Origin of the sequence: Novosphingobium sp. ERN07, assembly GCF_012641335.1 — a bacterium.
In the GTDB taxonomy this organism is placed as follows: domain Bacteria; phylum Pseudomonadota; class Alphaproteobacteria; order Sphingomonadales; family Sphingomonadaceae; genus Novosphingobium.
In genome coordinates, this window is sequence record NZ_JABAID010000006.1 from 1 (window position 1) to 223,382 (window position 223,382).

Genomic DNA, 223,382 nt, shown 5'->3' on the forward strand with positions numbered 1-223,382 from the left:
TTTTTAATCCCGTCGACGTGTTCGAAGCGTACCAAACGCTTAACCGTTGATCACGGTGATACGCGAACCCGCTTCACGCCAATTTGTCCACGCCACCTAAGCGCCTTGTTGAGCGCAGAACTGACGAGCGTAAGATTGCCGATGCCTTGCACTTTCCAGTTGCGGTCATCGCGGGTCGTGGCTGGATCGGTTAGGGGCCAGTGCGCGTCCCACGTTTGCGGCATGATGTGTTCGATCTCCAGCTTGTCGAAGTTGAAGGTCAGCACTGGTTCGGACTTCAGGGCTTGCGCCTGATAGTGTTCTTCAATCGCCCGCAGAACCATAAGCACGCGATTGCGCCGAAGATTGCCGTAGAACTTTTTGTTCAGCCAATCGGTGCGGAAGGTATCATCGCTGGGCCACCTGTCCGGCCCGTCGGGCGTAGCGGACAAGGCGGCGAACAGGGCGGGGGCGGCAGGACTATCGGCAGGTAGCATGGCAACTTTCTCGACGAGCGAGAGCGCCAGCGTGCCATAGCCTCTGGTCTGCATTCCGCAGACCGTCCTGCGAACAAGATAGCTCTCAAGGATTTGGCCGCACAGATCGCAGTCGGCTCCGGTTGAGCCGGGCCTGCCCATGATCGTCAAGAGAAGTGGATGGAAAACAATGACGTCCAGCACCTTCAGACGCCGCAGGAAGGTATCGAAACGAGTTGTGCCCGACGGGGCGTCGATCTCTCGGTATCGTTGCGCGTCAGCCGCAATGCCCATCATCAGAGCCGGGACGTTGATCTTACCATCATCATTCCGCTCACCACCCGTGCCGACATAGTCCAAAAAGCGGTCATAGAGGTGCTTGGCCGAGATTGGTTCGCGAACATGTCGCGTCAGCCAGTTCAGGAGGAATGTGTCAACGCGAGCACGCGCTGCGTGCCCGGTTCCGACGTTTGCGCGCCAGTAATCGCTATCGCTATCGAACTGCCGCCAATGCGAGGTGTATAGTGATGCAGTATCCAGCCCTTGCCTCGTGCCCTCCCAAAGCAGCCAGTTCTTGATGAGGTCCGCTGGCAGTAGCGGAGTGCCGTGGGCGTTCAACGTCTCGAAGATCGCCTGCGGTTCGTCATTTACGTCGAGGTCCAGCACGATCAGGCGAAGGTGATCCTTGAGTGCGCTTGCCAGAGCCTTGGCCCGGTCACCGTGGCGATCAATGTTCAGCCATGCCGCGAACTCGCTGCGGAAGAAGGCATAAGCGTGAGCCATTCGAGTATGCGGCTGCGAAGGACCGTCTGCCGCCTTAGCGTCCATGACATCCCGGAACGGTGCTCGATCTTCGTTTGTAGGCCAGACCTTGTAGCGTTCTTCATCCTCGGCATAGGCGGGATTGCTGGTCAGAGGCTCGATCTGGCGGGATGCGATGTCCACGGCCTTTGTCGCATCCTCATCCCCGGCTACAAGTGGGCGTATTCCTTCCAATGCGTGCTCGGCTGCCTTGAGCACCAACTGGAGCGTGGTCAGACGCTGCTGTCCGTCGATGACTTCCCGGCGTGGCAGACTGAACGTTGGATTGGGTGTTTGCTCCAGCACCACCGTGCCGAGGAAGTGAGCGGACACCGGATTGCCGTTAGCGTTTAGCACCCGCTCTGCCGCTGCACGAACATCGTCCCACAGTGGCTCCCATTGATCCTCCCGGCTCCAGACATAGGGCCGCTGGAATAGAGGAACGGTATAGCGGGTTTGCTGTGTGAATACGTTCATTACGGAAATGTAGCTGGGCTGCATTTTCTTCCCTGTTCTGTCGCGGCAGAGTTCATGACTGCCGCCGCCCGACTTATAGCTCATGAGGTCGTTACCAAAGTCGAAAAGACACGAGATTTTTCGTCAATTCTGCAAGGTTTTCCGTGACTTAGCGCATTCTGCTTGGCATTGTTTCTTGTAAATAATGCAAGGAAAACAGATGCTTATCGGCTATCGACGCTCATCGACGAGCGATCAGGTTGCGGGCTACGAAGCGCAGGAGGTTCAGTTGCGTGCAACGGGTTGCACTCGCATCTTCGGCGAGATGACTTCATCGCTGGCGCAGCGCGACCAGCTTGATGCCGCGCTGGAGTTCGTGCGTGAGGACGATGTTTTGGTCGTTTGCAAGATCGACCGCCTTGCACGATCCACTACCGACCTTCTGAAAATCGTCGCGATCTTGGAGGCCAAGCGCGTTTCGCTTCGTATCCTGGACTTTGGCGGGACCGAAGTTGACACGAAGTCGCCCACCGGGCGGATGCTCCTGACTATGTTCGGTGCGGTCGCCGAATGGGAACTGGCGACAATGAGATCGCGCCAAAAGGTAGGAGTTGCCAAGGCGAAGGCCGAGGGGCGCTACCGGGGCAGACAGCCGACCGCCCGTCGCAAGACCGCACAGGTGCAAGAGCTTCAGGCATCGGGCGCACGCCCCGGCGAGATCGCAGCCCGGCTGGGGATCAGCCGCAGCAGCGTCTATCGCATACTCTCGGAGGCCGCATGACTGACGTCCTTCGCCGCACTTTTGCGGACATCACCGCTCGCCTAGAGGAAGCTCACTCGCTTGCTGTCGAAGGGCAGAACCGGGACAACACACCTGATATGCATAGGGTCATCATCGGGCACCTCGTGAATGGCCTCACCGGCCTGCATGGCACTCTGATTGCCATGTCGGCGGAGATCGACAGGCAGGGCGTGTGAGCATCTTCGACATAGACGCTTACATTGACGCGCTCCCGTCGCACCGCCTGCGAGAGCCGACGAACCCGCCTGCACAGTATCAGGTTTCGCGCTGGCCTCTCCTGAAGCCTTACGCTGGCTTCAGCGGGATTGAGAGGCGACGCGGGGGCCAGTTGGCGGGGTGGCTACAGGCGGCAGGCTGCATAGCGAAACCATCTCGCTGCGACATATGCCGGAGCCGGGATCGCGTAGGCTATCATTCTGCCAGCTACTACCATGTCGGTCGTTACCCGGCCTTGTGTCGCCCCTGCCACTTCGCTGCGCATCGTCGATTTTACGAGTGGGATCAATGGAAACGCATCATTGACGCGGCGGCGGTTACAGGCCGGGAGTGGTTTGCCCTCGCGTCTCGGCACCGCATCGACATCGCACAGCACTTGCGAAACCTTTGGGGATGGCAGGCCGCAAACATCGAAAGGTCGCCGATCTCACCGTTGCCAGACGCAATCGTCGTGATGTTGCCGGATAACATGCTGCCCCACCCTAAGCTGTCACTTGCCGATGATGGGCAGCCGTTTGCCGGATTTTAGGGGGTCGCTTCTAAAGAGGGGAGGGAAAGTCCCGACAGGAGAAGCAGCATTAGTATAGGGACGCCAAGCGGGCATGTATTTGTCAGGGCACGTCAACGCAGTCGCACTACGCTTCCCGCGTTCTCGCCGGACATGTGTCCTACGATCCGCGACGTTGGCGTGGACCGATGGCAACTGTCTGTAAGAGGCACATGGCGAACACCTGACACGGCAGACGCGATGCAGCCCTACGAGGTCGCCGAGTTGTTGACCCTTCCCCCGGTGGGTTCTGATTGGTTTAGAAATGCCGAACAGACATCGACAGGCAGAAAGCTAGTCACGCGCTCCAACACTTCCAACACGCTTGGGGATATGGAGTTAAGGGTAGAATGCCGTGGCAATCGGCAGCATGAACTGTCGGCTTGGTTGAAGAACGCAAATGCGACGCGCACACTGGCACATCTGTTGGCCCAGCACGGTGACGCAGAGAACTTTTTAGATCGCATTCGCAACCTGTCGCCGTTCGACTTCTTTGGGCAATCGTCTCGCCCCATCCCTCGGTCTTTCGGCAGCGGCGGCGACAACTGGCTTCACGACCCCGACTTAGTGCGCGCTCATCTCGGACCCGACCCGTTTGGGGCATTTCTGCCTGTTTACGTAGCCCAGCTTCAGCTGTGCGTGGCGTCGATCCTCGCTCCACCCTCTGCCGAGATATTCGTCTGCGAGGGGACTGACATCGTCGTAGTTGATGACGAGGTGTCGTGCCGTTGGGCATGGGGCGATGTCCGGGTGCCACAGATCGAGATCTATTTCGAGCGGCATCATTCCAGAGCCGTGGGGGCAGTGCGCGCAGCGGCATCAGCGGCTCTTGCAAGCCTCGACAATGCATTAGCCCGCCGATACGAAACAATGGAAAGCGACTTCGTCGAGCGTGTCGGGGACAGCCTAACAATCGGAACTGTCCTTAATGACCGCTACCGCCTCAAGACCTACGCCAAAGCCCGGTCGCGGCTTCGGTTCGAGGTGATCCGAACCGGGAAAGGTGACTACGCTAGGTTGAGTAGACCTGTGCATCCTCAAGACCGCCTTCTTTCAATCATGGAAATGGAGCGTGAAAACTTGCTGACGGCGGCGCGTTGGGGTGTCGTTGGCACTTTTTTCGAGGAGCATCCTGATCCGCAGACCGACGATGTCGCCCGCTTGTTCGCAAGGATCGCAGAGGCATGTTCGAGACACGGCGTGCTCTTGGAGCCTATCATGGCGCGCCTGCTTGAAGATGGCGGCTGTCTAGAAAGCGATGAAACGCTTCCCGATGCCCTCATGAGCGACCTTTGCAGGACAGGCATACTGCGCCGTTACGTTGTCCGGAGGCAGGATCATCGCTTGCCAGACAAACGATATGCTCTGACCCCGGCCTATCGCCATTTGGCGACCGTCATCAGAACGACCTTGGCAGGGATAAGTTAGCGCCCTGCGCTAATCGACTTCCTGAAGCTCATTGAGCGAGCCATTCCCACAGTCTTGGCAACTAGTGCCTAGTCCAGAAGGTCGCCGGGCTTGACCTTCAGCGCCCGCGCCAGCCGTTCGACGATGGAAATGGTCGGATTGCGCGCCGCCCGCTCAAGATCGCTGATGTATGTGCGGTGGATACCGGCATGATCGGCAAAGGCTTCCTGCGACATCCCGGCCTCTCTACGAAGCCGGGCTAGGTTCTTTGCCAGTCGCTGCTGAATGCCGTCCATCGACAAGGTTAGACAAGCGATGTCGCCGATCAGTCCACCGACGATCAGTGACAATGAAACTCGTATGTCTCTGATTGTCTACACCGAGCGTTTACCTGCGCCTGCCTATGCTTTCGCAAGATCAATGACTTGTGGAGGTTCGAGTGAGCGTGGACGGCAAAGTGGCGGAACGGCGCGGGTGGCCGACTTGGGCGAAGGTTACAGCGGGCGTGGGCCTGCTTTGGGTAGTGTCCGACTTGGTCGGTTGCACCATTGGCTACATGGTGGAGCATACGCCCAAACAACCCGAGAAAGCCGCAGCGGAACGGGTAATGGACAAGATCGCCCCGGACACGGTGATACCGATGGATCGCGCCGACTACCGCAAGACCTTCGCGAAGCTCGGCAAGAAGCAGTTCGACAACGCCAATGACCTCATGAAGTGGGCGGCTGTGGCTGCTGCGGAGAGCGACAAGTGCGATAAGGTCGTCGTGGTCGGCATTTCGGACTACGCGACAGCCAAGGAACTCCAATGGTTCGTGGATTGCGAAAACAAGGAGCGGTTCCAGATCAGGGAAGCGCAAGCTGTCGCCGTGCGGGCAAAGTTCGCTGCTGCCAATGTCGCAGTCGCAGAACCCAAGTCCGCGCAGTGGAAGAACTTCAACGAGCGGGTCGCCGTCTCCGACTGCAAATCGCTTGTGCAGAGCGTGATGACAGATCGAGGCTCGTTTGATGCCGCATGGACTTGGGACAGTGAGAAGGACGATCAGACCGGGCGCGTGACGATCCAGCAGGACTTCGAGGCCAAGAATGGCTTCGGCGGGACCATCAGCAGCCGATACCATTGCGTGATAGACACCAAGATCGGCGGACGCATCGTCAAGCTCAAGGTCAGGGAAGCAGACGGCTGGCGAACGCTGATCTAGGCCCGGTGGACTACTGCTGCGCAAGGTGTAGTCTGATTTGGCAACCCCTCAAGTGACGAAAGCCAAATTGAACCGGATTGAGCACCAATCAATGTGGGAGGCGATGGACTGGCTAACCGCAGTGAATTGGGCGTCCATTAGCGATTTGGGAGTGGTTGACGGTGTTACACATCCTCGCTACACGCGCCCTCGGTAGAAGCGTTGGAAAGTCCCGGTTTTCGGCGGTTTTGGGGTGTTTGATGCCGCTCCCCCTCGGCTCCACCAGGTATCATCAGATCGCCTGATCAGGCAGGCGCCTTGCGGTCTGACGTTACAAGCTCTCCATGAACGGGTAAAAGGCTCGGATCCGGGGCGGCGTGTTGCATTGCTTCGGGCCTGTCAGTGGAACAGTTACCCAGATGCATTTTCTCGATCAGGCCAAAATCTTCATCCGTTCAGGCCAGGGCGGTCCCGGCGCGGTCAGCTTTCGACGCGAAAAGTACGAAGAGTACGGCGGCCCCAATGGCGGCAACGGCGGCAAGGGCGGTGACATCATTTTCGAAGCCGTCGCCGGGCTGAACACCCTGATCGACTTCCGTTATGCCCAGCATTTCAAGGCGCAGCGCGGCCACGGCGGCGCGGGCAGCAATCGCACCGGCGCGGGCGGCGATGATCTTGTGATCAAGGTGCCGGTCGGGACGCAGGTGCTGGACGACGACCGAGAGACGGTGCTGCTCGATCTCACCGAAGTGGGTCGGCGCGAAGTGCTGCTGCGCGGCGGCGATGGCGGGCGCGGCAACGCTTCGTACAAATCCTCCACCAACCGTGCCCCGCGCCAGCACGGCCCCGGCTGGCCGGGCGAGGAAATGTACGTGTGGCTGCGGTTGAAGCTGCTGGCCGATACCGGTCTGGTCGGCCTGCCCAACGCAGGCAAATCCACGTTCATCAATCAGATCACCAACACCAAGGCCAAAGTGGGCGACTATGCGTTTACCACCTTGCGGCCGCAGCTTGGCGTGGTGCGCCATCGCAATCGCGAATTCGTGCTGGCCGACATTCCGGGCCTGATCGAAGGTGCGGCAGATGGTGTGGGCATCGGTGATCGCTTTCTGGGCCATATCGAGCGGTGCCGCGTGTTGATCCACTTGATCGACATCCACAGCGATACCGATCCGGTAGAAGCCATGCACATCGTCGAGGGCGAACTTGAGGCCTATGGCGCAGGTTTGGACGAAAAGCCGCGCCTGGTTGCGCTGAACAAGATCGATCTTGTCGACAAGGAGCTGGTCAAGGCCTTCAGCAAGGAATTGCTCGAAGCAGGCGCCGACAAGGTTTATCCGATTTCCGGCGCCACGGGCAAGGGGATGGATGCGCTGCTGGATGCGGTCCTTGACCATCTTCCGCAGGCGACTGCCACCGAACGCCCCAGCGGGCAGGTTGAGGACGCCGAAGACGAAAAGCCGTGGTCGCCGATCTAAAAAGTCGGGCTCGTTCGAATGCAGCGAGCTTGCTTCAGGCGGCGAAGGCCTCGCATTTTCCGAGCCAAGCGGTGACTTCGGGCAGGTTGCCGATCTTTCCCGCAAGGCTTACTGGTGCCTGCTTGGCAAAACGAGGCTTTGTGTCGATCGCGCTTAAGTCAAGACTAAGCAATCGCTCCAGATCAGCCATTACTTCGGCTGAAACACGTCCCTCGGACGTAATCATTGTCTCATAGTCAAACGCCGCGTGGAAGCTATATCCGGCAAAGAATTTTTCGAAGAACCTGTCTTCGCGATAGCAGATCTCAAGGTAATTCTTCAGTTCTGGGATGTCGACATTAACGACCTCTGAGAACGAAAAAATCTCCGTCGTATGATACGTGCCACTTCTCTCGGCGATCTTTGCAGAGATATAGGTTTCAAGCGGGCTACGCCGCAAGTGAACAATCGGCACTGGCAGCATGGACAGGATTTGCAGCACCCAAGGTACGTCAAGAAAACTGTGGAATGGGGGGTTGATTGAGGCGAGGCAGTTATACTTGATGTCAATCAGATTGATTTGTGACTCGGCCTTCAACTCATCGACAAAATCGGCAAATCGCGCGGGTTGGTCAATAGCTTCGTCGATAGTCGATCCGCGCTCTGTCAGCCAACGACGAAATGATCGTTCTTCGCACGTCGGATCGAGGACTTCACCACAATATACGATGCCGGGGTGCCGTTCTAGCACCGAAGCCAATGCACCCGTGCCTGAGCGTTGGCGGGACAAAAGCAGAATGATGCTCAATATCGCGTATCCTCTGGCTTGCTCTCCAATTGTTTGGCGAGTTTCCTAACTTTCCTTCGGTTCGAACCGGTCAAAAGTTAGCTTAGAAGCATATATTCGGCTTTGCCTTTCTGCTCCAATCTCGACCCTTCGGACGGTCGACAACTCCACGCTAGCGGTTCTGGCATCTGCACGCTGCAAAGACATTCTGCCCCACATATCCGACCGGTAACCCTTCACGCATCGTCACAAATCGCCTAAGCGCCGTGCCATGAAGATTACCCAGCTTGCTCATCTGATCGATGCAAAAACTTGCCCGCGCCTTGTGGTCAAGGTTGGGTCGGCCCTGCTCGTGGGTAAGGACGGCGAGCCGCGCCGGGAGTGGTTGACGGCGCTGGTGGCCGAAATTGCGGCTGCCCGTGCCGCCGGTCAGGAAGTGATCGTCGTATCCTCTGGCGCGATTGCGCTGGGTGCGCGCAAACTGGCGTTGGCCAAGGGAGGGCGTGGTAGCCTGTCCGATGCGCAGGCCGCAGCTTCAGTCGGTCAGATCGCGCTGGCCGGCCTCTGGGCCGAACTGCTTGGCCTGCATGGACTTACCGCCGCGCAGATTTTGCTGACGCTGGAAGATCTGGAAGATCGTCGCCGCTATCTTAACGCCACGGCTACGCTGGGCACGCTGCTGGCCGCAGGCGCCGTGCCCGTGATTAACGAGAACGACTCGGTCGCCACGCAGGAAATCCGATTTGGCGATAATGACCGTCTTGCCGCGCGTGTGGGGCAAGCAGCAGGCGCATCGGGCGTGCTGCTGCTGTCCGATATCGATGGCCTTTATGACCGCGATCCGCGTCAACCCGGCGCGCTCCGCATTCCGGTGGTGCGCGGCGTAACGCCCGAAATTCATGCTATGGCGACAGGCGGATCGTCATCCGGCCTCGGTTCGGGCGGGATGACGTCGAAGCTGCAAGCGGCAGAGATTGCCGAACTTGCAGGCATGGCGCTGGCGATCATCGATGGCCAGCCGGTTTCGCCAATCGGTACGGCGATCACTGCCGATCGTGGCACGCTGTTCCTGCCGCGCGGGCGCAAGCAGGCGCGCAAGGCATGGCTTGGCGGTCGGATGCGGATGCGTGGGGCGGTGCATGTCGATGCGGGCGCCGCTGCTGCACTGGAGAGGGGGTCAAGCCTGCTCGCAGCCGGGATCACCGGCGTCGATGGCGATTTCCAGCGCGGTGATGCGATTGCGGTCATCGGCCCGGATGGGCAGACCCTTGCGCGCGGACTTTCGGAATATCACGCTGCCGAATGTAAGGTGCTCAAAGGCCATCACAGCCGCGAACACGAAGCGCTCCTCGGTTACGCTCCACGCTCTGCGCTGATCCATCGTGACCAGATGGTGCTGCTGTAATGCCCGCAGAATTGCTGGCGATCACCGGGGCTACCGGATTCGTCGGCCAGACCGTGCTGGATTACGCTGCTCGTGCCGGGCTTGAAGTGCGCGCACTGGCCCGCCGCCCTCAAGACGCGCGCGCAGGCGTGGAATGGGTGCAGGGCGATTTGCAGGACAAGCGCGCGCTGCTACGCCTTGTCGGCAAGGCCAGCGTCGTGTTGCACATCGCAGGCGTGGTCAATGCGCCCGACCCGCAAGGGTTCGAAGACGGCAACGTCTGGGGCACCCTGAACGTGGTCAATGCCGCGCTCGATGCGGGCGTGCCGCGCTTTGTCCATGTCTCGTCGCTTTCCGCGCGGGAGCCGGAGCTTTCGATCTACGGCAAGTCCAAGCTGCGCGGTGAAAAGATCGTGAAGGCCAGTAGTCTGGACTGGACGGTCGTGCGCCCGCCGTGGGTCTATGGGCCGCGTGATACCGATACGCTGGAAATGTTCCGGGCCGCCCGCTTTGGCGTGCTGCCTTTGCCGCCCAAGGGCCACGCCTCGCTCATCCATGTGACCGATCTTGCCCGCTTGCTGCTTGCACTGATCCCCGGTGGTGAGGACGTGACGCATATGACGTTCGAACCCGATGACGGCACGCCCGGCGGCTGGACACACAACGAAGTGGCCAAGGCCATCGGCATGGCCGTGGGCAAGCGCGTCGCTGCGATGAACCTGCCCGCCGGAATGCTCCGCCTTGGCGCAAGGCTCGATGCGCGCTTCAGGGGCAAGAGTGCCAAGCTGACCGCAGACCGCGTGGGCTACATGTGCCACCCCGATTGGCGCGTGGGCGAAGGGCTGCAACCGCCGCCCGCGATCTGGACCCCGCAGGTCGAAACCCGCATGGGGCTTCATGCAACTGCCGCATGGTATCGCGAAGCAGGTTGGCTGAAGTGAAAGTGTGTCGAATGGCACTGGTCTTGGCGTAAATTCCGATTAACCCTTCGCATACTTGGGCAGAGATGCTTTCCGGGGGTGCGAAGGAATGGCGAGGATGATCTGGGCAGCGCTGCTGACGGCGGCTGCACCCTGTTTCGCACAAGCGGCTGAACCAACACAAAGCGCCACCGCGCTGACACTGGCTGACGAGCTCAAGGCGCTCAAATCGATAGACACCACCGCAAAGCCGGCCGAAGCGCTGGCGCGGATAGATGGTGTACTGGTGCGGGCCAGAAATGCGCGCGGGATCGATCCTGTCGATATTCAGGCAGCACAACTGGCCCGCGCCGATGCGCTCTATCGGCTTGACCGGTATGATGAAGCTTTGCCCATCCTTCAGCAAGCTGAGCAGGTGCTGGCAGGCAAAGCTACCGTTGAAAGCGTGGAGCACGCTCGTCTGCTTGATGCTATCGGTTCCACGCTGGCAGGGCTGGGGCGGAACGATGAAGCGGAGCAATGGCTTCAGCGGGCGCTTGCCATGTCGGAACGAACCGCTGGCCAACGCTCTATCGCCTATGCCTCGGCGCTCTATGGTCTCGGCCTGATCGACTATCAGCGCGGCAATCCGCTCGCGGCGCTGCCCCGCTTCGCGCAGGCATGGGAAACGGCTGATGCGCTTTCCGGCAGTTTGTCTGGGGCAGACCTGATTTTGCCGGCCGATTTCGGCATCAGTTATTCGGCCCTGCTCGGCGCGACAGGGGATATCGAACGCGCCATCGCACCAGCCCGGTCCGCGCTCGTTTGGGCCGAAACGCATCTGGGCGGCGAACACCCGGTTACGATGGCGGCGCTCAATCGCCTCGGCACGATTTACAACGACAACGGCCTTTTCGCCCAATCCATCCCGATCCTGCGCCGCACGCTCGAACATCGTTCTCGCACGCTCCCGCCCAATGATCCGCAATTGGGCTTCACGATCGAGGCGCTGGGCTATGCTCTGGACAACTCCGGCCATCGTGAGCAGGCGCTGCCTTTCTACGAGCGTGGCGCAGAGATATTCGAAACCTCCATCGTGCCCGGCCAGCCTGCGCTGGTCACCACGGCCATCGGGCAACTGGCGCGAGTCAGGCGGTGGTCGGGCGATATTGATGGAGCGCTGGCCCTGCGTGAAAAGGCCGTCCGCCTTGGCCGCGAACGTGCGCCTTCGGCCGATCACCCCGATGTGCTGTTTGCCGAACTCAACCTCGCGCGCGAATACATCCTGCTGGGCCGGTACAAGGATGCGGAGCCGCTGCTGGAACACGTCAATCAGGCCTATGCAGCGCGCGCGCTCGATACCAGTCCGCGCCGCATCGGTGGCCTGATATCCGGTGCGCAGATTCAGGCGGCGACGGGAGACATTGCTGGCGCATTGGCCAGCACAAAGGCCGCTTTGGCCCCGGCGAGAACCCGATTGCTGGATCGCGCAACGCCGCGTGCCGAAGTTTCGCGGCTGGCACAGCAGTATCAGGTGCCCTTCATCCAGCAGGTCGCCCTCGCGATTCAGGCTGGCGATATGGCGCAGGCGTTTGACGCGCTGCAACTGGCCAATCTTGGCGATTTGCAGACCGCGATTTCGGGCATGGCTCTGCTCAATTCCGCCAGCAGCCCGCAAGCTGTAGAAGCCTTGCGCGCATATCAGGGGCTTGCCGCCGAAGGTGCCCGCCTGCGCCGCACACTGGCCGCAAGCGTGGCGGCAGGCAAAACCGATGCCGTGGATCGTATCAACCGTGAAATCATCTCGGTAGACGCACGCCTGCGCGATCAGGACGCTTTGCTTGCGCGTCTGCTGCCGGGCTACGCCGCGCAGACTGCCGTTGAACCTGCGTCGCTTGATCGGGCGCGGTCAGCCCTGACACCGGATCAGGCAATCGTCCTCTATGGACTGGCGGAAGACGGTCTGTTCGTCATGGCGGTCACGCGCAAGCAGGTCGTTGCCGCCCATTCTATTGTCACTCCCCGGACCCTGCTCGAACTGGAAAGGCGGTTGCGCCGGTCGATAGATTCCGGCCTTGCCGCGGGCGGCGATGGAACATTTGATCGGCAAGCGGCGTACGAACTCTATCGCATCCTGTTCCCGTTGCAGATACGCAATGCTGTCAAAGCCACGCCCGATTTGCGGATACTTGCCGGTGGAAGTCTGGCGTCCCTGCCGTTCGCCGCCCTCGTTACGCAGGCACCATCGGGTGATGATGCATCGTCCACCGCCTTGCGCAAAACGCGGTGGCTGGTTGAAACCCATGCCGTGTCCATCCCGCTTTCCTTGCAAACACCACCAACCTCGTCCCGCGCGCGGGCAAACCTCACGTTCGCAGGGATCGGCGCCCCCCTGCTGGGTGAACCGCTGCGCCTTGCCACCCGCTCGGCACCGCTTCTGCGATCTGGAAACACCAGCGTACAGGCCTTGCGCGAACTGCCGAGCCTGCCCGGCGCGGCGGACGAGTTGCGCAATATGGCCAGCGCCTTTTCCGGCGCTCCTGCGCTGCTGATCGGGGCCGATGCCACCGAGACTGCCGTGAAGGCGGCCCCGCTCGACAAAGCCAGTGTCATCGCTTTTGCGACCCACGGCCTTGTCGGCGGTGCATTCCGTGATCTGGTCGAACCGGCACTGGTGCTGACCCCGCCACAAAAGGCGAGCGAGGACGACGATGGCCTGCTCACCGCGTCCGAAATTGCCAAGTTGCGGCTCGATGCCGATTGGGTGATCCTTTCCGCCTGCGATACCAGCGCGGGCGATGGCGAAAGTGCGCCGACATTCTCCGGCCTCGCGCGATCCTTCGTTGCAGCGGGCGCGCGTTCGCTGCTGCTGTCGCATTGGCCGGTGCGCGATGACGTTGCCAGCCGGCTGACGCTGGATACGCTGAACGGGGCGGCAAAGGGACTTTCCCGTGCAGAGGCGCTGCGCCGCGCGCAACTGGCGATTATCCGTGATGGCAAAGTGCCCGGCGCTGCCCATCCTGCCACATGGGCGCCCTTCGTGCTGGTCGGAAACTGAAACCGATGCGGCAGCGGTCGCTTGCGGCCAATGCCAAATCATGGTCCACTGCCAACGCTCACATGGTCGGGGGCAAGCACTACAAGGGGGAACATCATGGAATGGATGCTGATGCCTTACCGGCGCTATGCCGAATTTTCGGGCCGTTCGCGGCGCAAGGAATACTGGATGTTCGCGCTGTTCATGGTGATCGTCTACACGGTCGGTGCAGGATTGGTTCTGGCGGGCGGCGGATTGCAAGCCATGACGGCTGGGATTCCTGAACCCGATGCGGTTACGCCTGCTGAAGTGCCCGGCCTTGGTCCGCTCGGCTGGATTGGGGTAGCGCTGATGGTGATCTTCGCGTTGGGCAGCTTCATTCCGTCGATCGCCGTCACCGTGCGCCGCTTCCATGACCGTGACATGTCAGGCTGGTGGTATCTGGGCTTCATCGTCGCCAGCGCCATTCCCTTTGTCGGTTCGCTGGTCAGCATTGCCCTGCTGGTGCTGATGTGCCTGCCCGGCACCGCTGGTATGAACCGCTTTGGCGATGATCCGAAAAACCCAGTCGGTTACGACGTTTTCGGCTGATCTGCGGAACCACCGATGAACTGGATGATCCTGCCCTACCGCCGTTATGCCGAGTTTTCCGGTCGTTCGCGCCGCCGCGAATACTGGAGCTTCGCGCTGTTCTATTTCCTCGTCATGGTCGCCCTGAACATCGTGTTCGGCACCAACGAGGTGGAGCGCGGCAGTGGGGCTTTCGTCTACGGCACGCGGCTGGTCGGGGCGGGAAGCTGGGTTGGCAGCCTGTTCTGGTTGGTCAGCCTTGTTCCCGGCCTTGCCGTGTCGGTGCGCCGCCTGCACGATCAGGATCGCACCGGCTGGCTGCTGTTGCTTTGGATCATCCCGTTCCTTGGCTGGTTCGCGATATTGGTGTTGATGTGCCTCGAAGGCACGCGCGGTCCCAATCGCTTCGGCTCTGATCCAAAGAACCCGACGCCAGCGGACGTTTTTTCCTAAACCCGCAATACCGCGCCGTCGCGGACGCTCCACACTGAACTTTGCGCAGCGATATCGGCAAAGGGGGCCATCTCGGTCCCGGTCATCCACACTTGCGCGCCGCTCAGCGCCAGCCGCTCGAACAAGGCACCGCGCCGCACCGGATCGAGATGCGCGGCGATTTCGTCCAGCAACAACAGGCGCGGGCGCTCTCCCGCCGTCAGCCCGGCATGGCCCAGCACAATGGCGATCAGCATGGCTTTCTGTTCGCCGGTCGAACAATCCGCCGCCGGTGCGTTCTTTGCCGCCAGCGTGACAGCCAGATCATCGCGGTGCGGGCCGGTAAGCGAGCGCCCCGCCGCCCGATCCCGCCGCCGCCCATCGCGCAGCATCGCGCGCAAGGCATCCGCTTCCAGCGGCGCGTCGCTGGCATAGGCCAGCGCAGGGCGGGCAAAAGGCTGCTCCGGCACTGTTTCCAGCACGCGCCCCAGATCGGCCACCAGTGCCCCCCGCGCGGCTGCCATCGCCGCACCTGTTTCCGCCATCTGCGCCTCAATCCCATCCAGCCACAGCGGATCAGGCTCAGTGGGTTCTGACAGCAGCCGGTTGCGTTCGCGCAGCGCGGTTTCGTAGCGCGTGGCAGTGCGCGCGTGCCCCGGTTCACGCGCCAGCACCAGCCGGTCAAGGAACCGCCGCCGCGATCCTGCGCTTTCGGCAAAGATCCGGTCCATCGCAGGCGTCAGCCAGGTGATGGAAAGCCATTCGCCCAGCCGCGCTGCCGGGCCTTCTGCGCCGTTGATCCGCACCGCGCGGCGATTGGGGGTCTGCGCATCGGTGGACGTGCCGATCTGCACCGCGCCGTCTTCCATGTCTGCCGCAACGGCAAACCCGCCCGACCCATTGCGCCCCGCCATTTCCGCAGGCTGCGCGCGCCGAAGCCCGCGCCCCGGTGCCAGCAGGCTGATCGCCTCCAGAACATTGGTCTTTCCCGCGCCGTTTTCCCCCACCAGCACGTTGAATGCCTGCATCCCGTCAAGCCGCGTGGCAGCATGATTGCGAAAATCGCGCAGGGTCAGGCGGGTTAGGGACATCGTATGGCGGCGTTAGTGGGTTTTCGAGCGCTGCGCAAAGGCGCAGACCTTTGCAACTCCACTCTCGTCGCCCCGGACTTGATCCGGGGCTTGGCTTCTTCTTGCCGAGCATCCGTTTGACCGGAGCAGAAAGCCCAGCCCCGGATCAAGTCCGGGGCGACGTTGTTGAGAATCCAGCGGTAGCAGGTGGCCTGCTATCCCCGCTCGCTCAGCCCGTGCTTCTTCATGCAGTGCCGCAACTGGTCATACGTCAGCCCCAGTGCTTTCGCCGTCTGCCGCTGGTTATAGCGATTGCGGCCAAGGTGATGCTCAATGATTGCGCGTTCGTGCGCATCAACTGCCGCGCGCAGGTCTGCCACGCCATCGAGGTCTGCCGAGGGCGCTGCAATACGCACTGGTGCAGATGTCTCGCTCTCCGACGCATCCGCCGTCCGCATCGACGTTACCGGCTTCCACGGGCTCTCGAACGGATCGAATTGCACATGGCCGATGGCTTGCGTCCAGTCGTCCCAGCGATAGACCGCGCGTTCCACTACGTTGCGCAACTCGCGCACGTTGCCCGGCCAGAGGTAATCCTCCATCGCCTTTTGCACCGAAGCTGCGAAGCCCGGCCACGAATCCCAGTGAAGTTCCGCCGCCATGCGTCGTCCGAAGTAATCGGCCAGCACCGCTATATCGCCTTCGCGCACGCGCAGCGGGGGCAGGGTAATCACCTCGAAGCTCAGCCGGTCGAGCAGGTCGGGCCGGAATCGGCCTTGCTCTGCCAGTTTGGGCAGATCCTCGTTCGTCGCCGCCACGATGCGCACATCCACCCGCACCGGCTTGCTTGACCCGATGCGCGTGACCTCGCCATATTCCACCGCGCGCAGCAGCCTTTCCTGCGCGCCCATCGATAGCGTGCCCAGTTCGTCAAGGAACAGTGTGCCCTTGTCAGCCTCTTCGAAGCGCCCGGTGCGCGTGCGGGTGGCGCCGGTGAAGGCACCTGCTTCATGCCCGAACAGTTCGGCCTCGATCAGCGTTTCGGGCAGAGCGGCGCAGTTCATCGTCACCAGTGGTTCTGTCCAGCGCGATGACAGGCGGTGCAGGCGTTCTGCGATTAGTTCCTTGCCGGTCCCGCGTTCACCGATCACCAGCACAGGGCGGCGCATCGGCGCGGCGCGGCTGGCGCGTTCGACCGCATCAAGGAACGCGCCCGATTGCCCGATGAATTGAACTTCCCGATCCATTCCTCAGGATTAGCGCATTTTCCCAAGTCTCGGCAAGATTTCCCAACATTAAAGGTGGGTGACGTGGTGAAAGCGCCGAAAAATCGGCCTTTCCGCAGTTTGGCACGCGGCTTGCTAATCCATGAACAACCCGGAAATCACCGGTTCAACCCGCCGAAAGGTCATGAAAATGTACACCGCCCGCTTCTTCTCCACCCAGCTTGGTCGCGCCAGTCTCGCCAGCATCGGTGCGGTTGTGGTGATGTGCTGCTTCGCGCTCAGCCAGCAGGTCAGCCAGGTGCCGACCGTCGTGGCGTCGAGCGCGGCAATCACCGGTGAGCTTGCATGATGACCGACGAACTGTCCCCGATCCGTCCGCAGGGTAAAGAGGGTGGGCGCACCACCCGCCTTGATGTGGAACTGGATCTCCTTCGCGCTTCGGCCAACAACGCTTTTGGCCAGAGCAACGGTTCTTCAATCCGTCCTTCTTCTTTCAATGCCGGAGTAAACCTGATGGGCATCTTTTCGCGGACTCGCGATATCATTGCCGCCAATTTCAACGACTTGCTTGATAAGGCGGACGATCCTGCCAAGATGATCCGCATGATCATCATGGAGATGGAAGAGACGCTGGTCGAAGTCCGTGCTTCTGCCGCCCGCACCATTGCCGATCAGAAGGAAATGGGCCGTCACGTGGCAAAGCTGGAACGTCTTCAGGCCGATTGGTCGGAAAAGGCCCAGCTTGCGCTGTCGAAGGATCGTGAAGATCTGGCCCGCGCCGCTCTGGTCGAAAAAAAGAAGGCCGCCGACATGGGCGACCAGCTTCGCACCGAGATTACCGTCCTGGACGATGCGATGCGCGCCTACGAGCAGGACATCGAAAAGCTGCAGACTCGCCTGCGCGAAGCCCGCAGCCGCCAGACGGCCATTGCCGCTCGCCTCGAAAGCGCCGAAAACCGCGTTCGCCTGCGCACCCTGCTCGCCAGTGAGCGCGTGGACGAGGCGATGGCCCGCTTCGACCAGCTCGAACGCCGCGTCGACTATGCCGAGGGCCGCGCCGATGCGCTGAGCCTGGCCGATGGTTCGGGTAAGCCGGGCCTTGCCGACGAGATCGCCGCGCTCGCCGGGCAGGACAAGATCGACGAGGAACTCGAAGCGATGAAGCGCCAGCTTGGGAAGGAAGGCTAAGTCATGGAAGACGTTCTCGTTCCCATCGGCGTCGTCGGCATGTTGTTCGTCGGCCTGCCGTGGCTGATCCTCCACTACATCACCAAGTGGAAGACCGCGCCAACCCTCACCAGTGGCGATGAGGCCCTGCTGGAGGAGCTTTACCAGCTCGCCAAGCGGCTCGATGATCGCATGGACACCGTCGAGCGCCTTGTCGCTGCCGACAATCCGGAATTCAAACCGGCGCGCATCATGCACGACCGTGAAACCGACAATCAGAAACTGCGCGAACTTGACCGCATGTTCGCCGAACAGGGAAGGACCGTAAAGTGAGCAGCCCACGCACCCGCTTTTACCGCGACAAGGTCAACGGCAAGTTCATGGGCGTCTGTTCGGGGATTGCCGATTACACCGGCGTCGATGCCCTCTGGATCCGCCTCGGCTTCCTGATCCTCGCTTTCTCGATGGGCTGGCCCTTCTTCCTCTACTTCGCGCTCGGCATCCTTGCTTCCAAGAAGCCCGGTTACCTCTACAGCGACCGTGAGGAGCAGAAGTTCTGGCAGGGCGTCCGCCAGTCGCCCGCCCGCACTGCCCGCGAAGTGCGCGCCAGCTTCCGCGATATCGATCGCCGTCTGGCCGATGTGGAAAGCTTCTACGTCAACTCGAACCCGCGCCTTTCGGCCGAAATCGAGAAGCTGCGCTGAACTGCACCTAGCTGCACCTAGACGCATCTAACCCGTCCTGAGGGGGACTGACCGCCATGAACGCTGCCGAAATTGGGGTGTTAATCCCGATCATCGCGCTGTGCATTCCGATCGTGAAGACATGGACCAAGCACCGCGAAAAGATCGCTGAGATGCAGATCGCCGCCACCGCTGAACTGAGCGCCGAAAAGGCCGCCCAATACGCCCAGCACACCCGCGAACTTGAAGAGCGCGTCCGCGTCCTTGAGCGCATCGTCACCGACAAGGGTTTCGACACCGCCGCTCAGATCGAAGCGCTTCGCCGGGATAGTTCGGCGCTTGAAGACCGGAGGGTGTGATGGCTATCGAAGAAGTTTCAAAGCTCGTCGAACTGGCTCCTGTGATCGGCACGATTACCGTGGCAGGCGTGGCCGGATGGGTCATCATCACATGGATGCGCATTCGCCACGGATACCCGCTGGACGGGGCGTGGGGACAGGCGGTTTACCCGAAGACTTCCAGCGCCGAGCTTGAGCGGATCAAGCTGCTCAGCCAGGAAAACGCCCAGCTTCGCGCCGAACTCGGATCGGTCAAGGATCGGCTTGCCAATGTCGAGCGGATCGTGACGGACAGCGGCTTTGGCCTGACCCAGCAGATTGAGGCGCTTCGCCTTGAAGGTAGCGACAGGAGGCCCCAATGAACTGGGCCGGGCCGGAATTCGTCCTCGCCATCATCGCGATCTCGACCGGGGGCTGGGTGATCAACAACTGGATCCGCGCCCGTCACGGCTATGCGCTGGAAGACGAATGGGGCGGCAAGACCGACCGTGCCGACGATCAGGCGATGGCCAGGCTGCGTGATGAAAATGCCCTTTTGCGCCAGCAGCTTGATGCCACGCACCAGCGGCTGACCAATGTCGAGGCGATTGTCACCGACCGGGGCTTTGCCGTGGCCAACCAGATCGACGCCCTGCGTCATCAGGATGACAGGAGAGCGCAATGAGCGAAGACCTGATCTACGGCCTCGCCTTCATGCTGGTGGTCGTGCCGGTGATGTTGGGGGTGCTGTCCGACATGTACAAACGCCGTCTGGCTTTCCGCGAACGCGAACTGGAACTGCTGTCCAAGCAAACTGCTGAAAAGGCAGCGCAATATGCCGCGCAGGCCGAGCGGCTGGAACAGCGGGTGCGCGTGCTGGAACGCATCGCCACCGAAAACAACGCCGATCTGGCGCTGCGCATAGAGAACTTGCGCGATGCCAAGGTGAATTGAGGAATAATCACGATGTCATTCTGGAGTGCAATGGTTGCCATCGCTGCGATCATCGCTTTCGCCAATATCCGCATGAACCGCGACCGCAATCGGGGGAGCGGTGGATACGAGCGCGCCGATGCCGACGCTGCTTACACCGCAAGCCTCGAACGCGAAGTCGCAGACTTGCGCAAGAGGCTGGAAGTGCTGGAACGTATCGCCACCGATGAAGGCGAAACCCGCCGCCTATCGCGCGAAATCGAATCGCTGCGCGACAAGTAATTTCAATCGCAACAGGGAGTTGCTGACATGACTTCCGATTTTGTCTTAGCCTTCTCAGGCCTCACCGGTCTTGCCATGATTGCCCTTGCAGCCCTGCGCGGCTGGGACGGATGGCTGGCCTTGAAACGCCTTGAAATCGAACGCCATGAAACCGGCGATACCGCAAGCCTGATCGACCTTGCCGACATGCGCGAACGCCTGCGCAAGCTCGAAGCCATCGCCGCCGGGGTTGACCTGTGAGCGGGCGGACCGAAGGGGCCGCCAAGGCGGGCATAGGCCTTGGCTCGGCCATTGCGGTGGCGATATCGTGGAGCCTCAACAAGTCGATCATCTGGGCTGCCGTCCACGGCATCCTGTCGTGGCTCTATGTCATCTGGTATGCGCTGACGCGGCCGGGCGGGATTTCGGGCTAGCGGCAACCATCACAATGCCATGCTCCCCCGCCTTCGCGGGGACGCGGGAGGTTTGGTTGCAGGTGATGCGCACTGCCCATGCAGGCGGTGGACGCCAACCCAACCACCCGCTAGATGCGAATCATGCGCAAACTCGATGATATCCTTGAAGAGTACGAATTCCTTGATGGCGATGAACGCTATCGCCTGCTGATCGAACTGGGGCGCGAGCTGGAAGCCATGCCCGACGCGCTGAAAACCGATGCTACGCTGGTGCGCGGCTGTTCGGCCAGCGTCTGGGTCTATCCGACGCAGGGAGATGGCGGCACACTTCATTTTCTGGCTGACAGCAACGCCGCCATCACCAAGGGCATCGTCGCATTGGTGCTATCTGCGGTGCAGGATCGGCCTGCGCGTGAAGTGGCCGAAACCGACATTGCCGAAGCGCTGGCCCCGTTCGATCTGAAGAAGCAACTGTCCTCGAACCGCACCCAGGGCGTGCCGAACATGATCGCGCTGGTGCGTGAACATGCGGCACGCCTTGCCGCTGCGGCCTGAGCCGGGATTTGCGTCGTCACCTCTATCTGGCAGGCGGCATAGCGAGTGTGGCGCTGGGTACAATCGGCGCTTTCCTGCCACTCCTGCCGACGGTGCCGTTTCTGTTGCTGGCGGCCTTCTGCTTTGCCCGGTCAAACCCGGCGTGGGAGCAGCGCCTGCTCGATCACCCGCGCTATGGCCCGCCTTTGCGTGAATGGCGCGAACGACGGGCGATTTCGCGAAAAGGAAAAGTGGCGGCGCTGGGGGCAATGGCTTTTGGCGTGGTTTTGACGGCGGTGACGGCAGGCTGGCCGTGGGTGCTGATCCCGGCGGGCGTGATGGGCGTTACCGGCACATGGATATGGACTCGCGCCGAATAGCTGCGAACTGCCGATAAGAAATGTTCCTTATTTGTTCTTTTTCTGGTAGAGTCCGCAAAGACTTGAACGGAACGGATTCGCCCCATGATTTCCCTAACCATTGGCCCTGCTGAGGACTGGATGTCTTGGGTTGTCAGCCTGATCGGCGCGCTGGCATGGCCGCTGGCAGCGCTGGTGATCGCGCTGGTGTTCCGCCGCCCGCTGCTGACCCTGCTGGCGCGGCTGGATGAACTGAGCTGGGGCGACAAGGCGGCGCGCTTTGCCCACAAACTGGACCGGCTGGAATCCGAAGCCCCACCCGCGCTGGCCGAGCCGGACGGTCCGGAAATAGCCCTGACCGGCGATCACGGCCGCTTCATCAAGCTGCTCGACCTCTCGCCCAATGCCGCCGTGCTTGATTCATGGTCGCGCGTGGAAGAGGCGCTGCAGGGCCTTGCCTTGGCCCACGCCCTTGCCAGCACCGACGCCGCAAAAGCCAGCCGCGCCCTCCAGCAACGCGGCGTCCTGCCCGCCCGCACCGTCGGCATGATCGGCGAAATGCGCGCGCTTCGCAACGCCGCCGCGCACAATCAGGACATCTCGGTGTCCGACGCTTTGCGGTTCAGGAACTTGGCGAAGGGGGTGCTGAATGAGATCAGGTTGGCTTGATTTGCCCGATTGCTTTCAGCGCTACTTGCGGCTCTAAACCGTTGAAGTGCGTCGGTCGCCAATGCGGCCTTTTTTAAACAATATCTTCGACAAGGGCAGGCAATGGGCAAACGTATTTCTACTATGCTTGTTTTGGCGCTGCTTGCCGGTTGCAGTGAAAAGCCAGCGGAATCTGCCGCAGAAGAAGTCATTTCGCAAATCGAACCGTCGCAGGGCGATGGGGACGCGCCTCAGAACAAATTTGGTTTTGCCGAGGCTTTGGAACAACCACAGGCATCAGACTTGTTCGGCGGAGATGCACCTCGGGCCCGAACAATGGCGGCAACCCTGACTGTAGAAAAACCAGCAGAAGCGTCGTCAGCCGTTCAACCACCACCCACCGCATCCCAACCCCAAATCGCTTATTCCTATGGCTTTGGATTTCAAATCAGCGGCGACAAGGTTGCTCAGCTGCAGCGGGCACATACCGCAATCTGTGAGGGGATGACGCCAAAATGCCGGGTGATGCGGACTTCGCAAGCCAGCAGTGATGGAATTGATGCATATGGCGAAGTCGAACTTCAGGTTGCTGCGACTGAGGCGGGGGAGTTTGAAAAGGCACTATCAAAGCCTGCCACTGAACTCGGCGGGGAATTGGTATCGTCCGTTCGTGACGGCGAGGACCTTTCGGACACTATCATCGACACTGAAGCGCGGCTTCAATCACGCCTTGTGTTGCGCGATAAGCTTACCGAAATCTTGAAGAACAATCGCGGCGGGGTCGAGGAGCTGATTGCGGCTGAAAAGGCCATTGCTGACGTGAATGAGGAAGTCGATGAATCGCGTTCCAAATTGCAGCAATATCGTGGCCGAATCCGCTTCAGTGAAGTTAAAATCCAATATCAGCCCTATTTTGGGGATTCTCAGCTTGGGTTCGGACGGCCAATCCTGACAGCGCTAAGATCAACGAAGACAACGATTGGCGTTTCCATCGCTGCAATCATCTATGCAGTCGCGGCTTTGCTTCCTATTGTGCTGTTGACCCTTGCTTTGCGCTGGGTATTGCATCGTTTCGGTATGCGTCTCCGTTTCTGGAAAAAACGACCGCAAGACAAAGAAGCTGTGCAAATTGCTAACGCAGCCTAACCCTCCACCGCCTCCCGTAACACCGCAATCCCGCGCTCCCGCTGCACGCGAAGTTCTTTCTTCAACACCACCGGATCGCGCGCGAAGATAAACCCGAAGCTCACCCCGCCTTCCTTGCCGATTGTCGCGTGGTGCAGTTTGTGGGCCTGCACCAGTCGCTTGGCATAGCCGCGTTTGGGCACCCAGCGGAACCAGCGCTGGTGGACTAGGCCGTCGTGGACCAGTGTGTAGATTGCGCCGTATGCCATCACGCCGAGGCCGATGAAGGTGGCGGGCCACCATGCCTCTGCGCCCAGCACCAGCGGGCTGCCGAGGATGAAGAAGCTGATCGATATGGCCGCGCCGACCACGGCATAGAGGTCGTTCTTTTCAAAGAATCCATCGTGCGGTTCGTGGTGATCACGGTGCCAGCCCCAGCCGAAGCCGTGCATGATGTACTTGTGGCTGGACCACGCCACGAATTCCATGACCAGCACGGTGGCGATCACGATGAGCAAGGCAGTGAAGGTCTGCATGGGCGCTCCATACACCGCGCAAATGCTCTCCGCGACACATTCTTACACTTTGCCCGAAAGGCGCGACGGGTTGTTTTTCTGGCGTTCAGGCGACTGGCGGCAAATTGGCTTCACAGACAAGTGAGGAGAAATCCAATGCGCAAGACCATTATCGCCGCCGCCCTTTCGACGATGCTCGCGGCAGGCTTCGCCGGAACCGCATCGGCCCACGTCGGCAACCGCGACAACGATCGCTATCCGGGCGGCAACCGTGCGGAAGCCTCGTATCTGACGCCTGCTCGCAATGCCGATATCCGCCGCGATATCTATGCACTTGATGCCCGGATCGACCGTGCCCGCGCCAACCGCGTGATTTCGCATCAGGAAGCGCTGGGCCTGCGCCGCGACGTTCGCGACATTCAGCAGACCTACACGCGCTATGCCAACCGTGGTCTGACGGTGACGGAACACCGTACGCTGGAACGCCGCGTTGCCGCCGTCAATTCGCGCCTCCACTTGGAAAAGCGTGATCGTGATGGCCGCCGATACTGATCCGACAGAGGAAAATAACCACATGGCGTAACAAAATTACGCCGGAGACGGTGATGGCCCGCCCTTTCCTGCTTGAATTGCAGGGAGGGCGGGCCTAACCGCGTCAACCTATGACACAGAATCCGCGCACACTTTACCAGAAGATCTGGGACGCCCACGTTGTCGAACAGCGCGATGATGGCACCGCGCTCATCTATATCGACCGGCATCTCGTTCACGAAGTGACCAGCCCGCAGGCCTTTGAGGCATTGCGTGCGGCGGGCCGCAAGGTGCGCCGCCCCGATCTGACGCTGGCGGTGCCCGATCACAACCTGCCCACCACCGCGCGTCGCACCGCCGATGGCGCGCGCGTGCCGATTGCCGACTTCGAATCCGCGCAGCAGCTCGAAGCGCTGGAGCGCAATGCGCCCGCGTTCGGCATCCGTTACATCGGGGATGCCGATGCGGAGCAGGGCATTGTCCACGTTGTGGGGCCTGAGCAGGGCTTTTCGCTGCCGGGCGCGACCATCGTGTGCGGTGACAGCCACACCGCCTGCCACGGCGGGCTGGGCGCGCTGGCCTTCGGCATCGGCACCAGCGAGGTTGAGCATGTTCTCGCCACGCAGACGCTGCTGCTCAAGCAGTCCAAGAGCATGGAAGTGCGCGTCGAAGGCACGCTGCTGCCGGGCGTGACGGCCAAGGACGTGGTGCTGCACATCACCGGCGTGCTGGGCGCGGCGGGCGGCACCGGTTCGGTCATCGAATATACGGGGCAGGTGATCCGCGATCTGTCCATCGAGGGCCGTCTGACCATATCGAACATGGCGATCGAACATGGCGCGCGCGCAGGCCTTTGCGCGCCGGATGAAAAGACGTTCGCCTACCTCAAGGGCCGTCCCTATGCGCCGAAGGGTGCCGATTGGGACAAGGCGATGGCATGGTGGACCAGCCTCGCCACCGATGCGGGCGCGACATACGACAAGGTTGTGGTGATCGACGCCAAGGATATCGCGCCATCGGTCACGTGGGGCACCAGCCCTGAAGACGTGCTGCCGATTTCGGGCGTGGTGCCCGCGCCGGAATCGTTTGCCGATCCGTCGAAGCAGGAAGCCGCCAAGGCCAGCCTCGCTTACATGGGCCTCACGCCGGGGCAGCGCATGGAGGACGTGGAGGTGCAGAACATCTTCATCGGTTCGTGCACCAACAGCCGCATCGAAGACATGCGCGCTGCCGCCGCCGTGCTGAAAGGCCGCAAGAAGGCGGACAACGTGAAGTGGGCCATCGTCGTGCCCGGATCAGGCCTTGTGAAGAAGCAGGCCGAGGACGAGGGGCTGGACAAGATATTTACCGAGGCCGGTTTCGAATGGCGCGAGCCGGGCTGCTCGGCTTGCCTCGGCATGAACCCGGACAAGGTGCCTGCGGGCGAACGCTGCGCATCGACCTCCAACCGCAACTTCGTCGGCCGCCAAGGGCCGGGTGCGCGCACGCACCTCGTTAGCCCGGCGATGGCTGCTGCGGCGGCGGTGACCGGGCGGTTGACTGACGTGCGCAAGCTGATCGGCTAAGATGGCTGGGTTGCCGACAGCCGCGCTCCAGTTGGCAGGGTTCCTGATGGCCCATGCCTTCTGGTCGGCATCGGACCTGCCGCCGGGGGGCACCTATCAGCCGCAATCGCTGTGTATGCGCGGCGATGGTAGCCGCCAGTTGCAAAGCTTCGATGGCGCAACGCCCAAGGAGCAGGACGACAAGGCGCGCGCCTTTATCACCGGGGGCGCGGCGCAGTGGCCCGATTGCGCCATTGCCCGACAGGTGAAAGTCGGCACGCCCGCCGGCGATGTCGATGCCTTGGTCATCGATGTGGTGCAGAACGGCGGCAACGTGCTGACCGTGGTGCAGGCCTTCCGCCCCGCTGCGCAAGGGTTTCGTCTGCTGGGCGATGAACTGGTGATGGGTGATGGCGGCCCGCTCCCGCCGCTGCCTGCAGCCCAAGCTGCTGCGGCCATGCGCGAAGGCGCGATCGATCATCCCGGCTTAGGTGAAAAATGGCAGGAATGGGAAGCTGGGCGCGACCGCGTAAGCCCGCTGGTGCAGCGCTAGATTTACAAGCCGCATTTGCGTCCCTAGCCTCTGCTACAAAGAGGAGGGACTGCGGATGGACGTGATCAAGGGCGTGCGTGTGCCGGAGCGGCTCTATCGCGGCGTGCTGTGGCTGGTTTCCATCGTCTTTGCAGGCTTCATCATCGGTCTTGGCAATCTGGTGATTGGCGATCTGCCTATGGTGGAGAGTCAGGTCTATACCGCGCCGCCAGAGGACACACCGCAAGTCCGCCAGATCCGCGCCGAGGTGCGCAAGATCGAGGTGCAGCGCACGGCCATCGACGACAAGCTGGGCATTCAGCGGCTGCAACTGGAACAGGCGCAGCGCTTGTCGGGCAATGCCGAAGAGACGTTCCGCGCGTGGATCGCGGCGCGTACAGCCACGACCAATCCGCAACAAGATCCCGAAGTCATTAGCCGCACGCGCGAACTGGAGCAGTTGAAGGGCAACGAGCGCGCGATCCAGCAGGCGATTGCCGACCTTGAAAACCAGCGTACCCCGCTCGACCAGCGCGAGAGTGAACTTCGCATGCGGCAGAATGCCCTGATCGACGCCGCAATTCCTGCGCAGGAACGCGCGATGTTCTGGCAGGAACTGCGCGTGTTCGGGCTGCGCTTGGCTATTACCTTGCCCATGCTGGGCGTCGCCGCATGGATGGTGATGAAGAAGCGCAAGAGCGATCACTGGCCGCTCATGCGCGGTTTCGTGCTTGCGGCGGTGTTCGTTTTCTTCGTCGAACTGGTGCCCTATCTGCCCAGCTACGGCGGCTATATCCGCTATATCGTGGGCATCGCTCTGACGTTTGCGGCGGGGCATTTCCTTGTGAAGAACATGCGCGCCTATTTGGCGCAGCGTCAGGAAGTGGAAAAGCAGGCCGAACAGGAACGCCGCGCAAGACTCAGTCATGACGAGGCTTTCAAGAAGATGTCGGCCAAGGTCTGCCCCGGTTGCGACCGGCCGATTTCCACGACCGGCGATGCCGAAGCCAATTTCTGCGTCCATTGCGGCATGACGCTTTTCGATCACTGCCACGCCTGCAACACGCGCAAGATGGCATTTTTCCGCTTCTGCATGACCTGTGGCAAGCCTGCCAAGGACGAGAAGGCGAAGGACGACGCGACGCTTGCGCCTGCATGACCGAGCGCAAGGCGTCCTTTGCGCCAATTGTCGATAGAGATACCCGCGTCCTGATCCTTGGTAGCCTGCCGGGCGAGGCGAGCCTTGTCGCTGCGCAATACTATGCGCACCCGCGCAACCAGTTCTGGCGGCTGGTCGGCGCGGTGATCGGTGTGGATATCGCTGCGCTGGACTATGACGCCCGGCTGGCGAGGTTGCGCGAGCATGGCATCGGGCTGTGGGATGCCATCGGTTCTGCCACCCGCTCCGGCAGTCTGGATACCGCGATCCGCGATGTGGAACCCAACGCGCTGGACATGCTCTTGGCCTCGCTTCCGGCTCTGCGTTGCGTGGCGTTCAACGGTGCAAAATCGGCCAGCATCGGTGCGCGGCAACTGGCGGGGGCAGGGGACTTTGCTCTGCTGCGCCTGCCATCCAGCAGTCCGGCCCACGCAGCCCTGGCGTTTGACGCCAAGCTGGCAGAATGGACGAACCTGCGGAAATTCCTGCGCTGATCCTTGCATTTGTGTGACATGCGGCCAATCTTGGTCTTGCAATTCAAGGAGTTTCCAAGCGTGACCAAGAAGACGGACTGGACCGGCAAGGCAGCAATGGCGGGCGCGGCGATCGGCTCGGCAGCGCTGGCAGCGGCCCTGCTCTATGCCTCGCGCCGCAAGGAACGCGCGGAAAAGACCGAACCGAAGGTTCCGCCTGCCGAAACGCCTGAAACCGATTGACTGCTTCCAACCCTACCCAATACCAAATTCGTCATTCCCGCGCAGGCGGGAATCCAGCTTCAACGGTTGTCGACTGGATTCCCGCCTGCGCGGGAATGACGAGCGTATGGGCATTGTGACCATTGCATCGCCGACGCGCCAAGCTATAGCGCCTGCATGGAACCGGTGAAGCAGATCGAAGGACGGGCGATCCCGTTCGGCCGCAAGAACGTCGATACGGACGTGATCATCCCTGCCAAATGGCTCAAGACGATTACCCGTCAGGGCTTGGGCAAGGGCGCATTCGAAGCCCTGCGCGAAGATCCGGACAATATCTTCGACAGTGCCGAGTTCGCCGGCTCCCCGATCCTGATCGCGGGTGACAACTTCGGCTGCGGTTCCAGCCGCGAACACGCCGCCTGGGCGCTGGGCGACATGGGCGTAAAGGCCGTGATCGCGCCTTCGTTTTCCGATATCTTTTCGGGCAATGCCTTCAAGAACGGCATCCTGACCGTCGTGCTGCCGCAGGAAGCCATCGACCGTCTGATGGAAGTCGCGCAGACCGATCCGGTGTTCATCGATCTGGAAGCGCAGACCGTGACCACGCCGTTTCAGGACCGCTTCCAGTTTGAAATCGATCCGTTCCGCAAGCACTGCCTGACAAACGGCCTTGACGAAGTCGGCCTGACGATGGCCCGCGGCGATGCGATTTCAGCGCACGAAGCCAGAATGCGCGAAGGTCTGCCGTTCCTTGCCAAGGGCACGGATGCCGTAGCGGCGGCTTAATCGTTCGCTTAAGGGGGCTTCCCAAGCCTCTGAAAACTTGCTTCCTTTGGCACTTCGGGCGGATCGATTCCGCTAAGGCATTGGGAGAAGTTGAATGAAGGCTCTGCGCACCCACGCGGCAGGCGGTCCTGAAACGCTGGTCATGGACGATCTGCCCGATCCCGTGCCGGGCAAGGGCGAAGTCCTCGTGCGCGTTCACGCCTGCTCGATCAATTTCCCCGATACGCTGATGATCCGCGATCTGTACCAGTTCAAACCGGAGCGGCCCTATGCCCCCGGCAGCGAACTGGCGGGGACGATTGAGGCGCTGGGCGAAGGCGTTAGTGGGTGGAACGTGGGTGACCGCGTGATCGCCATGATCGGCAACGGCGGCCTTGCCGAAAAGATCGTGGCCCCGATCAGCCGCCTGTTTGCGCTGCCAGATGGCGTCGATTTCGCTACCGGCGCATCGCTGCTGATGACCTATGGCACCACCATCCACGGGTTGAAGGATCGCGGCCATATCAAGGCGGGCGAAGCCGTTCTGGTGCTGGGTGCAGCAGGTGGCGTCGGCCTTTCGGCGGTGGAACTGGCCAAGGCGTTCGGTGCGCGCGTGATTGCTGCGGTTTCCAGCGAGGAAAAGGCCGCTGTCGCGCGCGAAGCCGGGGCGGATGACGTGGTGATCTATGGCCGTCCGCCGTTCGACAAGGCGCAATCCAAAGCCTTGGCCGAACAGTTCAAGGCCGCTTGTGGCCCGAACGGTGCCGATATCGTCTATGATATCGTTGGCGGCGACTATTCAGAACCCGCCCTGCGTGCCATCGCGTGGGAAGGCCGCTTCCTCGTGGTAGGCTTCCCTGCGGGCATCGCCAAGCTACCGCTCAACCTTACGCTGCTGAAATCGTGTGACGTTTGCGGCGTGTTCTGGGGCGCATGGACGGCGCGCGAACCGGCAGCATTCAAGGCCGAGGTCGAAGAACTGTTCGCACTGCTCAAAGCCGGAAAGATCAACCCCCGCGTGTCGCAACGCTTTTCGCTGGACGAGGGACGCGAAGCGATTGCTCTGCTGGAAAACCGGCAGGCGATGGGCAAGGTTGTGGTCGAGATGATCGGGTGACGCGACCGAGGCCGAGCGCCCCCGCGCAGGCGTGGGCCTCAGTCGGTTTCCGTTGCACCAACTGTATAAACCGGCAGCCCTAGGCGCCAGTAAATCGCCGCGCCGCGCAGGCCAAACCCCGCCAGCGCGGCCACCGGCCAGACAATGGCGTTCGCCAGCCCCAGCGCAGCCCCTCCGGCGCAGAGGACCGATGATAGCGCGCCTGCCGTCACGTAAAGCTCTGGCCGCATCAGGATCGAAGGCCTGCCTGCCAGCACGTCGCGAATGATCCCGCCAACGCACCCCGTAATCACGCCCATCAGCACCGCAGGAACGTGCGGCACGCCGAATGCCAGCGCTTTGGCCGTGCCCAGCACCGCATAGGCCCCAAGCCCTGCGGCGTCAGCCCATTCCAACACGGGCCTGTCCCACCAGCGATGCGGGGTGAACCATGCCACCAGCGCCACGCCGAGGCACACGGGCGCCACCCACGGATCACGCACCCAGAACACTGGCGCGCCGATCAGCAGATCGCGCACCGATCCCCCACCCACGCCGGTAACCAGCGCGAAGAACGCCATCGTCACGAAGGTTTGCCGCAATTGCCCGGCAAGCAGCGCGCCCGAAAGGGCGAACACGGCAATGCCGGCAAGATCGAGCAGGCCAATCAGTGGCGCGATTTCGGCAGTGGGAACAGAGATAGGCATCCGGCAAGGCTTACCGCCTCGGCGCGGGCAGCGCTAGCGCGAGAGGCTGGCCATCACCTGCACAGTATCGCTATCACTGCGAGAAAGCCGCACGTCATAAGTTCCGGGTTGAAGCGCAAAGCCCACGATCTTGCGGATGCCCGCACAGGCAGGGCCGTGGCCGTGACTGGTCGAAGTCAGAACTACGCCATCCTTTGCCACATCAATCCACGCCGCACTGCCCAGCGCGAATTCATAGGTGCCGGGCGCGGTCACCGTGATGCTGCCGCCGCCCTTATGCTTGCCTTTGCCATCGGGCGTCAGGCCGATCTGCGCGGGCGTGCCAAGCGTCAGCGTGCCGTCGGCAGCGCGCGGCGCGCCTTGCGGCCATAGCGCATCGCTGGGTGAGGGCGGGCATTCCGGCGCGGATTGAGCATAGGCGGGTGTGGTAAACTGGCACAACAGCGCCAGTGCAGCGGTTCGAATGGCGATCATAATCTATATACTGGCAGATATAGCATGCCTGTCCAGCACCTTTATCCGTGCTGCAATGCCGCCATTCGCATCGCGGGCAAAAGCGCGCGCTGACGGTAGAACAGCGCCATGTCATTGCCGCAATGCCCCATGATCACGCCGCTTTGCTGGTCGATCTGCACTTCGGCATACCAGCGCGTGTTCGATCCGTTGTGCCAGAGGCTGCCGTCTGCTCCAGCGAACCAGCCCAAAGCCATGTCGCTGCCGAACTGCGGGGTGTGCAACAGCTTCCAGCTTTGCGGGCGAAGCAGGCCCGCGCGGTCACGATGCGCGCGCAACCATGCCGCCAGATCGGCAATGCTCATATGCAACCCGCCGGCCGGCGCCATCGCGGCCGGATTGTCGGCGAATACGGGCTTGCCCTGATCATGCCCCCACGGTTGGTCGAAGCTGTCTGCTGAACCGGGCGGGCCGAACCCTGCGCTGGAAAGCCTCAGCGGTTCCAGCACTTCGCGCCGCAGCAGCGCTTCCCACGGCATGCCGGTCTTTTCCTCCAGCATCCGCGCGGCCAGCACATAGCCTGCGTTGGAGTAGATCATGCGGCGGTGCGGCTTGGCCTCAGGCATCATCGCCAGCGCAAGTTTGGCAAAGCGGCGGCGGCTTTCGCGCGCATCGGCTTCGCGCTGCGGCATCGCAAACAGCTCACCCAGCGGAATGTCCTTGGGCAATCCCGAATGGTGGCTGAGCAGCTCTATCGCGGTCAGCGCGCGATAGCGGCGCGGCACCTTTGGCAAAACGCTGCCCAGCGGCGTGTCCCACGCTATCGCGCCTGCTTCCACCGCGCGGGCAAACAGCGTGGCGGTGAACGATTTGGTGATCGAGCCGATGTGCCATTTGTCGGGCGGCGTCACCGGTTCAGGATGCCCGGCGGCGCGCAGACCATCGGCAAGGAACGCTGGCGGGGCCGAACCGCTCTGCCAGAACGCGGCCATGCCGGGGGTGCCGACCGCGCTGCGGATGGCCGCGAGCGACTGAGGCGACATGGGCACAGCCAGCCATTCGTCCAGCGCTATCTCCCGCCGCTGTGCCGCGATCCGGCGCGGCAGCAAACCGCCCGCCGCCAGCGCGCCAACAACAATACGGCGGGTCAAACGCATCGGCGCGGTTATGCGCCGATCAGCGCTTCCAGCTTGCCCTTCAACGCCTGAATACGCTCAGCCGCTTCGGTGAAAGTCTTCACGTCTTCGCGGTTGTTGTTGCCGCGTGCTTCCTTGGTCGCTTCGACATAGCCTTCCATGTCGGCTTCCAGCGCATCGATCAGGATTTCAACTTCGTCTTCGGTCAGGTTCAGCTTGATGGCCATTGTGGCGCTCCTTCGATTCAAAGGTTGCGGTTACCGCCGCGTGCGGCGAGGCACAAACAAAAGGTGCGTGATCTTCAAGCCTTCCTGGCGAAGAAGATCACATGTTCCAGCGGCACCTTGCCCGGCTTTGGCGCTTCGCCGGCATCGACATCCACGACTTCGACTGCAAAACCGGTCTTTTCCAGCAAGGCGACAAAGGCCTTGTCCTTGAAGGCGGACCAAACGGCCAGAATGCCGCCGGGGCGCAGCGCCCGGGATGCCGCCTGCAGCCCGCTTTCGGAATAGAGCCAGTCGTTCACGCTGCGGGTCAGGCCTTCGGGGCCATTGTCCACGTCGAGCAGTATGGCGTCGTATCCACCACACGCCGCATCTATCAGCATGGCCACATCATCGTGAACAAGTTGCACGCGCGGATCGTCGAGGCATCCGGCGGTGAGGCGCTCCATCGGCCCGCGCGCCCATGCAACGATTTCTGGCACGATCTCCGCCACGGCCACGCCCGCGCTACTATCGAGCACGGCAAGCGCCGCGCGCAAGGTGAAGCCTAGGCCATATCCGCCGATCAGCAATTGCGGTGCAGCGCGCTTGCCAAGGCGGGCACAGGTCATTTCTGCCAGCGCCACTTCGGAAGCGCAGACGTCGGTGCTCATCAACTCGTTGCGGTCGAGCAGAATGACGAAATCCTCGCCATTACGCACCAACCTCAGACGCGCGCCATTGGGCACGCGGGCAGTATCGAGCAATTCATCGCCTTCTTCCAGTTCCCACATCGGGGGTGGAATAGCGGCATTTGGAGAGGTTTGTGCGGAGTGCTGGACCAGCGTTGCGTCGGCCAAAATCTACTTCTTCCGCGCCTTGCGGGCGGCATAGCGGGCATCGCGCAAGGCTTTGCGCTGCGCGTCTAGCTCTTCCTGGCTGGGCGGGGGCGGCACATTGGCCTTTTCGGCAGCGATGCGTGCTTTTTCAGCCTTTTCCTCTTCACGGCGCCGCTGTGCGACGGCACGCTTTTCGGCCTCAGCCTTTTCCTTGGCTTCGGCGCGCGCAATGCGCTCTGCCAGCACCGCCGGATCGACGGGCGCCTTCGCCTTTGCTTTCAGCGCCTCGATCGCCTTAGCGCGCGCTTCGGCCGAAGCGTTGCGACGGTCGCCGAGACCGGGTTCTTTGTATCCTGCCATGATATTCGTCTGCTTTCTTAATTTAGCTTGGCCGCTAGCAGCGTGGGCCAAGGATGTCACGCCGCAACGGCCCAGTGGTTCCCGGCAAAAAAACGAAAAGGGCCGCCCTTCACGGACGGCCCCCTTCAATCGGTCGATGCCGGGCGATCACATATGGATCGGCTTGCCCGTCACCGCCATCGCGGCTTCCTTCAGCGCTTCCGAATGAGTCGGGTGCGCGTGGCAGGTGTAGGCGATGTCTTCACTCGTCGCGCCGAATTCCATTGCCTGCGCGGCCTGTGCGATCATCGTGCCGGCAACGCTGGCGATGCACCACACGCCCAGCACGCGGTCGGTCTTGGCGTCGGAGATGACCTTCACGAAACCGTCCGGTTCGTGGTTGGTCTTGGCGCGGCTGTTCGCCATCATCGGGAACTTGCCGACCTTGATCTCGCCGCGTTCCTTGGCGGCTTCTTCGGTCAGCCCCACGCCCGCGAATTCCGGCATGGTGTAGACCACGCCCGGAATGATGTCGTGGTTCACGATGCCGGTCAGGCCAGCGATGTTCTCGGCCACGGCAATGCCTTCGTCCTCGGCCTTGTGCGCCAGCATCGGGCCGGGGATTACGTCACCGATGGCCCACACGCCGTCGACCTTGGTGGCAAAGTTGTGGTCAGTTTCGATCTGCCCGCGCGCGTTCAGCTCCAGCCCGATCTTGTCGAGGCCAAGACCGTCCACATTCGGACGGCGGCCAATCGCCACCAGCACACAATCGGCTTCGATGGTCGCTGCATCGCCACCCTTTGAAGGTTCGACGGTAAGAGTGGCTTTGCCGCCGTCGACCGCAACGCCGGTAACCTTCGTCGAAAGCTTCAGGTCCATGCCCTGCTTCTTGAAGATCTTGGCGGCTTCCTTGCGCACGTCGCCGTCCATGCCGGGCAGCAACTGGTCGAGGAATTCCACGACCGTCACCTTCGCCCCCAGACGACGCCAGACCGAACCCAGTTCCAGCCCGATCACGCCGCCGCCGATCACCACAAGATGATCCGGCACCTTCTTGAGGCTCAGCGCACCGGTGCTGTCCACGATCACGCCTGCGTCGTTGTCGACGGTCACGCCCGGCAGCGGGGTGACGCTCGAACCCGTGGCGATCACGATGTTCTTGGCAGAAACCTTCTGCCCCGCCACGGTCACCGTGTGCGCGTCTTCGAAGTTGGCGTAACCTTTCAGCCAGGTCACCTTGTTCTTCTTGAACAGGAACTCGATGCCCTGCGTCAGACCCTTCACCGAATCCGATTTCTGCGCGAGCATCGCGTCGAGATCGAGTTCGATCTTGCCGGTCTTGATGCCGTAACCCGCAAAAGTGCCGTTCACCGCTTCGTCGAACTTTTCCGACCCGTGCAGTAGTGCCTTCGAAGGAATGCAACCCACGTTCAGGCAGGTTCCGCCCAGCGTTTCGCGCCCTTCGGCACAGGCCGTCTTGAGGCCCAGTTGCGCCGCACGGATCGCCGCGACATAGCCGCCCGGACCGGCACCGATGACAAGGACATCGTAATCGTATTCAGCCATTTTCGGCCTCCGTTGCGCGACCATGCTTCGACAAGCTCGGCATGAGCGGCTTTGGATTCAAGTCACAAGCACAACACCCGCTCATCCTGAGCCTGTCGAAGGATGCTGCACAACATCAAAATCAAAGGTCGATCAGCAACCGCGTCGGATCTTCGATCGCTTCCTTGATGGTCTTGAGTGCCGTCACGGCCTCGCGTCCGTCAATGATACGGTGGTCGTAAGACAGCGCGATGTACATCATCGGGCGCACCACGATCTCGCCATTGCGGACGACCGGGCGGTCTTCGATACGGTGCAGGCCGAGCACGGCCGACTGCGGCGGGTTGATGATCGGAGTGGACATAAGCCCGCCGAACACACCGCCGTTTGAGATGGTGAACGTGCCGCCTGCCATGTCGGCCATCGTCAGCGTGCCATCGCGCGCGGCCTTGCCGTAGTTCGCGATGGATTTTTCGATGTCGGCAAAGCTCATCTTGTCGACATCGCGGACCACCGGCACGACCAGCCCGTTCGGGGCCGAGACGGCGACAGAGATGTCCACGTAGTCGAAGTAGACGATCTCATCGCCCTGGATCTGCGCGTTGACCGAAGGGATATCCTTCAGCGCCAGAACCGATGCCTTGGCGAAGAACGACATGAAGCCCAGCTTCACGCCGTGCTTCTTTTCGAACACGTCCTTGTACTTGTTGCGCGCTTCCATCACCGCGCTCATGTCCACGTCATTGAACGTGGTGAGCAAGGCGGCGGTTTCCTGCGCGCTCTTCAGGCGCTTGGCGATGGTCTGGCGCAGGCGCGTCATCTTCACGCGCTCTTCGTTGCGACCCGCAGCAGGGGCGGACGCGGCAGGCGCAGCAGCAGGAGCCGAAACCGCAGCGGCAGGCGATGCCTGCTTGGCGGCAGCGGCAGCCATCACGTCTTCCTTGGTCAGACGGCCGTCCTTGCCGGTGCCCTTCACGGTCGAAGGATCGATGCCGTATTCCAGAACCGCCCGGCGCACGGCAGGCGAAAGGGCGGCAGCTTCGCCCGAAGGTGCAGGAGCAGGCGCTTCCGAAGCCGAAGCAGGCGCAACCGGCGCTTCGGTGCGCGGGGCAGGGGCCTGTGCGCCCGCAGCCGCCACGCTGTCCTCAATCAGCGCGAGCAGCGCGCCGACCGAAACCGTATCGCCCTCGTTCGCCACCAGCGCGCCCAGCACGCCCGCGGCAGGTGCCGGCACTTCGACCGCAACCTTGTCGGTCTCGAGGCTGACAATTGGCTCGTCCAGCGCCACGGCTTCGCCGGGCTTCTTCAGCCACTGGCCAACGGTTGCTTCACTGACGCTTTCACCCAGCGTCGGAACCTTTACTTCAATCGACATAATTCATGTTCCTCGGGGAGAAGGAAAATCAGTTCTTCTTTTGGCGACGGATTTCACCACGCACCGAAAGACCCAGCGCATCGGCGACAAGCGCGCCCTGTTCGCTGGCGTGACGGCTGGCGAGGCCCGTTGCAGGCGATGCGGCGGCATGGCGTCCGGCATAGCGCGGGCGTTCGACCTTGCTCTTGGCAGCCTTGAGCGATTCCTCGATCAGCGGTTCAACGAAGAACCACGAACCGTTGTTCCGCGGCTCCTCCTGACACCACACCACTTCTTCCAGATTGTTCATGCGCGAAAGGCGCAGGGCCAGCGGTTCGCCGGGGAAGGGGTAGAGCTGTTCGAGACGGATGATCTGCGTATCGGTGATCCCGGCTGCATCGCGCGCTTCGATCAGGTCATAGGCGACCTTGCCCGAACACAGCACCACGCGCTTCGTGTCCTTGTCTGACGACGGATTGGTGTCGGACAGGATGCGCATGAAGTGCCCATCACCGATGAAGTCCGAAGCGACCGACTTTGCCAGCGGATGGCGCAGCAGGCTTTTGGGCGTCATGATGATCAGCGGCTTGCGGAACGGGCGGTGCATCTGCCGGCGAAGCACGTGGAAGTAGTTGGCCGGGGTGGTGATGTTGCACACCTGGATGTTGTCTTCAGCGCAAAGCTGCAGATAACGCTCCATGCGGGCAGACGAGTGCTCCGGTCCCTGACCTTCGTAGCCGTGCGGCAGCAGCATGACGAGGCCATTGGCGCGCAGCCACTTGGCTTCGGATGCGGCAATGTACTGGTCGATCACGATCTGCGCGCCGTTGGCGAAATCGCCAAACTGCGCTTCCCACAGCACAAGGCTCTTCGGGTCGGCGCTGGCATAGCCATATTCGAAGCCCAGCACGCCATATTCCGAAAGCGTGGAATCCAGCACTTCGAACGTGCCGTGCGGCAGCGTTTTCAGCGGCACGAACTTGCGCTCATCCTTCTGATCGACCCACACCGCATGGCGCTGGCTGAACGTGCCGCGCCCGCAGTCCTGCCCGGAAAGACGCACCCCATAACCTTCGGTGACGAGGCTGCCGAAAGCGAGCGCTTCACCGGTTGCCCAGTCGAAGCCTTGACCGGTGGCGAACATCTCGCGCTTGGCGTCGATCACGCGGCCCAGCGTCTTGTGGACGGTCAGGTCGTCGGGCACCGTGGTCAGCGTGCGGCCAAGGCTGTCGAACAGTTTCTGGTCGATGCCGGTGGGCACGTTGCGGCGCGCGGTAACCGGATCGGCAGGCTTGTTCAGCCCCGACCAGCGACCGCCGAACCAATCGGCCTCGTTGGCCTTGTAGCCCTTGGACGCTTCGAACTCGGTTTCCAGCGTCGCGGTGAAGTGGCTTTCGATCTCGCCCTTGTAGTTGGCGTCGATTACGCCCTCGGCCACAAGGCGCTTGGCGTAGATGTCGCTCACGCCCGGATGCTGGCGAATCTTGGCATACATCAGCGGCTGCGTGAACGACGGCTCGTCGCCTTCGTTGTGGCCGAAGCGGCGATAGCACCACATGTCCACCACGATATCGCGGCCAAACTTCTGGCGGTAATCGATCGCCATCTTGCAGGCGAAGGTCACGGCTTCGGGATCATCGCCATTCACGTGCAGGATTGGGGCCTGAACGCCCTTCGCCACGTCCGAAGGATAGGGCGACCCGCGCGAGAACTGCGGGCTGGTGGTGAAGCCGATCTGGTTGTTGATGATGAAGTGGATGCAGCCGCCGGTGTTATAACCGCGCACGCCAGAAAGGCCGAAGCATTCCCACACAATGCCCTGGCCTGCAAAGGCCGCGTCGCCGTGGATCAGCACCGGCAGCACCTGCTTGTGGCGCGCATCGGGGCCGACATCGTCACCGATATCATCGCGGAAAACCTGCTGCGCCCGAACCTTGCCCAGCACGATCGGGTCCACCGTTTCAAGGTGCGAAGGGTTGGGCACAAGGCTCATGTGCACCTTCGTCCCGTCAAACTCGCGGTCGGTGCTGGTGCCGAGGTGATACTTCACGTCGCCCGAACCGCCCACATCCTGCGGGTTGGCGGTGCCACCTGAAAATTCGTGGAAGATCACGCGATACGGCTTGGCCATCACGTTGGCCAGCACGTTCAGACGGCCACGGTGGGCCATGCCATAAACGATTTCGCGCACGCCCAGCTGGCCGCCATACTTGATCACGGCTTCCAGCGCGGGAATCATCGATTCTCCACCGTCGAGGCCAAAGCGCTTGGTGCCGACGTACTTCTTGCCGAGAAACTTTTCGTACTGCTCACCACGCACCACGGCGGCAAGGATCGCCTTCTTGCCATTGGGGGTGAAGTCTACGGACTTGTCGCCGCCTTCGATGCGGTCCTGGATGAAGCGGCGCTCCTCCACGTCGGCAATGTGCATGTATTCAAAGCCGATGTGCCCGCAATAATTCGCGCGCAGGATCGCCACCAGCTCGTTCAGTGTCGCCCATTCAAGGCCCAGCACGCCACCGATATAGACTTTGCGGTTCATGTCGGCCGCGGCGAAGCCGTGGTATTCGGGCGAAATGTCGGCAGGCAGCTTCTGGCGCGCAAGACCCAGCGGATCGAGATCGGCGGCAAGGTGCCCACGCACGCGATAGGTGCGGATCAGCGTCATCGCGCGGATGGAATCCATCGCGGCCTGCTGCAGCGCGCCTTCATCAAGCGGCGCGCCGGCCTTCTTCGCGGACTTTCCGATAGCGAGCTTGAGCGCCATCGGGTCCATCGCCTGCGTCAGGTCATCGCCAGCGGCGGCATCGGTGATCGGCCAGCGCTTGCTTGCCCACGAAGGGCCGGGCTGCGGACCTTCCTGCGAAGGATCGACATCAAAATCGTGCAGTTCAGAACCCATTACCAACTCCTTGTCCCCCCGGGGAGGATGGGGGCTTCGGACAATTCTCCGTCCCGCACTTCATGCGGAACCGACCCTTCCGGCGCGCTGAACAGGCCAACGCACAAAAATCCATGAATACGGCAGGCCATTTGTCGTTTCAGCCGCCTACCGGAAAAACTTGAAGCAACCGCCCGGCAGCCCCCTACGCAAGGTTGCCTATCCGGGCGGTAGCATCTGCGCGATCAGACGCGCTCTTTCAGCACTTCGGCCAGCGTTTCGCCCAGAAGCGAAGGCGAGGACGAAACCTTGATTCCAGCAGCTTCCATCGCCGCGATCTTGCTTTCCGCATCGCCCTTGCCGCCCGAAACGATAGCGCCAGCATGGCCCATGCGGCGGCCCGGAGGTGCCGTGCGGCCCGCGATGAAGCCAGCCATCGGCTTCTTGCGGCCACGCTTGGCTTCGTCGATCAGAAACTGCGCGGCCTGTTCTTCCGCATCGCCGCCGATTTCACCGATCATGATGATCGACTTGGTGGCGTCGTCGGCAAGGAACAGTTCCAGCACGTCGATGAAGTTGGTGCCGTTCACCGGATCGCCGCCGATGCCCACAGCCGTGGTCTGGCCAAGGCCGATGGCCGAGGTCTGGAACACAGCTTCATAGGTCAGCGTGCCCGAACGCGAAACAACGCCGACCGAACCTTCCTTGAAGATCGAACCCGGCATGATGCCGATCTTGCACTGGTTCGGCGTCAGCACGCCGGGGCAGTTCGGGCCGATCAGGCGGCTCTTCGAACCCGAAAGGGCGCGCTTTACCTTCACCATGTCCAGCACCGGAACGCCTTCGGTGATCGCCACGATCAGTTCCATCTCGGCGTCGATCGCTTCGAGGATCGCGTCGGCGCAGCCCGAAGGCGGCACGTAGATGCACGATGCGGTCGCGCCAGTCGCAGCCTTGGCTTCGGCCACGGTGTTGAACTGGGGCAGGCCGATGTGGTCGGTGCCGCCCTTGCCAGGCGTCACGCCGCCAACCATCTGCGTGCCGTAATCCAGCGCGGCCTGCGTGTGGAAGCTGCCGGTCTTGCCGGTCATCCCCTGGGTGATGACCTTTGTGTTCTTGTCGACGAGAATGCTCATGTCGTTCCTTTCCGGTGCTGCCTTCCGTCACGCGCCAGATTTGCGTGAAGGAAGGCTCTGCAGTCAGGTGGCCCCAGGGGAGGATGAGGCGCAACTGTCAAATCGTGTCAGAAAATCAGGCGAGGCTGGGATCGATGCCCTTGCAGGCGTCCAGCAGTTCCTTGACCGCATCGACCGAAACCTGAAGGTTGCCCTTGGCTTCATCGTCGAGTTCGATCTCGATCACCTTTTCCACGCCGTTCGCGCCGATCATCACCGGCACGCCGACGTAAAGGCCGTCAACGCCATACTGGCCATCGACATAGGCGGCGCAAGGCAGGATGCGCTTCTGGTCGTTGAGGTAGGCTTCAGCCATCGCGATGCCCGATGCGGCAGGCGCATAGAATGCCGAACCGGTCTTGAGCAGGCCGACGATTTCGCCGCCGCCCGAACGGGTGCGCTGCACGATGGCGTCGATGTTTTCCTGAGTGGACAGGCCCATCTTGACCAGATCGGGAACGGGGATGCCGTTGACGGTCGAATACTGGGTCACCGGAACCATCGTATCGCCGTGACCGCCGAGCACGAAGGTGTTCACGTCGCGAATCGAAACGCCGAATTCCCATGCAAGGAAAGTGCTGAAGCGGGCCGAATCGAGCACGCCAGCCATGCCGACGACCTTGTTGTGTGGCAGGCCGGAAAATTCGCGCAGCGCCCACACCATCGCGTCGAGCGGGTTGGTGATGCAGATGACGAAAGCGTCGGGTGCGTTGGCGGCAATGCCTTCGCCCACGGCCTTCATCACCTTCAGGTTGATACCCAGCAGGTCGTCACGGCTCATGCCCGGCTTGCGGGCAACGCCTGCCGTCACGATGATCACGTCTGCACCGGCGATGTCGGCATAGTCGTTGGTGCCGGTGATCTTGGCGTCGAAGCCTTCGACCGGGCCGCACTGCGACAGGTCGAGCGCCTTGCCCTGCGGCACGCCTTCCACCACGTCGAACAGGACGATATCACCCAGTTCCTTCTGGGCGGCGAGGTGGGCCAGCGTGCCCCCGATATTGCCTGCGCCGATAAGCGCGATCTTCTTGCGTGCCATGCTCTACGGTCCTTTTCCGTGCGCGGGGACAAGCATACAGATGCCAGTAGAGCTTTCGCCCAAGCCCTCCCGTGCCCCGCGAGACAGGAAAGTTCTGGCAGAATGACTCGGCCCCTAAGCCCGCGTGCAGACGAATGCAACCGCGAAAAACGGCTAGTTTCCGGGTTTTTGCGATAACAGTTCGCAATAGCAAAAGTGACAGGGCGGCGCCATGTCTTGTAGTCTGCTAGCCCGCGCAGGCGGGGGCCTCAGGAGGCTTGCTGTAGGGTTGCGTAACACGCCTGAGGCGCGGGGGAGCACAATCTGTACAACCCATCGAAAAAGCCCCGGCGTTTCCACCGGGGCTTTTTTGGTTCCTCTCCGCAGGTCGGGGAAATCAGCTATGCCGTCGCGCCTTGAAGTCGCGTGCCATCCGCCGGTCGAGCGTATTGCAGACTTCCAGCCAAAAGCCGCTGCGGGTCGTATCGCCGCCGGCCTCTGCGATCGCTGCCGCATCGCGCGCCCTTGCTGCCGCCGAAAAGCCGTGCGCAGCAAACAGTCGCAGCGCGGTGTCGAGCGCATCGCTTTGCTGCGCCCACGATCCGCTCCAGCCTTCCGCATTGTCGTTCACCGCCCGCAAATGCCGCCCCAGCACGGGGCGCGCCATGCAGGGGGAAATTATTCCGTATCGAGGGGCAAATCGCACCATATTCCGTCGCTTCTCCTCAGCAGCCCGAAAAACGCCCCGGACTGCTCTCCACAGCCACCGCTCTACGCAATGCGGACTAAGAGTGTGTTCGATGACAGGGTAAAGGAAGCGGTAATCACCTTATACGAAAGGCTTTTGCGGCAAGCTGTGTTGAGCGCTCAGGCTCCCGGCTGCGCGATCCACTGGCTTGCGCTTTCGTGCCCCGGCAGCACCGATCCGCTGCCCGAAGCCGGAGCCTCGCCCGCGCGCGAGGTTGAGTTTGCACCCGGCGCTGCAAGGCCCGGCAATCCCTGCGCCCGGAACACGGCATCGCCGCCGCGCTGCAAAAGGGGCGCAGCATATGCGGGGGCAGGGGCATCCGCAATGGTTGCTGCCGCCGCGATCTTGCCCGCCTCGAACGCCTTTTCCAGCGCCAGCGGATCGGCAATGTCTGCGGGCGAGGGCGTCCATGTGCGCGGATGCGGCGCGGCGATCGGCTCGCTCCCGGCATAACGCGCGGTAAAGGCCGATGGCTTACCGGCAGCGCCCGCCCAGTTGTAGAACCGGTGCGCACCAATCGTGCCGATAAAGGCAAGGCTCGGCGCCCAATAAGGATGCACCGCTGTTGTGTGATAGTGCGTGGCAAGGCCGACCGGTGCATAGACGTTGCCCGCCAGCGCATCGGCTGCCACTCGCCGCGCGCGGTCCCAGAACGCCTTCATCGGCTTGCGCGCCAGCGATCCGTCGCACGCGAACGAGAACTGGCATCCGGGGCGTTCCGACCCTTGATAGACTACACCGCACACCGTGTTCGGCCAAGCCGGATGCGCCACGCGGTTCAACACCACTTGGGCAACCGCGCGCTGCCCGGCGTCCGGCTCGCTCGCCGCTTCGTAGTAGATCGCGGTGGTCAGGCACTGCAAAGCACGCCAACGGTCTTCGCTCGTGCCGGTGGCCAGAATCGGGCGTCCAGTACCGATGTCGGCATCGCTCTTGCTCTGATCCCACTTGGCTTGCGCCTCGGTCGGCTCGATCAGCCCGCTGCCTTCCGCATCCAGCCAGTAGAACGCCGATCCCGGAAAGCTGTCGCCCCCGCGTTCGAACGGTTGCAGCCCGGCCATCTGCACGCGCGCAGTCGCGGCCTGAACGCCGCCCGGCTCGCCCCAGCCAATCGGCCCCAGCACCGTGGCCAGCAGCCCGAACATCGCCACGCCCGCCAACCGCTGCCGCATCACTGATGGTGCGCGTAGAGCGCGCCGGATGGAGCGCATGTCACGCCGTCGGATGCGGCCTGCAAAATCGCGGGGTTGCGGCTCTGCTACCATTACCGGGCCAGACACGATCGCACCTTCCCGCGCGGAGGCGGGCAGCACAATCGGCCGATAGGCGATCTCAAGAGGCATGGTGGCAGCGAAAATCCCGGTAATTCCTCTATCCCGCTAATCCTTTGGGTCCCCGCGCGCATCCGCGCTTTTCCCGCTGTCCCGATGCGGCACATCCCCCTTCGATCCGGTTAACCTGCCCCAAAGACCATTCTCGCCGTTGCAGTACAGCAAAGTTCCCGCTAGGGGCCGGGCAGACGCCAACGGTGCCCGCTCCTTGCGGGCTGAGAGGGAAGCCGGTTCCAATCCGGCGCTGCCCCCGCAACTGTAACCGGATAGCGCGTCGCCCATTGATGCCACTGGTGCGGGTCTACTCGCGCTGGGAAGGCGGGCGACGAGCGATGACCCGGGAGCCAGGAGACCTGCCGATGGTAGTCGTTCCGCGACCGGGCGGGGTGTACCGGGCGCACGCGACGAGGCGCGCCTATTGCATGGCCCAGCGCACCTCTCGCCATGAACGGCAGTAACCGTTCGTGGCCTGAGGACCGTCTTGTGAACAAGTACCTGCTTTGCGTTTCTGCCTTTGCTTTTGCGTCATCTGCCTTCGCACAGGACGCCGACGACATCATGATCGGCCCGGACCGTCCCCGTTCGGACGCCATCACCGTCATCGCCACCGGCAGCGAAACCCTGCTCAGCCGCCTCGGCCAGCCCGTCACCGTCATCACGGCAGACGAAATCCAGTCGATCCAAGGCCCTGACATTACCCGCGTGCTCGAACGTGTCCCCGGCCTGACCTTTACCCGCAACGGCGGTCCCGGCAGCTTCACCAGCGTGCGCCTGCGCGGTTCCGATGCCGAACAGGTGTTGGTCCTCGTCGACGGCGTCCGCGTGGAAGACGTTTCTGCCCCGTCAGCCGGCTTCGATTTCGGCACGCTGACCCCCGGCGGGGTTGAGCGGATCGACGTGCTGCGCGGCTCCAACTCGGTCGTCTGGGGCAGCGCGGCCATCGGCGGCGTGATCGCCATCCAGTCGCGCGAACTGAACGGCGTTGAAGCCAGCGCCGAATATGGCGCGAACGAAAGCTGGACCGCCGATGCCGTCGCAGGCCTCTCGACAGACCGCGCCGCGCTCACGCTCAACGGCGGTTACAGCCGCACCGATGGCGTGTCTGCCGCCGCTGCCGGCACCGAACCCGACGGCTTCCGCCAGTGGCGCGTTGGCGGCAAGGGGCGCGTCAACCTGACCGACCAGCTCGCCGTCGTCGCCACCGCGCGCTATGCCGATACCCGCACCCAGATCGACGGTTTCGGCCCGCCCACCTATCTCATCTTTGGCGATACGCCTGAATATCAGGACACCCGCCAGGCATCGGGCCGCGTCGGCCTGCGCTACACCTCCGATGCGCTCACGCTGAACACCGGCTTCGCCATTTCCGATACGAAGCGCGATTACTTCGATCCCACCTTCGGCACCGCCCCCTCTTATGGCTATGAAGGCCGCTCCGAACGCGCCGACCTGACCGGTCGCCTGAACCTGCCCGCCAGCTTCACGCTCGATTTCGGTGCGGACAGCGAATGGACCCGATTTTCCAGCACGTTCGACGCTGAAGCCAAGGCAAACCTCACCAGCGGCCACGCGCTGCTCGGCTGGAGCAATGGCCGGGCCAGCCTTGCCGCCGGCGTGCGCGTTGATGATCACAGCCGCTTCGGCACGGCGTGGACTTTCGGCGCAAACGGCTCGTTCGAACTGGTCGAAAACCTGCGCCTGCGCGCCTCCTATGGTGAAGGCTTCCGCGCCCCCACGCTCTACAACCTGCTCTCGACATACGGTAACGCTGCGCTCCAGCCCGAACGCAGCAAGAGCTATGACGCAGGCCTTGAATGGGGCAACCGCAACGCGCCACTCCACGCCTCGGCCACGCTGTTCCGTCGCGATAGCCGCAATCTGATCATCTTCGTATCCTGCGCCAGCCTCAACGCCTGCGCCACGCGACCCTTCGGTCTGTATGACAACGTGGGCCTTGCCCGTGCGCAGGGCGTCGAAGCCGAACTCGGCGCACGCCCGACCGAGAACCTGCATCTGCAGGCCGCCTACACCTACCTCGAAACCGAAAACCGCACCGCAGGCACGGCGAACTTTGGCAAGTATCTGCCCCGCCGCCCCACCCACGCGCTTACGCTGTCGAGCGACTGGACAACACCGCTGGCAGGCCTCACCCTTGGCGCCGACCTGCGTCTGGTGGGAGACAGCTTTGACAATGCCTCAAACGCCACGCGCCTTGATGGCTATGCGTTGACAACCGTGCGCGCCAGCTTCCCGGTGACCGAACGTGTCGAACTCTATGGCCGCGTCGAAAACCTGTTCGATCAGGCCTACCAGACCGTCGCCACGTACGGCACCTGGGGCCGCTCCGCCTATATCGGCATCCGCGCCCGCTACTGATGGCAGCTACAACGCCTCGATCCAAAACCCTGCTCCCCCGCGAAAGCGGGGGCCTCAGGCGTGTTACGGAACGCTGGCGTAAACGGCCCGAGGTCCCCGCCTGCGCGGGGACGCGCAAATGGGCCGCAACCCTACTCCCCCTCCTCTTGAGAGGAGGGGGCCGGGGGGTGGTGCTGTCCGCAGCCCTCCTCACCGCCAGCTGCATCCCCCAAAGCAGCGCCACCCCTCAAAACGTCACGCGCAAACACCCAACCATCGTCAGCCTCAACCCCTGCACCGACGCGGTCCTTGCCGAAGTGGCAGACCCGGCGCAGATCCTCGCCATCTCGTACTACAGCCACGATCCGCGCGCATCCTCGATGGATGCAAGCCAAGCCAGCCGCTTCCCCGCCACGCGCGGCACCGTGGAAGAAGTGCTGGCGCTCAAGCCTGACGTCGTCCTCGGCAGCACTTTTACCGATCCTGCAACGGCCAGCGCCTACAGCCGCCTTGGCCTCCGCCTCGAACGCATCGGCATGGCCATGACCGTGGCGGAAAGTCATGCCCAAATCCGCCAGATCGCCACGCTCGCCGGTCATCCGCAACGCGGCGATGCCCTGATCGCCCGCATTGATGCTGCGCTGTCATCTGCCGCGCCACCCTCAGGCACAACGCCCATCCCCACCGTCGTCTGGCAATCGGGCGGCATGGTTCCCGGCGACGGCACGCTGATTGCCGACATGCTCCGCCGTACCGGCTTCACCAACTTTGCCGCCGCGCGCGGGCTGGGGCAGGCCGATCTGCTCCCGCTGGAACGGATGCTGGCCGACCCGCCCGAACTGATCCTCATGGCCGGGCAAACTGCCGAAACCGGAAAAGGCGATGACCGCGTGCTGTCGCACCCCGCGCTCAAGGCCCTCAAAAGCACCCGCCGCGCCACGTTCGATTCCAAACTTCTCTACTGCGGCGGCCCCACCCTGATCGCTGCAGCCCGAAGGCTAGCGCAAATACGCAATTCCTCCCCGGAACGGGGAGGGGGACCATCGCAGATGGTGGAGGGGGCGAAGCAATGACCCGCCCCATCCGCTTCCTCCTCACCGCCCTCATACTGGCCATCCCGCTCTCGCTCCTCGCCGGGCAAGTGTGGATAAGCCCGTTCAGCCCCCCCGTGCCCAACGCCACCGCGATTCTGATGGAATTGCGCCTGCCCCGCGCTGTCCTCGCGCTCACACTTGGCGCAGGCCTAGGCGCGGCGGGGGCCGCAATGCAGGGCTATCTGCGCAATCCGCTGGCCGACCCCGGCCTGTTCGGCATAGCGCCCGCAGCGGCGCTGGGCGCAGTCCTCTCGTTCTACACTGGCTATGCCGCGCAAGGCATCACGCTCCCGCTGTTTGCGCTGATCGGGGCAGGGGGGGCAATGGGCCTGCTCGCGCTGATCGCCGGGCGTGCCGGTGGCATCGCGTTGTTCACGCTGGCTGGCATGATGGTCGCCAGCCTTGCAGGTGCGCTCACCAGCCTCGCTATCAGCCTCTCTCCCAATCCCTTCGCCCTGTCAGAGATCGTCACGTGGCTGATGGGAGCGCTGGCAGATCGTGGCTGGGCCGAAGTGCGCCTTGCCGCTCCGCTCACCTTTGTTGGCCTCGTCGTGCTGTGGCGCGCCGCACCCGCGCTGGATGCGCTGGCATTGGGAGAGGCCGCCGCCCGCTCGCTCGGTGTCGATCCGGCGCGCCTGCTCTGGCTGATGGTCGCCGCCATTGGCCTGATCGTTGGCAGCGGCGTTGCGGTGGCGGGAATGATCGGCTTCGTCGGCCTGATGGTGCCGCACATGGTTCGCCCGTTCACAGACCAGCGCCCGTCTTCCACGCTGCTCCCCAGCGCTCTGGCGGGCGCGCTGCTGCTTCTGCTCGCTGATTGCCTTTGCCGGATCATGCCGCTCAAGGGCGGCGAACTGCGCCTCGGCATCTCGCTGAGCCTTGCCGGAGCGCCATTCTTCCTGCGCCTCCTGCTCAAGATGCGCCGGGAGATCGCGTGATGGCAGCCATTTCACTTGCCGACCGAAAGGCAGTGCTCCCCAGCGCAGGCGGGGGCCTCAGGCCTGTTGCGGAACGTCTGCGTAAACCTACCGAGGCCCCCGCCCCCCAAGTAATGTCAGGCGCGGGGGAGCAGCTAAGCTTGCGCCATGCTTGAAGCCCACGGCATCACCATCCCGCAACGTTTGCACGATGTCACCGCGCAACTCCACCCTGGCCGCGTTACCGCGATCTGCGGTCCCAACGGCGCGGGCAAGTCCACGCTGCTCGCCACGCTGGCGGGTCTGGCTATTCCCGCCAGCGGCACCGTCACGCTCACTGGCCAACTATTGGCAGAACTCCCGCCAGAAAATCGTGCCCGCCGCATCGGTTACTTGCCGCAAGCGGGAGAGGTGGCATGGAACCTTTCCGTCCGCACGCTCGTGGGGTTGGGCCGCCTCCCGCATCGCACCGGATCGGTTGAGAACGCGCGCATCGTGGCCGAAGTGCTTGCCGCGCTCGATCTCGAACCCTTGGCAGATCGTCCGCTTTCCACTCTTTCTGGCGGCGAGCGCGCCCGCACCCTGCTCGCCCGCGTGCTCGCCACCCAGCCGCAATGGATTCTGGCCGACGAACCGCTGGCCGCGCTCGACCTCGCCCATCAGCGCAACCTTGCGCACAGCTTCCGCACTCTTGCGCGAGCGGGAAGGGGCGTGGTCCTCGTTGTTCACGATCTGGCGCTGGCGATGAACCACGCCGATCACGTCATCGTGCTGGATCAGGGCAAAGTCGCCGCACAGGGCAAGCCGGAAGACGCGCTTTCAGAAGCTGTCATCGCTAAGGTCTGGAACCTGAAATCCCGCTGGCTGGGCGAACCCGGCCACCGCGCACTGGCGCTTTAGGGATTACTCGCGGATGCAAATCTGGCGCCCCCGCGAAGGCGGGGGGCTCAGTGTTGTTAGGCGATGCTTGTGTCAACCGCTACGGAAGCAGTCCCTCAGGCCACCACCACCGGCGCATGGTCCTCATCATGCCGATGCTCGGTTATCGCCGCTGCAAAGTCTGCCGCGAAATACCGCGCAAACCGTTCGCGCACATTGGCCGAAACCACCGGTCGCACTGCCCGCACGCCACTGTTGCGGCAGAACAGACTCTGCGGCGAAGGAACAGCTTGATCGGGCAAATCGGCAACCATCGAACCGGTGTCCAAACTCCTTGGGTGACACCGCCGATATAGCAACATTTCGACAAGGTAAATTGTATGGTTCCGACAGAAACCCACCTTTGTTGTGCCAAAATTGTGCGCTGCGGCACAACCGGGGTGAGAAAAACCGCACAACGCCTCTGATTAAGGCGCCCCAGCGAAGGAGGGGGCCTCAGGCGTATCACGCAACACCAGGGCAAACCGCCTGATGTCCCCGCTTGCGCGGGGACGCAAAACCCCAAAGCCCGTATTGCGCCGCACACTCGCACTCCCCACATGCGCAAACGCGGGGCGGGGCCTTGCACAAATCGAACAAATCTGGAACACCGCCGCGCATGTCTCTCAGCACTATTTCCGTCCGTGGCGCCCGTGAACACAATCTCAAAGGGATCGATATCGATCTCCCGCGCGATAGCCTGATCGTCATCACCGGCCTGTCCGGTTCCGGCAAATCCAGCCTCGCCTTCGATACGATCTATGCCGAAGGGCAGCGCCGCTATGTAGAGAGCCTCAGCGCTTACGCGCGCCAGTTCCTCGAAATGATGCAGAAGCCAGATGTCGAGCACATCGACGGCCTCAGCCCTGCGATCAGCATCGAACAGAAGACCACCAGTCGCAACCCGCGCTCCACCGTCGCCACGGTGACCGAGGTCTACGATTACATGCGCCTGCTCTGGGCGCGCGTCGGCACGCCCTATAGCCCCGCCACCGGCCTCCCGATCAGCGCGCAGACCGTCAGCCAGATGGTAGACCGCGTGATGGCCCTGCCCGAAGGCACCCGCGCCTATCTCCTCGCCCCCGTCGTGCGCGGCCGCAAGGGGGAATACCGCAAGGAACTCGCCGAATGGCAGAAGGCGGGCTACACCCGCGTCCGCATCAATGGCGAGATGCTAGCCATCGAAGACGCCCCCGCGCTCGACAAGAAGCTCAAGCACGACATCGAAGTGGTGGTAGACCGCATCGCCGTGCGAGACGGCATCCAGACGCGGCTGGCAGACAGCTTCGAACAGGCGCTGAAGCTGGCCGATGGGCTGGCCTATATCGATTTGGCGGACACGACGGTGGCCGAACTCCACCACCCCCCGGCCCCCTCCTCTGAAGAGGAGGGGGAGAAGAAGCCCCGCCGCAAAGCCCCCTCCTCTTCAGAGGAGGGGGTTGGGGGTGGTGGAGGCACGCGCAAGGGCAACCTGAAAGGCGCGCAACTCCCCCCCAACCGCATCGTCTTCAGCGAAAAGTTCGCCTGCCCCGTCAGCGGCTTCACTATCGAGAGCATCGAACCCCGCCTGTTCTCCTTCAACGCCCCCCAGGGCGCGTGCCCCGCGTGCGATGGCCTTGGTGAAAAGCTGCTGTTCGATCCGCAGCTCGTCGTCCCCAACGAAAACCTCAGCCTCAAACAGGGCGCGGTCGTCCCTTGGGCCAAGAGCAACCCGCCGTCGCCCTATTACATGCAGGTTCTCGCCAGCCTCGCCGCCCATTTCGGCTTCAGCCTCGACACCGCGTGGGATGAACTCCCCGGCGAGGTAAAGCTCGTCATCCTCTATGGCACCGGCGGCAAGGCCGTGCCGCTTACCTTCATCGACGGCAAGAAGAGCTACACCGTCCAGAAAGCCTTCGAAGGCGTCATCGGCAATCTCAACCGCCGCATGCTGCAAACCGAAAGCGCCTGGATGCGCGAGGAACTCTCCAAGTTCCAGACCGCGCAACCCTGCGAAACGTGCGAGGGCAAGCGCCTCAAACCCGAAGCGCTCAGCGTCAAGGTTGCCGGCGCCGACATTTCCAGCATCACCCGCCTCTCCGTCGCCGCAGCGGTCGATTGGTACGCCAATCTCGATGCCAAGCTGACCAGCCAGCAAAGCCAGATCGCCAAGGCCATCCTCAAGGAAATCAACGAGCGCCTCGGCTTCCTTAACAACGTCGGCCTCGATTACCTGAACCTTGATCGCACCTCCGGCACCCTGTCCGGCGGCGAAAGCCAGCGCATCCGCCTCGCCAGCCAGATCGGCTCCGGCCTTTCGGGCGTGCTCTACGTGCTCGATGAACCCTCCATCGGCCTCCACCAGCGCGACAATGACCGCCTTTTGGAAACGCTCAAGCGTCTGCGCGATCTCGGCAACACCGTGATCGTGGTCGAACATGACGAGGACGCCATCCGCACCGCCGATCACGTGGTCGATCTCGGTCCCGGCGCGGGCGTGCATGGCGGCGAAATCGTCGCGCAAGGCAAGCTGCAGGATATTCTCGACAACCCGAACAGCCTCACCGGCCAATACCTCACCGGCACCCGCCGGATCGAGGTTCCGAAGAAGCGCCGCAAGGGCAACGGGTTGTTCATCGGCGTGGAGGGCGCGCGCGCCAACAACCTGCAGAACGTCAGCGCCAAGGTGCCGCTCGGCACGTTTACTTGCGTCACCGGCGTCTCAGGCTCGGGCAAGTCCAGCTTCACGATCGACACGCTCCACGCCGTCGCCGCCCGCACGCTCAACGGCGCGCGGGTCATCGCGGGCGCGCATGATCGCGTCACCGGCCTCGAACACTGCGACAAGGTGATCGAGATCGACCAGTCGCCCATCGGCCGCACCCCGCGCTCCAACCCCGCGACTTATACTGGCGCTTTCACCCTGATCCGCGATTGGTTCGCCGGCCTCCCCGAATCCGCCGCGCGCGGGTACAAGGCTGGCCGCTTCAGCTTCAACGTGAAGGGTGGCCGCTGCGAAAAGTGTCAGGGCGATGGCCTGATCAAGATCGAAATGCACTTCCTGCCAGACGTTTACGTCACGTGTGAGGAGTGTGAAGGCAAACGCTACAACCGCGAAACGCTGGAAGTGAAGTTCAAAGGCCACTCCATCGCGGATGTGCTCGACATGACGATCGAGGACGCCGAAGAATTCTTCAAGGCCGTCCCCCCGATCCGTGACCGGATGCATATGCTCAACGAAGTGGGGCTGGGCTACGTCAAGGTCGGCCAGCAGGCCACCACGCTATCGGGCGGCGAAGCGCAGCGCGTAAAGCTCGCCAAGGAACTCGCCCGCCGCTCCACCGGCCAAACGCTCTACATCCTCGATGAACCCACCACCGGCCTGCACTTCGAAGACGTGCGCAAGTTGCTCGAAGTCCTCCACCGTCTGGTCGAACAGGGTAACTCCGTCGTCGTGATCGAGCACAACCTCGATGTGATCAAGACCGCCGACTGGATCATAGACCTCGGCCCCGAAGGCGGCGTGCGCGGCGGCGAAATCGTGGCCGAAGGCACCCCCGAACAGGTCGCCAAGAACCCCCGCAGCTTCACCGGCCACTACCTCGCGCCTTTGCTCAAGCGCTAACCCAAAAAAAGCCCCCTCATCTTCAGAGGAGGGGGTTGGGGGTGGTGTGGCGCCATACGCAAGGCCACCTAAATCCTCCCCATTTTTGCGCAGGCACAAATGGGGAGGTAGCAGCCGCAAAGCGCTGACTGAGGGGCTATCCCGCGCTCAGGGACGCGCCTTGGTGCAGATGACGATGCCCAGGATCACGCGGCACTGCACGCCCTTGCCGATGGACCAGTGGCCTTCGCCCGCCGCCGCCGGCACCGCCGAAAAAGCCACACCCGCAGCCGCCAGCCCAAGCGCCGCGCGGCGCAGTGTCTTCATCGTCATCATCGCTGTTCCCTTCAGAATGTGCCCCGTCCAACCGACTGCACAATTCCAAAACGATGCCCCCGCGGCTTTATTCCACACCCGTCGATTTTTTCCGGCCCGCCCTTGAGACGCCTCTGATCGTGCGGCACCCCCCGTCATCACCCCAACTTTCGTCATTCCCGCGAAGGCGGGAATCCAGCGCGCAACCGCAGAATCGGGATTCCGCCTTCGCGGGAATGACGAGCTTGAGAAAGCCGCCGATACCAGTCGCCACCCCCCTCACTGGCAAACCGGCATATCCCGAAACTCTGCGCCAGCGTCCGCCGCCCCGCGTTCGACCACCGCAATCGTCGCCATATCCAGATGCGCTGCCGCCAGCGCAAAGCCATTGCGGTCCAGCGCCTCGCGCGCCACGTCCAGCAGGTTCAGAATCCCCGAAATTTCACATCCTTGCGAAAACGCCACGATATCAGAGCACTTTCCGACCAATCTGGGTCACCGTGACGGAGCCGAATTTGCTTCAGCGCGAGGCGCGAGGAAGGAGCAATGCAGAGGCATTGTGACTGACGAGCAACGCTGCGCTGGAGCAAATGCGGCCCGCCGCTTTGCGGTTGCGAAAGGAAGCTCGCTGGACAGCGTTGCATCGCTTGCAGGGGCAACCAGCCCCTGCTGCACGCTGCGCCTTGCCAGCGAGCTTCCTTTCGCAATCACGATGATCCAGATTGGTCGGAAAGTGCTCTAAGCGCAGACTTCACAATCCCCCCCTGAATGGTTCCAAAATGGCCCTAAAGCCCCCCTATCGCTCCGGCCTGAACCACCGGATGAACCATCCGCACAGCGGGCATTCAGGAATGTAAACGCGATTTTACACGGGGAAATACCACCATTCCCGAAGGCCTTGCCCTTGCCACCCGGCAAGCCCCGTCCCTAGGGGCGTTACGTAACAGTCCAGGGTCGCGGACGGGTGCCTTTCAGCCGCGATCCTTGCCGGTGGCCTGCCGAAGGGCGGGCTGCCGGCAGAACTTGGGGGGCTGCAATTCGCATTAAGGGATTTATGCACGTGTCATCGGAATAGTGAGGCGTCACCATAGCTGTAGGAATCTCAGAAGAAGTTTTCCGCTGCAAAATTGCCTAATGCGTAGCCCGCTGGAGATTTCTCGTTAGGGGTGCGATGTTGGCGGCACTTTTTTCACATCGTGCTTGACGGGAGTTCCAGATTGCGAAAAGATCCTGTTATGTTCCAATCATCGGAAGTCTCGGAAGCTGGGGCGAATCTTCTCGCAACCGCTCGTGGAAAATCCTTCGGGACAATTTTGGCTGACCCTCCGTGGCAGTTCCAGAACCGTACCGGGAAGGTCGCTCCAGAGCATAAGCGACTGAACCGCTACGGCACCATGACGCTGGACGAAATCTGCGATCTACCGGTCGAGCAAATTGCAGCTGATCCCGCCCACCTTTATCTGTGGGTTCCCAACGCCTTGTTACCGGATGGACTAAAAGTTATGGAAGCATGGGGCTTCCGTTACATCTCCAACATCGTCTGGCACAAAGTGCGCAAAGACGGTGGTTCAGACGGGCGTGGCGTTGGTTTCTACTTCCGTAACGTCACCGAACTATTGCTATTCGGAGTGCGTGGGAAGAACGCCCGAACGTTAGACCCCGGCCGTAGTCAAGTTAATATGATTCAGTCGCGGAAGCGCGAGCATAGCCGAAAGCCAGACGAACAATATAAGATAATCGAGGATTGTAGCTGGGGGCCCCGACTTGAAATGTTCAGTCGAGGAAAGCGCACAGGCTGGACAGTTTGGGGCAATCAGGCAGATGATGACTATCGCCCAAGCTGGGACACCTACTCATACAATAGCACAATTGGAGTTCCCGCTGAATGAGCGGCGATGATGAGTTTCTCGATAACGACGATGACGCGATTGTCGACGATGGGCATGATGTTTCCAGCGGCAAAGCCGCGGATCATCGGAGTTTGGTCGAAGCCAGCTTCCCAGCAGAAATCGCAAGAAAATTTGAACTCTATAGTTATCGTAATGCCGCGTCTGTGCTTGCTACCAGTTTTCCTGAACAATTCGCCAGTCTGCTTGATGGCTTGACGAAGTTCCAAATCTCCAAGAAGATGATACGCACACCGGGCGGCAGCAAGGGTCCGATTGCCAAATACGTAGACACGCTTTTTGGCGAAGGGGACGGCTGGAAGGAGGCGCGAATCGCGGCAGACCTTCACGTCAAGCTGATGCATGCGAAGAAAAGAGATATTATTCTCGATCAATATGTTCGAGAAGGCTTTCTCGACGGCCATCGCATCGATTTCTTGAACGGGCGAGTAGCACTTGATTTAGAGTGGAATAGTAAGGACCAGACTTACGATCGCGATCTCTATGCATTTTCAGCATTTTACGAAGCTGGTGCGATTGACGTCGGTGTCGTGCTAACCCGTGGATCATCACTCGACACTACATTTCTGAAAGGGCTGGGGAAGGTACTGAAGAAAGATGGGTCCGAGGGAGAGGCGGAAGTCTTCAAAAAGTTTGGAGCGTCAACCACTTGGATGGGAAAACTACTCTACCGCTTAGACGCAGGTCGAAATGGCGGATGCCCCGTTCTGGCAATTGGCATTACGCCTCAGTGCGTGGTGGATTAGTTTCGGCGGCTTCGATCCGATTGATTGAACGCAATTGATTCCAAAAGTGTGACAATGATGGTGTCCCTTGCGCACCTTCCTTTGTCTCAGTGCTTTTGGGTGAACCACCCAAAAACCATTTTCCTACATCCCCCGTCCTGCGGTACACGATCCCGTTTTGTTCCAACGGGAGCGCCCGATGCCGCATCATGCCGATACCGCCAAAGCCACCGCCTTCGAACCCTCATCGTTTGGCAGGGGGTGGATTCCCGCCAGCCGGGATATCGGGCTTCCCAATGATGATCTGCCCCCGCGCGATGCGGGCGGGCAGGTGGATTGGGCTGGGTGGGCGCGGGCGGAACGCACGAAGGACAGCGCTGGAGTCCCCCTCCCGCAGGCGGGAGGGGAGTCCAAAGACACCCTTTCGGCTGCGCCGTCGGGTGGCCACAGCTTCACCCCCCTCCTCATCGCGCGGTTCCTCGAACACCTCAGCCGTTCCGGCAATGTTCGCGCGGCGGCGTTGGCGGCGGGGGTTTCGCAGCAGACGGCCTATGTGCGCCGTCGCCGCGATCCGGCTTTTGCTGCAGGGTGGGAGGCCGCGCTGCTCCATGCGCGGGCGGCGGCGGAGCAGGTGCTGGCCGAGCGCGCGATCATGGGGACGACCGAGACGATCTGGTATCGCGGCGAGGCGGTGGGCCAGCGCCAGCGCTTCGATGCGCGGTTGCTGCTCGCCCACCTCGCGCGGCTCGATGCCCGCGCCGCCAAGGCCAGCCCCGCCATCCACCGCCTTGCCGAGGAGTTCGACGACATGCTCCTCGCGCTGGGTGAGGGCGAGGCGCCCGCTGAGGCCGCCTGCCTCCCCGATCCCGAACGCGAACGCTTCATCGAAGAGAGCGAGGCAGAAGCCTTGCGGACCTTCCACGAAACCTGCCCCGAACCCGCCGAGGATGACGACGACGCCACCTGGGATCTCTGGGGCGAAGTCCGCGACGGCATGATAGCCGAAGCCCGCACCCGCGCAGAACGGGAATGGGACGGCGAAACCGACGCCCGCTGCGCAAGGCTCGAAGCGCTGTTCCCGGGGGAGGTAGAGCAGGAGGTGGCTGCCGAGCCTGTCTCGCAAAATCCCCGTCACCCCGGGCTCGACCCGGGGTCCCGCTTCACCGTCGCACCATCGCAACCGGAGGCCGGAGAAACCCCCTCTGCACCGTGTAAACCCCGTAAACCCCTCAGCGATCTGAAATGCGGAACCGCCGCACCGGCGCTGCTGGCATCAAGCCTCAATTGGCCCCTTCCAGCGCCTCACCTGCTTCAAGCCACGCCGCTTCCGCCTCCTCAAGATCCGTGGACAGCTTGGCCCGCCGCTGTGACAGGTCACCCATGCTGAGCTTGGCCAGATCGGGCGCGGCATTGGCGGGTTCGAACATCGCGCGGTCGATCCGGGCGATTTCCGCCTGCAGCTTGGCCACTCGCTTTTCAGCCTGCTCCTGCGCCTTCTGCAGCGCCTTGTACGTCTCGCGCGCCGCCGCACGGGCCTTGCGGTCTTGAGCGCCGCCACCCTTGGCCTGCGGTTCGGACCCGCCTTCCGCCTTGGGCTGGTTGCGGCCGAGGATGAAGTCGATGTAGTCCTCGATGCTGCCGTCAAACGGCTTGGCCGTGCCGCTATCGACGAGGACCAGACGGTCGGCCACCAGTTCGGCCATGTGCCGGTCGTGGCTGATCAGGATCACCGCGCCCTTGTAGGCATTGAGCGCGTGCACCAGCGCCTCGCGCGCGTCGATATCAAGGTGGTTGGTCGGCTCGTCGAGCACCAGCATGTGCGGTGCGTCGCGGGTGACGAGGGCGAGGGCGAGGCGGGCGCGCTCACCGCCCGACAGCGTGCCGACGGCGCTCGTCGCGCGGTTGCCGGAAAAGCCGAAGCGGCCCAGTTGCGCGCGGACGGCGGCGGGGCTCTTGCCCTCCATCGCGCGCGTCATCAGTTCCAGCGGGGTGCCGCCATCGGCAATTTCCTCGACCTGATACTGGGTGAAGTAACCGACCTGCATCTTCCCCGTCGCCGTCATCGCCCCGTCCATCGGCGCAAGCTGCGCGGCGAGCAGGCGGGCGAGCGTGGTCTTGCCGTTGCCGTTGCGGCCGAGCAGGGCGATGCGGTCATCGGGATCGATGCGCAGGTTCAGCCGCTGCAGCACCGGCTTGCCGGGGGTGTAGCCAACGCTGGCGAGGTCGAGCGTGATCAGCGGCGGACGCAGTTCCTCGGGGTCAGGGAAGTCGAAGCTGAGCGAGGGATCTTCGACCACCGCCGCGATCGGTTGCATCTTGGCGAGCATCTTGGCGCGCGATTGCGCCTGCTTGGCGGTGGAGGCGCGGGCGGAATTGCGCGCGATGTAGTCCTTGAGCCGGTCCGCCTGCGCTTCTTGCGCGGCGCGGGCGGCGGCTTGTTGGGCCAGGCGTTCGTTGCGCTGGCGTTCAAAGCTGTCGTACCCGCCAGGATAGAGCGTGAGCTTGCCCGCGTGGAGGTGGACGATGTGGTCGGCCACGTTGTTGAGCAGATCACGCTCGTGACTGATCAGCAGCAGCGTGCCGGGATAGGCCTTGAGGAAGTTCTCCAGCCACAGCGTCGCTTCAAGATCGAGGTGGTTCGAAGGCTCGTCGAGCAGCAGCACATCGGGCGCGGAGAACAGCAGCGCGGCGAGCGCGACGCGCATCCGCCAGCCGCCGGAGAAGCTGTCGAGCGGCTGGCCTTGCATCTCCTCGTCAAAGCCGAGGCCGATGAGGATGCGCGCGGCACGGGCGTCGGCGCTGTAGGCATCGATGGCGAGCAGGCGGTCATGAACATCGCCCAGCCGGTTTGGGTCGGTGCAAGTCTCGGCCTCTGCGAGCAATTGCGTGCGTTCGACGTCGGCGGCGAGGACGGTTTCGAACGGGGTGGCGTTGCCTGCCGGGGCTTCCTGCGCGAGGTAGCCGAGGCGGGTGCGGCGGGGCATTTCGATGGCGCCTTCGTCCGGCTCGATCTCGCCGATGATGGCTTTGACCAGCGTGGATTTGCCCGCGCCGTTGCGACCGACAAGGCCGACGCGGGCGCGCGGGGGGATGGCAGCCGAGGCGCGGGAAATGATGTCGCGTCCGCCGAGGCGCACGGTGATGCCGTTGATGGTAAGCATGGAAAAGGCAGGCGTCCGGTGCAGGAAATCGGGATGGATCGGGCGCGCGAGTCCCTGTCATACTCGCCCCGTGTAGGCAAGCGGAGTTGAAACCCATCAAGGTTCGCAAGGTGCCCCTGCCGCCCTCACAAATGTCGCTCCCACACATTTCGTCATTCCCGCGCAGGCGGGAATCCAGTTTCCAAGGTTGCGCGCTGGATTCCCGCTTGCGCGGGAATGACGAAAACGGGGGGTGAAACAGGTTTGTGCGTCCCCGCGCAGGCGGGGACCTCAGGAGGTTTAAGCAGACGTTCCGTAACAACACCGAGGCCCCGCCTTCGCGGGGGAGCGGGGTTTTGGAAGGGGGGAGAGTGGGGTGCGCGATTTGGGGGAATGTGATGTGGCCCCCTTGCCGGGGGTAATCCGAAGGGGCAGAACGGCGGATATGACCAACACGCTTTATTACGGCGACAATCTTCACGTGCTGCGCGAACATGTGAAGGATGAGAGCGTCGATCTGATCTATCTTGATCCGCCGTTTAATTCGAACGCCAACTACAACATCCTGTTCAAATCGCCCGAAGGCCACAATTCGGACGCGCAGATCGAGGCGTTCGAGGATACGTGGCACTGGAATGCCAGCGCCGAGGCGGCGTTCGACGAAGTGATGCGCAGCGGCAATACGGCGGCGTTCGAACTGCTGCGGGCGATGCGCGGCTTTCTGGGCGACAACGACATGATGGCCTATCTGGCGATGATGGCGGTGCGCCTGCTGGAACTGCACCGCGTGCTGAAGCCGACAGGCTCGCTCTATCTGCACTGCGATCCGACCGCGAGCCATTACCTGAAGCTGTTGCTGGATGGGGTGTTTGGGGCGAAGGCGTTTACAAATGAAATAGTTTGGAAGCGGACTACTTCACGAGGGAATACAACGATCTCATATCCTGACGTGACGGATACCATTTTTTATTACTGCAAGTCGAACGATCACATTTATAATAAACTTTATACGGCGTACAGTGAAAGTTATCTAGCTTCAAAGTATCGCTACAAAACAGCTGATGGCAGAATCTATCGGCTGGACAATCTACGGAATCCTGGCGTGCGGCCCAATCTGCACTATGAATACAAAGGATTTAAACCACACCCCAACGGGTGGGCAGTCTCGCGAGAGCGAATGGAGCAATTTGACCGTGAGGGTAGGCTTGAGTTTCCCAAGAGCCCCGAGGGAAGAATTCAGCTAAGGCGATTTTTGGATGAAATGGCGGGAACGCCAGTGAATACTCTCTGGGACGACATCGCGCCTTTGAATTCCCAAGCCCAAGAACGCCTCGGTTATCCCACCCAAAAACCCCTCGCCCTGCTCGAACGCATCATCGCGGCCTCGTCCAACGAGGGCGATGTGGTGCTCGATCCGTTCTGCGGGTGCGGGACGGCGGTTCATGCGGCGCAAAAGCTGGGGCGGCAGTGGCTGGGCATCGATGTAACGCATCTGGCCATCAGCCTGATCGAAAAGCGGATGAAGGATGCCTTTCCGGGCGCAGACTTCACCGTGGAAGGGCGCCCGCAGGATTTGGGCGCGGCGCTCGATCTGGCGGAGCGGGACAAGTACCAGTTCCAGTGGTGGGCGGTGAGCCTTGTCGATGCGCTGCCCTATGGCGGCAAGAAGAAGGGCGCGGACGGCGGGATCGACGGGCTGATCTATTTCAAGCCCGATGGCAAGCGCACCGAAAAGGCGATTGTTTCGGTGAAGGGCGGAAAGAACGTGGACGTGAAGATGATCCGCGATCTGCATTCGGCGATGGAGCGCGAAAAGGCCCCATTCGGCGTGTTCATCTGCGCAGGGCTTCCGACCAAGCCGATGGAAAAGGAAGCCGCCGCCGTGGGGCTGTGGCAGAACGAATATACCGGGCGGTCACATCCCCGGTTGCAAATCCTGACGCTGGCGGAACTGTTCAAGGGCAAGCGGCTCGATATTCCGTGGGTGGACGCCAGCGTGATGAAAAGCGCCAAGCGCGAGGACACTTCGCGGCAGGGGAATCTGTTGTGAAGCATGGGTGAGACGGCAACCGATCCTGCTTTGTGTCCTTCACCGGAATGCCGTGTCAGCTTTTCGGTGCCCGTTCATGGCTGGATCTATCTGCATATTCGGGGCCTGACGCGCGGCGGAGGCAAAATCAGCTGTTCGGAAGTGCGCGATCCGTTTCCCGATTTCATCCGTTGGCTTGAAGCCATCATCGACCGCCCCCGCGCGGCAAGCTGGGTCATCGGGGATGAAGGCTCAACCAATATCCTGACTTGCGTTCCGCACCATTCACTGGGCAGCGAAGGCGACCATCTGATCGTAAACCGCCTCGATTGGGAAGAACATTGCGTACAGGAGTGGTCACCTGCTGAACTGGTGCGGGATTTCTACACGGCGTTCGTGGAAATGACCGAACGGGCGGATTATGACCCGCGCGCGTGGGAATGGTCTGGCGATCCGCGCGACTATTGCGGGTCGCTATATGAATCCGACGATCTCGATTGGCACTACCGGCCCGGCGCATTCCCCTATTCAGGCGCGCGGCTGCATTTGCTGCGATCACGCAAGATCGAGGCGTTCATCACGGGTAGCGGAACTGAGCAACTGACACTGGCTTTCGATGGATGAGCGACCGGTGAAGGGCGAGGCCGTTCCTTAACAACACCGAGGCCCCCGCCCCAACGACATCTGGCGCGAGGGAGCGGGGCTTCTGGTAGTCGGAAGAAGGGCCTGATCAGATCAGCACTCCATCCAGCCCCATTGTCGCATACACGCCATTTGCGCCGAAGCCGACGATGTCGGCCTGACCGTCGATGTTCAGGTCTGCCAGTTCGCGGTGGTAGAGGGTGTCGCTGGTCCAGCCCTGATTTTGACCGAAGTTGGCGAGATCGAAATTGGCAGCGGTGAAGGTGCCGTCAGCCTTGCCATAGGCGACGAAGGTGCCTGCTATGCCGAAGCCGACGATATCGTCGCGGCCATCGCCATCGACGTCGCCCATGTCGCGCGGGAAGGCATCCTGTGTCGACCAGCCCTGGCCGGTGCCGAAGTTTTCCAGCGCGAGGACGGGGGCGGCGAATGTGCCGTTGGCCTGGCCGAGGGCGACATATGTGCCGTGGGCGCCAAAGCCGATGACGTCATCGCGGCCATCGCCGTCCACGTCTGCCAGTTCGCGGTGGAAGGTGTTGTCGGATGTCCAGCCCTGCGCGATGCCGAAATTGGCGAGGGCGAGAGTAGCCGTGCCGAAATTGCCCTTGCCATCGCCGAGAGCAACCAGCGTGCCCGCCTGCCCGAAGCCGACGATATCGGCAAAACCATCGCCGTTCACATCGCCCGCGGTGCGGGCAAAGCCATTTTGCGAGGTCCAGCCATTGGCGGGGTTGAAGTTTGACGAGCCGGTGATGGGGGCGGCAAAGCCGTAGTAGGCGACAGTCGTGCCGGGCGTGTTGCCGGGCTTTTGCAGGATCGTGCTGAGGGCAACCTGCACGCCGAAAGTGCCGAAGCCGATGACGTCATCGCGGCCATCGCCGTTAACGTCTGCCATTTCGCGATGGAAGTTGTTGTCCGACGCCCAGCCCTGATTGACGCCGAAATTGGCGATGCCCGTGTAGGTTGGCAGGTAGGTATCGTCCGACTGGCGAATGGCGACAAGCGTGCCTTCCTGCCCGAACCCGACGATATCCGGGCGGCGATCCCCGTTCACATCGGCAAGAAGGCGCGGGAAGCGGTCTTGCGATGTCCAGCCTCCTGCATTCGGGGCGAAATCGGCAAGGATCGCGTCGCCGGGATCGACGAAACGGGACGTGATGTAAAGCGCTTCGCCGAAGAGCAGTTGCTCGATGCCGGTGAGCGTATCGATGCCCTCCTTGCCGGAGGTGACGGTAATGGACCCATTGGCGTTGCGGGTGATCGTGGCGTCAGCACGGGCGAGATTGAAGAACGCGGTATCGATGCCGGGACCGCCTTCGAGCGTGTCTTTGCCCGCACCGCCGCTGAGATAATCGTTGCCGAAGCCGCCGACGAGATGGTTTGGCCCCTTGCCGGCCTGCAGAATATCGTCTCCGCCATTGCCGTAGATGGTGCCGCCCAGGGTTCCGCCACGGGCATCGACGGTATCGTCGCCCGGACCCATCTCTATGTCGCCGGTGACCTGCCCGTTGATCAGGATCTGCGATGAGGCGCTGAAATCGCCCTCTGGCGTATCGAGATCGACACCGAATAGCCGCGCGTTGACGCTGTAGATGCTGGCGATGGTGCTATCTGTGCTGACGACAAGGCGGGCGCCGAATACCGCATCGACGTTGGTGGACGTGAGCGTACTGGCGTTGATGGTCAGGCCCGTTCCCTGGCCCACGCGGATGTCGGTAAAATCAGACCCGGCGTTGTCGATCGTCCAGTTCGACTGGATGACGTAGTCTAGATTTATGAAGAGCTTTTCAAAACCGCTAAATCGGCCAAGATCGACCGAGCGCGGCGAACCCTCGTTGAATGTGTCCAAGCGTAGCGTATCGATCCCAGCTCCGCCATCAACAAGTCCGCCGACCGTCGCCAGTGGGCGGAAATCACTTGCGCTGAATTTTAAAAAGTCATCGCCGAGACCAAGATTGACATTGCCTGTGATACTACTTGCTTGGCTAAGTATAACGTATTCTGACTTGCCGGTTCCGGAAATTGACCTAAATGTCGATGCGCTCACTGCAATATAGTCACCATCCAGTGCCAGATCGACGAGCGGGTTAATGGAAGTGATAAAGTTTGCCAGCGCATTCTCTGTCGCTGAGACAATCGTGACAGATTGCAATCCGGACAAGTTTTGAATGTTACTGGTGGTTCTATCAGCAACGTAAATTGTCGCCTGCTCAAAGCCTGCGAGATTGGCTGCGTCGAAAACAGCCGGGCCTGTGGCGATTTGGAGTGAGTCGTATTCCTCACCCCCAACAGCTCTGAAGGACGTATAAGCACCTTCGATGCGAAGGACATCCGCTCCTGCGCCGAGATCAATGAGGTTCAACGACGCCCCGCTACCTGATGCAGTGAAGCTGTCGTTCCCGCCAGCGAGTGTGACATTGCCGGAAATTGTGCCGCGATTGACCACGATGTCATCGCCGGAGGAGCCGGTGATCAGGGCGACTTGACCGCCAGCCTCGTTGATGAAGGTGGAACCGCCCTGATTCATCGCCACGCCGCGATAGAAAATGCGGCCCGAGGCGGTGTTCGTCAGCGTGATGCCGGGCGCGTCCAGACTGATGCCGCCATAGGTGAGCGCATTGTTGGTGGCGGTGCCTGCGGTGGTGATGCTGCGAGGCGCATAGTAGGCAAGGCCGATACCGCCGGTAATGAACGGGGTGGCGGCGAAGACACCGGGGCCAAGACCGGGCAAGGCGATGGTCGTGCTGCCGTACGTGAGCGAACCGCCACTAAATTCGACAAAGCTGCTGACCGCAGGCGCATCCGTGATGACGATCAGATCGTCAGGACCGAAGTCCGTGATGGTATCGCCATTCAGATTGGCGGTGGTGCCTGAAATACGATCACCACCCCCAGCGCCGGTGATTGTATCAATACCAGACGTGGCATTTAGGATTTCTGCTGAACCAGTTCCGGTAACAATGGCCAATGTCGTAAATCCCTGTCCGCGCACTCAATACTGCTGCCTGTGTAATAGCAGGTGCGGGTCGGGTGTCTACGATTTGGCGACGAATTAGTGGTGGTGCTGCTCCTGCCCATGCGGCGTCACCAGCGGGAGATCTTCATAGGCGGGTTGGAAGCCCAGCAGGCGGTAGAGTTCCGGGCGGAGGTAGGGGAAGGCGTCTCCGGCGTCTTCGTGGACGCGGGCGCATTCGCCCAGGAATGTGTCGATAGTGCGAAAAAGGCCGCGTTTCATGGGGTACCGTTTTTGTGCGGAATTGCGACGCGCGAACCCTTGCGCCGGGAGGCGTGAGTCGCGCCAAGATATTCTTGTTTCGTCAAATTTCGGCAATGTGGTGGATCGAAACACAGCTTCTCTAACATGCTGGGAACGCTGGAGAAGCTGTGTCTGGAAAGAGGTCAGTCGGTGATCTTAAGGGGCGCGGCCTCAGCCTTGGGCAGGGGGGCGCCCATGCGGGCCGCCAGTGTGGGGGCGATGGCGCGCATATCGATCTCGCCAAGGTTGCGGGCTTGGGCCACGCCCTTGCCCATTATGAGGAAAGTGGAGCGCATTTCCGGCAGGGTTGGGAAATAGCCATGCATTCCCTTGTAGCGCGAGGGTTTGGCCAGCGGTGCTTGCGCGTCGAAACTGCCGGCAAGCGCGCCGGGCTTCAGATCGACATAGAAGCTGGCCTGCGGATTGCCGCCCATCTGTGCGATTTCGGCGCGGGTGGCGATTTTCGCGATCCGCGCTTGCGGGTCTGCCGCGAGCTTTTCGAGCAGACTGCCTACCATCCCGCCAAGCGCCGCATCATCGGGCCGGGCAAGGACGATGGCAATCGAGCCGCCCGACGGCCAAGGCATGGCGTCCCATGATGCGACTTTGCCATCGGCGTTGAGCTTTATCAGCCCGGCATCGATGAACGGGCGGAACAGGTTGATTTCGGTCTCGGTGGCGACAAAGCCGTGATCGCTGACGAGCGCGACCGTGGCATCGGGATGTGCGGCCAGTTCGGCAGCAGCCATCTTGCCCACAGCAGCGTCGAGACGTTCAAGCACGGCATTGGCCTGCGCGCTGCCGGGGCCGAACAGGTGCTCTTCATGATCGAGCGCGGCGAGATAGACGGTGAGGAAGCCGGGCTTCTTCGTTTCGATCAGGCGAACGGCGAATTTTGCTCGGTTTTCGTCGGCTTCCACGCCTTCATCGATGCCATCGGCATAGGGACCGCAATCGTGTTCGAGCGCTGCGTAGAGGCCAGGCGTGGCGAGCGCTTTCAGCATCTTGCGATCATCCGCGTGGCCCGAACGCCAGATCTGCGGCATGTTCCACGTGAGCGAGGAGACGCCGACGCTGACCGGCCAATGAATGTTGCCAGTGGTGTGGCCCGCCGCCTTTGCCGCGTCCCACAGGGTAGGGGCGGTGATATCATCCGCAAACCAGAACCAGCCGCCGTAGTTGATCTGTGTGGGATCGAACGTGGTGTTGCCGACGATGCCGTGGCGGGCGGGTGCCACGCCGGTGATCAGCGTGGTGTGGCTAGGGTAGGTAACGGTGGGCAGATTGCCGGTGACGCTGGTGGCGTAGCTGCCTTCGGCAAGGAAGCGGCGGAGGTTGGGGATTTTGAGGCCGCGCTTATCAGCTTCGAGGACATCGCCGGGGCGAAGGCCATCTATCGAGATGAGCAGGACCGGCGCGCGGCTTTCTTCGGCCCGAACGGCGACAGGCGCCGCACTGCATAGCAGCGCGACGCCCGCGACGAGGGCCTTTGCGAAGGAAAGGCCGGGCATGTTCAGAAGCCGACCTTGACGGTGGCAAAGACCTGCATCGGCGCACCGGCCAGCAGGGTCTGGTTATCGCCGCTGAAGCCGAAGCCGTTGGACCCGATCGTGGCGACATAGCGCTTGTCGAACAGGTTCACCGCGTTGAACTGCAGTTCGACCGGCTGGCGCTGGCCGATGTCGAGGCGGTAGCCGATGGTGGCATCCACCAGCGCGCGGCCCGGCACTGACTGATCGTTCAGGTAGGTGAAGTAGCGCTTTGACAGGTAGTTCACGCCCACACGACCAAAGACCGTATCGCTGTCATACGACAGTTCGCCACGCAACAGGTGCTTTGGCGTATCGACCACGGTTTTGCCCTTGGTCGGCTGGACCGTGACCGGGGTGGTGCTGGTGATCACAACATCATCGCGATAAGTGGTGTCGTTGTAGCTGTAGGACGCGAATGCGCCAAAGCCGCCGGGGAGCTTTACGTCCACTGCCGCTTCGATGCCGAGCGCGCGGACCGAACCGACGTTCTGCAACGCGTTGGTTGCGCCGACGATGCCAAGCGATGTGGGGATGACCAGCAGGCGATCGCGGAAGTTCACATAATAACCCGCGAGCGAGGCGTTCACGATGCCGGTGTTATAGCGCAGGCCGGCTTCGTAAGTGTCAGAGCGTTCGGGCTTGATCGTGTCCTTGATGGCATCGAAGCCGGCCTGCGTGGCCGAGAACGGGCCGCTGGTGGTGGACGCCTGATAGGCGCGCGTTACCTGCGTAAAGCCTGCAAAAGCTTCGAGGCCGCCATCGAACTTGTAGTTCAGGCCTACATGCGGCTGGAACCAGTCTTCCACCTTCAGATCGCCCGTGGCGCGGCTGTTGGTGTTTACCAGCGCGAAGGCGTTGGTATCGACTGAATAGCCCTTCCAGCCGATGTTCACCTTGAGCGCGCCGAGATCGATATCGTCAGAAACGTAATATTGCAGCGTATCGGTTTCGAACGCGATGGACCACTGGGTGGCGAAGGGGTTGCGCTGGAAATCGCGGTGATCGCGGCCCGGATTGGTGCGGCTTTCATAGCCGTAGAAACGACGCGACTGGATGAAGTCGTTCTTTTCGTACCAGCCGCCGATCAGCAGCGTGTTCATGCCGAATTCGCCGGTCCACGAAGCGAAGGCGCCCTTGCGCTTGATGTCGTATTCGGTGGTGCGGATCGACATCGGCACACCCGAAGGACTGGCGAGGTAGGGGGTGCCCCAAGTGCCCTGACCATCGTTTTCGTGGTAGTAGCCCTTGATCGCGAACTTGCCGGTATCGCCGGTAGCGATGGTCAGGCCGAGCGAGGCGAGCGTGTCCTTGCGCAGGCCGGATGCGTCATAATAGGCATCGTCGGCAATGACGATGGGCGAGGGGTAGGTGGTGCCCGCAGCCAGGTTGGTGGGCGTGACGCCGCTGTAGCCGGTGTTGGCGGCGATATCGGCAACCAGCACGGCTTCGGAATAGCGCGAAGGACCGAAGTTGTCCCAGTCATAGCCGAGACGACCGATCATCTCCAGGCTGAGATCCTGATAGTCCTGCTCTGCGCGGTCCGAATAGCTGAGCGAGCCATCGAGATCGACGCCTTCGCCCAGCGGCATCACGCCGCGCGCGTTGACCATGAAAGTGCGTTGTTTGCCATCACCCTTCCACTTGTCGCCATCCTGATACTGGACCGAGGCATAGGCGCGTGCGCCATCAGCCGCACCCACGCCGATGCGGGCAAAACCGCGGTACGTATTTTCAGAACCGTAGGTGCCACTGGCGGTGACGCCCAGCGCGTCCTTCGGATCGAGCGAGAAGAATTCGAGCGTCCCGCCAAGGTTGTTGGTCGACTGCGCGGCGATGGAGCCGGAGCCTTGGGAAACGCGGGTGACGCCAATGTTTTCAGGGCTGATCGCGCGGCTGATGTGCAGACCGTTGGCGTTGCCATAGGACATATCGCCCAGCGGAATACCATCGAGGTTGAAGCCGAGCTGGTTCTGGCTGAAGCCGCGAATGGTGACGCGGGTGGACCATTCATAGTTGCCGAAAGCATCGGCCGACTGGAAATTGACCGAAGGCAGCTTTTCGATGGCCTTCAGCGGGCTGGTGCCCGAGGCGAGAATGGTGAGTTCGGCAGTCGACAGTTCCTGCACTTGGCGGGTCTGGCCTGCGCCGAGGACGACGATTTCAGCGCTGGCGGCATCTGCGGCGGCAGCGGCTTCCTCGGCAGCAGGGGCGGACTGGGCGGCGGCGATTGCCGGGGCGGCAACGAGCGAAGTGCTGGCCAGCAGCACGGCGACGATACGCATGGTTTGATCCCTCATGTTCCACATTGGTGTGGTGAGGCGGCTGCTAGGCCTTCGCTGTTGCAGCATCGTGCAATTTCAGGGACAGATCAGGGACATCTGTGTGACGAATGATTGACAGCAATGTTCCGCAGTGTCGCTGTCACGCGACTGTAACGCATGGTGCGCAATGGCTGGCAGAATGTCGGCAGGGGACTTGGCTTTGAGTATCGATGATCTGCCTCCGGTGCAGGAACGCTTCTTCAATCGGGAACTGAGCTGGCTTGCGTTCAATCGGCGCGTTCTGGCCGAGGCGGTGAATGCGGACTATCCGTTGCTGGAGCGGTTGCGGTTCCTGTCGATCAGCGGCAACAATCTTGACGAGTTCATGATGGTGCGCGTGGCCGGGATCGCGGGGCAGGTTCGGCGGCAGATCGATGAGCTTTCCATCGATGGGCAGACGCCGCAGCAGCAGCTTGGCGCTTTGCTGGAGGCGGTGAAGGAACTGATCGACGCGCAGCAGGACGTGTTGTTCGGGCTGAAGGACCATCTGGCCGAAGCCGGAATCCGCATCATCGACAACGACGCCCTGAACAAGGGTGAAGCCGAGTGGCTGCGCGACTATTTCGAAGAACATGTCGTGCCGGTGCTGACGCCGCAGGCGATTGATCCGGCGCATCCGTTCCCGTTTATCGCCAACCAGGGCACGGGCATCCTGTTCCAGTTACAGCGCGTGGCCGATAGCGCGGGGGTGACGGAGATGATCCTGATCCCGCCTGCGCTGCCGCGCTTTGTCCGGCTTCCGGGTAGCAAGGCATCTTGGGTGGGGATTGAGGAACTGGTCCGGCGCCATGCAACGCTGCTGTTTCCGGGGTTCAAGATTCTGGGCAATGGCACGTTCCGCGTGCTGCGCGACAGCGATATCGAAATCGAGGAAGATGCCGAGGATCTGGTACGCTATTATCGCACCGCCATCCAGCGGCGGCGGCGCGGCAAGGTCATCTTGCTGCACTTGCAGGAAAATTTCGATGCCGATGCCGAGCGTCTGCTTCGTCAGCAATTGCGGCTGGATCATGCGCTGGTGATCAAGAGCCGGGGCTTGCTGGCGATCAGCGGGCTTTCGGCGGTGATCGACGAGGATCGGCAGGATCTGAAGTTCGATCCCTATAACCCGCGCTACCCGGAACGCATCCTTGAGCATGACGGCGATTGCTTTTCGGCCATTCGCGAAAAGGATCTGGTGATCCACCACCCTTACGAAAGTTTCGAGGTGGTGATCGATTTCCTGCGGCAGGCGGCGGCAGACCCGGACGTGGTGGCGATCAAGCAGACGCTTTATCGTGCGGGCAAGCAATCGGCGGTGATTGCGGCGCTGATCGCGGCGGCGGAGGCGGGCAAGTCGGTGACCGCCGTGGTCGAACTGAAGGCGCGCTTTGACGAAGAGCAGAACCTGATGTGGGCCGCGCAACTGGAACGCGCGGGCGTGCAGGTGATCTATGGCTTCGTGGACTGGAAGACCCACGCCAAGATCAGCATGGTGGTGCGGCGCGAAGGGGGCGGGTATCGGACCTACTGCCACTTCGGCACGGGCAATTATCACCCGATCACCGCGCGCATCTATACCGACCTGTCGTTCTTCACCGCCGATCCGCGCATGGGGCGCGATGCGGGGCAGTTGTTCAACTTCGTGACCGGATATGTCGAACCGAAGCACACCGAACTGCTGGCGATCAGCCCGATCAACCTGCGCGAACGGCTGTATGAGTGCATTGATCGCGAAGTGACGCTGGCCAAGGCCGGGCGGCCTGCGACGATCTGGGCCAAGCTGAACCAGTTGACCGACCCGGACCTGATCGACCGGCTATACCTTGCCAGCATGGCGGGCGTCGAAATCCGGCTGGTGGTGCGCGGCATCTGCTGCCTGAAGCCGGGCGTGCCGGGGCTTTCGGAAACGATCGAGGTGAAATCGATCATCGGACGGTTCCTTGAACACAGCCGCATCTGGGCGTTCGGAAATGGCGCGCGGATGCCGAACAAGCGGGCGCGGGTGTTCATATCTTCGGCTGACGGGATGAGCCGCAACATGGGCCGTCGCGTTGAAGTGCTGGTGCCGGTGAAGAACCCGACGGTGCATGACCAGATACTCGATCAGGTGATGCTGGCGAACCTGCTGGACACCGAACAGAGCTGGGAACTGGGGCCGGACGGGGACTACGAGCGGTTCGAGAAAGGGGAGCCGTCGTTCAACCTGCACGGCTATTTCATGACCAACCCGTCGCTTTCCGGGCGCGGGGCAGCGCTTTCCCGTGGACGAAAAGTTCCCAAGCTTGCGTTGCGGCGCGGTGCGGCTAACCGTGGCTGAGTGAACAGCCCGCAGAATATCTATGCTTGGGAGCAATCCCGCGCGATCATCGACATCGGATCGAACACGGTTCGGCTGGTGGTCTATGGTGGGCCGCCGCGCGCGCCGGTGACGCTGCTGAACGAGAAGGTCACGGCGAAGCTGGGCAAGCATGTGGCCGAGACGGGGCGGCTTTCGGAAAAGGCCGTGGGGGGCGTGCTGGCCGCATTGGCGCGATACAAGGCGTTGATCGATCTGGCAGGCGTGCCGCAGGTTGATGTGGTGGCGACGGCAGCAGCGCGCGATGCCAGCAATGGTGCGGAATTTCTGGAGAAGGTGCGCGCCATCGGCTTTGCGCCGCGTCTGTTGAGCGGTGTGGAAGAGGCCGAGACGAGCGCTACCGGCGTGCTGGGCGCATTTCCCCACGCGGCGGGGATCGTGGGTGATCTGGGCGGCGGGAGCCTCGAACTGGTGGACGTGGCCGATGGCGGCACAAGCCACGGGGTCAGCCTGCCGCTGGGATCGCTGCGGCTGCCTGCCTTGCGCGCCAAAGGGGACCGCGTATTCGTGCGTGAAATCGGGCGAATGCTGGCCAAGGCTGATTGGGCGGCAGAGCCGGGGACGGACCTCTATCTCGTCGGCGGATCGATGCGCGCGCTGGCGCGGGGCATGATGGTGCGGCTGGGCTGGCCGATGGAGGATACGCACGGCTTTGCGTTGCCTGCGGCTGAAGCGTTGAAGCTGGCAAGGCAACTGGCGCGGCGCGGGCAGGCACTGCAGCCGATAGATGGCGTATCGTCGAGCCGATTGGCCAGCATTCCCGATGCTGCCGCGCTGCTGGCCGTGCTGTTGCAGCGATTGCAGCCGGGGCGCGTGATCTTCTCGTCATGGGGCTTGCGCGAAGGGGTGCTGTTCGGATCGCTTAGCGACGCGGTGCAGAAGGAAGATCCGTTGCTGGCGGGCGTCATGGCGTTTGTTGGTGGCATGGCGGTGGATGTGGCGCTGGTGGACGCGGCGGCGGAATGGATGGCGGACGTGGTGCCGATGGCGCGCACCCCGCTGGGCCGCGCGGCGCTGGCACTGTGTCTTGCGGCGGGACGGGTGGAGCCTAATCTACGGCGCGGGTTGCCCGCAGACTGGGGGCTGGCGAAGCGGTGGGTCGGCGTGGACAATGCCGGGCGCGCGATGTTGGCGGCAGCATTACGTGGTAGCGTGGGCAAGGTGCAAAAGGATGCGGTGGCGGAGCCTTGGGCGCGGCTGGCCCCTTCTGCCGCGCTGGCCGAGGCGCGAGGGCTGGGACTGGCCGCGCGGCTGTGCCGACGCATGAGTGCAGGATCGGCAGCGGTTATCAGGTCTACGCGACTGACGGTGGAAGGCGGCCATTTGCGGCTGACGAGCGCCGTGCCGCAACTGATTGGTGATGGGTCTTCACGCGATCTGAAGGAGCTGGCGCAGCATCTGGGGCTGGCTGTCTGATAGTGAGCGAGGGGTGATGGTGGGCCCGGCAGGACTTGAACCCGCGACCTAGCCGTTATGAGCGGCCAGCTCTAACCAACTGAGCTACAGGCCCATCGCGCTTCCCGCTACAGATGCAGGCAGCGCTTGGCAAGACGCCTGATCAGACTTCTGCCGCTTCGATGATATCGCGCACGCAGGCGGGTTTTATGCCGTGGGTTTCGAGATGTGCGAAGACGCCGCGCCACCAATCGTAGAACAGGTCGAGGTCTTCGTCATTGCGGACATAGGGCGTGTGGCCGGGGCTGAGCGAAGGGCTGTGGAACGACAGGACCAGCAGTGGCAGGCCGAGGTCAACCGCCACATCGATGCCGCGCTTTGCCTCGTCCAGCGTGATGCCTTCGGGGGTTAGCGAGATGCGTTCAAGCAGGCCGAGTTTTGCCAGCACGCCACGCATTCGGGGCACGCGCCACATAAGCGGATAGATGTGCTTGCCAAAGCGTTTTAGCGGCCCGGAGAAGACCGTGGTCAGCGGCGCTTCTATCAGCCCGTTGCGCTTGTCTATCCACCACGGGCGCAGGGGGTGCAGGTGGAAATCGGGGCCGCCGCTGGAACTGTAATCGAAATTCGCGCGGACCGACGTGTCGATGGCGATGCCGCATTCGGACAGGATGCCCGCCGTGTTGGCCCCCACGCCATAGCGTCCGGCACGGTAAATGGCCGGGCCGACGCCGAAAGCGTGTTCGATGGTATCGCGCAGCTTGCGGAACTTGGCGCGTTCCAGATCGGGCGGCAAGTTACCCGCAAAGCTATTGTGGACGGTCACGTCTTCGTGGTGCGGCGGGTTGACCCACGGGTGCAACTGCACGCCGATCTCCGCGCGGCCATGCGCGACGGCATCGGCCAGCACTTCGGCAGCGCGCGGATCGCTCGCCACCGGATAATCGACGAGGTAGATCGGGACGACGCCAAGGCCTTCGCAGAACTGCTGGAACTTGGCGAGGCGAGGAACGTGATCAAGGCCGTGGCTGGTGCGGTCCAGCGGCTTCGACCAATCGAACTCCTCTTCGGTGTCGATGGTCAGGATGAAGCGGGTGCCGAATGAGGGCGCGAAACGCACGAAATCGGCGTCGCCAGGCATACGAAGAACTTCGGCTGGCGTGACCATGCGGCGGATCAGCCCTGAACCGCTGATGCCGGTGCCGGGATATCGGCGCGGGGCAGCATGATCGTCAGACGTTCGCCTTCACGCAACAGCACGCCGTGCGCTGCTTCAAATTCCGCGCGGGCGAGGCGTAGGGCGAAGCCGTTGCCAAGCATGGCCGGGGCAGCGAACGAGCCAGAATTGCCAGAGACATCGGGTGCGAACAGGGCGGTGTCATCGAGCCGGTAGAGCGCGGCGGGCAGGGCGATGGCGAGGTGTGCGTTTTGGTCGCCGGTTTCGAGCGCAATGGTCAGCCGCTCGCCCGGCGCGACACTGGCGGCAATGACGGACAGCACACGCCAGACCGAGCGTTCGAGTTCGTCTGCTGCCATGCCGACGGGCAGAGGGGCTGAAGGCACATCGATGGCCAGGCGGACGTTGCGCGCGGCGAAGACCGGCGTCACCTGATCGATCAGCCGGGCAACCACTTGGGCGGCATCGGCTTCACCCGGATCGAGGGTGAGGGCGCGGCTTTCAAGCTTTACGAGGCGTTCGACTTCTTCAAACCCGGCGAGGATCTGGGCCGCGTCAGCCGCGATGCTGGCGGCCATCGCGCGGTATTGGTGCGGGGTGCTGCCCAGCGCCTGCGACTGGATCATTTCGGCAAAGCCCTGAATCGCGTTGATCGGGGTACGCAATTCGTGGAGCAACTGGCGCAGGCGGTCGGCTTCGTCCGAGGCCGGGGTTGGTGGTGCAACAGGTGCGGCAGGCGCGAGTGCGAGCGGACGGCGCAGGCGCAGCAGGTAGCCGGTGAAGCGGCCACCATCGGGCGCGAACAGCGGCATGCCATCGGCCTGCCAAGCGCCGGCGACCATCGGTGCACCATCGATCTGCAATTGCCCGGCGTTGATCGGCTGGCGATGGCGGAAGGCCTGCATCATCGCCTTGTCGCAATGGACGGGGGCGGAATCATCGGCGCAGAATGCGGCGGCGCCGACCAGCATTCCGGGCGGATCAATGGCGGCGTGAACGACGGTGCCGAGCGCATCGGTGCGCAGGTCGATGGAAAGCGGTGTGGGCCGCGCGGCATCGGGTTCTTCGGCAAAGGGCAGGCGAGGGGCTACGCCATCGGCGCGAGCCTGACCGGGGGCTTCGCTGGTGGCTGCGTCGCGTTCCTTGCGTTTGGCCCTGAAGGCCTCGATCCGGCGGACGATTGCGCCGATGCCGTCTGCCACATCAGGGTGCAGTTCTGGCAGCGGGGCATCGGGCGTTGGTGGTGGCGGCTGCGATGCCTGTGGCGGCGCAGGGGGCGCCTCAGTGACCGCGACTTGCGCAGGTTTGACTTGGGTGCGGGCCGGTTCTGGCAGCAGGAAATCGTCGACGCCCAGTTGCGAGAGCAGCTTGCGCACCGATGCGCCAAGATCACTGCGATGGCGCACGAAGCCGCGTGCGATGGTGGGCAGGCGAGGAATCAGGGCCAGCCAGTCTTCATCAGTCAGCCGGGCGGAGGCGACCGCGGCGGAGGCCGTGCGCGGTGCTTTCTGCGCGAAATGATAGACCAGCACTGCGGAACTGTGCGGCACGCCGCGCAGAACGGCGGCGCATTCTTCATCAGAGAGGTGCGATGCCAGCGAATCGACCCGTTGCAGCGCGGTGGCGTGGCGCGCGTTCCATTGCGCAAGTGGCACGATGCCGAGCAGATCGACCAGTTGTCGCAACTGGGTGCGCGCCGCCGTCTTTCCTGCCACGTTGGTGCGCAGCACGGTTTCGAGACGGTCATCGACGATCATTCACGCTCCGCACAGGTGAAGAAGTTGTATTGGGCATAATTGCGGCGCTGCGCACCGGAACCCCGCTATAGTCTTCATAAGGCTAACAAAGTGTGGCCATACCGGAAAGATAGGTATCCACTGCGTTGCAATGTGGCACGCTTGCACTATGAAACAATAAAATTATCTTGAGGATGCTGATTTGTGCGGAAAGTTGCGATTCACGCTTCTTTCCGAAACGCCCGAGCGGGCTTTAGCGAAACGGACGAACGAACGAAGCATGGCAACCCTTGATGGTATTGACCGGCGGCTCCTTGCCGAACTGCAGGCAGAGGGCCGCGTGACCAATGTCGAACTGGCGCAGCGCGTGGGTTTGACCGCGCCGCCATGCCTGCGTCGGGTGCGCGCGCTGGAAGATGCGGGTGTGATCCGGGGGTATCACGCCGATCTGGATTCGTCCAAGCTGGGCTTTGCGATCACCGTCTTCGCCCTCGTCAGCCTGAAAAGCCAAGCCGAGGAATCGCTGCGCCAGTTCGAAGAGCACATGCGCACACTGCCCGAAGTGCGCGAATGCCATATGCTGAACGGCGAAATCGACTTCATTCTGAAGATTGTCAGCCGCGATCTGCAAAGCTTTCAGGAATTCCTTACCAGCAAGCTGACGCCAGCGCCCAACGTGGCGAGCGTGAAGACGTCGCTCACGATTCGCACGGCCAAGCAGGTGCCGGGGGTGCCGCTGGAGGATTGAGCCGCCGGTGCAGCAGCGAAAGCCAGGATGGGCTTTCGCTTCGGACTTTAGGCAGACGAAGATGCCGCGCGTTCGTGGTGCCGGATGACTTCCTCGATAATGAACCGGAGGAACTTTTCGGAGAATTCCGGGTCCAGCTTCGCGTCCTCGGCCAGCTTGCGCAGGCGGGCGATCTGGCGTTCCTCACGGCCGGGGTCTGACGCGGGAAGCTTGTTCGTGGCCTTATAAGCGCCGACGGCCTGCGTAATGCGGAAGCGTTCGGCCAGGATGTGGATCATCGCTGCATCGATATTGTCGATGGACTGGCGATAGCCTGCCAGAACCGTATCTTCGCTCATCAACCTACCCCATCCATTGGTCTGCTCGGATGGATAAGGCCGCTACAGTGCAAGTTGCGTCTTGCCAAGCGCCGCCCTTGCCGCCAAGCGGTGCCCAAGATGACTGCGACCGTCCACACCCTGCCGCGCAAGGCGGAACCTTCGCTCGCGCCGATGATGGCTCTCGTTGCCGAGGGCATGAACAGCGTCAACGCCGTGATCCTTGACCGGATGCAATCGCGCATCCCGTTGATCCCCACGCTGGCCGGGCACCTAATCGCCGGCGGGGGCAAGCGGATGCGTCCGATGCTGACGCTCGCCAGCGCATCGTTGCTGGGATACGGCGGCAGCCGTCATTACAAGCTGGCGGCAGCGGTGGAGTTCATCCACACGGCTACTTTGCTGCACGATGATGTGGTGGATGGATCCGACATGCGGCGGGGGAAAAAGACCGCCAACATCGTCTATGGCAACCCGGCGACCGTGCTGGTGGGCGATTTCCTGTTCAGCCGCAGCTTCGAACTGATGGTCGAAGATGGCTCGCTGAAAGTCCTGCGCATTCTTTCAAACGCTTCGGCGGTGATTTCGGAAGGCGAGGTGGATCAGTTGGTCGCGCAGCGCCAGATCGACACGACCGAGGAAATGTATCTCGACATTATCGCAGCCAAGACGGCGGCGCTGTTTTCTGCCGCGTGCCGCATCGCTGCCGTGGTGGCCGAACGGCCTGAGGCGGATGAGCTGGCGCTTGACTCCTATGGCCGCAATCTGGGCATCGCGTTTCAGCTGGCAGACGATGCCATCGACTATGATTCGGATGCCGCCGAAATGGGCAAAGATCAGGGCGACGATTTCCGCGAAGGCAAGATGACCTTGCCGGTGATCCTTGCCTATGCGCGCGGCGATGCGGATGAGCGCAAGTTCTGGCAGGAAGCGATTGCGGGGGACCGTTCGTCTGACGCCGATCTTGGCCACGCCATCGAACTGATCCGCCGCCACGATGCGGTGAACGCCACGCGCGAACGGGCGCGGATGTATGCGCAGCGCGCGATTGATGCGATTGCGGGATTTCCTGCCAGTGCAGCCAAGACGGCGATGACGGAAGCGGCGCTCTTTGCGGTGGCGCGGAGATTCTGATTTTTGTGGAGAGCGCCTGATGCAGCATCGTCGTCTGGGCCGGTCGGCCATCGTCGTTTCGGACATCTGCATGGGGACGATGACGTTCGGCAGTCAGGTGGATGAGGCCGAAGCCCTGCGCGTGCTGGACCGCAGTTATGATGCAGGCATAAATTTCTTCGATACGGCAGAAGGTTATCCGGTGCCATCCGACGTGAAGTGGGTGGGGCGGACCGAGGAAATCGTCGGTAAGTGGCTCAAAACCAAGCCGCGCGACGCGATCATTCTGGCAACCAAGGTTTCCGGGCCAAGCCACGTGTAGTTCCGATCTCCCTGCCGCAATGGCATGACCGCGCTGGACCGACGCAATATCGAGGCGGCGATGGATGCGAGTTTGAAGAAGCTCGGTACGGATTATGTCGATCTCTACCAGACGCACTGGCCCGACCATGACACGCCTTATGATGAGACGATGGAAGTGCTCGACGAGCTGGTGCGTGCGGGAAAGGTGCGCATTACCGGGTGTTCGAACGAGACGAGCTGGGGCCTGATGAAATCGCTCTCCGTTGCAGAGCGTCTGGGCACCGCGCGCTATCAGACCATTCAGAACAATTTCAGCCTGAACAACCGCCGGTTCGAAGATGAACTGGCGCAAGTCTGCCGCAAGGAAGGGGTCAGCCTGATCCCATATTCGCCGATTGCGGGCGGTGTTCTGTCTGGCAAGTATCAGGACGGCGCACGGCCGGAAGGCGCGCGGTTCTCACGCTATCTGGCGATGGAAGGGCGGCAGGCGCAGATGGGCAAGCGCTTTGTGAACGAGAGGTCGCTGGCGGCGACTCAACGGTTCATGGGCATCGCGCAGGAAGCAGGAATGGATCCAGTGACGATGGCAGTTGCCTGGTCGAAGCAGCACGACTTCGTTGCTTCGACGATTGTTGGCGTGGGGGCGGAAGATCAGCTCGATCCGATCCTCGCGGCTGCCGATCTGGTACTGCCGGACGAGGTGCTGAAGGCGATCAACGTGGTGAGCCGCGAAATTCCCTATCCGATGGGCTGATGCTATTTGCGGCGGCCAAAGCGCCGCCACAAGAGCCAGCAACTACCACCGCAGATAGCGCCGATGCCAAGAACTACAGCACCGATCATGGCCCCGCTGAACAGGAGGCCGGTGGTCAGCGCCACCACGAATTCCAGCGTGGTCTTCATGCCATTGGCTCTATTGCACTCTGCGCCTCTCGCCAAGCTGAACGGGCGATCAGGCAAATCGTTGCCTTGGACGAGCAAAGGCCGGTAAGGCGCAAGCCGTGAGCGACCTTCCGATCCATGCTGTGCTGCCCGACCTGCTTGCTGCGTTGCGAGCGGGGCCGGGCGCCGTGCTGATCGCGCCGCCGGGCGCGGGCAAGACGACGGCGGTTGCCCCGGCCTTGTTGCAGGAACCGTGGTGCACCGGACAAGTGATCGTGCTGTCTCCCCGGCGCGTAGCGGCGCGCGCTGCGGCAGAGCGCATGGCCGAATTGCTGGGTGAAGAGGCCGGGCAGACCATCGGCTATGTCACTCGCCTTGACGCCAAACGATCCGCGAAAACCCGCGTGCTGGTGGTGACCGAGGCGATTTTCGTTTCGACAATCCTGAACGACCCGGAATTGCAGGGCGTGTCTGCCGTGCTGTTTGACGAAGCGCACGAGCGGCATCTCGACAGCGATCTGGGGCTGGCGCTGGCGGTGGAAGCGCAATGCGTGTTGCGCGATGAACTGCGGATCGTCGTCATGTCTGCCACGATAGACGGCTCGCGCTTTGCTACGTTGCTTGGGGATGCACCAGTAGTCGAAAGCGAGGGCAAGGCGCATCCGCTGGCGGTGAAATGGCTGGGCGCGCGGCCCGATGTGAAGATCGAGGCCGCGATGGCATCCGCAATCCAGACCGCGTGGCGCGAGGAGCAGGGCGATATTCTGGCGTTCCTGCCGGGCGTTGCACAGATCGAGCGGACGGCAGATATGCTGGCGGAGCGCTTGCCGCAGGCGCTGGTGCTGCCGCTGCATGGGCAGGTGGAACCGGCCGGTCAGCGGGCGGCGATCCGGCGCGATGCTCAGGGGCGGCGCAGGATCGTGCTGGCGACGAGCATTGCCGAAACCTCGCTGACGCTTGATGGCGTTTCGGTGGTGGTGGACGCTGGGCTTTCGCGCCGGGCGGAGTTTGACAAAACTGCGGGCGTGACCCGGCTGGTGACCATGCGGGCGAGTCAAGCCTCAGCCGCGCAGCGGGCAGGGCGCGCGGCACGGCAGGGACCGGGGGTGGCCTATCGCTTGTGGGAAGAGGCGGCACACGCTGGACGGCCTGCCTTCGATCCGCCTGAGGTGGTGACGAGCGACCTTGCCCCGTTGGCGCTGACGCTGGCGCAGTGGGGCGCGGGGGATGTGGCTGCGATGGCGTGGTTAGATCCGCCGCCGATGGCTGCAATGACGGCGGCGCGTGGGGCCTTGCAGGCATTAGGCGCGCTGGACGCCGAAGGACGCATCACCCCGCACGGACGGGCGATGGCGCGGTTGCCGATGGAGCCAGCGCTGGCGCATATGCTGCTGTTTGCGGCAGAGCGCGGGCAGGCGCAGGAGGCCGCGCGGCTGGCGCTGCTGTTGCAGGAGCGCGGCCTTGGCGGGCGCGGAGAGGATCTGGCGCGGCGGCTGGATCGCTGGGCGAGTGAACGCGGGAGCCGCGCTGAAGGATCGCGCAAGCTGGCGGCACGCTGGGCCAGCATGGCGGAAAAGCTGGTGGTGCGCGGCAGGGCGGCAGAGGTTCCGCTGGGCGTGCTGCTGGCTGAGGCTTTCCCCGACAGGATCGCGCGGGCGCGCGGCGCTTCGGGCGAGGAATGGCTGGCGTCGGGCGGGCGCGGCTATCGGCTCGATCCCGCATCGCCGCTCGCCACGGCAAAATGGCTGGTCATCGGGGATGCGCAGGGGGAGGCCAAAGGTGCGCGGATTACCGCAGCGATTGCGCTGGAGGATGAGGAGGTTACACGTCACCTTTCGCACCGTATCGAAGAACGGCATTCGCTGACGTGGAACGCGGGCGAGGGCCGGGTGGAGGCGCGGCTGGAGCGCAGGCTTGGGGCAATCGTGCTGGCGCGGGTTCCTGATCCGAAACCGGATGGCGATGCTGTGGTGGCCAAACTGATCGCAGTGGTGCGCGAAGGCAGACTGGACATGCTGCCGCTGGCGGAGGCGGCCAAGGCGCTGATCGTGCGGGCGGGCTATGCCGGACTGGAGGCATTGTCCGAGCCTGCACTGATCGATTCGCTGGAGGGCTGGCTGGCGCCGCTGCTGGCAGGGCGGCGCGATTTGCAGATCGGCGCGGGCAAGCTGCATGAGGCTTTGGCCAACCGGCTCGATTGGAACGAGCGGCAGGCTTTGGATAAGCTGGCTCCGGCGGAGTTCCGCTCTCCGGCTGGAACCAGCCACGCCATCGATTATGGCCACGAAGGCGGGCCGTGCGTGGAATTGCGAGTGCAAGCGCTCTTCGGGCTGGAGAAGCATCCCTGCGTGGGGCAGCCGCCCAAACCGCTATTGCTCAGCCTGACCAGCCCCGGCGGCAAGCCGATCCAGACCACGGCGGACCTGCCCGGTTTCTGGCGCGGATCGTGGCGCGATGTGGTGAAGGACATGAAGGGGCGTTACCCCAAACACCGCTGGCCGGACGAGCCTTGGGCCGAAGACCCCAGTCTCAAGACAAAGAATGCGTTCAACGCAACAAAGCGGACTTGATTTGCGGTGCGATTCGCCCGAAAGCGCGAGGTATGTCAGCACGCATCTATCAGCGCCCGAAAAATGCCATGCAGTCCGGCAAGGCCCGGACCAGCGACTGGCTTCTGGAATTCGAACCTGCAGAGGCTAAGCGCCCCGATCCGCTGATGGGTTGGGCTGGTTCCGGCGATACGCAGGCGCAAGTGGCGCTCTCGTTCGGATCGCAGGACGAAGCGCAGGCTTATGCCGACCGCTATGGCATCGAAGCGCGCGTTATCCCCACCCCGCCACGCAAGCTGAAGCTGCAAAGCTACGCGGATAATTTCAGGTAGGTTGTTCGAGGCTGGGGGCTGGACAAGTCCCCGCTTCGCCGCCATAGGCCGCACCGGGAGTCGGTCGGACGTTTGCGTCCGCCAACCTGGTCAGGTCCGGAAGGAAGCAGCCACAACGGGTTGCGGCGGGTCGGCCGGCTCCTTTTTCACCCTTCAGTTGCGGCCTTCATGCGCGAACGCGCTTCATTGCGCGATCCCGTGGCAGGCACCAGCCCGGCGACCTTGCCGAGGCCGAAGGGCGGCATATTGCCGTAGATCGTCTCATAGGCTCCGGCTGAGACGGCGTAGGTCTCGTGAAAGATCCCCACGGTGCCGTCGCTGCCCACGGCCTTGTTGAACGAAACCCACGCTGGCCAATGCTTCTGGTCGCGATCACGCGCGTAAGCCTCCAAACTATCGAAATCGCGCCAGTACTGTAGCAGAACCACCGTGCGCAGGTTGCGCAGCATGAATTCGGTGCCGAGAAAACCACTTTCGGGATGGCGCGAGAGTTCTTCGATCATCGGACCCATTGCGCGCGCAACGGGAAGCCATTTGCCCACTTTGCGGAAATGGTTGATTCGCATTCCGATGACGAAAACCACCAGCGATTGGTTGAAGTCGGCGGTGAAGCGGCCGGGCGTAATCGTGCTCATGTGTTGAAAGTTGCATTTTGCAACTTATGAGTCAATCCACCGTTTCCGGGTATGGTCGCGTTCGACAATCGCGGTTCAAGCGCCTACCTAGGGCGGCGATGGCTGATTCCACCGACATGTTTGGCGATCCTCTGCCGGAAGAGGAGAACGAACCCTCTGCCGCCGAACTGGAAGCGGCGGGGCAAAGCTCGATGTTTGGCGATCCTGCGCCCACGCCTCCGCCGGCGGAGCCGGTCCGTGAAACCACGCCGCCTGCCGTTCAGGCACAAGCGCCCGCAGCCCCTTCTGTGCAGCCCTATCGCGTGCTGGCGCGCAAATACCGGTCGCAGACTTTTGCCGAACTGATCGGGCAGGATGCGATGGTCCAGACGCTGGCCAACGCGATCAAGCGTGACCGGCTGGCCCATGCCTTTTTGATGACCGGCGTGCGCGGTGTGGGCAAGACCTCTACCGCCCGCCTGATTGCCAAAGCGCTGAACTGCATTGGGCCGGATGGGCAGGGCGGGCCGACGATTGACCCTTGCGGGGTGTGCGAACCCTGCCGTGCGATTGCCGAAGGCCGCCATATCGACGTGATCGAGATGGACGCCGCATCGAACACCGGTGTCGATGACGTGCGCGAAATCATCGAGGCGGTGCGCTACGCTGCGGTATCGGCGCGTTACAAGATCTATATCGTCGACGAAGTTCACATGCTGTCGCGCAATGCTTTCAATGCGTTGCTGAAGACACTTGAGGAACCGCCCGCGCATGTGAAATTCCTGTTTGCCACCACCGAGGTGGACAAGCTGCCGGTCACGGTGCTTTCGCGCTGCCAGCGGTTTGACTTGAAGCGAATCCCGGCCCCGCTGCTTGCCAGCCATTTCGGCATGATTTGCGGGAAGGAAGGCGTCGAGGCCGAGGCCGAAGCGCTGGCAATGGTCGCGGCTGCTGCCGAAGGATCGGTGCGCGATGGCCTGTCGATCCTCGATCAGGCGATCAGCCACGCCGATCTGGTCGGAAGCGACGATGGCAAGACCCGCGTCATGGCCGAGCAAGTGCGACAGATGCTGGGCCTTGCCGACAAGACAATGCAGCGCCGCCTGCTGGAAGCCGTGCTTTCGGGCAAGGGCGAGGTGGTTCTGGCCGAGGTGGCGCAGCAGTATGCGCTGGGGATCGAACCCATCGCGATGATGCGCGCGCAGATGGACGTGGTTCACCGCGTGACCGTGACGCAGATCGGCGGGATCGGCCCGGACGTTCGCTCCACCGAAGAGCGTGATGCGCTGGAAGCCTGGGCGAAGGCGCTTTCGGCGGGGCAGTTGCACCGGTTGTGGCAACTGCTGCTCAAAGGCTATGAAGAAGTGAAAGTTGCGCCCGATCCGCTGGTCGCGGCGCAGATGGCGCTGTTGCGGGTGATGCACGCGGCTGATCTGCCCGATCCCGGCGGATTGGTGAAAAAGCTGGAAGAGCTGGCTTCCCGGCCGGCAATTGCCACCCCGGTCAGCGACAGTGGCGAAGGGCAGATGCCGGTGGCGCAAGCAGCGTCTCCCCCCACGACCACGGCGGATTGGCAAGCGCTGGTCGAAAAGGTGGAGCACGTTTCTCCGCTTGTCGGATCGACGATGCGGCTGGGCGTGCGGGTGGTTGAACTGCACGCGGGATTGCTGCGCTATCAATTCGTGCCGGGCTTGCCCGGCGACCCGGCGGCGGATATCCGCCGTGCGCTGAATCATGTCACTGGTGAGGCTTGGATCGTCGAGCGGGGTGAGGGCGATGCCCTGCCCAGTCTGGAAGAGGCGAAGGCGGCAAAAACCGCTGCTGCCGATGCCGCGATGATGGAAGACCCGCTGGTCAAGGCCGCGCTGGAAGCCTTTCCGGGCGCGGTGATCGTCGACGAAGAGAGCTCGCGAGAGCACGAAAAAAGACCCTGGAGCAAACGCGCATGAAGTCGATGGAAGAGATGATCCAGGCCGCACAGAAAGCGGCACAGACCATCCAGAAGCAGATGGAAGATGCCCAGTCGACGCTGGACAGCATCGAAGTTGAAGGCGCGGCTGGTGGCGGTCTGGTAAAAATCCGCGCCTCGGCCAAGGGGCGTGTGATCGGCGTGTCGATTGATGACAGCCTGCTGGCCGCATCGGAAAAGGGCATTCTGGAAGATCTGGTTGCCGCCGCGTTCAACGATGCGCGCGGCAAGGCTGATGCCGTTGCGGCGGAAGAAATGCAGAAAGTGCAGATGGCGGCGGGTATTCCGCCGGGCTTCAAATTGCCGTTCTGAAAAGTCACGCGATTTCAGGCAATCGGGTTCCGGGTCCGGTCTGGTCAGGATTCCGTAACGAACGTCTTGCGATTGGCTGATTTGCCAGCCAAGGCAGGGGCATAGATCGATGAACCGGACAGGAATCCTCGTTTGAGCGTGACTTTGCTTGCCAGCGCTGCCCTGATTGTGATGCCCGGCGGCGCAGGCTCCGATATGGCGGATGCCATGCTTGCGCCTACCGGTGCCGAACAGGCTCTGGAAGGGGCTGCGCATCCCGATGGGGTGCCGCAGGTTCCGATTGCGCCAGAGCAGGCAGCGCCCGTGATCGTTCTGCCGCAGCCTGGTTATGGTACTGCGCCGGAAGCTGCGCCGCCCTCGCTCGACCAGATCGAGCAGGATGATACGGCCATCGTCGTCTCAGGCGCCCGCACGCCCAAGGAGGACCCGATGCAGGCGGTCAATCAGGCGTCTTACGAAGCGGTGCAGGCCGTGGACGACGCGGTGATCGCGCCCATCGCGATGACCTATCAGAAAGCGCTGCCCCGGCCGGTAAGGTCGGGCCTGCGCAATTTTCTGCGCAACCTGACCGAGCCTATCGTTGCAATCAACTTCATGTTGCAGTTGAAGCCGGGCAAGGCCGCGGAAACGCTGGGCCGCTTTGCGCTCAATTCTACCGTAGGCATCGGCGGGCTGATCGACGTGGCCAAGGCCAAGCCGTTCAACCTTCCGTATCGCCGCAACGGCTTTGCCTATACCTTTGGCTATTATGGCATCGGTCCCGGACCGTACATGTTCCTACCGCTGGTCGGGCCGACGACGTTGCGCGATGTCGTGGGCCTGACCCTGGACCGGTTTTTGCTGCCGTTCGCGGTGGGTGGGCCGCTGCGCCATCCGGGATACGTTTACGGCAGCTTCGTGATCCGTTCGCTGGACGAGCGCGTGGAGAACGATGCGCTGTTCAAGCGTATTCGCGAGGAATCAAATCCTTACGCCAGCTATCGCGAACTCTATCTGAAGACGCGCCAGGCAGAGATCGACGCGCTTCGGGGCAGGGCGGATTTCCAGAAGGAAGGATCGGTGGTGCTTCCGGCACTGACGCCAACACCGCCGCCATCTGCCATGTCTGCGCCTGTTGTCGATGCCGCACCTGCCGTGCCACCACCAGTGCCTGCTCCGGTGTTCGTGTCCGAACCCGTGGTACAGCCGCTTCCGGCCGGATACTGATCGCCGGTCAGCTTTCCAGCAGAAGTGAATAGTCGCGCAGCAGTTCCCATGCCTTGACCGGTGCGATCATCAGTTGTTCGTCGCTTTCAAGGCCCGCAAGGCGGCGCAGCATGTGGGCAACCGTGGCGGCATTGCCCGAACTCATGCCGTGGGTGGACACCAGCACTTCGGGATTGTGCGACAAGGTGTTCTCGAACAGCAGGTCGAGGTTCTGCGGCTGAAAGCCAAAGCCGAGAAATACGAGCCGCTTGGCATTGGCCACGGCAAGGCGCAGATCGCGCACGGCGTTGCGATCCGCGCTACGTTCGGCCAGCGATTTCAGTTGTGCGGCAATGGCATGGAGGTTCCACGGCTGCTCCACGCCCCATTCGGCTTGCGGCGCTTCACCCTTTTGCCAGGGCAGACGTCCGATCATGCCGTGCGGGTGGATCACATCCAGCTTGTCGGCAATCACTTCCTGCGCTTCCTTCAGCTCGATGCCATAGGCCATGACCAGCGCGTAGGGCAGGAAATGCTCGATCGAACGGTCGTAGTTGAAATTGACGATGGTGAGTTGTTCCAGCGTATGGCCGATCCGGCTGCGCGGCACGCCTGATGTGACAAGCTGGCCCAGCTGATAGACCCAGTGTTCTGCAACTTTGCCCTGCAACGGCAGTTCGCCCGCCACGCGCGGGGCCTCTTTCAGGCTCGAACGGGATTCGGCCTGTCCCATGAAAAAGGTGATCGCCAATTTGCCGCAAGCCAGCACGAGCGGATCGTGATCGTATTGTTCCAGCACACTATCGACCGACCGACCGAGGCGACAGGCATTGCGCAGACGTTCGGCTGCGGCGGCAATCTCTTCGACCGGCTTGTGCAGCCGTTCGGCCAGCTTGTAGATATTGCGCAGCAGCAACTGGCCATCGCGGGTTGAGGTGTCAGACCCGGCGCGCTTGAAGTCGTAGCCTTGAATGATGCGCGCCAGCAGTTCGGCATTGGACGGGAACTGCAGCTCCATGCTCGCCCCTGCGCCGACAACCAGCGTTGTTCTTGTTCTGAGCATTCTGGCAGGCGACCCCGGCTATCCTGCGCTTTTATGAGGGAACATACCTAAGATTGGGTTTACGCAAATTGCAGCGATTGGTGGCGCACGGTGCGGCCAATGATCCACAGCCGAAGTGGCAAAAGGCATTGCGGCAAGCGGATGCGGTCCCCATATCCCGAAAAAGCGCCGGGCGGCCTGCCCGGCAGGACGGAACGAACTTCGCATGAATCTTTACCCCCTGCTTCCCCTTCGCGATATCGTGGTGTTCCCCGGCATGGTCGTACCGCTGTTTGTCGGGCGTGAAAAATCGGTGGCAGCGCTCGAAGCTGCGATGGCGGGCAACAAGGACATTTTCCTGCTCGCCCAACTTGATCCGGGTTGTGACGATCCTGATCGCGATGATCTTTACGATACCGGCGTGATCGCCAGTGTCTTGCAACTGCTCAAGTTGCCCGATGGCACCGTGCGCGTGCTGGTAGAAGGGCGTGATCGCGCCGTGCTCGAAGGCCTGCGCGAGGAAACGACTGCCAACGGCGCAATGCTGGTGGCGCAGGTCGAAGCGCAGGAACCCGTCATCACCACCGGCACCGAAGTGTCGGGCATGATGCGCACTGTCGTCGATCAGTTCGCAGAATACGCCAAACTCTCCAAAAAGCTGCCGCAGGATGCAGGCGGACAGTTGGGTGATATCGAAGACGCCGGAAAGCTGGCAGATTCGGTGGCGGCGAACATCGCCGCCAAGGTGGCCGACAAGCAGACGGTGCTGTCCGAATCCGACCCGATGAAGCGCCTTGAGATGGTGCTCTCCTTCATGGAGGGCGAACTCGGCGTACTGCAGGTTGAACGCAAGATCCGTGGCCGCGTGAAGCGGCAGATGGAAAAGACCCAGCGTGAATATTACCTCAACGAACAGTTGAAGGCGATTCAGTCCGAACTGGGCGGTGGCGATGGCGAAGAGGCAAACGAACTTGCCGAACTGCAGGACAAGATCGACAAGCTGAAGCTTTCAAAGGAAGCCAAGGCCAAGGCACAGGCCGAGCTGAAGAAGCTCAAGACCATGCAGCCGATGAGCGCCGAGGCGACCGTCATCCGCAACTACCTCGACGTGCTGCTGGGTCTGCCGTGGGGCAAGCGCAGCAAGCTGAAGAAGGACATTCCGGCGGCGCAGGCGATCCTCGATGCCGACCATTATGCGCTCGACAAGGTGAAGGATCGCATTGTCGAATATCTGGCGGTGCAGGCGCGCACCAACAAGCTGAAAGGCCCGATCCTGTGCCTCGTCGGCCCTCCGGGAGTGGGCAAGACCTCGCTTGGCAAATCGATTGCCAAGGCAACCGGTCGCCAGTTCGTGCGCCAGTCGCTGGGCGGCGTGCGCGATGAAGCTGAAATTCGCGGTCACCGCCGGACCTATATCGGTTCACTGCCGGGCAAGATCGTGACCAATCTGAAGAAAGCAGGCACGGCCAATCCGCTGTTCCTGCTCGACGAGATCGACAAGCTGGGTCAGGATTTCCGTGGCGATCCGGCCTCTGCGCTGCTCGAAGTGCTTGATCCCGAACAGAACGCAAAGTTCCAGGATCACTACCTTGAGCTTGATTTCGACCTTTCGGACGTAATGTTCGTCTGCACGGCGAACAGCTTGAACCTGCCGCAGCCGCTGCTTGATCGCATGGAGATCATTCGGCTTGAAGGCTACACCGAAGACGAGAAGGTCGAAATTGCCGAACGCCATCTGATCCGCAAGCAAGTGGAAGCGCACGGGCTGAAGAAGGGGGAATTCACCCTTGAAACCGAAGCCTTGCGCGATCTGATCCGGTATTACACCCGTGAAGCCGGTGTGCGCACGCTGGAGCGCGAAGTGGCGCGTCTGGCGCGCAAATCGCTGCGTCAGATCCTGGAAGGCAAGACCAAGAGCGTGACGATCACGCCCGAAAACCTTTCCGATTTTGCAGGTGTGCGCAAATTCCGTCACGGCATGTCGGACGAGGAAAATCAGGTCGGCGCGGTGACCGGCCTTGCCTGGACCGAAGTTGGGGGCGAGCTGCTGACGATCGAAAGCGTGACCGTGCCCGGCAAGGGCGCAGTGAAAACCACCGGCAAGCTGGGCGAGGTGATGAGCGAAAGCGTCCAGATGGCGTTCAGCTTCGTCAAGGCGCGCAGCCCCGCCTATGGCATCAAGCCATCGATTTTCAATCGCAAGGATCTGCACATCCATTTGCCCGAAGGCGCAGTGCCCAAGGATGGGCCGAGCGCAGGGATCGGCATGGTAACCGCGATGGTCTCCACATTGACCGGCATCCCGGTGAAAGCCGATGTGGCGATGACGGGCGAAGTGACGCTGCGCGGACGTGTGCTGGCGATTGGCGGCTTGAAGGAAAAGCTGCTGGCGGCCCTGCGGGGCGGCATCAAAACGGTGCTGATCCCCGAAGAGAACCGCAAGGATCTTGCCGAAATTCCGGCCAACATCAAGGAAGGTCTGGACATCGTGCCGGTCGCCCATGTTGATGAAGTGCTCGCTCGTGCGCTGACCAGCGCGCCACAGTCGATCGAATGGACCGAGGCTGATGACCTTGCATCACAGCCGAGCGCTGCCGTTGCAGGGGCGATGACATCGCCCACCGCGCATTGAAGCGAGTTGAGAACGGGCCGGGTGTGACCGGCAATTGACGGAACGCCTTGCGCAAGGAAATTGCGCAAGGCGTTCGTCTGTCGGCCAACCTGCCGAAATTGCGGGCAAAATGGGGCCATTCCGTCGCTTTAGCCTTTGACAGTCGAGTTTTTCTCGGCTCTCTTCCGCGGCACGCGAAAGGCGATTCAATCCCGAAGTTCTCAATCGCAAGATTTTGGCCCAAAAAAATACTTAGGGGGTTTCCGCATGAACAAGAACGATCTGATCGGCGCAGTTGCCGAAGTCAGTGGCCTGTCCAAAGGTGATGCGACGAAGGCCGTTGAAGCGGTGTTCGAATCGATTTCCGGTGCCTTGGCTGGCGGCGACGAAGTGCGCCTGGTCGGTTTTGGCACTTTCTCCGTCGCAAAACGGAAGGCGTCTACTGGACGCAACCCGCGCACTGGTGAACCCATGTCGATCAAGGCATCAGCCCAGCCCAAATTCAAGGCGGGCAAAGGCCTGAAAGACGCCGTGAACTGAATACTGCGGATCGATCCCGTTACGGCGGGATGCAGCCCAAAAGAAAAACCGCCCCTGTCAGGCCGACCGGGGCGGTTTTTCTTTTGGGCTGCAAAATCGCCGCGTGGGCAGGATCAGGGGGTGATGCGGATCAGCGCGGTTGGCGCTTCCTTGGTGCGGGCGTTGACCTTCCATTGCAGCATTTTGCCGGCCGGGCTTGCTGCAGGGCCTTCATCGGTGTTGTTGGCCAGAATCTCGCCATCGGTCACGATGGTCAGCACGCCATCAAGCACAGGAATTCCGTCGCCACCGGCCTTTTCGCTCTTTTCGTCAGCCACGGCAGCAGCCATGCCCATGAATGGCGTTCCGGTGGAGGCCGAGGTCAGGGCAGGGGCATCTATGCGGACGCTGCCATCGGCACGGCGTATCATGGTGACGAAGGGGGTGACCATCGGCAGCTTTTCCACTGTCGGGAAGCTGAAATCGTGGTCTAGTCTGCCGCTGATGGCGTATTCCACTTCAAAGCGCCCGTCGCCTTTGTCCACCACCGATTTCCAGCCCCTCTGACGGCGAAGGCGGTCTGCAAATTCCTGCGCTGCGCGCGGATCTGCCGGATCGATGCCGCCGAGCATCGTTTTCATCATCTGCTCGTCGGACTTCTTCTTCTCTTCCGAAGCGGCTTTGCTGGCGGCGATGTCCTCTTCCCAGACCTTTTTCTGTTCGGTCAACTCGTCAGCCGTGCATTCGCGTTCATCGCCACTGTCATCGTCATAGCAGGTCGATGGTTCGAATGTCGCATTGGCGTTCTTGCGCTCACGCTCTTCAGCGGCGAGTTTGGACAGCGCGAGAACGTGGATATCGCCCTTGTAAGCGAAGCTGAACGTACCGTCCTTGCGCAACGTGACGTCAGACGTGAAACGGCCCGGCAGCAGCAGGCAACCCGCCAGCAGGAGAAGGGCAGCAACTGCCGTGCCAAATTTGATCGGACGATTCATGTTTGCCCTCCCTTGGCAGCTCAAGCTTCGCGCTCAGTTAAGCTTTCGCGTGTCGCCACGGCATAGAGCGCGATTGCTGCCGCGTTCGAAACGTTAAGGCTTTCGATTGCCGAGGCAATGGGCAGGCGGGCAATCGCATCGCAGTGCTGCGCAACATTGTGGCGCAGGCCTTCGCCCTCTGCGCCCAGCACAAGTGCGACAGGGCCGGCGGGGAGAGCCGAGGGGAACACGGCCTTGCCATCCCCGTCCAGGCCAATACGCCAATAGCCTTCTTCCGACATGCGTTCGAGCGCGCGGGACAGATTGACCACGCGTACCCACGGCACAATTTCCAGCGCGCCGGATGCAGACTTTGCCAGGGTGCCCGATTCGGGCGGGGCATGACGGTCTTGCGTTACCAGCGCGGCAACATCGAACGCCGCGCAGGATCGCAGGATCGCGCCGACATTGTGCGGATCGGTCACCGAATCGAGCACGACGATGGTGCGGCCTTCCGATTCGTCGAGAATGTCATCAAGCACCACATCATCAAGCGGCGCACAATCAAGCACAAGGCCCTGATGCGGCGCATCCTTGGCGACGAGACGGCCAAGATCTGCGGCTTGCGCATACTCGACCGGCAATGACGAGGGCAGTTCGGCGTCGTGATCATCAAGCATCGCCTGAATCGCCTCGCGTGTGCCCCACAGCTTTTTCGCATCGCGGTTCGGGTTGGTCAGCGCGGCTTCCACCGCGTGGCGTCCCCACAGGCGGATAGCGCCCGAACTGCCGCGGCCCGAACCGCGCCCGCCCTTGTTTCGACCGGCGCGCCCGCGCAGTGCGCGGCCCTTGGGTTGATCGTCTTGACGGGGCATCGGCGCACCTTTTCTGCAAACTTGTTGGAAAATTCGTGCCGCGTTTGCCAGCCAGCCCATTGACAGGCAAGTGTCGCTTCGCCAAAGGGACCGCCTCTCGGCCGGACGGTCTCCTCGGAGATCAAAAAATCGGCTTTCCTTTCGGGGAAATCCGGCACCGGCAGCACTGGTGTGGACAGGTGGCCGAGTGGTTAATGGCAGCAGACTGTAAATCTGCCCGCGAGAGCGTACGCTGGTTCGAATCCAGCCCTGTCCACCACCGGCTCCTTCAAAAAATCTGATGCGAGCACCCGTTTAAGCGGATGATTAAACTCGCTTGCAAGAGCGGTTCGGTTGCGCAACGCTGTGCAACATGAGGACAATCCGTATTCCGGTCGACAATGGCCTTCACATCGTCGCTGACGAATGGGGTGAGCGTGGAGCGCGCACGGTTATTCTTGGGCATGGTGGCGGACAGACCCGCCATAGCTGGGATCGCGCCGGAATAGATCTTGCCGCCGCAGGTTACCACGTGATCAACTACGATCTGCTCGGCCACGGCGAGAGCGATTGGGAGCCGGACGGCGACTATTCGTTTTCGCGGCGCGCGGCGGATATTGCTCAGGTGCGGAAACATGGCGGTGATCGCTGCGCCTTTGTGGGCGCATCGCTGGGCGGGCTTTCCGCGATGGCGGCAGCGTGCCACGGTACTTTGCCCGATGCGCTGGTGCTGGTCGATGTGGTGGCCCGCCTTTCGGAAGAGGGCGTGGAGCGGATTGTCGGGTTCATGACTGCCAATCCCGATGGTTTCGGCACACTGGAGGATGCGGCGGACGCGATATCGGCGTACTATCCTGATCGCCCCCGTCCGGCGCGGCTCGATGGATTGCGCAAGAATTTGCGGCAAGGCGATGATGGCCGCTTTCATTGGCACTGGGATCCCAAATTCCTTACGAGTGGGCGGGAACATGGTTCGATAGTCGATCTTCTCGACAAGGCCGACTGGACCGCGCGCGTGCCGACGCTTCTGGTGCGGGGGATGAAGTCGGATATCGTGACCGACGCTGGCGTAGCCGATCTTGCTGCGCGCATCGGCCAGCTTGAGGTGGTCGATATCGGTGGGGCTGGGCACATGGTAGCGGGGGACCGCAATGATCAGTTCAATGCCGCCGTTATCGCCTTTCTCGCGCGGGTCATGCCACCTGCCGGGGGCATGGCTGGGTAGAACCGGGCAAGATTGCTTGTCCCGGCGGCACCCAGCCCCTAGATGGTGTGAATGTCTGGAGAAATTCTCGATAACCGTGGTCGCGGCACCGCCGGGTGGTCTTGGCCATCCATTCACCCCGAAGGCCGTAAGTTCGGCCTGATCTCGGCCGCTGTCTGCGCAGGCGCGGCATTCATGGCGTGGGAAACCATTGCCTGGCCGCTGGCGTTCCTTACGCTCGGCATTCTGGCCTTTTTTCGCGATCCGGTGCGCGTTACGCCGCGCGACGACAGGTTTGTTATTGCCCCAGCTGATGGTTTGATCACGCTGATTCAAAAGGTTCCGCCGCCGCGTGAGCTCTGCGCCGATGATGGCAGTGGCGTGCGCGGAATGAGCTCCGAGCCGGTCACGCGCGTGTCGATCTTCATGTCGGTGTTCGATGTTCACATCAATCGGTCGCCCGTTGCAGGAACGATTCGCCGTGTGGTCTATATTCCTGGCAAGTTTCTCAATGCCGATCTCGACAAGGCGAGTGAGGAGAACGAGCGTCAGCACTTCCTTGTGGAGCGTGGCGATGGCGTGCAGATCGGCTTTACCCAGATCGCAGGGCTGGTCGCCCGCCGCATCGTGCCTTTCGTAAAGGGCGGCGATATCGTGGCCGTGGGCCAGCGCGTTGGCCTGATTCGCTTTGGCAGCCGCGTCGACGTCTATCTGCCTGCGGGTACTGAACCCAAAGTGCTGATGGGGCAAAAGACCGTCGCCGGTGAAACGATCCTTGCCGAAATCGGTGAGTCTCCGATGCTTGAGGGCATCGGCCAGTGAACAACGGGGATGAGGTTGCGCAGCAGCGCCGTGGGCGGTTGCCGGGCGGCCTTACCTTGCGGGCGATGGCCCCCAATGCCATCACCACGGCAGCGCTGTGTTCAGGCCTCACCGGTATCCGATTTGCCGTAACCGCCGCTTCGGGCACCGATCCGATGCTGGTAGCAGAAGATTGGCGCAAGGCGGTTGCCGCGGTGATCATTGCCGGGATGCTTGATGGCATCGACGGGCGGATTGCCCGTCTGCTCAACGCGCAATCGCGCTTTGGTGCCGAGCTGGACAGTCTGGCCGATAACGTTTCGTTCGGCGTAGCACCTGCGCTGATCCTTTTTCTGTGGTCGCTGCAGGAAGCGCCGCGCATTGGCTGGTTTGCGGCGCTGGCCGTTGCGATTGCCTGTGCCTTGCGGCTTGCCCGGTTCAATGCGCGGATCGATATCGAAGAACAGCCCCATAAATCCGCAGGTTTTCTGACGGGTGTGCCTGCGCCCGTGGGGGCGGGGCTGGCATTTCTGCCGCTCTATCTGTGGATTGCCACCGGCAACCCGCTGTTCCGCGAACCCTTGCTGGTTGGCCCGTGGCTGGTGCTCATAGCTTTCCTGATGATATCGAATCTGGCCACACTGAGCTGGACTTCGCTGCGTCCGCGCAGAAGCGTGCGTCTCGAACTGATGGCATTGGTCGGGTTGATTATCGCAGCGCTGCTGACAGAGCCTTGGCTAACCCTGTCGGGCATTTGCATCGTTTACTTGGCGCTGATCCCCCTAGGCGTCTGGCGCTATGCCAAGGTCAAGCGGCAGCGCGGAGTGGTGCTGCGGGGCGAGGCGCTTCCACCGGCTTGATCATGCGGCGGACGGTGCGTCGCAATTGTGGCGCGGCAAAAGCGCGCGAAGCCTGCGCTTCATGACTGGTAATCCGCACCAGATATTCCCGATCCCGTTGCAGCGAACGATATTCTGCAAACAATGCGGTGATCTGGCTCTTGCGCCCTTGCAGCGTCACGAAAATCGTGAACATCGCGAAAACCGCAGCAGCGGCGAAGACGAGCGTGCAAACCAGAGCGAGCATTGCGCCTATCCTTTGACTTCCGGCTCCCCTCAGCCTGTTTCCGACACTTGCCGGAAAGACCTGTGGAAAACCTGTGAATTGCGATATTGTTCCTGTCCGTCCGAAGAGTGATTCGGATATGGAGCTAATGTTCTCTGTTTGTTCCGATTGGTCAAGCGGAAAAACGCGCGTTCCTGCGCTGATCGTGCGTAGAACCTCCAATATGCTGACAATTCCGGCAAATCCGTGCTGGATTTTGTTCCTGCGCTGATCTAAGGGCGGCGCGCCGAAGGGCTTTGCGGGCAAGGTGTCCGTGAACGAGCGCGGCAATCCACACGGGATGCACTTTCACCGGTGCCGTCAGCGGGGTCTCCGCAGCGGTTCCAGCATCCCGGAGGCATAACCGGAAAGGAATTCCCCTATGGCGGCACCTGTCGTCACGATGCACCAGCTTATCGAAGCCGGCGCCCACTTCGGGCACCAGACCCACCGCTGGAATCCGCGGATGAAGCCGTATATCTTCGGCGCCCGCAACGGTATCCACATTCTCGACCTGTCGCAGACCGTTCCGCTTTTCGCTCGCGCGCTGGAGTTCATCTCCGCCACCGTGCAGGCCGGCGGCAAGGTGCTGTTCGTCGGCACCAAGCGTCAGGCGCAGGAACCGATCGCACAGGCCGCGCGCGCCGCTGGTCAGCACTACGTCAATCACCGCTGGCTGGGCGGTATGCTCACCAACTGGAAGACCATTTCCGGTTCGATCAAGCGCTTCAAGGCGCTCGAAGAGCAGCTTGCCGGTGACACCGCAGGCCTGACCAAGAAGGAAGTCCTCCAGCTCACCCGCGAACGTGACAAGCTCGAACTGTCGCTCGGCGGTATCCGCGACATGGGCGGTATCCCGGACGTGATGTTCGTGATCGACGCGAACAAGGAAGAGCTGGCGATCAAGGAAGCCAACGTTCTGGGTATCCCGGTCGTCGCGATCCTCGATTCGAACGTTTCGCCCGATGGCATCGCATTCCCGGTTCCGGCGAACGATGACGCAAGCCGCGCCATCCGTCTTTACTGCGATGCCGTGGCCGCTGCGGCGACCAAGGGTGGTCGTCAGGCTGCTATCGCTTCGGGCGCTGACCTGGGTGCGATGGACGAGCCGCTGGCTGAAGAAGCTGCGGAAGCCTGATCGGACAATTCGCGTGGCGGTCAGGCTGATTGGGGCTGACCGTCACTGAACTGTCCCGGATGCGATTTACGGGCCGCGGCAGTGCTGCGGCCTTCCCGTTTCAAGATAAAGGATCAACGCAATGGCTTATACTGCCGCTGACGTGAAGAACCTGCGCGAGCGCACTGGCGCCGGCATGATGGACTGCAAGAAGGCTCTCGACGAAGCCGGTGGCGATTTCGAAGCTGCGGTTGACGCGCTGCGCGCCAAGGGCCTTGCCGCTGCTGCCAAGAAATCGAGCCGCACGGCTGCCGAAGGTCTCGTCGGCATCACCGTTTCGGGCACCAAGGGTGTTGCTCTTGAAGTGAACTCGGAAACCGATTTCGTTGCCAAGAACGACCAGTTCCAGGACTTCGTGCGCAAAGCGACCGAAGTTGCGCTGAACACCGGCGTTGCTGACGTTGAATCGCTCAAGGCTGCTGCCTATCCCGATGGCGGCACCGTTTCGGACAAGCTGACCAACAACGTCGCTACCATTGGTGAAAACCAGCAGCTCCGCCGCATCAAGCATGTCGAAGTCGCCAATGGCGTCGTCGTGCCTTACATGCACAACGCCGCAGCGCCGAACCTCGGCAAGATTGGTGTGCTCGTCGCGCTCGAATCGGAAGCTGCGGCTGACAAGCTCGAAGCTCTGGGCAAGCAGATTGCGATGCACATCGCCGCTGCATTCCCGCTGGCGCTCAACGCAGATGATCTCGACGCCGAACTGATCGCGCGCGAACGCAAGATCGCGGCTGAAAAGGCTGCGGAAAGCGGCAAGCCCGCCGAAGTTCAGGCGAAGATGGTCGATGGCGCCGTGGCAAAGTATGCCAAGGAAAACGCACTGCTTTCGCAGATCTTCGTGATGGACAACAAGTCCACCATCCAGCAGGTCGTCGATGCTGCCGGCAAGGAAGCTGGCGCGAAGATCGTGCTCAAGGACTACGTCCGCTTCCAGCTTGGTGAAGGCATCGAGAAGGAAGAAACCGACTTTGCTGCCGAAGTGGCTGCTGCCGCCGGCATCAAGTAAGTCTGGCTTCATTGATCCCCGCAAGGGCGGGCTGGCACTGCCGGCCCGTCGGTGCGGGGATTGTTATGTCTGCGCCCTTGGCACGCCCCTTCATAGGGCTATAAGGGCGGCCAATTCCCTTCTGTCATGAGTGCGTCCACCTTATGAGCGTCCCATCGTACAAGCGCATCCTCCTGAAGCTTTCGGGCGAAGTGCTGATGGGGGAGCAGCAGTTCGGGATTGACACCGATTATGTCGCCCGTGTCGCGCAGGAAGTGAAAGAGGTCCGGGATTCCGGCCTTCAAATCTGCCTTGTCATCGGTGGCGGAAACATCTTTCGCGGCATGGCGGGCGCGGCCAAGGGCATGGACCGGGCGCAGGCCGATTACATGGGTATGCTCGCCACGGTGATGAATGCGCTGGCGATGCAGAATGCGCTCGAGCAGCTTGGCGTGCCCACGCGGGTGCAGTCGGCGGTGCAGATGGATCAGGTTTGCGAACCGGTGATCCGCCGCCGTGCGGAACGGCATCTGGAAAAGGGCCGCATCGTGATTTTTGCCGCCGGTGTCGGCGCGCCCTATTTCACCACCGATTCAGGCGCTGCGCTGCGCGCGGCCGAAATGAAGTGCGATGCGCTGCTGAAGGGCACCAGCGTGGATGGCGTCTACGATGCAGATCCGAAGAAGGATGCCGCGGCAAAGCGTTATGAAACCGTGGATTACGACACGGTTCTGGCAGACAATCTGAAAGTCATGGATGCCAGCGCGGTTGCGCTGTGCCGTGACAACAACATTCCGATCGTCGTCTTCTCGATCCGCGAACGGGGCAATCTGGCCCGCGTGCTGTCGGGCGAGGGGACGCAGACCATTGTGAAGAAGGACGCCTGACATGGCCAAGTACGACAAGGCTGATCTTGAGCGCCGCATGAAGGGCGCTGTGGAATCGCTCAAGGGCGATCTTTCTGGCCTGCGCACGGGCCGCGCAAACACCGCGCTGCTCGATCCGATCACGGTTGAAGTCTATGGCAGCCACATGCCGCTGGCGCAGGTCGCCACCGTTTCTGCCCCCGAACCGCGCCTGCTTTCGGTGCAGGTGTGGGACAAGTCCAACGTGACCCCGGTGGAAAAGGCGATCCGTTCGGCGGGCCTTGGCCTCAACCCGATCAACGATGGCAATACCCTGCGCCTGCCGATCCCGGATCTGACCGAGGAACGCCGCAAGGAGCTGGCCAAGCTAGCCAGCAAATATGCTGAAAACGCCCGCATCGCGATCCGCAATGTGCGTCGCGATGGCATGGATGCGCTGAAGGCGGACGAGAACAAGAAGGAAATCTCGGAGGACGAGCGCAAGCGCGCCGAGACCGACCTTCAGAAGCTTACCGATGACATCATCAAGCAGGCGGATGAAGCTGCGACTGCCAAGGAAAAGGAAATCCTCGGCAAGTGACAGCCGTTCCCGCCTCGAATGATGGTGGTGCGGCCTGCGGTGCACGGCACGTTGCCATCATCATGGATGGCAATGGCCGCTGGGCCAAGAAGCGCATGATGCCGCGCGCCTTCGGGCACAAGCGCGGAGTGGAAACCGTGCGCGAAATTACCCGCGCGGCAAGGGACTTGGGGCTGGAAGCTCTGACGCTCTATGCGTTCTCGTCCGAGAACTGGAAGCGTCCGGCGGATGAAATTGCCGATCTGATGGGGCTGCTGCGAACCTTCATCCGCAACGATCTCGAAGAATTCGTCGCCAATAACGTCCGTCTCCAGATCATCGGTGATTATCAGGTGCTTGCGCCTGATATCGTGGAAATGATCGAAGGTGCGATGGCGCGCACGGCGCATAATACCGGTACGACGGTGGCCATTGCCCTCAACTATGGATCGCAGCAGGAAATCGCGCGGGCTGCGGCCAAAGCGGCGGCCAAGGGCGAGATCACCGCAGAAGCTATCGAGGCTGAACTCGATACCGCCAGCCTGCCGCCACTCGACCTGTTGATCCGCACATCGGGCGAAGTGCGTTTGTCCAACTTCCTGTTGTGGCAGGCTGCTTATGCCGAGATGTGGTTCACCGACGTGCTCTGGCCCGACTTCACGGCGAGCCATCTGCGTGACGCTTTGAGCCAGTTCTCGGCGCGTGAGAGGCGCTTTGGTGGACGCTGAGCCTGTCGCGCCGCCCGTTGTGGCCGTTCCGCCAAAGAATGCGGATCTGCCCGTGCGGGTCGCCTCTGCACTAGTTATGCTGGCGATTGCCGGGCTGGCGTTCTGGGCCGGAGGGCTGGCGCTCGATCTGTTCGTGGCTGCGGTGGCATTTGGCGTCTTCGTCGAATACGTGTTGCTCGCCAGCAAGATCGCTGAAAGCCCGGCGCGGCTTGGTTCGATGGTGATTGCCGGTGCGATCTATATCGGCTGGGCGGGCCTTGCGCTGGCGGTGATGCCAGAACCGTTGATGCTTGTGGTGCTGGGCCTTGTGATTTGCACGGATACCGGGGCCTACTTTACGGGGCGTTCGCTGGGCGGGCCAAAGATTGCGCCGCGAATAAGCCCATCGAAAACGTGGTCGGGCTTGCTGGGCGGCATGGCGGCGGCGGGTATTTGGGCAGGGCTGGTGGTGCTGTCGGCAAGCTACCTGATTTCTGCTATCGGTCCCACGGGGCCAAGCCTTGCCGGAGCGCTCGAAACCGCGAACATCGGCATGGCCGCGCTGGCGGGTGCGTTTCTGGCCGTCTTTGCGCAAGTCGGTGACTTTTATGAATCGTGGCTCAAACGGCGGGCAGGCGTGAAGGATTCATCCCGGTTGATTCCCGGTCATGGTGGCCTGTTTGATCGCGTCGATGGGCTTCTGCCGGTCGCCATCATCGCGGGGACGGCCTGGGCCGCCACGCAGGCGGGCATCTAAGATGGCGCGCACGATCTCGATCCTTGGGGCGACCGGTTCCATCGGCACGTCCACGCTCGATCTGATCCGCCGCAACCGTGAGGACTGGCGCGTCGTTGCGCTCACCGCGAATGCGGATGCGGCGGGGCTGGCAAGGCTCGCACGCGAATTTGACGCGGCGGTTGCTGTCGTGGCTGACGAGCGCGCGTTGATGGAACTGCGTGAAGCGCTTGCCGGAACAGATATCAAGGCTGCGGCAGGCCCAGCGGCGCTGGTCGAAGCGGCGGCGCGTGGCGCTGACGTTACCGTCGCAGCAATTGTCGGTTGTGCGGGGCTTGCCCCAACGATGGCGGCAATCGAACAGGGCGGCGTTATCGCGCTGGCGAACAAGGAGGCGCTGGTTTCTGCGGGGGATGTGATGACGGCGGCGGTCGCGCGCCACGGTGCGACGCTGCTGCCGGTGGATTCCGAACATAACGCGATCTTCCAGTGCCTTCAGGGCAACGATCTTGCCCATGTCCGGTCGATCACGCTGACAGCCAGTGGTGGCCCGTTCCGGGACTGGACACTCGATCAACTGGGAAGAGCCACCCCGGCAGAGGCGGTGAAGCATCCCAACTGGTCAATGGGGGCCAAAATCAGCGTGGATTCCGCCACGATGATGAACAAGGGCCTCGAATTTATCGAGGCGTTCCATTTGTTTCCGGTGGGGGCAGAGCGCCTGCGCGTGATCGTCCACCCGCAGTCCATTGTTCATTCGATGGTTGAATATCGCGATGGGTCTACGCTGGCGCAATTGGGGCCATCCGATATGCGCGTGCCTATTGCATCAGCGCTGGCCTGGCCTGCGCGGATGGATACGCCGTGCGATCCGCTTGATCTGGCGGCAATTGGCGGACTGACATTCCGCGCGCCCGATGAAGTGCGTTTTCCGGCCACCCGCCTTGCCCGTAACGCAGTGGTGGAGGGAGGAGCGGTCCCCGCCACGCTGAACGCGGCCAACGAGATCGCGGTTGCTGCTTTCCTCGACGGTCAGATTTCATTCACCCGCATCGTGCAATCGGTTGAAGATGTGCTCTTGCGCGGTGTTCCTGCGGCTCCGGTGTGCCTCGATGATGTTATCGCCGTCGATGCCGAAGCGCGTGTTAGGGCAAATGAATTGCTGGAGCGCGTTAACTGATGGAACCTGCTAGCCGATGACGCCGCTGGAAAGCCCTGGAATCCTCACCACTGTGCTGGCCTTCCTGCTGGTGCTAGGACCATTGGTGTTCATCCATGAACTGGGCCATTACCTTGTCGGGCGCTGGTTCGGGGTGAAGGCGGATGTCTTCTCGATCGGTTTCGGCAAGGAGCTGATGGGCTGGACCGACAAGCGCGGCACCCGCTGGAAGCTGTCGGCCTTGCCGCTCGGCGGCTATGTCCAGTTTGCGGGCGACATGAACCCGGCAAGCCAGCCCAGCCCGGATTGGCTGGCGCTTCCGGCCGAAGAACGCGATCGCACCTTTCAGGCCAAGCCGCTGTGGCAGCGCTCGCTGATCGTGCTGGCAGGCCCGGTTACCAATCTGCTGTTTGCCGTGCTGATCCTTGCGGGCTTTACGCTCGGCTATGGCAAAGTCGTTGTGCCCCCGGTCGTGGGCGAAATCCAGTCAGGCTCCGCCGCAGATCGCGCCGGGCTGGAACTGGGTGACCGCATCGTTTCGATCCGGGGCAAGGAAGTAGATTCGTTCCTGGATGTGCGGCTCGAAGTCGGGCAGAATCCTGGCGAACCGCTTGATCTTGTGGTGCTGCGCGATAGCCGTCAGGTGGAACTTGATGTGCGCGCCGCGGTGAAGGTTGAAAGCGACCGTTTCGGCAACACCCAAAAGATCGGCTTCCTCGGCATCGGTCCCAAATCGTTCGAGATCGTGCGCGTCGGCCCTGTCGACGCGGTGGTCGAAGGGGTGAAGCAGACCGGCAGCATCATCACAATGATGGTCAACGGCATCGGTCAGATCATTTCGGGCAAGCGCGAGGTCAACGAGCTTGGCGGCCCGATCAAGATCGCCAAATATTCGGGCGAACAGCTCGTCTCTGGCTGGCAGTCGTTCGTCGGGTTTGTCGCGCTGATCTCGATTAACTTGGGGTTCATTAACCTCCTGCCAATTCCGGTTCTCGACGGCGGCCATCTGGCTTTCTACGCGGCAGAGGCCGTTCGCAGAAAGCCGGTGGGCCAGCGCGGGCAGGAGTGGGCTTTCCGCACCGGTCTGGCGTTCGTCATGGCACTGATGCTGTTCGTTACGATCAACGATGTGGCATCGCTCAAGGTGTTTGGAGGGTAATCACTGTTTCGTGCCCCGGTGCGGGGGAGTTCGGTCTGCAAGGGGTGGCGGCCGAAATCGTGCACGGAATGTCTTTTGCACAGAATTGCGGGGCAATGTTTGCTTGATTGGCCTTGTGGCATCGGGCAGAGGGCTGCATTGCTTGCCGTGGCTGGATATCCTCAGCGGGCGTCCAGCTGCCATTTAGTACGGGATAGCGCTTGGTGATGATCGGACGGAACGCGGCACGGGCAGGCAAGATGTCCCCGCTCGGAGCAGCATTGCTCGCAACCACCGGACTTGTCGCGGTCCCGCAAGGGGCGTTTGCGCAAGCCGCTGCCGCTGCCGCGCAGCAGCCGGCGGCACCTGCGCCAGCCCCTGCTGGTGACGTGATCCGCAACGTTACGGTGCAAGGCTCGCAGCGCCTCGAACCCGATACGATCCTGTCCTACATTCGTCTGCGCCCCGGCCAGACCTATACGCAGGCTCTGGGCGATCAGGCCCTGAAAGACCTCTACGCGACCGAACTGTTCGCAGACGTCTCTATCCGCAACAATGGCGGTGACGTTGTGGTGCAGGTCAAGGAAAACCCGGTCATCAACCGCATCATCCTCGAAGGCAACAAGCGCCTCAAGGAAGACAAGATCCTGCCTGAGATCAAGCTGGCAGCGCGCCAGATCTTCACCCGTTCGAAGGTTCGCGCCGATGTTGCCCGCATCATCGAACTGTACAAGCGGCAGGGCCGCTTCGCCGCCACGGTCGAACCGAAGATGGTCATGCTTGACCAGAACCGCGTCGATATCGTGTTCGAAATCAGCGAAGGGCCAAAGTCCAAGGTCCGCCAGATCAACATCATCGGCAACGAGAAGTTCTCCGACGGTGAACTGCGCGGCGAGATGGTGACGAAGCAGGCGCGCTTCTTCCGCCTGTTTTCCAGCGGCACCAGCTACGATCCTGATCGGCTTGCTTTCGATCAGCAGAAGCTGCGCCAGTACTATCTTACCGAAGGCTACGCTGATTTCCGCGTCGTATCCGCCGTTGCCGAACTTACGCCTGACAAGCGCGACTTCATCATCACCTATGTGGTCGAAGAAGGCGAGCGCTACAAATTCGGTGATGTGAAGGTCGACAGCCAGTTGCGCGATTTCGATAGCGACAAGCTGGCGGCGAACCTGCCGATCAAGAAGGGCAACTGGTACAACGCCAAGATGGTCGAGGATCAGGTCGATGCCTTGACCGAAACCGCGGGTGCCTTCGGCTATGCCTTCGCCGACGTGCGCCCCGATTTTTCGCGCAACAAGGACGACCTGACGATGTCGGTCACTTTCCGCATTGCGGAAGCGCCGCGCACGTATGTCGAACGAGTCGATGTGAACGGCAACACGCTGACGCAGGACAAGGTGATCCGCCGCGAGTTCCGCATTGCTGAAGGTGACGCGTTCAATACCTTCCAGATCAAGCGTTCAACCAACCGCATCAAATCGCTCGGCTACTTCCAGGAGAAGTTCGACGTTGAACAGAAGCCGGGGAGCGCGCCTGACCGCATCATCCTCGAAGCCAACGTGGAAGAAAAGCCCACCGGCGAATTGCAGCTTTCGGCTGGTTTCTCCAGCCTTGAAAGCTTCATTTTTCAAGGCTCGATCCGCCAGAACAACTTCCGTGGTCGGGGCCAGACCATTGGCCTCTCGGTCGACTATTCGCGCTATACGCGGTCGGTGCAGGTCAGCTTCACCGAGCCTTACCTGTTCGACAAGAACATCTCGTTCGGCATGGACGTCTATCGCCGCGATCTGAACAGCTTCAATTTTGCCCGGCAGAATCGCGAAACGACCTACAAGCAGGCAACAACAGGGTTTTCGGCTCGCGTTGGGGTGCCGCTCACAGAATACATGTCACTGATCGGCCGCTACACATTTAACATCGATGACGTAACGCTCGACCGTGATACTTTCTTCATCAATGGTCAGTGCAGCAACCTTCTGGCTGGTCGCTACCTGTGCGATGCGATCGGCAAGCGCACCAGTTCGATTCTGGGCGCATCGCTCGTTTACGATACGCTCGACAATCGTATTCGCCCCACACGCGGTAATCAGGTAGTCGTCGGTGCTGACGTCGCAGGACTCGGGGGCTCGGTGAAGTATGCGCGTATCACCGCAAACGCCGCGAAGTTCTGGCCTGTCGGTGGGGGATTCATCTTCTCGGTTCGGGCAGAAGGCGGTGCGATCAAGGCATTGGGCAGCCGCTCCAATGATCCAACTGTCGATGACGTCTATCTCACGGACCGCTTCTTCCTTGGTGAACCGCAGATTCGCGGCTTTGACATTCGTGGCGTCGGCCCCCGCGTGCTGCGCAAGTATGTGATCAACGGGGTCGAGGCGACAGACCGCAATCAGTGGGTCGATGACGCCGTCGGAGGCAAGTATTACTATCTGTCACGCGCCGAGCTTGAGATTCCGCTTGGTTCAGGCGCCCGCGAACTCGGTCTGCGCCCGTCGATTTATGTCGATGCCGGGGCGCTTTGGGGGATTGCCAATCCCTTGCCTGCCGGACTCGTAAACCCGCAGCGTATCTACACCGACCGCTTGACCGGCAGGCCGACTTCAAGTCCGACAGCTTCGGACGGGACTTCGAACGGCGAACCGCAGGTATTCAACGAAACCTTCGTCGGCAATTCCCCATCGCCCCGTGTTTCGGTAGGTATCGGTGTTAACTGGAACTCACCGTTCGGTCCCTTCCGCCTCGATTTTGCCCGCGTCCTCAAGAAGGTCGATGGCGACGACCCCAAGACTTTCACTTTCAACGTAGGAACCCAGTTCTGATGACCATCCGTTACGCATCCGCGCTGCTCGCGGGCCTCGCCGTTGCTGCTGTTTCGCCGTCTGTTGCCTCGGCACAGGCGGGCGGCACGATTGCGCAGGGTATCGCCATCGCCAATCCTTCGGCTGTTGTCGCGGCGTCGTCTGCCTACCAGACCGCGCAAACGCAGCGCCCCACCACCTACAAGCCGCAGATCGATCAGGCCAATGCGCGCAAGACCCAGATCGAAGCGCAATTGAAGCCGCTGATCGACAAGCTGCAGGCTGATTCAAAGGCTGCCAACCCGAACCGCGCTGCGCTGCAGCAGCAGTATGACCAGATCCAGCAGATCGAACAGGCCGGCCAGGCCGAGATCCAGAAGATCCTCGAACCGCTGAACCTTTCGCAGCAGTATGTGCTCGAACAGATCGGTGACAAGCTGGATGCAGCGACCCAAGCTGCGATGGACAAGAAGAAGATCTCGCTGGTTCTCGATTCGCAAAGCGTGATCAAGGCGGGTCAGGCCTATAACCTAAATCAGGACATTCTGGCCGAGCTGAACAAGCTGATCCCTTCGGCGCAGCTTGTTCCGCCTGCAGGCTGGATGCCGCGCGCCCAGCGTGAGCAGCAGCAGGCCGCGCAGGCGCAGGCCGCGCCTGCCACTGGCACCAAGGCTCCCGAAGGCCGCTAAGGCCTGACGGACAGCATAGCGGGGCCGGGGACATGACCGAACAAGCGGCGCAGGCAGTGATCACCGACTACGACGTGCGCAAGGTGATGGCGGCGCTGCCGCATCGCTATCCCCTGCTGCTGGTTGATCGCGTGGCATCGATCACGCTGAACGAATGCATCCATGCGGTGAAAGCCGTGTCGATGAACGAGCAGTTCTTTCAGGGCCATTTCCCCGGTCGCCCGATCATGCCGGGCGTCCTCCAGATCGAGGCACTGGCACAGGCTGCCGGTGTCCTCGCCGTGGAATCGCTGGGTCTCGCCGGGTCGGGCAAGCTGGTTTATTTCATGGCGATCGAGGACGCAAAGTTCCGCAACCCGGTGGAACCCGGCGTTCTGCTCGATCTGCACGTCGAATTTACCCAGAAGCGTTCGCGCGTCTGCAAGTTCGCCGGCAAGGCCATGATCGGTGACAAGGTGACCTGCGAAGTCAGCTTCACCGCGATGATTGCTGATAGCTGAGTTTCACGGCTGCCTGCGCCCCCCGCGAAAGCGGGGGCCTCAGTCGTTTTACGATAACGCGACCGGAAAACATCGAGGCTCCCGCCTTCGCGGGGATGCAGTGTGGTTCCAGGCGCGGTTGCACTTGATCGCAAATCCCGCTAATGGCGCGCGTTCACAGATTCTAGCAACCGGTCGGAACCGGTTGCGCACCGGAGCAAAACCCATGAAGACTGGCATTCACCCCGACTATCACATGATCAAGGTGCAGATGACCGACGGCACCGTTTTCGAGACTCGCTCCACCTGGGGCAAGGAAGGCGATACGCTGGCTCTCGAAATCGACCCCACGTCTCACCCGGCATGGACTGGCGGTACGCGCCAGCTTGATCAGGGTGGTCGCGTTGCCCAGTTCAACAAGCGCTTCGGTGGTCTTTCGCTCAAGCGCTAAGGCCATTTGGGCGAGAGTTTCCAATCGCAAAGGAAGGGCAGCTTCGGCTGCCCTTTTTCTTTTGCGTGAAACGGACCTGTTCCGGCATTGCTATCGCTGATAGCTGTCCTAAAGAACGTGTCATGACACTGACCAATTCCCTCGAAAGCCGTCTCGGCTACCAGCTTCGCCGGGCGTCGGCTGTCATGATGGCCGATCTTTCGCGCGAGCTTTCAGATCTGGAACTCCGCCCCGCCGAAGTGACGACGCTGCTGGTCATCGCGGAAAACCCGGATTGCTCGCAGACGGAAGTGGGGCAGGCGCTGGCGATAAAGCGTGCCAACATGGTGCCGATCATCTCGCGCCTGATGGAACGGGGCTTGGTCGACCGCCGCCGCCTTGATGGCCGCAGCCATGCGCTGATGCTGACCGACGACGGCCGCAAGCTGGCTGACGACGCGGTCGCGCGGATCGAACGGCACGAAAGCCGTTTTACCGACCTGCTCGGTTCCGCCGATGCCGAAGTGCTGTTCCGCAGCCTGCCGGTGATCCGCGCCGCTCGTGACGGAGAAGTGGAGGATTGATTTTCAACCCCACGGCCTTTCCCGATACCACTTCGTAGTCACGTATTTCAGGCCTTTGCGCACTTTCATCGCATGGTGCAGCGTACAGGGGTTGCCGCTGCCATCAGGCCGACGGTTGTTCCAGCAGACCAGCTTGCCGCGTTCGGGCTGGATTGTCTTGTCGATCACTTTGAACCGCGTTGCGCCGCCTGCTTCCACATCGTTCAGATAGACCATGAAGGTCCACGTGCGCTGCCCGGCCACACTGCAAAACCGCGCGAAATCCGGGCCACCCGGTTCGAAATAGTCGGTGTGAGCCTTGAACTCCTGCCCTACCTCATAACGCTGTCCTTGTATCGGCTCGCCAAACTGCCGGTCTATCCCGGATAGCGCGGATAGCTTCTGGTCCAGTGCCGTAACCTCTGCCTCATCCATCGGCAGATCGCACGTTTCGCTGGTGCGGAAATAATGGTCGCCGTCCGCATCGGCCAGAGTCGATGGCCGCCGGTCCCGGTCAATCCGCGCGATCAGGGTTGCGCATTCCGCCTCCGACAGGAAATCGCGCAGCACGAACATTTCCAACCGTGGGGAGGGGACGCGCATCATGCCCGGTGTGGACATAAGCCGTGCAGCGGAGGATTCGTTGGCAACAGCGTTCATCTGCAAAGCCCTAACGCAGCGTTGCCGCCGGTCGCAACTTGAACCGACCGGCATCTTGGTCGTAAAACCGTCACGTTTCTGCCGCATCTGAGGCTCGATGTCCCGATCCGCCGCCCATCCCCCACCGCGCAACGGTTTCTCGCTGGTCGAAGTGCTGGTCGTGCTCATGGTCATGGGGTTGCTCGCCACGGTGGCGGTGCTCACCATGCCCGGCGGCGAACGCAAGCTGCGCGACGAGGCCGAACGTTTTGCAGCACGCACGCTTGCCGCGCGGGACGAGGCTATTGTCGGCGCACGTCCCATTGCGCTGGTGGTCAGCGATCGCGGCTATTACTTCGAGCGCCGCCTGCGGGGCCAATGGCAACCGCTGCCGGGCAAGGGCTTCGACCTGACAGGTTGGGCCGATGGCACCAAAGCCAGCGCGGGCCGCCAGCGAATCGTCTTCGATTCGCTTGGCCTAGCCAGCAGTGATGCGGTGGTCAGCCTTACGCGCGATGGCACCACGCTGGTCGTTCACCTCCGCCGCGATGGCAAGGTCACGCTCGATGCAGGCTGAGAAGAATGGCTTCACCCTGCTCGAATTGCTCGTCGCGCTGGCGGTCTTTGCCATCGCTGCGCTGGCGCTCTTGCAGATGGAAGGGGCCAGCATTGCCCGCACCGCCGATCTCGACCAGCGCCTGCTGCGGGAGATCGTGGCGCAGAACATGGCGGCGGAAATCCTCAGCGATCCCGCGCCGCCGCCAATAGGCAGTGCCACCGGCACAATCGAAAACGCGGGCCGCCGCTTCCAATGGACGCGCACCGTGGCCATGCAAGCCGATTACGGGGTGTTGTCCATCACGCTTTCGGTGCGGGAAACCACACCGGGGGCGCAGAGTCAGGCTTTCACGCTCGATTTCACCCGGCTCCCCGGCACATGACTGACGAACCTACGCCCAATGGCTTCACGCTGGTGGAAATGCTCGTCGCGCTCGCGCTTTTCGCGGTGATCGCAGTTGGTGCGCTTGGCCTCCTGCGCTTTTCGGTCGATGCTGAACTCGCCAGTCGGGCCAAGACCGATAGCATTGCCGCGCAGCGCCGCTTTCTTTCCGTCTGGACCGCCGATCTTGCTCAAGCCGTCCCGCGTCCCTCGCGCGATACATCGGGCACCGCACGCCCTGCGTTCGAGGCGAACACCGATGGCATGATCATCCGTTTCACCCGCAGCGGTTGGGACAACCTTGATAGTGCCCCGCGCCCCGGCCTGCAAAAGGTCGAATATCGCGTAACGAATACCGCGCTCGTCCGCGTAGGCTATCCCTATCCCGATGGCGCTGCGGCTGACGCCCCAAGCGAAGTTCTGCCGCTAACCACGCCGCCGACTGTCCGCTTCCGCACCAAAGATGGCAATTGGCGCGACCGGTGGGAACCGCAACTCTCCACCGAACTTCCCGTCGCGGTCGAACTGCTGATCCCGCAAAAGGGCGTGCCGCCGTTGCGTATCGTGTCGCTGGTCGGGGTCAATTACCAGTGAACCCGCAAGACCCGAAGGAGCGCGGCGCGGCCTTGCTCTCGGTCCTGCTGCTCGTGGCCGTCATGGCCGTGATCGCGGCGGTCATGTTGGATCGCCTGAACCTCGCCGCGCGTCTTGCCGGGAACGGGCAGGCGATGACGCAGGCGCGCCTCTATGCCACCAGTGCGGAAACGCTGGCGATGGCGCGCATAAGGGCGCTGGTCGATCAGTCGCAGGAACGCACCGTTGATCGCACCGGACTTCTGGGCCGCGAATTTCCGCTGCCACTGCCGCGCGGAACCGTGATGGCGCAAGTGGACGACGCCGGAAATTGCTTCAATCTCAATTCGCTGGTCGAACAGGATGCGCAAGGCACCAATCGCCTGCGCCTGGTCGGCCTGAACCAACTCCGCGCACTGATGCGCAGCCTCGCCATCCCCGACGCCGAAGCCGCGATCATCAGCGATTCGACCGCTGACTGGATCGACAGCGATAGCGCGCCCGCGCCCAACGGGGCGGAGGACGACAGCTATCAGGGGCGCCCAGTGCCCTATCGCACCGCCGGTCGCCTGATTGGTGATGTCAGCGAGGTTCGCGCCGTGCGCGGCATGACCCCGCAGTTCTATGAACGCCTGCGCCCTTGGCTCTGCGCCTTGCCCGCCGCGCAGCTTTCGCCGGTCAACGTCAACACCTTGCGCCCGGATCAGGCCCCGCTGCTGGCCATGATCGCACCCAGCGCCATGCCGGTTGATCGCGCGCGCGCGCTTCTGGCAAGCCGACCTGCACTTGGTTGGGCCACGGCAGAGGGCGCCTTGCGCGGGTTTGCTGGTGGGGAAGGGGCGGGCATCCCCGCAGGTCAGTTGCAGGTGCGCAGCCATTGGTTCCTGCTGACGCAGACCGTCACCGTCGATTCGGCGGTGCTTGAGGAACAGGCCTTGATCGACGTAGGCCTGAACCCGCCGCGCGTGGCATTCCGCACATGGGGTGACAGGTTCAGTCGCTGATTTGCGCACGAACACAATTTTCCGCTTTCCTTTCCCGCGTCTTTCTGCAAAGGGGCCACCCCGCGCAGCGTGATCTGTGCGATTGATGTGGCGACCGTAGCTCAGCTGGTTAGAGCGCCGGTTTGTGGTACCGGAGGTCGGGGGTTCGAACCCCCTCGGTCGCCCCATTATTTCCTGAAAATTCCGAATTTCTCCTCTTAAGGGGCCGTGACCTCGGCATAGCCTTTTGGTGTGGAATGCCGCCATTACGCTTGCGGCTGGGCTGGCAGCGTGGCAGAGCGAGCCGGACCGGACGCGGAGGCTTCCGGGAGAAGGATCAGACTGCCCCGCGCCCATGCACGGTTTTGCCAATCCCGCCCGTTTCCTGCGCCTTGCCCGCTGGATGATGCCGCTGCTTCTCGTATCCGGGCTGCTGCTCTCGATGGGCGCGGTGCTCTATGGCGCGCTGATCGTTCCGCCGGATCGGCTGATGGGCGATACGGTGCGCATCTTGTTCATCCACGTGCCCTCTGCATGGCTGGGTATGGCGGGCTGGTCCACGATTGCCATTGCCAGTCTGGTCGAACTCGTCTGGCGGCACCCGCTTGCCGCCATTGCCGGGCGGGCCGCGGCGGTGCCGGGGGCCACTTTTACCGCCATCTGCCTGATCACCGGTTCGATCTGGGCGCGGCCCACGTGGGGCACGTGGTGGGTGTGGGACGGGCGGCTGACCAGCTTCCTCGTGCTGCTGTTCCTCTATTTTGGCTACATCGCGCTGTCGGGTGCTGCTCAGCGTGATATGGCAGGCGGGGGCGGCGGCAGCCGCATCACGGCGATCTTCGGCCTTGTCGGCGCGATCAACATTCCGATCATCAACCGTTCGGTCGTCTGGTGGAACAGCCTGCACCAGCCACCTTCGATCACGGCGGGTAAATCCGCTATCGACGGCACGTTCCTCTGGCCGCTGCTGATTGCCGCGCTGGGTTTCAGCCTCGTGTTCGGCGGCGTGGTCCTTGCGCGGATGCGCACGCTTCTGGCCGACATTCAGGCAGAGGCGCGTTTGCGCCGGAAAGCTATGGCATAACAATCATATGCGTGAAGGTCTTGAGCAGTGGGATTATGTCGTGGCGGCGCTGACGATCGGGGTGATCGGCACGCTGCTGCTGGTCGGCTGGTCGCTTGCCGCGATGATCCGTGCAGAGCGGCGCCGGGATAAGGTCAGAGGCAAGTGAACAGCAAGGTCACCGGCGGCATAAAGCCCAAACACCAGCGCCTCGTCCTGCTGCTGATCGCGCTCGTCGCGCTGATCGGTGCGGGGTTGCTCGCGGCCTATGCGCTGTCCAATCAGGCCAGCTACTTCTACGTCCCTGCCGATCTTGCGAAAGCCCCGCCTGAACAGGGGCGTGCCATCCGGTTAGGCGGCATGGTCGAAAAAGGCTCGCTCAAAACGCGGGCCGATGGCGTAACCATCGATTTCATCGTGGGCGATGGCAAGGCCCGCATTCCGGTGCGCTACACCGGCATCACGCCCGATCTCTTTGTCGAAGGATCTGGCGTGGTTGCCGAAGGCCGCATGGAAGGGAACACCTTCGTGGCCGACAATCTCCTCGCCAAGCATGACGAAAACTACGTCCCGCGCCAGATGGGCGAGATGACCGCCGAACAGGCCAAGCAAGTGGTGGCTGAAACGCAATGATTGCCGAAATCGGCCTTGCCGTCCTGTGGATGGCCGCGGCGCTCGCCGTGCTGCAACTCTTTGCAGGTTTTTCCGCCCTGCGCCCCGGTGGCAAGGCGCTGGCAGGCATGGTCCGCCCGCTCGCCGTCATGCAGGGTCTGCTCGTCGCACTCTCGTTCCTTGCGTTAATCGACCTGTTTCTTGAAACCGATCTTTCGGTAAAGCTGGTGGCCGAAAACAGCCATTCGATGAAGCCTTTCATCTTCAAGCTGGCAGGCACATGGGGCAACCATGAAGGTTCGATGCTGCTGTGGGTGACGATCATGGCGGTATCTGGCGGCGTGGTCGCGCTGGTTGAAAAGCGGCTGCGCGAAGACACGCTGCTTGCCACCCTTGCGGGGCAGGCCTTCGTCAGCCTTGGCTTCTATGCCTTCCTCCTGCTGTCCTCGAACCCGTTCGAACGCCTGCCTGAACCCGCGCCCGAAGGGGCAGGGCTCAACCCGCTGTTGCAGGACATCGGCCTCGCCTTCCATCCGCCTACGCTTTACGTTGGCTATGTCGGCCTCTCGGTTGCGTTCAGTTTCGCCATCGGCGCGCTGATCACGCGCGATGTTGGTCCGGCCTTTGCCCGCGCGATGCGGCCGTGGGTGCTGGGGGCGTGGATTTTCCTCACCGTCGGGATCACCGCAGGTTCCTACTGGGCCTACTACACGCTCGGCTGGGGAGGTTGGTGGTTCTGGGATCCGGTAGAGAATGCCTCGTTGATGCCGTGGCTTGCCGCGACGGCGCTGCTTCATTCCGCTTCCGTCCTTGCCAGTCGCAACGCCTTGCGCGCGTGGACAGTCATGTTGGGCGTGATCGCTTTTTCGATGTCGATGGTCGGCACGTTCCTCGTGCGTTCGGGCATTTTGACTTCGGTTCACGCCTTTGCCGTCGATCCTGAACGCGGTTCGTTCATCCTTGCGCTGCTCGCCATCTACATCGGCGGCGCGCTTGCCCTGTTCGGCATTCGCGCCTCGACTGTTACGGAAGGTGAACGTTTCAGTCTGTTCAGCCGCGAAGCCAGCCTGGTGTTCAATAACGTGATGCTGTGCGGCATTCTCGGCATCGTCCTGCTTGGCACACTCTACCCGCTGATGACCGAGGCATTCGGCGCCAAGGTTTCGGTCGGGCCGCCCTACTTCAACCCCGTATCGGCCATTTTCGCGATTCCGATGATGCTGATGATGGGCGTTGGCCCGCTGCTGCGCTGGCGTAAGGACAAGCCGGCGCGAATTACCGCAACTGTCGCGATCCCGGCGTTGATCACCGCGCTCGCATTGCTGGCTGTCGTGGTGTTCGCGCCCGGCATCCGTATCCTGCCGATGCTGGGCATCGCGGTTGGTGCAGGTCTGGCAATCGCAAGCTGGCTTCCGCTGAACGGCCGCAATTTGCGCCGCACGCCGCTGAGTGTCTGGGGTATGGTCGTCGGCCACTTCGGCTTGGGCGTCGCGCTGCTCGGCGCAGCGAGCGAGAGCGCCTTTTCCACCGAACGCCTCGCCGCCATGAACGTAGGCGATACGCAAAGCGTCGGCCCGATTTCGCTGAAGCTGCTGAGCATCGAACCGGTTGCCGGGCCGAACTGGACCGCGCTCGAAGCCACTGTCAGCGCTTCCTACAAGGGCGGTCCTGCCGTCACTCTGCACCCGCAGGCCCGCACGTTCTCTTCTCCGCCGGGCGAACGCACCGAATCTGCGCTGCACACGCGGTGGAATGGTCAGCTTTACGCTGTGCTCGGCAACGAAGGCGACGATGGCCGCTGGCAGATGCGGTTCTGGTGGAAGCCGTTCGTGCCGCTGCTCTGGCTCGGTGGTCTGCTTGTGGCCTTCGGTGGCTTGCTGGCGCTGATCGGCCGCGTGGCGCAGGACGTGAAGCGCCTGCGCGTGAATGATAAGATCGCCTTCCGCAAGGCCCGTCAGGACATGCTGAAATGAGCGATCAAAGGCCAAAGCGCTCCGGGCTGGCGATCTGGCTGCCGCTCGCGCTGTTCGGTGCGTTCTTCGTACTGGTCATTGTGGGCCTTTACCGCCCGGCAGACCGCGAAGTCGCCAGCGCTTTCATCGGCAAACCGCTGCCGCAGTTCAATCTGCCTGCCGCCACGGCAGATCGCCCCGGCCTGACCACTGCCGAGATGAAGACCGGCAAACCCCGCCTGCTTAACGTCTTTGCAAGCTGGTGCGTCCCCTGCGCGGTCGAGGCTCCGCAACTGGCCGCGCTGACGCAGCAAGGCGTCGAAATCGATGGTGTCGCCATCCGTGATCGCAAGGAAGACCTCGACCGCTTTCTTGCCTCTTATGGAAACCCCTTCGCCCGCATCGGCAAGGATGATCTGTCCGAAGTCCAGCTTGGCATCGGCTCGTCCGGCGTGCCCGAAACCTTCGTGATCGATGGCAAAGGTGTGATCCGCTATCAGCACATCGGCGAAATCCGGCCCGAAGACGTGCCGATGATCCTCGAAAAGCTGAAGGAGGCGCAGTCGTGAAGCCGCTTCAATCCAGCCATCGTCATTCCGAACCCTTCCATCATCATTCCCAACCCTTCCATCGTCATTCCCGCGAAGGCGGGAATCCAGCGCACAATCGTTGGAACTGGATTCCCGCCTTCGCGGGAATGACGAAGCGGGTGGTTCTGGCAATGATGATCATTCTTGCCGCCCCACTCGCCGCACAGGACCAGCTCCCGCCCGCGCCACTCGCCTACAAACAGCTCGATGATCCGGCACAGGAAGCCAAGGCGCAGGCGCTGATGGAAACGCTGCGCTGCCTCAAGTGCCAGAGCCAGTCCATTGCCGATAGCGATGCGCCGATGGCGGGCGACATGCGCCATCAGGTCCGCACCCGCATCGCTGCCGGAGAAGATCCCGAAGCGATCCGGGCGTGGCTGGTCGAACGCTATGGCGATTACGTCAGCTATGCGCCGCAGAACAAACCGATCATGTGGCCGCTTTTCGCCGCCCCGCTCGTGATCCTGCTGCTCGCCGCGATCCTGCTGCGCGGGCGCTTCCGGCGATCCGATACCAAGGAGAGCGGCGAATGACGTGGATACTCGTTCTTCTGCTCGCCGCCGTGGCGTTCGGCATCATGGCCTTCGTGCTGAAAATGCCGCGTAATGGCTGGGAACTGACCGGCGCAGCCCTGCTTGTCGGCATTGCCGGTTATGCGCTGCAGGGAATGCCCGCCATGCCCGGTGCGCCCAAAGCTCCGGTCGAAAACAAGCGCGCTGCCGATGAAGCGCTGATCAAGCAGCGCCAGCAGATGGGCGATGGCTTTGCCAAGGGCGCAAGCTGGATGATCCTTGCCGATGGCCTTGCCCGGCAGGGCCAGTATGGCGCGGCTGCCGAAGTCCTGCGCAAAGGCACCCAGCAGTTCCCGCAGGATGCGGACTTGTGGGTGTCACTCGGCAATGCACTGGTCGGCCATTCCGATGGCCTGATCACGCCTGCGGCCCAGTTCGCCTTCCAGAAAGCGGCAAAGATCGATCCGGCGCATCCCGGCCCACCGTTCTTCATGGGCCTCGCGCTCGCGCAGTCCGGGCGCCTGCCCGATGCCCGTGCGATTTGGGAGGAGCTGCTGGTGCGGTCACCTGCCGATGCTCCGTGGCGTGCGGACCTTGCAGCGCGAATCCAGCGGATCGATTCGATGCTGGCGATGACCGCTGGCGCTGAGACGGCAGGGGCACCTGTCGATACGCCATCTTCCGAAGCCACCGCTGCTGCCCCGGCACAAGCCGCTGAATAATTGCCCGCAATCACGCGCCGGAACGGTCCGTCGATCGGCCCGTTATGGCAGGCAAGGCGCGCGTTTTCGGCCCATTGCAGGGGCATTGGGCCGGTGCTAAAGCGCCGCGCCGTTCCGCTGTTTCGGGGGAATGGAACAGGGCTGAAAGGCCGGGGGCACCGCTGCCATGACTAATGCCGAATCCACGCCTGCGCCCCTGTCGGAGCAAAGCACCGGCCATGCCTCGCATGAGCATGATGCAGGAGGCCACGGTCATTCCCGCGATCCGCTGCTGAAGCTGGCTGTAGGTGCCATCGGCGTCGTCTTTGGCGATATCGGCACCAGTCCGCTTTATGCCTTGCGCGATACTTTTGCAGGGCACCATCCACTCCCGCTCGATATGCTGCATGTCTACGGCATCATCAGCCTGATGTTCTGGTCGATGATGATCATCGTGACGTTCAAATACGTCACAGTCATCATGCGCGCCGATAACAAGGGCGAAGGCGGCAGCCTCGCGCTGCTGGCGTTGATCAACCAGCACACCGATGGCAAGCGCTGGGGCAGGGGGATCATCCTGCTCGGCGTCTTTGCCACCGCGCTGTTCTATGGCGATTCGATGATCACGCCTGCCGTTTCGGTCATGGGCGCGATCGAAGGTGTGGCGGTCTACCGCCCGTCGATGCAGGGCATGATCGTGCCGCTCGTCGTCACCATCCTAATCGGCCTGTTCTTTATCCAGAGCCGCGGCACGGAAAAGGTTGCGGCGTTCTTCGGCCCGATCATGCTGCTTTATTTCGCCACCATTGCGGTGCTTGGCGGCATCAGCATCGCCCAGTATCCGCAGGTCGTTGCCGCGCTCAGTCCGCACTATGCAATCACGATGTTCATTGCCGACCCGTTCCGGGGCTTTCTGGCAATGGGCGCGGCGGTGCTGGCCGTAACGGGCGCAGAGGCGCTCTATGCCGATATGGGCCACTTCGGCCGTCGCCCGATCCGCGTATCGTGGCTGGTCTTTGTGCTGCCTGCGCTGGTGCTCAACTATCTGGGCCAAGCCTCGCTGCTGATCCGCAATCCGGCGGCGCTTGAAAGCCCGTTCTATTTCCTTGCGCCCGAATGGTTCCAGTGGCCGCTGCTGTTCATTGCGTCTGCCGCCGCCGTTATCGCCTCGCAGGCGGTGATTTCCGGCGCGTTCTCGGTCACGCAGCAGGCGATCCAGCTCGGCTTCATCCCGCGCATGACGATCAAGCACACGTCCACCGCTGCGGGCCAGATCTACATCCCTGTGATCAACTGGGCGCTGATGATCGCGGTCATCCTGCTCGTGCTGGTGTTCCAGCGGTCGTCCAACCTCACCGCCGCCTATGGTATCGCGGTGACCGGTGCGATGCTTATCGACAATTTCCTGCTCGCGGTCGTGCTGTTCAAGCTGTGGCAGTGGAAGGCGCCTGCCGCCATCGCCATGCTCGCGCTGTTCTTCGCGATCGATGCGGCCTACCTTGGTGCCAATCTCACCAAGATCCCCGATGGCGGCTGGGTGCCGCTGGTCATGGGCGTGGCGATCTTCACGCTGCTCACCACCTGGTCGCGCGGGCGTGCGCTGATGCGCGCGAACATGGCCGAAGGCACCATCCCGCTGGAAGTCTTCACCAAGTCCGCCCATTCCAGTGCCGCGCGCGTGCCGGGCACCGCCATCTTCATGGCGTCTACCGCTGCGGGCGTGCCTTCGGCCCTCCTGCACAATATCAAGCACAACAAGGTGCTGCACGAACGGGTCGTGATCCTGACGGTATCGATCGAGGACGTGCCCTATGTCGATGAAGGCGAACGCTCGTCGGTCAAGGATTACAGCAACGGCTTCTACCGTCTGACCCTGCGCTTCGGCTTCCTTGAGGAAACAGACGTTCCCGCCGCGCTCAAGAGCGTCAACATGTGCGGCGAACCGTTCAACATGATGAAGACCAGTTTCTTCCTCTCACGCCAGACGCTTATTCCGTCTGACAAGCCGGGCATGGCGCTTTGGCGTGAAAAGCTGTTTGCGTGGATGTTGCGAAACGCGGCCAGCGCAATGGAATTCTTCCGCCTCCCCACTAATCGCGTGGTAGAATTGGGCAGTCAGCTAAAGATATGATCCATTGTTGAAGCTATTCTCTCCCATCGGTTCGTCCCGCTTTTGCGGGTAAAGACTTGGATTGGCCGCAAAATGGGATAGTGTAGCGTTGGGATTGGCGGGATCGGCGCATAACAATGTCTGATAAAGCGCTTCTGCGCGAAATTCTTGATGCTCAATTGGAAATGGTCTGCCGCTATCGCGAAGATGGAACGATTCTCTTCGTCAATCGCGCCTATGCGCGTACGCTGGACAAAGATCCTGAGGAACTGACTGGTCGTAACCTGTGGAAATTCGTTACAAACGAAGACCACGGCCATGTTTCGGACATGTTGAATCGGTTGACGCCCGAAGCGCCCGAACTCACCATCGAAAACCGTTTTGAAACGGCAGGCGGCACACGCTGGATACTCTGGCGCAACCATGCACTGGAATTCGATGATCAGGGCCGCTGGCTGGTGGCGCAGTCCACCGGGATCGACATTACCGAACGCAAGCAGCTTGAAGAACAAATGCAACTGCTGGTGGGCGAACTCAACCACCGCGTGAAGAACACGTTGATGGTGGTTCAGGCTATGGCGCACCAGTCGTTCCGTGGCGCAGGCCTTGCCGCGCAACCCGTGGCCAAGTTCAATGACCGCCTTGCTGCCCTATCGGGCGCGCACGATGCGCTCAGCCGCACCAATTGGACCGGTGCGGCGCTGGCTGAAATCGTCCGTCAGGGCCTGCTGATCTTCGCGCGTGACGATATGCGCCTGCATGTGGGTGGGCCAGACGTGCTGCTGCCCTCCAGCGCTACGGTGTCGTTGGTCATGGTGCTGCACGAACTGGCGACCAACGCGATGAAATATGGCGCACTTTCGGCTGTCGCCGGCAGCGTCTCGGTCACCTGGACGATGGACCATAATGGCCATGTGATCATCGATTGGCAGGAAAGCGGTGGTCCCGAAGTTAACAAGCCGACGCGGAAAGGGTTTGGATCAAGGCTTGTGTCCGATGCGGTTCCCCGGCAATTGGGCGGTTCGGTAAGCCTTGATTATGACCCGGCGGGGCTGCGGTGCCGGATCACCGTTCCGGGTGCGGTGTGCGCGGAAAATCTACGGGCGGGGGCGGAGTGATGATCGAAGGCAAGCGCATCCTTGTGGTAGAGGATGAATTCATCGTCGCCGCGATGCTGTGCGATGTGCTGGAAGATGCCGGCGCTGTTCCGCTCGGCCCGGTCGGGCGGGTCAAGGAAGCGATGGAAGCTGTCTCCAGCGGCGGAATTGATGCTGTGGTGCTAGACTGGAATCTTGCTGGTGAACCCAGCCTGCCAATAGCCGCCGCGCTCACAGAACACGGCATTCCTTTCGTCATCGCAACGGGATATGGTTCGGTAGAGGCGCCATTCAATGATCGCCCGATCCTCGGCAAACCCTATGTTTCTGGGCATTTGCTGGACAAGCTTGGCGCCTTTTTTGCTGCCTGATCAGGTTGCGCCGCCGTCCCATTGTGTCGCGGAGCGACGGCGCAACAAAACCGAACTCAGTCCTTCTTTGCCTCGGCAACCGATTCATTGTGCAGGCTGGCTTCGGCTTCGGCAGCTTCCTGCTTGGCACCGGCAGCAGCCTTGTCCGCCATTTCATCGGTTTTGGCAGCGGCGTCGTCCACAGCCTTGGCAGCCTTGTCGCCCAGTTCGTCGGTCGCGGCAGCAGCCTTGTCAGCGGCATTGGCCACGTCATTACCTGCCGATTCAGCGGTGGTTTCAGCGGCTTCCTGCGTCTTTTCCGAACAGGCCGACAGGGCGAGGGCACTGGCCGCAGCAGCGGCGATCAGGGTAAACTTGCGCATGTGGTGGATCACTCCCCTTCGATTGGTCACCCGCGTCACGGGTTGAGGGGGCAACGCACGGCTTCGCATTAATATCCCATGACAAAAGCAAAAAAGGGCGCAGCGCCCGCAGACACTGCGCCCTTTTTTAGCCTGAAGCTATCAGCCGAGGTTCGCGCTCACCATTGCATAGAGCATCGGCAGCGACAGCAGCGTATTGGTGCGGCTGGCATAAAGCGCGCGCGGAGCCGCAGCAGCCTTTTCTTCAGCCGTTGCTTCCACGATGCCGAGGATCTTCTTCTGGGCGGGCCAGATGATGAACCACACGTTGAACGCCATGATCAGCGCCAGCCACATGCCAAGGCCGATCAGGTTGACGTTGCCTTCACCGGTGAAGGTCATCGCCTGATGGGCATAGCCCGAAACCACCGCGATGCCGAGGCCGGTCAGCACGGTCAGCAGTGCGCCATAACGGAAGAAGAAGAACACCTTCGGCGCGATGTGCCCGGTGATTGCGCCTTTCTGTTCGGCGGGAATTTTCGGCATGGTCGGCACCTGTACGAAGTTCAGGTAATAGAGCAGGCCGATCCACACGATGCCAAAGAAGATGTGTAGCCAGCGCAGCACAGAGTTGGCATCAACCGGAGCGGATGCACCAAAGCTGATCATCACCGCGATGGCCGCGACAAAGCCCACCACCAGCACGAGATGAAGATTGCCAAAGAACTTGGCCATGAGATTTCCCCCTATTTGAACCGCTTATATCACTGGGCGCACAACCGTAACGCCCACGGTTGGGCGCATATTAAGCACGGTTGCGCAAATGTCACACGAAAATGGGACAGGCGAACCCGCATCAATCGTGCGGCGGGTTCTTCTCGACCTCGGTCTGATCGTCCACCGCCAGTCCGTGTTTCAGCAACATCGGAATCTGCGCAAACGTGAACAGGAACGAAAGCGTCGTCACACCCCAGAGCTTGGCCTGCAACCAGATATCGAAATTGCCGTTTGCGGTATTGAAGAAGTAGCGCAAAACTTCGTTAAGCGCGGCAAGGAACAGGAAGAAAAATGCCCAGTTGCGCGACAGCTTGAGCCACCCTTCATCGCTCAGCCCATCGAATGCAGCCTCCAGCAGATAACGTAGCATCGGCTTGCCCTTGGCAAGACCTGCAAACAGCACGCCTGCAAACAGAAGATAGATTGCGGTCGGCTTCACCTGAATCCAGAACGGATCGCCCAGCAGCACGGTCAAGGTCCCGAAGCCGAGGATCAGCACGGTCGAAAGCCACAGCATCGGGGAAATCTTGCCAAGCCGCAGCTTCGAAATGATCAGCGCGGCCACGGTCGCCACCATGAAGGCTGCCGTGCCCTTGGTCACCGCTACCACTTCGGCTAGCCCGGCGTCGGCCCCGGTGGGCTTGAAGTAGCGATAGGCGAGGAAAAACACCAGCAGCGGGCCGTAGTCGACCAGCAGGTTGACCCACGATGATTTGGGCTTGGGCTTAGGCTCGCTCACCGGAACACTCCCGCGATGACCTTGGCGACCAGATCGGGATCGAAGGGGCGCAGATCGTCGATCTTTTCGCCCACGCCAATGGCATGGATCGGCAGGCCATACTGTTCAGCAGCCGCCACCAGCACGCCGCCACGCGCTGTGCCGTCCAGCTTGGTCATGATCAGGCCGGTCACACCCGCCACTTCCTTGAAAATCTCGATCTGCTGCAAGGCGTTCTGCCCGTTAGTGGCGTCCAGCACCAGCACCACGTCATGCGGCGCTTCGGGGTTCAGTCGGCCCAGCACGCGGCGCACTTTGGCCAGTTCGTCCATCAACTCGCGCTTGTTCTGCAACCGTCCGGCAGTGTCGACGATCAGCGTGTCGATCCCGGTGTCGGTCGCGGATTTCACCGCGTCGAACACGATAGCCGCAGGGTCGCCGCCTTCCGGCCCGGTCACGATGGGAACGCCCAGCCTGTCAGCCCAGACTTTTAACTGGCCGATGGCGGCGGCGCGGAAGGTATCGCCCGCTGCCAGCATCACGCCGTAGTCCTGCTCCTGAAACAGGTGCGCCAGCTTGGCGATGGTTGTCGTCTTGCCCGATCCGTTGACGCCGATCACAAGGATCACCTGCGGGCGCGGGAAAGCCACGATTTCCAACGGTTTGGCCACGGGGCGCAGGATCGCGGCTATTTCCTCGGCCACCGCTTCCTTCAGGCCCTGCTCGTCCACGCCGTTCTCGAACCGCGCGCCTTTCAGCTTCTCGCGGATGCGTGCGGCAGCGCGCGGGCCAAGGTCTGAGAGGATCAGCGCGTCTTCGATATCATCAAGCTGCGCTTCGGTCAGCCGCGATGCGCCGACGATGCCGCCGAGATTCTCGGCAAGCCGTTCAGAAGTCTTGCGAAAACCTCCCAGCAGGCGGTCGGACCAGCTTTCGCCACTCATTCCAGTATTCCTTCGACAATCTTGGTCGGCGTCAGGCTAACAAGGCTGCCCGGTGCCAAGTCCGGCGGTACACGGTAGCTCGCAAAGTGCGGCGCATGGCCGGTTCCGTCGCGCTCCGCAAGGATTTCTGCGGGTTTTCCGATCAGCGAGGCCAACCAGCGGGCGCGTTCGGCTGCCACGGCGGCGCGAACTTCGGCGGCGCGTTCGCGCACCCGCACCGGATCGACTTGCGGCATCCGCGCTGCTGGGGTGCCGGGGCGGGGGGAGTAGGGGAAAATGTGGCCGTGAACGATGCCGCATTCCCGCACGATGGAGACATTTTCCTGATGCATTTCAGCGGTTTCGGTGGGGAAACCAGCGATCAGGTCTGCGCCGATGGCGATATCGGGGCGCAGGGCTTTCATGCGCTGCACAAGATCGATGGCCTGCGCGCGGGAATGCCGCCTTTTCATGCGCTTGAGCACCATATCGCTGCCCGATTGCAACGAAAGGTGGATGTGCGGCATCACGCGCCTTTCGCCGGTGATCAGATCGAACAGCAGCGGATCGATTTCCACGCCATCGAGCGACGAGAGGCGGAGGCGGGGCAGGGCGGGGAACTTTTCGAGGATCGCTGCGACAAGATCGCCCAGCTTTGGATCGCCCGGAAGGTCTGCGCCCCATGACGTCACATCAACGCCAGTCAGAACGACCTCATTGACACCTGGACGCGCGCTAGGTGCATCTAGGTGCATCTTGGTGCTGTTCAGGATTATCGCGTTTTCGACCGCAGAAAGCACATCAACTATCGGCAAGGAAACGCTTTTTCCGCGCCCTTGCGGGATGATGCAGAACGTGCAGGCATGATCGCACCCGTTCTGCACGGGAACGAAAGCGCGCGTGTGCAATCCAACACGCCGACGCTCCGCAGCACCCTGATCGCTCCCCCGCGAAGGCGGGGGCGTCAGGTCGTTTGTAACAACACCGAGGCCCCCGCCTTCGCGGGGGAGCCAGCTTTGTTCAAGAAGCTTTACCGTATTGGAAACCACCGCATCGACTTCCGGCATCGCGGCAAAGGCATCGGCCTCAATCGTCGCGGCGCAACCCGTTACCACCAGACGCGCATCGGGATGATCGCGCCGCAGCTTGCGCACGGCACGGCGCGATTGGCGCACGGCTTCGGCGGTCACCGCGCAGGAATTGACCACCACGGTGGGCGGGGCATCGGCCAGAAACCCCCGGATTGCTTCGCTTTCGGCGATATTCAGGCGGCAGCCGAGCGAGACGACTTCAGCAGTCATGCCGGGAAATCGGCATCCTCGAACGCGCCTTCGAAGCTCAACGTCGCAGGGCCGGTCATATCGATGCTGCCATTTTCTGGCCAGGTTATCGTCAACGGCCCGCCGGGCAAATCCACGCGCACGGTGCGCCCGGTCAGCTTGCGGCGGATCGCGGCGACGGCGGTGGCGCAGGCGCCGGTGCCGCAGGCCTGCGTCAGGCCCGCGCCGCGTTCCCACACGCGCAGCTTGAGATGGTCAGGGCCGACCAGACTGGCGACGTTGACGTTGATCTTATTGGGAAAAAGCGGATCGCATTCGATCACTGGGCCAAGCCGGGAAAGATCAACCGCATCGGTATCAGGCACGAAGAAGATGGTGTGCGGATTGCCGACATTGACGCCTACCGGGTTTTCCAGATCCTCCCAGCCAACCGGCATTTCCAGCGTATCCATCGCATAGGCCAGCGGGATTTCATCCCAGCCAAAGCGGGGCGCGCCCATATCGACCGAGATGCCGCTATCGCGCGCTTCCGAGCGGATCAATCCACCAAGCGTTTCAATGCTTTGCGTGCCGCCGAGCAGCAGGCCAACGGCGCGGCTGGCGTTGCCGCAAGCCTCAACCTCGCTGCCGTCATTGTTGAAGATGCGCATCTTCACATCGGCAAGGCCCGACGGTTCGAGCACGATCAACTGATCGCAGCCCACACCGGTGCGCCGATCCGCCAGCGCGGCGGCGCGGCGGGCGGACATTGGAACCGGCACTTCGCGGGCGTCGATCACCACGAAATCGTTGCCGAGGCCGTGCATTTTGCGAAAGGGAATGCGCATGAGGCGCGACTTAGGGGGTGCTGCGCCTCAAGGCAACATTTGGTCTGACATCAGGCCGAAGCGGCGCGCGGCGGTTGCGGCTGATCGAGAGAGGCTGGCGCTTCCTGCGTCGGCGCGGCGGGCAGCAGGTTGTGTTCGGCCAGAATGGCACGCACGCTGTCTGCATCCGAGGGCTGGCCATAAAGAAAGCCTTGCCCCTTGAACGATCCATACTTTCGCAGTTCATCAAGAACTTGCGTGTTTTCGATGCCCTCGGCCGTGATCGGCAGGTTGAGCCCTTTGCCGAGCGAGGAGATCGCTTCGATGATCGTGTCGCTATCCTTGTTCTTGCCAAGATTCGATACGAAGAAGCGGTCGATCTTGATCTGGTCAAAGGGCAGGGTGCGAAGCTGCGCCAGCGAGGAATAGCCTGTGCCGAAATCGTCAAGGCTGATGCGGATGCCCTGATTCTTGAGGCTGGTGATCAGTGTGCGCACCACGCCGATGTTTTCGTGCAGGCAGGTCTCGGTGATCTCGATATCCAGCCGGTGCGGTGGAAAGTTGGCTTCTACTAGGAGCTTGAGCAACTTTTGTGCAAACCACGGGTCACGCAACTGTAGGGGCGAGATGTTGACCGAGAGTGTCAGGCGTGGATCCCATTCGCGGGCGTCCTGCAATGCTTGACGGATCAGACTTTCCGACAGTTCTGAAATCAGGCCAATTTCTTCGGCAATCGGAATGAAGATTTCGGGCGAAAGCAGGCCGTGCTTCGGGCATTTCCAGCGGGCGAGCATTTCGAAACCGGTGAGTTCGCCGGTATCGAGATCGACCTGCTTTTCGTAGAAGGGCACGAATTCGCCCTTCGGAATACCATCACGGATGCCGCGTTCCAGTTCGCTGCGGAAACGCAACTCGCTTTCCATGCTCTGTTCGAACCAGCAATAGCGGTTGCGACCGGATTTCTTGGCCTGATACATTGCAAGATCGGCCCGGTGCATGAGCTTGGCTGCGATATCTTCCGAAGCGCCATTGGCTTTTTCGGCGGATGTAGCGAGGCCAAACGATGCCGTGACATCAAGGACCACGCCTTCGAGTTCGATCGGCCGCGCAATGGCGGCGCTGATCCGGGCCATGAGCCGATCAATGGCATCGACGTGATCGGGATCGTAGATAGCCGCAAAGGCGAATTCATCGCCTCCAAGCCGGGCCATGACCGAACGGTCGGGAAGAATTTCACCAATGCGGTGTGCGGTCTGCAACAGCACGGCATCCCCAGCCTGATGGCCATGCGCGTCGTTCGAGCGTTTGAAGTTATCGAGATCCATCATCATGACGACGACTTCGTGCCCTGTAGTCCGCGCAGTGGCGATCATCTCTTCGAGAGCGGGGCCGATGCTGCGGCGGTTGAGGCAACCGGTGAGCGGATCGGTGTGAGCAAGGCGGTGCGCCGTTTCTTCCGCTTGGCGGCGCTGACCGACTTCTTTGGTGAGATCGACGTAACGACGCCAGCCAAACAGCAGCAGCGCGATGTTGAGGATGAGCGCAACGCTGAGCATCGGTTCGCGCGGGGGCGTGCCATTAATGACTGAGCGGAGGAAGTCGGTGAGGACCGTAGAGCCATTGGCAACGAACAGCAGCACTGCCGCCACGATAATGCCAAGACCTACGATATCATGTACGGGCTTGTCCGCCGCTTCGGCTCCAAGTTCCGTTTCAATTGGCTCAATTGCCATTGGCGTCGATGCCATAACCCCTGCTTCCGTCCTGCCTTCCCGATCTACGGGAACCCCTTTTAAACGGCGCTAACCGTCCTACTGACACCTAGGTGAACGTCCTGAAGTTTTGGTTAAGATTACCTTTGCACCGGGCCGGCACGATGGCCCACGCAGCAAATGCTTGTGTTTGAATGCGACCGGGGCTATGGGCGGCGCAGCGAGAGGCATGGCCTTTTGCGTTCTTACAACGGCCCCTGTTCAGGATGCCACACGCTGGTCGGCGAGGTTTCGCCCACCGGCGTTTTTCGCGTTACGCGAAAATGGCATTCTTTCAAGGGCATGGCGATGGGAATTGGGCGTGTTCGATAGTCTTTCAGACCGGCTTGGAGGCGTGTTTGACCGCCTGCGTGGCCGCGGCGCGCTGCGTGAGGAAGACGTTCTGGCCGCAATGCGCGAAGTGCGTATCGCGCTGCTGGAAGCGGACGTTGCGCTGCCTGTCGTGCGTCGATTTATTGAATCCGTTTCGGAGCAGGCTGTTGGCCAGTCGGTGCTCAAATCGGTCACGCCCGGCCAGCAGGTCGTCAAGATCGTCAACGATGCACTCGTTGAAATGCTGGGTGGCGGAACTGCCGAGCTTGATCTGAACGCTGCCCCGCCGGTGGTGATCATGATGGTCGGCCTGCAGGGCTCGGGCAAGACGACCAGCACCGCCAAGATCGCCAAGTTGCTGAAGGAAAAGCAGGGCAAGAAGGTGCTGATGGCATCGCTGGACGTCAATCGTCCGGCGGCGCAGGAGCAGCTTCGCGTGCTGGGCGAACAGGCCGGCGTTGCCACACTGCCGATCATCGCCGGGCAGATGCCGGTGGATATCGCTACGCGCGCGGTGAACGCGGCAAAGTTGCAAGCGGTGGATGTGCTGCTGCTCGATACGGCAGGCCGTCTGCACGTCGATGCGGCCCTGATGGACGAGATGAAGGCGGTTGCTGCCGTCTCTACCCCCAAGGAAACGCTGCTCGTCGTCGATTCCCTTACCGGGCAGGACGCGGTCAACGTCGCGCAGTCGTTCGCGGGCGAAGTGGACCTGACCGGCGTTGTGCTGACCCGCATGGACGGCGACGCGCGCGGCGGTGCGGCGCTTTCGATGCGGGCTGTTACCGGCAAGCCGATCAAGTTTGCGGGCACCGGCGAAAAGCTCGACGCGATGGAGCCGTTCCATCCTGAGCGCGTGGCTGGCCGTATTCTTGGCATGGGCGATATCGTGTCCATCGTCGAAAAGGCGGCGGCAACGATTCAGGCTGAAGACGCCGAAAAGCTGGCGCAGCGCATGGCCAAGGGGCAGTTCGACATGAACGATCTGCGCACCCAGTTGCGCCAGATGCAGAACATGGGCGGGCTTGGTGCGCTTGCGGGCATGATGCCGGGCATGAAAAAGGCCAAGGCTGCGATGGCGCAGTCTGGCATGGACGACAAGGTGCTGCTGCGCATGGACGCCATCATCGGATCGATGACGCCCAAGGAACGCGAGCGCCCTGAACTGCTCAACGCCAAGCGCAAGATCCGTGTGGCCAAGGGTTCCGGCACGCAAGTGCAGGACGTGAACAAGCTTCTGAAAATGCATCAGGAAATGGCCAAGGCCATGAAGCAGATCAAGAAGATGGGCGGCCTCAAGGGTCTTGGTGCGCTGTTCGGCAAGGGTGGCCTTGGTGCTGCGATGCCGGGGCTGGACCAGCAGATGGGGCCGGGTGGTCTTGGTGGTGGCGGCATGGGCGGATTGCCCGGCTTGGGTTCAGGCGGTTTGCCGGGCAATCTCGGCGATCTGCTCAAGAAGAAATGAGTTTCGGTTTTTCCAGTTTCCAGTTTTGATTGAAAGGTAGTTCACATGTCCGTTTCGATGCGTCTTTCGCGTGGTGGTTCGAAGAAGCGCCCGTACTACAAGGTTGTCGTTTCCAACAGCCGCGCCCCGCGCGATGGCAAGTATCTGGAACAGGTCGGCACCTACAACCCGCTGCTCGCCAAGGATGACGAAAACCGCGTGCGTCTGGTCGAAGACCGCGTGCGCTACTGGCTGGGCGTTGGCGCTCAGCCGACCGACCGCGTTGCCCGTATGCTCGACAAGGCCGGGATCAAGGAACGCGCTGCGACCAACAACCCGCAGAAGGCCGAACCCGGTGCCAAGGCCAAGGAACGCGCCGAGGAAAAGGCCGAGAAGGCTCGTGAAGCTGCAGAAGCCGCTGCTGCTGCATCGGCGGCTCCGGCCGCTGAAGAAGCTCCGGCTGCTGAAGCTGCTGCTGAAGAGCAGACGGAAGCCTGATCTTGCGCGACCGGCCTGTCACGCTCGCCGCCATCATTGGCGCACATGGGGTGACGGGCGAGGTCCGCCTGAAACTGTTCGGGGAAGGCGTGGTGGCTCTCAAGAGCTACCGCGCCTTCTGCGATTCCACGCTGACGGTCGTGAAGCTGAAGGATGACGGCAAGGGCGGGGCGATTGCCCGCTTTGCCGAAGTGACTGATCGCACGGCGGCGGAAAAGCTGCGCGGCACGGCGCTGACCGTGCCAAGATCCTCGCTGCCCGCGCTGGCCGAAGGCGAATATTACCATGCCGACCTGATCGGCCTGCCCGCAGTCTCGACCGAGGGCGAGGCGATTGGCGAATGCGTCGGCGTGGAGAACTTCGGCGCGGGCGACGTGATCGAGATCCGCAAACCCGACGGCAAGAAGTTCATGGTGCCGATGAAGGCACAAGCAGTGCCGGAATGGGATGATGAGCGGATTGTGATTGAGGCGGGGTGGGTCGATCAATGACCTTCGCTGCTACCGTTCTCACGCTATACCCTGAGATGTTCCCCGGCCCGCTGGGCGTCAGCCTTGCCGGGCGCGCGTTGCGTGAAGGCGCTTGGGCGATGGATGCGGTGCAGATTCGGGACTTTGCCATCGACAAGCACAAGACCGTTGATGACACGCCGGCAGGCGGCGGGGCGGGGATGGTTTTGCGGGTGGATGTTCTTGCCAAGGCTATCGACCATGCGCGGGAAAGCCATCCCGGTTGCCCGGTGATTGCCATGACACCACGGGGCAAGCCGCTGACGCAGGAGCGGGTGCGGGAGCTTGCCGAGGGGCCGGGCGTGATCGTGGTTTGCGGTCGATTTGAGGGTTTTGACGAGCGCATTTTCGAAGGCCGCGACGTCGAGGAAGTCTCGGTCGGTGATATTGTTTTGTCCGGCGGCGAATGTGCGGCTTTGATGCTGCTCGACGCTTGCATTCGGTTGCTTCCCGGCGTAATGGGCGCGGCTTCTAGCGGGCATGAGGAGTCGTTTGAGAACGGCCTCCTTGAATACCCGCACTATACCCGACCCCAAGAGTGGGAAGGGCGCACGATTCCTGAAGTGCTGCGATCGGGGGATCATGCGAAAATCGCGGAATGGCGGAAACGTCGTTCGGAAGACGATACACGGTTACGCAGGCCGGACCTTTGGGAGCGCCACATCGGCGTTCGGGTCCAGTCTGCCTCTGGCGCGCAGCGTGAAGTGCAGGACGATTGAAAATGAACCTGATTCAGCAGCTTGAAGCTGAAGCCATCGCCGAATTCAAGGCGAAGAAGGAAATTCCGGACTTCCGCGCAGGCGACACCGTCCGCGTCGGCGTGCGCGTGGTTGAAGGCGAACGCACCCGCGTTCAGGCCTACGAAGGCGTGTGCATCGCGCGTTCGAACCGTGGCCTCGGCTCGAACTTCACCGTTCGCAAGATTTCGTTCGGTGAAGGCGTGGAGCGCGTGTTCCCGCTCTATTCGCCCAACATCGATTCGATTACCGTGGTGCGCCGTGGTGTCGTGCGTCGTGCGAAGCTCTACTATCTTCGTGGCCGCACCGGTAAATCGGCGCGTATTGCTGAGCGTAAGGTCACCAAGGCCTGAGCCGACCAACGCCGCAACACCGGTAACGTGTTCAAAAGGCGTCCTGGCTCAGAGCCGGGGCGCCTTTTTTGCTTTCATACGCAACCATTTCGGGCCACCCAAGGGGCATTGCGAATATGCCCGGCCACGGCACGGGCCAGAGGATACCGAAACATCATGCGCCACTTCCGCCTGCTCGCCGCCTGCGCGCTGACTCCTATTGTCACTACGCCAGCGCTTGCCCAACAGGGAACCCAGATGACTGCGAATGCGCCTGTCGATGCCGCCGCGCTGACTTTCGAGCGCGTTTTCGCCAGTCCCGGCCTGAACGGGCCAGCGCCGCGCGCGGTGAAGCTTTCGCCTGATGGCCGTTATCTGACGCTGCTGAAGAACCGTGGGGATGACCGTGAGCGGTACGACTTGTGGGGCTTTGACCGGCAGACCAGCGAATGGAAGATGCTGGTGGATTCGCTCAAGCTTTCATCCGGGCGGCAGCTTTCGGAAGCCGAGAAGATGCAGCGCGAGCGGCAGCGGATTGGCGATCTGAAGGGTATCGTTTCCTATGAATGGGCTGCCGATGGCAAGTCGGTGCTGGTGCCGGTGGATGGCGAACTGTTCCTTGCCGGGCTGGATGGTTCGGTGCGCAAGGTTGAAGGCACCAAGGGCGGCGAACTGACGCCCAAGCTGGGGCCGAAGGGCGAGCATATCGCCTATGTGCGCGACCGGCGGCTGTGGGCCGGGCCGGTGACGGGCGCTGCGGCGCAGGCGATCACGCCTGAGGAGGCGAACGTTGACGTCCACTGGGGCGAGGCCGAGTTTGTGGCGCAGGAGGAAATGAACCGCTTCAACGGGTTCTGGTGGTCACCCGATGAAAAGCGCATTGCGGTGGAGCGCTTTGACGAAAGCATGGTTGGCGTGGTGACGCGCACGGCCATCGGCGCTGAGGATACGCGGACGTATCAGCAGCGCTACCCGGCGGCGGGCACGCCCAATGCCGAAGTTTCGCTGTGGGTGATGGGGCCGGACGGATCGAACCGGGTGCAGGTTGATCTGGGGGCGGACAAGGACATTTATCTGGCGCGCGTGGACTGGGCGCCAGATGGCAAGGCGCTTTATGTGCAGCGGATGAACCGCGAACAGACGGTGCTGGACATGCTCAAGGTCGATCCGGCCACGGGCAAGGCCAGCGTGATGTTCACCGAAAAGGCGGCGGAAAAGCACTGGATCGATCTGTCGGACAGCTATCGGTTCCTCAGCGACGGCAGCCTGATCTGGTGGTCACAGCGCGATGGGTTCGGGCATCTCTACCGTTTGAAAGGTGACAAGTGGAGCCAGTTGACCAAAGGTGACTGGGTGGTCACGGGGCTGGTCGGCGTGGATGAGAAAGGTGGCAAGCTCTACCTGACCGCCACCAAGGACGATGTGCTGGCGCAGCAGGTCTATGCGATGGACCTGAAGGCACCCGGTAAGCTGACGCGGATCACCGAACTCGGCTGGGTCAACAGCGCTTCTATGGACCGCACGGGCCAGACGCTGATGATCTCGCGCGCGTCGGATGCGCAGCCTGCACAGTCCTATATCGCGGACACAGGCGGCAAGCGGCTGGCCTGGATCGAGGAGAACAAGGTGGCGGGCGCGCATCCTTATGCGCCCTACCTTGCCAGCCATCGCCCGGCGCAGTTCGGCACAATCCCGGCTGCGGACGGCACACCGCTGCACTACATGATGATTACGCCGCCTCTGGAGCCGGGGAAGAAGTATCCGGTGTTCACGTACCACTATGGTGGGCCTACGTCGCAGGTGGTGGCCAAGGGCTTTCAGGGGGCGCTGGCGCAGGCGATTGTCGACAAGGGGTACATCTACTTCGCCATCGATAATCGCGGGTCAGAAAACCGGGGCGTGAAGTTCGCCTCGGCGCTGCATCATGCGATGGGGGCGGTCGAAGTGGAAGACCAGCTTGCGGGCGCGATGTGGCTGAAAAAGCAGACGTTCGTCGATGTCGAAAAGATCAGCACGTTCGGCTGGTCCTATGGCGGGTATATGTCGATCAAGATGCTGGAAGCCAATCCGGGTGCCTATGCGGCAGGGATCGCGGTGGCTCCGGTGACGAAGTGGCAGCTTTATGACACCACTTATACCGAGCGTTATCTGGGTGATCCCAATAAGTTGCCACAGGTCTATGAGAAGGCGAACGCGCTGGCCGATACTGGCAAGATCAGCGATCCGTTGCTGATCATTCATGGCATGGCGGATGACAATGTGGTGTTCGAGAATGCCAGCGCGATCATCGCCAAAATGCAGGGCGAGGCGGTGCCGTTCGAGATGATGCTCTATCCCGGCTACACCCACCGCATCAGCGGGCCGAAGGTGAGCCAGCATTTGTATGAGACGATTTTCGGTTTCCTTGATCGTAACGGGGCAGGGAGCGGGAAGTAGGACCGAACCCCAGTTCTTAATCCGTCACGCTGAACTTGTTTCAGGGTCCATGTCTGTGTTGAGAGGTTCGGCCTGATCGGCGCGATGGATCGTGAAACGAGTTCAGGATGACAATTATCGGGCATGGTAACGGCGTGTTCTGGGGCAAGCGGGGGTGTTTCGCCCCCAAGCGTTTTTAACTTGGCTGGTTGGAACCAGCCGCTAGGGAACGGCTCGTCTGCAAGTGAACGGCGGGCCGCAGGAAGGGAAGTAAGATGGGTTACCGGGTTGTAGTGGTCGGTGCGACGGGAAATGTGGGCCGCGAGATGCTCAACATTCTGGCCGAGCGCGAGTTTCCCTGCGACGAGATCGCGGCAGTCGCTTCGTCGCGCTCGCAGGGTACCGAGATCGAGTTCGGCGAAACGGGCCGGATGCTGAAGGTCCAGAACGTCGACAACTTCGATTTCACCGGCTGGGACATCGCTCTTTTCGCTGCAGGGTCCGGCCCGACGCAGGTTCATGCGCCACGCGCTGCGGCTGCGGGCTGCGTGGTGATCGACAACTCGTCGCTCTACCGCATGGACCCGGACGTGCCGCTGATCGTGCCAGAAGTGAACCCGGATGCCATTGATGGCTATACCGCCAAGAACATCATCGCGAACCCCAACTGCTCTACCGCGCAGATGGTGGTGGCACTGAAGCCGCTGCATGATGCCGCGAAGATCAAGCGCGTCGTTGTCTCCACCTACCAGTCGGTTTCCGGCGCGGGCAAGGAAGGCATGGACGAGCTGTTCGAACAGAGCCGCGCCATCTTCGTCAACGATCCGATCGAACCCAAGAAGTTCACCAAACAGATCGCCTTCAACGTGATCCCGCACATCGACGTCTTCCTTGACGATGGTTCGACGAAGGAAGAGTGGAAGATGGTCGCCGAGACCAAGAAGATCCTGGACCCCAAGGTTAAGGTCACGGCTACCTGCGTGCGCGTACCTGTTTTCGTCGGCCACTCTGAATCGATTAATATCGAGTTCGAGAACGAGATCTCGGCCGAAGAAGCGCAGAACATCCTGCGCGAAGCGCCGGGTGTCATGCTGATCGACAAGCGCGAGAACGGTGGATATGTGACGCCGATCGAATGCGTCGGCGATTTCGCCACCTTTATTTCGCGCGTGCGCGAAGATTCGACCATCGACAATGGCCTCAACATCTGGTGCGTTTCGGATAACTTGCGCAAGGGCGCAGCGCTGAACGCGGTGCAGATTGCTGAACTGCTTGGTCGCCGCCACCTCAAGAAGGGCTGATTGAGTTTATAGCTGGCGGGTGCGATAGTGCCCGCCAGTCGCCCTGATCCCTATATCGGGCGGACAGGCTGATAGCTGTATTCCCAACTCCTAAAGTAGAGATTTTTCAAACGACCCATTGCGCAGGACATAAAGGAAGCGTTATGTGCGGTGCAGCAAGGCGATAGCCAGGCGGTTCCGTGGGGGTTTGATGCTCGAACATTTTGACATTCTCCACGGCGTAGCAGGCCTGCTTGTGGGCGTGCTGGTGGGATTGACCGGCGTAGGCGGCGGTTCGCTGATGACGCCGATTCTGGTGTTGATGTTCGGGGTGACCCCGGCAACAGCAGTGGGGACCGACCTTCTTTTTGCAGCGATCACCAAGATCGGCGGATCATTCGTGCACAACAAGCACGAAAGCGTCGACTGGAAGATCATGAAGCGTCTGGCCGCAGGCAGTGTTCCGGCGGCAATCGTGACGCTGATCGGCGTTTCATATTTCGGCAAAGTCGGCAAGGATTCGAGCGGGATAATCCTGCTGGTGCTGGGCACCATGCTGGTGCTGACCGCATTTGCCACGCTGTTTCAAAAGCAGCTTGCGCGCTTTGCCAAGACGCATGAGCGGCTGGACGATTCCCACGCAACGGTGCCCACGGTGGCGCTGGGCGCGGTGCTGGGTGTGGCTGTGTCGATATCGTCGGTGGGAGCAGGCGCGATTGGTGTAACGGCGCTGCTGATGCTCTACCCGGCGCTGCGGGTTTCGCGGATCGTGGGCACCGATATCGCCCACGCAGTTCCACTGACGCTGGTGGCCGGGTTCGGGCACTGGCTGATCGGCGGGGTGGACCCCTATTTGCTGCTGAATCTGCTGATGGGATCGCTGCCCGGCGTGGCCATCGGCAGCATGTTGTCTGCCCGCTCGCCCGACAAGGTTTTGCGTCCGGCGTTGGCCGCAGTCCTGTTGTTCTCCGGCGTGAAGCTGCTGACGGCATGACCGTTTCGACGGAATTTTTTGAAGGGTTTGGCGGGGCGCGATTGGCCCTGCACCGGTTGGGGGCGGGACGGCCCGTGCTGCTGTTGCACGGGCTGTTCTCTTCGGCCGAAGTCAACTGGATCAAGTTCGGTACGGCGGCAAAGTTGGCCGACGCAGGTTTTGAATGCCTGATGCCAGACTTGCGCGTGCATGGGCAGAGCGCCGCGCCCGACGATCCTGCGGCCTATCCGCAGGACGTGCTGGTGCGCGATTTGGAAGCACTGGTGGCGCATCTTGGCTTGCTGGACTTTGACCTTGTGGGCTTTTCGCTCGGATCGCGCACTTCGGCGCGGGCGGTGATTGCGGGGGTAAAGCCGCGGCGTCTGGTGCTTTCGGGGATGGGACTGCAAGGGCTGGCCGGATGGGCGCGCAGGCAGGATTTCTTCGTGGATGTGATCGACCGTTTCGGAACGATCAAGCGCGACGACCCAGCCTATTTCGCGCAGCAGTTCCTGAAAACGATGGGGACCGACCGCGAGGCAGCGCGGCTGCTGTTGGGCACGATGGCTGATACCGACCCGGCAGAACTGGCAGCGATCACGATGCCCTGCCTCGTGCTGTGTGGCGATCAGGACAATGACAACGGTTCGGCGCAGCAATTGGCCGAGGCTTTGCCCTATGCGCGGCTGGCGCTGATCCCCGGCACGCACATGAGCAGTGTGACAATGCCGCAACTTGGCGATGAACTGGTGCGGTTCCTTACTTCGCAGGGTTGACCCCGAAGGTTTCACCGGTAACCAGAAGGCAAGCCCTTCGGCGTCGCGCCTTGCGATGCGGGCATCGTCCTTCAGGGAGACCGTAATCATGAAATCGCTCGTTTCGGGTATGGCGCTGGGTGTTGTCGTGCTGGCCACGCAGGCCAATGGGCAGGAGAGCGCGCTTGCCACCGATGCCGCCGGGGTGGCAGACTGGGTGAAGAAGGCAGAGGCAGAGATGCTGGCTTCCTCGCAGATCACTTCGCGCGCAAGCTGGATCTACGCCACCAACATTACCTATGACACCGCATCGCTGACCGCCGATGCCAATGCGGCCAGCACCGCGATGGTTGTTGCGCAGGCTAAGCAGGCGGCGGATTATGCCAAAGTCGGCGGGCTATCGCCCGATGTGGCGCGCAAGCTGGTGATGATGCGCACGCGCATCACCGGTCCCGCACCAAGCACACCGGGAGCGACGAAGGAATTCGCCTCGCTCCAAGCCGGGATGCAGGGCGTCTATGGCAAGGGCATGGGCACGCTGAAGGGACAGCCGATCAACGGCAGTGACATTGAGGAAGCGATGGGCACCAATCGCAATCCCGATGAACTGAAAGAGATGTGGCTGAGCTGGCATGACAATGTCGGCGCGCCGATGAAGGCAGACTACGCGCGCATGATCGCCATCGGCAATACCGGCGCACAGGAACTGGGCTTTGCCGATATGGGCGCGCTGTGGCGGTCGAACTACGACATGCCGCCGGAAGAATTCGCCGCGCTGACCGAGAAGATCTGGAACGAGGTCAAGCCGCTGTACAACCAGCTTCACTGCTACACCCGCATGAAGCTGAATGAGAAGTATGGCGATGCGGTGCAGCCTAAATCCGGCCCGATCCGTGCCGACCTGCTCGGCAATATGTGGGCGCAGGAGTGGGGCAATATTTACCCGCTTGTCGCGCCTGCCGGGGCAGGGGACATTGGCTATGATGTGGGCGAACTGCTTACCGCCAAGGCTTATGATCCCGTGAAGATGGTCAAGGCGGGCGAGGGGTTCTATTCCTCGCTGGGCATGGCGCCCATGCCGCAAACGTTCTGGCAGCGCTCACAGTTCGTGAAGCCGCGTGATCGGGATGTGGTGTGCCATGCGTCCGCGTGGAACCTCAACAATGTGGACGATCTGCGTATCAAGATGTGCATCAAGGTGAATGGCGACGATTTTGTCACGATCCACCACGAATTGGGCCACAACTACTACCAGCGCGCCTATAACAAGCAGGATGCGCTCTATTTGGGCGGGGCCAACGACGGCTTTCACGAGGCGATCGGGGATTTCGTGGCGCTTTCGATCACGCCAGAATACCTCGTCCAGATCGGGCTGCTCGACCGGTCCAAGGTGCCGTCAGAGGCCAAGGATACCGGACTGCTGCTGCGCCAGGCGATGGACAAGATCGCGTTCCTGCCGTTCGGTCTGCTGATCGACCGCTATCGCTGGGATGTGTTCAGCGGAAAGATTGCGCCTGCCGATTACCAGAAGGGCTGGGATGCGATGCGGCTGAAGTATCAGGGCGTGGTGCCGCCTGCTGCGCGACCCGCCGATGCGTTTGATGCTGGCGCGAAGTATCATGTGCCGGCGAACGTGCCCTATACGCGCTATTTTCTCGCTCGCGTGCTGCAGTTCCAGTTTTATGAAGCGGCGTGCAAGCAGGCGGGCTGGAAAGGGCCGCTTCATCGTTGCAGCTTCTATGGCAACAAGGAGGTTGGCGCGAAGCTGAACGCGATGCTGGAAATGGGCGCTTCGAAGCCCTGGCCCGATGCTTTGCAGGCCTTTACTGGCAGCCGCGAGATGAGCGGCAAGGCGATGATCCGTTATTTCGCACCGCTGACCAAGTGGTTGGACAGCCAGACCAAGGGCCAATCTTGCGGTTGGTAAGTCCTGAACCACCCTTTTTGCATTCCCCGTTCAGGCCCTCTTGCCGGATCGCTTCGTTAGTGGCAGCTTCAGCTATCAACGAACGGACCGGCAAGAGTCCTATCGGGATTGAGGAAGCATGACGGTTAAAGGTATGCTTGCGGCGCTCGCCGTAAGCGTTCTGGTCCCTTCGATGGCCAGTGCTGCCGCTGGATCGACGGCAACGGTATCTGCAGTAAAGCCCGAAGGCGTGGCCGAAGCGCTGAAGAATCTTGGCTATACTGCGGAATTGGCAAAGGACGCCAATGGCGATCCGTTGATCAACGCCGATATCGGCGGCTGGCAGGCTGCGCTGCTGTTCTACGAATGCAACGAGAAAACCCATGATGGTTGCCAGTCGTTGCAGTTCGTGGCGAATTTCACCGCAGAGAAGAAGTTTACAGCCGAAGATGCCGTGCGTTTCAACCGCAACACCCGCTTTGCCTCGGTTTCGCTGGGCAAAGATGATGCGGTGATGATGACGTGGGATGTGGTGACGGGCAAAGGCATCGACTTTGAGGTGTTCTCAAACTCGGTCGACATGTTCCGAAGTGCAATGGACACGCTGGGCACCGAAGTCTTTAAATGATTTGAACCCCGCTCCGGCCACCCCGGAGCGCTGGGACGCAACCTTGGCAATCCGCAAGCAGGGCTAGCTGCTTCGGATTGCCTTTTCTTTTGGCGTCATGCCGTCAGCGGAACGGTGGTTCGTTAAACGCGCGCAGCTTGCGGCTGTGGAGGCGTGGGCCTTCCTTGCGGAGCAGATCACAGGTGGTGGTGCCGATGGCGAGATGGGCGGCGATGGCTTCTTCGTAAAAGCGGTTGGCCTGTCCCGGTAGCTTGATTTCGCCGTGTAGCGGCTTGTCCGATACGCAAAGCAGGGTGCCGTAGGGCACACGGAAGCGATAGCCCTGTGCGGCGATGGTGGCGCTTTCCATATCGATGCCAACCGCGCGGCTGAGCGACAGGCGGCGGGCCGAGTGGGAATAGCGCAGTTCCCAGTTCCGATCATCGGTGGTGACGATGGTGCCCGTGCGCATCCGCTTTTTCAGGTCTGTGCCACCTTCGCCCGATACGAGTTCCGCTGCTTTTTGCAGGGCTACCTGTACTTCGGCAATGGCGGGAATGGGGATTTCCGGCGGCAGAACCGGATCAAGCACGTGATCATCGCGCAGATATGCGTGAGCCAGAACATAGTCCCCGATCTTCTGCGTGGGGCGCAGGCCGCCACAGTGGCCGATCATCAACCATGCTTCCGGGCGCAGCACGGCGAGGTGGTCGCAGATCGTCTTCGCATTCGATGGACCCACGCCGATGTTGACCAGCGTTATGCCCGACCGATCCGGTGCGACGAGATGGTAGGCCGGCATCTGATGACGCCGCCATGCGGTGTCCGACAGGCGCGCACGTGCGTTCTCGGTGCGAGCATCGAGCGATAGGCCGCCGGCGCCGGTCAGTGCGATATAGTCCTCACCATCGATACGTTGGCCTGCCCAGTCGACGAATTCGTCGACGTAGCGATGGTAGTTGGTGAACAGGATATAGCGCTGAAAATCCTCGATCCGCGTGCCGGTGTAATGGGCGAGGCGAGCGAGGCTGAAATCGGTGCGCAAACCGTCAAACAGCGACAGCGGCATTGGTCCATCACCGACGTTGTATTCGGCATCTGCAATCTCGTCACCGATATGGGCAAGGTCAGTCGTTGGAAAGTGCTTGGCCAGTTCCTGCGGGCTGACGCGGCCGATCTGCGCGCCGTAGGCACCATCGAGCACATAGGGGAAGGGCATCTCCTGCCGTGACCGCGCAACTTCGATCTCCACCGGGTAGGATGACCGGATGAGTTCAATCTGTTCGGCAAGGTAATCGGCAAAGAGTGCAGGCCGTGTGACGGTGCAGGCATAGTCGCCACGCTGCGTGAGGCGCCCAAAAGCGCGGCCTAGCGATTCATTTTCAGGATCGGTATCCAACCTGACGCGCAGTTCGGGATAGCAGTAGCTTCCGTCATGCCGCTTGTTTGGCGCGGGTATAACCCCGGTGTTGGCATAGTGCGCGATATCATCGCGAAGCTGGGAAACGGCGCTGTCGTAAAGACGGTTGAGTTCGGCAAGGATCGCTTCGGTTGTTTTCATCTGTAATCATGTAGCGCGCCCAGGTTGCGCTGCAAAGACGGGTGGTGGACTTTCACGTTATCCGCATCGCGGAAAAATAATGGCGAGGATTGCATCGGAACGCAAACCATCTGATAACGCTGTCAAACATTACAAATGGAGACATGAGGATGCGCGTTACACTTACTTTGCTTGCCGGAATGGCTCTCGCAGGAAGCGGAAGTGCTTCTGCGCAGAATACGTCTTCTGAAGTTGCTCCGATCATCGATGTCCACATGCACGCAATGGACGATGCCCCGTGGGCCACGCCTGTTTGCCCCAATCAGGCACGGTTTGAGGCTTCTGATCCGAAGAACGGGCCGGAAGCGTCGTTCGGCTGGTCGAAAGAGGAATGCTCGCCCAAGCTCTATCCAGCGCCCAAGGGCGAATACATGAAGATGGTGCTGGCCGAGATGGAGCGCCTGAATGTGCGCGGCGTGGTTTTTGGCGAACCGGATCAGGTGAAGAAATGGCAGGCGGCATCGCCCGCGCGGGTAATTCCCGGCACGTCATTCGGACGCGTGGCCGGTAGTGATTCTGCAAAGCAGCTCAAGATGCTGGAAGTCGCCTTCGGGAAAGACGGCTTCAAGGTGATGGGCGAAATCGGCCTTCAGTATGAAGGCATCTCGCCATCGGACATGCGGGCGGACCAATACTTCGCCTTGGCCGAAAAGCTGGATATCCCGGTAGCAATCCACATGGGCACCGGCGGATCGGGACGCGCCAATGTGGCAATGCCGACATTCCGTGGATCGATGGGCGATCCGTTGCTTCTGGAAGATCTGCTGGCGCGTCACCCCAAGCTGCGGGTGCAGGTGATGCACGCTGGCTATCCGATGATCGACAACATGCTGACGCTGTTGCAGGCCAACAGCCACGTCTATGTCGATATCGCCGGACTGATCTGGAGCTATCCGCGCAAGGAAGTGAACCGTTATATCGAGCGGATGGTCGATGCGGGGTTTGGAGACCGCGTGATGTACGGCACGGACCAACTCGCCTGGCCGGGGCTGATGGCCTATTCGATCGGCCTGATCCAGAATGCTGACTATCTCAGCCAAGAACAGAAGCGCGATATTCTTTACAACAATGCTTCCCGGTTCCTGCGATTGGAGCAGCCGAAGTAGGCATAACGAAAAAGGGGCGTCCGGCAGGACGCCCCTTGATCTTTTGCCGAAGCGTGAAGGAAAGCCTCAGGCTTCCGCTTCTGATTCTTCGCCACCGTCCAGCAGATCGGTCGGGATTTCGCCCGGTTCTGCGTTTGGATCGTAGGCTTCGGTGAAGCCGCCGACTTCGGTGTCGAACATTGCGTCGATGACGTTGACGCCCTGCGACTGCAGTTCGGCTTCGTCAGGCGAACGGGCAACGTTGACCTTCACGGCAACCGAAACTTCAGGGTGCAGCGAAACCTTGACGGTATAGACACCAAGCGTCTTGATCGGGCGTTCAAGCACGACCATCGACTTGGTAACCTTGGCGCCCTGTTCGGCCAGTGCGTCCGAGATGTCGCGAACCGAAACCGAGCCATAAAGCTGGCCGGAGTTGGAGGAAGCGCGGATGAGCACCACTTCCTTGCCTTCGACGTTGCTGGACTCAGCCTTTGCGTCTTCGCGACGAGCAGCGTTTTCAGCTTCGATGCGGGCGCGGTTGGCTTCGAAGACCTTGCGGTTGGCTTCGTTGGCGCGCAGCGCCTTCTTGTTGGGCAGCAGGAAGTTGCGGGCGTAGCCGTCCTTGACGGTCACTTCGTCGCCAATGGCGCCCAGCTTCTCGATGCGCTCGAGCAGGATGATCTGCATGGGTAGCGCTCCTTACTTCACGATGTAGGGCAGGAGGCCGATGTGCCGGGCGCGCTTGATCGCCTGGCTCAGCTCACGCTGCTTCTTGGCCGAGACGGCCGTGATGCGGCTGGGAACGATCTTGCCACGTTCGGACATGAAGCCCTGCAGCAGGCGCACGTCCTTGTAGTCGATCTTCGGAGCGTTCTTGCCCGAGAAGGGGCAGCTCTTGCGGCGGCGGAAAAACGGACGAGCCATCTCTTATTCCCCTTCGCGTTCGCGGCGGCGGCTGCGCTCGCGGTCATTTTTGCGCATCATCACCGAAGGGCCAGCTTCATGTTCGTCAACGCGGACAGTCATGTAGCGGATCACATCTTCGTTGATCTGCGTCTGACGCTCAAGTTCAGCGATCACGTCGCCACCGGCTTCGATGTTCAGCAGCACGAAGTGCGCCTTGCGGTTCTTCTGGATCTTGTATGCCAGCGAGCGAAGGCCCCACGTCTCGGTCTTGGTGACCTTGCCGTTGTTGCTTTCGACGATTTCGGTGGCGGTAGCGGCAAGCGCATCAACCTGAGCCTGGCTCAGATCCTGGCGCGCCAGAAACACATGCTCGTACATCGGCATGGCTCGCGTCCTTCATCAATCTAACCGATCGCTGGCTTGTCCGCGGGATTGCGGGGCCCCTCCGGCTTTCTTCCTTCCATCAGCGTGTTGCCGATGAAGGGGCGGCGCATAGCGATTCTGGTGCGGAAAGCAAGGCCGAACTGCGCGTCAGTGCGCGTTTGCCGATGGATGCGTCGATACGGTCGGGCTTGGCGTGGGTGTTGTGCCGCAGAACAGCACCGATGTAATGCTATTGGAGCGCACGATAAGGTAGCTGGCAACGGCGAGTAGCATCACAGCGCCCGATGCTATCAGCCACTGCGCTTCGGCTGGAACGGGCAAGGCGCGCACTTGTGGCAATACAAGCATCGCCCAAAGCAGGTGGAACAGATATATCGCGAGGGCGCCATCAACAAAGAACGTGATCGTGCGGCTTGGCCCCTTTACAGCCCAAGCGAGAAGGCGGAACAGCGCCAGCGATATCAGCAGGGCAAGCGGCAGTTCTATGGCACGTAGGGTCAGCGTTCCAGCCAGATCAGGATAGATTTCCTTGCCCAGCGCGGGCCGCAACAGCGGGTCAAGCGCAAGGTAAGGGATCAGAAGCAAGACAATCCCCGGTATGATCCACCGGCTGCGCAGCGCAAAGAACTGGGGGCCGATGCGCGCGTGCCATGCTATCACGCCAAGTGCGAAGCCGGCGGCGTGAAACAGAAACTGCTGCCACAACAGCGATTCGATTGGCGCATCGGGGATGGGCGGAACCTGTTCTGCGGCGTAGCGGATCAGCCCCCAAAGGGCGAGCAGTGCCAGCAGCACAAGGCTTTCCGACCCCGCCAGCAGCATTGCGCGCCGAGTCTTTTCCCCCGGAGCCATGCTGGCAAAGGGAATGGCGGCGTAAGTGGCACAAAAGCCAAGCAACACCACAAGAAACCACAAGTGGTCGAGCGCCAGCGGCAGGCCGAGAAATCGCGGCGATGGCTGGTGCAACACCATGTCCTGCAACTGGAACTGGACCGCGCCCAGCGTCAGGAGACTGGCGAGAAACGGCAGGCCTAGACGGCGAACCCGTTCGTCAAGCCACGCCCGTGTGCCTTTGCGTTCGCGGATCATGCCCGCGAAATAGCCTGCGAGCAGGAAGAACGCGAACATGCGGAAGGCATGGGTGACCGATGCCCAACCACCAATCAGCAGTGATTGCTGGAAATCGACAGCCGCCGGATCGCTTTCGAAAATGGCCTTCGTCGCCACATGGAACGGCAGGCCAAGCAGCAGTAGCAACGCGCGCGCGGCGTCAAGGTGGTGCAGGCGGGGTGCTGGCGTGGCCATGCGCAGCCCCTATAGCAATTTTGCAGAGGTTTGAAGCGGAACGAAGTTGTGTGCAAAGCGCTGCGTACTTGCGCTTGGCCCCGGCTTACCGCAAATCGGCTGCCTGAACGCGAACCCATTCAAGGATTTTCCCACCCCATGCCTACCGGTCTTGTCGCCCTGCTTGACGACGTGTCCGTCATTGCCCGCGCGGCAGCCGCATCGCTTGACGATGTGAGCGCCGCTGCCGCCAAGGCCGGGTCGAAAGCGGCGGGTGTGGTAATCGATGATGCGGCGGTAACGCCGTCCTACGTCACAGATTTTACGCCCGACCGCGAACTGCCGGTTATCGCGCGGATCGCCAAGGGCAGCTTGTTCAACAAGCTGGTCATCCTCTTGCCCGCCGCCTTGCTGCTCAGCGCATTCCTGCCCGGTGCGATCACGCCCATCTTGATGGCGGGCGGTCTTTTCCTGTGCTTTGAAGGCGCTGAGAAGATCATGGAGAAGCTGGGCGCGGAAAAGCATGGGCAGACGTTGGAGGATCACCCCACAGATGTTGCCGCGTTCGAGGAACAGCGCGTTTCGGGTGCGGTGCGCACCGATCTGATCCTGTCGGCTGAAATCATGGCTATCGCCTTGGCCGAGGTTGCAGACGAAAGCATCGTGCAGCAGGGGATCATCCTTGCCGTGGTGGGCATCGCGATCACGATCGCGGTCTACGGCGCGGTTGGCCTGATCGTGAAGATGGATGATATCGGCCTGCATCTGGTCAAGAAGTCCTCCGCCGCGGCGCGTGGTGTCGGCGCCTTGCTGCTTAAAGCCATGCCGGTTCTGCTGACGCTGCTTGCCACCGTGGGCACCTTGGCGATGCTTTGGGTTGGTGGCGGGATCATCCTGCACGGCAGCGAGGAACTGGGCCTGCATGGTCCTGCGGAACTGGCCCATGCAGCGCAGCACGCAGTGGAACACGCCACCGGTCCGCTGGGTGGCGTTCTTGGCTGGCTGACCTATGCGGTGATTTCGGCAATCGTCGGGCTGGTGTTGGGCGCAATCGTTGCGTGGATCGTGCACCTCATTGGCAAAGCGCGCGGGAAGCACTGATTGTCAACGCGCTTTGCCGCGCGGTCAGGCCGCGTGGCGAACGGGGTGCGGCTTTGGTGCTGCGGCTTCGCGGTAGTGCTTGATCGCAAATTCGCTGACGAGGCTTTCGAACACTTCGTCGTGCAAAGCACGTTCGAACTCCAGACCGCTCACCCGCTCGCGGCTCCAGACCACAAAAGCCAGCTTTGGCTGGAGGCCGGGGAGCATGAGGTGGATCGGCTCATCGATCCGCAGCTTTTCAAGGCCTTCTATCCGTGCGCCATATTGGTTGAGATCCTTAAGGATCACCGTTGACCGTTCGGTGCCGTGCTTGCAGCGCACCGGCAATTCGATTCCAACGCGCGCCGCGCGGCGCTTGGCGTCGAATTCCCCGTTTTCGGTATCAAGCCACATGGCAAATCCTCCACTTGCGTTAACCACAAGCCTTAGGACGGTTTACCGCGCAAAAGTTTCAGGGGGCCTAACGTTATTTTGCTCCCACGTGCGCTTTGTGCAATCGCTGCCGCCGACTTTGCATTCTGTTCACCGTGCCCAACTTGCGCTGGATCAACGCCGCAGGTGCTAAGGCCTTTAGAACGCCGCTTCAGGAAGACCCAGCAACCTGAGGAGACGTTGAAATGACTGCCGCAACTCTTGCCGAACTGGCAGCCGTGCGACAATTCACTACCCGCGATGGCCTGCTGCTGGACGTGCGCCCAGCCTTTGCCGAGGATGAGGCGCTGCTGGAAGACTTCTTTGAAAAGGTCAGCGAAGAAGACCGCCGCTTTCGTTTTCTCGCTGCCAGCAAGCACGTGGGGCATGATCAGCTTGTCCCACTGACCCATGTCGACCACTGGCGAACCGAAAGCTTTCTGGCATTCGAACGGCAAAGCGGTGCGCTGGTGGCTTCGGCCATGCTGGCTGGCGATGCGGCGATGGACACAGGCGAAATCGCCGTTTCAATCCGCAACGACTTTCGTGGCCGGGGCGTGGGTTGGACGATGCTTGATCTGATCGCGGAAGAAGCGCGCAAGCGCGGCCTCAAGCGCGTGATCTCGATCGAGGACCGTGACAATCACGCTGCAATCGAACTGGAGCGCGAAAAAGGCTTCGTCGCCCACGGGATCGATGGGGATCCGCATCTCGTGATGCTTGAAAAGAGCTTCTGAAAGCCCTCGGGTCGCAACCTTCGGAGGAAGGGCCGGGGTGAAAGGCTGGGTCGCGCGGAGGCGCGATCCGGCCTTTCGTTTCAGACGCGGTGCAGAATGTCGCGGGCGAAAAGCGATAGGGTATCGTCACGCGCGCCCATCACGACGACACGATCACCCTCTTGGGCCAGGGCCACGATGCGATCTGCGCAGTCTGCCCGCGCGGCGATGTGTTCAGCCTTCCCGCCATGCTCGCGGATCATTCCGACGATGCGCTCCGAACCGACCGAACGATCCACCGTGCCGCCGAAATAGACCGGATCGCACAGGATTGTCATGTCATCCGGGCCAAGCCGTGTTGCAAGAACTTCGGCCAGTTCATGCCCCATCTGCCGCAGCGGTCCAAACCCGTGCGGTTGGAAGAACGCGATGACGCGGCCGGGATGGGCTTTCAGCGTGGCAAGGGTCGCGGCGACTTTCTCAGGATTATGCCCGAAATCGTCGATCACCGTCACGCCTGAGGCCGACGTTCCCACGATGTCGAACCGGCGGGCCAGTCCGGCAAAAGTCCCAAGGTGTCGCACCGCATCTTCCAGTGCCAAGCCGGCAGCATCCGCCGCTGCCAGTGCCGCCAGCGCGTTGGTGAGGTTGTGGCGTCCCGGCACTTGCAGCGTCAGCGGATGAACATCCCCGCTGCGGCGATCCGCGATGCGCGCGGAAATCGAGGTCGGACCTTCACTTATCGAGCCAAGTTCAACCGAAATTTGCGCATCGGCACCGAAGCCGAAAGTGATTGCAGCCTTTGCCCGTCCGATCAGCGCCATGCTTTCTGCATCGTCGGCATTGACCACTGCCGTTCCTGATCGTGCAAGGAAATCGCCAAACAGTTCGCGCAGTTCCTCAAGGCTCTTGTGATCGAGGCTAACATTGTTGAGCACGGCGACAGCCGGGTTGTAGAGTGCGATAGAGCCATCGCTCTCGTCCACTTCGGAAACGAAAATACCGCCCCCGCCGACCCGGGCCGAAGCAAAGGGCGCATCGTCGGCCACGAAGTTCTTCATCACCGCGCCGTTCATAATTGTGGGATCGCGGCCTGCCTCGGTCAGGATCCAGCCGATCATGCCGGTGACGGTCGATTTGCCGCTCGTTCCGCCAACGGCAATGCCTTGGGGTGCGGCGTTGAACAGAGCCGATAGCAATTGCGCCCGGCTCATCCGCGCGCAGCCCAACGCTTTTGCCCGCACCATTTCCGGCACGGTTTCTTCTACCGCAGCGGATGCGATCAGCACCTGATCTGCTGAGGAAATCCCTGAGCCATCCTGCGCAAAAAGCTGAAATCCGAGGCTTTCCAGCCATGCAAACTTTTCTGGCGTGCGGCCCTGATCACGGCTCCGGTCCGATCCAGCAACCGTCGCACCAATGCCGCGCAGAATGAGTGCCAAAGGCAGCATTCCTGAACCGCCGATTCCGCAGAAGAACCACTCGCGGGTTGCAAGTTCAGTCGGGGTAAAAGGTTGTGCGTCGGTCATGGCAGTGCGGTATGCGCACGCGCCGCCGGTGACAACCTCCCGATTGCGGCTTTCACCCGATGCGTGAAACGGGCTAGGGTCGGGCAATGATCAGCCGGATCGCCATTTGCGCCCCGTCGACGCCCTTTTTGCGTGAGGACGCGGCACGTCTTGATGCGCTGGCAAAGGCTGAGTTTCCGCAACTCGAACTGGCCTTTCACGAACAGTGCTTCGCCAGCGAAGGGCACTTTGCCGGGCCTGATGCACAGCGCCTTGCCGCATTTGTGGAATGCGCGAACGATCCCCGGTTCGATGCAGTGTGGTTTGCACGGGGCGGATATGGTGCGAACCGTATTGCGATGGACGCCCTTCCGTTGCTGGGGCCTGAAGCTTACGACAAGCAGTATCTCGGCTATTCGGATGGCGGCACGCTGCTGGGCGCGCTCTATCGCGCAGGGATCGGGCGTCCGGTCCACGCCCCGATGGCCAACGATATTCGGCGCTCAGGCGGCGAAGCGGCGGTGCGCCGGACGCTGGGTTGGCTTGCTGGTACCCGAGAGGGGCTTGAGCCTTCTTTGGGCGATGGCCGCCCCGCCGTGGCGTTCAACCTGATGACGCTGGCGATGTTGTGCGGCACGCCCCTGATGCCCGATCTTTCCGGCCATGTTGTGATGATCGAGGAAGTGGCGGAATATCAATATGCGGTGGACCGCCTGCTGTTCCACCTGACCAGCAATCTGGCGTCGGCAGATATCGCCGGGCTGCGGCTGGGCAGGATAAGCGATGTGCCGGAAAATGATCGCCCGTTCGGTTGTGAGATAGAAGACATGGTGCGTCACTGGTGCGGCCGCACCGGCATTGCATGGCGGGGCAGGGCGGATATCGGCCACGATGTTGACAACAGGATCGTGCCGTTCGGTATTGCCTGATCGGCAGCGTCGGAATAGGGCGCGCCACCGTTTGCGCCGTCCTATCGCAGGGTCGCACAGCAGGAGAGTGAGATGCGAGCGTTCGTTTTTCCGGGGCAGGGCAGCCAGAAGGTTGGCATGGGTCTCGAACTTGCCGAGGCCAGTGCTGCCGCGCGCGAAGTGTTCGAGGAAGTTGACGATGCGCTGGGGCAAAAGCTCTTCCAGATCATGAAGGAAGGCCCGGAAGACGTTCTGACGCTTACTGAAAACGCCCAGCCCGCAATCATGGCCAACGCCATCGCCGTGCTGCGCGTGCTTGAGCGGGAAGGCGGCATCACACTGGCTGAAAAGGCAGATTTCGTCGCAGGGCATAGCCTTGGCGAATATACCGCGCTTTGTGCTGCTGGCGCTTTCAGTCTTGCCGATACGGCGCGCCTGCTCAAACTGCGCGGCCAGTCGATGCAGGCTGCCGTTCCGGTGGGTGTTGGTGCGATGTGCGCTCTTTTGGGGGCCGATATCGAAAAGGCCAGCGCGCTGGCTAAAGCGGCTGCGGAAGGCGAAGTATGCACCGTCGCCAACGACAACGATCCCACGCAAGTCGTGCTGTCCGGCCACAAGGCTGCGATCGAGCGGGCGGTGGCGATGGTCAAGGATCATGGCATCAAGCGCGGCGTGCTTCTGCCCGTATCGGCACCGTTCCACTGTCCGCTGATGCAACCCGCTGCCGACGCAATGGCCGAGGCGTTCGAAAAGACCCCACCCGCCGCCTTACGCGTGGCGCTTTTCGCCAATGTCACCGCATCGGTGGTCACCGATCCGGCGGAGGTAAAGCGCCTGCTGGTCGAGCAGGTCACCGGCCGTGTCCGTTGGCGTGAAAGCGTCATCGCGATGCAGGCGGCAGGCGTAGAGCAGTTCGTCGAACTCGGCGGCAAAGTCCTGAGTCCGATGATCAACCGCTCGGTCGCTGATGTCTCTGTCACCAGCGTTGTCGGCATGGCCGACATCGAAGCCTTGCTGAAGGAGCTTTGAGCTTATGGAAAACCGCCTTTTCGATCTTACCGGCATGACCGCCCTCGTCACCGGCGCGGCTGGTGGCATCGGTTCGTCCATTTGCCATGCGCTGGCGAAACAGGGCGCCCGCATTGCGCTTTCGGGCACGAATCCGGCCAAGCTGCGCGCTTTCCGTGAGGAACTGAACGACACGTATGGTCACGATCATGTCGAGATTACCTGCGATCTTTCGAACACCGAACAGGTCGAACATCTCGTGCCCGCCGCGATGGATACGCTGGGCAAGCTCGACATTTTGGTGAACAACGCCGGGATCACGCGCGATAATCTGGCGATGCGGATGAAGGATGATGAGTGGGACGCGGTCATCCGCGTGAACCTCGAAGCCGCATTCCGGCTGATGCGTGCTGCCACCAAGCCAATGATGAAGGCACGCTTTGGTCGTATCGTTTCAGTCACCAGCGTTGTTGGCGCAACCGGCAATCCGGGCCAGGTGAACTATGCTGCGGCAAAGGCGGGCCTTGTCGGCATGTCGAAATCGTTGGGGCAGGAACTTGCCAGCCGTGGCGTGACCGTGAACTGCGTGGCCCCCGGCTTCATCCGCACCGCGATGACCGACATTCTGCCCGATGGCCAGAAGGACGCGCTTAACGCGCGCATTCCGATGGGCCGCATGGGCGAAGGTTCGGATATTGGAGCTGCCGTCGCCTATCTCGCGTCGAAGGAAGCCGGATACGTCACTGGGCAGACGCTGCACGTCAACGGCGGCATGGCGATGTTGTCTTGAGCCACATGGAGGCGATTTCAGGGTCTTTTATCCCCAACTTAGGCCCAATGGGCGGGAGTGGCGCTTGCCGAGTCCCGCCTCTGCGTTAAGACAGGTAGTCCGAACCAAACGCCGGGGGGCGTGATTCCCCGGTTCAGTCATATCTGCGGGGCAGGGCGGATGCCCGCTTCCCTGGGGGATCGAGACGAGAATGAAGGCGACGATCGAACGCGCGACTCTCCTGCGCTGCCTGTCCCACGTCCAGTCGGTGGTTGAACGCCGCAACACGATTCCGATCCTGTCGAACGTGCTGATCGAGGCTTCGCCTGACAGCACCGTGCGCCTGATGGCAACTGACCTTGATCTACAGATCGTGGAAACGATGGCGGCTGTATCGGTCGAAGGGCCGGGCGCCATTACCGTTTCAGCGCACCTGCTGTTCGACATCGCGCGCAAGTTGCAGGATGGCTCCCAGGTCAGTCTTGAAACGTCTGACAACCGCATGATCGTCAAGGCGGGGCGCAGCCGCTTCCAGTTGCCCACGCTCCCGCGTGACGATTTCCCGGTGATTGTTGAAGGCGATCTGCCTACCAGTTTCGAAGTGCCCGCACGCACTCTGGCCGAACTGATTGATCGCACCCGTTTTGCGATCTCCACGGAAGAGACGCGGTATTACCTCAATGGCATTTTCCTGCACGTTTCGGACGAAGCACAGCCTGTGTTGAAGGCTGCGGCCACCGATGGCCACCGTCTTGCCCGGTTCACCATCGCGCGTCCCGATGGGGCTGAGGGTATGCCCGACGTGATCGTTCCCCGCAAATGCGTGGGCGAACTGCGCAAACTGCTGGAAGAAGTGCTCGATTCCGCTGTTCTCATTGATCTTTCTGCCAGCAAGGTTCGCTTCACGCTGGGTGGTGAAAACGGTGTGGTCCTCACCAGCAAGCTGATCGACGGAACTTTTCCTGATTACAGCCGCGTGATCCCCACCGGGAACGACAAGCTTCTCAAGCTCGATCCACGCTCGTTCTTCGAAGGCGTGGATCGCGTGGCCACGATCGCTACTGAAAAGACCCGTGCGGTGAAGATGGCGCTCGAAAATGATCGCGTGACGCTTTCGGTCACCAGCCCGGACAACGGCACTGCTGCCGAAGAACTGCCCGCAGATTACAGCTCTGCCGGATTTGAGATCGGCTTTAACGCCAATTATCTCAAGGATATCCTGAGCCAGATCGATGGTGATACAGTGGAACTGCATCTTGCCGATGCCGGCGCTCCCACGCTGATTCGCAAGGACGACAAGAGCGCTGCGCTCTATGTTCTGATGCCAATGCGGGTCTGACGAAATGTGCCGGAACAGGCGGTTTTTTTTACCGCCGGTCCGGCATTGGTTAACAATCATTTGCGGTTTGTCTGAGTAGGCCCACTCTGGACCAAATTACCTGATTTGAACGGCGTTAAGCGTAACCCGGTTCCCGACAGGAGTACCGAGGATGGACACCGTTTACGACTTGCAGGCCGTTGCCAAGAAGCTGGCATTCTACAACATCGGGAGCGATGATCTAGCGCGCTTCCCGTTGATCGCTTCGGCTCTGCGGACGCACGCGCCGCCTGCGCTCGACAAGCTGTACGATCAGATCGCGGCCACGCCCGAAACGGCAAAGTTCTTTGGTTCGCGACAGATGATGAATCATGCCCGCGACAAGCAGATCGAGCATTGGGCCGGCATGTTCAGTGGTAGCGTTGATCGTGCCTATTTTGATAGCGCTGAACGGATCGGCAACGTTCACGCTCGTATCGGGCTGGAGCCAGCTTGGTACATTGGTGCTTACGCATCGGTGCTTGAAAATGTCCTAAACAAGATGTTTGCTGGGGTCGGCGCGATCTTCCGCCGTCGTAAAATTGCCCGTTCCGCCGGCTCGATGATCAAGATGGCGCTGCTCGATATGGAAGTGGCGCTTTCGACCTACTTCAAGGCAGAAGAAGCGGCCCGAATTGCCGTGATCGACGAAGTTAGTGCCGCGCTTCGCAAGATGGCTGACGGTGATTTCGCTACGCGCGCTCCTGACCTGCCCGCTGCCTTCGCGGAATTGCAGAAGCATCTCGATGACATGCGGCTGCAGGTTTCCGGTGCGCTTAGCCACGTCTCTGAAACCTCAAGCTCTGTTGATGTGGGGGCCAAACAGATTCGGCAGGCATCGGACGACCTTGCGCGGCGCACCGAACAGCAAGCAGCCAGCCTTGAAGAAGCTTCAGCGGCGATGACCACGTTGGCCTCAAACGTCAGAACGGCTGCAGATGATGCCGTCCACATGCACGATTCGGTTCAGCAGGCGCACGGCGAAGCCATGAAGGGCGGGGAGGTCGTGGGCGAAGCGGTCTCTGCAATGAACGACATTCACCACTCTGCGCAGGAAATCGGCAAGATCATCTCGGTCATTGATGGTATCGCGTTTCAGACCAACCTGCTGGCACTTAATGCAGGCGTAGAGGCGGCGCGCGCGGGTGATGCCGGGCGCGGCTTTGCTGTTGTCGCCACGGAAGTGCGCGCCCTTGCCCAGCGCACTGCCGATGCAGCGCGCGATATCAAGACGCTGATCGTAGACAGTTCGGTTCAAGTCGAACGCGGCGTCAATTTGGTTGGCCAGACGGGCGAGACGTTTTCAGTGATCGTGGAGCAGGTCGGCCATGTCGCCCAGCTTGCCAGCAGCATTGCGCAGATGGCACACGAACAAGCCACCAGCATCGGTCAGGTGCGCGAAACGGTCCGCGATATGGACACGATGACGCAGCAGAACGCCGCGATGGTCGAAGAAGCGACGGCTGCGGCGCGCAGCCTTGCGACCGAGGCAGATCGCCTTTCGACCCTCGTGGCCCGATTCCGCCTTGGGCGGGACGGACTGGAACAGCGCAGTCATTACCGGAATGCGGCCTGAATGCAGGCTTGCGGTCCTGTCACGGTGCCAGTCGCTCTCTCAACCGGCGCGCCGTGACAGGACTACCAATCCCTTATTCTGCGGCCTCCAAGAGGTCGGCACGCTGCGGACCGCGGATGAGGTTGCCCGGCGTCGCCCCGGTCCATTCGCCGTTGCGGAACGTCACCTTTCCGCCCTTGATGGTGCAGTCATACCCTTCGGCTTTCTGAAGCAAGCGTTTGCCCCCCGCCGGCAGATCGAATGCCAGCCAGGGCTTGAGCAGCCGGACATTTTCGAAATCTATCACGTTGATATCGGCCATGTAGCCCGGCGCGATCACGCCGCGATCATCAAGACCATAGAGCCTCGCCGTATCGTGGCATTGGCGCTTCACAGCGTGTTCAAGGCTGATCCTGCCCCCTCGCGCACGATCACGCACCCAGTGTTGCAGCATGAACGTGGGGCTGGCGGCATCGCAAATCGTCCCGCAATGCGCGCCGCCGTCTGATAGCGAGTTCACCGTATCGTCAGAGGCTTGCAAGGCTTCAAGGAAATCGAGATTGCCGTCGGCGTAGTTGAGGATCGGCAGGTAGATGAAGCCCGTCCCGTCATTTTCCATCAACTTGTCATAGGCATAGGCATCAGGTGCCATGCCAGCGACCTTGGCCCGCGCCAGCACGCTGGCGTCTTCCTGTGGCTCGTAGTCGAATCCTTCATCCATGATGAACTGGTTGTGCCAGCCTTCAGCGATCATCATGAACAGGCCGATTATGTCGCTTTCGGGATAGGCGTTGGCTTCGGCCAGAACCTTGGCGCGGAAAGCCGGATCTTTGAGATGGGCCAGTTGCTCGTCCCACGGCAGGTCTGCGATCGCAACATAGCTGGGGCGGAAGCGGAAGGGGTGGATGGTGCCCTGCCACGCCATGATCACGCCATTGCCGCGCAGGGCGATCTGGGCGACGATGTTCGCGCCTTGAGCATTCTGGCGGCGCATCTCTTCGATCTGCTCGCTCAGCGGCATTTCCTTGGCGATGGATTGCAGGGCGGCATAGGTTACCGGCAGGCCGGTTTCGCGGCTGAGCGCGCCCATCCAGCCGAATTCGTCCCATTCGCGCTTCATGTCAGAAGCCATTTCAAACACGCCATAGCCGACACGGCCCATCGCGCGGCCGATTTCGATCAGCTCTTCTGCGGTGGCCGTCGTCCCCGGCACCACTTCGCCATCGACCGATTTGTGGATCACCGTGCGGCTGGTGGAAAAGCCCAGCGCACCGGCGCGCACGCCTTCTTCCACGATATCGGCCATCTGGCGGATGTCATCGGCGGTGGGAATGGCGCCGGGCTTTTCGCGTTCGCCCAGCACATAGGCTCGCACCGCGCCGTGCGGAACGTGCGTGCCGATGTCCACTGCGCGCGGCATCTGTTCCAGCGCGTCAAGATACTCGGGGAACGTCTCCCAGTTCCACTTCATGCCCTCGGCCAGCGCGGTGCCGGGAATGTCTTCCACACCTTCCATCAGGCCGATCAGCCAATCGTGCCGATCAGGCGCGGCAGGGGCAAAGCCTACGCCGCAGTTGCCCATGATCACCGTGGTCACGCCATGCCACGAAGAGGGTGCCATTTCGGCATCCCACGTGGCCTGCCCATCGTAGTGGGTGTGAACATCGACCCAGCCGGGCGCAACGATCCGGCCCGTAGCATCGATTTCTTCGGCAGCATCGCCGCGCACCGTGCCAATAGCGGCGATCAGCCCGTCCTTTACCGCAATATCGCCGGCAAAGCGTGGAGCGCCGGTTCCGTCGACGATCGTTCCGTTCCTGATGATAAGGTCATAGGCAGACATGGACAGCTCCTTCTCCCCGCGCAGGCCGACTCGCAGCGGCAGCCTTCCGCGTTAACCGTTCGATTAGGTCAGAGCGCGGCTATGCGGTCAATCGCAGTTCATTGACCGATTGCTCGGATCATGTCGCCTACGTCCACGAACTTTTCCCGTGGAGCGCCATCACGCGCGCGTGCTTGTTCTGCCTCTTCGATGCGCTTCCAGTCACGGAAGGTCACGATATCGAGCTTGCGCTCCGCCGCCAGCGCATCGAAGCCGGGGCGGCCTGATTTTCGACCAGCCTGCGGCATGTCCTGTGCGATCAATTCGATCACGCCAAAACCATCGGGCCGGTTGGTGCCGATCGTGCCCGATGGCCCACGCCGCGCCCATCCTACGCAATAGAGGCCCGGCAGGATGCGTCCCTGATCGTTGGCGAAACGACCTGCGCGTTCATCAAACGGCACGCCTGCAATCGGTGACGTCTGATATCCGATGCACGAGACCACAAGGTCTGCTGGGATTTCGTAAAACTCGCCCGTGCCTACGGCCCGACCCGCCTCAATCCGGGTCCGCTCCACCGAAATCGCCTGTACTTTGCCTTCTCCAATCAGGCCGCGCGGAGCAGCGAAGAAATCGAACTCCACTTCAAGCGGAAGATCGGCCCGATGGCTTTCCGGGATCGCCGCGAAAGACCGCAAGTGGGTTACCGACTTGCGGATGCCGGGTTCCAGCATGGCATCGTCATCCAGATCGGGTAGGTCTTGCGGATCGACTCTTGGTGCGGCGCGGGAAAGATGGCCCAGTTCACCCAGTTCCTTGGGCGTCATCATGATCTGGTGCGGGCCGCGCCGCCCAAGGATCACGATGCGCTGGATAGTCGATCCCATCAGCGTATCGAGCGCATGGCCCACGATATCGCTGCCTGCGAACTCATCACGCGTCTTGGCCAGAATGCGCGTCACGTCGAGCGCGACATTGCCCATGCCGATAACCACGGCGGTCTTGCCCGAAAGGTCTGGTTCGAGGGCTGCGAATTCAGGATGGCCATTGTACCAGCCGACAAAGCCCGCACTGCCGAAGACATTGCCCAGATGATCACCCGGCAGATCGATGGGCCGATCCCGCGGCGCACCTGTGGCAAGGACAACTGCGTCGTAAAGCCCCTGCAATTTGGCCACCGACACGTCCTGACCGACCTTGATATTGCCGACAAACCGCACATTGTTGGAAAGCGCGGTCTGTTCATATCGGCGCGTTACGCCCTTGATCGACTGGTGATCGGGCGCGACGCCGAACCGGATCAGACCATAAGGCACTGGCAGCATATCGAATATATCGATGCTTACATCGTCGCCCCACTGCTTCTGCGCTGCTTCTGCCGTGTAATATCCGGCCGGACCCGAACCGACGATCGCGATATGCCGCATGGCCTCTCCTCAGCCGTTTGACTCCGCTCCTGCCATCGGCGCGCTCTGAGTCCTGTCCAGCGATGCTAACGCCGGATCGGCAAAAAGAAAGCGGTCTAAGCTGCGTCCAGAAAGCTGCGCAGGCTGGCAACGAACCGGTCCCGTTGTGACAGCATGAACAGATGGCCGCCGCCGCTGAACATCTCGATCCGGCTGTGCGGAATGGCGTTGTGCAGCAGGTGCGCGTTTGCCGGTGGGACCAACTGGTCTTCTTCATCGGCCATGACCAGCACCGGCATTCGCAGCAATGGCAGGAACGGCAAGCTGCTCCATGTCGCGAAGGCGGCAAGCTGGTAGGAGAATCCGAGCGGCGAAGGGGCCTTGGCTGCGTTAAGCGAAACGCGCCCACTGCCACCGCCGTTGTAGATCGAGGCAAGATTGCGCTTCAGCGTGCGTTCGACGGTATATTCCAGCGGGTCTGTCAAGTGGGCGAGCATCGCGGGATTGCCCGGCACCATCGTTGCCCCGGCAGCCGTGGCCGCAAGGATTAGGTTGCCGGTACGCGCCCGGTGCTGAAACGCGAACTGCTGTGCCAGCGCACCGCCCCAACTGATACCCAGAATGTCAACCTCGGCCAGATCGAGCCGGTCGAGCAGCGCTGCCGTCGTCAGCGCCATATTGGAAATGGTGTAAGGAAGAACCGGATCGGGCGAACTGCCGATCCCCGGCATGTCGAAGCAGACGACCTCACGTTCGGGCAGCGCCCGTGCCAGCGGTGCTAGCAACTCAAGATTCATGCCGATCCCGTTAAGCATCAGCAGTGGCCGGTGTTCCGTCTTGCCCACATGCCAGCGAGCAAGATGGAGCCTGCGCCCGCCCACGCCAATCAGGGATTTTTCCGCCGTATCTGCCATAATTACCCCACGCTCCGGTGGCGTGCCTAGCACCTTCGCATTCGCAGCAAAAGCGTTTGGATTGCCGTCGCTTTAACGCTTTCGAAATTGGAGATGAGGCAAGTGCGAAGCATGTCTGCAGATGCCTCCGTCGAAGCAACCGGGCCGACCGGTCAAACGCGCGATTTTGCGCGTACCCGACGCCGTGAGAAAATTGCGCCCGCCAGCCCGCGCGAAGCTGGTGCCAGCTTCTTGTTCGGCAGCGATCCCGGCAACCGGCTTGTCGCATCGGAATGGCCTCGTCTGGCAATGCCGATTGTGCTGTTGCCGATGGGTATTGCGGCTTTCAACCTGACTGTTCCAGGGCTGCTCGCCAGCTTGCTCGTGGCGATTGCGGCGCTTGTAACCTGGCTGTCGCACATCGTGGTTCGGCTTGAAAACGAACGCAATTTTGCAACCGGCCAGCGGATGGCGCTGGTCGGAGCCGTCGTTGCTCTGCCGATGTTTCTGTTTGGTTCGGCAATGGGCCTTTGGGGCGCATCGGGCGAGATCGACTGGTTCTATTGCCTCGTTGCTGTGGCCACGCTTTCGCTGCTGGCAACGGTTGCCCAGTCGGGGCGGTTGGTGGGTGTGTTGGCAGCCCAGGTCGCCGTCTGGTCGGGCATTACTTGCGTCGCATCGACCATTGCGGGATATTTTTCGCTGATCGTGGGCGTCGGCATCGCGGTTGTTGCCTATATGCGCCAGCGCAAGATCGACCTTGTTCTGCGCGAAAAGGCGGAGAACGACGCGCGCGTCCAGACCCGTGCGCAAGAAATTCTCGCAGATTATGAAGAGACGGGGCAGGGCTGGTTCTGGGAAACAGACCGCCGTGGCCACCTGACCTACCTGTCCGCGCCTGTTGCCGAAATTCTTGGGCGCAAAGTGCATGACCTGATCGGTCGCCCGTTCGCGGAATTGTTCAATCTTGCCGAACAATCGGGCGAGGGGGAGCGCACATTGGCGTTTCACCTTTCTGCACGATCCAGTTTTAGCGAACTGGCGGTGCGCGCAGCCGTGCGCGATGAAGAGCGATGGTGGTCGATCACGGGCCGTCCCACATACGACACCTTCAACAATTTCACGGGTTTTCGCGGTTCCGGCACCGATCTTACGGAAAAGCGGCGCTCGCAAGAACACGCCTCGCGCCTGGCGCACTTCGATTCGCTCACCGGCCTGTCGAATCGCTTCCGCATGTCGCAGACGCTCGAAAAGATTCTGCTTACGCCGCAGGTCCAGAATCGCGCCTGTTCGGTATTCCTTCTCGATCTCGACCGGTTCAAGCAGGTCAACGATACGCTTGGCCATCCGGCGGGCGACGCGCTGCTCAAGCAGGTTGCACAGCGGCTTGAACGGGTGGTGGGCAAGATGGGCCGCGTTGGTCGCCTTGGCGGAGACGAATTCCAGGTCATCCTGCCCGGCAAGATCGAACGTGAACAGCTTGGCCACCTTGCGGGGCGGATCATCGAAAGCCTGTCGCAGCCCTATTCGATCGAAGGCAGCCGCGTGATGATTGGCGCATCCGTCGGCATCGCCATCGCGCCCGACGATGGCGTGACCAGCGAAGCGCTGATCCGAAATGCGGATCTTGCACTTTATGCTGCCAAAGATGGCGGGCGTGGTCGCCATCACTTCTACGCGCCAGATCTCCATAGCGATGCTGAAGAGCGCCGCCAGATGGAGGAAGACCTGCGCGATGCGGTCGCCAATGGCGGGCTGGAACTGTACTATCAGCCGGTCGTCCAGACCGCGACCGAGAAGATCACCGGCTTCGAAGCGCTACTGCGATGGAACCACCCTCAACAAGGGTGGATCAGCCCTTCGCGTTTCATTCCCGTGGCCGAGGATACCGGCCTTATTGCACCGATCGGCGAGTGGGCCTTGCGCACCGCTTGCCAGGATCTGGCGCGCTGGCCGGACAACGTGCGTGTCGCGGTCAATGTTTCGCCTCTGCAATTCGCCAACCCCGCGCTGCCAACCATCGTTACCAATGCCCTGGCAAACGCGCAGGTCGCAGCCGAGCGCCTTGAACTGGAAATCACTGAAAGCGTGTTCCTCAACGATGATGAGGGCACCGACCAAATGTTCAAAGCGTTGAAGGGGATCGGCGTTCGTCTCGCGCTCGATGATTTCGGTACGGGCTATTCGTCACTCGGCTATCTGCGCTCGGCACCATTCGACAAGATCAAGATCGATCAGTCCTTCGTGCGCGGCGCAACCCAGCCCGGTAGCCGCAATGGTGCCATCATCGCCTCGATCGTCAGTCTTGCCGAAGCGCTCGGCATGGAAACCACGGCAGAGGGCGTTGAAACGCTGGACGAGCTTGATCTCGTCCGCATGTTGGGCTGCAGCCACGTGCAGGGCTATATCTACGAGCGTCCGCTCAGTTCCATGAACGCTGCCGCGCGTCTTTCAACCGGGCTGATGGCCATTGCCCAAGGGCCGCGTTCGGCCCGCGCCGCGCGCCAGTCCATGCTGCGCAAGGTCGTGCTCGATCATGGCGGACATCGCTACAACGGGATGATCCGTAACATCAGCCAGACGGGCGCTCTGATCGAAGGGCTGTGGAATGTGCCATCAGGCACGATCTTCCGCGTCGTTCTGGCCGACAACCACGTCGTCACCGCCACTTGTCGCTGGTCGCATGAAGACCGGCTTGGCGTTGAGTTTTCCCTGCCGCTGCGGCTTGACGAAACCGGCCGCATCGCTGCCGTTGCCGCCCGCCCGCCAGCCAGCGTGGAGACTGAGGGAACTGCCCAGCGCAAAGTCGGCTGAGGCGCGCCAGCCTCAGCCCAGCGCTGCCTGCTTTTCTTCCGCGAGCCTATCAAGTTCGGCCCGGCTTTTCTTCTCCGCAGCCGTTTTCAACTGCCCACACGCCGCATCGATATCTCGCCCGCGCGGGGTCCGCACTGGCGCGCTGATCCCTGCGTCGAACACGATCTTGGCAAAGCTCTTGATCCGGTCCGGGCTTGAACATTCATAGGGCGCGCCGTCCCACGGATTGAACGGGATGAGGTTGACCTTGGCGGGCAGCTTGTACTGCTTGATCAGCCGTACCAGTTCGCGCGCATGATCGTCGCTGTCGTTCTTGTCCTTCAGCATCACATATTCAAACGTGATGCGCCGCGCGTTTGATGCGCCCGGATAGTCGGCACAGGCCTGCAACAGTTCCTCAATGCCGTACTTGCGGTTGATCGGCACGATCTCGTCACGCACGTCCTTGGTTACGGCGTGCAGCGAAACGGCAAGGTTCACCCCGATTTCCTCCCCGCACCGCGCCATCATCGGCACGACACCGCTGGTAGAAAGCGTGATGCGCCGCTTCGAAAGTGCCAGCCCATCGCCATCCATCACCAGCTTCAACGCATCGCGCACGTTGTCGAAGTTATAAAGCGGCTCGCCCATGCCCATCATCACGATGTTGGTCAGCAAGCGGCCATCGGGAGTGTATGCGGTGGCAGCTTCTTCATCGTCGTCGTCGAAGTCCAGCCCCGCCATCGTGCCGCCGGCTTTTGGCCACTCGCCCAGTGAATCGCGTGCCAGCATTACCTGCCCCACGATCTCGCCCGGCGTCAGGTTGCGCACGAGCCGCATCGTGCCGGTATGGCAGAAACGACAGTTCAGCGTGCAACCGACCTGGCTTGAAACGCACAGGGTTCCGCGGTCGGCGTCGGGAATGAACACCATTTCGAAGTCGTGATTGTCTGCCGTCCGCAGCAGCCATTTGCGGGTGCCATCGGTTGAAACCTGTGCCTCGACGATCTCTGGCCGTCCGATCACGAAGCGTTCGGCCAGCCACGGACGCATGGTTTTGGCGATATCGGTCATGCCCTCAAAATCGGTCACGCCGCGATGGTACAGCCAGTGATAGACCTGCTTGGCGCGCAGCTTCGCCGCTTTCGCATCCAGCCCCGCTGTTTCAAACAGTGCCGCGATCTGCTTTTTGGGCAAACCGATCAGATCGACGCGCCCATCCTCTCGCGGAGTAACCTCCCGCGGGACTGGTACGGGATCGATATGCCCGGCAATGGGCATGTTGGCGGGGAGCGACGGTTCGGGATCGATGGGAAGCTGCATCGCGCGCATATAGTGATTCGGAGACCAAGGCGCAAACCGGCTCGCGCGAACGCTTCTCAGTATAATGGGTTCCAGCCGTCCGTCGCGTTAAGCGCTCCGAATATCGCAAAATATGTGGCTGAAATACAACAGTTTCTTGTTGTGTGAGGTTCAGGAAACCGGATGCAGTTCCGCTCATTCCACCGGTCACTGTCGGGTCGCAATGACAACGAGAACCGGCAGGAAGTTTCGAATGGAGTGAAACATGAAGAAGATCTGCGCAATCCTCGCCGCCGGTACTGCCATTGCCGCCACGCCGGCCTTCGCGCAGGACGCGACGCCCGCCGAGGCGTTCAGCGGTTTCCGCGCCGAAGCTCTGGTTGGTTATGACCACCACCGCTCTGGCAGCAGCGAAGACGTCGACAATACCCGCGATCTCAAGCAGTCGATCGATGGTGTGACCTACGGCGGTGCCATCGGTTATGATATCCCGCTTGGCAGCAACCTCGTGGTCGGTGCCGAAGCTGAAATTACGGAAAGCAGCGCGGGTTGGGACAACAACAACGACCAGCCCAATGTGTTCAACCTTGGACGCGTCGATGCCGGTCGCCAGTACTATGTCGGCGGTCGCGTAGGCTATGCAATGTCGCCCAGCACGATGGTCTACGCCAAGGGCGGCTACAGCAACCAGCGTTACCTTCTGCAGGGCACCGATGGCACCACCAGCCTGCGCCAGCGGCTTGATACCGACGGCTACCGCGTGGGCGCGGGTGTTGAGCAGAAGCTCGGCGCCAACAGCTATGTGAAGGTTGAATACAACTACAACAACTACAGCAAGGGCGAGTTCGATTTCAACGGCAACACGCCGGATTCGAGCCGCTTTGACATCGACACTGACCGTCACGTCGTGATGGCTGGCGTCGGCGTCCGCTTCTAAGCCTCACGCACTGAAGCAAGGGAAGGGCGGGCCACAAGTCTCGCCCTTTTTCTTACCGCGCGCACCCCAGCGCTGCCGCGTCCATCGCTGAACCCGCGCCTGCCAGTACATAGGTATCGCGGAACTTGCGCCCATCGGCACCTTGCCCGATCACTGTCACGCGCGAAGCGCTCCGCAGTTGCGCAATTATCCCGGCATTGGCGCGTTGATCGGCAGGCCAGGCATCGGCTTGCCCTGCTTGCAATGTGAAGTTCGCTTCAGGAAATGAGACGTTGACCGAAGACCCCGGCGCCAGCCGCCGCGCCAGCCGCACATGAACAGCGCCGCGTATTCCGCGCTTGGGCCAATAGCCCACAGTAAAATAGGGTTGAAACGCCTGCTCCCACCCGCGCACTTTCTCTGCCATCGCAATGGCATAGCAGCGTGGCACGGCGGAATCGCGAAATGCGCCCCAGTTGTCGAACACGCCAAGGCTATCGCGCGCAGAGGCAGTTCCCGCCATTAGCAGCGCGCCGAGAACCAGCAGCTTCCTCATTGCTCTTCCCGCTTCGCGCCATCAAGCAACCGCGCCGCGCGTTCGGCCTCGTGCTGATCGCGCGCCTTCTCACCCTTGGTCCGCCCGAACTTCGCCCGGTTCGCCTGCGCTTCTACCGCACGTGCATCGCGCTCCTTGGCCTTGCGCACCGCCCGCAGGTTAACGACATCGCCCATCAGGCGTGCTCTATACCGCGTTCGGAGCCATAGAGCACGCGCTCCTCGCCGTTCTCCACCAGCGCGATGGAGCCTTGCACCAGCGAAGGTGCAATCGGCGCGCCGTGCAGCGGATGCACAGGATAGCCCGCCATGATCCCGCGCAGCACCCGGCTTGAAATGCCGTGCATCACCACGATGTGATCCCCGCCCATATCATCCAGCCGATCGATCCACCGGTTCAGCCGCGCGGCAATCATCGGATAGTCCTCACCATCCGGGGCCGGGCGCAGCAGGTGGTCCTCGATCACAATGGGGCCAACTTCGTCCTCCACCTCGCCATAAGAGCGCCCGCACCACGATCCCATGTCGATCTCTTTAAGGTCCATCGTGCGTCGCGATGCAAACCAGTCCAGCCCCAGTTCCTCGGCAATCAGAGCCGCTGTCTGCAATGCGCGCCCGGTGTCAGAGATGTGCAGAGTGACGTCAGGCCGCTCGCCCAGTTCCCGCCGCAGCGCGCAGCCCATCGCCACCGCCTGTTCAAAGCCCTGCCGCGTCAGCGGCGTGTGGATGTTGTTCGCCTGCAGCCGACGGGTAGCGTTATAGACCGTCTCGCCGTGGCGCATGATGAAGAAGCGACCCTGTTTCATGGGGGAGCGCTTTAGCCTGTGGCGTCGGGATAGGAAATGCTCATGATCTCCCACTCCTTCTCCCCCGAAGGCAGCCGCACGATCCGCAAATCCCCCACCCGCGCCCCGCGCAAGGCCTTGGCAATCGGCGCGCTCCAGCCGATCAGGTTGTTGCTGGCATTCTGCTCGTCATCGCCAACCAGCGTCAGTACGCGGCGGTTATCGTCCTCGTCAGCAATCTCCACCGTCGCGCCAAATAGCACGCGGCTGCGATCTTCCATGCGCGCCGGATCGACCACCCGCGCCGCCTTCATCCGCCGCGCAAGGAAAGCCAGCTCCCGATCAATCTCCCGCATCCGCTTGCGCCCATAGAGATAATCGCCGTTCTCGCTACGGTCGCCATTGCCCGCCGCCCAACTGACGATCTCGACAATCGCGGGACGTTCGGTGCCCAACAGTTGATCATACCGCGCGCGCAAGGCGGCAAATCCGGCGGGGGTGATGGGATGACCGTCAGGCTTCATGGGGTGGCTTTAAGTCGAGACCAAAACCTATGCAAACGGCACAAGCATCTCGCCCTCACATCGTCATCCCGGGCTTGACCCGGGATCCCACTTTCTTCTTCCCTGTCCCATCAGAGGCAGCGGGACCCCGGGTCAAGCTGTACAGATCGGGGAGACGGGGAATGGCCGGAGGTCGCTTGCACTACGGTCGCGTCTTGCTGCGCAAGCAAGCAAGTGTATCTTTCGTGCGATGACAACGAGTCTATTTGATGGCGTACCCTACAGCGCCCGCATCACATCCTTCGCGATAACCTCGTGCGCGATCATCGCTCGTTGGCATTCATCGCCGTTTTTGCACAAAACGAGCCGTTCGAACGCAGTCAGGTCGTTGGCTGTTATGTAGCCCCACAGGCTCCGTCACTTGAAATCGGATTGAACGAAATTCGGGTTATAGAACTTGAGCAGCGAAAACTAAACTATGAACCTCAACCATCCAAAACGAGTTATGTATTAAACGTTCGCCCTGCATTGCAGCTAAAGCCTACGGCCAACGGCCAATACACCTTTGAACAGGTGCGGGGCATCGGCTACTTCTGGTCGCTGCTGCCCGAAGACGGCGTGAATAGGAATCGCATCAGGCACCCTGATGAGTATTCCGGGCGCTTTGAAATCCATGCTTCGGATGGCAAGCGGCTGGTGTATGTCAGGCAAACCACGTCAAGGCTCTGCGAGTGAAGCTGATCACCCCGGCTCCCGCTTCCCAATGAAGTAACTCATCGGATTGCTTCCCCGATAGGTCGCAAACTGCGGGTTCATCGCCTCATAGACCACCGCATTTTCCAGCACGCGCTGCACATAGTTGCGCGTTTCGGACAGCGGAATCTTTTCGATCCATTCCACCCAGTCCACGCCGCCATTGCGCGGGTCGCCATTGGCGCGCAGGAACTTGTTCACGTTGCCGGGGCCAGCGTTATAGGCCGCCACGGCCAGCGGCCACGATCCGTTGTAATAGTCCAGCATCCGCGCAAAATAGCCCGCGCCAAGCTGGATGTTATAGCCCGCATCCTCGGTCAGCGCGCCGGGGCGGTAGGACAGGCCAAGCTTGCCCGCCTGCTCGTTCGCCGTGCCCGGCATAAGCTGCATGAGCCCGCGCGCGCCCGCATGGCTGACGGCATTCTGCGCGAACTGGCTCTCCTGGCGGCTGATCGCGTGAACGCTGGTCCACTTGCTTTCATATCCCGGCGGCACCGGGATCAGCGGAAAGGCGATGTGCTGAAAATCAAGATAGCCGCGCGCTGCCGCGGCTTGCCCCACGATTACGCCCAGATCGCGCCGCCCCAGATCGCGCGCCAATTGCGCCACCATCATGTGCTGGCCTTCGGTCTGCTGCTGTTCGGCCACTTCCTTGAAGAAGCGGATCGTGGTGCGCCAATCGCCATTGCGCGCCACTTCGCGCACGGCCAGCGTCAGCGGCTGGTTGTAGAACCGGGTGCGTTCGTCAGGCGTAGCTTGCGCGTTCGAATCCGCAGCGAACTGCGGCACCGGGCGGCCCAGCCGTTCCAATGCCAGCAGGCCGTAGAACTGGTCGGCATATTGCGCGGCCATCTCGAAGTAGCGCCGCGCTTCGGCCTGCTGTCCGCCGCGCGCTGCCGCTTTCCCGGCCCAGTAAAAGCCCTTTGATCGTGTGCCCGGCGTCCGCGCTGCTGCGCCATAGCGCCAGAACAGCGGGGCCGCGCCCGCATAGTCGCCAATGTTGAAATAGGCCTGCGTGCCGCCCAGCCACATCAATGATGTGTAATCGTCGCGCATGTCATAGGCGAGTTGGCTGACATCCTCACCCGCAGCGAAGGCATCGTCGATCCCCGCCGCAATCCGCATCGCCGCGCGCGCATCGCCCGATGTTGCCGCGCCGCGCGCGTTGATCAGCAGTTCCTCGACCCACTTCGTCCGGTCCAGCGGCTGACGTGCCAGCAGGGGCCGGTTGGCCAGAAACGCCCGCGCACCCGCGCCATTGCCCGCCTTGCGCAATTGCCGCACGCGCTGGAAGACAAAGCCCGGATCGCTGTTCAGCAGTTGGGTCGAAACGCCCGATACGGCGGCATAAGGATCGCCGCCCTGCATCGCCGCCAGTCGCGCGCCATCGATGCTCTTGCGCGCGGGGCTGACCCACACCACCTGCCTTGCCGCCTGATCGGTTGCCCCTGCCCAAAGCAGTGCATCCATCCGCGCATCATGATCATCAGCGGTAAAGCTGGTGCCCCAATTGGCCAGCAGTGCGCTTTCCGCTGCATCGGTCATCGCCCCGCCGCGCCACGCCGCCCGCGCTGCCTCGCGCGCTTCGGGGCGGCCAAGCTGGGTCAGCGCCAGCGCATATTGCGCGCGGCCCATATTGGTCAGCGGCGGCTTCTGGGTGAAATAGCTTACCAGTCGCGCCGGATCGACTGCCTCCCGCTCCAGCGAGAGTTCGGCATAGCGACGCAGCTTTTCTTCATCCGGGAAGCCGGAATAGGTCACAACGAAATTCGAATAGTCGGAAAACCCAAAACGGTTCGAACTGCTCAGCAGTTTCCACCGTTCCACCGCCGCCATCATCGGGCCGCCCTGGCTCATCGCCAGATTCGCCCGCGCGCGGTCCCAGTCCGATCCATTGGCGCTTTCGCCGCCGCTCGCATGAACCACGCTCGACGCCGCCAGCGTCTGCAATAGCGCACCGGCAACACCCCAGCGCAACATCAAGGCTTTCACGTCCATGCCGGACATACTATGGAGCGGCTCCTTATCAGGCGCTGAACAGACCCCTTCAGGGTTCGACTTGTTGTAAGCCGAACTGCTTTATGGGGCAAATTGAGGGATACTGTCCATGTTTTCCGGCTCCATTCCGGCCCTTGTCACCCCTTTTCGCGATGGAGCGTTTGACGAGAAAACCTTTCGCCGTCTGGTAGACTGGCAGATCGAAAACGGCTCCTCCGCGCTGGTGCCCTGCGGCACCACCGGAGAGGCATCGACGCTTTCGAACGCCGAACACCATCGCGTGATCGAAGTCTGCGTTGAGCAGGCCGCCGGTCGTGTGCCGGTGATCGCGGGCTGTGGCAGCAATGATACGATGAACGCGCTGCTGCACATGAACTTTTCCAAGAAGTGCGGCGCGCAGGCCGCACTTTGCGTTGCGCCCTACTACAACCGCCCGAGCCAGGCGGGCATCATCGCGCACTTCAGCTACCTTGCCGAACACAACGATCTGCCCATCGTGCTCTACAACGTGCCGGGCCGCACGGTGACCGACATCCTGCCCGAAACGGTGTGCGAACTGGCGAAGCGTTACCCGGACAAGATCGTGGCGATCAAGGATGCGAGCGGCGATCTTAGCCGCGTTACCGACCACCGCATGGGCATAGGCAAGAACTTCTGCCAGCTTTCGGGCGACGATGAACTGGCGCTTCCGGCCAATGCCGCAGGCGCTGTCGGCTGCATTTCAGTAACAGCCAACGTCGCGCCTCGGCTCTGCGCCGATTTTCAGGCCGCGTGTGCCGAAAACGATTTCGAAAAGGCGCGTGAACTGAACGACAAGCTCTATCCGCTGCACTACGCGATGTTCTCCGACGCATCGCCCGCGCCGCTCAAGTATGCGCTGTCCCGCGTGTTTGAAGGCCTGACCGATGAACTGCGTCTGCCGCTCGTCCCCGCCAGCGCCGAAGCCCGCGCCAAGGTGGACGCCGCGCTGGAGCATGCCGGGCTGATCTGAGTGTTTCGCCCCGACAAAGTGTGAAGTTCCCCTTCCGCTTTGCCGGGGCAGCGCCTACATGGGCGGGATTATGGCACGCCCCGTACATCCCGAATTCGACAAGAAGAAGATCGTTGCCGAAAACCGCCGTGCGCGGTTCGAGTATTTTATCGAGGATACCTATGAGGCGGGGATCTGCCTGACGGGGACCGAGGTGAAATCGCTGCGCTTTGGCGAAGGCTCGATTGCCGAATCCTATGCCGAGGTGAAGGGCGGCGAGGTCTGGCTCGTCAATTCCAACGTGCCCGAATTCAGCCACGGCAACCGCTTCAACCACGTGCCCAAGCGACCGCGCAAGCTGCTGCTGAAAGAGCGGCAGATTGCCCGCTTTACCGGCGCGGTTGAACGCAAGGGCATGACGCTGGTGCCGCTATCGATCTACTTCAACAGCCGGGGCCGCGCGAAGGTTGAACTTGCGCTGGCCAAGGGCAAGAATGTGGCCGACAAGCGCGCGACGATCAAGGAACGCGACTGGAAGCGCGACAAGGCGCGGATCATGAAAGATCATGGATAAGCGATGCAGCGTGACCTGCTTCACCGACCGGCAAGCTTTTAAGGGCTAAGGGTCTGGCGGCCCGTGGCAGGGCAGGCGAAAAACGGATACAGCAAGGGCACGATGTTCAACAGGATCGTCAACTGGGCACGGGCCAACATGCCAACGCGCGAGCAGATGGAGCACAACCGCTTCGCCCGCCCGCTCGCAGCACGGCATGAACTTTGGCGCTTCACCCGGCGGTCGGTTCCGCGCGGTGTGGCGGCAGGCTTGTTCATTGGCATTTTCGCTCTGATCCCCGGCGTGCAGATCGTTGGCGCGGCGCTGATGTGTGTGCCGTGCCGGGGCAATATTCCGCTGGCTGTGCTGATGACCTTCATTTCGATCCCGCCGACCACCCTGTTCGTGTTCCTTCCCGGTGCCATCGCAGTAGGCAACAGCTTCGGCTTCCACGCCGATTTCGCCACAGTGAGCGATATGGTTACGACCGGGGCAAGCGTGGGTGATTGGCTGGCATGGCTCGGGTCGGACGCCGCACCCTCGCTGGTAATTGGCCTCTTCCTCATCTCGATTGTAGCGGCGGCGCTTGGCTATGCCATTTCCGCACTGGGCTGGCGCTGGTGGACCGCGCACAAGCGCAAGGCTCGGCAGCTTCGTTTTGCAGCGCGGGATTTTCCTGACTGATGGCAAGTCTGGGGGGCGAGGCTGAACGGACGGGGGCGGAAACCACGCCCCTGCGCGATTGGCTGATGCTCGGCGGGGCGGTTGTGGCAAGCGGCGCGGCTTTGTGGGCCGTATCAGGCCAACCGCTGGTGGTCGGTGGCTTCCTTGGAGGCGTGGGCGTGATCGGCGCTGCGTTGCGTCTGGCGCATCGTCCACAACGGACGGCGGCTCCCACCGATTTTGCCGTGCCCGATTGGTCGGTCACCAATGCCGCCATCGAAAGCGCGGACACGGCCATCGCCATCACCGATCGCGCCGGGCGGCTGGTCTGCGCCAACGCGCTGATGAACGAATGGTTCGGCGCAGGTCTTGCGCCGCCGCGCCTGCCGTTGGACAAGACCTCGGTCGAGGCGCTGGAAGATGCGCTTCGCGGGGCGTGGCGCGATGGGCAGGCCAGCGCCGATGCCCTGACGTCGGCTAAGGGAACCTGGCGTGCCAAGCTCAGCCGTGCCGGGCGGGGTGAGGACTTCCTGATTTGGCGTTTCCTCCCGGTGGTCACGCAGAATCTCGTGGCCGATATGGCTGCGCACGTTGCCGGAAAGCTGGGCCGAGCGCTGGCGCGCGAAGGCTTTCAGGCGGTTGTGGTCAACCCCGAAGGCACTGTGTTGGCTGCCAATAGCGCCTTCGCTCAACGCGCGACGGGCAATGCGGGCAGCGAGATGGCTGGAACCGACTTCGTGTCATACCTTGCCAGCGACGATTCCGAGCGCGTGTTTTACGCCCGCGAAGGCGGCAAGGGCGCGCCGGTGCGGCTGGTCCACTTGCCGGTGGCCGACCCTGACGGCATTGCGAATACCGATCCGGCACGCACCGCATCGCTGTTTCTGCTGATCGACAACCAGCAGAGCGTGGGCGATATTCGCGCTGGCCTGCCGCAGATCGAAGCGCTGCTGTCGCGCCTGCCGCTGGGCCTTGCGATGACCGACCGCGACGGGCGCTTCCTCTTTGCCAATGCCGCGTTCCTGCGCGCGGCGGGGCATGAAGACAATTTCCCGCCGCCCTATCCTGCCGATCTTGTGATCAAGGAAGACAAGGGCGCGCTGGTCGATGCCGTTCGCCGCTATGCCCAAGGGCAGGCGACGGCAGGCGATGTGGCCGTGCGGTTGCGTGCTGCACCGGAAGAGCCGGTGTCGCTCAGCCTTGCGGGCGTGCGCGGGCTGGGGGATGGCGCGGTGCTGCTGAGCCTCAAGGATTCATCCGAGGAAACCCGGCTGAAGCGCGAGATTGCGCAGGCTACCAAGATGCAGGCAGTGGGCCAATTGGCGGGTGGCGTGGCGCACGATTTCAACAACGTGCTGACCGCGATCATCGGCTACTGTGACCTCATGCTGATGCGCCACACGCCGGGCGATAGCGATTATGACGATATCCAGCAGATCAAGGCCAATTCGAACCGCGCGGCATCGCTGACGCGGCAACTGCTGGCATTCTCTCGCCAGCAGACGCTGCGCCCGCAAGTGCTGCAACTTCCCGATGTGGTGGCCGAGGTTTCGGCTCTGCTGAAGCGGCTGATCGGTGAGAAGATCACGCTGGAAGTGACGCACGACCGCGATCTGGGCTTCGTGCGTGCCGACCCGACCCAACTCGAACAAGTGCTGTTGAACCTTGCCGTCAACGCGCGCGATGCGATCACCGATCGACTGGCGGCGGGCGGTGGGAAAGGCCCGGCAGGGGTGGTCAAGCTGATCACCCGGCGCGTGACCGCAGCGGATGTGCGCGCGATGAAGAGCGAAATTCTGCCCATCGGTGACTACACCGCGCTGATGGTGGAGGACAATGGCCACGGCATCAAGCCGACCCAGATCGGCAAGATTTTCGAACCTTTCTTCACCACAAAGGAGAAGGGCAAGGGTACTGGGCTTGGCCTTTCCACCGTCTACGGCATCGTCAAGCAATCGGGCGGGTTCATCTTCGCTGAAAGCGACGTGGGCAAGTTCACGCGCTTCAGCATCTATCTGCCGGTCCACCATCCCGATGCGGCGGAACTGGCGCAAGCCACAAAACCTGCCGCTGCTGAGCCGAAGCGCGAGTGGTCAGGCGGGGGTAAGGTGCTGTTGGTGGAAGACGAGGAAACCGTGCGCGCAGTGGCTGAACGTGCGCTGGTGCGGCAGGGCTATGAAGTGACCACTGCGTCCGACGGCGAGGAAGGGCTGGAAGCCATTGGGCGTGGCACCTTCGATCTTGTTGTTTCGGACGTGGTGATGCCGACGATGGACGGCCCGGCGATGGCCCGCGAAATTCGTGCGTTGAAGCCCGACCTGCCGTTCCTGTTCATGTCGGGCTATGCCGAGGAGCAGCTTCGGCGCGAGATCGACATTCCGAACATGCACTTTCTGGCCAAGCCGTTTTCAGTCCAGCAGATTTGTGAGGCGGTGGAAATGGTGCTGCGGCGGCGGTAAACCTGTTCAGGAAACGAGGTGGTTTCCTGAAGGGGGTTTACACAGTTTACACAGTCCAGAGAGAATAATTCAGGGGGCCTTGTAAGGGCATTGGGGCGCACCTCGACCCGGCGGAAAGCACCGGGATTGCGAGGGTTTGCGCAGGCGATTGACAGTTCAAGGAGCGGCGCAGAGACTGCCTTGCCGCCGGGCCTGTAGGACAGCCGATTTACAACCGGAATGGTGGGACCGGCTGGGCCAAGCCGCTGCGTGCGGCCTCTGCCGCAGCTCCGACCACGGCCATCACGGCGAGCGACTGCTCTGGCGTGACGTCGAGCGGCGTGCCTTTGAGCGCGGCTGCAATTCCGGCATAGAAGCGCGGGTAATCGCCGGGAAGCACATCAAGGCAGTGGGCGGTGCCTTGTGCGTCGTAGCGGGTGAGGGGGGCAGGCTCCTTGCCCCAATCCATCGCACCGGGGCGCAGGCCTTCGATCAACTGGCCTTCCTGCGGATCAAGGCCGTGCTTGATCAGACTGCCTTCACTACCGTGCACCACGAAGCGAGGGGAGCCGCCTGCCACCAGCATTCCGGCGTGGAGCACACAGCGGAGGGTCGGGTATTCCAGCACGATATGCGCCCAGTCATCGGTCTGCGCACCTTCGCGCAACGCGCCGAGGCTGGCCATGACGCCCGTCGGCAGGCCGAACAGGCACAGCGCCTGATCGACAAGGTGCGGTCCAAGATCGGCCCAGACGCCGCTGCCGGGGCAGGGGTTCTCGCGCCAGCGATTGCGCACCGTGGGGCGGAAGCGGTCGAAGTGGCTTTCGAAATGGGCGACCTTGCCGATCATCCCGGTTGCGACGGCCTGCTGGATGGTGAGGAAATCGCCATCCCAGCGGCGGTTATGAAACACGCTGAGCAGCGTGCCGCGCTCACCTGCGTGGGCGGCGATCTGGCGTGCTTCGGCAAGGGTAAGCGCCAGGGGCTTGTCGACCACCAGCGCCTTGACCGCATCAATCGCGGCGTGGGCGAGGGGAGCGTGGCTGTCGTTCGGGGTGGCGATGACGATCAGGTCTATCGCCGGGTCGGCCAGCACGGAAGCGATGTCTGGCTCCACCCGCATTCCGGGCAGGTCTGCATGGACCTTCGTGGCGTCTCGGGAGACGACAGCGGCAAGGCGTAAGCCGGGTTCGGCCATGATCAGAGGGGCGTGGAAGGTCTTTCCGGCGTAGCCGTAGCCAATAAGCGCGACGTTGTGGGGCAAGTTGTGGTCCTTTGGTTCAGCGATATTATATCGCAGCGCCTCAAGTGCAGTACACCCACCCCCAACGCCTCCCTCAAGGGAGGGGAGCGAGACTTGCGCTTGGCTTGCCAAGCGTTAGTCGCAGCGGGGAGGGCTTCCAACGCTGTCGTATTTGCGATCCGCGTGGTCCGCTTAGAATGTCAACGTCAGCGCAAAAGCTTCACCTTCAATCAGCCCCTCGGTTTTGCGCACAGCGGCCTTGATCGGGACGATCCAGCCCTGTTCCTTCGACGGAAAGGCCGAGGTGCGCCATGCGGTTTCGCCCACCTGCACGCCCAGCTTCACCGATCCCCAGCCAGAACGTCGCCCGGTTTCCAGACGGTGCATCAGTGCGGTCGCGGAAAGCGCCTCGCCCGCTTCGCCATCAATGGTGACGAAGAACCAGTCGGTCGCTTTGGGGCCGCCGGACCAGCGCCAGAGCGTGGCCGTCAGGTCATAGGCGGTGTCGCTCATTTGCGGCGACGGATGGGCACGGGCACGTTGCAGATGTCCACGCCGCCTGCGGGCTGGATATAGAAGGCATCGCGGCGATTGGCGCGGGCATCGCTGTAGCGGGCGAAGCTTGCGCTTTCGGTGCCGAGATATTCGAACGCGGGCAGATCGGGCACATCAGGGCCGTTGCGGATGGCGCGGATCGGCGTGCGTTCGGGCGCGGTCTTGTAAAAGCCCAGATCGCCGGTGCCGCGCGGCAGGGTGGACAGATGCTCCATCCCCTCGATCACCCGGCCGACGACAGCAATGTTGCGATCAAGCTGGCGCGGCATGCCCGATGACGGCATAGAGTTCTGCGCCGGTGCCGGTGTCTGGCGGCTCGTTGCGGCCCACGCCGATGGTGCCGTAGCAGTGGATGGGCCAGTGTGTGTACGTATCCGGCTTGTCTGGTCGATCAGACGGCTCGTCAGATAGGCGATGACTTCCTATGGGCCATCCGGCGAAAAAACTCACCATATCGGAATACACGTCTTCATAAAACCAATCGTGTCGACCTACTCGTCGGCCATCTTCTATGTGGATGCCAGATGCCTCGTCAGCCGTTTCCTTTGCAGCTTTTGCTGAAGATATGGCGATCTTTTGCTGTATTCCACGTAGGATATTCTGGGTGGCTTCTAAGGTGCCATATAGCTGAATATCACTATACGCATATTGGCCCTGCGGCACTACCACCAACCCCTCCGGCAAAGCCTTGGCCTTCACCTTGTCCTCGCCATCGGGATCGCCCCACTGCACCACGTAATTGTCCTGCGCGCGGTTGATCGAGGTGCCATCCCACCAATGCGCGGCGGCGAGCTTGCGGATATTGCCGACCCACCTTTGGGAAAAGGGCGCGGGCAGAAGCTGGATCACCACGCGGCGCGCCTTGCCTTGCGCATCGGGCGCAAGGTCCATCACCAGCAGGTCTGACGGGGCAATCGTAATCCAATCTGCAGCAGGCGCGGCAGCCACGATTTCAGCCGGGGCAAGCGCCTTTTCGGGCGCACTGACAGGTTCGGACGAGGCCGCAAGAGCGGCAAGCAGGGCAAGCAGCGACATATCTTCATCATTACAGGAACCGACGCCTTGCGAAAGCGATCTTGTGCGGCTAGGGGGCCACTTCCAGAGCAAGATGCGGAGCGGTGGCCGAGTGGTCGAAGGCGCTCGCCTGGAAAGTGAGTATACGCCAAAAGCGTATCGAGGGTTCGAATCCCTCCCGCTCCGCCAAACACCTTTCAACATGTCCCGACAATTCGACTGACTTGCTGCGCCGGTCGCAGGTCATTGCACGGATTGCGGGCAAAAAACGGGCCGGTTCGATGCCGGCCCGTCGCAACAATTTTCAAGCTGGGTGCATCAGATAGCAGGGATGGCCCGTTCTCCGGTGATGTTCAGGCCATAGCCTTCCAGCGCCACGAGGTTGTGGCGCGAATTGGTCAGCAGCACCATGTCGTGGATCCCAAGATCGGCAAGAATCTGCGCACCGATGCCATAGCTGCGCAGTTCCATATCATGCCCGGCTGTGCCGCCAACTTCGCGGATGAGCTGTTCGGGATCGGTTGGCATCAACAGCACGATCACGCCCGCGCCCGCTTCGCCCATTTCTCCCATTGCGCGTTGCAGAATGCGCTTGCGCGGACCGGGCTGGCCCAGCACGTCGGACAGGACCGAGATCGAGTGCATACGCACCAGCGTCGGCTGGCCCGGAACGATGGCACCTTTTTGCAGGACGAGATGCGCGGAGCCATCAATCTTGTTGCGATAGGTCTTGAGCGTCCAGTCGCCGCCGTAATCGGTGTGGAACGGTGCCTGATTGACGCATTCGACTAGATGATCGTTGCGGCGACGGTATTCGATCAGATCGCGGATCGTGCCGATCTTCAGCCCGTGCTTGCGCGCAAATGGGATCAGATCGTTGAGGCGCGCCATCGTGCCGTCGTCGTTCATGATCTCGCAGATTACGCCGGATGGATTGAGGCCGGCTAGGCGAGGGAGATCGACGGCCGCTTCGGTGTGTCCGGCGCGCACCAGCACGCCGCCATCGCGCGCGATCAGCGGGAAGACGTGGCCGGGCGTGACGATATCGTCGCGCGTCTTGGTGGCGTCCACCGCAACCGCAACGGTGCGGGCGCGGTCTGCCGCCGAGATGCCGGTGTCCACGCCTTCGCGCGCTTCGATGGATACTGTGAAGGCCGTGCCGTGGCGCGTGCCATTGTTGCGGCTCATCAGTTCAAGGCCAAGCTGGTTGCAGCGGTCTGCGGTGAGACACAGGCAGATCAGTCCGCGTCCGTGGGTGGCCATGAAGTTGATCGATTCGGGCGTGGCCATCTGCGCCGGGATCAGCAGGTCGCCCTCGTTTTCGCGGTCTTCGTCATCCACCAGAATGACCATGCGGCCATTGCGCACTTCTGCGATGATCTCTTCTACCGAAGCGAGTTCGAACTCGTCATCCTCGCTATCGTCCATTGCCCGTTCCAGCTTGGTCAGGGTATCAACCGTGGGATTCCAGTCGGGCAGTAGCGCATCACGCAAGGTGTTGGGATGCAACCCGGCCGCGCGGGCGAGGGCGGCCCGTGAAATGACCCGATCTTCGATGAGCTTGCGCGCACGCGCTACAATGTCCTGTGCCATAGCGCGTTGTGTTGCACATTGCTGTGGCGAGCGTCAATGGGTATCACATTTGAGTGTTGATTTGTTTTAGCTGCAGCGGCAATCCGGCAGCGACAAACACCACTTCGTCCGCGGCACTGGCTAGCTTCTGGTTGAGCCGGCCCGCTTCGTCGCGAAAGCGGCGCGCTAAAGCGTTTTCAGGCACGATGCTCAAACCCACTTCATTGGCGATCAGCGCAATGGGAATGCGGCATTTGCGGATTGAGCGCAGCAGGGCGTTGCTGGCATTGGTCAGATCGTGATCGCCAAGCATCAGGTTTGATAGCCATAGGGTGAGGCAATCCACAAGGATCGCGTCGGCTGTGGCGGGCGCCTCGTCGATAGCGCAGGGCAGGGTGATCGGGGCTTCTATGGTGTGCCAGCGCGGGCCTCTGTCTTGCTGGTGCCTGGCGATACGGTTGGCCATTTCCGCATCGCCTGCTTCTGCGGTGGCAATATAGGCAAGGCGGCCTTCGTGCGCTTCGATACGGCTTTGCGCATAGCGGCTTTTGCCCGACCGCGCACCGCCAAGCACCAGCAGGCTGGTCATCGCAATGTTCCTTGCGTCAGCGCCAAAAGACCATCGATATCAAGATGCTGTTCAAGCGCACTGGCCAGATCGTTCAGTGCGGCATCGACCAGCGCGCCATGATCTTGCCCTGAACTTTGCACACCGATGCGGGTCAGTAGGGCCTTGCGCAGGTCGGGGCGCTCAAACAGCCCGTGGCAATATGTGCCCATGACGCGCCCATCGGCGCTGATCGCGCCATCCCGGCGTTGGCCTTCCAGCATGGCGAAGGGACGGGCCGTATCTGGCCCGCTGGTTTCGCCCATATGCATTTCGAAACCAGCGAACGCCGCACCCAACGCTTGTCCGGAAACGCGCAGCAGGGCCTTGCGCGGCGTCAGTTCGGTCGTCACGTTTAGCAGGCCAAGGCCGTTGATCTTGCCTGCAGGGCCTTCGATGCCAAGCGGATCGGCAATTGTCCGGCCCAGCATCTGATAGCCGCCGCAAAGCCCCAGAATCATCCCGCCGCGCCGGTGATGCGCAAGGATGTCGATGTCCCAACCCTGCTGGCGCACGAAGGCCAGGTCAGCGATAGTGGCTTTCGTGCCGGGCAGAATGATCAGGTCGGCCTCTGCCGGGATCACTGACCCTGGCGGGATCATCGCCAGTTCGACATCCGGTTCCTGCCGCAGCGGATCAAGATCGTCGAAGTTGGCGATGCGCGGCAGCATCGGGCAGGCGATCAGCTTACGGGAAGTGGCACGTTGGGGCCTGCGTTCAAGTATAACCGCATCCTCGCTGGGCAATGTGGCGATGCACGGCAGCCACGGCACAAGGCCGAACCCGCGCCAGCCCGAAAGCTGCTCAATCGCGCCATAGCCATCCTCGAACAGCGCCGGATCGCCGCGAAACTTGTTGACGATGAAGCCGTGCACCATCGCCGCATCGGTAGAGTCGATAACCGTTCGCGTTCCCACCAGCGATGCGATCACCCCGCCGCGGTCGATATCGCCAACCAGCACCACCGGCACATCGGCAGCGCGGGCAAAGCCCATGTTGGCAATATCGCCCGCGCGCAGGTTTATCTCTGCCGGAGAGCCTGCACCTTCGACCATCACGATATCGCACCGGCTTTGCAGACGTTGCCAGCTTTCCAGCACTTCGGGCAGCAGCGTGCGTCTGCCTTCGCGAAAGTTCGCTGCGCCCAGCGTGCCGCGCACCTGCCCATGCACGATCAGTTGCGATGTATGGTCGGCCTGGGGTTTGAGCAGCACCGGGTTCATGTCGGTATGCGGTTCGACACGCGCGGCAAGGGCCTGAAGCGCTTGTGCGCGGCCAATCTCGCCGCCATCGATGGTCACGGCGGCATTGTTTGACATGTTCTGGGGCTTGAATGGCAAAACGCGCAGGCCCCGGTTGGACAGTGCGCGGCACAGGCCAGCGACCAGCACAGACTTGCCCACATCCGATCCGGTTCCCTGTAACATCAGGCCAGCCATGCAATCCCTCCTGCAATTACCCAGCACAGCGCGCAGGCGCGGTGATAGACGCGCCTTGCCCGTATCAGCGCTTCCAGGCTCGCCTCACCGCCTTCGCCAATCCACGGTTTGTCCATGATCTCTCCGTCGTAGCTGGTTGGGCCTGCGAGACGGACATTCAGCACACCGGCCATTGCCGCTTCGGGCCAGCCTGCGTTGGGCGAAGCATGTGCGTTGCGATAGCGCCAGCAGATTGTCCACCCGCCCGCTCCGCCCAGGCAGATCAACATCGCGGAAATCCTTGCAGGCGCGAAATTCAGCACGTCGTCCAGCCGTGCAGCGGCCCAGCCGAAATCGCGATAGGGTTCTTCCTTATGGCCGATCAGGCTATCAGCGGTGTTCACGGCTTTGACTATCCAGATGCCCGGAAGGCCTGCCATCAGCAGCCAGAACAGCGGGGCAACCACGCCATCGCAGAAGCTTTCCGCAAGGCTTTCGATGGCCGCGCGTGAAACAGCAGCTTGATTCATCGCTGCGGTATCGCGCCCTACGATCATCCCGACAGCAGTTCTTGCCGTCTCGATATCATCGGCCCGAAGCGCTCTGATCACCGGCACGACATGCTGGTCCAGACTGCGCTGCGCCAATGCGGGCCATGCCAGCAGCGCAATGATCAGCCATTCGGCGCTGCCCAGCGTTTGGGCAGCAAGCGTCAGCAGCAGCCCGCTACACCCTGAGACCGTCACAAGCGCCAGAACTATCACCACACCCCAGGCCTTGCGTGCGAGGCGGCTGCGATCAGTTCTGTTCCAGTGTCGGTCGCAAAGGGCGATCAGCCGCGCGAACGCGCCAACCGGATGTCCCACCACCGCGTAAAGCCGCACAGGCCAGCCAAGCGCAGCATCGATTGCCATCGCGGCCAGCGCCACCGGATCAGCCATCGGCCAACACCGCGTCCAGCCGCGCCAGCCCCGCATCGTCTGGTGGCAGGCCGATGCGCAGAAGGTCGGCATACTCCACGAAGGGTCGGGTCAGGATCTGGCGCTGGGCCAACCGTCCGAAAAGGCGGGCCGCATCCAGCGTGGTGACCAGCCGGAACAGCGGGCAATCGCCCGTTACGGGAAGGCCGTGGCGCAGCAGCACTGCGTCGAGTGCTGCCGCGTGGCGTACAAGGCTCTTCCGCGTCTGCGCGATCCAGCCGGGGTCGTCATAGGCCGCTGTGCCGAAAGCCAGCGCAGCAGTATGAACGGGCCAATCGCCAAGGCCTGCGCGCAAGCCGCAAAGCACTTCTGGCGGCGCGATGGTGAAGCCCAGTCGCAAGCCCGCAAGGCCAAAGAACTTGCCGAACGACCGCAGCACTATCAATCGTCGCCCTACCGCAACTGAGTTGGCAATGCTCCAGCCGGGATCGCAATCGGCAAAGGCCTCATCCACGATCAGCCAGCCGCCGTGCCGTTCCTGATAGTCGAGCAGCGCGAGCAGTTCCGCGTGCGATGACACACTGCCATCGGGGTTGTTTGGATTGCCGATCACCAGAACAGTGGCGCGCCGGGGAAGGGCGGACAGATCGGGAATCGCCTGAGCATGGTGGAAAGCCCTGCGATAGGTGCCATAGGACAGCGGTTGGTGCAGGCCGGGTAGGTTTAGCGCTCGCGCGATCTGGCGAAAGCCCGTCTCGCTGCCCGGCACCGCAGTGCACAGTGCAGGATCGCACCCGAAGTATCCCGCTGCCGCTCGTTCCAGTTGTGATATTGCCAGAGGGTCGGGTAGCGCGCGCCAGTCAACTTCCAGCGCGGTTGGTGGCTGCCAGCCGCGCGGATTGATCCCAGTCGAAAGATCCATCCAGTCGGCTGCCTGGCCACCATAGCGTTCGCAGGCCTCGGCCAGACGGCCACCATGATAGCTGAAGCCGTTGTTCATCATACTAGGACCAGCACGATCAAACCCGCCGTTTCGACCAGTTCGATGCCCGCGCCGTGCCCATCGCCTGATATCCCGCCGATCCGCTTGCGCAGCCACAGTGCCCACAATGGCAGCGCCACCACCGCGATGATCAGCATCGGGCTGAACAGTAAAGCCACGCCACTCCACGCCATCAGCCAGCACGCCAGCACCGGCCAGTTCGCGCCCTTGCGGAACATCGTGCCAAAGCCGTCATGCAGCGGCGGCAAAAGCAGCGTCCATGCCAGAGGGCCGACCCGCGCCAGAACTGGCGCCAGCACCAGCCATGCCGCATTCGCGCCCGCCAGCAAACATTGCAGCAAAACGAACTTCGCCAGCAGTTGCAGTGTGATGGCGACCATGCCGAAGCTGCCGATATGGGGATCGGCCAGCACTGCCGAAACACGCGAACGATCCGCATGAGCCGCGCCTGCAGCATCGGCCATGTCGCCCAACCCATCAAGGTGTAGCGCGCCGGTAAGGCCAACCCATGCCGCCAGTCCCAGCAATGCGCCCAGCGCCGGATCGCGCATCGCCCCGACCAGCGCGGCTGCCCACACCCCGACCCCAACCACGCATCCAACCACCGGAAACCACCGGATAGCCTTGCCGTAATCCTCCGCGCTCACCGCAATCACGGGCAGCGGCAGGCGCGTCATGAACTGCAATGCGAGAAGCAACGGCTTCATCCCAGCAGTCCTGCGCGCAAGCCAACGATCTGGCCGGTAGCAGCCGCGCCGGGCCAGACCTTCAGCGACAGCAATGCCCCATATGGCAGGTCGAACGCCCAGACAGCACGGTGATCGAGGCCGGTCAGCACGGCCACTGCCGCCCGCATCGCGCCAGCGTGCGTCACCACAAGCGTGCCATCGTCCAGAGCGCCCAGCGCCGCGCCAACGCGCCGGCACAGGGCCGACCAGCGCTCCCCATCGGGCGGCGGGGAAGCATCGGGATCGTCCCAGAACCGCGCCAGATCATCGCTCGGAACAGTATCTGCCGAAAGCCCGTCCCACGCTCCGAAATCAAGCTCGCGCCATCTTGGGTCGATGGCAAGGGGCACCCCGCGCATTGCTGCGAGAACTTCCGCACCGGCCAAGGCGCGCAGCAGATCGGAACTCACCACTCGCCTGATCGCTAGCCCCTCTGGCACCGCATCGCGCAAACCGCCGGTTGGATCGCACGGCGGCTCGTCCGTTTGACCCAGCATCAGTCCGGTGCGGCGGGGCGGTCCATGCCGCAGCAAATGAACGGTCCTTGCGCTCACAGGCTGCCCGCCACGGCCGCTTCGGCAAAAGTCGCCATGCCATTGTGCGTGGCCAGTGCCGCGCGGACGAGCGGCACTGCCATCGCTGCGCCCGATCCTTCACCCAGCCGCATCTCTAAGCGCAGCAATGGCTCCAGTCCGAACTGGTTCAGCAGGTACGCGTGGGCCTGTTCGGCAGAGCAGTGCCCAGCAAGGCAATGCTCGGAAAATCCCGGTTCTGCCGCAACCAGTGGTGCAATTGCTGCGCAGCAAATGAAGCCGTCCAGCAGGACTGGAATCCGCAGCATCCGCGCTGCCATGATCGCCCCCGCCATCGCCGCAATCTCGCGCCCGCCAAGGCGGCGCAAGGTTTCGAACGGGGTGGTGCAATGCGGTCCATGCACCGCGATAGCGCTTTCCACCGCCGCGATTTTTCGCGCAACACCGTCTAGATCCACCCCGCTGCCGCGCCCGCACCAGCCTTCAGCGCTGCCGCCAAAGGCCTGTAGGCACAGCGCGGCGGCAGGGGTGGTGTTGCCAATTCCCATTTCGCCCACCAGCAACAGATCGGTATCGGGTGTGACGACGGCGGCCCCGGCATTCAGTGCGGCAAGGCATTCGTCGGCGGTCATCGCCGGTTTGTGCGCGATATCGCCGGTCGGCCTGTTCAAGTCGAGCGCAACCACTGTCAGATCTGCTCCGCAGGCCGCGGCAAGCTGGTTTATAGCCGCACCGCCTGCGCGAAAATTGCCGACCATCTGTGCGGTCACTTCGGTCGGAAAGGCGCTTACGCCCCGCGCCGCAACGCCGTGGTTTCCGGCAAAAACCGCCACGCACACCTTGTGCAAAGCGGGAAGGGCGGTGCCCTGCCAGCCCGCCATGAACAGTGCGATGTCTTCCAGCCGCCCCAGCGATCCGGCTGGCTTGGTCAGCACTTCCTGCCGCTCTGACGCAGCGGCAATCGCCGTTTTATCCGACTGAGGCAAAGCGTCCAGAGCCTGCGCGAATGTGCGTTCATCGTCGAACCGAATCATGGAACGACGAACCCTTCGGGCGGGGTGCGGGTGATGAAGTGGCCTTTCACCCCTTGCGGCCATTCGCCATAAGGCACCACGCCTTCGGCGCTTTGCGCATGGCGCGTGGCATATTCAAGGATTGCCCGCGCCTGATCCTCGGCGGGGGCAAACCCGCCGAGGACATAGCCGATCTTGCCGCGCGCGCGTATATGCACTGCGCAGTGGCGCTGACACGCAAAGAGGCAGGCCATGTCCTGCACCTCCACGCCCGCCAGCGCTGGTTCTGCTTGCTGCACCGCGCGTAGGGCATCGGCCAGCAGCGCGCCGCCGCGCCGCCCCTGATCGTCTTCGCGCTGTTCGGCGGACAGGCGGCAGGTGGAACAGACCACCACCGCCGGTCCCGGTTCCACCTGCCGCAGCATTAGAACCGGCTCCGCAGGCCGATATAGACCGTGCGGCCCAGCGCTCCGTATCCGCCTGCCGTTTCGTAACGCTTGTCGGCAATGTTCTCCACGCGGCCGTTGAACGTCAGCCCATCGGCCACGCGCCATTGCGCGCGAAGGTCCACCAGCCAGTAATCGGGCAGAACTGTGGCACCACCTGCGCGGTCAAATGTCCGTCCGGCATAGCGGGCTGCCGCGCTGGCGCGCAGGCCTTGCGGTAGATCGACCCCGCCTTCGATATTGGCAAGGTGGCGCGGTACACGGGCAAGCTGCCGTCCCAGATCGGCGCTACCGGGCGAACGATCCTCTGCTGCGATCCAGCTATAGTTACCCGATGCGAAAAGCACGCCCACTTGCGCTTGCGCTGCCAGTTCCAGCCCCTTTGCATGGGCCTTGCGCACGTTGGCGTAATAGCCGAAGCGGCTCGTCGTCGTGCCGGGGATGAAGCAGGCCGCAGGTAGGGTGCCGCTGGTGGGGCAATAAGCGAAGTCGATCAGATTGTCGGTATCGCGTTCGAACCATGTGGCAGAAGCGTGCAGCCCGTCGCCCAGCGTTTGCTCTGCCCCCACGGACCAGCCCTTGGCATTTTCAGGCTGCAATGCCGCAGATCCATAGATGCTGAAAAGCTGGTATAGCGACGGGGCCTTGAACCCTTCGTCATAGCTGGCGCGCAACACCGTGCGGCCCGCATTCGGCGTATAGACCGCGCCCGCGCTGAACACCGTGCTGCCGCCAAAGCGCGATTGGTCGTCATGGCGCACGCCGCCATCGATGGTCAGGCCCGCCAGCGGGGTTACGCGCAACTGGGCATAGATGCTGTTGGTGTCGGCTGACTGCGGCACCAGCGTATAAGCATTGGTGTTGTTGCCGGGCGATGCAGTGGTCATGCGCTGTTCTTCGCGCTCTGCGCCGAGCACCAGTTGCACCGCGTCGGCAATGTCGAACGATCCCTGATATTCGAAGCGGCGCACGCGGCCATGCGCATCGAAGTTCAGCGGGCGGATGGACCGTGCCGGATCGTAATTCTCGCGGTCGGTTTCGGTTTGCAACACGGCAAGGCGATTGCTGAACCGGCCATCAAGCAGGGCGAGGTTGACACCCACATAGCCGGTCCATTCGGTGGTCAGGCCATAGGCCTGCGAATCCCCGGACGTGCCGTCAAAATCGTTGCGGGCATCGGCCCAGTAGCCGCGCAGATCGACTGACAGGTCGGGGGTCAGTTTCAGCGTGGCGGTGCCGCTGGCGGCGGTGCGCTGATAGCCGTCAGGCTCGGTGCCGTTGCTGCGTGCCGAAATGCCCTGCGTGGTGAAGGTCGAACCGGCAACGCGCCAGTCCAGCAGCGATCCCGTGCCGCCGATACCGGCCTGTGCGTTGACCGTTTCGTGGGTGCCGGCCTCTACCGCCATGCTGCCTTCCAGCGGCTTTTCGGCGCGCCGCGTCAGCACGTTGACCACGCCACCGATGGCATCGCTGCCCCACAGGATCGATTGCGGCCCGCGAAGGATTTCCACCCTTTCGATATCGTCGATCAGCAGGTTGGAGAACGAATAGCCGCCCCCCGTGGCCGAAGGGTCGGAAATGCGCACGCCATCGATCACCATGACCGTCTGCGATGAATCCGCACCGCGAATGCGCATGGAGGTTGCCGTGCCGAAGCCGCCATTGCGGGTCAGGCTGATGCCGGGGGTGCGCAGCAGCAGATCGGTCAGCGCAATCGGCTGCAATTGGCGAATGGCCACTTCATCCAGCACGGTAACAGTGGCCGAAACGCGGGATTGCTCCACCGGGCCGCGCAGGGCGGTAACCACGATAGAGGTATCTGGCGCTTCGCCGGGCACTGGCTCTTCGGCAAGCGCAGGCGATGCAATCAGGGCGAGAATGGACGCTAAGGTGGTTGCGGATACGACAGGGTATTGGGCAAAGCGCATGATGCGGCTCCCCTCTTATACGAACGGCATGGACCTGCCGCTCCGTCCGGCGAAGGAAGCGCGTGCCATTGTCTGCGCCCGCAACAGGCGCAGTTCAAAGCATCGCTTCCCGCACGGGGCTTCCCGGCAGGCAGTGGCTGTCGTTGCGCGAGGGATTGTCCCACCCTTTGGAGGGAGGGAACCTCGAACGTCCGGTGCACCCTGCCCGAACGAAGAACGACTGCGTCAGGCAGGTCTCCTGGCTCACGGGTCAAGGCCGGTCCGGCCGCCTTCTCAGGACGGTGAAGTCCCAATGGCGTGAATGGCCGGTCGGCTCGCCGCTTACAGTTGCAGGGGCAGCCGGGGTTTTACACTCCGTTCCCTTTTGATCCCCTTTCGGGGAACCTGTCGCGGCGCTGCAGGTAGCGGCGCTTTTCGCGTGCTGCAAGTGCGAATGCTTGCGCCCTTCAAAGGCTTGGCATATCAGGGCCTGTGTAACGGGTGCCCGAAAGGGCTTAATCGGGAAGTCCGGGCGGCGGTGAAAACCGCTTAATCCGGCACTGCTCCCGCAACTGTAACCGGTGAGCGCTTCGCCACGATGCCATTGGGATTCGTCCTGAGAAGGCGGCGCAAGCGCGATGATCCGGGAAGTCAGGAAACCGGCCTGTTATCGTCGTTTCTCTGCGCGGGCGGGATGCACCGGGCGGACGAAGGCTGATCCTTCGCGGACGACACATGTGTGCGTTGTTGCCGAAGGGAGCCTGTGATGATCAGCACCTGACACCGTTCATCCGCGCTGCTCGCTGCGGCGCGTCAGCGGCTCGCCTGCGTCGGGATTGCCCGATGCTGCGCCGCATTCATCTCCCGCGCCCAGATTTTTCCCACGCTCAGGCATCTCTCACATTCAGGAGGCCGCCAGATGGTCCGTAATGCCCGTTTCGATCTCGCCGTGTTCGGCGCGCTCGCCCTCGTCATGCTTATTACCCGCACCCATTCGCTCAGCAATGTCGTCCACTTGCCCGATACCAGCCTTGCCAGCTTCTTCGTCCTCGGCTTCCTTGTTCGCCGCGCCGTCGCCTTTGGCGGCCTCTTCCTGCTAGGTTACGCGATTGATGTGATCGTAATCGGCTGGTTCGGCCAGTCCGATTTCTGCTTTACCCCAGCCTACTGGATGCTGGTCCCCGCCTATGGCACGATGTGGCTTGCGGGCCGTTTCGGTGCGGAAAATCTGGGTGAACGCGCTTCTGCTCTACCGGCAATAGCGGTGCTTGTCACGGCTGCCACGCTGGTTTCGCAACTCTTCTCCAGCGGCGGTTTCTATTTCCTCGGCGGGCGCTTCTCTGATCCCACCCTGGCAGGCTTCATGCCGCGCCTTGCACGCTACTTCCCTACGACGCTCTATGCCACGCTGCTGTGGACGGGTGCTGCGGCGGGCATCGTTGCACTGCTCTCGGTCGCTCGCCCGCAACTGCGCGCAGGCAATCGCAAGTGACCAGCGTGGATGAAACGGCCCATCGCGAACGGGCGCGCAAGCACAAGGCGGTGGTCGATGCCAAAATCGCGGCCGCCAAGCGCGACAAGGGCTTGCTGCTGGTGCTTACCGGCAATGGCAAAGGCAAGTCCTCCAGCGCCTTCGGCATGGTGGCACGCACGCTCGGCTATGGCCGCAAGGCAGCCGTGTTCCAGTTTATCAAGGGTGCTGAAAACATCGGTGAACGGGCTTTCTTCTCGGCCCACCCAGATGTCATCTGGGAAAAGTGTGGCGAAGGCTTCACCTGGGAAACCCAGGACCGCAGCCGAGACATAGCCGCCGCCCGCGCGGGTTGGGAGAAGGCGAAAGCGGCTCTCTCCGATCCCGGCATCAGCCTCGTGGTGCTGGATGAACTTACCTATCTCGTGACCTACCGATACCTTGGGTTGGACGAGATCATGCCCGCGATAGAGGCACGTCCCGAAATGCAGCATGTTGTCATCACTGGCCGCGCTGCCGACGATGCGCTGATTGCTGCGGCGGATACGGTCAGCGCGATCCGCGACGTGAAGCACGCCTTTCGCGATGGTGTGCGCGCGCAGGAAGGGATCGACCGTTGAACGCGGCAGCCTGTCCGGCGCTGATGGTCAGCGCGCCGGCTTCGGGACAGGGAAAGACCACCGTTACCGCGGCGCTTGCCCGCCGTCACCGGCAGGCAGGGCGGCGGGTGCGGGTGTTCAAGTGCGGGCCGGATTTCCTTGATCCGATGATACTGGAGCGGGCCAGCGGCGCGCCGGTCCATCAGCTTGACCTGTTCATGTGCGGCGAGGCGCAATGCCGCAGGCTTCTGCGCGAAGCGGCACAGGACGCGGACATCATCCTTGTGGAAGGGGTGATGGGCCTGTTCGATGGCAAGCCCTCCGCCGCCGATCTTGCGGCGCGGTTCGGGTTACCGGTGCTGGCGGTGATCGATGGCAGCGCGATGGCGCAGTCTTTCGGGGCCTTGGCGCATGGCCTTGCCAGCTACCGGTCCGATATCCGCGTGGTGGCGGCGCTGGGCAACCGGGTGCGCAGCGAACGTCATGCCGAAATGCTGGCCGAAAGCCTGCCGCCCGGCCTGCACTGGCTGGGGACGCTGCCGCCTGATGAACAGGCGGCGCTGCCAGAGCGGCACCTGGGGCTGGTGCAGGCAGGCGAGATCGATGATCTGGACGCGCGGATCGACCGCGCTGCCAGCAACCTTTCGGATGTCGCATTGTGGTTGCCCGATCCGGTTCCCTTCGCGGATTGCGAGGGGCCGGATTTCGGGCAAAATCTTGCCGGACGGCGCATCGCCGTGGCGCGCGACGCGGCCTTTGCCTTTATCTATCGTGCCAATATCGGCTGTCTTGAGGCGATGGGGGCGCAGATCACGTTCTTTTCGCCGCTGGCCGATTTTTCGCTGCCGGAATGCGATGCCCTGTGGCTGCCGGGCGGTTACCCCGAACTACATCTTGACCGTCTTTCTGCGAACCACGCGATGGCACAAAGCATTCGCGCCCATCATGCCGCAGGCAAGACCATTCTCGCTGAATGCGGCGGTATGCTCTATTGCCTTGATCAGATTGATGACGGGAAGGGGCATCGCGCACCAATGCTGGGGCTGATGCCGGGAGCGGCGACACTTCAACCACGCTTGGCAGCGCTGGGACCGCAGGCGATCGATTTGCCGAATGGCGCGCTGCGTGGCCACACGTTCCACTATTCCCGGCTTGAAACCACGCTCGCTCCGCATGTGCGCGCGCAAACGCCTGAGGGAAGGCCCGGCGAAGCCATGTTCCGTCTGGGATCGCTGTGGGCCAGCTATTTCCACGGCTATTTCCCATCGGCACCATCAGCAGTTGCGTCAATTTTAACCGGAGGATGATGCTGCTGATTCCGAAGAGTTTTATAACCCTCTTGCAAATGCAACCGACTCGCAATAGCGAGGATGCAAGATTCGCTCTTCGGGGAAAAACATGCGTCGTCTCATTGTTTCCATTCTCTGCGCCACGGCGCTCGTTCCGATTTCCGCACATTCGGCAGAAGCAGAAGCTGATGCGGAAACCGGCGCAGACGCACGCACCATAGTCGTTACCGGGGCGAAAAGCGCAGCGACCACTTCGACCAAGACCGACACGCCTATTGTCCAGATTCCGCAGCCCATCACGGTGATTGATGATAGCGTGTTTCTGGCGCAGGGTGCGGTGAGCATTGGCGATACGCTGAACTACGTTTCAGGCGTCACGGCCAATCCCTATGGCCCCGATAGCCGCGTGGACGGCGCTTTCGTGCGCGGGATCAATGCCCTTCAGTTTCGCGACGGGATGCGCGATATCTTCAGCTATTACGCCAGCATCCGCGCCGATCCATACAATTTTGATCAGGTCGAACTGGTGCGCGGTCCCGCTTCGGTGCTGTTCGGGCAGGGCGCGCTGGGCGGCATCATGAACCTTGTGTCAAAGCGGCCTGAGTTCGAGACGCGCGGCGAAGTTTCGCTGCGCTATGGCTCCTTCGACCGCAAGGAAGCCCTGTTGGACCTTACGGGCCCGCTGGCCGACGGTGTGGCGGCGCGCGTTGTGGCGCGGGTTCGCGATGCGAATACGCAGACGGATTACGTGCCCGACGATCGCGTGATGGTTTCACCCTCGATCACGTTCAAGCCTTCGTCCGACACGACGTTCACGCTGATCGGCCTGTATCAGGAGGACGACGGCGGTTCCACGGCGCAGTTCCTGCCGCTCGTCGGCACGATTCTGCCCAATCCCAATGGCAAGCTGGCCAACAGCCTGTTCGTGGGCAAGCCGGGCTGGGATCGATACGATGGCCGCCTGCTGCAAGGCACGGCGCTGCTGGAACATCGGTTTGACGAGAATGCCCGCATCAATCTGAAGGCACGCTATATCGACAGCGATCTGACCTATTTCACGCACTACCCCGACAATTACAGCAATCCGACCAACCCCTTCCTTGATGCCGATCAGCGGATCATGGGGCTGTATGTCGATGGCAGCATCGCGCGGATGGAGATTTTCTCTACCGACAACAACCTGCAGCTTGATTTCAACACGGGTTCTTCCGTCCGTCACACGGTGCTGACGGGTATCGATTACGCAGCCAACTCCGTTCACAAGACCGGCGGCTTTGCCTACGAAACGTTCGATATCTACGATATCGATTATGCTGCCTTGTCAAACTACGGCGGCGGGCTTCCGACGCCGACCTACATTGCCGAAGATGTCGATCAGGAGCAGACGGGCATCTATCTGCAAGACCAGATCCGTTTCCATGACCGCGTATCCGTGGTGCTAGGAGCGCGGCGCGATTGGACCCGATCAAAAAGCTTTGGCGGGGCATGGCGGCGCAATTCCGCAACGACCTTCCGTGCAGGGATCATCGGGGAACTGGCACAGGGCATTTCGCCGTTCTTCAGCTATACTGAAAGCTTCGAGCCGATTGCTGGCACTGCCAGCGATGGCAGCGCCTTTATTCCCAAGTCTGGCCGCCAGTTTGAAGCCGGGGTCAAGTTCCATCCGGCAGATGCCGTGCTGGTCACCGTCACGGGCTACCACATCCGCGAAAGCAATCGCCCGGTTTCGGACGACAGCACTGCCGATCCATTCGATCAGGTGCAGATCGGCGCGCTGACATCGAAAGGCGTCGAGTTCGAAGGCCGGGCAACACTTCCGGGGCAATTGAGCCTGATTGCCAACGCCAGCTACAACGAAGCCGAGGCTGATGGCACAGGCCGCCAGATTGACAACGTGCCCAAGTTCAACGCTTCGTTGTGGACGACAAAAGGTTTTGCGCTGAGCGATGAAGCCTCGCTGTTGCTGGGCGGCGGTGTTCGCCATGTTGGCAGCCAGCGTTCGTTCGGTGCCGCGTTCCCCGATGGCGTTCGCACACCGGCGTTTACGCTGGTGGACGCATTGGTCGAACTTTCATGGCGCGACTGGGCCTTTACCGTGAATGCCACCAACCTGTTCGGCAAAAGCTATTATTCCGCCTGCCTTGCGCGTGGCGACTGCTTCATGGGCAGTGAACGCAACGTGATGGGCACCGTGAGCTATCGCTTCTGATGTCGGGTAGCGCCCTGCTGGCAGTGGGTGCCGCCGTCGGTCTTTCCGGCGTGGGCACCTTGCGTCTTTCGTGGGGTGCGGCCCAACGGTCGACATTGCTCAACGCGATAGGTTGGGCGATGTTGGTTGGGGCGTTGATTGCCGGATGGGCCTCTGCCGGGGCATGGGGCGCGACCGTCGTTTCTCTATGGGCAATGGGCGCCGCGCTGGCGCTGCTGGCCGCCGCTGCATGGGGTGATCCATCGGCGCGGGGCAAGGCATCGAACCGGCGAGCGGGCATGGTGCCAGAGCCAGGCGAGCCCCGGCAGGTCTTGCGGCGCGTGACGACGTTTTGCATCGTCATCATCGGCGGGCTTGCTGCTGCCATCGCTCTGGGCGTCATGACGCGCTGGGTGGCATTGTTTGCCGGAGCCGATGAGGCCGATGCCAATGTTCTGGCCTTCTTCGCGGTGCCACTGGCATGGGCGATCCTCGCCTTTGTGCTGATGATGACGGACCGCCGCAAGCGCCAGTTGGCGATGATCGCGATACCTAACTTCGCAGCAATTCCGGCACTGATCAGCGGGAGCGTGATGTGAGCCGTGTGATCGAATCCGGGACTGTCAAAAAGGCGCTGTCGGCCCATGCGGCGATTGGCCTTCTGGCAGGCGCTCTCCTCTATATCGTGTCGCTCACGGGCACGGTTGCGGTGTTCTATGAAGAACTGCAACGGATCGAACAGCCCGGTGCGCCCGAAATGGCGGCCATCGCGCCCGATGCGGTGCAGCGCGGTGTGGAAGCCGTGCTGGCGAGCGAGAACGGCAAGCCGCGTACCACGCATCTCTACGTTCATCTGCCAACCGCAGACCTGCCACGCGCCACGATCACCACCGATACGCAGGCCTTCCATCTCGACAGCACTGGCGCGATTGCCGAGCCAGAGGAAATCGCATGGTCCGATTTTCTTGTCGCACTGCATTATACGCTGAACCTGCCAGCTATTGTGGGCATCACGATTGTTGGCATTCTGGGCGTGATGCTGCTGACCCTGGCGCTTAGCGGTGTTATCGCGCATCCCCGGATTTTCCGCGATGCGTTCCGCCTGCGCGCGCGTAACGATAGCGGCGTCGGCCTTGCCGACTGGCACAACCGGCTCAGCGTATGGACGCTGCCGTTCTCGGTCGCCATCGCGCTGACCGGGGCGATGATCGGCCTGGCCACGGTCACCGCCTATGCCATTGCCAGCAGCAGTTATGATGGCGACGTCGAAGCGGTGTACGCGCCGGTCTTTGGCGGGGAAGGCAAGCCTGACGCTGCACCTGCACCAGCGCCCGATGTTGCGGCAGCTCTCGCCTATATGGCGCGGCATTATCCCGATGTGTCGATCACATATGCGACATTGCATGATCCGATGACGCGAGGCCAGCATGTCCAGATCGTAGGTGAACACGAGCGCAGACTGATTTTCGGGGAGTATTACGGCTTTGATTCCGAAGGCCGCTTTCATGAAACGGTTGGTCTTGCCGATGGGAAGCTGGGGCAGCAGGCGGCGGCTTCGGCCTATCAGATGCACTTCGGCACTTTTGGCGGGCTGCCTGTGAAGCTGGCCTATTTTGTGCTGGGAGCAGCGCTGACGGCGATCTGTGCGACCGGCACTTACATCTGGCTGGGCAAGCGGCGGCGGCGGGGTATCGATGAGCCGACTTTGCGCGCGCTGTGGCATGGTGTGGTCATCGGAACGCCTGTGGCACTGGTCATGACCTTTGTTGCGCGGATCGTTTTTGGCAACGAGGCGCCCTTTGCCATCGTTTTCTGGTCGTTGATTGTCATGGCCGAAGTGATTGCCGTGGTGGCGGTACGCCGGCAGTCCGCCACACGATGATGCCGACAGCGGTGTAAATATCGTGGGAACCGCGCTCCGATCTATGCGTTGGCACGGCACCTCTAGTTTCGTTACGCGCCTTCAGTTCGTTACGCAGGGGGCGGCCAACTCTTGCGAGAACGGATACCGGTGAAGACAACACATTTGGCGCCGCTTTCGCGCACTGCTGACAGATGGTCAGGGGTGGGGCTTGTGGTGGGCGTCGTGTTCTTCGTGATCAGTGCCGCATCAGCTTATCTCAATATCGAACGTATCCGTGCCAGCGATCGCCAAATTCGCCATACGCACCAAGTGCTGATCAGCATGAACGAGCTGCTTTCGGCAACGCAGGATGCCGAAACCGGGCAGCGGGGCTATTTGCTGACGGGGAACAGCAGTTATCTGGCTCCCTACAATGCCGGCGCGAAGGGTGCGCGCGAGAAACTTGCAAAGCTGAGCGACCTGACGCGCGACAATGCGCTGCAGAGCGCGAACCTTGTTCCGCTGCGCAATCATCTCGACGCAAAGCTCAAGGAACTGGCCGAGACGATTGCGCTACGGCGCACGCAGGGCATTGCACCTGCACTGGCGGTTGTCGCAAGTGATCGTGGCAAGGCCGAGATGGATGCGATCCGCGCGCAGCTTGATGTCATGGCGCGCGAGGAAATGCGCCTCCGCCAGTTGCGCATGGCAGAAATGCAGATGGCATCGCAGACAGCGATTGTCAGCGGAATTGGTGCCAGCCTGATAGGTATTGCGCTGACCATTGCGATCTTCTTCATGCTGCGAAGGACGAGCCGTAGCCGCGCGCGCCAGCAGTGGCTTCAGGAAAGCCTGGTTGGTCTGTCGGAAGCGATGCGGGGCGACAAAACCGTGCCGGAAATTGGCGCGGCGATTTTGGCCTATCTTGCCGAAAGGACAGGGTGCAGCGCCGGTGTTCTGTACAAGGGAGAGGCGGGGACGTTCAACCGCGCCGCGATGATCGGCGTGCCGGGCGATGCCGTTGTGCCTGAATCTTTCGTGGTGAACGAAGGTCTGACTGGCAGGGTTGCGGCTGAAGGCCGTCTGATGACGTTGAGCGATGTTCCCGCCGGCTACCTGACGATCGGTTCTGCGTTGGGCCGCCAGACGCCGCGCCATCTAGTTATCGCGCCAGCCACGGCGGATGGCGTGGTCAACGTGGTCATCGAACTGGGTTTCTTCGATCCGGTTGACGATCTGGTGACCGAACTGCTGGAGCAGTCGGCAGGGGCTGTAGGCATCGCGCTCCGCTCTGCACGGTTCCGCGCGCGGCTTCAGGATGCGCTTGAGGAAACGCAGCGGCAGGCCGGTGAATTGCAGGCGCAGAGCGAGGAACTGCGGGTTTCGAACGAGGAACTCGAGGAGCAGGGCGTTGCACTGCGGGAATCGCAGACGCGGCTGGAACTGCAGCAGGTCGAACTCGAACAGACCAATTCGCAGCTTGAAGAGCAGGCGCAGGCGCTTGAAGGGCAACGCGCCGAACTCGAACGCTCAACGCTGGCGCTGCAGGTAAAGGCGAGGGAGCTTGAGCAGGCGAGCCAGTACAAGTCCGATTTCCTCGCCAACATGAGCCATGAACTGCGCACGCCGCTCAATTCGTTGCTGATCCTGTCGAAGCTCTTGGGCGACAATCCGGGCGGCAACCTTTCGGACGAGCAGGTGAAGTTTGCGCAGACGATTGAATCGTCGGGCAACGATCTGCTGACGCTGATCAACGATATTCTCGATCTTTCGAAGATCGAGGCAGGGCATATCGAAATCCAGCCCGCGCCCGTCTCGGTAGAGCGGCTGGCGGCCGATATGCTCAAGGTGTTCCAGCCCATCGCCGATGAGCGGGGCCTTGCGCTGGAAATTGCGCTGTCGCCCGATTGCCCGCCGCAGATCGAAACGGACCGGCTGCGGCTTGAGCAGGTACTCAAGAACCTGTTGTCGAATGCTCTGAAGTTTACCGAGCGTGGCAGCGTGCGTCTTTCCATTGCGCGGGTCGATAGCGACAAGGTGGAGCTGGCGGTTATGGATACCGGAATCGGCATCAGGCCAGACCAGCAGGAGGCGATCTTCGCAGCGTTCCAGCAGGCCGATGGCACGATCAGCCGCAAGTATGGCGGCACGGGCCTTGGCCTCTCGATCTCGCGCGAACTGGCTCGGCTGCTGGGCGGTGAAATCCGGTTGGATAGCGAGGTGGGCAAGGGCAGCCGCTTTACCATCACCATTCCCATCCATTACGACCCGGCGCTAGTGCGGCCAAGGGAACAGGCGGTGGTGGCTGCACCACCCCTGCCGGTGCCAACGACCGTGCCGCAAACCGCGCGTCCCATTGCACCTCGCCGTGCGGTCGAGGATGATCGTGGCGTGTTGAGCGGCGGCGATCAGGTGTTGCTGATCATTGAAGACGACCCGACCTTTGCGTCGATTGTCCGTGACTTGTCGCACGAGATGGGATTCCGGTGCGTTATTGTTGGCACCGCTGGCGAAGCGATCAATACGGCGCGCGAGCTGAAGCCGAACGCTATCATCCTTGACGTGGGCCTGCCCGACCAGTCCGGGCTGACCGTGTTGGACCGGCTTAAGCACGATCACAGCACGCGGCACATTCCGATCCACGTTATTTCCGCTGGCGATCAGGGACAGACAGCGCTGGCGCTCGGAGCCGTTGGCTTCCTTGGCAAGCCCGCGCGGCGCGAGCAGCTAGCGCAAGTGCTGGCCGGAATGCAGGCGAAATTTACGTCGCCAGCGCGCCGCATCCTGATTGTCGAAGATGACGCGGTTCAGCGCGATGCCGTGAGCCAGCTTCTCAAATCGCAGGATGTCGAAACAGTGGGCGTGGGCACGGCGGCAGAATGCCTCGATCAGCTGCGCGACCAGATCTACGACTGCATGGTCCTCGATCTAACGCTTCCCGATGCGTCCGGCTTCACGCTGCTGGAGAAGCTGAGCGAGAACGATGGGCAGAGTTTCCCGCCGGTGATCGTTTACACCGGGCGCGACCTCACAGCGGACGAAGAACAGAGGCTGCGGCGCTATTCCAGTTCGATCATCATTAAGGGTGCGAAATCGCCAGAGCGTCTGCTCGACGAGGTTTCGTTGTTCCTGCATCGTGTCGTAGCTGAGCTGCCGCCTGAGCAGCGTCAGATGATCGAGAAGGCACAGCACCGTGACGCCGCGCTGGAAGGGCGTCGCATTCTTATCGTCGAAGACGATGTGCGCAACGTCTACTCGCTCACCAGCGTGTTCGAACCGCGCGGCGCGCTCACACAGATCGCGCGCAACGGACAGGAAGCGCTTGATGCGCTCGCGGCGTCCGAAGGCAATCCTGACCGCAAGATCGACCTTGTGCTGATGGACGTGATGATGCCGGTGATGGACGGGTTGACTGCCGCCCGCGCAATCCGCGCGAACCCCCGATGGAGTAAACTGCCCATCGTTATGCTGACCGCCAAGGCCATGCCTGACGATCAGCGCAATTGCATCAATGCTGGCGCGAACGACTATATCGCCAAGCCCATCGACGTTGACAAACTGCTGTCGCTCGCCCGCGTTTGGATGCCACGATAGTGGCTGATACGCTGGACGATATCGAAATACAGTTGCTGCTCGAAGCGCTGTATCACCGCTATCACTACGATTTTCGGCATTATGCCCGCGCTTCGATAAAGCGCAGGCTATTGCAGGCGCGCGTGCAGTTGGGCTTTGGCAGCATTTCCGCGATGCAATCCGCCGTGTTGCACGACGAAGGTATGCTGCCCCGTCTGCTGAATTATTTGACTGTTCAGGTCAGCGAGATGTTCCGCGATCCGGCCTATTACCTTGCGCTGCGCGAAAAGGTGATTCCGCACCTCAAGACCTATCCTTCATTGAAGGTCTGGATTGCCGGGTGCAGCAATGGTGAAGAGCTTTATTCGCTGTCGATCCTGTTCCGCGAGGAAGGGCTGGCGGACAAGACGATGTTCTATGCCACGGACATCAACCCGACCGCGCTGAAAAAGGCGCAGGTCGGCGTCTACCCGCTCGACGATATTCGCCTCTTCACCGAAAACCATCAGAAGGCGGGCGGCCGCTCGTCATTGTCGGATTATTACACGGCCGATTATGGCCGGGCGGTGTTCGATAAATCGCTGCGCAAGCAGGTGGTCTTTTCCGATCACAGTCTGGTCACCGATGCTGCGTTCGGTGAAATGCACCTGATTTCGTGCCGCAATGTGCTGATCTATTTTGATCGTCCATTGCAGGATCGCGCGCTGGGCCTTTTCCGGGAATCACTGGCACGCAGGGGGTTCCTTGGCCTTGGATCAAAGGAAAGCCTGCGCTTTTCGGCCCATGCCCACGCCTTTGCCGATTTCTGCCGGGAGCAGCGGATCTATCAGCGGAGCGAACCGTGACGGTGGGGGCCATCGTGATCGGCACGTCCGCTGGCGGCGTTCAGGCGCTTTCGCGCATCCTGCCCGGCATTCCGGTTGATTTCCCACGGCCGGTGCTGGTTGTCATTCACGTTCCGGCACGGCGGGGTAACGCCTTGGTCGAACTGTTTGGCAACAAGTGCAAACTGCCGGTGAAAGAAGCGGAGGACAAAGAGCCGCTTGAGCCAGGCACGGTCTACTTTGCGCCGCCGGACTATCATCTTTTGGTAGAAAGGGACGGCACCATCGCGCTTTCATCGGACGAACTCGTGAACCATTCTCGCCCTGCCATCGATGTGCTGTTCGAAACCGCAGCAGATGCCTTTGGTGCAGCGCTGACCGGCATCGTACTCACCGGGGCCAACCACGATGGTGCATCCGGCCTGAAAGCGGTGGGAGAGGGCGGGGGCATGGCCATCATCGAAGACCCGGCTTCTGCCGAAGTGCCGACGATGCCCGCAGCAGCGCTGCAAGCATGGCCACCGGCGCGCGTGATGAATATCGACCAGATCATAGCCTTCCTTCAAGAGCCAGCAGCCCGATGACGGTACAGACCGACCCTATTAAATTCCTGCTGGTCGATGATCTGGCGGATAATCTTGTGGCGCTTACCGCCCTGCTCAAGCGGGACGGACTGGATCTGCACACCGCGCGCAGCGGTGAAGACGCGCTCGAACTGATGCTGGTGCATGATTATGCGCTGGCGCTGCTCGATGTGCAGATGCCAGGCATGGACGGGTTTGAACTGGCAGAGTTCATGCGCAGCAACGAACGATCGCGCCATATTCCGATCATTTTCGTCACCGCAGGGACGGCGGACGTGACCCGGCGCTTCCGTGGCTACGAAGCGGGTGCTGTCGATTTCATCCAGAAGCCGATTGAGGCTGCAATCCTCCAATCAAAGGCCGACGTGTTCTTCGATCTTTACGATCAGCGCCGCCAGATCGTGGCACAGCGCGATGAACTTGCCACCCTCAGCACTGCGTTGCAGGCGGCGGACAAGCAGAAGAACCGCTTCCTTGCCGTGCTGGCGCACGAATTGCGCAATCCCATCGCTGCGCTGAACGCCGGGCTGAGTGTGCTGCAGCGGCGCGAACCGTCAGAGACGGTGCGCCATGTTGGCGGAGCGATGGGTCGCAGTCTGAAACACATGGGCCGATTGGTCGACGATCTGCTGGACATCGCCCGGATCGATCAGGGCAAAATTTCATTGAAGACAGAGCCGGTCAACCTTCAGGATGTAGCTACGTTTGCGGCCGAAACTGTCCAACCAGCCATCGACGAGGCGGGCCATTGCCTGCATCTTGATCTTGGGCCGCAGCCGATCATGCTCGTAGCAGACCATGCTCGCGTCACCCAGATTGTCGGCAACCTTATCGGCAATGCCGCCAAGTATACGCCCAAGGGTGGTGAAATCCGCGTCACGCTTCGCGAAGAAGGCGCATCGGCCGTTCTTGAGGTTACTGATAATGGGATCGGTATTCCGCAGGATCAGCAAAGCCGGATTTTCGGCATTTTCGAACAGGTCGATCTTGGCGGTGGCATCAAGCAGGACGGGCTTGGGGTTGGCTTGGCACTGGTGAAACAGCTTGTCGAACTGCACGGCGGAACCATTGGCCTCAAACACAGCGCGCCGGGTGAAGGCAGCGCATTCGAGGTGCGGTTTCCGCTCCGGCCAGTGTCCTAAACCAACTGGTAAATCCCATTCTCGTGGGCAACGTAGGCCGGTGGCACCGGAAAGGTTGAAACGGACGGAACGCAGAGCGTGAACGAATTCGTCACGATGTCGCACTACGATGTTCATTTCGGTCGCCGCTTCAAGTCGCGGTCGACCTCATCTATTTTGATAGTCTGGTGGAAAAACTGCTCGCTATCGTGGCGCAGCAAAAATTCGCACGATACTGGCACGAATTGCGCATTTCAGGAAAAGCGCGAACCACGCTATTCCGGGATAACCTGTAACGCGGCCTTACTGTCTGGCCATCAAGGCGCCGGGGAACCATGTCTTCCAGCACTCGTTCTGGCGGGTGAAGAGGACGACATATGCTTGGCAAGATCATTTCTGCAGTTGTCGGCAAGAAGATTGCCGAACGTACCCCCGGCATGAGCGAAGGTGGCGGCGCGCTGATGGGCGTTGTTGCTGCAACGGCCATGCGGCGCATGGGGCCGATGGGCATGGCGGCGGCTGCCGCCGGAACGTGGCTCGTTTCGCGGCATTTCAAGAAGAAGCAGGCGCGCCAACGGCACCTGCCGTATTGAACTATGCCTGATAGCAGGCCGCTCGTTCCATCTGGACCGGGCGGCTTCGCTACAAGTGGAACCGGTAATTCGAATCAAGCGACCCGCGCGACGGGCGGAACGTGTGTTCTGCCTGCGCGAGGCTTTGCGCGTGCGAAACATGAAGGAAGCTGACGATGGCAAAGACTTCTCCCGCAACTCCCGCCAGCCCAAATCCTGTCACGCCGGCGCTTGAAAATGCGCTGGCTGATCATCAGCCGGGCAGCGGCAATGCGGCTTATGGAACCACCAAGGGCAATGCCGGTGAGACGAAACAGAACGCAGGCACCGAAGCCGATGGCGCAGCTTTTCTGACCGACAACTTCGGCCACCGCCTGTCTGACAATCAGAACAGCCTGAAAGCGGGCGAACGCGGCCCGACGCTGCTCGAAGACTTCATCCTGCGCGAGAAGATTTTCCACTTCGATCACGAGCGCATCCCCGAACGCATTGTCCACGCGCGCGGCTCTGGCGCGCATGGCGTGTTCGAAGTGATGAAGGCCATTCCCGAACTCACCAAGGCTGGCCTGTTCCAGAAAAAGGGCACGACCTGTCCGGTCTTCGTGCGCTTTTCGACCGTGGCAGGCGGGGCTGGGTCGGTTGATACGCCGCGCGATGTACGCGGGTTTGCGGTGAAGTTCTACACCGAAGAGGGCAACTGGGATCTGGTTGGCAACAATATCCCGGTGTTCTTCATTCAGGATGCGATCAAGTTTCCCGATCTTGTGCATTCGGTGAAAATGGAAGCCGACCGTGGCTATCCGCAGGCAGGCAGCGCCCACGATACGTTCTGGGATTTTGTCGGCCTGATGCCCGAAACCATGCACATGATCATGTGGGCAATGAGCGACCGGGCCATCCCGCGCACCCTGCGCATGATGGAAGGTTTCGGCGTCCACACCTTCCGCTTCGTCAACGCGGCGGGCGAAGGGCGTTTCGTCAAATTCCACTGGAAGCCGGTTCTCGGCATGGAATCGCTGATCTGGGACGAAGCGGTGAAGATCGCGGGCGCCGATCCCGATTTCCATCGCCGCGATTTGTTCGAAAGCATTGCCGCTGAAAACTTCCCCGCATGGGATCTGGGCGTGCAGGTGTTTGACGAAGAGTTTGCAGCAAGCCAGCCTTACGACGTGCTCGATGCCACCAAGCTGATACCCGAAGAGGATGTGCCGGTTGAGATCGTCGGGCGCATGACGCTGAACCGTAATGTCGACAACTTCTTTGCGGAAACGGAGCAGGCGGCGTTCCTGCCCAGCAACGTCATCCCCGGCATCGATTTCTCGAACGATCCGCTGCTGCAAGGACGTCTGTTTTCGTATCTCGACACCCAGAAGTCTCGCCTCGGCACCACGAACTTTCACCAGATCCCCATCAATGCGCCCAAGTGCCCGTTCCACAACATGCAGCGCGACGGCCTTATGCAGACGCTCGTCCCCACGGGGCGCGCCAACTATGAACCAAACTCGCTGGATGAAGCGGGCGAAGACAGCGGCCCGCGCGCCTGCCCGGAAACCGGTTTCACCTCGTTCCGCGAAAATGGCGAACGCAACGATCCGACCGAGAAGGTACGGGCGAGGGCAGAACTCTTTGCCGATCACTACAGCCAAGCCGCGCTGTTCTTCCATTCGCAGACGGACAGCGAACAGGCGCACATCGCTTCGGCGCTGGTGTTCGAATTGTCGAAGGTATCGCTCGAACACGTCCGCAACCGCGTCCTGTCCCGCCTGCGCAATGTGGACGATACGCTGGCGCAGCGGGTGGCCGATGGGCTGGCAATTGACCTGCCCGAAAAGGCCCCTGCCGCGCGTGAGCCGGTCAAGATGAAGCCTTCGGACGCGCTTTCGATCCAGAAGCAGGCCAAGAAGACGTTCGAAGGCCGCAAGGTCGGCATTCTCTTTGCCGAAGGATCGGATAAGGAAACCATCGACAAACTGAAAGAGGGCGTTGAGGCCGAGGGCGGCAGCGTATTCCTTGTTGCGCCCAAGGTCGGCGGCATTGCGGTCAAAGGCGGCACGCTCAAGGCCGATGGCCAACTCGATGGATCGCCCTCAATCATGTTCGATGCGATAGCATCAGTGCTGATGCCCGATGCCGCTGAGAAACTCTCGAAGCAGGGCGCTGCGGTGCAATGGTTCATGGACGCCTATGGCCATTGCAAGACCATCGCCCACTGCAAGGGCACGCAGGTCATACTCGACAAGGCCGGGGTCGAAAAGGACGATGGCGTCGTTCCCAACGACCAGCTTCTCAGCGTCGGCCCCGTGCGCCACTTCGCGCGCGAACCGATGATCCGCAACCTCGCCTGAAGGAGTGCAGACAATGGCTACCAAGGCAAAACGTGAAACCCACGCAGCCGCAAAATCGAAGGCCATCGCCAAGGCAAAGGCCATCGCTCCCGACGTGCCGGTGCGCATCGGCCAGACCCCTGAAACCGATCTGCGTGGCCTGCCCGATGTGTTTGGCCGGTTGATCGAGGATCATGACCGCCACCGTGCGCTGCTGTCCATGATCGAGGCGACCGATGGCAAGGGCGAAGACCGCGCCGCGCTGTTCGAAGAACTCGTCTACGAACTGAAAGCCCACGCTGCGGCCGAGGAGCAGGCCCTGTGGTCCACCGTGTTGCGTAACCCCGAAACCACCGAGTTCGCTCGCCACGCCGTGGCCGAGCACAAAGATATCGACAAGATGCTCGACGACCTGACCGCGCGCGACATGGGCAAGAAGAAGTGGATGGAGCGCTTTGCCGACCTGAAGCACGAGTACCTGCACCACATCCGCGAGGAGGAGCAGGAACAGTTCGTCGAAAGCGAGAAGATCCTGTCAGATGCCGACCGCAAATACATGCGTACGGTGTTTGAGCGGCGCAAAAAGGAAGAGAAGGCCGCCGCCGAACTCAAGCCAAAGCTGAAGATTAAGGCTATCGCATGATCAGAAGGGGCGGAGGATTATTTCTCCGCCTCTCCCGCATCGCCCATGCGGAATTCGTTCCACATGCCGTTGATGATCCCGAACGCCACGGCAAGGCCAAGGCCGAGAACCCAGGTGAAATACCACATTGGTCTTGCTCCTCAGTAGAAGTCGGGGCTGGTCTGGATTTCGCGCATGGTCAGCCGCCCAAACAGCACTTTGATCGCCCACGCGGTATAGGCCAGCACGATCGGCAGCATCACCACGGTTACCAGCAGCATGATCCACAGTGTCAGGTGGCTCGACGATGCGTTCCACACGGTCAGGCTCGATCCCGGATCGATGGAACTGGGCAGGATGAACGGGAACATCGATAGGCCCACGGTCGCGATGATCCCCACAGTCGCCAGCGCGGAACCGCCGAAGTTCAGCAGGTGATTGCGGCCACGGATGCCGACCAGCGCCAGAATCGGCCCCACCAGCCCCATCAACGGGGCAAACAGGGTCCACGGCTGCGCGGCATAGTTGGTCAGCCATGCCCCGGATGCGGCAACGGCGTGGGCATAATGCGGGTTCGAAGGCCCCGCGGTATCGACCACGCTGCCCAACCGGAAGCCCATGCCGGCTTGCGCTACCGCCACGCCGCCCAGTGCGAACAGCAGCAGCGCGACCATTGCCGCCATGCTGCCGATCTTGCGCGCCCGCTCCAGCACCGGCCCATCCTCGATCTTCATCGCGAGCCAGCCCGCGCCATGCAGCACCAGCATCGCCACCGACAGCAGCCCGCTCAGCAGCGCAAAGGGCGTGAACAGGCCCAGCAGCGTGCCTTCGTAGAAGCTGCGCAGATTGTCATCGAGCCGGAACGGCACGCCAAGCAGCACGTTGCCCACCGCCACGCCGAACACCAGCGCGGGGACAAGGCCGGATACGAACAGCGCCATGTCCCACCGGCTCCGCCATGCGGCGTCGGAATGCTTTGAGCGATACTTGAACGCCACGGGCCGCAGGATCAGGGCAGCCAGCACCAGAAACATCGCGATGTAAAAGCCTGAAAAACTCACCGCATAGACAAACGGCCACGCTGCAAAGATCGCTCCGCCGCCAAGGATCAGCCACACCTGATGGCCTTCCCAATGCGCTGCCACCGAATTGATCACCAGCCGCCGCTCGGCATCGTCTTTCGCCACAAAGGGCAGGAGCGTGGCCACGCCAAGGTCATAGCCATCGGTCAGCGCAAAGCCGATCAGCAGCACGCCCATCAGCGCCCACCAGATCACCCGCAGCGTTTCATAATCGAGAGGAATAGCCATCGTCCTCGCTCCTTATTCTGCGGGGAGCGGCGCAAAGCCGCCGCCGAAGGACGTTTCGTGTTCGGGTTCAGGCGCATGTTCCACCGGTCCCTTGCGGATCGATGAAAGCATCAGCCGCACCTCGATCACGGCCAGCACCGAATATAGCGCGGTGAACCCCGCAATGGTTGCCCACACTTGCCCCACGGTCAGCGACGATGCGCCAAGGAACGTCGGCAGCACGCCTTCCACCGCCCAGGGTTGGCGACCGATTTCCGCCAGCAGCCACCCGAATTCGATGGCCACCCACGGCAGCGGGATCATCGCCACCGCCACTTTCAGGAACCAGCGCTTTTCGAAATGGCAGGTGGACGAACAATAGAACGCCAGCGCGAAGAAGCCGATGAACGCGAATCCCAGCCCCGCCATCAAACGGAACAGCCAGAACATCACTGGCACGTTGGGGATCGTATCGCGCGCCGCCTGCACTATCTGCGCGTCGTTCGCCTTGCGCGGATCATCGATGTGGCGCTTCAGCAGCATGGCATAGCCCAGATGCGCCTTGTTGCGTTCGAACGCCTCGCGCGCGGCCATGTCGGTCCGATTGGCTTTCAGCTTTTCCAGCGCGTCATAGGCCAGAATGCCTGCGCGAATGCGTTCGTCCGCTTTCAGCACGAGATCGTTGATGCCCATCACTTCGCCCGAAAGGCTGCGGGTGGATATCAGCCCCAGTACATAGGGGATCTTCACTTCATAGGCGGTCGTTTCGGTCTCAAGATTGGGAATGCCGAAGATCGAAAGGCCCGCAGGCGCAGGCTCGGTGTGCCACATCGCCTCAATCGCGGCGAGTTTCATCTTCTGGTTGTCGGTCAGGGCATAGCCCGATTCATCGCCCAGCACGACGACCGAAAGGCTCGACGCCAGCCCAAAAGCCGATGCCACCATCATCGATCGCTTGGCAAAGCCCACCCACTTGCCCTTCAGCAGATACCACGCCGAAACGCCCAGCACGAAGACCGAGGCGCAGACATAGCCCGCGCTGACAGTGTGAACGAACTTGGCCTGCGCCACTGGATTGAACAGCACGGCTGAAAAATCGGTCACTTCCATGCGCATCGTATCGGGATTGAAGCTGGCCCCGGCGGGGTTCTGCATCCATCCGTTGGCGACCAGAATCCACAGCGCCGAAAGGTTGCTGCCCAGCGCCACGCAGAACGTGACCGCAAGGTGCCCTACGCGCGAAAGCCGGTCCCAGCCGAAGAACATCAGCCCTACCATCGTCGCTTCAAGGAAGAAGGCCATCAGCCCCTCGATGGCCAGCGGCGCGCCAAAAATGTCGCCCACATAGTGCGAGTAATAGGACCAGTTGGTCCCGAACTCGAACTCCATCGTCAGGCCGGTTGCCACGCCCAGCACGAAGTTGATGCCAAAGAGCTTGCCCCAGAACCGCGTGATCTGCCGCCAGATCGGGCGGCCCGTCATCACATAGACGCTTTCCATGATGACGAGGAGAAACGAAAGTCCAAGCGTTAAAGGCACGAACAGGAAGTGGTACATCGCGGTCAGCGCAAACTGAAACCGCGAAAGCTCGACAACAGCCATGTCCATCACGAAGGCCCCTTTGGATCGTGAAGCGTGAAATGCGCGCGCCCGAAAGGCCCGAATCGATAAGGCCTGTCGTTTATCCGAATTGTTAATATGAGGATATGGTAATATTTCCTTGCGGTCAACCTGCATGGCACGCCATAAGCCCGCAGAGATATGACAGATTCCCCGTCCGCTTTCCTGAAAATCAAATCGCATCAATTGCGTAGCGCATCGTTGTGGTGGAGCGCCGATGGGCTTGGCGCGGCGCTATTCGCAGGTGCGCTGGCCTTTTGGCTGGGCAGCGCAATTGCGGGCCGCACGCCGTTAGCAGGCGCGCTGGCGCTTGGTGCACTAGCATTCAGCGGGGCGTTTCGCGGGTTTGCGCAGGCACGCGGCGCGGTGCAGGGGCAGATCGCAGCCACTGCCGCCAAGCAAGCCCTGCGGGCGCGTCTGTTCGCCGCGTTCCTGCCCACGGGCTTTCGCCGTGGGCGCCTGCCGGGCGAGGATATGCGCACTGCGATTGACGATGTGGAAACGCTCGATGGCTATATCGGGCGGTTCGCGCCGCTCCGCAAGGCGGCGGTTCTTTCTCCGCTCGCTTGCGCTGCACTGGCGGCGTTCGGAAGCTGGGTCGCCGCTACGATCATGCTGGCAACACTCGTGCCTTTCGCGCTCGGCATGATGCTGGCAGGCACCGCCGCGCGGGTTGAGGCAGAGCGACAGCATCTTGCGCTTTCACGCATGACTGGTCTCTTTGTGGATCGCGCACGCACGTTGCCCACCATCGTCAGCTTCGGCGCAGAAAATCGCGTCACCCGCCAGATCGCCAGCGCCGCGCAAGACGTGGCCACGCGCACGCTGCGGGTGCTGCGCATCGCTTTCGTTTCCAGCGCTGTGCTGGAGTTTTTCGCTGCACTGTCGGTCGCACTGGTCGCGGTCTACTGCGGGTTCTCGCTGCTTGGTATTTTGCCGTTCACGCCGCCTGAAACGCTTGACCTTGCGCGTGCCTTCTTTGTCCTTGCCCTTGCGCCAGAATTCTACCTTGGAATGCGCCGCATGGCCGCCGCCTATCATGACAAGCAGCAGGGCGAAGCTGCATTGGCCGCGATGGAACCTGAACTTGCGAAAGCTGAAAGGCTTGTCGATCAGGCCCGGCCATTCGAAGCTGTGCCGAAGGGCCTTGGGGCGGAAAACCTGCTCGTGCGCTATGACGATGGCTCGACCATTGGCCCGTTCAGTGCGCAATGGCCGGAAACGGGGCTTCATGCGATTGTCGGCCCCACCGGCGCAGGCAAGTCGTCGCTGCTCCATGCGCTGGTTGGCATGGTCCCGGTGGTGAGCGGGCGCATGGTCGCAGCCGGGCAGGACATCATGCCCGGCGCGCTCAATCCCCATATCGGCTGGAGCGGGCAGCGCCCATTGCTTCTGCCCGGAACGCTTGAAGATAACCTTTTGCTTGGCAACGCTGAAGCCGCCAATTGGCGCGACCTTGCGCAAAAACTGGGCCTTGATGCCCTGCTCGATGCGCGCGGCGGCGATCTGGTTATCGATCCGGTTGGGGCGGGCCTTTCGGGCGGAGAGCGTCGCCGCATCGGCCTTGCCCGCGCGATCCTGTCGGGCCGTCCGATCCTCCTGCTCGATGAACCGACCGCCGATCTCGATGCCGCCACTGCACAGCGCGTTGTGGACGTTCTGCACCACATCGCGCACACTCGCCTCGTCATCGTTGCCACGCACGATCCGCTATTGCGTGGCGCGGCGCAATCCACATTGGCTTGCCCATGAAACAGCCTCTCCCCATTGCGCTCATCGCCCAGCGGAAGGCCGGCATCGCCGCCAGCATCGCCGCTGCACTCGCGGCCTTGGCCGGGGTCGGCCTGCTCGCCATATCTGGCTGGTTCCTGACCGGCGCAGCTCTCGCCGGAGCAGGCGGCGTCGTGGCCGTGCAGGCGTTCAACTACCTGCTGCCCAGCGCAGGCATTCGCGGTCTTGCCATCATGCGCACGCTGGCGCGCTATTTCGAACGGTTGCTGGGTCATCGCGATGCCTTGCGTGGGCTGGCAGACTTGCGCCCCCGGCTCTTTGCGCGGCTTGCCTCGGCAGATATGGCCGAAATGGCGCAGCGCGGCGGCGGGGTGGTTGCAGCCCATCTCGGTAGCGATGTGGAAGCATTGGAAGATCTCGCCATTCGCCGCGTGTCCGCCGTGTCCGCTATCACTGGCGCGTTGGCAGGGTTGGGGGCAGCGCTGCTGGCGGGAGTTGCGCCAGCAGCGATCCTCGGCGCAGGCCTTGCTATCAGCATGATCGCCACGCGCTGGGCCGCCCCGCGCCTGCTGGCGCAGCCGTGGCGCGATCATGGTGAAGCCTTGGAACGCCTGAAAGGCCTCTATGGCGAATATGCCGGGGCCAGCGTGGAACTCGCGCTGTTCGGCCAGACAAGCCGCGTTGCCACATTGCTGGCCGAACAAGCCGCAGCGCTTGACCGGGCGCGGCTGGCCATCGTGCGTGCCGAAGGCCTGCTGCAAACGCTGCAACTCACCATCGCCTCGGTCACGGTCGCAGCAATGCTGGGCACCAGCAGCGCAACGCTGCCGCTACAAGCGCTCGCCGCACTGGCGGGCGCTGGCGCGTTCGAGGCGCTGGGCGGATTGGGCCACTCCTTCCTCCAGCGCGCGCGGGTTGATGCAGCGCTCGCGCGGCTCGAAGCAATTGCACGTCTGCCAGAGCGGCCTAACCGTCACGTTTCCTTGCCACCGCAACCTGCAATCACCCTCGGCAGTGGCGCGGATACGCTGAACCTTCCGGCAGGCGGGCGGGTGCGGATCACTGGACCATCGGGCAGCGGCAAGACGCGGCTGGCGATGACGCTGGCCGGCTTGCGCCGGGATGCGCCCGAACCTGCGCTGGTCGGTGGCGTGTCCGCTACCAGTCTTGCCATCGAAGCCTTGCGTCTGATCTTCGCGGTTTCCGCGCAGGATGCCCCGCTGCTCGCCGGAACCGTGGCCGACAACCTGCGCCTTGCCCGGCCTGGCCTGAGCGAAGCGGAGATGTGGTCGGCGCTCGAAATCGCCTGCCTTGCCGATACGGTGCGGGCCATGCCTGCCGCGCTGGAAACATGGCTCGGCCCTGATGGTGCGCGCCTGTCCGGCGGTCAGCGCAAACGCCTGTCGCTCGCCCGCGCGCTGCTGGCGCAAAGGCCCTGGCTAGTGCTGGATGAGCCGAGCGAAGGCCTTGATCTGCAAACCGAAAAGCGGATGGCGCAAGCCTTGGATACTTGGCTGCGCGATACCGGCACGGGCCTCGTGCTGGTCAACCACCGTCCCGGCCTCGACTGGCTGGCGCAGCAGGTCTACGCGGTGAACGACACCCAGTTACGATAGAGCATATAGGTGGCCACTACCACGATCAGCCCCGCAAACAGCGTGTTCAGCAATCCCTTCGCCCCGGCCAACCGCCGCGCCGCCATCGCGCCAAGGATCGACCCAACGATCCCGCCCGCGATGAAGGTTGCGGCCAGTGGCAAGTCCAACAGGCCCGAGGCGGCATAGTTGGCGGCGGTGGTGAGGCCGAACGTGGCAACGGCGATCAGCGAGGTGCCAATGGCGCGGTAGATCGGCATGGCGGTGGAGGCGACGAGCGCGGGGACGATGAGGAATCCGCCGCCGATTCCGAAAAAGCCCGAAAGCATTCCAGTGCCCACGCCGAACAGCGCGACCTTCGGCAGGTTCTCACGGTTGCACTGCACGCCCTCGATTCCCGCACCACCGCGCCCACGATACATCAGTACTGCGACGACGAGCATCAGCAAGGCAAAGAGAAACAACAGTTTTTCGCCGTCGAATGCCTTACCCAGCGTCGATCCGCCCAGCGCCCCCATCACGCCCGCCAGCGCGAACGATCCGCCACAGCGCCAGTTCACGTTCCGAGGCCGCGCGTGGTTGAAAAGTCCGGCCAGCGCATTGGCCGCAACCGCCAGCGCGCTGGTGCCGATGGCGAGGTGGGGGCTTTCGACGCCGACGACATAGACCATCAGGGGCACCGCAAGGATCGAACCTCCACCGCCGACAAGGCCCAAAGTGAAGCCGATCAGAACCCCGCTGAAAGCCCCAAGCAAATACTGGATTTCGCTGTACATTTTGCGGGCCTTCGGTGGTGTTTAGTGGCGCGTAGGTGCAGCTAGTTGCATCTAGGTGCACTTCAGAAAGCGTTGATCGGAAGCTTCAGATAGCGACTGCCGTTGTCCTCGGGTTCGGGCAGGTGCCCAGCCCGAATGTTGATCTGGATCGACGGCAGGATGAGGCGCGGCATACCCAAAGTCTTGTCGCGCGCCTCGCGCATCGTCACAAAATCGTCCTCTGAAACGTCGCCATGCACATGGACATTGCCGGTGCGTTCAGCGCCGATGGTGGTTTTCCACACAAAGGTATCGCGGTTCGGTGCCTTGTAATCGTGGCAGAGGAACACCCGCGTTTCATCGGGCAACTGCATCAGGCGGCGTATCGACCGGAACAGCGTGCGGGCATCGCCGCCGGGAAAGTCGGCCCGCGCGGTGCCATAGTCCGGCATGAACAGTGTATCGCCCACAAACACTGCATCGCCAATGACATAGGCCATGCAGGCAGGCGTATGGCCGGGCACATGCAGTGCCACCGCGGGGATGCTGCCCAGCGCGAAAGATTCTCCGTCCTGCATCAGTCGGTCGAACTGCGAACCATCGCGCGCGAAACTTTCCGGCTCGTTGAAGATGGTGCCGAACACGCCCTGTACGGTCAGAATATCGCGCCCGATCACGATCCTGCCGCCCAGATGCTCCTGCAAATAGGGCGCGTCGGACAGGTGATCGGCATGGGCGTGCGTTTCGAGCAGCCAGTCGACGGTCAAACCCTCGGCACGGACATAGGCGATGACGGCATCCGTCGAAGCGTGGGTGATGCGGCCCGATGGCTGATCGAAATCCGCAACGGAATCAATGATCGCCGCGCGCTTTGTCGCCGGATCGTGGACCACGTGGGTTGCGGTGAAGGTCGGCTCGTTAAAGAAGGTGCGGATGATCGGGGCGGTGCCGCCCGCCACAGTTTCCGTTACTTGCGCTATGGCTTGCCGGAGTGCGGTGTCACTCATTGGTCGCTGGCCCTTTCAGCAGACGGAAGGTTGGCGTTATTTGAAGACATTGCCGGTGCGCACACCGAGCTTCTTGAAGGCCATTGCCGCCGGGCAGAAGCCGGTGAAGCCAGCGACGAGCAGGCTGAGGCCCGCAAAGGCAGTGACCCAGAGGAAGCCGGAGTTGACCCAATGGGCCAGTGCAACGCTGGCCAGCACGACCAGTCCGGCAAAGCGGAATACGGCGGTTTCTACGGTCATTCCATTTCTCTCCTGCCTGCCGCGAAGAATCGCCGCGTCATGAATTCTGATTGACGAATATAATAGAAATATGATATTAGAAAGCCATAATGTTATGAGCCCTGCTTTTCGTCTGTCAATCAGGGCAGGCCGAGGGCAAATGGAAGAAAGGTCGATCGGATGATGTTTGGCTTTGGCAGAAGCAGCACTCCCAAACACAACGAAGTGACCGCGCAGGAACTTCATGAATTGGTGGAGGCCGGGCGGGCGCTTGTGGTGGACGTGCGCGAGGTCAACGAATTTGCCGAAGGGCATATTCCCGGTGCGGTGAATATGCCGCTTTCAGGATTCCAGCCTTCGCAACTTCCCGATGCTGGCGGAAAAACGCTTGTCCTGAACTGTTTGGGCGGCAAGCGGTCGGGCATGGCGCTGGACAAGTGCAGTACGGCGCAGACTGTGGTCGATACCCATCTCGCTGGCGGCTTTAACGCATGGCAGTCGGCCGGTTTACCTGTCGAGCGTTGATTTGGTGGCGGGTTCTCTTCATTCCCGCCGCCAACGTGGTATTGCGGGATGACGACCGTCGTTTTACGGAGCTTCGACCATGAAGCCGACCGACCTGACCGAACTGAAAAGTAACGCCAACCGCATGGCCGGGCGGCTGCGGCTGATGAGCCATCCGGAACGCCTGCTGATGTTGTGCCGGATGGATGAGGGTGAGGTTTCGGTGACGGAACTGGTGGAACTTACCGGGCTTTCGCAATCGGCGGTATCGCAGCATCTTGCGCTGCTGCGCGAAGAAGAGGTCGTGACGACCAGAGGCGAGGCGCAGACGCGCTATTACAGCCTGAAAGACCCCATCGTGCGCGGCATCATCCACGCGATGTGCGAACTTTGCGCCGAATATGGAGCCGGAACAACGGTGGCCGCAAAGGCGTAAGGTCAAGAGGTGGCGGGGTTGCCGAACAGGCATTCGTTGTCGATTTCGTCCAGCGTGCGGCAACCCGCAAGCGCCATCGCCAGTTCGAATTCGGCGCGCAATACCCGCAAGGCATGGGCGACGCCCAATGCGCCTGCCGTGGCAAGTGCATGGAGGATCGGGCGCCCCACCATTACCGCACTTGCCCCCAATGCCATCACACGCAGCACATCGGTGCCGCGCCGCACGCCGCCATCCATCAGGACCGGAACTTGCCCATTAACGCTGCGCGCAATGGCAGGCAGCAGGTCAATGGCCGCTGGCACGCCGTCTAGCGTGCGCCCGCCGTGATTGGATACGATCAGGCCGTCGATGCCGCAATCCAGCGCGCGGCGGGCGTCTTCAGGATCGACGATGCCTTTGAGCAGGATGGGGAGGCGCGTGAGGCTGCGCAGCCACGCTATGTCCTGCCAGTCGGGCGCGCTTTCCAGCAGCGGGGTGCCGAACAGCAGTGCGCCTTCCGGGCTGGGCGGCGGAGTGCGCATTCCTTCGAGATTTACCGCGCGGATATGGGGCGGGAAGGCAAAGCCCGCGCGGGCTTCGGCATTGCGCACGCCGTTGACGGGAGCATCCACGGTGACAACGAGCGCGCGATAGCCCGCCGCCTCTGCCCGCGCGACAAGGCGTTGGGTGAAGGCGCGGTCGGGCTGGATATAGAGCTGGAACCACGGCGCACCGGGCGCAGCGGCGGAAATCTGTTCGATTGGTTGGCTGGCTTGCGTGCTGACGACCAGCGTGCTTCCGGTGGCCGCAGCGGCAAGCGCGGTGGCTGCTTCGCCATCAGGGTGGACAAGGCCGTGGAACGCCATCGGCGCGATCAGGATCGGCGCGGCCATGTCACAGCCGAATAGGCTTAGCGCCGTCGATGCGCCACACATCGGGCGCAGCACGCGCGTGCGCAGAGGCAGGCGGGTGAAAGCGGCGACATTTTCGCGCAAGGTCCATTCATCGCCTGCGCCGCCGTTGATATAGGCCCACGCGCCGGGTTCGACCCGCGCCTGCGCATAGGCTTCGTAATCGCTGAGCGAGGCGATCTGCGGGGGAATGTGCGCTAGTGGAGGCAGAAGGCCGGTCATAGCATCGCCCGTAAAGCAGGGCTGAGCCATTCTGCGCCGGATCGCAGCACGATGCGCGCGGCAAGGTCATGCCGAATGGCGAGCATCTGCGCATCCGGCAATGCAACAACGCTGAGCGCCGTCGCCCAGGCATCGGCTTCCATGCACTGCTGGTGGATCACGCTGACGGCCGTGGTAGCGTGAATGGCAGGGCGTCCGCTGCGTGGATCGAGCGTATGGGCACCGCGCAGATAATCGCCCGACGTGGCGACGGAAAGCTGGTGCAGCGCGACGCGCAACGGCGCAAGTGCAAGGCCGGGCGGGCATTCCAGATCGACCCACCACGGATCGCCATCGGGCCGTATCCCGCGCCCGGTGCATTCCCCACCGATGTTTACAAGCGCGTGGACAAGGCCAAAGTGGCCAAGCAGATCGGCTACGGCGTCGGCGGCATAGCCTTTGGCGATGCCCGAAAGATCGAGCCATAGGCCGCCGGGTTGGTGCAGCATGGCCGTGTCTGGCGCGAAGGCCAGCTTGTGCCAGCCTGACAGGCGCAGCGCTTCGGCAATGGCGGTTTCGTCCGGTTCACCTGTTGCGGGACGCGGGCCAAGGCTCCAGATATCGGTCAACCGGCCTTGCGCCGGGTCGAACGCGCCCTCGCTATGGCGCGCAATGCCGAGCGCGCAGACCATTACTGTCGCGAAATCCAGTGGAAGCGCCACTGCACTTTGCGCAGCAGCGTTATTGTATCGTGAGAGGTCGGAGTCCGCTTCCCAGTGGCTCATTTCGCGCACGATGCCGTCAAGCCGTGCGTCAATGCGGGCTTGAAGATCGGCAGCCGTGATATTGGTACCGGCGGGCAGGGCGGCCTGCACTTGCCATGTCGTGCCCATCGTTTGCCCGCTGATCCTGCAAAGCGGCGCTGCGGGATCGAATCCCCGCAGTGCCGCTGCATCGATATCGGTCGGCACCGCGATGCGCGGTGCCGGGGCCATGTCGATCACGGAGCAAGCACTTCCAGAGTAGCAGTGTAGCTCATGCGGCGCTTGGCGGCCTTGGGGTTGGATGGTTTTTCATCTGTAAGGCTGGCATTCAGCCAATAGAAGCCTGCGCCCGGCCAGTTAACAGTGAGCAGGCCTTGCGCATCGGTCTTGAGCTTCTGCGTTTGATCCCTTTCCTTATAGCGGCGGCCGCCGGGGATCACTTCCACTTCAAGCCCCGCAGCGGGCTTGCCATCGACAAGGAAGCGGAACTGGCCGGGTTCGTTCGACACGAGATCGGTGGGCAGCGTTACTGGCACGAATTCCAGCCCCTTGCCCGTGGGCTTGAGCAGGGCATCGCTGGGTTCGCCTGCCGTCACGAAGAATTCGTTACGGCCGACCGTTTCGGTAAGGGCAAGATCGGTTGCGCCAGCGGGGATTTCATCGACAGTGGCGACGATGTGGCTGGGATCGATCTGCGGGCGTCCACTCGGAGCGCCAGCGGGGCCGCCTGCACCGGAGCCGCCTGCACCGGGGCCACCTGCGCCGGGAGCGCCAGCAGGCGCGCCGGGAGGAGGCATCATGCCCTGACCGGCAGGCGGTGCGCCCGGAGCAGCACCGGGTGCAGGGGCGGGAGCAGGTGCTGGGCCACGACGACGACCGACCATCCACGGTTCGCCATTCACCTTGAACGTGCCGCCGATGCCGTTGTTTTCCATACCGATGCGCCATGTGCCGGGCTTGTCGATCTTCACGTCGAACGTGGAGCGATAGCGCCCGCGCGAGGCATTTTCGACTTTGCCCATCGAACCATCGGGTGCCCATACCTTGACGTTTTCAGCCGGAAGCGGCTGGTGGTTCGGTTCGAACGGCGCGGTGGATGCGCCCATGTCCACTGTCACGCTCTGCACGGTATCGGACAGCACGGTGGTGGAGGGCAGGAGCCAGGCATTGTGCGCGGCTGCGGGAGCAGCGATGCCTGCGACGGCTGCAAGCAGGAAGAACTTGGCGGTCATGGATGAACCTTTCAGCTTGAAAATCAGCGGGCGGAGATGACGATGGCGCTCAGTTCGGACTTGCCGCTGGCTTTGCCATTTGCGGCAGGAATGGTGAGCGGCTGCGAAACCAGTTCGCGCCCGCCATCTTCGCGCGCGGCCTCTACGTGGAGCGTGTAGGCACCGGGTTTGATGTTCGCGGGGATGGGGATGCGGTGTGCGCCGGGCGCGCGGGTTGCGCCGCTCACGCCATTGGCGGGCAGCTTCAGGCTGCGGCCACCCTTGCGCCACCATGTGCGCAGGTCTGCCAGCCACTTGGTGCCCGGCTCGTTACCCACCTTGTCGACATCGTACCATACAGCCAGCGTCCGCGCCGCGCCGCCACCGACAGGTTCGATCCATGCGGCAAGGTAGGGCACATGGTATTCCGAAACCGCGATGCGCGGGATCGTGACGGTGATCGTCCCGGCTGAAGCGGCGGTCGGGGCGGCGATCACGCCCGCAGCAAGGATCAGGCTTTTCTTCATAAGGCTTTGTCCAATCTTACGAATTCATGCGTGCATGAAAAACAGGATGATGATCAGCGGAATCGCCGTGCCAAGGCCCACAAGTGGCCATGTGGTGGTGCGGTTCTTTGCGTGGAGTTGCAGCAGGAGCAGGCCCGTGAACGTGAACACCACACAGGCGACCGCCAGCACATCGATGAACCAGAACCATGCCACGCCGGTGTTGCGGCCCTTGTGCAGGTCGTTGAAAAACGAGATCCAGCCGCGATTGGTCTTTTCCGCCTCTACGTTGCCGGTGGCGCGATCAATGCTGACCCAAGCATCGCGACCGGGACCGGGCACCGCGACATAGACTTCGGCGTCAGACCACTCCGCCGCAACGCCGTGCGCCTTCACGCCCACGAGGCGCTGCACCTCGTCTGCAATGGGTGCAGGCAGCGGTTTGGCATCGGTGGCGGCGGCAGAGGCAGGGCCGTCCTCAAGCGTTTTGAGCGAGGCTGCGGGCAGTTGCGCCTGCGCGGTTTCCACCTTGGGTTCTGCCCCGATTGTGGCGGCATGATTGAGCGTGAGGCCCGTGACCGAGAACACGAACATCGCGGTGAGCGAAACGGCGGCGCTGATCCAGTGCCATGCGTGGAGCTGCTTGAGCCAGAACTGGCGCGATGACTTTGCTTTGCGGCGCGCGGCCTTTGCGGCGGTGGCGTTTGCGTTGGCTGGGGATCGATCGCGCGGATTTAGAGCGCGCGGCGTGTCATCCGCGCGGCTTCCCGCATCCGTTCGTTCCATAACGTCCAAAGCAAGGCCTCCCGGTATCTTCGCTGCCCCATTCGATGCGCCGCATATCCCCTTAATGCGAACGATGCGCAAGAGCGAAATGTACAATAAATTGTCGCAGTGCTGTGAAAATGCCGGAAAATCCGGTGTTTTAGGGGGAAGTCGCCACCCCCAAAGCGCAAACCTTTCGTGAATTATGAATGAAACTCAATGTGGTTACGTTGACAATGCGAGTGATTCGCAATAGCGGGCCTCCCGCAGATCGAAACCTTCCATTCACGATCGGGGGAATACATGACCAAATCGAGATCAGTGCCGTCTTTCCTGGCGCTTAGCTGCGTAGGGGCGATGACCTTTACCGGCCCAGCGCAGGCGCAGGAGGCCAGCGAAGGCCAGCGCCTTGGCGGTATGACGGTGACCGATACGGCGATTGAGGAGCCGCAGGTCAAGGTGGAGCGTGCCGCATCGCCCAAGTATACTGCGCCGCTGCTCGACACGCCGCAGACGATCACGGTGATCTCGTCCAAATCGATCCAGCAGCAGAACCTGCTGACGCTGCGCGATGTGCTTCAGACGGTGCCGGGCATCACGTTTGGCGCGGGCGAGGGTGGCTTCGGCTATGGCGACCGCATCATCCTGCGCGGGCAGGATGCCAAGAACGACGTGACCATCGATGGCGTGCGCAGTTCCGCTTTCCAGAATCGCAACGAGACGTACAATATTGAACAGATCGAAGTGTCCAACGGTGCCAATTCCGTATTCAACGGCGGCGGTTCGGTGGCGGGTAACATCAATCTCGTCACCAAAAAGCCGCTGGCCAACGATCAGAGCGTGATCAGCGCTGCCGTTGGCACCGACAACTATTATCGCGCCACTGTAGATATCAACCGCCGCGTGACCGATCTGATCGCGGTGCGCCTGAACGCGGTCTATCATGAAAATGATGTGCCCGGTCGCGATGTGGAATTCTACAAGCGCTGGGGCGTGGCACCATCGATCACGATTGGTGTGGACAGCCCGACCAGCCTGACGCTGCAGTATGAACACCTAAACGACGAGGCCATGCCGCAGTACGGCTTGCGCTATTACGCCAACCTTGGCGGCTTCCTTTCAGACTTCGACCGCAGCGGGTATTATGGCTTTGCCAATCTTGACAAGCAGAATTCGAAGACCAACGCAGTGCAGGCGATCTTCAGCCACGAACTGGGTGAAGGGGTGAGCATCCGCAACCTGACGCGGTACGAACATATCGCGCAGGACACCGTAACCAGCCAGCCCACCGGCACGTTCTGCCTTGCGTCCACCGGCCTTCAACCCGGAACGTTCGCGGTGCCTTCGGTCGAAGCGGCGTGCCCGGCTACGATTCCTGCGGGGTATTACCTGCCCACCGGCGGGCGTGGTGTGCAGCGCTTCATCAACAACAGCACGTTCTACGATCAGCTTGATCTGACGGCCAACTTCTCGACCGGGGGCATCGAACACTCGCTGGTCATCGGCGGTTCGGCGCTGTGGGAGGAGTTCGATCAGACCCAGGGCAACCTGCCGCGCAATGCCGATGGCACGACGCCGACCTTCGCCCTCGTCAACATCGCCAATCCCGGTGAAGTGGTGCAGGGGCCTGACGGTTTCACTTATGGCAGCAATGTCTACACTGGCCCGGTCAATTTCATCTTGAGCAGCAAGAACCGGGGCAAGCGCCGAGCGATCTCGGCCTACGCGTTCGATACGATGAAGTTTGGCGATATGTTCGAGCTGACCGGCGGCGTGCGCTATGAAAACGTGCGCGGTTCCAACCGCACGGTGTCCTATGCCACGACCGGCGCTACGCTGGGCCAGATCAGCGGCACGACCGGGCCGTTCGAGGACGAGAACAACCTGTTCTCCTACCGCATCGGTGCCGTGTTCAAGCCGACGCCGGATACCAGCCTCTATATTGCGACCGGCACGTCGAAGAACCCTTCGCAGACGGCGGTTGACGGTTCATGCGCTGTCGCCACCTGCAACCTTGCGCCCGAAACGACCAAGAATTATGAAGTAGGCGCAAAGGCCGATCTCTTCGACAAGAAGCTGCTGGTGACGCTGGCATGGTTCCGCAACGAACGTGACAGCATTCGCGTGCCGTCGGGCGATCCTACGGTTGTCGAACAGCGGCTGGACGGGAACCAGCGCGTGCAGGGTATTTCGTTCGGCGCATCGGGCAATATTACCGAAAACTGGACGATCTCGGCCAACTACATGTATCTGGATGCCAAGATCCAGCAGGGCGTATCGGACTTCTGCCTTGCCAATCCGGGCACGGCATGCGGCACATCGGCAGCATTCCCCAATCCCACGGGTGGCACGCAACTGACCAACACGCCTGAGCATTCGGGCAGCCTGTTCACCACCTATCGCTTCGGCTTCGGGTTGGAACTGGGATATGGCGTGACCTATCAGGGCAAGTTCCTGCTCAATTCGCCCACGCTGGCACTACTCACGGCGGGCACTTATGTGCCCTATTACGTGCCGAGCTATACGATCCACCGCTTCATGGCATCGTACCCGATCACCGACCGCCTGATGGCGCAGGTGAACGTGCAGAACTTCACCAACGAGAAGTATGTCACGACCGTGCGCAATGCCTTGGGCGGAAGCTGGGCGCAGCCCGCGCCGACGCGCTCTGCGGTGTTCAGCCTGAACTACAGCTTTTGATCTGAAATGAGGTGATGTCAGGCCGCTTCGCCAAAAATGGGGCGGCCTGACACATTTTTGATCACGGTCATTTTAAATAATGCGAATCTATTGCAAAAGCGCTCTTGCATTTGACAGTGATTCGCAGTTGGAGTGCGGCATGTTCCTTGAACGAGATGATTTCGTGATTGCGGACGAGCAGAGCGAGTGCGCCGCATATCCATCGCGTGGTTCGGTTGCGCCGGTCGCTTCGGGACTGGCTGTCGATACCCCGTCGGGCGGGCGATATGGTGAAGGGCGCAAATCCAGCTTGCCCGGCGTCGCCTTGGCCGTCGCGGTTCATCTTGCGATTGTGCCAGTTCTGCTAGGGCTGAGATATCAGGCCGTGGCCAAGCAGGAAGACCGGTTCGTTGCGGTGAACCTCACGCCGCCCCCACCGCCGCCCCCTGCATCCACGCCTGACAAGCTGCAGCAGCAGAAGCTGGAAACGCGCATCACGCCGCCGCCTGTGCCGCTGATGATCCCGGTGTCGCAGCCCATGCCGGTTCCAGTGGCCGATCCCGTGCCGGTATCGCAACCTGTTGCAGTGTCGGCCCCGCCTGCGCCGCCCACACCGCCAGCGCCGGTTGCCGCACCATCCACGATTACGTCGGATTCGCTCGGCACACGCATGGTTGCTGGCCAACCGCCGCGCTATCCGGTGGAAAGCCGTCGCCGCAAGGAACAGGGCACCGTCGAACTTCTGCTCGTGCTGGGCATCGATGGCGCGGTTGAGGCGATATCGGTCGTCAGGAGCAGCGGCTTTGCCCGGCTTGATGATGCAGCGCTTTCTGCCGTGCGCCGCTGGCGTTGGCAGCCCACCACGCGTGGGGGAGCGGCGGTAAAGGTCAAAGGCGTGGTCGAAATTCCCTTCGTTCTACAATCAGCCTGACGATTTTCGATGCTGCTGCCCATTCCCGCTCTGTTGCGGCCCGAAGACGTTACTGCGCTTCGCGCGCTGATCGATGCCGCCGATTGGGAAGATGGCAATGCCACCAGTGGCCATCAGGCGCGGTTGGTGAAGCACAATCTGCAATTGCCGGAAGATTGTGAAGCCGCGCGCGATGCCGGGCAGATCGTACTGGCAGCGCTTTCGGGCAACCCGCTGTTTATCGCCGCTGCGCTGCCGCTGCGCATCTATCCGCCGATGTTCAACAGCTACGCCGGTGGGCAGACCTATGGCCTTCATGTTGACAATGCGATGCGTCTGCGGGCCGGAACCGATTTTCGGGTCCGCTGTGATCTGTCGATGACGGTCTTCCTTGAAGACCCGGCAGCCTACGATGGCGGCGAACTGACCATCGAAACGCGCTTTGGCGCACAGACGGTCAAGCTGGCGGCGGGGGATGCCGTGCTTTATCCGTCGTCGTCCTTGCACATGGTGCAGCCCGTTACGCGCGGACGCCGCGTGGCCAGCTTTTTCTGGATCCAGTCGATGGTGCGTGATGACGCCGCGCGCGATACGCTGTTCGAACTGGACCAGTCCATCCAGACCCTTGCGGCGCAGGTGGGGCAGGGTGACCCGGCGATTGTTCGTCTGACCGGGGTCTACCACAATCTCCTGCGCCAGTGGGCCGAAGCTTGAGCGTTACTTCTTCTTGGCGGCGATCGCCTCGATCTCGATCAGGAACTGCGGAGCGGCAAGGGCTGCGACCTGAAAGGTGGAACGGGCGACCGTGCTGGGGTTTTCGGGCGTCTTGAAAAACAGCTTGAAGCCTTCATTCGCACCGGCAAAATCCATCTTGCCCAGGTTCGGGTCGGCGGCGACGAACAGCGTCAGCTTGATAACATCGGCCATCGTGTAACCGCGCGCTTCAAGGATCGTCTTGATCTTGGTGAGCACGCTGATGGTCTGCGTTTTCGTATCGCCGTAATCGGCAATGGTGGCACCGGGCTTTGCCGGATCGAGCGGCGCTGCAAGCTGGCCCGACAGGAAGATCATGTCGGTTCCCGCCTTCACATCGGCGGCTTCAAGGATCAGCGCGTTGGGGTTGGACTGTATCTTGGTTACTTGCGCAACGGCAGTGCCGGGCAGGGCGGAGGCGATAAGTCCGGCAGTCAGCGATGTGAGCCATCCTGCCGCGCGCAAGGATTTCCAAAGAGAAAACGGGCTGTGCGACATTGAACACTCCTTACAGATGCCAGCCTGCAATCGCGCGCAATCGCGGTGATCTGCAGGAACTGCCATCACATTAGGATTGCCCTGCCGTGCGCTCGAATCCTTTGTTGAGAAGAGGGCGGTCAGACCAAGTAGTGCGCCAGCAATTGCAGGATCGCAGAATAATAATCCTGATCGAGCGTTTCGGGCTGCGGACCGCCCAACACGCGCGCCGCCACGGCCTGCCCACCCGCGGACAGGCCATAGGGAGCGACCTCTCCTGATTGCACATCAATCCAGGCCGGAATTTGCGCTCCACTGGTGGACAGGCCGCGCCACCATGCGGCTACGGAATCGGCCACCGCCATGCGGCGGCCCGCGCTGGCATAAAGCGGCACACGGATGGCATCGAAGCCGAAGCGGGGCGGCTTGTCGCTGGCGGGTGATAGCTTGCCGTCGGGTGCGATTTCGAACCAATCGACCGGCAGTGAATGGTTGCCGAACCGCGCGGCGGTGAGCAGCTTTATGCCATCGTCCGTAACCGGCGCCCAAACCGCTTCGCCATCAAGCGCGGCAAAGGCATCAAGTGCGGACCATATGTAGTATGATGGGTTGACCACGGTGCGATGTGCGTCGGAAAAGCCTTGCAACCCCGGCAGCAGCACCAGATGGCCAGCACGCTCTACCACAAGGCGGCTGCGGATAGCGCTGCGAATTTCGGTCGATTGGCGGGCATAATCGGACCGCTTCCACGCCTTTGCTGCGCGGGCCAGTGCCCATGCGATCAGGATATCGCCATCGGTAGCATTGTTGCGATCCGCCACGGCCACGGCATCGCGTGGATCGTATTTCCATGCGTGGAGCGTCACGTCGTTGCGACGCAACGTTTCGGCAGTCCATCGTGCAAGCGAATCAAAGGTTTCCCGGTCGTTGTTAAGGCTGGCCAGCAACATGCCATAGCCTTGTCCTTCGCTGTGGCTGATGTTGCCATTGCCGTTGTCGATCACGCGTCCGGCGGGCGTGATGAAGCGTTCGCGGAAGGCAGGCCAGAAGCCTTGGCGCACTTTCGCATTGCCGCTGGGCACTTTGGCGCAGGCGGCGGTCAGCACGGCGATACCGCCGAGAATGACATCGCGGCGATCAAAACGCAGGGGATCAAACTCCATGACGCAGTTCGATTTTCCGTTCATGCCAAGTGGCGGAAGTTTGAACATTGGCGGCGCTACCAAGCGCGCGGAAGCAGGCATCGAAGGTGCCGCGCAGAAGTTCGACGAGGAATGGGCGTGCGGCGGGGGAGAGCACATCGGGACGAAGAAGACCCGGATCGTGTTCAACCACCAGCGCGGTTTCATCCACGTCCAAGTGGCATTCGCCAAGGTCCAGTTCGCTCCATAGGCGGTTTAGGTGCATCTCAAGGTCGTTCAGACCTGTCACCTGATCCAAACGGATGCGAGCGGCAAGACGCTGGCCGAGCGCAAACCCAAAGCCCGCGATCTGCTGGGGCGAAGCGGCATCTGCCAATTCGGCAACAACTTCGGAAAGGATCAGCGGAACGCCGGGCGAGCGGGTGCTGCCGAAGGCTTCACGCAGGGGCATCTGGATCACCGGGTTCCTCCAATCGCCTGCCGAATTCCTATCAGCGAGCGGAATTCCTCGTATTGTCCGAAGCTTGTGAACGAAATGTTGCCGCCGACCTGCGTATTGGGCGAAACCTTGTAATAAACTTCGCCGCCTGCCGAGATGGCAAAGCCGGTTCGGCTCAGGCTGTCGTAGCGAGCGCGCACATCGGTGTTGAGGTCTTTCAGGGCATCGAGAATGGCCTGTAGCGCCGGGTCGGTGGGATAAAGCGCGGTTTCATCCTGGCTGAAGCTCTGGAAACCAGGTGTCAGGTTTGCCTTGATGTCCAGCGTTTCGCTTTCCAGCGTGTAGTTGATCGGGAAGCCGATGGACAGGAAGCTTTGTGGGCTGAAGTAGCCGCCGTGGCCGTAAGTGAAGAAGTTCTGATTGTTGTCGTAGGTCTGGTAATTGGCATTGATGCCGCCAGTCAGTTGCGATCGTTCACCTTTTACCAGGCGAAGATAGCCGCCGACGTTGGCCTCGATCCCGCGATTGTTGCGGACGTTGGCGCCACGATACTGGTTGTAGGCAACTTCGCCGTAAACGCCGTTGCCGTTGCGATCATAGGAGAAACCCGCGCCGCCGCCGGTGCGCATGACCTGCCCCCAGCGCTCCCCGGTAACGGGATCGCGGGTGCCGGCATAGGATACAACGGAATCGGTGACCGGTTTGCGCTCTGCCCATGCCTTGGCTTGCACGCCGGGTGAAAGTTCGGGTGTGATTGCGGCGCGGAAGGTGGCTTTGGTTTCGCCCATGCCGATGGGCGTGGTGCCGCCTTCGACCTGCACTGTGCGATCAGCATAGCCGACGGTGAACGCGACGCCGGATGCCTGTTGCGTTTGTGCTTGGCTGAGAACGGCGCGCTCTTCATCGACGATGGCCTGCGCTTCGATAGTGGCGTTCTGGCCGAAGCGGGCGAGGCCTGAGCCGATGGGGCGACCGGAATCGATCACCACGGCCTCGGCGCGCGCCTTCACGCGGCCACCGGCAAGGCCGGTCGAGAATTCGGCAGTGCCCTTGATCTCGCTCATCGCGCTGAGGCCGGTTTCACCCTTGCGGCTGCGATAACCGGTCTGAAGATCGGCGCGGGGGCGGGCGTCCTCGCTGAGCGTTTCGATATCGGAGGCGATGGAGGCAAGGACCGGATCGACCGGGCCAGCGGGCACGCCTGACTCGAAGCCATTGTCCGCCGCTGGCATGGCTGGCGCGGGCACCCCGAACGACCCGGCAGGCGCGCCGCCCCATGCGGCGGGCGACTGCGCTACCATTGATGGCATTGAGGCGACCGGTGCAGCGGAGGCATAGGCTTGGGGCGTATAGCTGGTACTGGCGTATGTGTTGCCCACGGGCTGCGACGGCAAGCGAGTGCCATTTCCCAACGCGAAAGGATTTACTGCAACAGGTGCCGGGGCAGCAAAGGCCTGCGCGCGGAAGGGATTGCTGTCCGCCGCGCCAGTCGTGGCGGCGAATGGGTTTGCGCCCGGCGCGATGGCCGTGGTGCCGCCGTTCTGGCGGGCATAGAGTTCGCGCGCTTCCTTGAGCAGACGCACGGCGGCGCCCTTGTCCCCCCGATCCTGCGCCACGCGGGCAAGTGTGAGGTGGACCTGATAGTCATCCGGGTAAGCAGCCAGCGCACGATCTGCGGCCTGCTTCGACAGATCGCGGTCGCCCGCACCCTGCGCGGTCTGCGCAAGGCCGAGCAGAGCGTCTCGGTTGCGGGCATCGCGGGCGAGCACGAGTTGATAGGACTGCGCGGCGCGGGCAGCCATGCCGCCGTTTTGGTAAAGGCGGGCGAGTGCGGCAAGGATTTCGGTATTGTCGGGCGCGGCGTTCCAGGCGCCCTGCAGCAGATCGAACGCAGGCGCGAACTGGCCGGCAAGGCGCATCCGGTCTGCTTGCGAAACTGCAAGGCCCGCTGACATCCGCGCCACCGCGCGCTGTGCATCGGGTGATGAGCCGCCGAGTGCAGAGGCCTTTTGCAAGGCGGTCCGCGCCAGATCATCGCGCCCCGTGCTAGCCAGAACGCGCACCAGCGCATCGTAACCACCAAGGTCGGTGATCTCACCATCCAGCGCCGACTGGGCGAGGCTGGCCGCGCTCGCTTCGTCACCCAGATCATAGAGCGCGCCAGCCACTTCGGCCCGGCGCGCAGCGGGCAGCGAAGGCACGCTGGCAATCTGGCGAAGGGCCGAGATGGCACCAGATTTCTGCCCGGTTTCGGCAAGTGCCTTGGCGCGGGCGATGGCGGCTTCGATCTTGATCGAGATCGAGAAGTTGCGCATCGCCGGGCTGCGGCGGCTTTCGGGCACGCGCTCTACCAAGGCTGAGGCGGCGAGCAGGTTGCCAAGATCCTTGTTGATCAGGGCAGCAGCATAGAGCGCATCAGGGTCGGTCGACTGGGCGAGCGAGCCGACCAGAGATTCCGCTTCGGCACGGCGACCGCGCCCGATCATGAAACGGGCAAATTCGTAGCGGATCCAGGGATCGTTGCGATCTGCCACAAGCCCGCCCTGAAATTCCTGCTCGGCGGCATAGTCATCACCCCGCGCCATCGCGGCCAATGCTCTGCCTCTGGCGGCGCGGCTGGCAAGACGGGCTTCGTCGGCACCGCCACCGGCACTGGCCTGGCGATAAAGATCGGCGGAATCGGCAAAGCGACCCTGCTTTTCATAGATCTGTGCAAGCAGTTCCAGCGCGGGCTGCGGTTGGGCATATCCGAGGCGGACGGTGTCTTCGGCAATGGCTTGGGCCTTATCGATATAGCCCTTGTTGAGCGCTTCACGAGCGTCTTCAATACCGCCGAAGAAGCGGGCGGAGGCGAACGCTTCGGTCCAGCGGCCTGCGCCGGGCAGGCGGGAAGCCCGTTCGAGCAGATCGCGCGCTTCGGCAAAACGGTTCTGCCGCAGGCGCACGATGCCAAGGCCGCCCAGTGCATCGCCATCGTTGCGGTCGGCCGCCAGCGCCCGTTCAAAGCGTGAAGCAGCGGTGGAAAGGTCACCGGAATCGAGCGCGGAGAACCCGGCGACGCGGGCAGTTCCGGCGGTGCTGGAGGCCGTGCGGGCCGGAGCGGTGGAAGGGTTGCGCGGTGCTGGTGCAGGCTTGGCAACAGGCGCCGCACGGGCAGGTGCCGGAGCCGGTTTCGCCGCTGGAGCAGGTGCCGGTTTGGGGCGT

219 protein-coding genes, 4 tRNA genes, 1 other RNA gene, 1 pseudogene and 3 riboswitches (1 of these 228 running past the window's edge) are annotated in these 223,382 nt (G+C 61.9%); of the genes and pseudogenes, 135 read left to right on the forward strand and 90 right to left on the reverse strand.

Translation table 11 applies throughout. The annotated features are described in order from the left end of the window. Window positions 1–50: 50 nt before the first annotated feature. Window positions 51–1,733 (reverse strand): DUF262 domain-containing protein, encoded by a 1,683-nt coding sequence (locus HGI47_RS09920; protein WP_168852620.1) that lies wholly within the window; start codon window positions 1,731–1,733, stop codon window positions 51–53. A gap of 199 nt (window positions 1,734–1,932) precedes the next feature. Here HGI47_RS09920 and HGI47_RS09925 point away from each other — a divergent pair, with 199 nt between their 5' ends. From HGI47_RS09925 to HGI47_RS09935, 3 genes are all read left to right on the forward strand, one after another. Beyond that, complete coding sequence (locus HGI47_RS09925) at window positions 1,933–2,493, forward strand: recombinase family protein (protein ID WP_168852621.1); 561 nt, start codon at window positions 1,933–1,935, stop codon at window positions 2,491–2,493. After that, window positions 2,490–2,690: a hypothetical protein gene (locus HGI47_RS09930; RefSeq protein WP_168852622.1), complete on the forward strand. Its 201-nt coding sequence runs from the start codon at window positions 2,490–2,492 to the stop codon at window positions 2,688–2,690. The genes HGI47_RS09925 and HGI47_RS09930 overlap by 4 nt, the downstream gene beginning before the upstream one ends. Window positions 2,691–3,478: 788 nt before the next feature. Beyond that, window positions 3,479–4,705 carry a hypothetical protein gene (locus HGI47_RS09935; protein ID WP_168852623.1) on the forward strand — a complete coding sequence of 409 codons (1,227 nt, stop codon included), beginning with the start codon at window positions 3,479–3,481 and terminating at the stop codon, window positions 4,703–4,705. A gap of 68 nt (window positions 4,706–4,773) precedes the next feature. Here the strand turns inward: HGI47_RS09935 and HGI47_RS09940 are convergent, their stop codons facing one another. Beyond that, complete coding sequence (locus tag HGI47_RS09940) at window positions 4,774–5,034, reverse strand: helix-turn-helix domain-containing protein (RefSeq protein ID WP_240950122.1); 261 nt, start codon at window positions 5,032–5,034, stop codon at window positions 4,774–4,776. Between the two features lie 89 nt (window positions 5,035–5,123). Between HGI47_RS09940 and HGI47_RS09945 the strand changes: the two genes are divergently transcribed. Then, the gene (locus HGI47_RS09945) at window positions 5,124–5,885 is read left to right on the forward strand and encodes a hypothetical protein (RefSeq protein WP_168852624.1); all 762 of its coding nucleotides are present in this window, start codon (window positions 5,124–5,126) and stop codon (window positions 5,883–5,885) included. Between the two features lie 398 nt (window positions 5,886–6,283). After that, window positions 6,284–7,342, forward strand: a complete 1,059-nt coding sequence (gene obgE / locus HGI47_RS09950; protein WP_168852625.1) for a GTPase ObgE — start codon at window positions 6,284–6,286, stop codon at window positions 7,340–7,342. A 34-nt stretch (window positions 7,343–7,376) separates the two neighbouring features. Here obgE and HGI47_RS09955 read toward each other — a convergent pair whose 3' ends face one another. Beyond that, window positions 7,377–8,129 carry a sulfotransferase gene (locus tag HGI47_RS09955; RefSeq protein WP_168852626.1) on the reverse strand — a complete coding sequence of 251 codons (753 nt, stop codon included), beginning with the start codon at window positions 8,127–8,129 and terminating at the stop codon, window positions 7,377–7,379. Between the two features lie 250 nt (window positions 8,130–8,379). Between HGI47_RS09955 and proB the strand changes: the two genes are divergently transcribed. The 5 genes from proB to HGI47_RS09980 all read left to right on the forward strand — a co-directional run bounded on the left by proB (window position 8,380) and on the right by HGI47_RS09980 (window position 14,451). After that, complete coding sequence (proB, locus tag HGI47_RS09960; protein ID WP_168852627.1) at window positions 8,380–9,513, forward strand: glutamate 5-kinase; 1,134 nt, start codon at window positions 8,380–8,382, stop codon at window positions 9,511–9,513. Beyond that, window positions 9,513–10,433, forward strand: coding sequence for an NAD(P)-dependent oxidoreductase (locus HGI47_RS09965; RefSeq protein ID WP_168852628.1), 921 nt, complete (start codon window positions 9,513–9,515; stop codon window positions 10,431–10,433). The genes proB and HGI47_RS09965 overlap by 1 nt, the downstream gene beginning before the upstream one ends. A 97-nt stretch (window positions 10,434–10,530) precedes the next feature. Next, entirely contained in the window at window positions 10,531–13,449 is a 2,919-nt protein-coding gene (locus tag HGI47_RS09970) for a CHAT domain-containing protein (RefSeq protein ID WP_168852629.1), read from the forward strand. 96 nt (window positions 13,450–13,545) lie between these two features. Then, complete coding sequence (locus tag HGI47_RS09975) at window positions 13,546–14,019, forward strand: DUF805 domain-containing protein (protein ID WP_168852630.1); 474 nt, start codon at window positions 13,546–13,548, stop codon at window positions 14,017–14,019. Window positions 14,020–14,034: 15 nt separating this feature from the next. Beyond that, window positions 14,035–14,451, forward strand: a complete 417-nt coding sequence (locus HGI47_RS09980) for a DUF805 domain-containing protein (RefSeq protein ID WP_168852631.1) — start codon at window positions 14,035–14,037, stop codon at window positions 14,449–14,451. On the opposite strand, the gene recF is transcribed toward HGI47_RS09980, so the two are convergent. Then, on the reverse strand, window positions 14,448–15,521 hold the full coding sequence (gene recF, locus HGI47_RS09985) for a DNA replication/repair protein RecF (protein WP_168852632.1): 1,074 nt from the start codon (window positions 15,519–15,521) through the stop codon (window positions 14,448–14,450). The two genes, HGI47_RS09980 and recF, sit on opposite strands and share 4 nt — an antisense overlap. A gap of 194 nt (window positions 15,522–15,715) precedes the next feature. Then, window positions 15,716–16,747, reverse strand: a complete 1,032-nt coding sequence (pspF, locus tag HGI47_RS09990) for a phage shock protein operon transcriptional activator (RefSeq protein WP_168852633.1) — start codon at window positions 16,745–16,747, stop codon at window positions 15,716–15,718. A 121-nt stretch (window positions 16,748–16,868) separates the two neighbouring features. Between pspF and HGI47_RS09995 the strand changes: the two genes are divergently transcribed. The 15 genes from HGI47_RS09995 (at window position 16,869) to HGI47_RS10065 (ending at window position 23,190) form a co-directional block, all read left to right on the forward strand. Then, the gene (locus HGI47_RS09995; RefSeq protein WP_168852634.1) at window positions 16,869–17,075 is read left to right on the forward strand and encodes a hypothetical protein; all 207 of its coding nucleotides are present in this window, start codon (window positions 16,869–16,871) and stop codon (window positions 17,073–17,075) included. Beyond that, the gene (gene pspA / locus HGI47_RS10000) at window positions 17,075–17,914 is read left to right on the forward strand and encodes a phage shock protein PspA (RefSeq protein ID WP_168852635.1); all 840 of its coding nucleotides are present in this window, start codon (window positions 17,075–17,077) and stop codon (window positions 17,912–17,914) included. Before HGI47_RS09995 ends, pspA begins: the two co-directional genes overlap by 1 nt. 3 nt (window positions 17,915–17,917) lie before the next feature. After that, entirely contained in the window at window positions 17,918–18,226 is a 309-nt protein-coding gene (gene pspB / locus HGI47_RS10005; protein WP_168852636.1) for an envelope stress response membrane protein PspB, read from the forward strand. Continuing rightward, the gene (gene pspC / locus HGI47_RS10010) at window positions 18,223–18,597 is read left to right on the forward strand and encodes an envelope stress response membrane protein PspC (RefSeq protein ID WP_168852637.1); all 375 of its coding nucleotides are present in this window, start codon (window positions 18,223–18,225) and stop codon (window positions 18,595–18,597) included. Before pspB ends, pspC begins: the two co-directional genes overlap by 4 nt. Before the next feature lie 56 nt (window positions 18,598–18,653). After that, window positions 18,654–18,935, forward strand: coding sequence for a hypothetical protein (locus HGI47_RS10015; protein ID WP_168852638.1), 282 nt, complete (start codon window positions 18,654–18,656; stop codon window positions 18,933–18,935). Beyond that, window positions 18,935–19,276: a hypothetical protein gene (locus tag HGI47_RS10020; protein WP_168852639.1), complete on the forward strand. Its 342-nt coding sequence runs from the start codon at window positions 18,935–18,937 to the stop codon at window positions 19,274–19,276. The genes HGI47_RS10015 and HGI47_RS10020 overlap by 1 nt, the downstream gene beginning before the upstream one ends. Next, a complete protein-coding gene (locus HGI47_RS10025; RefSeq protein WP_168852640.1) occupies window positions 19,273–19,578 on the forward strand; it encodes a hypothetical protein in 306 nt (101 codons plus the stop codon). The genes HGI47_RS10020 and HGI47_RS10025 overlap by 4 nt, the downstream gene beginning before the upstream one ends. After that, on the forward strand, window positions 19,575–19,847 hold the full coding sequence (locus HGI47_RS10030; RefSeq protein WP_168852641.1) for a hypothetical protein: 273 nt from the start codon (window positions 19,575–19,577) through the stop codon (window positions 19,845–19,847). Before HGI47_RS10025 ends, HGI47_RS10030 begins: the two co-directional genes overlap by 4 nt. 12 nt (window positions 19,848–19,859) lie before the next feature. Continuing rightward, window positions 19,860–20,108: a hypothetical protein gene (locus HGI47_RS10035; RefSeq protein ID WP_168852642.1), complete on the forward strand. Its 249-nt coding sequence runs from the start codon at window positions 19,860–19,862 to the stop codon at window positions 20,106–20,108. A 27-nt stretch (window positions 20,109–20,135) separates the two neighbouring features. Further along, window positions 20,136–20,348 carry a hypothetical protein gene (locus tag HGI47_RS10040; RefSeq protein WP_168852643.1) on the forward strand — a complete coding sequence of 71 codons (213 nt, stop codon included), beginning with the start codon at window positions 20,136–20,138 and terminating at the stop codon, window positions 20,346–20,348. Next, entirely contained in the window at window positions 20,345–20,521 is a 177-nt protein-coding gene (locus tag HGI47_RS10045) for a hypothetical protein (protein ID WP_168852644.1), read from the forward strand. Before HGI47_RS10040 ends, HGI47_RS10045 begins: the two co-directional genes overlap by 4 nt. Before the next feature lie 123 nt (window positions 20,522–20,644). Continuing rightward, window positions 20,645–21,058, forward strand: coding sequence for a SufE family protein (locus HGI47_RS10050; protein ID WP_168852645.1), 414 nt, complete (start codon window positions 20,645–20,647; stop codon window positions 21,056–21,058). An 8-nt stretch (window positions 21,059–21,066) separates the two neighbouring features. After that, window positions 21,067–21,417, forward strand: coding sequence for a YbaN family protein (locus HGI47_RS10055; protein ID WP_168852646.1), 351 nt, complete (start codon window positions 21,067–21,069; stop codon window positions 21,415–21,417). An 84-nt stretch (window positions 21,418–21,501) separates the two neighbouring features. Beyond that, window positions 21,502–22,065 carry a DUF4145 domain-containing protein gene (locus tag HGI47_RS10060; RefSeq protein WP_168852647.1) on the forward strand — a complete coding sequence of 188 codons (564 nt, stop codon included), beginning with the start codon at window positions 21,502–21,504 and terminating at the stop codon, window positions 22,063–22,065. 102 nt (window positions 22,066–22,167) lie between these two features. After that, the gene (locus HGI47_RS10065; RefSeq protein WP_168852648.1) at window positions 22,168–23,190 is read left to right on the forward strand and encodes a DUF4349 domain-containing protein; all 1,023 of its coding nucleotides are present in this window, start codon (window positions 22,168–22,170) and stop codon (window positions 23,188–23,190) included. On the opposite strand, the gene HGI47_RS10070 is transcribed toward HGI47_RS10065, so the two are convergent. After that, the gene (locus tag HGI47_RS10070; RefSeq protein ID WP_168852649.1) at window positions 23,187–23,705 is read right to left on the reverse strand and encodes a sterol desaturase family protein; all 519 of its coding nucleotides are present in this window, start codon (window positions 23,703–23,705) and stop codon (window positions 23,187–23,189) included. The two genes, HGI47_RS10065 and HGI47_RS10070, sit on opposite strands and share 4 nt — an antisense overlap. Window positions 23,706–23,840: 135 nt before the next feature. On the opposite strand from HGI47_RS10070, the gene HGI47_RS10075 reads away from it, so the two are divergent. The 8 genes from HGI47_RS10075 (at window position 23,841) to HGI47_RS10110 (ending at window position 30,027) form a co-directional block, all read left to right on the forward strand. Further along, window positions 23,841–24,236 (forward strand): hypothetical protein, encoded by a 396-nt coding sequence (locus HGI47_RS10075; protein ID WP_168852650.1) that lies wholly within the window; start codon window positions 23,841–23,843, stop codon window positions 24,234–24,236. Between the two features lie 110 nt (window positions 24,237–24,346). Continuing rightward, window positions 24,347–25,780 carry a 3-isopropylmalate dehydratase large subunit gene (gene leuC / locus HGI47_RS10080; RefSeq protein ID WP_168852651.1) on the forward strand — a complete coding sequence of 478 codons (1,434 nt, stop codon included), beginning with the start codon at window positions 24,347–24,349 and terminating at the stop codon, window positions 25,778–25,780. Between the two features lies 1 nt (window position 25,781). Then, window positions 25,782–26,312, forward strand: a complete 531-nt coding sequence (locus tag HGI47_RS10085) for a hypothetical protein (RefSeq protein WP_206066114.1) — start codon at window positions 25,782–25,784, stop codon at window positions 26,310–26,312. Between the two features lie 55 nt (window positions 26,313–26,367). Further along, window positions 26,368–27,450 carry a zinc ribbon domain-containing protein gene (locus HGI47_RS10090; protein WP_206066115.1) on the forward strand — a complete coding sequence of 361 codons (1,083 nt, stop codon included), beginning with the start codon at window positions 26,368–26,370 and terminating at the stop codon, window positions 27,448–27,450. Next, entirely contained in the window at window positions 27,447–27,944 is a 498-nt protein-coding gene (locus HGI47_RS10095) for a DNA-deoxyinosine glycosylase (RefSeq protein WP_168852653.1), read from the forward strand. Before HGI47_RS10090 ends, HGI47_RS10095 begins: the two co-directional genes overlap by 4 nt. Window positions 27,945–28,004: 60 nt before the next feature. Further along, entirely contained in the window at window positions 28,005–28,166 is a 162-nt protein-coding gene (locus HGI47_RS10100; protein ID WP_206066139.1) for an LPXTG cell wall anchor domain-containing protein, read from the forward strand. Between the two features lie 156 nt (window positions 28,167–28,322). Further along, complete coding sequence (gene leuD / locus HGI47_RS10105; protein ID WP_168852655.1) at window positions 28,323–28,931, forward strand: 3-isopropylmalate dehydratase small subunit; 609 nt, start codon at window positions 28,323–28,325, stop codon at window positions 28,929–28,931. A gap of 94 nt (window positions 28,932–29,025) precedes the next feature. Then, window positions 29,026–30,027 (forward strand): NADPH:quinone oxidoreductase family protein, encoded by a 1,002-nt coding sequence (locus tag HGI47_RS10110; protein ID WP_168852656.1) that lies wholly within the window; start codon window positions 29,026–29,028, stop codon window positions 30,025–30,027. Window positions 30,028–30,065: 38 nt separating this feature from the next. Here HGI47_RS10110 and HGI47_RS10115 read toward each other — a convergent pair whose 3' ends face one another. The 13 genes from HGI47_RS10115 to HGI47_RS10175 all read right to left on the reverse strand — a co-directional run bounded on the left by HGI47_RS10115 (window position 30,066) and on the right by HGI47_RS10175 (window position 43,750). Beyond that, window positions 30,066–30,713 carry a trimeric intracellular cation channel family protein gene (locus HGI47_RS10115; RefSeq protein WP_168852657.1) on the reverse strand — a complete coding sequence of 216 codons (648 nt, stop codon included), beginning with the start codon at window positions 30,711–30,713 and terminating at the stop codon, window positions 30,066–30,068. Between the two features lie 33 nt (window positions 30,714–30,746). Further along, the gene (locus HGI47_RS10120) at window positions 30,747–31,187 is read right to left on the reverse strand and encodes a homogentisate 1,2-dioxygenase (protein ID WP_168852658.1); all 441 of its coding nucleotides are present in this window, start codon (window positions 31,185–31,187) and stop codon (window positions 30,747–30,749) included. A 41-nt stretch (window positions 31,188–31,228) separates the two neighbouring features. Then, the gene (locus HGI47_RS10125) at window positions 31,229–32,323 is read right to left on the reverse strand and encodes a serine hydrolase (protein ID WP_206066116.1); all 1,095 of its coding nucleotides are present in this window, start codon (window positions 32,321–32,323) and stop codon (window positions 31,229–31,231) included. A gap of 8 nt (window positions 32,324–32,331) precedes the next feature. Next, a complete protein-coding gene (locus HGI47_RS10130) occupies window positions 32,332–32,529 on the reverse strand; it encodes a hypothetical protein (RefSeq protein ID WP_168852660.1) in 198 nt (65 codons plus the stop codon). 74 nt (window positions 32,530–32,603) lie between these two features. After that, a complete protein-coding gene (locus tag HGI47_RS10135; protein ID WP_168852661.1) occupies window positions 32,604–33,299 on the reverse strand; it encodes a spermidine synthase in 696 nt (231 codons plus the stop codon). Between the two features lie 69 nt (window positions 33,300–33,368). Next, window positions 33,369–33,704: a DUF6481 family protein gene (locus HGI47_RS10140; RefSeq protein ID WP_168852662.1), complete on the reverse strand. Its 336-nt coding sequence runs from the start codon at window positions 33,702–33,704 to the stop codon at window positions 33,369–33,371. A gap of 147 nt (window positions 33,705–33,851) precedes the next feature. Further along, window positions 33,852–35,252, reverse strand: a complete 1,401-nt coding sequence (gene lpdA, locus HGI47_RS10145; RefSeq protein ID WP_168852663.1) for a dihydrolipoyl dehydrogenase — start codon at window positions 35,250–35,252, stop codon at window positions 33,852–33,854. A gap of 121 nt (window positions 35,253–35,373) precedes the next feature. Further along, window positions 35,374–36,606 (reverse strand): 2-oxoglutarate dehydrogenase complex dihydrolipoyllysine-residue succinyltransferase, encoded by a 1,233-nt coding sequence (odhB, locus tag HGI47_RS10150; protein WP_168852664.1) that lies wholly within the window; start codon window positions 36,604–36,606, stop codon window positions 35,374–35,376. Between the two features lie 28 nt (window positions 36,607–36,634). After that, the gene (locus tag HGI47_RS10155) at window positions 36,635–39,487 is read right to left on the reverse strand and encodes a 2-oxoglutarate dehydrogenase E1 component (RefSeq protein WP_168852665.1); all 2,853 of its coding nucleotides are present in this window, start codon (window positions 39,485–39,487) and stop codon (window positions 36,635–36,637) included. A 224-nt stretch (window positions 39,488–39,711) separates the two neighbouring features. Further along, complete coding sequence (gene sucD / locus HGI47_RS10160; protein WP_168852666.1) at window positions 39,712–40,602, reverse strand: succinate--CoA ligase subunit alpha; 891 nt, start codon at window positions 40,600–40,602, stop codon at window positions 39,712–39,714. A gap of 115 nt (window positions 40,603–40,717) precedes the next feature. Beyond that, window positions 40,718–41,680: a malate dehydrogenase gene (gene mdh, locus HGI47_RS10165; RefSeq protein ID WP_168852667.1), complete on the reverse strand. Its 963-nt coding sequence runs from the start codon at window positions 41,678–41,680 to the stop codon at window positions 40,718–40,720. 376 nt (window positions 41,681–42,056) lie between these two features. After that, on the reverse strand, window positions 42,057–42,326 hold the full coding sequence (locus tag HGI47_RS10170) for a hypothetical protein (RefSeq protein WP_168852668.1): 270 nt from the start codon (window positions 42,324–42,326) through the stop codon (window positions 42,057–42,059). A gap of 200 nt (window positions 42,327–42,526) precedes the next feature. Further along, the gene (locus HGI47_RS10175) at window positions 42,527–43,750 is read right to left on the reverse strand and encodes a cell wall hydrolase (RefSeq protein WP_168852669.1); all 1,224 of its coding nucleotides are present in this window, start codon (window positions 43,748–43,750) and stop codon (window positions 42,527–42,529) included. Window positions 43,751–43,916: 166 nt separating this feature from the next. Next, a riboswitch (cobalamin riboswitch) is annotated at window positions 43,917–44,114 on the forward strand. A 68-nt stretch (window positions 44,115–44,182) separates the two neighbouring features. Between HGI47_RS10175 and HGI47_RS10180 the strand changes: the two genes are divergently transcribed. The 4 genes from HGI47_RS10180 (at window position 44,183) to HGI47_RS10195 (ending at window position 49,004) form a co-directional block, all read left to right on the forward strand. Continuing rightward, complete coding sequence (locus HGI47_RS10180; protein ID WP_206066117.1) at window positions 44,183–46,114, forward strand: TonB-dependent siderophore receptor; 1,932 nt, start codon at window positions 44,183–44,185, stop codon at window positions 46,112–46,114. A gap of 170 nt (window positions 46,115–46,284) precedes the next feature. Further along, window positions 46,285–47,166, forward strand: coding sequence for an ABC transporter substrate-binding protein (locus HGI47_RS10185; RefSeq protein WP_370521682.1), 882 nt, complete (start codon window positions 46,285–46,287; stop codon window positions 47,164–47,166). Beyond that, window positions 47,163–48,125, forward strand: coding sequence for an iron ABC transporter permease (locus HGI47_RS10190; protein WP_168852671.1), 963 nt, complete (start codon window positions 47,163–47,165; stop codon window positions 48,123–48,125). Before HGI47_RS10185 ends, HGI47_RS10190 begins: the two co-directional genes overlap by 4 nt. A gap of 147 nt (window positions 48,126–48,272) precedes the next feature. Further along, window positions 48,273–49,004 (forward strand): ABC transporter ATP-binding protein, encoded by a 732-nt coding sequence (locus tag HGI47_RS10195; RefSeq protein ID WP_168852672.1) that lies wholly within the window; start codon window positions 48,273–48,275, stop codon window positions 49,002–49,004. Window positions 49,005–49,099: 95 nt separating this feature from the next. On the opposite strand, the gene HGI47_RS10200 is transcribed toward HGI47_RS10195, so the two are convergent. Further along, on the reverse strand, window positions 49,100–49,312 hold the full coding sequence (locus HGI47_RS10200; protein WP_168852673.1) for a hypothetical protein: 213 nt from the start codon (window positions 49,310–49,312) through the stop codon (window positions 49,100–49,102). 329 nt (window positions 49,313–49,641) lie between these two features. Between HGI47_RS10200 and uvrA the strand changes: the two genes are divergently transcribed. After that, a complete protein-coding gene (gene uvrA, locus HGI47_RS10205) occupies window positions 49,642–52,626 on the forward strand; it encodes an excinuclease ABC subunit UvrA (RefSeq protein ID WP_168852674.1) in 2,985 nt (994 codons plus the stop codon). Between the two features lie 147 nt (window positions 52,627–52,773). Here uvrA and HGI47_RS10210 read toward each other — a convergent pair whose 3' ends face one another. Both HGI47_RS10210 and HGI47_RS10215 read right to left on the reverse strand, forming a co-directional pair. After that, window positions 52,774–52,938, reverse strand: a complete 165-nt coding sequence (locus tag HGI47_RS10210) for a hypothetical protein (protein WP_168852675.1) — start codon at window positions 52,936–52,938, stop codon at window positions 52,774–52,776. Window positions 52,939–53,199: 261 nt separating this feature from the next. Beyond that, the gene (locus tag HGI47_RS10215; RefSeq protein WP_168852676.1) at window positions 53,200–53,385 is read right to left on the reverse strand and encodes a hypothetical protein; all 186 of its coding nucleotides are present in this window, start codon (window positions 53,383–53,385) and stop codon (window positions 53,200–53,202) included. A 770-nt stretch (window positions 53,386–54,155) separates the two neighbouring features. Here HGI47_RS10215 and HGI47_RS10220 point away from each other — a divergent pair. The 3 genes from HGI47_RS10220 (at window position 54,156) to HGI47_RS10230 (ending at window position 56,939) form a co-directional block, all read left to right on the forward strand. Further along, window positions 54,156–54,809 (forward strand): MT-A70 family methyltransferase, encoded by a 654-nt coding sequence (locus HGI47_RS10220; protein ID WP_168852677.1) that lies wholly within the window; start codon window positions 54,156–54,158, stop codon window positions 54,807–54,809. Continuing rightward, the gene (locus HGI47_RS10225; protein WP_168852678.1) at window positions 54,806–55,573 is read left to right on the forward strand and encodes a BglII/BstYI family type II restriction endonuclease; all 768 of its coding nucleotides are present in this window, start codon (window positions 54,806–54,808) and stop codon (window positions 55,571–55,573) included. The genes HGI47_RS10220 and HGI47_RS10225 overlap by 4 nt, the downstream gene beginning before the upstream one ends. Window positions 55,574–55,751: 178 nt before the next feature. Further along, window positions 55,752–56,939 (forward strand): hypothetical protein, encoded by a 1,188-nt coding sequence (locus tag HGI47_RS10230; RefSeq protein WP_168852679.1) that lies wholly within the window; start codon window positions 55,752–55,754, stop codon window positions 56,937–56,939. On the opposite strand, the gene HGI47_RS10235 is transcribed toward HGI47_RS10230, so the two are convergent. Further along, window positions 56,833–58,713 carry an ABC-F family ATP-binding cassette domain-containing protein gene (locus HGI47_RS10235; protein ID WP_168852680.1) on the reverse strand — a complete coding sequence of 627 codons (1,881 nt, stop codon included), beginning with the start codon at window positions 58,711–58,713 and terminating at the stop codon, window positions 56,833–56,835. The genes HGI47_RS10230 and HGI47_RS10235 overlap by 107 nt on opposite strands. 424 nt (window positions 58,714–59,137) lie before the next feature. Between HGI47_RS10235 and HGI47_RS10240 the strand changes: the two genes are divergently transcribed. Then, entirely contained in the window at window positions 59,138–60,742 is a 1,605-nt protein-coding gene (locus tag HGI47_RS10240) for a DNA methyltransferase (protein ID WP_168852681.1), read from the forward strand. 3 nt (window positions 60,743–60,745) lie between these two features. After that, window positions 60,746–61,345 (forward strand): hypothetical protein, encoded by a 600-nt coding sequence (locus tag HGI47_RS10245; protein ID WP_168852682.1) that lies wholly within the window; start codon window positions 60,746–60,748, stop codon window positions 61,343–61,345. A 106-nt stretch (window positions 61,346–61,451) separates the two neighbouring features. Here HGI47_RS10245 and HGI47_RS10250 read toward each other — a convergent pair whose 3' ends face one another. The 4 genes from HGI47_RS10250 to HGI47_RS10265 form a co-directional block, all read right to left on the reverse strand. Then, window positions 61,452–64,331, reverse strand: coding sequence for an FG-GAP-like repeat-containing protein (locus HGI47_RS10250; RefSeq protein ID WP_168852683.1), 2,880 nt, complete (start codon window positions 64,329–64,331; stop codon window positions 61,452–61,454). Between the two features lie 84 nt (window positions 64,332–64,415). Beyond that, on the reverse strand, window positions 64,416–64,598 hold the full coding sequence (locus HGI47_RS10255) for a hypothetical protein (RefSeq protein WP_168852684.1): 183 nt from the start codon (window positions 64,596–64,598) through the stop codon (window positions 64,416–64,418). Between the two features lie 164 nt (window positions 64,599–64,762). After that, complete coding sequence (locus tag HGI47_RS10260; RefSeq protein ID WP_168852685.1) at window positions 64,763–66,130, reverse strand: alkaline phosphatase family protein; 1,368 nt, start codon at window positions 66,128–66,130, stop codon at window positions 64,763–64,765. Between the two features lie 2 nt (window positions 66,131–66,132). After that, window positions 66,133–68,433, reverse strand: a complete 2,301-nt coding sequence (locus HGI47_RS10265; RefSeq protein ID WP_168852686.1) for a TonB-dependent receptor domain-containing protein — start codon at window positions 68,431–68,433, stop codon at window positions 66,133–66,135. A 178-nt stretch (window positions 68,434–68,611) separates the two neighbouring features. On the opposite strand from HGI47_RS10265, the gene HGI47_RS10270 reads away from it, so the two are divergent. Further along, a complete protein-coding gene (locus tag HGI47_RS10270) occupies window positions 68,612–70,771 on the forward strand; it encodes an RNA degradosome polyphosphate kinase (RefSeq protein WP_370521691.1) in 2,160 nt (719 codons plus the stop codon). Then, a complete protein-coding gene (locus tag HGI47_RS10275) occupies window positions 70,772–72,226 on the forward strand; it encodes an exopolyphosphatase (RefSeq protein ID WP_168852688.1) in 1,455 nt (484 codons plus the stop codon). It abuts the gene before it with no gap. Between the two features lie 17 nt (window positions 72,227–72,243). On the opposite strand, the gene HGI47_RS10280 is transcribed toward HGI47_RS10275, so the two are convergent. The 3 genes from HGI47_RS10280 to HGI47_RS10290 form a co-directional block, all read right to left on the reverse strand. Then, window positions 72,244–72,320 (reverse strand) — tRNA-Ile (locus HGI47_RS10280). 48 nt (window positions 72,321–72,368) lie between these two features. Continuing rightward, window positions 72,369–73,373 (reverse strand): polysaccharide deacetylase family protein, encoded by a 1,005-nt coding sequence (locus HGI47_RS10285; protein WP_168852689.1) that lies wholly within the window; start codon window positions 73,371–73,373, stop codon window positions 72,369–72,371. Window positions 73,374–73,381: 8 nt separating this feature from the next. Further along, window positions 73,382–75,139: a sensor histidine kinase KdpD gene (locus tag HGI47_RS10290; protein WP_168852690.1), complete on the reverse strand. Its 1,758-nt coding sequence runs from the start codon at window positions 75,137–75,139 to the stop codon at window positions 73,382–73,384. A 259-nt stretch (window positions 75,140–75,398) separates the two neighbouring features. Between HGI47_RS10290 and HGI47_RS10295 the strand changes: the two genes are divergently transcribed. After that, complete coding sequence (locus HGI47_RS10295; RefSeq protein ID WP_168852691.1) at window positions 75,399–75,866, forward strand: Lrp/AsnC family transcriptional regulator; 468 nt, start codon at window positions 75,399–75,401, stop codon at window positions 75,864–75,866. Between the two features lie 47 nt (window positions 75,867–75,913). On the opposite strand, the gene HGI47_RS10300 is transcribed toward HGI47_RS10295, so the two are convergent. Beyond that, window positions 75,914–76,204: a chorismate mutase gene (locus HGI47_RS10300; RefSeq protein WP_168852692.1), complete on the reverse strand. Its 291-nt coding sequence runs from the start codon at window positions 76,202–76,204 to the stop codon at window positions 75,914–75,916. Between the two features lie 99 nt (window positions 76,205–76,303). On the opposite strand from HGI47_RS10300, the gene HGI47_RS10305 reads away from it, so the two are divergent. Next, a complete protein-coding gene (locus HGI47_RS10305; RefSeq protein ID WP_168852693.1) occupies window positions 76,304–77,317 on the forward strand; it encodes a polyprenyl synthetase family protein in 1,014 nt (337 codons plus the stop codon). A 70-nt stretch (window positions 77,318–77,387) separates the two neighbouring features. Further along, window positions 77,388–78,353: pseudogene (locus HGI47_RS10310) on the forward strand (aldo/keto reductase). Window positions 78,354–78,355: 2 nt separating this feature from the next. On the opposite strand, the gene HGI47_RS10315 reads toward HGI47_RS10310, so the two are convergent. Then, window positions 78,356–78,502: a hypothetical protein gene (locus HGI47_RS10315; RefSeq protein WP_168852694.1), complete on the reverse strand. Its 147-nt coding sequence runs from the start codon at window positions 78,500–78,502 to the stop codon at window positions 78,356–78,358. 98 nt (window positions 78,503–78,600) lie between these two features. On the opposite strand from HGI47_RS10315, the gene hrpB reads away from it, so the two are divergent. The 3 genes from hrpB to ffs all read left to right on the forward strand — a co-directional run bounded on the left by hrpB (window position 78,601) and on the right by ffs (window position 81,510). Beyond that, window positions 78,601–81,051 (forward strand): ATP-dependent helicase HrpB, encoded by a 2,451-nt coding sequence (hrpB, locus tag HGI47_RS10320; protein ID WP_168852695.1) that lies wholly within the window; start codon window positions 78,601–78,603, stop codon window positions 81,049–81,051. A 32-nt stretch (window positions 81,052–81,083) separates the two neighbouring features. Then, a complete protein-coding gene (locus HGI47_RS10325; protein WP_168852696.1) occupies window positions 81,084–81,362 on the forward strand; it encodes an ETC complex I subunit in 279 nt (92 codons plus the stop codon). 53 nt (window positions 81,363–81,415) lie between these two features. After that, an RNA gene (gene ffs, locus HGI47_RS10330) (signal recognition particle sRNA small type) lies at window positions 81,416–81,510 on the forward strand. On the opposite strand, the gene HGI47_RS10335 is transcribed toward ffs, so the two are convergent. Continuing rightward, complete coding sequence (locus tag HGI47_RS10335) at window positions 81,509–81,997, reverse strand: DUF4188 domain-containing protein (RefSeq protein WP_168852697.1); 489 nt, start codon at window positions 81,995–81,997, stop codon at window positions 81,509–81,511. The genes ffs and HGI47_RS10335 overlap by 2 nt on opposite strands. 98 nt (window positions 81,998–82,095) lie before the next feature. On the opposite strand from HGI47_RS10335, the gene HGI47_RS10340 reads away from it, so the two are divergent. The 3 genes from HGI47_RS10340 (at window position 82,096) to HGI47_RS10350 (ending at window position 85,463) form a co-directional block, all read left to right on the forward strand. Beyond that, complete coding sequence (locus HGI47_RS10340) at window positions 82,096–83,925, forward strand: DNA polymerase III subunit gamma/tau (RefSeq protein WP_168852698.1); 1,830 nt, start codon at window positions 82,096–82,098, stop codon at window positions 83,923–83,925. Further along, window positions 83,922–84,257 carry a YbaB/EbfC family nucleoid-associated protein gene (locus tag HGI47_RS10345; protein ID WP_168852699.1) on the forward strand — a complete coding sequence of 112 codons (336 nt, stop codon included), beginning with the start codon at window positions 83,922–83,924 and terminating at the stop codon, window positions 84,255–84,257. The genes HGI47_RS10340 and HGI47_RS10345 overlap by 4 nt, the downstream gene beginning before the upstream one ends. Window positions 84,258–84,395: 138 nt before the next feature. Then, a complete protein-coding gene (locus HGI47_RS10350) occupies window positions 84,396–85,463 on the forward strand; it encodes a VacJ family lipoprotein (protein WP_370521692.1) in 1,068 nt (355 codons plus the stop codon). 7 nt (window positions 85,464–85,470) lie between these two features. On the opposite strand, the gene HGI47_RS10355 is transcribed toward HGI47_RS10350, so the two are convergent. After that, entirely contained in the window at window positions 85,471–86,460 is a 990-nt protein-coding gene (locus tag HGI47_RS10355) for a hypothetical protein (protein ID WP_168852700.1), read from the reverse strand. 250 nt (window positions 86,461–86,710) lie between these two features. Between HGI47_RS10355 and lon the strand changes: the two genes are divergently transcribed. Beyond that, window positions 86,711–89,116 carry an endopeptidase La gene (gene lon, locus HGI47_RS10360; RefSeq protein ID WP_168852701.1) on the forward strand — a complete coding sequence of 802 codons (2,406 nt, stop codon included), beginning with the start codon at window positions 86,711–86,713 and terminating at the stop codon, window positions 89,114–89,116. Window positions 89,117–89,362: 246 nt separating this feature from the next. Continuing rightward, window positions 89,363–89,635, forward strand: a complete 273-nt coding sequence (locus tag HGI47_RS10365) for an HU family DNA-binding protein (protein ID WP_168852829.1) — start codon at window positions 89,363–89,365, stop codon at window positions 89,633–89,635. A gap of 113 nt (window positions 89,636–89,748) precedes the next feature. Here HGI47_RS10365 and HGI47_RS10370 read toward each other — a convergent pair whose 3' ends face one another. Continuing rightward, window positions 89,749–90,609: a hypothetical protein gene (locus HGI47_RS10370; RefSeq protein WP_168852702.1), complete on the reverse strand. Its 861-nt coding sequence runs from the start codon at window positions 90,607–90,609 to the stop codon at window positions 89,749–89,751. 20 nt (window positions 90,610–90,629) lie between these two features. Beyond that, window positions 90,630–91,463, reverse strand: a complete 834-nt coding sequence (rlmB, locus tag HGI47_RS10375) for a 23S rRNA (guanosine(2251)-2'-O)-methyltransferase RlmB (protein ID WP_168852703.1) — start codon at window positions 91,461–91,463, stop codon at window positions 90,630–90,632. Between the two features lie 173 nt (window positions 91,464–91,636). Here rlmB and HGI47_RS10380 point away from each other — a divergent pair. The 4 genes from HGI47_RS10380 (at window position 91,637) to HGI47_RS10395 (ending at window position 94,307) form a co-directional block, all read left to right on the forward strand. After that, a tRNA-Tyr gene (locus HGI47_RS10380) sits at window positions 91,637–91,722 on the forward strand. 93 nt (window positions 91,723–91,815) lie between these two features. Then, entirely contained in the window at window positions 91,816–92,667 is an 852-nt protein-coding gene (locus HGI47_RS10385) for an alpha/beta fold hydrolase (RefSeq protein ID WP_168852704.1), read from the forward strand. A gap of 51 nt (window positions 92,668–92,718) precedes the next feature. Then, entirely contained in the window at window positions 92,719–93,468 is a 750-nt protein-coding gene (locus tag HGI47_RS10390; protein ID WP_168852705.1) for a phosphatidylserine decarboxylase, read from the forward strand. Further along, the gene (locus HGI47_RS10395) at window positions 93,465–94,307 is read left to right on the forward strand and encodes a phosphatidylcholine/phosphatidylserine synthase (RefSeq protein ID WP_168852706.1); all 843 of its coding nucleotides are present in this window, start codon (window positions 93,465–93,467) and stop codon (window positions 94,305–94,307) included. The genes HGI47_RS10390 and HGI47_RS10395 overlap by 4 nt, the downstream gene beginning before the upstream one ends. On the opposite strand, the gene HGI47_RS10400 is transcribed toward HGI47_RS10395, so the two are convergent. Beyond that, complete coding sequence (locus HGI47_RS10400; protein ID WP_168852707.1) at window positions 94,255–94,533, reverse strand: hypothetical protein; 279 nt, start codon at window positions 94,531–94,533, stop codon at window positions 94,255–94,257. The genes HGI47_RS10395 and HGI47_RS10400 overlap by 53 nt on opposite strands. 400 nt (window positions 94,534–94,933) lie before the next feature. On the opposite strand from HGI47_RS10400, the gene rpsB reads away from it, so the two are divergent. The 13 genes from rpsB to HGI47_RS10465 all read left to right on the forward strand — a co-directional run bounded on the left by rpsB (window position 94,934) and on the right by HGI47_RS10465 (window position 106,861). Continuing rightward, window positions 94,934–95,689, forward strand: a complete 756-nt coding sequence (gene rpsB, locus HGI47_RS10405; protein WP_168852708.1) for a 30S ribosomal protein S2 — start codon at window positions 94,934–94,936, stop codon at window positions 95,687–95,689. A 121-nt stretch (window positions 95,690–95,810) separates the two neighbouring features. Continuing rightward, window positions 95,811–96,737 carry a translation elongation factor Ts gene (tsf, locus tag HGI47_RS10410; protein WP_168852709.1) on the forward strand — a complete coding sequence of 309 codons (927 nt, stop codon included), beginning with the start codon at window positions 95,811–95,813 and terminating at the stop codon, window positions 96,735–96,737. Window positions 96,738–96,880: 143 nt separating this feature from the next. After that, window positions 96,881–97,603, forward strand: a complete 723-nt coding sequence (gene pyrH / locus HGI47_RS10415) for a UMP kinase (RefSeq protein ID WP_168852710.1) — start codon at window positions 96,881–96,883, stop codon at window positions 97,601–97,603. Window position 97,604: 1 nt separating this feature from the next. Beyond that, on the forward strand, window positions 97,605–98,162 hold the full coding sequence (frr, locus tag HGI47_RS10420; protein WP_168852711.1) for a ribosome recycling factor: 558 nt from the start codon (window positions 97,605–97,607) through the stop codon (window positions 98,160–98,162). Window positions 98,163–98,224: 62 nt separating this feature from the next. Next, the gene (uppS, locus tag HGI47_RS10425; protein ID WP_206066132.1) at window positions 98,225–98,869 is read left to right on the forward strand and encodes a polyprenyl diphosphate synthase; all 645 of its coding nucleotides are present in this window, start codon (window positions 98,225–98,227) and stop codon (window positions 98,867–98,869) included. Then, the gene (locus HGI47_RS10430) at window positions 98,859–99,605 is read left to right on the forward strand and encodes a phosphatidate cytidylyltransferase (protein WP_370521685.1); all 747 of its coding nucleotides are present in this window, start codon (window positions 98,859–98,861) and stop codon (window positions 99,603–99,605) included. Before uppS ends, HGI47_RS10430 begins: the two co-directional genes overlap by 11 nt. Window position 99,606: 1 nt before the next feature. Further along, window positions 99,607–100,764, forward strand: coding sequence for a 1-deoxy-D-xylulose-5-phosphate reductoisomerase (locus tag HGI47_RS10435; protein ID WP_168852713.1), 1,158 nt, complete (start codon window positions 99,607–99,609; stop codon window positions 100,762–100,764). A 16-nt stretch (window positions 100,765–100,780) separates the two neighbouring features. Beyond that, window positions 100,781–101,902 carry an RIP metalloprotease RseP gene (gene rseP / locus HGI47_RS10440; protein ID WP_206066118.1) on the forward strand — a complete coding sequence of 374 codons (1,122 nt, stop codon included), beginning with the start codon at window positions 100,781–100,783 and terminating at the stop codon, window positions 101,900–101,902. Window positions 101,903–102,108: 206 nt separating this feature from the next. Beyond that, window positions 102,109–104,700 carry an outer membrane protein assembly factor BamA gene (bamA, locus tag HGI47_RS10445; RefSeq protein ID WP_168852714.1) on the forward strand — a complete coding sequence of 864 codons (2,592 nt, stop codon included), beginning with the start codon at window positions 102,109–102,111 and terminating at the stop codon, window positions 104,698–104,700. Beyond that, window positions 104,700–105,368, forward strand: a complete 669-nt coding sequence (locus tag HGI47_RS10450) for an OmpH family outer membrane protein (RefSeq protein WP_168852715.1) — start codon at window positions 104,700–104,702, stop codon at window positions 105,366–105,368. Before bamA ends, HGI47_RS10450 begins: the two co-directional genes overlap by 1 nt. A 32-nt stretch (window positions 105,369–105,400) precedes the next feature. Next, window positions 105,401–105,868: a 3-hydroxyacyl-ACP dehydratase FabZ gene (gene fabZ, locus HGI47_RS10455; RefSeq protein ID WP_168852716.1), complete on the forward strand. Its 468-nt coding sequence runs from the start codon at window positions 105,401–105,403 to the stop codon at window positions 105,866–105,868. A gap of 205 nt (window positions 105,869–106,073) precedes the next feature. Next, window positions 106,074–106,298 (forward strand): 50S ribosomal protein L31, encoded by a 225-nt coding sequence (gene rpmE, locus HGI47_RS10460; RefSeq protein WP_039337458.1) that lies wholly within the window; start codon window positions 106,074–106,076, stop codon window positions 106,296–106,298. Window positions 106,299–106,420: 122 nt separating this feature from the next. Beyond that, window positions 106,421–106,861 carry a MarR family winged helix-turn-helix transcriptional regulator gene (locus tag HGI47_RS10465; protein ID WP_168852717.1) on the forward strand — a complete coding sequence of 147 codons (441 nt, stop codon included), beginning with the start codon at window positions 106,421–106,423 and terminating at the stop codon, window positions 106,859–106,861. A gap of 3 nt (window positions 106,862–106,864) precedes the next feature. On the opposite strand, the gene HGI47_RS10470 is transcribed toward HGI47_RS10465, so the two are convergent. Then, complete coding sequence (locus HGI47_RS10470; RefSeq protein ID WP_168852718.1) at window positions 106,865–107,500, reverse strand: 2OG-Fe(II) oxygenase; 636 nt, start codon at window positions 107,498–107,500, stop codon at window positions 106,865–106,867. Window positions 107,501–107,597: 97 nt separating this feature from the next. Between HGI47_RS10470 and HGI47_RS10475 the strand changes: the two genes are divergently transcribed. From HGI47_RS10475 to HGI47_RS10545, 15 genes are all read left to right on the forward strand, one after another. Further along, window positions 107,598–108,056 (forward strand): GspH/FimT family pseudopilin, encoded by a 459-nt coding sequence (locus HGI47_RS10475; protein WP_168852832.1) that lies wholly within the window; start codon window positions 107,598–107,600, stop codon window positions 108,054–108,056. Next, window positions 108,046–108,420 carry a type II secretion system minor pseudopilin GspI gene (gene gspI, locus HGI47_RS10480; RefSeq protein WP_240950125.1) on the forward strand — a complete coding sequence of 125 codons (375 nt, stop codon included), beginning with the start codon at window positions 108,046–108,048 and terminating at the stop codon, window positions 108,418–108,420. The genes HGI47_RS10475 and gspI overlap by 11 nt, the downstream gene beginning before the upstream one ends. Further along, a complete protein-coding gene (gene gspJ / locus HGI47_RS10485) occupies window positions 108,417–109,013 on the forward strand; it encodes a type II secretion system minor pseudopilin GspJ (protein WP_168852720.1) in 597 nt (198 codons plus the stop codon). The genes gspI and gspJ overlap by 4 nt, the downstream gene beginning before the upstream one ends. Continuing rightward, window positions 109,010–109,996: a type II secretion system minor pseudopilin GspK gene (gene gspK, locus HGI47_RS10490; protein WP_168852721.1), complete on the forward strand. Its 987-nt coding sequence runs from the start codon at window positions 109,010–109,012 to the stop codon at window positions 109,994–109,996. The genes gspJ and gspK overlap by 4 nt, the downstream gene beginning before the upstream one ends. Window positions 109,997–110,086: 90 nt before the next feature. After that, window positions 110,087–110,163, forward strand: a tRNA-His gene (locus HGI47_RS10495). Between the two features lie 167 nt (window positions 110,164–110,330). Continuing rightward, window positions 110,331–111,059 (forward strand): heme ABC transporter permease CcmC, encoded by a 729-nt coding sequence (gene ccmC, locus HGI47_RS10500; RefSeq protein WP_168852722.1) that lies wholly within the window; start codon window positions 110,331–110,333, stop codon window positions 111,057–111,059. A gap of 7 nt (window positions 111,060–111,066) precedes the next feature. Then, on the forward strand, window positions 111,067–111,207 hold the full coding sequence (locus HGI47_RS10505) for a hypothetical protein (RefSeq protein ID WP_168852723.1): 141 nt from the start codon (window positions 111,067–111,069) through the stop codon (window positions 111,205–111,207). Next, window positions 111,204–111,671, forward strand: a complete 468-nt coding sequence (gene ccmE / locus HGI47_RS10510) for a cytochrome c maturation protein CcmE (RefSeq protein WP_168852724.1) — start codon at window positions 111,204–111,206, stop codon at window positions 111,669–111,671. The genes HGI47_RS10505 and ccmE overlap by 4 nt, the downstream gene beginning before the upstream one ends. Then, window positions 111,668–113,623: a heme lyase CcmF/NrfE family subunit gene (locus HGI47_RS10515; protein WP_168852725.1), complete on the forward strand. Its 1,956-nt coding sequence runs from the start codon at window positions 111,668–111,670 to the stop codon at window positions 113,621–113,623. The genes ccmE and HGI47_RS10515 overlap by 4 nt, the downstream gene beginning before the upstream one ends. Continuing rightward, complete coding sequence (locus tag HGI47_RS10520) at window positions 113,620–114,171, forward strand: DsbE family thiol:disulfide interchange protein (RefSeq protein WP_168852726.1); 552 nt, start codon at window positions 113,620–113,622, stop codon at window positions 114,169–114,171. The genes HGI47_RS10515 and HGI47_RS10520 overlap by 4 nt, the downstream gene beginning before the upstream one ends. Before the next feature lie 128 nt (window positions 114,172–114,299). Continuing rightward, window positions 114,300–114,725 carry a cytochrome c-type biogenesis protein gene (locus HGI47_RS10525; RefSeq protein ID WP_168852833.1) on the forward strand — a complete coding sequence of 142 codons (426 nt, stop codon included), beginning with the start codon at window positions 114,300–114,302 and terminating at the stop codon, window positions 114,723–114,725. Next, window positions 114,722–115,426, forward strand: coding sequence for a tetratricopeptide repeat protein (locus HGI47_RS10530; protein ID WP_168852727.1), 705 nt, complete (start codon window positions 114,722–114,724; stop codon window positions 115,424–115,426). Before HGI47_RS10525 ends, HGI47_RS10530 begins: the two co-directional genes overlap by 4 nt. A gap of 166 nt (window positions 115,427–115,592) precedes the next feature. Continuing rightward, complete coding sequence (locus HGI47_RS10535; RefSeq protein ID WP_240950126.1) at window positions 115,593–117,536, forward strand: potassium transporter Kup; 1,944 nt, start codon at window positions 115,593–115,595, stop codon at window positions 117,534–117,536. Window positions 117,537–117,652: 116 nt separating this feature from the next. Next, the gene (locus HGI47_RS10540) at window positions 117,653–118,633 is read left to right on the forward strand and encodes a sensor histidine kinase (protein WP_168852728.1); all 981 of its coding nucleotides are present in this window, start codon (window positions 117,653–117,655) and stop codon (window positions 118,631–118,633) included. Then, on the forward strand, window positions 118,633–118,983 hold the full coding sequence (locus HGI47_RS10545; RefSeq protein ID WP_168852729.1) for a response regulator: 351 nt from the start codon (window positions 118,633–118,635) through the stop codon (window positions 118,981–118,983). Before HGI47_RS10540 ends, HGI47_RS10545 begins: the two co-directional genes overlap by 1 nt. 56 nt (window positions 118,984–119,039) lie before the next feature. Here the strand turns inward: HGI47_RS10545 and HGI47_RS10550 are convergent, their stop codons facing one another. From HGI47_RS10550 to HGI47_RS10580, 7 genes are all read right to left on the reverse strand, one after another. Further along, window positions 119,040–119,345, reverse strand: coding sequence for a hypothetical protein (locus HGI47_RS10550; RefSeq protein WP_168852730.1), 306 nt, complete (start codon window positions 119,343–119,345; stop codon window positions 119,040–119,042). Window positions 119,346–119,486: 141 nt separating this feature from the next. Then, complete coding sequence (locus HGI47_RS10555; protein ID WP_168852731.1) at window positions 119,487–120,059, reverse strand: urate hydroxylase PuuD; 573 nt, start codon at window positions 120,057–120,059, stop codon at window positions 119,487–119,489. 121 nt (window positions 120,060–120,180) lie between these two features. Further along, window positions 120,181–120,840 carry an inner membrane-spanning protein YciB gene (locus tag HGI47_RS10560; protein WP_168852732.1) on the reverse strand — a complete coding sequence of 220 codons (660 nt, stop codon included), beginning with the start codon at window positions 120,838–120,840 and terminating at the stop codon, window positions 120,181–120,183. Next, window positions 120,837–121,763, reverse strand: a complete 927-nt coding sequence (ftsY, locus tag HGI47_RS10565; RefSeq protein WP_168852733.1) for a signal recognition particle-docking protein FtsY — start codon at window positions 121,761–121,763, stop codon at window positions 120,837–120,839. The genes HGI47_RS10560 and ftsY overlap by 4 nt, the downstream gene beginning before the upstream one ends. Continuing rightward, window positions 121,760–123,043, reverse strand: a complete 1,284-nt coding sequence (locus HGI47_RS10570; RefSeq protein WP_168852734.1) for a MiaB/RimO family radical SAM methylthiotransferase — start codon at window positions 123,041–123,043, stop codon at window positions 121,760–121,762. Before HGI47_RS10570 ends, ftsY begins: the two co-directional genes overlap by 4 nt. Then, window positions 123,040–123,849, reverse strand: coding sequence for a diaminopimelate epimerase (gene dapF / locus HGI47_RS10575; protein ID WP_168852735.1), 810 nt, complete (start codon window positions 123,847–123,849; stop codon window positions 123,040–123,042). The genes HGI47_RS10570 and dapF overlap by 4 nt, the downstream gene beginning before the upstream one ends. A gap of 50 nt (window positions 123,850–123,899) precedes the next feature. Beyond that, window positions 123,900–125,561, reverse strand: coding sequence for a bifunctional diguanylate cyclase/phosphodiesterase (locus HGI47_RS10580; protein WP_168852736.1), 1,662 nt, complete (start codon window positions 125,559–125,561; stop codon window positions 123,900–123,902). A 340-nt stretch (window positions 125,562–125,901) separates the two neighbouring features. On the opposite strand from HGI47_RS10580, the gene ffh reads away from it, so the two are divergent. The 11 genes from ffh to HGI47_RS10635 all read left to right on the forward strand — a co-directional run bounded on the left by ffh (window position 125,902) and on the right by HGI47_RS10635 (window position 137,389). Beyond that, window positions 125,902–127,377: a signal recognition particle protein gene (ffh, locus tag HGI47_RS10585; protein WP_168852737.1), complete on the forward strand. Its 1,476-nt coding sequence runs from the start codon at window positions 125,902–125,904 to the stop codon at window positions 127,375–127,377. Window positions 127,378–127,422: 45 nt separating this feature from the next. Then, window positions 127,423–127,854: a 30S ribosomal protein S16 gene (gene rpsP, locus HGI47_RS10590; RefSeq protein WP_168852738.1), complete on the forward strand. Its 432-nt coding sequence runs from the start codon at window positions 127,423–127,425 to the stop codon at window positions 127,852–127,854. A 2-nt stretch (window positions 127,855–127,856) separates the two neighbouring features. Beyond that, entirely contained in the window at window positions 127,857–128,345 is a 489-nt protein-coding gene (gene rimM / locus HGI47_RS10595) for a ribosome maturation factor RimM (RefSeq protein ID WP_206066120.1), read from the forward strand. Continuing rightward, the gene (gene trmD / locus HGI47_RS10600) at window positions 128,342–129,082 is read left to right on the forward strand and encodes a tRNA (guanosine(37)-N1)-methyltransferase TrmD (protein ID WP_168852739.1); all 741 of its coding nucleotides are present in this window, start codon (window positions 128,342–128,344) and stop codon (window positions 129,080–129,082) included. The genes rimM and trmD overlap by 4 nt, the downstream gene beginning before the upstream one ends. 2 nt (window positions 129,083–129,084) lie before the next feature. Beyond that, window positions 129,085–129,453 carry a 50S ribosomal protein L19 gene (gene rplS / locus HGI47_RS10605; RefSeq protein WP_011445066.1) on the forward strand — a complete coding sequence of 123 codons (369 nt, stop codon included), beginning with the start codon at window positions 129,085–129,087 and terminating at the stop codon, window positions 129,451–129,453. A gap of 156 nt (window positions 129,454–129,609) precedes the next feature. Beyond that, complete coding sequence (locus HGI47_RS10610; protein WP_168852740.1) at window positions 129,610–131,868, forward strand: DPP IV N-terminal domain-containing protein; 2,259 nt, start codon at window positions 129,610–129,612, stop codon at window positions 131,866–131,868. Between the two features lie 254 nt (window positions 131,869–132,122). Continuing rightward, window positions 132,123–133,148 (forward strand): aspartate-semialdehyde dehydrogenase, encoded by a 1,026-nt coding sequence (locus tag HGI47_RS10615; protein WP_168852741.1) that lies wholly within the window; start codon window positions 132,123–132,125, stop codon window positions 133,146–133,148. A gap of 190 nt (window positions 133,149–133,338) precedes the next feature. Further along, a complete protein-coding gene (locus tag HGI47_RS10620) occupies window positions 133,339–134,121 on the forward strand; it encodes a sulfite exporter TauE/SafE family protein (protein ID WP_168852742.1) in 783 nt (260 codons plus the stop codon). Then, window positions 134,118–134,876: an alpha/beta fold hydrolase gene (locus tag HGI47_RS10625; RefSeq protein WP_168852743.1), complete on the forward strand. Its 759-nt coding sequence runs from the start codon at window positions 134,118–134,120 to the stop codon at window positions 134,874–134,876. Before HGI47_RS10620 ends, HGI47_RS10625 begins: the two co-directional genes overlap by 4 nt. An 88-nt stretch (window positions 134,877–134,964) precedes the next feature. Beyond that, window positions 134,965–136,782: a M2 family metallopeptidase gene (locus HGI47_RS10630; RefSeq protein ID WP_168852744.1), complete on the forward strand. Its 1,818-nt coding sequence runs from the start codon at window positions 134,965–134,967 to the stop codon at window positions 136,780–136,782. Between the two features lie 118 nt (window positions 136,783–136,900). After that, window positions 136,901–137,389 (forward strand): YbjN domain-containing protein, encoded by a 489-nt coding sequence (locus HGI47_RS10635; protein ID WP_168852745.1) that lies wholly within the window; start codon window positions 136,901–136,903, stop codon window positions 137,387–137,389. Between the two features lie 103 nt (window positions 137,390–137,492). Here HGI47_RS10635 and HGI47_RS10640 read toward each other — a convergent pair whose 3' ends face one another. Further along, window positions 137,493–138,929 carry an AMP nucleosidase gene (locus HGI47_RS10640; protein WP_168852746.1) on the reverse strand — a complete coding sequence of 479 codons (1,437 nt, stop codon included), beginning with the start codon at window positions 138,927–138,929 and terminating at the stop codon, window positions 137,493–137,495. A gap of 149 nt (window positions 138,930–139,078) precedes the next feature. Between HGI47_RS10640 and HGI47_RS10645 the strand changes: the two genes are divergently transcribed. Beyond that, on the forward strand, window positions 139,079–140,074 hold the full coding sequence (locus HGI47_RS10645) for an amidohydrolase family protein (RefSeq protein WP_206066121.1): 996 nt from the start codon (window positions 139,079–139,081) through the stop codon (window positions 140,072–140,074). A 66-nt stretch (window positions 140,075–140,140) separates the two neighbouring features. Here the strand turns inward: HGI47_RS10645 and rplI are convergent, their stop codons facing one another. The 4 genes from rplI to HGI47_RS10665 form a co-directional block, all read right to left on the reverse strand. Further along, window positions 140,141–140,743 carry a 50S ribosomal protein L9 gene (gene rplI / locus HGI47_RS10650; RefSeq protein ID WP_168852748.1) on the reverse strand — a complete coding sequence of 201 codons (603 nt, stop codon included), beginning with the start codon at window positions 140,741–140,743 and terminating at the stop codon, window positions 140,141–140,143. A gap of 12 nt (window positions 140,744–140,755) precedes the next feature. Continuing rightward, entirely contained in the window at window positions 140,756–140,980 is a 225-nt protein-coding gene (gene rpsR, locus HGI47_RS10655) for a 30S ribosomal protein S18 (protein WP_011445073.1), read from the reverse strand. Window positions 140,981–140,983: 3 nt separating this feature from the next. Further along, window positions 140,984–141,346 (reverse strand): 30S ribosomal protein S6, encoded by a 363-nt coding sequence (gene rpsF / locus HGI47_RS10660; protein WP_168852749.1) that lies wholly within the window; start codon window positions 141,344–141,346, stop codon window positions 140,984–140,986. A gap of 147 nt (window positions 141,347–141,493) precedes the next feature. Continuing rightward, complete coding sequence (locus HGI47_RS10665; RefSeq protein ID WP_168852750.1) at window positions 141,494–142,651, reverse strand: acyltransferase family protein; 1,158 nt, start codon at window positions 142,649–142,651, stop codon at window positions 141,494–141,496. A gap of 138 nt (window positions 142,652–142,789) precedes the next feature. Between HGI47_RS10665 and HGI47_RS10670 the strand changes: the two genes are divergently transcribed. Continuing rightward, window positions 142,790–143,731, forward strand: a complete 942-nt coding sequence (locus tag HGI47_RS10670; RefSeq protein ID WP_168852751.1) for a DUF808 domain-containing protein — start codon at window positions 142,790–142,792, stop codon at window positions 143,729–143,731. A 24-nt stretch (window positions 143,732–143,755) separates the two neighbouring features. Here HGI47_RS10670 and HGI47_RS10675 read toward each other — a convergent pair whose 3' ends face one another. Continuing rightward, window positions 143,756–144,124, reverse strand: a complete 369-nt coding sequence (locus HGI47_RS10675; protein WP_168852752.1) for a PilZ domain-containing protein — start codon at window positions 144,122–144,124, stop codon at window positions 143,756–143,758. A gap of 224 nt (window positions 144,125–144,348) precedes the next feature. On the opposite strand from HGI47_RS10675, the gene HGI47_RS10680 reads away from it, so the two are divergent. Continuing rightward, a complete protein-coding gene (locus tag HGI47_RS10680; protein ID WP_168852753.1) occupies window positions 144,349–144,879 on the forward strand; it encodes a GNAT family N-acetyltransferase in 531 nt (176 codons plus the stop codon). An 80-nt stretch (window positions 144,880–144,959) separates the two neighbouring features. Here HGI47_RS10680 and HGI47_RS10685 read toward each other — a convergent pair whose 3' ends face one another. Continuing rightward, window positions 144,960–146,387: a Mur ligase family protein gene (locus HGI47_RS10685; protein ID WP_168852754.1), complete on the reverse strand. Its 1,428-nt coding sequence runs from the start codon at window positions 146,385–146,387 to the stop codon at window positions 144,960–144,962. 86 nt (window positions 146,388–146,473) lie between these two features. Here HGI47_RS10685 and HGI47_RS10690 point away from each other — a divergent pair, with 86 nt between their 5' ends. The 5 genes from HGI47_RS10690 to HGI47_RS10710 all read left to right on the forward strand — a co-directional run bounded on the left by HGI47_RS10690 (window position 146,474) and on the right by HGI47_RS10710 (window position 151,984). Further along, entirely contained in the window at window positions 146,474–147,295 is an 822-nt protein-coding gene (locus tag HGI47_RS10690) for an LD-carboxypeptidase (RefSeq protein ID WP_206066122.1), read from the forward strand. Between the two features lie 72 nt (window positions 147,296–147,367). Then, window positions 147,368–148,303: an ACP S-malonyltransferase gene (fabD, locus tag HGI47_RS10695; RefSeq protein ID WP_168852755.1), complete on the forward strand. Its 936-nt coding sequence runs from the start codon at window positions 147,368–147,370 to the stop codon at window positions 148,301–148,303. A gap of 4 nt (window positions 148,304–148,307) precedes the next feature. Further along, on the forward strand, window positions 148,308–149,072 hold the full coding sequence (gene fabG / locus HGI47_RS10700) for a 3-oxoacyl-[acyl-carrier-protein] reductase (RefSeq protein ID WP_168852756.1): 765 nt from the start codon (window positions 148,308–148,310) through the stop codon (window positions 149,070–149,072). Between the two features lie 190 nt (window positions 149,073–149,262). Further along, entirely contained in the window at window positions 149,263–150,390 is a 1,128-nt protein-coding gene (gene dnaN, locus HGI47_RS10705; RefSeq protein ID WP_168852757.1) for a DNA polymerase III subunit beta, read from the forward strand. A gap of 151 nt (window positions 150,391–150,541) precedes the next feature. Continuing rightward, window positions 150,542–151,984 carry a globin-coupled sensor protein gene (locus HGI47_RS10710; RefSeq protein ID WP_168852758.1) on the forward strand — a complete coding sequence of 481 codons (1,443 nt, stop codon included), beginning with the start codon at window positions 150,542–150,544 and terminating at the stop codon, window positions 151,982–151,984. Window positions 151,985–152,057: 73 nt separating this feature from the next. Here the strand turns inward: HGI47_RS10710 and HGI47_RS10715 are convergent, their stop codons facing one another. From HGI47_RS10715 to HGI47_RS10725, 3 genes are all read right to left on the reverse strand, one after another. After that, on the reverse strand, window positions 152,058–153,806 hold the full coding sequence (locus tag HGI47_RS10715) for an amidohydrolase family protein (RefSeq protein WP_168852759.1): 1,749 nt from the start codon (window positions 153,804–153,806) through the stop codon (window positions 152,058–152,060). 98 nt (window positions 153,807–153,904) lie between these two features. Continuing rightward, complete coding sequence (locus HGI47_RS10720) at window positions 153,905–155,212, reverse strand: FAD-dependent oxidoreductase (protein WP_168852760.1); 1,308 nt, start codon at window positions 155,210–155,212, stop codon at window positions 153,905–153,907. A gap of 95 nt (window positions 155,213–155,307) precedes the next feature. Continuing rightward, window positions 155,308–156,105, reverse strand: coding sequence for an alpha/beta fold hydrolase (locus HGI47_RS10725; RefSeq protein ID WP_168852761.1), 798 nt, complete (start codon window positions 156,103–156,105; stop codon window positions 155,308–155,310). Window positions 156,106–156,216: 111 nt separating this feature from the next. Between HGI47_RS10725 and HGI47_RS10730 the strand changes: the two genes are divergently transcribed. Then, on the forward strand, window positions 156,217–158,898 hold the full coding sequence (locus HGI47_RS10730) for an EAL domain-containing protein (protein ID WP_168852762.1): 2,682 nt from the start codon (window positions 156,217–156,219) through the stop codon (window positions 158,896–158,898). 12 nt (window positions 158,899–158,910) lie between these two features. Here the strand turns inward: HGI47_RS10730 and rlmN are convergent, their stop codons facing one another. Then, window positions 158,911–160,200: a 23S rRNA (adenine(2503)-C(2))-methyltransferase RlmN gene (gene rlmN / locus HGI47_RS10735; protein WP_370521687.1), complete on the reverse strand. Its 1,290-nt coding sequence runs from the start codon at window positions 160,198–160,200 to the stop codon at window positions 158,911–158,913. A gap of 244 nt (window positions 160,201–160,444) precedes the next feature. Here rlmN and HGI47_RS10740 point away from each other — a divergent pair, with 244 nt between their 5' ends. After that, window positions 160,445–161,116 carry an outer membrane protein gene (locus tag HGI47_RS10740; protein ID WP_168852763.1) on the forward strand — a complete coding sequence of 224 codons (672 nt, stop codon included), beginning with the start codon at window positions 160,445–160,447 and terminating at the stop codon, window positions 161,114–161,116. A 52-nt stretch (window positions 161,117–161,168) separates the two neighbouring features. Here HGI47_RS10740 and HGI47_RS10745 read toward each other — a convergent pair whose 3' ends face one another. From HGI47_RS10745 to greB, 4 genes are read right to left on the reverse strand one after another with little or no spacing between them, the layout of a single operon-like run. Beyond that, window positions 161,169–161,651, reverse strand: coding sequence for a hypothetical protein (locus HGI47_RS10745; RefSeq protein ID WP_168852764.1), 483 nt, complete (start codon window positions 161,649–161,651; stop codon window positions 161,169–161,171). After that, window positions 161,648–161,827 (reverse strand): DUF4169 family protein, encoded by a 180-nt coding sequence (locus tag HGI47_RS10750; protein ID WP_168852765.1) that lies wholly within the window; start codon window positions 161,825–161,827, stop codon window positions 161,648–161,650. The genes HGI47_RS10745 and HGI47_RS10750 overlap by 4 nt, the downstream gene beginning before the upstream one ends. Further along, complete coding sequence (locus HGI47_RS10755) at window positions 161,827–162,456, reverse strand: phosphoglycerate mutase family protein (RefSeq protein WP_168852766.1); 630 nt, start codon at window positions 162,454–162,456, stop codon at window positions 161,827–161,829. The genes HGI47_RS10750 and HGI47_RS10755 overlap by 1 nt, the downstream gene beginning before the upstream one ends. An 11-nt stretch (window positions 162,457–162,467) precedes the next feature. Beyond that, window positions 162,468–162,959, reverse strand: coding sequence for a transcription elongation factor GreB (gene greB / locus HGI47_RS10760; RefSeq protein WP_168852767.1), 492 nt, complete (start codon window positions 162,957–162,959; stop codon window positions 162,468–162,470). A 312-nt stretch (window positions 162,960–163,271) separates the two neighbouring features. Between greB and HGI47_RS10765 the strand changes: the two genes are divergently transcribed. Continuing rightward, on the forward strand, window positions 163,272–163,673 hold the full coding sequence (locus tag HGI47_RS10765; RefSeq protein WP_168852768.1) for a hypothetical protein: 402 nt from the start codon (window positions 163,272–163,274) through the stop codon (window positions 163,671–163,673). A 6-nt stretch (window positions 163,674–163,679) separates the two neighbouring features. On the opposite strand, the gene HGI47_RS10770 is transcribed toward HGI47_RS10765, so the two are convergent. Beyond that, entirely contained in the window at window positions 163,680–165,698 is a 2,019-nt protein-coding gene (locus tag HGI47_RS10770; protein ID WP_168852769.1) for a lytic transglycosylase domain-containing protein, read from the reverse strand. Between the two features lie 100 nt (window positions 165,699–165,798). Here HGI47_RS10770 and dapA point away from each other — a divergent pair, with 100 nt between their 5' ends. The 4 genes from dapA (at window position 165,799) to HGI47_RS10790 (ending at window position 170,334) form a co-directional block, all read left to right on the forward strand. Next, window positions 165,799–166,680, forward strand: a complete 882-nt coding sequence (gene dapA, locus HGI47_RS10775; RefSeq protein ID WP_168852770.1) for a 4-hydroxy-tetrahydrodipicolinate synthase — start codon at window positions 165,799–165,801, stop codon at window positions 166,678–166,680. Window positions 166,681–166,750: 70 nt separating this feature from the next. Then, entirely contained in the window at window positions 166,751–167,233 is a 483-nt protein-coding gene (gene smpB, locus HGI47_RS10780) for an SsrA-binding protein SmpB (protein WP_168852771.1), read from the forward strand. A 102-nt stretch (window positions 167,234–167,335) separates the two neighbouring features. After that, complete coding sequence (locus tag HGI47_RS10785) at window positions 167,336–167,896, forward strand: DUF2062 domain-containing protein (RefSeq protein WP_168852772.1); 561 nt, start codon at window positions 167,336–167,338, stop codon at window positions 167,894–167,896. After that, window positions 167,896–170,334, forward strand: coding sequence for a response regulator (locus HGI47_RS10790; protein ID WP_168852773.1), 2,439 nt, complete (start codon window positions 167,896–167,898; stop codon window positions 170,332–170,334). Before HGI47_RS10785 ends, HGI47_RS10790 begins: the two co-directional genes overlap by 1 nt. A 208-nt stretch (window positions 170,335–170,542) precedes the next feature. Here the strand turns inward: HGI47_RS10790 and HGI47_RS10795 are convergent, their stop codons facing one another. From HGI47_RS10795 to HGI47_RS10805, 4 genes are all read right to left on the reverse strand, one after another. After that, entirely contained in the window at window positions 170,543–171,577 is a 1,035-nt protein-coding gene (locus HGI47_RS10795; protein ID WP_168852774.1) for an oxidoreductase, read from the reverse strand. A 171-nt stretch (window positions 171,578–171,748) separates the two neighbouring features. Next, the gene (locus HGI47_RS10800; RefSeq protein ID WP_168852775.1) at window positions 171,749–172,069 is read right to left on the reverse strand and encodes a DUF1905 domain-containing protein; all 321 of its coding nucleotides are present in this window, start codon (window positions 172,067–172,069) and stop codon (window positions 171,749–171,751) included. Beyond that, complete coding sequence (locus HGI47_RS22665) at window positions 172,066–172,380, reverse strand: hypothetical protein (protein WP_240950127.1); 315 nt, start codon at window positions 172,378–172,380, stop codon at window positions 172,066–172,068. The genes HGI47_RS10800 and HGI47_RS22665 overlap by 4 nt, the downstream gene beginning before the upstream one ends. After that, window positions 172,364–173,146: a peptidylprolyl isomerase gene (locus tag HGI47_RS10805; RefSeq protein ID WP_240950128.1), complete on the reverse strand. Its 783-nt coding sequence runs from the start codon at window positions 173,144–173,146 to the stop codon at window positions 172,364–172,366. Before HGI47_RS10805 ends, HGI47_RS22665 begins: the two co-directional genes overlap by 17 nt. A gap of 77 nt (window positions 173,147–173,223) precedes the next feature. On the opposite strand from HGI47_RS10805, the gene HGI47_RS10810 reads away from it, so the two are divergent. Next, window positions 173,224–173,314: transfer RNA gene (locus HGI47_RS10810), tRNA-Ser, on the forward strand. A gap of 129 nt (window positions 173,315–173,443) precedes the next feature. Here the strand turns inward: HGI47_RS10810 and ribB are convergent. The 10 genes from ribB to HGI47_RS10860 are packed head-to-tail and all read right to left on the reverse strand — an operon-like array spanning window position 173,444 to window position 183,293. Then, window positions 173,444–174,718, reverse strand: coding sequence for a 3,4-dihydroxy-2-butanone-4-phosphate synthase (gene ribB / locus HGI47_RS10815; RefSeq protein ID WP_168852776.1), 1,275 nt, complete (start codon window positions 174,716–174,718; stop codon window positions 173,444–173,446). 43 nt (window positions 174,719–174,761) lie between these two features. Next, window positions 174,762–175,286, reverse strand: coding sequence for a bifunctional adenosylcobinamide kinase/adenosylcobinamide-phosphate guanylyltransferase (gene cobU, locus HGI47_RS10820; protein ID WP_168852777.1), 525 nt, complete (start codon window positions 175,284–175,286; stop codon window positions 174,762–174,764). Next, window positions 175,283–176,743, reverse strand: a complete 1,461-nt coding sequence (locus tag HGI47_RS10825) for a cobyric acid synthase (protein WP_168852778.1) — start codon at window positions 176,741–176,743, stop codon at window positions 175,283–175,285. Before HGI47_RS10825 ends, cobU begins: the two co-directional genes overlap by 4 nt. Continuing rightward, complete coding sequence (gene cbiB, locus HGI47_RS10830) at window positions 176,731–177,663, reverse strand: adenosylcobinamide-phosphate synthase CbiB (RefSeq protein ID WP_168852779.1); 933 nt, start codon at window positions 177,661–177,663, stop codon at window positions 176,731–176,733. Before cbiB ends, HGI47_RS10825 begins: the two co-directional genes overlap by 13 nt. Further along, window positions 177,656–178,645: a threonine-phosphate decarboxylase gene (locus HGI47_RS10835; protein ID WP_370521689.1), complete on the reverse strand. Its 990-nt coding sequence runs from the start codon at window positions 178,643–178,645 to the stop codon at window positions 177,656–177,658. Before HGI47_RS10835 ends, cbiB begins: the two co-directional genes overlap by 8 nt. After that, entirely contained in the window at window positions 178,642–179,352 is a 711-nt protein-coding gene (cobS, locus tag HGI47_RS10840; protein WP_168852781.1) for an adenosylcobinamide-GDP ribazoletransferase, read from the reverse strand. Before cobS ends, HGI47_RS10835 begins: the two co-directional genes overlap by 4 nt. After that, window positions 179,349–179,927: a histidine phosphatase family protein gene (locus tag HGI47_RS10845; RefSeq protein ID WP_168852782.1), complete on the reverse strand. Its 579-nt coding sequence runs from the start codon at window positions 179,925–179,927 to the stop codon at window positions 179,349–179,351. Before HGI47_RS10845 ends, cobS begins: the two co-directional genes overlap by 4 nt. Continuing rightward, window positions 179,924–180,940, reverse strand: a complete 1,017-nt coding sequence (cobT, locus tag HGI47_RS10850; RefSeq protein WP_168852783.1) for a nicotinate-nucleotide--dimethylbenzimidazole phosphoribosyltransferase — start codon at window positions 180,938–180,940, stop codon at window positions 179,924–179,926. The genes HGI47_RS10845 and cobT overlap by 4 nt, the downstream gene beginning before the upstream one ends. Further along, window positions 180,937–181,344, reverse strand: coding sequence for a DUF1636 domain-containing protein (locus tag HGI47_RS10855; RefSeq protein ID WP_168852784.1), 408 nt, complete (start codon window positions 181,342–181,344; stop codon window positions 180,937–180,939). The genes cobT and HGI47_RS10855 overlap by 4 nt, the downstream gene beginning before the upstream one ends. After that, window positions 181,344–183,293, reverse strand: coding sequence for a TonB-dependent siderophore receptor (locus tag HGI47_RS10860; RefSeq protein ID WP_168852785.1), 1,950 nt, complete (start codon window positions 183,291–183,293; stop codon window positions 181,344–181,346). The genes HGI47_RS10855 and HGI47_RS10860 overlap by 1 nt, the downstream gene beginning before the upstream one ends. Window positions 183,294–183,503: 210 nt before the next feature. After that, window positions 183,504–183,696, reverse strand: a riboswitch (cobalamin riboswitch). 58 nt (window positions 183,697–183,754) lie between these two features. Continuing rightward, window positions 183,755–183,955: riboswitch (cobalamin riboswitch) on the forward strand. 236 nt (window positions 183,956–184,191) lie between these two features. On the opposite strand from HGI47_RS10860, the gene HGI47_RS10865 reads away from it, so the two are divergent. The 13 genes from HGI47_RS10865 to HGI47_RS10925 all read left to right on the forward strand — a co-directional run bounded on the left by HGI47_RS10865 (window position 184,192) and on the right by HGI47_RS10925 (window position 200,303). After that, window positions 184,192–184,764, forward strand: coding sequence for a hypothetical protein (locus HGI47_RS10865; RefSeq protein ID WP_168852786.1), 573 nt, complete (start codon window positions 184,192–184,194; stop codon window positions 184,762–184,764). Beyond that, window positions 184,761–185,363 carry a cob(I)yrinic acid a,c-diamide adenosyltransferase gene (cobO, locus tag HGI47_RS10870; protein WP_168852787.1) on the forward strand — a complete coding sequence of 201 codons (603 nt, stop codon included), beginning with the start codon at window positions 184,761–184,763 and terminating at the stop codon, window positions 185,361–185,363. The genes HGI47_RS10865 and cobO overlap by 4 nt, the downstream gene beginning before the upstream one ends. Beyond that, entirely contained in the window at window positions 185,360–186,649 is a 1,290-nt protein-coding gene (locus HGI47_RS10875) for a cobyrinate a,c-diamide synthase (RefSeq protein ID WP_240950129.1), read from the forward strand. The genes cobO and HGI47_RS10875 overlap by 4 nt, the downstream gene beginning before the upstream one ends. A gap of 91 nt (window positions 186,650–186,740) precedes the next feature. Further along, window positions 186,741–188,840, forward strand: a complete 2,100-nt coding sequence (locus HGI47_RS10880; RefSeq protein WP_168852788.1) for a TonB-dependent siderophore receptor — start codon at window positions 186,741–186,743, stop codon at window positions 188,838–188,840. After that, window positions 188,840–189,418, forward strand: coding sequence for a hypothetical protein (locus HGI47_RS10885; protein WP_168852789.1), 579 nt, complete (start codon window positions 188,840–188,842; stop codon window positions 189,416–189,418). Before HGI47_RS10880 ends, HGI47_RS10885 begins: the two co-directional genes overlap by 1 nt. Then, window positions 189,415–190,701 (forward strand): PepSY-associated TM helix domain-containing protein, encoded by a 1,287-nt coding sequence (locus tag HGI47_RS10890; RefSeq protein WP_168852790.1) that lies wholly within the window; start codon window positions 189,415–189,417, stop codon window positions 190,699–190,701. The genes HGI47_RS10885 and HGI47_RS10890 overlap by 4 nt, the downstream gene beginning before the upstream one ends. A 129-nt stretch (window positions 190,702–190,830) precedes the next feature. After that, window positions 190,831–194,256 carry a response regulator gene (locus tag HGI47_RS10895; RefSeq protein ID WP_370521690.1) on the forward strand — a complete coding sequence of 1,142 codons (3,426 nt, stop codon included), beginning with the start codon at window positions 190,831–190,833 and terminating at the stop codon, window positions 194,254–194,256. Then, the gene (locus HGI47_RS10900; protein ID WP_168852791.1) at window positions 194,256–195,080 is read left to right on the forward strand and encodes a CheR family methyltransferase; all 825 of its coding nucleotides are present in this window, start codon (window positions 194,256–194,258) and stop codon (window positions 195,078–195,080) included. The genes HGI47_RS10895 and HGI47_RS10900 overlap by 1 nt, the downstream gene beginning before the upstream one ends. Further along, on the forward strand, window positions 195,077–195,643 hold the full coding sequence (locus HGI47_RS10905) for a chemotaxis protein CheB (RefSeq protein ID WP_168852792.1): 567 nt from the start codon (window positions 195,077–195,079) through the stop codon (window positions 195,641–195,643). Before HGI47_RS10900 ends, HGI47_RS10905 begins: the two co-directional genes overlap by 4 nt. Continuing rightward, window positions 195,640–196,785: a hybrid sensor histidine kinase/response regulator gene (locus HGI47_RS10910; RefSeq protein WP_168852793.1), complete on the forward strand. Its 1,146-nt coding sequence runs from the start codon at window positions 195,640–195,642 to the stop codon at window positions 196,783–196,785. Before HGI47_RS10905 ends, HGI47_RS10910 begins: the two co-directional genes overlap by 4 nt. Before the next feature lie 356 nt (window positions 196,786–197,141). Beyond that, entirely contained in the window at window positions 197,142–197,357 is a 216-nt protein-coding gene (locus tag HGI47_RS10915) for a hypothetical protein (RefSeq protein ID WP_168852794.1), read from the forward strand. A 155-nt stretch (window positions 197,358–197,512) separates the two neighbouring features. Beyond that, on the forward strand, window positions 197,513–199,681 hold the full coding sequence (locus HGI47_RS10920; RefSeq protein WP_168852795.1) for a catalase: 2,169 nt from the start codon (window positions 197,513–197,515) through the stop codon (window positions 199,679–199,681). Between the two features lie 13 nt (window positions 199,682–199,694). Continuing rightward, window positions 199,695–200,303, forward strand: a complete 609-nt coding sequence (locus tag HGI47_RS10925) for a hemerythrin domain-containing protein (protein ID WP_168852796.1) — start codon at window positions 199,695–199,697, stop codon at window positions 200,301–200,303. Window positions 200,304–200,320: 17 nt separating this feature from the next. On the opposite strand, the gene cydX is transcribed toward HGI47_RS10925, so the two are convergent. The 3 genes from cydX to HGI47_RS10940 are packed head-to-tail and all read right to left on the reverse strand — an operon-like array spanning window position 200,321 to window position 203,179. Continuing rightward, on the reverse strand, window positions 200,321–200,431 hold the full coding sequence (gene cydX, locus HGI47_RS10930; protein WP_168852797.1) for a cytochrome bd-I oxidase subunit CydX: 111 nt from the start codon (window positions 200,429–200,431) through the stop codon (window positions 200,321–200,323). A 12-nt stretch (window positions 200,432–200,443) separates the two neighbouring features. Then, complete coding sequence (gene cydB / locus HGI47_RS10935) at window positions 200,444–201,592, reverse strand: cytochrome d ubiquinol oxidase subunit II (protein ID WP_168852798.1); 1,149 nt, start codon at window positions 201,590–201,592, stop codon at window positions 200,444–200,446. Window positions 201,593–201,604: 12 nt separating this feature from the next. Continuing rightward, window positions 201,605–203,179 carry a cytochrome ubiquinol oxidase subunit I gene (locus tag HGI47_RS10940; RefSeq protein ID WP_168852799.1) on the reverse strand — a complete coding sequence of 525 codons (1,575 nt, stop codon included), beginning with the start codon at window positions 203,177–203,179 and terminating at the stop codon, window positions 201,605–201,607. A gap of 198 nt (window positions 203,180–203,377) precedes the next feature. On the opposite strand from HGI47_RS10940, the gene HGI47_RS10945 reads away from it, so the two are divergent. Together HGI47_RS10945 and HGI47_RS10950 are read left to right on the forward strand one after the other, a co-directional pair. Continuing rightward, window positions 203,378–204,943, forward strand: coding sequence for an ABC transporter ATP-binding protein/permease (locus HGI47_RS10945; protein WP_240950130.1), 1,566 nt, complete (start codon window positions 203,378–203,380; stop codon window positions 204,941–204,943). Further along, window positions 204,940–206,538, forward strand: coding sequence for an amino acid ABC transporter ATP-binding/permease protein (locus HGI47_RS10950; protein WP_168852801.1), 1,599 nt, complete (start codon window positions 204,940–204,942; stop codon window positions 206,536–206,538). Before HGI47_RS10945 ends, HGI47_RS10950 begins: the two co-directional genes overlap by 4 nt. On the opposite strand, the gene HGI47_RS10955 is transcribed toward HGI47_RS10950, so the two are convergent. The 3 genes from HGI47_RS10955 to HGI47_RS10965 form a co-directional block, all read right to left on the reverse strand. After that, window positions 206,508–207,293 (reverse strand): sulfite exporter TauE/SafE family protein, encoded by a 786-nt coding sequence (locus HGI47_RS10955; protein WP_168852802.1) that lies wholly within the window; start codon window positions 207,291–207,293, stop codon window positions 206,508–206,510. The two genes, HGI47_RS10950 and HGI47_RS10955, sit on opposite strands and share 31 nt — an antisense overlap. A gap of 62 nt (window positions 207,294–207,355) precedes the next feature. Next, window positions 207,356–208,279, reverse strand: a complete 924-nt coding sequence (locus HGI47_RS10960; RefSeq protein WP_168852803.1) for an MBL fold metallo-hydrolase — start codon at window positions 208,277–208,279, stop codon at window positions 207,356–207,358. 36 nt (window positions 208,280–208,315) lie between these two features. Beyond that, entirely contained in the window at window positions 208,316–208,519 is a 204-nt protein-coding gene (locus tag HGI47_RS10965) for a DUF2892 domain-containing protein (protein WP_168852804.1), read from the reverse strand. A gap of 159 nt (window positions 208,520–208,678) precedes the next feature. Here HGI47_RS10965 and HGI47_RS10970 point away from each other — a divergent pair, with 159 nt between their 5' ends. Then, window positions 208,679–209,023 carry a rhodanese-like domain-containing protein gene (locus tag HGI47_RS10970; RefSeq protein ID WP_168852805.1) on the forward strand — a complete coding sequence of 115 codons (345 nt, stop codon included), beginning with the start codon at window positions 208,679–208,681 and terminating at the stop codon, window positions 209,021–209,023. Between the two features lie 79 nt (window positions 209,024–209,102). Then, the gene (locus HGI47_RS10975) at window positions 209,103–209,438 is read left to right on the forward strand and encodes a helix-turn-helix transcriptional regulator (RefSeq protein ID WP_168852806.1); all 336 of its coding nucleotides are present in this window, start codon (window positions 209,103–209,105) and stop codon (window positions 209,436–209,438) included. A gap of 2 nt (window positions 209,439–209,440) precedes the next feature. Here the strand turns inward: HGI47_RS10975 and HGI47_RS10980 are convergent, their stop codons facing one another. Genes HGI47_RS10980 through HGI47_RS11000 form a run of 5 tightly spaced genes read right to left on the reverse strand, consistent with a single transcriptional unit; the run spans window position 209,441 to window position 213,799 of the window. Next, entirely contained in the window at window positions 209,441–210,553 is a 1,113-nt protein-coding gene (locus tag HGI47_RS10980; protein WP_168852840.1) for an alpha-hydroxy acid oxidase, read from the reverse strand. Then, the gene (locus HGI47_RS10985) at window positions 210,550–211,527 is read right to left on the reverse strand and encodes an FAD:protein FMN transferase (RefSeq protein ID WP_240950136.1); all 978 of its coding nucleotides are present in this window, start codon (window positions 211,525–211,527) and stop codon (window positions 210,550–210,552) included. Before HGI47_RS10985 ends, HGI47_RS10980 begins: the two co-directional genes overlap by 4 nt. A 5-nt stretch (window positions 211,528–211,532) precedes the next feature. Next, a complete protein-coding gene (locus tag HGI47_RS10990; RefSeq protein ID WP_168852807.1) occupies window positions 211,533–212,528 on the reverse strand; it encodes a DUF4198 domain-containing protein in 996 nt (331 codons plus the stop codon). Window positions 212,529–212,551: 23 nt separating this feature from the next. Next, a complete protein-coding gene (locus HGI47_RS10995) occupies window positions 212,552–213,034 on the reverse strand; it encodes a DUF2271 domain-containing protein (protein ID WP_168852808.1) in 483 nt (160 codons plus the stop codon). A gap of 24 nt (window positions 213,035–213,058) precedes the next feature. Continuing rightward, on the reverse strand, window positions 213,059–213,799 hold the full coding sequence (locus tag HGI47_RS11000; protein WP_168852809.1) for a PepSY-associated TM helix domain-containing protein: 741 nt from the start codon (window positions 213,797–213,799) through the stop codon (window positions 213,059–213,061). A 282-nt stretch (window positions 213,800–214,081) separates the two neighbouring features. Between HGI47_RS11000 and HGI47_RS11005 the strand changes: the two genes are divergently transcribed. The 3 genes from HGI47_RS11005 (at window position 214,082) to HGI47_RS11015 (ending at window position 218,081) form a co-directional block, all read left to right on the forward strand. Then, a complete protein-coding gene (locus HGI47_RS11005) occupies window positions 214,082–216,478 on the forward strand; it encodes a TonB-dependent siderophore receptor (RefSeq protein WP_168852810.1) in 2,397 nt (798 codons plus the stop codon). 139 nt (window positions 216,479–216,617) lie between these two features. Continuing rightward, on the forward strand, window positions 216,618–217,388 hold the full coding sequence (locus HGI47_RS11010) for an energy transducer TonB (protein ID WP_168852811.1): 771 nt from the start codon (window positions 216,618–216,620) through the stop codon (window positions 217,386–217,388). A 9-nt stretch (window positions 217,389–217,397) separates the two neighbouring features. Beyond that, window positions 217,398–218,081: a Fe2+-dependent dioxygenase gene (locus HGI47_RS11015; RefSeq protein ID WP_168852812.1), complete on the forward strand. Its 684-nt coding sequence runs from the start codon at window positions 217,398–217,400 to the stop codon at window positions 218,079–218,081. A gap of 3 nt (window positions 218,082–218,084) precedes the next feature. Here HGI47_RS11015 and HGI47_RS11020 read toward each other — a convergent pair whose 3' ends face one another. The 4 genes from HGI47_RS11020 to HGI47_RS11035 form a co-directional block, all read right to left on the reverse strand. Continuing rightward, the gene (locus HGI47_RS11020) at window positions 218,085–218,618 is read right to left on the reverse strand and encodes a RidA family protein (protein ID WP_168852813.1); all 534 of its coding nucleotides are present in this window, start codon (window positions 218,616–218,618) and stop codon (window positions 218,085–218,087) included. 119 nt (window positions 218,619–218,737) lie between these two features. After that, on the reverse strand, window positions 218,738–219,760 hold the full coding sequence (locus HGI47_RS11025; RefSeq protein ID WP_240950131.1) for a glycosyl hydrolase family 8: 1,023 nt from the start codon (window positions 219,758–219,760) through the stop codon (window positions 218,738–218,740). Then, window positions 219,750–220,199 (reverse strand): hypothetical protein, encoded by a 450-nt coding sequence (locus HGI47_RS11030; RefSeq protein ID WP_168852814.1) that lies wholly within the window; start codon window positions 220,197–220,199, stop codon window positions 219,750–219,752. The genes HGI47_RS11025 and HGI47_RS11030 overlap by 11 nt, the downstream gene beginning before the upstream one ends. After that, window positions 220,196–223,382 carry the 3' portion of a cellulose biosynthesis protein BcsC gene (locus HGI47_RS11035; protein WP_168852815.1) on the reverse strand. The gene runs 206 nt beyond the window's last position, so only the last 3,187 of its 3,393 coding nucleotides appear in the window; its start codon lies off the right edge, out of view; it ends in the stop codon at window positions 220,196–220,198. The genes HGI47_RS11030 and HGI47_RS11035 overlap by 4 nt, the downstream gene beginning before the upstream one ends.

What these genes read in the sequence shown, in the direction of transcription:
- HGI47_RS09920 (WP_168852620.1), bottom strand. Translation starts at nt 1,733, where the DNA reads ATGAACGTATTCACACAGCAAACCCGCTATACCGTTCCTCTATTCCAG.
- HGI47_RS09925 (WP_168852621.1), top strand. Translation starts at nt 1,933, where the DNA reads ATGCTTATCGGCTATCGACGCTCATCGACGAGCGATCAGGTTGCGGGC.
- HGI47_RS09930 (WP_168852622.1), top strand. Translation starts at nt 2,490, where the DNA reads ATGACTGACGTCCTTCGCCGCACTTTTGCGGACATCACCGCTCGCCTA.
- HGI47_RS09935 (WP_168852623.1), top strand. Translation starts at nt 3,479, where the DNA reads ATGCAGCCCTACGAGGTCGCCGAGTTGTTGACCCTTCCCCCGGTGGGT.
- obgE (WP_168852625.1), top strand. Translation starts at nt 6,284, where the DNA reads ATGCATTTTCTCGATCAGGCCAAAATCTTCATCCGTTCAGGCCAGGGC.
- proB (WP_168852627.1), top strand. Translation starts at nt 8,380, where the DNA reads ATGAAGATTACCCAGCTTGCTCATCTGATCGATGCAAAAACTTGCCCG.
- HGI47_RS09965 (WP_168852628.1), top strand. Translation starts at nt 9,513, where the DNA reads ATGCCCGCAGAATTGCTGGCGATCACCGGGGCTACCGGATTCGTCGGC.
- HGI47_RS09970 (WP_168852629.1), top strand. Translation starts at nt 10,531, where the DNA reads ATGATCTGGGCAGCGCTGCTGACGGCGGCTGCACCCTGTTTCGCACAA.
- HGI47_RS09975 (WP_168852630.1), top strand. Translation starts at nt 13,546, where the DNA reads ATGGAATGGATGCTGATGCCTTACCGGCGCTATGCCGAATTTTCGGGC.
- HGI47_RS09980 (WP_168852631.1), top strand. Translation starts at nt 14,035, where the DNA reads ATGAACTGGATGATCCTGCCCTACCGCCGTTATGCCGAGTTTTCCGGT.
- recF (WP_168852632.1), bottom strand. Translation starts at nt 15,521, where the DNA reads ATGTCCCTAACCCGCCTGACCCTGCGCGATTTTCGCAATCATGCTGCC.
- pspF (WP_168852633.1), bottom strand. Translation starts at nt 16,747, where the DNA reads ATGGATCGGGAAGTTCAATTCATCGGGCAATCGGGCGCGTTCCTTGAT.
- HGI47_RS09995 (WP_168852634.1), top strand. Translation starts at nt 16,869, where the DNA reads ATGAACAACCCGGAAATCACCGGTTCAACCCGCCGAAAGGTCATGAAA.
- pspA (WP_168852635.1), top strand. Translation starts at nt 17,075, where the DNA reads ATGACCGACGAACTGTCCCCGATCCGTCCGCAGGGTAAAGAGGGTGGG.
- pspB (WP_168852636.1), top strand. Translation starts at nt 17,918, where the DNA reads ATGGAAGACGTTCTCGTTCCCATCGGCGTCGTCGGCATGTTGTTCGTC.
- HGI47_RS10015 (WP_168852638.1), top strand. Translation starts at nt 18,654, where the DNA reads ATGAACGCTGCCGAAATTGGGGTGTTAATCCCGATCATCGCGCTGTGC.
- HGI47_RS10020 (WP_168852639.1), top strand. Translation starts at nt 18,935, where the DNA reads ATGGCTATCGAAGAAGTTTCAAAGCTCGTCGAACTGGCTCCTGTGATC.
- HGI47_RS10025 (WP_168852640.1), top strand. Translation starts at nt 19,273, where the DNA reads ATGAACTGGGCCGGGCCGGAATTCGTCCTCGCCATCATCGCGATCTCG.
- HGI47_RS10030 (WP_168852641.1), top strand. Translation starts at nt 19,575, where the DNA reads ATGAGCGAAGACCTGATCTACGGCCTCGCCTTCATGCTGGTGGTCGTG.
- HGI47_RS10035 (WP_168852642.1), top strand. Translation starts at nt 19,860, where the DNA reads ATGTCATTCTGGAGTGCAATGGTTGCCATCGCTGCGATCATCGCTTTC.
- HGI47_RS10040 (WP_168852643.1), top strand. Translation starts at nt 20,136, where the DNA reads ATGACTTCCGATTTTGTCTTAGCCTTCTCAGGCCTCACCGGTCTTGCC.
- HGI47_RS10050 (WP_168852645.1), top strand. Translation starts at nt 20,645, where the DNA reads ATGCGCAAACTCGATGATATCCTTGAAGAGTACGAATTCCTTGATGGC.
- HGI47_RS10060 (WP_168852647.1), top strand. Translation starts at nt 21,502, where the DNA reads ATGATTTCCCTAACCATTGGCCCTGCTGAGGACTGGATGTCTTGGGTT.
- HGI47_RS10065 (WP_168852648.1), top strand. Translation starts at nt 22,168, where the DNA reads ATGGGCAAACGTATTTCTACTATGCTTGTTTTGGCGCTGCTTGCCGGT.
- HGI47_RS10070 (WP_168852649.1), bottom strand. Translation starts at nt 23,705, where the DNA reads ATGCAGACCTTCACTGCCTTGCTCATCGTGATCGCCACCGTGCTGGTC.
- HGI47_RS10075 (WP_168852650.1), top strand. Translation starts at nt 23,841, where the DNA reads ATGCGCAAGACCATTATCGCCGCCGCCCTTTCGACGATGCTCGCGGCA.
- leuC (WP_168852651.1), top strand. Translation starts at nt 24,347, where the DNA reads ATGACACAGAATCCGCGCACACTTTACCAGAAGATCTGGGACGCCCAC.
- HGI47_RS10085 (WP_206066114.1), top strand. Translation starts at nt 25,782, where the DNA reads ATGGCTGGGTTGCCGACAGCCGCGCTCCAGTTGGCAGGGTTCCTGATG.
- HGI47_RS10090 (WP_206066115.1), top strand. Translation starts at nt 26,368, where the DNA reads ATGGACGTGATCAAGGGCGTGCGTGTGCCGGAGCGGCTCTATCGCGGC.
- HGI47_RS10095 (WP_168852653.1), top strand. Translation starts at nt 27,447, where the DNA reads ATGACCGAGCGCAAGGCGTCCTTTGCGCCAATTGTCGATAGAGATACC.
- leuD (WP_168852655.1), top strand. Translation starts at nt 28,323, where the DNA reads ATGGAACCGGTGAAGCAGATCGAAGGACGGGCGATCCCGTTCGGCCGC.
- HGI47_RS10110 (WP_168852656.1), top strand. Translation starts at nt 29,026, where the DNA reads ATGAAGGCTCTGCGCACCCACGCGGCAGGCGGTCCTGAAACGCTGGTC.
- HGI47_RS10115 (WP_168852657.1), bottom strand. Translation starts at nt 30,713, where the DNA reads ATGCCTATCTCTGTTCCCACTGCCGAAATCGCGCCACTGATTGGCCTG.
- HGI47_RS10120 (WP_168852658.1), bottom strand. Translation starts at nt 31,187, where the DNA reads ATGATCGCCATTCGAACCGCTGCACTGGCGCTGTTGTGCCAGTTTACC.
- HGI47_RS10125 (WP_206066116.1), bottom strand. Translation starts at nt 32,323, where the DNA reads ATGCGTTTGACCCGCCGTATTGTTGTTGGCGCGCTGGCGGCGGGCGGT.
- HGI47_RS10130 (WP_168852660.1), bottom strand. Translation starts at nt 32,529, where the DNA reads ATGGCCATCAAGCTGAACCTGACCGAAGACGAAGTTGAAATCCTGATC.
- HGI47_RS10135 (WP_168852661.1), bottom strand. Translation starts at nt 33,299, where the DNA reads ATGTGGGAACTGGAAGAAGGCGATGAATTGCTCGATACTGCCCGCGTG.
- HGI47_RS10140 (WP_168852662.1), bottom strand. Translation starts at nt 33,704, where the DNA reads ATGGCAGGATACAAAGAACCCGGTCTCGGCGACCGTCGCAACGCTTCG.
- lpdA (WP_168852663.1), bottom strand. Translation starts at nt 35,252, where the DNA reads ATGGCTGAATACGATTACGATGTCCTTGTCATCGGTGCCGGTCCGGGC.
- odhB (WP_168852664.1), bottom strand. Translation starts at nt 36,606, where the DNA reads ATGTCGATTGAAGTAAAGGTTCCGACGCTGGGTGAAAGCGTCAGTGAA.
- HGI47_RS10155 (WP_168852665.1), bottom strand. Translation starts at nt 39,487, where the DNA reads ATGGGTTCTGAACTGCACGATTTTGATGTCGATCCTTCGCAGGAAGGT.
- sucD (WP_168852666.1), bottom strand. Translation starts at nt 40,602, where the DNA reads ATGAGCATTCTCGTCGACAAGAACACAAAGGTCATCACCCAGGGGATG.
- mdh (WP_168852667.1), bottom strand. Translation starts at nt 41,680, where the DNA reads ATGGCACGCAAGAAGATCGCGCTTATCGGCGCAGGCAATATCGGGGGC.
- HGI47_RS10170 (WP_168852668.1), bottom strand. Translation starts at nt 42,326, where the DNA reads ATGGCGCGCCCCGTGCTGGGGCGGCATTTGCGGGCGGTGAACGACAAT.
- HGI47_RS10175 (WP_168852669.1), bottom strand. Translation starts at nt 43,750, where the DNA reads ATGCCTCTTGAGATCGCCTATCGGCCGATTGTGCTGCCCGCCTCCGCG.
- HGI47_RS10180 (WP_206066117.1), top strand. Translation starts at nt 44,183, where the DNA reads ATGAACGGCAGTAACCGTTCGTGGCCTGAGGACCGTCTTGTGAACAAG.
- HGI47_RS10190 (WP_168852671.1), top strand. Translation starts at nt 47,163, where the DNA reads ATGACCCGCCCCATCCGCTTCCTCCTCACCGCCCTCATACTGGCCATC.
- HGI47_RS10195 (WP_168852672.1), top strand. Translation starts at nt 48,273, where the DNA reads ATGCTTGAAGCCCACGGCATCACCATCCCGCAACGTTTGCACGATGTC.
- uvrA (WP_168852674.1), top strand. Translation starts at nt 49,642, where the DNA reads ATGTCTCTCAGCACTATTTCCGTCCGTGGCGCCCGTGAACACAATCTC.
- HGI47_RS10210 (WP_168852675.1), bottom strand. Translation starts at nt 52,938, where the DNA reads ATGACGATGAAGACACTGCGCCGCGCGGCGCTTGGGCTGGCGGCTGCG.
- HGI47_RS10220 (WP_168852677.1), top strand. Translation starts at nt 54,156, where the DNA reads ATGTTCCAATCATCGGAAGTCTCGGAAGCTGGGGCGAATCTTCTCGCA.
- HGI47_RS10225 (WP_168852678.1), top strand. Translation starts at nt 54,806, where the DNA reads ATGAGCGGCGATGATGAGTTTCTCGATAACGACGATGACGCGATTGTC.
- HGI47_RS10230 (WP_168852679.1), top strand. Translation starts at nt 55,752, where the DNA reads ATGCCGCATCATGCCGATACCGCCAAAGCCACCGCCTTCGAACCCTCA.
- HGI47_RS10235 (WP_168852680.1), bottom strand. Translation starts at nt 58,713, where the DNA reads ATGCTTACCATCAACGGCATCACCGTGCGCCTCGGCGGACGCGACATC.
- HGI47_RS10240 (WP_168852681.1), top strand. Translation starts at nt 59,138, where the DNA reads ATGACCAACACGCTTTATTACGGCGACAATCTTCACGTGCTGCGCGAA.
- HGI47_RS10245 (WP_168852682.1), top strand. Translation starts at nt 60,746, where the DNA reads ATGGGTGAGACGGCAACCGATCCTGCTTTGTGTCCTTCACCGGAATGC.
- HGI47_RS10255 (WP_168852684.1), bottom strand. Translation starts at nt 64,598, where the DNA reads ATGAAACGCGGCCTTTTTCGCACTATCGACACATTCCTGGGCGAATGC.
- HGI47_RS10260 (WP_168852685.1), bottom strand. Translation starts at nt 66,130, where the DNA reads ATGCCCGGCCTTTCCTTCGCAAAGGCCCTCGTCGCGGGCGTCGCGCTG.
- HGI47_RS10265 (WP_168852686.1), bottom strand. Translation starts at nt 68,433, where the DNA reads ATGCGTATCGTCGCCGTGCTGCTGGCCAGCACTTCGCTCGTTGCCGCC.
- HGI47_RS10270 (WP_370521691.1), top strand. Translation starts at nt 68,612, where the DNA reads ATGTCGGCAGGGGACTTGGCTTTGAGTATCGATGATCTGCCTCCGGTG.
- HGI47_RS10285 (WP_168852689.1), bottom strand. Translation starts at nt 73,373, where the DNA reads ATGGTCACGCCAGCCGAAGTTCTTCGTATGCCTGGCGACGCCGATTTC.
- HGI47_RS10290 (WP_168852690.1), bottom strand. Translation starts at nt 75,139, where the DNA reads ATGATCGTCGATGACCGTCTCGAAACCGTGCTGCGCACCAACGTGGCA.
- HGI47_RS10295 (WP_168852691.1), top strand. Translation starts at nt 75,399, where the DNA reads ATGGCAACCCTTGATGGTATTGACCGGCGGCTCCTTGCCGAACTGCAG.
- HGI47_RS10300 (WP_168852692.1), bottom strand. Translation starts at nt 76,204, where the DNA reads ATGAGCGAAGATACGGTTCTGGCAGGCTATCGCCAGTCCATCGACAAT.
- HGI47_RS10305 (WP_168852693.1), top strand. Translation starts at nt 76,304, where the DNA reads ATGACTGCGACCGTCCACACCCTGCCGCGCAAGGCGGAACCTTCGCTC.
- HGI47_RS10315 (WP_168852694.1), bottom strand. Translation starts at nt 78,502, where the DNA reads ATGAAGACCACGCTGGAATTCGTGGTGGCGCTGACCACCGGCCTCCTG.
- HGI47_RS10325 (WP_168852696.1), top strand. Translation starts at nt 81,084, where the DNA reads ATGTCAGCACGCATCTATCAGCGCCCGAAAAATGCCATGCAGTCCGGC.
- HGI47_RS10335 (WP_168852697.1), bottom strand. Translation starts at nt 81,997, where the DNA reads ATGAGCACGATTACGCCCGGCCGCTTCACCGCCGACTTCAACCAATCG.
- HGI47_RS10340 (WP_168852698.1), top strand. Translation starts at nt 82,096, where the DNA reads ATGGCTGATTCCACCGACATGTTTGGCGATCCTCTGCCGGAAGAGGAG.
- HGI47_RS10345 (WP_168852699.1), top strand. Translation starts at nt 83,922, where the DNA reads ATGAAGTCGATGGAAGAGATGATCCAGGCCGCACAGAAAGCGGCACAG.
- HGI47_RS10355 (WP_168852700.1), bottom strand. Translation starts at nt 86,460, where the DNA reads ATGGAGCTGCAGTTCCCGTCCAATGCCGAACTGCTGGCGCGCATCATT.
- lon (WP_168852701.1), top strand. Translation starts at nt 86,711, where the DNA reads ATGAATCTTTACCCCCTGCTTCCCCTTCGCGATATCGTGGTGTTCCCC.
- HGI47_RS10365 (WP_168852829.1), top strand. Translation starts at nt 89,363, where the DNA reads ATGAACAAGAACGATCTGATCGGCGCAGTTGCCGAAGTCAGTGGCCTG.
- HGI47_RS10370 (WP_168852702.1), bottom strand. Translation starts at nt 90,609, where the DNA reads ATGAATCGTCCGATCAAATTTGGCACGGCAGTTGCTGCCCTTCTCCTG.
- rlmB (WP_168852703.1), bottom strand. Translation starts at nt 91,463, where the DNA reads ATGCCCCGTCAAGACGATCAACCCAAGGGCCGCGCACTGCGCGGGCGC.
- HGI47_RS10385 (WP_168852704.1), top strand. Translation starts at nt 91,816, where the DNA reads ATGAGGACAATCCGTATTCCGGTCGACAATGGCCTTCACATCGTCGCT.
- HGI47_RS10390 (WP_168852705.1), top strand. Translation starts at nt 92,719, where the DNA reads ATGTCTGGAGAAATTCTCGATAACCGTGGTCGCGGCACCGCCGGGTGG.
- HGI47_RS10400 (WP_168852707.1), bottom strand. Translation starts at nt 94,533, where the DNA reads ATGCTCGCTCTGGTTTGCACGCTCGTCTTCGCCGCTGCTGCGGTTTTC.
- rpsB (WP_168852708.1), top strand. Translation starts at nt 94,934, where the DNA reads ATGGCGGCACCTGTCGTCACGATGCACCAGCTTATCGAAGCCGGCGCC.
- tsf (WP_168852709.1), top strand. Translation starts at nt 95,811, where the DNA reads ATGGCTTATACTGCCGCTGACGTGAAGAACCTGCGCGAGCGCACTGGC.
- pyrH (WP_168852710.1), top strand. Translation starts at nt 96,881, where the DNA reads ATGAGCGTCCCATCGTACAAGCGCATCCTCCTGAAGCTTTCGGGCGAA.
- frr (WP_168852711.1), top strand. Translation starts at nt 97,605, where the DNA reads ATGGCCAAGTACGACAAGGCTGATCTTGAGCGCCGCATGAAGGGCGCT.
- uppS (WP_206066132.1), top strand. Translation starts at nt 98,225, where the DNA reads ATGGATGGCAATGGCCGCTGGGCCAAGAAGCGCATGATGCCGCGCGCC.
- HGI47_RS10435 (WP_168852713.1), top strand. Translation starts at nt 99,607, where the DNA reads ATGGCGCGCACGATCTCGATCCTTGGGGCGACCGGTTCCATCGGCACG.
- rseP (WP_206066118.1), top strand. Translation starts at nt 100,781, where the DNA reads ATGACGCCGCTGGAAAGCCCTGGAATCCTCACCACTGTGCTGGCCTTC.
- bamA (WP_168852714.1), top strand. Translation starts at nt 102,109, where the DNA reads ATGATCGGACGGAACGCGGCACGGGCAGGCAAGATGTCCCCGCTCGGA.
- HGI47_RS10450 (WP_168852715.1), top strand. Translation starts at nt 104,700, where the DNA reads ATGACCATCCGTTACGCATCCGCGCTGCTCGCGGGCCTCGCCGTTGCT.
- fabZ (WP_168852716.1), top strand. Translation starts at nt 105,401, where the DNA reads ATGACCGAACAAGCGGCGCAGGCAGTGATCACCGACTACGACGTGCGC.
- rpmE (WP_039337458.1), top strand. Translation starts at nt 106,074, where the DNA reads ATGAAGACTGGCATTCACCCCGACTATCACATGATCAAGGTGCAGATG.
- HGI47_RS10465 (WP_168852717.1), top strand. Translation starts at nt 106,421, where the DNA reads ATGACACTGACCAATTCCCTCGAAAGCCGTCTCGGCTACCAGCTTCGC.
- HGI47_RS10470 (WP_168852718.1), bottom strand. Translation starts at nt 107,500, where the DNA reads ATGAACGCTGTTGCCAACGAATCCTCCGCTGCACGGCTTATGTCCACA.
- HGI47_RS10475 (WP_168852832.1), top strand. Translation starts at nt 107,598, where the DNA reads ATGTCCCGATCCGCCGCCCATCCCCCACCGCGCAACGGTTTCTCGCTG.
- gspI (WP_240950125.1), top strand. Translation starts at nt 108,046, where the DNA reads ATGCAGGCTGAGAAGAATGGCTTCACCCTGCTCGAATTGCTCGTCGCG.
- gspJ (WP_168852720.1), top strand. Translation starts at nt 108,417, where the DNA reads ATGACTGACGAACCTACGCCCAATGGCTTCACGCTGGTGGAAATGCTC.
- ccmC (WP_168852722.1), top strand. Translation starts at nt 110,331, where the DNA reads ATGCACGGTTTTGCCAATCCCGCCCGTTTCCTGCGCCTTGCCCGCTGG.
- HGI47_RS10505 (WP_168852723.1), top strand. Translation starts at nt 111,067, where the DNA reads ATGCGTGAAGGTCTTGAGCAGTGGGATTATGTCGTGGCGGCGCTGACG.
- HGI47_RS10515 (WP_168852725.1), top strand. Translation starts at nt 111,668, where the DNA reads ATGATTGCCGAAATCGGCCTTGCCGTCCTGTGGATGGCCGCGGCGCTC.
- HGI47_RS10520 (WP_168852726.1), top strand. Translation starts at nt 113,620, where the DNA reads ATGAGCGATCAAAGGCCAAAGCGCTCCGGGCTGGCGATCTGGCTGCCG.
- HGI47_RS10525 (WP_168852833.1), top strand. Translation starts at nt 114,300, where the DNA reads ATGACGAAGCGGGTGGTTCTGGCAATGATGATCATTCTTGCCGCCCCA.
- HGI47_RS10530 (WP_168852727.1), top strand. Translation starts at nt 114,722, where the DNA reads ATGACGTGGATACTCGTTCTTCTGCTCGCCGCCGTGGCGTTCGGCATC.
- HGI47_RS10535 (WP_240950126.1), top strand. Translation starts at nt 115,593, where the DNA reads ATGACTAATGCCGAATCCACGCCTGCGCCCCTGTCGGAGCAAAGCACC.
- HGI47_RS10540 (WP_168852728.1), top strand. Translation starts at nt 117,653, where the DNA reads ATGTCTGATAAAGCGCTTCTGCGCGAAATTCTTGATGCTCAATTGGAA.
- HGI47_RS10545 (WP_168852729.1), top strand. Translation starts at nt 118,633, where the DNA reads ATGATCGAAGGCAAGCGCATCCTTGTGGTAGAGGATGAATTCATCGTC.
- HGI47_RS10550 (WP_168852730.1), bottom strand. Translation starts at nt 119,345, where the DNA reads ATGCGCAAGTTTACCCTGATCGCCGCTGCTGCGGCCAGTGCCCTCGCC.
- HGI47_RS10555 (WP_168852731.1), bottom strand. Translation starts at nt 120,059, where the DNA reads ATGGCCAAGTTCTTTGGCAATCTTCATCTCGTGCTGGTGGTGGGCTTT.
- ftsY (WP_168852733.1), bottom strand. Translation starts at nt 121,763, where the DNA reads ATGAGTGGCGAAAGCTGGTCCGACCGCCTGCTGGGAGGTTTTCGCAAG.
- HGI47_RS10570 (WP_168852734.1), bottom strand. Translation starts at nt 123,043, where the DNA reads ATGACTGCTGAAGTCGTCTCGCTCGGCTGCCGCCTGAATATCGCCGAA.
- dapF (WP_168852735.1), bottom strand. Translation starts at nt 123,849, where the DNA reads ATGCGCATTCCCTTTCGCAAAATGCACGGCCTCGGCAACGATTTCGTG.
- HGI47_RS10580 (WP_168852736.1), bottom strand. Translation starts at nt 125,561, where the DNA reads ATGGCAATTGAGCCAATTGAAACGGAACTTGGAGCCGAAGCGGCGGAC.
- rpsP (WP_168852738.1), top strand. Translation starts at nt 127,423, where the DNA reads ATGTCCGTTTCGATGCGTCTTTCGCGTGGTGGTTCGAAGAAGCGCCCG.
- trmD (WP_168852739.1), top strand. Translation starts at nt 128,342, where the DNA reads ATGACCTTCGCTGCTACCGTTCTCACGCTATACCCTGAGATGTTCCCC.
- rplS (WP_011445066.1), top strand. Translation starts at nt 129,085, where the DNA reads ATGAACCTGATTCAGCAGCTTGAAGCTGAAGCCATCGCCGAATTCAAG.
- HGI47_RS10610 (WP_168852740.1), top strand. Translation starts at nt 129,610, where the DNA reads ATGCGCCACTTCCGCCTGCTCGCCGCCTGCGCGCTGACTCCTATTGTC.
- HGI47_RS10615 (WP_168852741.1), top strand. Translation starts at nt 132,123, where the DNA reads ATGGGTTACCGGGTTGTAGTGGTCGGTGCGACGGGAAATGTGGGCCGC.
- HGI47_RS10620 (WP_168852742.1), top strand. Translation starts at nt 133,339, where the DNA reads ATGCTCGAACATTTTGACATTCTCCACGGCGTAGCAGGCCTGCTTGTG.
- HGI47_RS10625 (WP_168852743.1), top strand. Translation starts at nt 134,118, where the DNA reads ATGACCGTTTCGACGGAATTTTTTGAAGGGTTTGGCGGGGCGCGATTG.
- HGI47_RS10630 (WP_168852744.1), top strand. Translation starts at nt 134,965, where the DNA reads ATGAAATCGCTCGTTTCGGGTATGGCGCTGGGTGTTGTCGTGCTGGCC.
- HGI47_RS10635 (WP_168852745.1), top strand. Translation starts at nt 136,901, where the DNA reads ATGACGGTTAAAGGTATGCTTGCGGCGCTCGCCGTAAGCGTTCTGGTC.
- HGI47_RS10640 (WP_168852746.1), bottom strand. Translation starts at nt 138,929, where the DNA reads ATGAAAACAACCGAAGCGATCCTTGCCGAACTCAACCGTCTTTACGAC.
- HGI47_RS10645 (WP_206066121.1), top strand. Translation starts at nt 139,079, where the DNA reads ATGCGCGTTACACTTACTTTGCTTGCCGGAATGGCTCTCGCAGGAAGC.
- rplI (WP_168852748.1), bottom strand. Translation starts at nt 140,743, where the DNA reads ATGCAGATCATCCTGCTCGAGCGCATCGAGAAGCTGGGCGCCATTGGC.
- rpsR (WP_011445073.1), bottom strand. Translation starts at nt 140,980, where the DNA reads ATGGCTCGTCCGTTTTTCCGCCGCCGCAAGAGCTGCCCCTTCTCGGGC.
- rpsF (WP_168852749.1), bottom strand. Translation starts at nt 141,346, where the DNA reads ATGCCGATGTACGAGCATGTGTTTCTGGCGCGCCAGGATCTGAGCCAG.
- HGI47_RS10665 (WP_168852750.1), bottom strand. Translation starts at nt 142,651, where the DNA reads ATGGCCACGCCAGCACCCCGCCTGCACCACCTTGACGCCGCGCGCGCG.
- HGI47_RS10670 (WP_168852751.1), top strand. Translation starts at nt 142,790, where the DNA reads ATGCCTACCGGTCTTGTCGCCCTGCTTGACGACGTGTCCGTCATTGCC.
- HGI47_RS10675 (WP_168852752.1), bottom strand. Translation starts at nt 144,124, where the DNA reads ATGTGGCTTGATACCGAAAACGGGGAATTCGACGCCAAGCGCCGCGCG.
- HGI47_RS10680 (WP_168852753.1), top strand. Translation starts at nt 144,349, where the DNA reads ATGACTGCCGCAACTCTTGCCGAACTGGCAGCCGTGCGACAATTCACT.
- HGI47_RS10685 (WP_168852754.1), bottom strand. Translation starts at nt 146,387, where the DNA reads ATGACCGACGCACAACCTTTTACCCCGACTGAACTTGCAACCCGCGAG.
- HGI47_RS10690 (WP_206066122.1), top strand. Translation starts at nt 146,474, where the DNA reads ATGATCAGCCGGATCGCCATTTGCGCCCCGTCGACGCCCTTTTTGCGT.
- fabD (WP_168852755.1), top strand. Translation starts at nt 147,368, where the DNA reads ATGCGAGCGTTCGTTTTTCCGGGGCAGGGCAGCCAGAAGGTTGGCATG.
- fabG (WP_168852756.1), top strand. Translation starts at nt 148,308, where the DNA reads ATGGAAAACCGCCTTTTCGATCTTACCGGCATGACCGCCCTCGTCACC.
- dnaN (WP_168852757.1), top strand. Translation starts at nt 149,263, where the DNA reads ATGAAGGCGACGATCGAACGCGCGACTCTCCTGCGCTGCCTGTCCCAC.
- HGI47_RS10710 (WP_168852758.1), top strand. Translation starts at nt 150,542, where the DNA reads ATGGACACCGTTTACGACTTGCAGGCCGTTGCCAAGAAGCTGGCATTC.
- HGI47_RS10715 (WP_168852759.1), bottom strand. Translation starts at nt 153,806, where the DNA reads ATGTCTGCCTATGACCTTATCATCAGGAACGGAACGATCGTCGACGGA.
- HGI47_RS10720 (WP_168852760.1), bottom strand. Translation starts at nt 155,212, where the DNA reads ATGCGGCATATCGCGATCGTCGGTTCGGGTCCGGCCGGATATTACACG.
- HGI47_RS10725 (WP_168852761.1), bottom strand. Translation starts at nt 156,105, where the DNA reads ATGGCAGATACGGCGGAAAAATCCCTGATTGGCGTGGGCGGGCGCAGG.
- HGI47_RS10730 (WP_168852762.1), top strand. Translation starts at nt 156,217, where the DNA reads ATGTCTGCAGATGCCTCCGTCGAAGCAACCGGGCCGACCGGTCAAACG.
- rlmN (WP_370521687.1), bottom strand. Translation starts at nt 160,200, where the DNA reads ATGCAGCTTCCCATCGATCCCGAACCGTCGCTCCCCGCCAACATGCCC.
- HGI47_RS10740 (WP_168852763.1), top strand. Translation starts at nt 160,445, where the DNA reads ATGAAGAAGATCTGCGCAATCCTCGCCGCCGGTACTGCCATTGCCGCC.
- HGI47_RS10745 (WP_168852764.1), bottom strand. Translation starts at nt 161,651, where the DNA reads ATGAGGAAGCTGCTGGTTCTCGGCGCGCTGCTAATGGCGGGAACTGCC.
- HGI47_RS10750 (WP_168852765.1), bottom strand. Translation starts at nt 161,827, where the DNA reads ATGGGCGATGTCGTTAACCTGCGGGCGGTGCGCAAGGCCAAGGAGCGC.
- HGI47_RS10755 (WP_168852766.1), bottom strand. Translation starts at nt 162,456, where the DNA reads ATGAAACAGGGTCGCTTCTTCATCATGCGCCACGGCGAGACGGTCTAT.
- greB (WP_168852767.1), bottom strand. Translation starts at nt 162,959, where the DNA reads ATGAAGCCTGACGGTCATCCCATCACCCCCGCCGGATTTGCCGCCTTG.
- HGI47_RS10770 (WP_168852769.1), bottom strand. Translation starts at nt 165,698, where the DNA reads ATGTCCGGCATGGACGTGAAAGCCTTGATGTTGCGCTGGGGTGTTGCC.
- dapA (WP_168852770.1), top strand. Translation starts at nt 165,799, where the DNA reads ATGTTTTCCGGCTCCATTCCGGCCCTTGTCACCCCTTTTCGCGATGGA.
- smpB (WP_168852771.1), top strand. Translation starts at nt 166,751, where the DNA reads ATGGCACGCCCCGTACATCCCGAATTCGACAAGAAGAAGATCGTTGCC.
- HGI47_RS10785 (WP_168852772.1), top strand. Translation starts at nt 167,336, where the DNA reads ATGTTCAACAGGATCGTCAACTGGGCACGGGCCAACATGCCAACGCGC.
- HGI47_RS10790 (WP_168852773.1), top strand. Translation starts at nt 167,896, where the DNA reads ATGGCAAGTCTGGGGGGCGAGGCTGAACGGACGGGGGCGGAAACCACG.
- HGI47_RS10800 (WP_168852775.1), bottom strand. Translation starts at nt 172,069, where the DNA reads ATGAGCGACACCGCCTATGACCTGACGGCCACGCTCTGGCGCTGGTCC.
- HGI47_RS22665 (WP_240950127.1), bottom strand. Translation starts at nt 172,380, where the DNA reads ATGCCGCGCCAGCTTGATCGCAACATTGCTGTCGTCGGCCGGGTGATC.
- HGI47_RS10805 (WP_240950128.1), bottom strand. Translation starts at nt 173,146, where the DNA reads ATGTCGCTGCTTGCCCTGCTTGCCGCTCTTGCGGCCTCGTCCGAACCT.
- ribB (WP_168852776.1), bottom strand. Translation starts at nt 174,718, where the DNA reads ATGGCACAGGACATTGTAGCGCGTGCGCGCAAGCTCATCGAAGATCGG.
- cobU (WP_168852777.1), bottom strand. Translation starts at nt 175,286, where the DNA reads ATGACCAGCCTGCTGGTGCTTGGCGGTGCGCGGTCGGGCAAAAGCCGC.
- HGI47_RS10825 (WP_168852778.1), bottom strand. Translation starts at nt 176,743, where the DNA reads ATGGCTGGCCTGATGTTACAGGGAACCGGATCGGATGTGGGCAAGTCT.
- cbiB (WP_168852779.1), bottom strand. Translation starts at nt 177,663, where the DNA reads ATGGCTGATCCGGTGGCGCTGGCCGCGATGGCAATCGATGCTGCGCTT.
- HGI47_RS10835 (WP_370521689.1), bottom strand. Translation starts at nt 178,645, where the DNA reads ATGATGAACAACGGCTTCAGCTATCATGGTGGCCGTCTGGCCGAGGCC.
- cobS (WP_168852781.1), bottom strand. Translation starts at nt 179,352, where the DNA reads ATGAAGCCGTTGCTTCTCGCATTGCAGTTCATGACGCGCCTGCCGCTG.
- cobT (WP_168852783.1), bottom strand. Translation starts at nt 180,940, where the DNA reads ATGATTCGGTTCGACGATGAACGCACATTCGCGCAGGCTCTGGACGCT.
- HGI47_RS10855 (WP_168852784.1), bottom strand. Translation starts at nt 181,344, where the DNA reads ATGCTGCGGCAGGTGGAACCGGGACCGGCGGTGGTGGTCTGTTCCACC.
- HGI47_RS10860 (WP_168852785.1), bottom strand. Translation starts at nt 183,293, where the DNA reads ATGCGCTTTGCCCAATACCCTGTCGTATCCGCAACCACCTTAGCGTCC.
- HGI47_RS10865 (WP_168852786.1), top strand. Translation starts at nt 184,192, where the DNA reads ATGGTCCGTAATGCCCGTTTCGATCTCGCCGTGTTCGGCGCGCTCGCC.
- HGI47_RS10880 (WP_168852788.1), top strand. Translation starts at nt 186,741, where the DNA reads ATGCGTCGTCTCATTGTTTCCATTCTCTGCGCCACGGCGCTCGTTCCG.
- HGI47_RS10885 (WP_168852789.1), top strand. Translation starts at nt 188,840, where the DNA reads ATGTCGGGTAGCGCCCTGCTGGCAGTGGGTGCCGCCGTCGGTCTTTCC.
- HGI47_RS10910 (WP_168852793.1), top strand. Translation starts at nt 195,640, where the DNA reads ATGACGGTACAGACCGACCCTATTAAATTCCTGCTGGTCGATGATCTG.
- HGI47_RS10915 (WP_168852794.1), top strand. Translation starts at nt 197,142, where the DNA reads ATGCTTGGCAAGATCATTTCTGCAGTTGTCGGCAAGAAGATTGCCGAA.
- HGI47_RS10920 (WP_168852795.1), top strand. Translation starts at nt 197,513, where the DNA reads ATGGCAAAGACTTCTCCCGCAACTCCCGCCAGCCCAAATCCTGTCACG.
- HGI47_RS10925 (WP_168852796.1), top strand. Translation starts at nt 199,695, where the DNA reads ATGGCTACCAAGGCAAAACGTGAAACCCACGCAGCCGCAAAATCGAAG.
- cydX (WP_168852797.1), bottom strand. Translation starts at nt 200,431, where the DNA reads ATGTGGTATTTCACCTGGGTTCTCGGCCTTGGCCTTGCCGTGGCGTTC.
- cydB (WP_168852798.1), bottom strand. Translation starts at nt 201,592, where the DNA reads ATGGCTATTCCTCTCGATTATGAAACGCTGCGGGTGATCTGGTGGGCG.
- HGI47_RS10940 (WP_168852799.1), bottom strand. Translation starts at nt 203,179, where the DNA reads ATGGACATGGCTGTTGTCGAGCTTTCGCGGTTTCAGTTTGCGCTGACC.
- HGI47_RS10950 (WP_168852801.1), top strand. Translation starts at nt 204,940, where the DNA reads ATGAAACAGCCTCTCCCCATTGCGCTCATCGCCCAGCGGAAGGCCGGC.
- HGI47_RS10955 (WP_168852802.1), bottom strand. Translation starts at nt 207,293, where the DNA reads ATGTACAGCGAAATCCAGTATTTGCTTGGGGCTTTCAGCGGGGTTCTG.
- HGI47_RS10960 (WP_168852803.1), bottom strand. Translation starts at nt 208,279, where the DNA reads ATGAGTGACACCGCACTCCGGCAAGCCATAGCGCAAGTAACGGAAACT.
- HGI47_RS10965 (WP_168852804.1), bottom strand. Translation starts at nt 208,519, where the DNA reads ATGACCGTAGAAACCGCCGTATTCCGCTTTGCCGGACTGGTCGTGCTG.
- HGI47_RS10970 (WP_168852805.1), top strand. Translation starts at nt 208,679, where the DNA reads ATGATGTTTGGCTTTGGCAGAAGCAGCACTCCCAAACACAACGAAGTG.
- HGI47_RS10975 (WP_168852806.1), top strand. Translation starts at nt 209,103, where the DNA reads ATGAAGCCGACCGACCTGACCGAACTGAAAAGTAACGCCAACCGCATG.
- HGI47_RS10980 (WP_168852840.1), bottom strand. Translation starts at nt 210,553, where the DNA reads ATGACCGGCCTTCTGCCTCCACTAGCGCACATTCCCCCGCAGATCGCC.
- HGI47_RS10985 (WP_240950136.1), bottom strand. Translation starts at nt 211,527, where the DNA reads ATGGCCCCGGCACCGCGCATCGCGGTGCCGACCGATATCGATGCAGCG.
- HGI47_RS10990 (WP_168852807.1), bottom strand. Translation starts at nt 212,528, where the DNA reads ATGACCGCCAAGTTCTTCCTGCTTGCAGCCGTCGCAGGCATCGCTGCT.
- HGI47_RS10995 (WP_168852808.1), bottom strand. Translation starts at nt 213,034, where the DNA reads ATGAAGAAAAGCCTGATCCTTGCTGCGGGCGTGATCGCCGCCCCGACC.
- HGI47_RS11000 (WP_168852809.1), bottom strand. Translation starts at nt 213,799, where the DNA reads ATGGAACGAACGGATGCGGGAAGCCGCGCGGATGACACGCCGCGCGCT.
- HGI47_RS11005 (WP_168852810.1), top strand. Translation starts at nt 214,082, where the DNA reads ATGACCAAATCGAGATCAGTGCCGTCTTTCCTGGCGCTTAGCTGCGTA.
- HGI47_RS11010 (WP_168852811.1), top strand. Translation starts at nt 216,618, where the DNA reads ATGTTCCTTGAACGAGATGATTTCGTGATTGCGGACGAGCAGAGCGAG.
- HGI47_RS11015 (WP_168852812.1), top strand. Translation starts at nt 217,398, where the DNA reads ATGCTGCTGCCCATTCCCGCTCTGTTGCGGCCCGAAGACGTTACTGCG.
- HGI47_RS11020 (WP_168852813.1), bottom strand. Translation starts at nt 218,618, where the DNA reads ATGTCGCACAGCCCGTTTTCTCTTTGGAAATCCTTGCGCGCGGCAGGA.
- HGI47_RS11025 (WP_240950131.1), bottom strand. Translation starts at nt 219,760, where the DNA reads ATGGAGTTTGATCCCCTGCGTTTTGATCGCCGCGATGTCATTCTCGGC.